A 164,960-nucleotide genomic window follows, 5' to 3' on the forward strand; every position below is an offset into this window, starting at 1 on the left:
GCAAGCGTGTCGCCTTTCGCCTTGTCGTTGTCGGTGACGACCAGGATGCGCGTGCCCATTTCCGGGACGTCGGCGGCCATGAAGCCGTGGATGACCGAGACCGAGAGCACGCCGTCCTTGCCGTGCAGCGCCTTGATCTTGTCGACGAAGGAGCGCATCGGCTCGCGGCTGGTCGGCAGCACCTGGATCATGCGGCAGTCGAAGGTCGAGATCACCGGCTTGATGTCACCGCGCGCCGCCGCGAGGCCGAGCTCGACGACATGCTCGCCGCGCTCGTAGAAATCGGTGTGCGGGAATTCGAGGAAATAGGCCATGACATTGCAGGCCGCCACGCGCTTCGGCGTCAGATGGCTGTGCGGGTCGAACTCCGAAGCGATCACGACTTTCGGGCCGACGATGGCGCGCACGCGCTCCAGCAGGTCGCCTTCGCAATCGTCATAACCTTGCGCGACCATGGCACCATGCAGGCCGAGGATCACGGCATCGACCGGCAGCGCGGCCTTGAGCTGGCCAAGGATCTCGTCGCGTAGCGCCTCATAGGTCTGCCGCTGCACCAGGCCACCGGGTTCGGCCCAGGTGGCGGTGCCCTCGATGACCGTCAGCCCTTCCCTGGCCGCGCGCTTGCGCAGCGCGACGATGGGCGAGGAGCAGAGCGTCGGCGTTTCAGGATGCTTGCCCGGGCCGGCATAGAAAGCCATCTCGAAGGAGGCCCGATCGGTCGGGATCGGCGAGAAGGTGTTGGTTTCCGTCGCCAGCGAGGCGGTGAAGATGCGCATGAACTTTTCCTAGGCGGAGCTATTTGACGGCCCCGAGCGCCAAGCCCCGGACGAGATAACGCTGCAGCCAGATGAAGAGGATCGCCACCGGCAGCGTCGCCAGCAGCGTGGCCGCCATGACATGGTGCCATTCGATCGTATAGCGGCCGGCGACGAGGGAAAAAACCTGGATCGGCAGCGTATAGCTTTCCTGGCTGCGCAGCATGGTGAGCGCCACGACGAACTCGTTCCAGGCGTTGATGAAGGTGAAGATCGCCGTCACGGCGATCGCCGGCAGGCAGAGCGGCAGGAACACTTTGCGCAGCGTCAACCAGCGGCCAGCGCCTTCCATCCAGGCGGCTTCCTCGAGGTCGCGCGGGATGGTGTCGAAATAGCTCTGCAGCATCCAGACCGTGAAGGCGACGTTGAAGGCCATGTAGATGAAGCCGAGCGCCGTCGTCGACTCGACCAGCCCCCAGGCGGCCATCAGCCTGAACAGGCCGAGCACCAGCACGATCGGCGAGATCATCTGGGAGATCAGCAGGAACTGGCGGAAGGCGCCATAGCCGGCAAAGCGGAAGCGCGACATCGCATAGGCCGCCGGCACCGAAATCAGGATCGCACCGACCGTTGCCAGCGCCGAAACATAGAGCGAGTTGACGAGCGCCTGGCCGAAGCCGGTCGCGACCCACATGTCGGAAAAATTCGACCAGTGGAATTCGCTCGGCCACCAGGTCGGCGTCAGCACCTCGGTGCGCGGCTTGACGGCGGTGAGAAACATCACCGCGAAGGGGAAGATCGTGACGACGATCAATGGGGCCAGCAGCATCCAGGCGATGACGGTGCGTTTGAGTTTCGGGGTCATACGCGCTGCTCCCGCATGGCGAGGCGCACATAGATCATGGTGAAAAGGAGCAGGATCGCGAACATCACCAGCGACACGGCGGAAGCCTCGCCCAGTTTGCCGATGCGGAAGGCGAGCTTGTAGAGATGCGTGACCAGGATATCGGTCGAGTTCGCCGGCCCGCCCTGCGTCATCACCCAGATGATCGGGAAGGAATTGAAGACGTAGATGGTGTTGAGCACGATCGCGATGTTGATGAACGGCTTCAGCAACGGAAAGGTGATTTCGCGAAACTGCTGGAAATGCGTGGCTCCCTCGAGGGCTGCCGCCTCATAGAGATCGTCCGGGATCGACGACAGTCCGCCGAGGAAGATCGTGGTGGTGAACGGCACCGTCACCAATATGCCGATCAGCACCTGCATGGGGAAAGCCGTCTCGGCGCTCGCCAGCCACTGGATGTTCTGGCCGATCAGCCCAAGCTTCATCAGCGCCGAGTTCAGCATGCCGCTTTCGCCGCTGAGCGCCCAGCGCCAGACCACCGCGGTCATGGTCAGCGACACTGCCCAGGGCAGCATGATGATGACGCGGGCGAGGCCGCGGCCGTAAAAATCCATGTTGAGGATCATCGCCACCGGGATCGACAGCAGCAGCGCGCCGCCGACCACCAGTAAGGTCCAGAGCCCGGTGCGCCAGAGCGCGGCGACAAAATCGGGGTCGGCGAACAACTCGGTGAAATTGGCGAGGCCGCTGAACTCGCGCAACTGGCCGAAGCGGTTGACGTCATGCGTCGCGATCTGGATCAGGTCCCAGACCGGCCAGAAGATGACGATCGCCGCCAGGAACAGGCTGGGCAAGGTTAGGAGATAGGGCAGGATCCGGCTTTGCATCGGCCTATGGAGTCACGCTGGAACTTGGCTGGTGCCGGCTTCGCGGCCGAAGATGGGTGTGGCGCGCCCCGCGGGGGTAGGGCGCGCCACGGGGCGCAGGGAGAGACGCCCTATTTCTTCAGCACACCATTGGCCTTGGCCGCCGCATCCTTCAGACCGGCCTCTGGATCGCCGCCGAGATAGATCTTCTGCATGGCGTCGGAGGTGATCTGAGCAATCTCTTCCCAGCCTGGGATGACCGGCGCGAAGCGGGCGTCGGGCAACAGCGCGGTGAAGGCGGCGAGGTCGGCGTTGTTGACGTAATAGTCCATCTTCGCTTCTTCCTTGTTCACCGGCAGGAAGCCTTCGCCTTGCGTGAACTTGGCGCGCTGCTCCTTGGTGAACAGGAAGTCGAGAAGCTTCCAGGCCTCATCCTTGTTCTTGGAATTCTTGAACATGATGATGGAATCGGTGACACCATAGGTGCCGCGCGCGCCGGTCGGGCCGGCGGGAATGGCGGCCACGCCATATTTCAGGCTCGGTGCTTCTTCCTTGATCTGGTTGGACAGGAAGGGCGCGGTGATCATCATACCGACCTTGCCCTGCTTGAACAGGTTCTGCACGTCCTCGCGGTTGTTGGAGGTGACGCCCGGCTCGGTCAGGCCCTCGTCGATCATCGACTTATAGAGCTTGGCGGCTTCGAGCGCGCCGGGCGTGCCCAAGCCGGAGGTACCGTCCTTGTTGAGGATCTCGGTGCCCTGCGACCACATCGCATAATAGTAATAGACGTCGGTCTCGATCTCCTTGCCCTGCAGGCCGAAGCCGAAAGCGCCTTGAGCCTTGATCTTGCGGGCGTCTTCCTGCAGCTCGGTCCAGGTTGCCGGCGGCTTGGCGATGCCGGCCTTCTCGAACAATTCCTTGTTGTAGTACATGGCGCGCGCTGAAGCCGCGATCGGCAGGCCGTAAGTGTGGCCGTCCATGATCGAGGGCGACAGGAAGGTGTCGATGAAGCGGTCCTTGAACTCGGGCTTGATGTAGCTGTCGAGCGGCTCGGCGACACCCTGCTGCACGAAATCGATCAGCCAGCGGGTGCCGATGATCGACAGGTCCGCATTGGTGCCGGCGGTGATGTCGGTGGTGAGTTTCTGCAGCAGCACATCCCACGGCACCACCTCATATTTGATGGTGATGCCGGGATTGGCCGCCTCGAATTCCTTCTTGACCGCTTCGAAATAGGGGCCGGTCTTGGCGCTGTACTCGGCGACGGTGACGCGCACCTCGCCGGCATCGGCGGGCGCTGCCAGCGCCAGCATGCTCATCCCGGCCAACAGGCCGACAGTCCATTTCGCAAGGCTCATCTGATCTCTCCCATTGATGCGCATTCGCGCCTGGCCCTTCAGGGCACAGGTTTTATGTTACTTTCCTACATTATCGCTGGTTTTCGCCAATGCAAGCGGTTTATCGTGTTGCTTAATTACATTTTGTTGGGTAGCGTTCTGTCGCAGTCTGGCGTGGCGGAGGAACGCGTATCGTGGTGTCGAAGGCCGATTTCGAGGGCAAGACAATTGTCGTCACCGGCGCCGGCGGCGGCCTTGGCTCGGCGATCGTACAGCTCATGGCCGAGCGCGGCGCGCGCATCGTCGGCTGCGATCAATCGGCGGAGGCCTTGGCCAGCCCGCATATCGCCTCGCGTCACGTCTTCAACCTGCTCGACCGGGCCTCGATCGAAGCTGCGATCGCCGCGCTGCTCGACAGAGACGGCGTTCCCGACATCCTGATCAACAATGCCGGCTGGACGCGCGCCGAGACGCTGAAGGCGCTGACGGCGGACAAAATAGAGCAGGAGCTCGATCTCAACCTGACTGGCGTGATGACTTTCGCCGATCCGCTGATTAAGGCAATGGCCGCGCGCGGTTCGGGCAGCGTCGTCTTCATTTCTTCGGTCAATGCTATCGCGCATTTCGGCAATCCGGCCTATGCCGCGGCCAAGGCCGGCATCAACGCCTATGCTAAGTCGATCGCCGTCGAGCTTGGCCGCAGCGGGCTGCGCGCCAATGTCGTCTGCCCGGGCTCGATCCGCACCGCCGCCTGGGACCATCGCCTGACGAAGGATCCGGAAATCCTCGGCCGGCTGCAGCGGCTCTATCCGCTTGGCCGCATCGTCAATGCGTCGGAAGTGGCCGAAGCCGTGGCTTTCCTTGCCTCGGAGCGGGCTTCCGGCATAACAGGTGCCGTGGTGCCGGTGGATGCGGGACTGACAGCCGGCTACCTGCCCTTCATCGACGATATTCTGGGAGCGTGACATGACCGGCGTCCAGTTCCGCAACCTGTCGAAATCCTTCGGCCAGCACAAAATCCTCGAGGACATCAACCTGGATATCCGGACCGGCGAGTTCGTCGTGCTGGTCGGCCCGTCCGGCTGCGGCAAGTCCACGCTGCTGCGCATGCTGGCCGGGCTGGAGACGATCACCTCCGGCGATCTCGTCATCGGCGGCACCCGCGCCAACGAGCTGCCACCGCAGAAGCGCAACATCGCCATGGTGTTCCAGTCCTACGCGCTGTTCCCGCATCTGAAGGCTGCCGAAAATATCGGCTTCGGTCCGAAGATCCGCGGCGAGACGCGCGCCGCGATCGACGACAAGGTGAAGAAGGCGTCCGGCGTGCTGAACCTCTTCTCCTATCTCGACCGCTACCCACGGCAATTGTCCGGCGGCCAGCGTCAGCGCGTCGCCATGGGCCGCGCCATCGTGCGCGAGCCTTCGGTGTTCCTCTTCGACGAGCCGCTCTCCAACCTCGATGCGCAACTGCGCGTGCAGATGCGGACCGAGATCAAGGCGCTGCACCAGCGGCTGAAGTCGACCATCGTCTATGTCACCCACGATCAGATCGAGGCCATGACCATGGCCGACCGCATCGTGGTGATGGATCGCGGCCGCATCCAGCAGGTCGGGCAGCCGCTGGAGCTTTACGACAAGCCGGCCAACAAATTCGTCGCCGGCTTCATCGGCTCGCCGTCGATGAGCTTTGTCTCGGGCGCGCTGAAGACGGCCGGAGCCGAGTCCTGGTTCGAGACCAGCAGCGGCGGCCGGCTGGCGCTTGCCGGCAAGGCAGGATCGGGAGGTGACACGGTCGAGGCCGGCATCCGGCCGGAGCATTTCGTCGTCGGGGCGGCGGACGATGCTATCGCGATCAAGGTCGATGTCGTCGAGCCGACCGGCTCGGAAACCCATGTCTATGGTTCGGTCGGCGGCGACACGGTGCGCGCGGTGTTCCGCGATCGGCTGCAGGTGAAGCCGGGCGACCGACTGCCGGTGAGCGTCGATCCGCGCAACATCCACCTGTTCGACAAGGCGACGGGCCTGCCCCTGTGAAAACGCCGGCCGACATCATCACCCGCCTGCAACTGATGTCGCAGGACGGCACCAAGTCGGATCGCCGGCTGGCCGGGCTGGTGCTGTCCGATCTCGACTTCGCCTCCAAGGCGGCGATCTCGGAAATTGCCGCGCGCGTCGGCGTCAGCGAGCCGACCGTCACCCGCTTCTGCCGCAATCTCGGCTGCGAGGGTCTGCGCGATTTCAAATTCTACCTCGCCCAGGCGATCGCCATCGGCGGCCAGTATCTGTCGCCGGAACCGCTCAGCCGCGACGCGCGCGAGCAGCGCATCGCCTCGGCCATCACCGAGGCCGCGATCGCCGCCATCCAGCGCGCCAGCGAAAACCTCGACATGACGACGCTGATGGATGTCGCGGCCCGCATCGCAAGGTCAGGCAACATATTGTGCATCGGCTCCGGCGGCATTTCCTCGATGATGGCGACCGAGATGCAGAACCGGCTGTTCAGGCTCGGCCTCTCGGCGCTCGCCCAGATCGACGGCCAGCTGCAGCGCATGTATGCCGCGGTCGCGACGCCGGAGACGACGCTGGTCGCGTTCTCGGTGTCGGGCTATGCGCGCTCGGTGATCGAGGCGGTCGAGGTTGCGCAGCAATATGGCGCCGCCACCGTCGCCATCACCGCGCCGGACTCGGCTTTGGCCAAGGTCGCCGACACGGTCATCCTTTTGCAGCCCGTCGAGGACGGCAACATCTACAAGCCGACTTCGTCGCGTTACGCGCTTCTGGCCATCGTCGACATGATCGCCACCACGGTGGCCGAATCGCGCGGGCCGAAGGTCCTGGAGAATTTGCGCCGCATCAAGCAGAGCGTGAACACGCTGAAGGTGGACGACCCACGGCTGCCGCTGGGGGATTGAGCGATTGCAGCGGCTTGCGCCGTCGAAGCTGGCGTTCTTTCGCGCCCCCTACGCGATGTACATCTTCTGTGACTGGCATGACTGATCGGCCGGAGGCTTGATTGCCGCGTGGTTCCCCCAATCCGTCGCTGCTTCGCAGCGCCACCTTTCCCCCCTCCGGAGGGAAAGGAAGGGAGCCTTGCTGGATCAGCGTTGACGGCAAAAAAGCTTGGCGCCTTTCCTCTACCCCGTCGATCGGGGGAGAGGTGGCTCGGCGAAGCCGAGACGGAGTGGGGGTCGACCCAGCGCTACATAAGACAATGCATGCGCCAGGCTGCCATGCACGCTATCGCCCAAGACCAGTTGCTCGGAAATGTGGTGCATGCCGTAGCCTCAGCCTGGCAGGACAGAGGGGGGCGCTGTCCCGCCAGCATTTCAAATTTGGGGTTGCCCAAAAGCCTCGACGCTCTTCGCCAGCGCTGCTCCATCCCCCACCACCCGCAGCGTCTTCAACCGGGACGTTCCGCCGGCAACCACCGAAACGGCCGACGCAGAAACACCCAGTGCTTTGGCCAGCATCCGTTCCAGCGCCGTGTTGGCGGCGCCGTTCTCCGGCACGGCGCGGACCCGCGCCTTGAGATGACTGCGACCGTCCGCTGACGTTACGACACCGTCGATCCGGTCAAGCGCCGCTTTTGGCGTCAGCCGCACGAACAGGTCGATGCCGTCGTGGCGCAAGCGGAAGAGGCTCATGCATATCGGCGCAAGTTTAGTTGAAAAGGGACCTGACGGTCGAGTTGAGGAAGCTTTCTAGGAAAAAAACGATCACCAGCACAACGAGTGGCGATATGTCGATGCCGCCGAGATTGGGCATGAAGCGACGGATCGGCCGGAAAGCTGGCTCGGTCAACTGGTAGAGCATATTGCCGACACTGCTAACAAACTGGTTGCGCGAGTTGACGACGTTGAAGGCATATAGCCAGGAAAATATCGCGGCAGCGATAACGATCCAGCCGTAAATGCTTAGCGCGTAGATAAGAGTGTCGATAACCGCGTTCATTCGAGGCTCCGTTGATTGCGCGACATGTAGCCATTGCGTGCCGAACCGGCAAGGCCCGCCGGGCACGGCGGATCGAAGCGTTTCGCCTTGACATCAAACCGCCGCGACCGATACAAGCCGATCCGCTGGAACGGGGCTGTAGCTCAGCTGGGAGAGCGCATCGTTCGCAATGATGAGGTCAGGGGTTCGATCCCCCTCAGCTCCACCAGCGGAATCCAGACAACGAAATGGTCGGCAGAAGTAGCTTAGCTATAGCTTGCTACCATCCTTCGCCGCCCATTTGTGCAGCGTGTCCCCGTCGGGGCCTCGGTTGATTGACACTTCGTCCTAAAGCCAAGACATTCAAGTCAAGTGGCGCAGGGGGGCGGATCACGTGTTCAAGGCATCGGTGGCTATTGTCGCTGTCGTCTTCTATCCGATGACGGCAATGGCTGAGAAATGGAACAACGATCCTTTCATTGTCGCAGCCATGGCAGCCGGTGCAAACAAGGTCTGCGATTTCGAGGCCACAGGCGGCGCTCGTCTGACAAAGCGTGCGAAGGCACTTATCGCCAAATCGCGAAAGAGCGATCCGACCCGGTGGAAGTACGAGTTTGAGAAATGGATGCCGGATAAGTCTGAGTGCGGTGACCTGATGCGCGACATGGAGATCACGCATATCTACGCTCCGTTCTACCTGCTTGAAGTCGTTCCCGACCATCCCTGAGGCTAGCCGCCTCCCCCTCAGCATTTTGTGATTGCCGGATTTCGGGCCACGCGCCTGGAACCAATGACGGGTCGAGACTGTTCAGCTAAGCTTTGATACGACGCTGACATGCCCGGCCGGTTGGGCAAGCGGCGATCCTTGAGGAGTTCCCATCATGCAGATTTTGTCCAGATTCCGTTCCGTCGCGGTTGCCGCAATCGCGGCCGCCGGCGTGAGCTTTGCCAGCGCCGCGCATGCCGACAGCGGCACGATCCGTTTTTCCGTCTACAAGGCGGCCTTTTTTATCGGCGGCTCCGGCGGCGAAGGTACGCTGAGCTTCCATGGCAAACGCTATCCGATCTCGGTCGGCGGCGTCTCGGGCGGCCTCGCCTTCGGCGCCTCCAAGACCTATTTCCAGGGCACGGTGCGCCACATTCGCCGTGCCAGCGACGTGACGGGTGTCTATGGCGCGGCCGGCGGCGGCGGCGCGCTCGGCAAGGGCGCGCAGGTGATCGTCATGACCAATGACAAGGGCGCCCAACTCGAGCTCACCGGCAGGCAGGTCGGCCTGCAGGTCAACGCCGATCTCAGCGGCATCAGCATCGCGCTGAAGCGGTAGGGGCCGCACGCCCGGTCTTCTTGGATGGCCGGCGAAGGCGCTGCATGGGCGCCGAATGCCGGCCATTGGAGACCGAGAGGCGCGCAAGCAGGCCATTTGGCAGGCGAAGCGCGGCTCCGGGCCTCAGGCGATCTCAATCGTCCCAATCATCCCAATTGTCTTCGTCCCGCGGCGGGTAGTTTGGAACGACCCGGATAATCGGCCGCGGACGCTGATAGCGCCAGTAATATTCGTCCGGCGGCTGCGGCTCATAGCTGCGGTAGGCAGGCTGGTAGTAATGCTTCCGCTTCCAGTGCTTGTGCTTCTTGTGCGGCCGCACGCAGTAGCCGTCGTCGGTCAAATAGGCGCATGTGACACGCGCCTCCTGCACCAGGCTATTTCTGGCCGGCACGCCAACCATCGGCGCCGCCTCGACCGCCGGCATCACCGCCAGCATGGTCCCGGCAAGGGCAAGAACAGATATTTTCATCGGGCCTCTCCAACTCTCCAGAATAAGGCCGGAAGAACGTCCTGATTGGGGGCGATTTGCGGCAGCCGAGATCACTTTGATTTTCGGCCGCACATATGAGCGTTAGATCATGTATTGGGCCGGCGTCAGGCTGGAGGTCACGAGAGCGACCGCTGTCTTTCATACCATCCCGCGAGTGGCATGCGTTGGAGACTGGCCGAAATGTCCATCGCGATCATCATTCTAGGGCGGAGCAGGAGCGAAGCTCCGTCGCGAAGACCCTAGAATCCATACCGTTACCTTCGCCAAGCAGTGCAACGGAACAGAATTCTGCACCGTGGCGGCGCTTCCAAGTCACGGCATGGATTCTATGGTCTGCGCCGCGTCGCTTCGCTCCTTGCTCCGCCATAGAATGACGAGGTTGGGACGGCTTCACCAATCCCACGCGGTTGCGCTGATTTCACGGAAATAAATGGAAATGTTGCGCCGATACAAACGGCAACCTTGCAAAATCCCTGTGTCGGGGAACTAATTCGCCAGCTGATCGAGAAGCGTGTCTATTTCCCCTTTCTTCGGGGCTTCTGGCGAAGCAGGAGCGGCTTGCTGGTCGACGGGGGCGGGTTCCGCCGCCGGCGCTGCGGCCTCGGCTTCGGTCTCGCCACCCTGGTTCGAGCTTGGCGGCGGCGCCGCGTTTTCCGCATTGCCGTTGTCTGGCGCCACGGCTGCTTCCGGGGCGGCGGGCGGCGCTTTGGGCCGGGGCGCGGCGTTGCGCAGAATGTTGCCGATCAGATCCGCCGCTCCCTTGCCGTCGCCATTCGCGCCTGTCTGGCCCGGGATCAGCTTGTCGAGTTTCAGTTTTCCGGTCGGCAGCCCAAGGCGGCTCAACATATCCAGCGCGCCCTGCGGGTCTTTGGCCAACGCGCTCAGGTCCGGATAGGCACGGGGCGCGGACAGCGGACCCTGGACAACGATCGGCACTCCGATGCCCTTCACGGCGACGTCGCCTCCCTGCCCGTCGAGCGAAGCGACGACGCGCGGGTTGAGATGCATGTCGAGCGTCTGGTCGGCAAGGTCGACCTTGCCCGAGCCGTCCATCCGCAACAGCGGTCCCAACAGGCTGATGTCCGTCGTCTGCGCGACGCCGTTCTCGACCGCGAAAGAGGCGCCGAGTTCTGTGAAATTCGTCTTCTTGGCCTGATCCTGCTTGAAGCCGCCGGCGAGCAGTCCGACCAGGTTGTTGTAGACCTCGGCCATGTCGATGCCGCGGAAGGCGCCGTCGCTGAATTTGGTCGCCGCCTTGCCGGTAAGGGAACGGGCAAGCGATTTCGTGGTCTTTCCCGAGCCTGAAACCGCGACCGTCGCCTCGAGCGTTCCTTCGATGCGGTCAAAATCCGCCGCATCGTGAAGCAAGGGAGCCGCGGCCGCGCCGGCGATTGCGGTGTTGAGGTCCAGGGAAGCGGCATCGCCGGAGCCGTCGGCGGTCATTTCCGTGGCAATCGTGCCGCCGTAGAAGGGGCTTTGCGGCACATTCAGGTGAGCCTTGCCGTCGGCCACCGTCAGGACGGTCGCGACCGGCCCCGCGAAAACCTTGCCATAGCCGAGCTTGTCCGCGGCGACCTCGATCCTGGCATCGATTCCCCTGAGGAAGGAAAGATCGACCGGAGCGTCGGCTGCCCCGCCCGGTTTCTGCTTGCCGCCGGCCGCGGCTCCGCCGCCGGCAAGCGCCGCAAAATCGAGTTTCGCGAAATTGAGCGACGTCCGGATGGTAAGAGGCTGCCCCAGTTTCACCGAGCCCTGCCCTGACGCCTTGACGCCGTTCAATGTGGCGGTGGCCTTCTGGAAGGAGAACTGCTTCGGGCCGGCATCGACATCGCCTTTGAAGGCAAAGTCCTGCAGGCCGCGGGAAGCGCCTTGTCCCAGCCATTGCATCAGCTTGTCGAGCGAGGGCGATGTGGCCGAGACCTGGCCCTTGAACGTGCCGCCGCCCCCGGCAACGCCGCTTATGCTGCCTTCGAGGTATTTGGAGGAAACCGAAAGGCTGATCGGCCCGGAAGCGTCGGCAACAGAGGCGTGGCCAAGAAAGGATGCGGGCGCGATCTGGGATTTGAACGCGACGGCCTGTCCCCGCCAGGCGAGCTTGCCCGTCAAATCGACCGGTTTGCCGATGTCGCGAACCTTCGCGTCGAGATTGAGCCCGGTGATGTCGTTGGCCGTTCGATCCTGGCCGTTGGCAAGCGCCGCGAGCGGAAGCTTGCCCTCGCGAATCCCGACCGTTCCCTGCAGGTTGAGGCTGCCGCGGATGCGTTCCGCGGTGAGGCCGCGAAACGCGAACCCCATATCGGCCGTGAGCTTGCCCGACAACGGCACTGATTGTCCGGCCAGCTTCGCCAATGAGCCGATGTCCAGCCCCGAACTCGCAATATTGCCCCGTATGGTCGGCGGTGTTTCACCGACATTCGTCGAAGCATTCGCGGTGAGGCTTCCCGCGTCGAGGCCGAAATGCTCCAGCTTTGTCTCGAGATGCCCGTCGCTCAGCGTTACGGCGAGCTGAACGTCGGAAGCCCGTATCTTGCCGCCGATCAATTCATCGACTGTCACGCTGATGTCGGCGTCGAAAGCGGCCAGCATGGCAAGGCCGGGCTCTCCGGAACCGGCCGGAGATTTGCCGGCGCCGGAATCGCCCTGTCCAAGATCGCTCAACGCGTCGATGTCGATGCGCTTGGCCGAAAGGTCGGCGAAGAAGTGTTGCCGCGCGCCAGGCTGAAACAGCGCGTCCATCCGGAAGCTCTGGTCGCCGATATCGAACTTTCCGCCCTTGATCTGATAACTGCCATTGCCGTTGAGCTGGATCTCGCCGCTCGCATGGAGGGAAGAGAATTTGGCAACAGGCGCCGGATCGAGCCGCGCCTCGATGGCGAGCTGGGCCGGGAGCTGCCGCAGGATCGGCCGCAGCGCCGAAAGGCTCCCGCTCATTTCAATGCGGCGGCCGTTGCTGGTGCCGGCCAATGAGAACGAGGCCTCGCGGTCGAGGTCCGGGACCCTGAGATCGGCGTCGATTGCCGTCACCGTGGCGGACTTGCCGGTCGAAGTGTCCGAGGTAAGGGTACCGTTCGTGATGGTCAGCTGGTTGATCGCCAGCCGCTCGAGCGTATCGACGATCGTCGCGAACGGATCGGACGGATCGGCTTGAACATCCTGCGGTGCCGGAGCCGACTCGGCGTTCGCCGAAGCCTTGAGCGCGATTGTCGGCTCCGTCAGCGCGACGGACTGTATCTCGAGCTTTTTCGACCAGAGCGACGACAGCGTTATCGACGTCGAGAACCGCGGAGCGGATATCGCGATGTCGCCTGTGCCGGTCGAGAGCGAGATATCGTCCGCGACCACCGCCAGCCTGGGCAGCAGCGACAGCCTGACTGGTCCGTCGAGCCGAATGGTCATTCCGGTTGCGGATGACAATTGCCGGCTCAATTCGGCGCGAACCCAGTCGGTCGAAACAAGCGCGGGCAAAAGCAAGAGCAGCCCGACGACAAGAACGACAGTTACGGTGAGTGAAGCGACGATTTTTCTCACATCGACCCGCCAGCATGATCGGAAGAATCAGTATCGTTGAGCATACATGCTTCCGGCGCCCGACTGAATCCTGCGTTCCACCGGCTTCGTGTCGGACGAATTTCCCACTGCTCCACCGGTTCGCTGACGCTTCGCTGCAAGCCCTCGCGGCCAGGCCGTTTCCAAGCGCACGTGTTTGGAAACGATCAGCCGTCCTCCGAGCCATTCCCATGAAACAGACCAGGGGCACTGTCCGGCGCCCGCCGCCGACATATCAGCCAATCCAATGGAGGACGTGCCAATGTCAGTGCTCGGGATCCTGCTTCATTTCAGCCGCGCGGTTATCCAGGCCCACAACAATGCCAAGGTGAGAAACCTGATGGATGGGCCGCACACGCGGACCGAAGCCGGCAAGGAAAGGCGTGCGACGGACGAAGATATCTCCGGCCAGCCGCGCGACAGACGATCGAAGTAACGGCCGGCGCTTCATTGCCGGGCAAGGTCTTCGAAGCTCAGATCGAACCGCATCAGATATTTGCGCAGCCGGTCGGCGTCGTTGCCGCTGGTCTTTTTCAGACGCGAGACGGCGAAGAGCTTTCGGCCGGCGGCGCTGAGCGAGCTGCTGTCGCGGCAGGCCTCGACCACCGTGGCAAGCTGTGCGCGGTCGAACGGATCGATCTGTGCAAGGCGATCGGATCCCAGCACGTCGCGCAGCAGTGCGTCCGGGTCGTTGTCGCCGCTGCCGCCGTCGCGCCAGAGCTGGCCAAGCCGCCCGATCTCGTCGCGCACGGCTTCCTCGTTGATGCGGCCGAGCGGGGCAAGCGTAGCCATGCGCGTCACGGAGGCGGAAAGGTCGCGAAAGTTTGCCCGCCACTGCGCCTCCGGCGCGACGGCGAATTTGAGGTAGAGCTCGCGCGCCTCCTTGTTGAAGGTGTCGTTCTGGCCCTCGCGCTCGCCGAACCGGCGCAGCTCGAATTCGAGGTTGGGCTCGATATCCTCCTTGCGGTCGCGCAATGCCGGCAGCTGGGACGTCCAGAGATTGAGCCGCGCGAACAGGTCCTCGCGGAATTTTCCCGCCTTCACGTCGATCGAAAGATCGCGATTGGTGCCGGCAAGCAGCTGGAAATCCGAGGTCACGTCCTGATCGGCGCCGACCGGCAGGAAGCGCTTTTCCTCGATGGCCCTTAGGCACATGGCCTGTTCGTCAGGGCCGAGCTCGCCGATCTCGTCGAGGAAGAGCACGCCCTTGTTGGCCGACTTCATCAGCCCGGCGCGCTCGTTCTGCGCGCCGGTGAAAGCGCCCTTGACGTGGCCGAACAGCGTCGACATTGCCTGGTCGCCGCGCAGCGTCGCGCAATTGACCTCGATGAAGCCACCGGACACCTGGCGCTGCGCCTTCTTCAGTTCATAGATGCGTCGGGCCAGTTGCGACTTGCCGGCGCCGGTCGGGCCGGTCAGCAGCACCGGCGCGCGCGAGCGGATCGCCACCTTCTCGATCTGGTCGATCATCCGGTTGAAGGCCGGGTTGCGGGTGGCGATGCCGGATTTCAGGAACGACGTGGCCTCGTCGCGCTCGGCGGCGAAGCGGGTGGCGATCGCGTCATAGCGCGACAGGTCGAGATCGATGATCGAATGGCTGCCCGACACTTCGTCGCGCCCGTCCTTGCGCGGCGAAAGCTGCAGCAGCCGCGCCGGGATGAAACGCGCCTCGGTGAGCAGGAACCAGCAGATCTGCGCGACATGCGTGCCGGTGGTGATGTTGACCAGATAGTCTTCCTTCTCGGGGTCGAAGGCATAGGCGCGGGCGAAGTCGCGCAGGCCGGTATAGACCTCGGAAAAGTCCCAGGGATCCTTCATCGGTATCACATGCCGCCTCACCTCCGTCGCGGGCGAGACCTCTTCGATGTCGGCAATGACCTGCCTCGCCAGCCGCTCCGAATTGTCGCCGTGGATCAGCTCCAGCCGGTCGATGAACAGACCCGGCTGCTGGCAGAGCGCGACGGTCGGCCGCCATCTTTTCCAGCGGTCCTCGCGCCCGCTGGCGTCGAGCGTTGTGCCCAGTATCCCGATCGCTACGCGTCGTCTCATTCTTATCTCACCGTATAAAGAGCGATATAACTGTATCATGTATTTGGGAGATCGAAAATAGTCGTCGCGACGGGCGCTTGAGTTTGCGAATTTTTTATCTGTTTAAAAACAATCGCTTATTGGAGGCAATCGATGCCTGCGGCGCCAGCTCGGCGAAACTGGCACGCGGCTTGTAATGATCCTGGCGTTGACAAGAAGGATCACGACAATGGCAAACAAATCCGTGTTTGCGACGATTGCAGGAAAGCTGCTCCCGCCGGCTGACGCCAGGAACCATGAGGGCGCCCAGGCTTACCGCCTGTCGCCCGAGCAGGCCCTGGCTCAGCTGGCGGCGACGGGAACGTTCAACGCCACCTTCTACGCCGAGCCGCGCGAGCAGCTCGACGAGGTGCTGAAGCTTGCCTGGCAGGTCGAGCCGGCCTTTCTGGCCAAGACCGCGGTCCATGCTTTCGAGCAGGGCTACATGAAGGACATGCCGGCGCTTTTGCTGGCCGCGCTGTCCCTGATGCAAGGTGACGGGTTCAACCGCGCCTTCGCCCGGATCGTGCGCAACGGCAAGATGCTGCGCAACTTCGTGCAGGTGATGCGCTCCGGCGCCACCGGGCGCAAGTCGCTGGGCTCGCGGCCGAAGCGTCTCGTCCAGGCGTGGCTCGAGCATGCGTCGGACTTCGAGATCATGCGCGCCGCGGTCGGCAACGACCCGTCGCTGGCCGATGTCGTGAAGATGGTTCATCCGAAGCCGGCTTCGGCCTCGCGTGAAGCGCTCTACGGTTACCTCATCGGCAAGCCGCATGATGTCGCCGCGCTGCCGGACGTGGTGAAGGCTTTCGAGGCCTTCAAGCGCGATCCGTCGCTGCCGGTGCCGGAAGTGCCGTTCCAGATGCTGACCTCGATGCCGCTGTCGCGCGAGCATTGGGTGCAGATCGCGGAGACGGCCGGCTGGCAGATGCTGCGGCAGAACCTCAGCAGCTTCGCGCGCAACGGCGTGTTCGAGGTGGAGGGTTTTGCCGAGAAGCTGGCGGCGCGCCTCAGCGATCCGGATGAGGTCCGGCGCGCCAGGGTGTTCCCGTACCAGCTGATGGTGGCCTTCACCATGGCTGAGGCCGGGGTGCCCGGCGTGGTCAAGGATGCGCTGCAGGACGCGATGGAAGTCGCGCTCGGCAACGTGCCGCAGGTCGAAGGCAATGTGGTCGTCTGCCCGGACGTTTCGGGTTCGATGGCCTCGCCGGCGACCGGCTACCGCAAGGGCGCGACGTCGGCCGTGCGCTGCATCGACGTGGCCGCCCTGGTGGCCGCCGCGCTGCTGCGCCGCAACCCGACGGCGAGGGTGTTGCCGTTCGAGAACGATGTGGTGGATATCCACCTCAACGCTCGCGACACGGTGATGACCAACGCGGCGAAGCTCGCGGCCATCGGCGGCGGCGGAACCAACTGCTCGGCGCCGCTGGCGCGGCTGGTGCGTGAGAAGGCGAAGGTCGACCTGGTGGTGTTCGTTTCGGACAACCAGTCCTGGGTGGATGCGACGCAGCACGCGCATCAGGGCACGGCGACGATGCAGGAATGGCAGAAGCTGAAGGTGCATAACCCGAAGGCCAAGCTGGTCTGCATCGACATCCAGCCCTACGCCACGACGCAGGCGAAAGGCTGCGCCGACATCCTGAATGTCGGCGGCTTCTCCGACCGGGTCTTCGACGTGGTCGGCACGATGCTCGCCTCCGGCAGCGACCCGGACCATTGGGTGCGCACGATCGAGGCGGTGGAGCTCTGAGATCTGGTCCCGGCGGCGCGTCCGCCGGGACCGACAGAACAGAATTCAGGGCATGACGAATGCCGATGGAACTACAGGCTGTTACCCTCCGTGTCGCGGGTTCGAATCCCGTCGGGTCCGCCATTATGGACCCGTAGCTCAGTGGATAGAGCAGGACCCTGCCGCAAGGCAGGGAGATGTTTCATCACCCTTGTCGTCATGCCCGACGACTTTTGCGGCCGCAGCCGCTGGCAAACAAGGAGAACAGAAATCGAAGGCGTGACGAATGCCTGTGGAACTACATCCTAACTTTCAGGTCGCGGGTTCGATTCCCGCCGGAGCTGCCCATAGGTTCCGTAGTTCAGTTGGTAGAACGGAAAGACAGTTTCACGACAGACTTGTCGTCACGACCTATAAGATTGCCGCGGCGAATGCCGGATAGAACTACAGCTTCAAAGAATGGGATGCTCCGTGAGGTTCGACTCCTCACCTTGGCGGCGCTCTCTGGCACGAGCGGGACTCCCGGTGTTTCATCATCCCTTGTCGCCGTGGCACGACGAACCAAAGCATGATCCCAAAAAGTGGAATCCGGTTTTTGGAAAAGATCATGCTCAAGAGAATGGCGAATGCAGGCAGGACTACAGGTAGCGCGCCCGTCGAAAGACGGGAGGTCGGGTGTTCAAATCACCCCCTCGCTCCAGGAGCGGGGTGGCGCAGTCAAGCGTCGTCTTGCCGATCCTTGTCGCCAGCCGAAAGAACAGGGCGAATGCCTGCGGGAATACATCTGGTAACCAGGTGGTTCAAATCCACCCATCGGTCCCAGGATCGATCGGTTTCTCGCATCCACTTGTCGCCCGCCCATGGAATGCAGTTGAGACTTGAATGACGAATGGCGAATGCAGGCAGGACTACCGGGTAGAGCACCCGTGACGGATGTTGCGGGAGGTCGGGTGTTCGATTCATCCCTTCCATCTTTGCGATGGAAAGTAGCTCAGTAAATTGTCTTGCCGCCCCTTGTCGCCAGACCGCGACATAATCAGTTGAAAGTGAAAGACATGACCGAGATCGTAAGCGGACAGGATTTGATCGACGCTGGAATGCAGCAGGGCAAGTGGTTTGCCCGCGCGCTCGTGGCGGCCAACGACATTTTGGAGAAGGGCGGGTCACATGCGGATGCGATCGAGGCCGCGCGGGCCTTCGCGCCGCCGCCGGCGATGCCGCTCCACGCGGGCGGCGCGCTGCCGCTGCATCTCAACATCCTGGCCGAAAACCAGCATGAGGCCGCCAATGTCGAGGCGGTTACGAAGAGCATGACCGAACTGATGCGGACGCCCGTCGTCCGAGCCGGCGCCATCATGCCCGATGCCTGCCCGGCGGGGTCGCCCGGCACCATTCCGGTCGGCGGCGTGGCCGTGTCCGAGGGCATCCATCCCGGCATGCATTCGGCCGACATCTGCTGCTCGATGGCGATCTCGGTGTTTCCCGGCGTGGCGCCTGCCGCGCTGCTCGACGCCGTGCACGCCGTGACCCATTTCGGGCCTGGCGGACGCCAGCGCGGCCAGCAGTTCCGGCCCGCGGACGCGCTTTTCCAGCGCTTCGAGGCGAACGCCTTGCTGCGCGACCTGAAGAGCGCGTCGATCGAGCATTTCGGCACGCAGGGCGACGGCAACCATTTCGCCTATGTCGGCACGTTGAAGTCGAGCGGCGAGACCGCGCTGGTCACGCATCACGGCTCGCGTTCGCCGGGCGCCCGGCTCTACGCCAAGGGGATGAGGATCGCCGAGGGGTTCCGCAAAACCCTGTCGCCGCAGACCTTGCCGCAGAACGCCTGGATCCCGGCCGACACGCGGGAAGGCGATGAGTATTGGGAGGCCCTGCAGGTGATCCGCGAATGGACCAAGGGTAACCATATGCTCATCCACGATCTGGCGGCCGAAAAGCTGTCGGCGAAGGTCTCGGACCGGTTCTGGAACGAGCACAACTTCGTCTTCCGCCGCTCGGACGGGCTGTTCTATCACGGCAAGGGCGCCACGCCGGCCTTCGACGACTGGGCCGACGACGCGACCGATCTGACGCTGATCCCGCTCAACATGGCGGAGCCGGTGCTGATCGTGCGCGGCAAGAATGCCGAAAACGGCCTCGGCTTCTCGCCGCACGGCGCCGGGCGCAATTTCTCGCGCACCCAGCACCGGCGCATGCAGGCCGGGCGCGGCGATGCCGAGATCTTCGCCGAGGAGACCCGCGGTATCGACGCCCGGTTCTTCAGTGGGGTGACCGACATTTCGGAGCTGCCGAGCGCCTATAAGAACGCGGCTTCGATGCGCCGCCAGATCGAGCATTTCGGCCTGGCCGAAATCGTCGACGAGGTGCTGCCTTACGGCTGCATCATGGCCGGCGACTGGGAAGCCAACGCGCCGTGGCGCAAGAAGAAGGAGCGGCGCGAGGCCGAGGCGCGCCAGCAATAGTCGCCATCAGCAAGGGCGCGGGCAGAGATGTCCGCGCCCAAACTTTGTTCAAGTCACCCGAAGATAGCTCGTCATGCCGGTCTTCTGGTGCTCGATGATATGGCAGTGCAGCAGCCAGTCGCCGGGATTGTCGGCGACGAAGCCGAGCTGCACCTTTTCGTCGGGCTGGATGAGATAGGTGTCGGAGACGAGCGGCTGGACGGCCCGCGTCGAAGACGACAGCACCTTGAAGCTCATGCCGTGCAGGTGGATCGGGTGCGTGTGCGGGGTCAGGTTTTCCATGTCGATGATGTAGCTCTGGCCGAGCTTCAACTCCGCCAGCGGCGCGGTCGGGTCCGGCGTGTCGCCTGGCCACGGCACCTTGTTGATCGCCCAGAAACTGTAGCCGAGCGAGCCGCAAATGCCGTCGCCCGGTACGTTTTCGGCGGTGGCGCTCAGCGCCAGCGGAATGCGCTTGGCGGCGACGACGTCCACCTCAGCAACCGGGTTGGCGTCGAGCGGACCGAGATCGCGAAGATCGCGCTTGAGCGATTTGCCGACCGAACGCAGCGTCGCCAGGATTTTCGGCTTGGTGCCGCGCACGTCGCGCAGGCTGACGGCCGCGCCCTCCTCGTCCGGCATGCGGATGGCAAGCTCGAGCCGCTGTCCAGGCCCGAGCTGCAGGGCATCCGGCACAAAGCGTTGCGGCACCGGATTGCCGTCGAGCGCGATGACGGTCGCTTCGGCGCCGTCGACGCGGAAGGCGTAGACGCGGGTGACGTCGGTGATGGCGGCGCGGAACCGCACCAGCCCGCCGGTAGGCGCGTCGAATTGCGGCTGGCTCTGCCAATTGGCGGTGCGCACCGTGCCGAAGGTGCCGGCTTTGGCCGCGTCGCGCGGCCGAAACGGCTCGATGAACTGGCCGTCGTCGCCGAGCCGCCAGTCGCGCAGGTTGACGACCATCTCGGCATCGAAGACCGGATCCTTCGGGTTCTCGACCACGATAACGCCGGTCAGCCCGTGGCCCATCTGGACCAGCGTGTTGCAATGCGGGTGGTACCAGAAGGTGCCGGCATCGGGCGGCGTGAAGGCATAGTCGAAATGGTCGCCCTGATAGACATAGGGCTGCACCAGGAACGGCACGCCGTCCATCTTGTTGGGAACGCGGATGCCATGCCAGTGGATGGTCGTCGGATCGTCGATGCCGTTGATCAACCGCGCCGCAAACGGCTCACCCTTCCGCATCCTGACGACCGGCGGCATGCCGGCTTGGCTGTAGGTCAGGACATTCTTCGTCGGCGCGCCGTCCATCAGCCGCGCCTCGATGCTGGTGGTTTTCAGGATCAGCGGCTGGGGCGAGGTTGCGGCGAAGCCTTTCAATCTGCCGATGGCTGCGGCGCCGGTTCCGGAGAGCCCGGCGACGGCGGCGGTTTTGAGGAGAGCGCGGCGAGTCAGCATCGTCATCTTGATTTCGGCGGGCAGGATGCCGCGGCATAGTTGAACAGTTCAGGCGCGTACCACCATCCGCCGCGCCGGCCTAGTCCCGCAAGCTGAACACGAAGGGCGCGGTGCGCGTGACACGCGCGCCGAGTTCCGCCGGCGGTGCCGGCACCGAGGCGCCCTGCAAGGCGGCGAGGGCCGCGCGGTCGAGATCGCCGTCGCCCGAGGATCGCGCCAGCCGGGCCGAGACAACCCTGCCTGACGTATCGACCGTAAAGGTGACGTTCGGCGTGCCCTCGGCCCGCCTGGAGCGCGCTGCGCTGGGATAGCGCGTATGCCGCCTGATCCACGCCGCCAGGCTGGAATTCCAGCGTGACGGGCTGAGGCTCGAACGCGACGCCGCATTCGAGGGTTGCGGCGCCGCCGCCTTGGCGGCTGCCTTGGCGTCGATGCTGGCGGTGGTCGTCGTCTTGGGCGGCGGTGCCTTTTCCTTCCTCGGCCGCTTTTCGACGAGTTTCTTCTCGGTCTTCCTTTTGGCTTCGACCGGCTTTTGCGCCTTCACTTCCAATTCCACAGGTTTCGGCTTGGGCAGCGGAATGACGACGTCGGGCGCGATCGCCTCGACAGGGTCCGGCACGACCTCCTCCAGCGGCGGCTGATCGCTCAGCGCCGCCATCGTCTGGCCGGCCGGTTCGGCCTCTTCCGCCTTGTCGGTGTCGGTCGGTTGTTCGGTAACCGGCTCCGTCTGCTCGACCACCGGCTCCGGCGGCGGGTCGGCCACCGGTTTCACCTCGGTCGGCTTTTCCGCCTCCTCGGCCGCATCGGGCAGCTCCGGGGTCACCGTATCCAACATGGCCGTCTCTTCCGGCACGGCAGGCGCGATCGGCAGCGGCGCCATCTCGACCGCCAGCGCCGGCGGTGGGCCGCCGTCCGGTATCTCGGCGAAGCTGAGGTTTTGCACAGCGTATGCGACCGCCACATGCCCGGCGAAAATGATCGCGGCCGCACTCGTCCACAGGCCGGCTTCACGCACGCCGAAGCGCGGCTGGGGCTTTCCCGGCACGGCGGTGGCCGTCATTGGCCCTTGCTCCCGGCCGTCGCCGGAGCAACGCCCGCGCTTGCGGCCGGAGCACCGCCGGCCGGCACGGCAACCGCGCCACCTGTCGTCTCCAGCCCAACCAGCGCGACCTTGAGATAGCCGGCGGCGCGCAGCAGGTTCATCACCTCCATCAGATCGCCGTAGCCCACGGTCTTGTCGGCGCGCAGGAAGATGCGGGTCTGCCTGTCGCCCATGGTGCGGCTGTCGAGCACGCCGGCGAAGGCCGGACGCGGCACGCTGTCATTGCCGATCGCCAGCGTGAGATCGCTTTTCAGCGTGAGGAAGAGCGGCGTCTCGGGGCGCGGCGCCGGCGTCGCCGTCGAACCCGGCAGGTCGACATTGACGTCGACGGTGGCAAGCGGGGCCGCGACCATGAAGATGATCAACAGCACCAGGATGACGTCGATGAATGGCGTGACGTTGATGTCGTGGCTTTCCTCGAGATCGTCGCCGGAGGTCTCGCGAATCCGCGCCGCCATCGTCGCTACTCCGCCGCCATCGCCGCTGCCGGCGGCACCGTGCGGAAATCGAGGTCGCGGCTGACCAGGCGTTCGACGCCGGCGGAAGCATCGGCGAGGATCTGTTTATAGCCGGCTATCGAGCGCGCGAAGACGTTGTAGATGACGACAGCCGGGATGGCCGCAACCAGGCCCATCGCGGTGGCGAGCAGCGCCTCGGCGATGCCTGGTGCCACGACCGCCAGATTGGTGGTCTGCGCCTGCGAGATGCCGATAAAGGCGTTCATGATGCCCCAGACGGTGCCGAACAGGCCGACGAAAGGCGCCGTCGAGCCGATGGTGGCGAGCAGGCCGGTGCCGCGCGACATGCGCCGGGACGCCGCCGCCTCGATGCGCGACAGCCTGGAGGCGACGCGCTCCTTCAGGCCGTCGCCCAAGGCATGGTCGAGCGCGCCGGCCGAAAGCGCGCGTTCTTCCTCGGCTGCGCGGACAAGTTGCGCGCCCGGACCGCCGCTGTGGCCAAGCTCGCGGCCGGCCTGCGTCAGCGTCGCGGCGTTGCCGATCGCATCGGCGGCGCGCCGGGCCCTGAGCTTGCCGCCCAAGACCTCAAGCGACTTGGCGAGCCAGATCGTCCAGGTAACGAGAGAAGCGAAGGCAAGCCCCACCATCACCGCCTTCACGACAATGTCGGCATTCATGAACATGCCCCAGGGCGACAGGTCATGCGGCAGCGTCAGCGAGATGGACGGCTCTTCGCCGACGGTGCCGTTCGAAGCCGGCTGCGCGGGCGCTTGTGTTGCTGGTGTTATCGGAGCTTGTACGGAAGTCGCTGCCGGTTGCTGAGTGGCCGGTTGTTCCTGCGCTGCGGCAATGCCGGCCGAAAGAATGAGGGATGCGGCCAGTGCCGCGAAAAGACCGTTCCGGGACAAGGCTCGCCCTCGCTTCATCATTGCACGTAACCGATCGGCTGGCCGCTGACGGGATGCTTGAGCACGCCCATCTCGACGCCGAAAATCTCCTTGAGCACGCCGCCCCGCATGATCTCGTCCGGCGTGCCGCGTCTGAGCAGCCGGCCGCCCTTGAGCGCGATCAGCTCGTCGCAATAGCGCGCCGCCATGTTGGGATCGTGCAGCACCACGACGACGCATAGGTCGCGCTTGCGGCTGAGTTCCTTGACGAGGCCGAGAACCTCGACCTGATGGGCGATGTCGAGCGCCGAGATCGGCTCGTCGAGCAGCATGACGCCGGCATTCTGCGCCACCAGCATGGCGAGCCATGCCCGCTGCCGCTCGCCGCCGGAGAGCTCGTCGACCAGGCGGTCGGCGAATGCGCTCATGTCGGTCAGCGCCAGCGCTTCCTCGACATGGCTTCTGTCCTGCGCCCCGAAACGGCCGAGCGCGCCATGCCAGGGATAACGCCCCAGCGCCGCGAGTTCGCGCACGGTCAGGCCGGTCGCCGCGGGCGTGGTCTGCGGCAGATAGGCCAGCGCCCGCGCCAACTCGCGCGCGCCCCAGCCGGCCAGCGGCCGTTCGGCGAAGCGGATGGCGCCCGAGCTTGCCGGCTGCTGGCGGGCAAGCAGCTTGACCAGCGTCGACTTGCCAGAGCCGTTATGGCCGATAAGCCCGTAGACGCGCGAACGCCGCAGCTCGAGCGAGACCGGCCCGAGCAGCGTGCGCTCGCCGATGGCGAAGCGCACGGCGTCGACATGAAAGGCTGTTCCAGCTCCGGCCAACATCCGCCTCCAATGCGGCGGCCGCCAGCTGCCGGGCGGCCGATGCCGGTTGACTATGAAACATGACATTGCGAGTCAACTATAAAGCTGACTACGTTGATCAACAATTTGCACGGCGCATGGCCACGCGGTGAGGTCTGGACGGCAAGCAGGTTGCTGGGCACGATGCGCTCAGCAACCAAGACAGGCTGGCCAATGATCAAGGCGACACCCTTCGACTTCCCCTATGACGGCAGGCTGGTGCCGCAGCATACGGCGCTGCTTGTCATCGACCTGCAGGACGATTTCCTGTCGCCGACAGGCTACTTCGCCAGGAAAGGCTATGATCCGTCGCCGCTGCGAGCCATCCTGCCGGCGGTCAACCGGCTGATCGAGGCCGCTCGCGCCGCCGGCCTGACCATCGTCCACACCAGGCAAGGCTACCGCGCCGACATGGCCGACATGACGCCCTATGAGAGATGGCGGCGCAAGCGGGCCGGGATCGACGGCACCGATGTGCTGCTGCGCTCCGGCCCGGGCTTCCAGATCGTGTCCGATATCGAGGTCGAACCGCAAGACATCGTCATCGACAAGACCTGCAACGGCGCCTTCACCTATACCGATCTGGAGCTGGTGCTGCGTGCACGAGGCATCACGCATCTGATGTTCAGCGGATGCACGACGGATGTCTGCGTGCACACCACGCTGCGCGAGGCCTGCGACCGCAATTTTCAGTGCCTGACGATCGCGGACGCCTGCGCCAGCGGCGACCGATATGCCCACGAAGCGGCCCTGCATATGGTGACGGTCGAGGACGGCGTTTTCGGCGCGCTGGCGGATTCGGCCGCCGTTATCGCCGGCCTGTCGCGGCTTGCGAACGCCGGCTGAAGATTTTTGTCACGCCACCGTTCCGTTTCCGGTTCTGCCTTCGTCTTGAAGGGCGTAACCAACCACGGAGCCGAGCCATGTCGACCACAGTGACCTTGATCAATGTCTTCACCGCCAAGCCTGGCAAGCAGCAGGAACTGGCCAATACCCTCGCCGAGGGCACGCGGAATTTCTTCAGCAAGCAGCCTGGCTCGCTGGCGTCATCCGTGGTCGTCGGCGGCGACGGCAGCAAGGTCGCCAATATTTCGCAATGGCGCTCGGCCGACGACATCGCGGCCTTCCGCAGCGATCCGCGCTTCGGCGAGTACATGAAGAGCATCGTGGAGCTCGCCGCCGGCGACAGCATGATGGGCCACACCACCTATTCCCACACGGGCGGCGTAGAAAACTAGGAGCTTACGTGACCGGTTCGCGGGATCAGTCCGTTGCGGTGATCGAAACCAGGCTTCGCGCCTTCGAGCGCGACGCCGCTTTGCTGAGAGCCAAGCTGCACCGCTACGCGTCGCGCATGGTCGGATCGGTCATCGATGGCGAAGACATCGTCCAGGAGGCTTTGGCCAAAGGCTTTGTGGCGATCAGGAATGGCGACATGCCCGACAAGACCGAATCCTGGCTGTTTCGCATCACGCATAACGCGGCGCTCGATTTCCTGCGCAGCCAAGCCCGTGCGCGCGGGCGCGAAAGCGAGATCGAGCTCGACACGATCGCCGACGAGAATTCGGCGCTGGATGCGCGCATTGCCGCCGAGGCGAGTCTCGCGGAACTGATGCAGCTGCCGCCGGCGCAACGATGCGCGGTCGTGCTGAAGGACGTGCTCGGACACAGCCTGGAGGAGATCGGCGAAATCCTCGAAACTTCCGACACAGCGATCAAGGGCGCGCTGCAGCGGGGCCGCGAGGGCCTGCGCAAGCTTGCGGCCGCGCCGCGCACGACGTCGCCTCGCCCGACGCTCAACCGCGAGGAAATGCGGCGCCTGGGCGACTATGTGGCCGCCTTCAACGCCAGGGACTTCGATGTCTTGCGCGGGCTTCTGGCCGAGGACGTCAAGCTCGAGCTGGTCAATCGCCTGCGCGCCGACGGCAAGGAATATGTCGGCAATTATTTTGGCCGCTATGCCGACGAAACGCATTGGCATTTCACGACGGGCCTCGTCGAAGGCCGGCCCGCCATCCTGGTCACCAGTCCGGACCGCCCGGACGGGCCGCCGCGCTACTTCATCCTCATCCACTGGGAGAACGGCCGGATCGCCGGCATCCGCGACTTCCTGTTCGCGGATTATGTGATGGACGGCCTGAACTACTCCGACGCGAGGTGACTCTAGCGATAGAGCATGATGTCGCCCGAAAACCGTTTCACACTTTTCGGCATCATGCTCTAGCCCGCGCGGTGCTCCGCAAAGGGGGCCGCGGCGAACGCACCGGGCTGCGGGATCTCCGGCTCGCGCCGCGCCAGCGAATTGGCGACCAGCGTGATCGTCTCGCGCCCGATGCGGGCGATCTCGCCCGGACGGTCGATGCCGCTGATCATGAACTCCTCGATGCCGAGCGCGGCATAGGGCAAGAGCGCCAGAGCAAGCCGCGCCGGCGGCCCGGCGATCTCGACCGCCCGGTGATCCGGGGTGCCGCTCCAGCCGTCCGCATGGATGCGGACCGGAAGCGCGAAGCGCAGCTTGCCGGCGCGGCCGTGCTCGGCGGCGGCACCGCGCGCGCGTTCGATCAACTGCCGCACCTCGTCGGGTGAGCCGGCGGCAAGCTCGAAGATATCGGCATGCTTGCCGGCGACTTTCAGCGCCGTGCCGGACTGGCCGCCGAGGCGGATGACAAGGTCGGCGCCATGCGGCCCCTTGCGCGGCACGAAGCCGCCCCGGACGCTGTAGAAGGCGCCTTCATGGTCGAAGGGCCTGTCGTTCGACCACAACCGCTTCAGCAGCACCAGATATTCGTCGATGCGCTGCCAGACTACGCTGTGGCCGATCGGCCGCGCCTCGGCATCGCTGTCTTCCAGCGGCTCGCTCAGCATGCGCAGCGACAGACGGCCGCCACCCCGGCGATCGAGCGCCGCGAGCTGCCTTGCCGCCACCGTCGGCTCGATCACGCCGGCCCAATGCGTCAGCACGATTTGGAGCGAGCCGGTGCGGTCGAGCGTCTGGGCGGCGATGTCCATGTTGGTGAGCAGGCCGGCCGCATCGTCGATCACCAGCTTGCGGAAGCCGGCATCCTCGATCAGCGACAATTTGGTCGCCGTCTCGGCGAAATCGTAGAAGAAGCTGCCATTGGCAGCCTTACCGGGAACATGCGTGAACTCGATCGGCATTGCCATCTCCTCCATCACGTTGGCTTGCCCCGCTCCAAAGCCTTCGAACCAAATCCGAGACGCAGGCGCACGACGGCACCCTGGCGCCTGGCCAGTTTTCAACTCCGACTACTCGACTCAGATTGTTTGACGGCGGGTCTCGGCCCGCCTTGAAATCAGGGGATCAGCCCCAGCACCACCGCGCCGGTGAATACGAACGCGAGCGCGAAGACGAGATAGGCGAAGGTGCCGCCATAGGCGGGCCTCCAGCTCTGGTCGGCGGTCAGCCTCTGTCCCTTGCGGGCGGTCTGGGCGTTCTGGATATAGGACATATCGGCCTCCGTCTCGGCCATTAATCTATAAAGTTAGTAGACTTTGTCGATTGCTATTTTTCGAGGATTTTTGGGAAAACGTTCTCGGGATAGGGCGCGAACTGGGTAATTATTGCTCCCTCGAGAAAGAATATCCGGGTGGCAACCGATGCGAGCAGGCCCGGCAAATGCCTGGAACCATAGACTTTTCAGCGGCGGACGGCCTCGTTCAAGCGCTTGGCTATTCCCCGCCCGACGCGATAGCATCGAAAAACACCTCACGGGATCCAGGGAGACGAAAATGGGTGGAAGACTGGCGGGCAAGGTCGCCATCATCTCGGGCGGCGCAACAGGCATGGGCGGGGCGGCTTCCGAGCTGTTCGCCGCCGAAGGCGCAAAAGTTGCGATCATCGACCGCAATGGCGAGGCCGCCGGCAAGACGGCCGCGGCGATCAGGGCGCGGGGCCATGTCGCGGAGCATTTCGTCGCCGACGTTTCGGACGAGCCGCAGGTCGAAGCGGCGGTGAAGGCGGCCGCCGAAAAGCTCGGACCGGTCACCGTGCTGTTCAACCATGCCGGCACGATCGTCATCAAACCGTTTCTGGAAACGAGCCTGCAGGAATGGGACTGGCTGCATGCCGTCAATGTCCGCTCGATGTTTTTGATGACGCGCGCGGTGCTGCCCGGCATGATCGCCGCCGGCGGCGGCTCGATCGTCTGCACCTCGTCGATCTCGGCGGTGGCGGCGACGCCGAACGAAGTGCTCTACGATACCACCAAGGGCGCCTGCCACATGTTCGCGCGCGCCATCGCGGTCGAATTCCGCGACCGCAACATCCGCTGCAACGCCGTCTGCCCCGGCTTCATCCGCACGCCGCACGGCCTGCGCGAGGTGGCCGATCTCGGCAAGCTTGGCGTCGATGTCTCGGATGCGGCACTCGCCGCGCAGCAGGGCCGCATCGGCGAGCCGGAGGAAGTTGCGAAGGCGGCACTGTTCCTGGCCAGCGACGAATCGAGCTTCGTCAACGGCGCGCATCTGTTCGTGGATAATGCTTTCACGGCGATCTGAGTTCTTTTCCTCGCCCCACGAAAGTGGGGAGAGGTGGCTCGGCGAAGCCGAGACGGAGAGGGGAAGGCTCGGCTTTCGCGAAGGTTCAGCGAAACTCGCCACCGTTGCAGGCCCCCTCTCCGGCCGCCTCGCGGCCACCTCTCCCCCGCCGTTGGCGGGGGCGAGGAACTCTGGACTACCGCTCTTCCCTCCGGAACGGCTTCAGCAGCGCCGAAGGCGCCACCGCGTTGCGCGACATGAAGGCCATTGCGACGATGGTGAAGATGAAGGGCAGCATCAGGAACGCTTCGTAGGGAATGTGGCCGAGGCCGCTGGCCTGCATGCGCAATTGCAGCGCATCGACGAAGGCGAAGAGCAGAGCTGCCCCGGCCGAGCGCCATGGATCCCAGCGGCCGAACACGACCAGCGCGATCGCCACCCAGCCGCGGCCCGAGACCACGCCGAAGGTGAAGGCGTTGAACTGCGCCATGGTGAGGAAGGCGCCGGCGAGCCCCATCAGCGCGCCGCCGAGGATGACCGCCTGGAAGCGCGTGGCCATCACGCTGACGCCGGCCGAGTCCGCCGCGCGCGGGTTCTCGCCGACCATGCGCACCGACAGCCCCCATGGCGTTCGGTAGAGCACGAAGGCGGCGAGCGGGACGGCGACGATGGCGAGATAGACCAGTGTGAACTGGTTGAACACGGCCGGGCCGAACACCGGTATGTCCGACAGCAGCGGGATCGGCACGGGCTTGAAACCGTCGATGCTGGGCGGCACCGATTGCTGGCCGAAGATCAGCCGGTAGAGGAAATAGGCAAGGCCGGATGAGAATAAGGTCACGCCGATGCCGCAGACATGCTGGCTGAGGCCCAGCGCCACCGTGAACAACGCATGCAGCGCGCCCATCAGCGCGCCGACGAGCATGGCCACCAGCACGCCCAGCCACAGGCTGCCGCTGAGACTCGCGGCGGTGAAGCCCGCCATGGCGCAGAGCAGCATGATGCCTTCGATGCCGAGATTGAGGACGCCGGCGCGCTCGGAAAACATTTCGCCGAGCGTGGCGAAGGCCAGCGGCGTGGCGATGCGGATGATGGCGGCGAGGAAGCCGACCTGGAAAATCTGCTCGAACACCGCGCTCATGTTTGCGCTCCCACGCGGCGGATGCGGTAGGCGGTGAAGAGCAGCGCCACCAGCATGGCAAGCAGCGCGGTTCCCTGGATGACGTCGCTCAAGAAGGCCGGCACGCCGGTCGCCCGCGACATCGCCTCGGCGCCGGTCATGACCGCGGCCAGGAAGATCGCCGCCGGCACCACGCCGAGCGGATTGAGCCTCGCCAGCATGGCAACGACAATGCCGGAATAGCCATAGCCCGGCGAGATGTCGCTCATCACCTGGAAGTGCACGCCGCCGACCTCGCCGACGCCAGCGAGCCCGGCCAGGGCGCCGGAGAGCAACGCGGTGGAGGTGAGCACACGCTGCACATTGATGCCGCCATAGCGCGCGGCTTCCGGATTCTCGCCGGTGACACGGATGCGGAAGCCGAGCGTGGTGCGCGCGATCAGGAACCAGACCAAGGGTGCCGCGATCAGCGCCACGACGACGCCGAGATGGAGGCGGGTGCCTTCGATCAGCACCGGGAAATTGGCCGAATCCTCGATCGGCGGCGAGATCGGATAGCCGCTGAACGTATCCTTCCACGGCCCTTCGATCAGCGCCATCAGCGCGTAATAGATGACCGAGTTGAGGAGCAGCGAGCTCACCACGTCGTCGACCTTGAATTTGATGCGCAATGTCGCGGGCACCAGCGCGACCACGGCGCCAGCGGCTGCGCCTGCAATCGCCATCAACAGCATGGCGAGGGTGCCTGGCATCGGAATGGCGCCGACGAAGCAGCTTGCCACCGCGCCGGCCAACAGCTGGCCCTCGGCGCCGATGTTCCAGAATTTGGCGCGGAAGGCGATCGCCACGGCAAGGCCAGTGAAGATCATCGGCGCCGCGCGCACCAGCGTCTCGGTGATGGCGTAGCTGTCGCCGAGCGAGGCCGACAGCATCACGCCATAGGCGTCGACGACGCCGGCGCCGGCGATCGCGATCAGCCCGCTGCACAGGATGAGCGTCGCGGCGATGGCGATGAGCGGCAGGGCGAGATTGAACCAGGCCGGGGTCGACGCGCGGGCTTCGAGGCGAAACATCAGGCGTGGCCCTCCGCGCCGGTCATCATCAGGCCGAGTCTTGCGACGGTAGCCTCCGCGCCCGAAAGCGTGCCGGCGAGGCGGCCTTCATACATCACCGCGATACGGTCCGAGAGCATCAGCAATTCCTCGAGGTCCTCGCCGATGACGATGATGCCGCAACCCCTGGCGCGCATCGCCAGGAATTTTTCGTGGATGAAGCGGGCCGCACCAATGTCGAGCCCACGCGTCGGCTGCGAGACGATCAGCACTTTCGGATCGAAAGCGAGCTCACGCGCCAGAAGCGCCTTCTGCAGATTGCCGCCGGACAGCGCGCCGGCGCGCACCATCGGCCCGGGGCAGCGTATGTCATAGGCCTTGATCTGCGCCTCGGCGAAGGCGCGGATCGCCGCGGGATTGAGCAGGCCCTTGCGGCTGAAGGCCTCGGTGCCGATGCGCGGCAGCACCATGGAATCGGCCAAAGGCAGGTTGGTGACCAGGCCGGTCGTCATCCGGTCCTCCGGAATGCGGCCGAGGCCAAGCGCCTGCAGCTCGCGTGGCGAGAATTGCGCGACCGTTTTGCCGGCTATCGTCATGGCGCCGGTCTTGGGCGGCAGCATGCCGGAGATGACGTCGGCCAGCGCCCGCTGGCCGTTGCCGGAAACGCCGGCAATGCCGAGGATTTCGCCCGCGCGGACGAACAGCGAGACGTCGCGCAACGGCGTGCCGGCGTGGCCGGCGGTGGAAATGCCGTCGAGCGTCAGCACCGAAGCGCCGGGCGTCGAAGCCTCCTTGACCGGCGGCACGATTTCGTGGCCGCACATCAGTTCCGCCATTGCGGCCGATGTCGTGTTGGCTGGGTCGTCCACGCGGCCCGCGACCTTGCCATGGCGCAGCACGACGCAGCGATGGGTGAGCGCCCGGACCTCGTTGAGTTTGTGCGAAATGAAGATGATGCCAAGCCCTTGGGCAGCCATCGAGCGCAAAGCGGCGAACAGGCCGTCGACCTCGCTCGGCGCCAGCACCGCGGTCGGCTCGTCGAGGATCAAGAGCCTGGCGCCGCGAAACAGCGCCTTGATGATTTCCAGCCGCTGCTGCTCGCCGACGGACAGCGCCGAGACCGGCAGGTTCGGATCGAGGCTCAAACCGTACTGGCGGCCGATCTCCTTGAGCCGCGAAAGCCCGCCGGCGCGGTCGATGCGGCCGGATTTGCCGGGAATGCCGATCAGAAGGTTTTCCAGCACCGTCAGGCGCGGCGCCAGGTGAAAATGCTGGTGCACCATGCCGATGCCGGCGGCCAGAGCGTCGGCCGAGTTATGGATGGCGACAGGCTTGCCCTCGACCAGGATATCGCCGGCATCTGGCGCATAGGCGCCGAACAGCACGTTCATCAGCGTCGTCTTGCCGGCGCCATTCTCGCCCAAAAGGCCGAGAATCTCGCCGGGCGCGACGCTGAGATCGACAGCCTCGTTCGCCTTGACCGCGCCGAAGCTCTTGGTGATGCCGCGCATTTCGATGAGTGGGGCGGACAAGGGGGCTCCTGACTTACGATCCGGCATACCGCGGAGGGCAGCGCGAGGCCCCCTCTCTGGCCTGCCGGCCATCTCCCCCCAAGGGGGGGAGATCAGATGTCACGCGGGCCTTCGCCAACTTTCGACGTTGAAAAGATCAAGCGCCGTCGACGGAACTGCCAATCTCCCCCCTTGAGGGGGAGATGTCCGGCAGGACAGAGAGGGGGGCCTCGCGCCGACCCCTCAAAAAAACTTCAATCCGAAACCGGCGTGTTCTCGTCGACGTCGACGCGGAAATTGCCTTCGAGGATCTCGGCCTTCTTCTTCTCGACCAGGTCCTTCACCTCCGCCGGCAGCGTCTTGTCGAACTTGTGGTAGGGCGCGAGATACGAACCGCCCTTGGCCATGCGCGAGAAGTCGCCATAGTCCTGCGCGGTGAAGACGCCGGCCTTGACCAGTTTGATCGCCTGCTCGACCGTCGGATACATGTCCCACACCGGGCCGGTGATGACCGTATCCGGGCCGAGGCTCGACTGGTCGGACATGTTGGAGATGGCAAGGATCTTCTTCTCCACCGCCGCCTCGATGACGCCGAAGCGCTCGGCATAGATGACGTCGACACCGGCATCGATCTGCGCCACCGCCGCTTCCTTGGCCTTGGGCGGATCGAAGAAGGAGCCGATGAAGGCGACCTTCTTCTTGATGTTCGGATTGACCTCCTTGGCGCCGGCGAAGAAGGCGTTGACCAGCCGGTTCACTTCCGGAATGCCCATCGCCGCGACAGCACCGACCGTGCCCGACTTCGACATCTTTCCCGCGATCATGCCGGACAGATAGGCGGGTTCATGGATCCAGTTGTCGAAGACGCCGAAATTGGGTTCGGCCGGGCCGGCGCCGGAGCCGAACAGCCAGGCGGTCTTCGGGAATTGCTTGGCGGTCTTTCGCGATTCGCGCTCGGCGGCGAAGGCGTCGCCCAGCACCAGCTGGTAGCCGCCCTGCGCATATTCGCGCATCACGCGGCTGAAGTCGGCGGTCTGCACCTTCTCCGACCATTTGTATTCGATGCCCAGTTCCTTCTCGGCCTTCTGCAGGGCGACGTGGATCTGGTTGTCCCACGGCTCCTCGATCGGCGTGGCGAAGATCGCCGCCACCTTCAGCTTCTTGTCCTTGGCGAAGGCCGCGCCGGGCAACACGGTGGCCGCGAGGCCGAGCGCGCCGAGTTCCAGCACGTTGCGCCGCGACAGGCCGGCGCGTTGCATTTTGCTACGTTCGTTTTCCATTGAAGTTCCCCTCTGATTGACAGCCGTGTCGAGCCGGCCGTTCAAAAAATGTCAGACGAGGGACTATGGAACGGCGCCCGAGTTTTGTCCACATGGTCAAATTTGGTGGCGATGCTTGCGGTGTGGACAGGGGAGATGTCGGCGCGGGACAGCGCCGCCTCGGTCCTGCCGGCCACCTCCCCACGAGGGGGGATTAGCCAATCACACCAGCCCGCGCTTCACCATCATCGCGTCCGGCGACGGCATCTTGCCGCGGAACGCCGTATAGAGCTCTTCCGGATCCTTCGACCCGCCCGCGGCGTAGATGTTCTTGCGCAGCCGCTCGGCCAGTTCCGGATTGAAGGCATCGCCCGTTTCCTCGAAAGCCGAGAAGGCGTCGGCGTCGAGTACTTCCGACCACATGTAGGAATAGTAGCCAGCTGAATAACCGTCGCCGGCAAAGACATGGCCGAAATGCGGGGTGCGGTGGCGCATCGCGATCGTGTCCGGCATATGCAGCTTTTCCAGTGTTTCGGCCTCATACCGAAGCGGCTCGGCCGGCGCATCCGCCTTTGCATGGTACGCCATGTCGATCAGCGCCGAGGCGGTGAACTCGACGGTGGCGAAGCCGGCGCCGAAGGTGCGGGCGGCGAGCATCTTGTCGAGCAGCGCCTTCGGCATCGGCTTGCCGGTCTTCACATGCAGCGCGTGCTTTTCCAGCACCGCCGGAACCGTCAGCCAATGCTCGTAGAGCTGCGAGGGCAGTTCGACGAAATCGCGGCTGACAGAGGTGCCCGAAACCGAAGGCCAGGTGACGTCGGTCAGCATGCCGTGCAGCGCGTGACCGAATTCGTGGAACAAGGTCTTGGCCTCGTCGACCGACAGAAGCGCCGCCTCGCCGGCCGGCGGCTTGGCAAAATTCATGATGTTGTAGATCATCGGCTTGGCACCGTCGCCAAGCTTGTAGCCGGACCGCAGCGCACTCATCCAGGCGCCGGAGCGTTTTGATGGCCGCGCGAAATAGTCGGCCAGGAACAGGCCGCGCTCGCTGCCGTCCGGATTCTTGACCACGAAGACGCGCGCGTCCGGATGCCAGGCGGCGATGCCCTTCCTCTCCTCGAAGGTGATGCCGAACAAGCGCGTCGCCACATCGAAGCAAGCCTCGATGACGCGTTCGAGCTGCAAATATGGCTTCAGTTCCGCCTCGTCGAAGGCGAATTTCTCGGCGCGCAGCTTCTCCTGGTAGAAGCGCCAGTCCCAGGCGGCGAATTTCTCATTGCTGCCGGCCTCCGCGGCCAGCCGCTCCAGCTCCTTCTGGTCGGCGGCGGCTTTCTCCAATGCCTTTTCCCAGACCGGATCGAGCAGCTCATGCACCGCCTTCGGCGTCTTCGCCATCGTGTCGTCGAGCTTCAGCGCCGCGAAGGAGCCGTAGCCGAGCAGCTTTGCTTTCTCGGCGCGCAGCTTCAGCATGTCACGCACCACGCCGGTATTGTCGGTGGCCCCGCCATTCTGGCCGCGCATGATGAAAGCGCGGAAAGCGGTCTCGCGCAGGTCGCGCCGCTCCGAAAACGTCGAGAACGGCTCGTAGATCGAACGCGACAGCGTCACCGCATAGCGGCCCTTCTGGCCGCGCATCTCGGCCGCTTCCGCCATGGCGCTCTTCAGGAAATCCGGCAGGCCGGCAAGGTCGGCCTCGTCGAGGAACAGTGCCCAGTCACGCTCGTCGGCGAGCACGTTCTGGCCGAAATTGGTGCCGAGCGAGGAGAGTTCCTCGTTGATCGCGGCAAGCCGCTTCTTGCCGTCGGCATCGAGCTTGGCGCCTGACCTGACAAAACCCTTCCAGGTCTTTTCCAGGACGCGCAGCGTCTCGGCATCGAGCTTCAGGCTGTCGCGCCGCTGGTAAAGATCGTCGATGCGGGCAAACAGCTTCTCATTCATCGAGATCGCCGAGAAATGCCGCGACATCTTTGGCGAAACCTCGCGCTCCATCGCCTGGATCGTGTCGTTGGTGTGAGCGCCGGCCCGGCACCAGAAGATCGACGAGACATGGTCGAGCGCATCGCCGGCAAGCTCGAGCGCGGCAAGCGTGTTGTGAACCGTCGGCGCCTCGCTGTTGCCGGCGATCGCATCGATCTCGGCCTGGTGCGCCGCAAGCGCTGCGTCGAAGACCGGCCCGAAATCATTGTCGCCGATGCGCGAGAAATCCGGCAGGCCGAGCGGCCCTTGCCAGACGGTCAGCGGATGGGCGGCGAGGTCGGCGGTTTTTGACATGGGCAAATCCGATTGGGAGTTTCGACAGGCGGCGGGCAGTCCCGGATGTAGGGCGATGCCGTGCATCGCGCAACTCCGGGCTTCGCCTCAGTAGCCGCTGCAATCCTGCGCGACCGCCTTCTGGGTGCTGGCGGTGATGCGGCCGCCGGCGACGGTGAAGGTCTCGCGCATCAGCGTGTCGTTGTTGGGGAAATCGTAGCAGGCGAGCACCGTGGTCTCGCCCTTCTCGCTCTTTTCGATGCGATGGCGGATCGCCGCGCCCGCAACCGCGCCCTGCCACTCGTCGATCGAGGCGATGAAATCCTCCTTGGACTGAACGACGCCGATATCGTCGAGCTTCATGCGCACGTCGTCGGAAAGCAGGTCGGACAGTTCGGTGCGGTCGGCCACCAGCAGCGCCGAAAACCAGCGCTCGATGACGGCGCCGTCATCGGCGCCGGCGCGGACGATCGAGGTCACCAGCAGCGCCGCCGCGAGAAAGACCCTCCACCAGCTCCGCTGCATCATCCCTCCGCTACAGCTCAGGCCGCTCGAAATCGCCGGTTTCCTTGTTCATCACCCAAAGCTCGCCGGTCGAAATGTCGAACCAGGCGCCGTGCAGCGAGAGCCTGCCCTTGCCTTCGAGGATCGAGACGCAAGGGAAAGTCCTCAGATTGGCGATCGAATAGCGGATCGAGATGCGCTCCAGCGCGGTCTGGCGCTCCGTGGCCGTCATCATAGTGCTTGCCGCCACGGTCTCGGCGGCCGGCGCGATCAGGCTCATCCATTTGCCGATGAAGTCGCCGGGCGACAATGGCGCAGCATTGGTGTCGAGCGCGGCGCGAATGCCGCCGCAGCGGCCGTGGCCCATCACCACGATGTTTTTCACCTTCAGGCTCTGCACGGCGAATTCGAGCGCCGCCGAGGTCGAGTGGAATTCGCCGTCCGGCTCATAGGGCGGCACCAGATTGCCGACATTGCGCAGCACGAAGAGCTCGCCCGGTCCGGCATCGAAGATCGCCTCCGGCGCGGAACGCGAATCGCAGCAGGCGACGATCATCGTTTCCGGCGCTTGGCCCTCTCGCGCCAACGACCGGTAGCGGCCGCTTTCGGCAAGATAGCGGCCATTCATGAAGTTGCGATAGCCGGCGAGGAGGTGTTCGGGGAGGTGAGGCATGGGCGGCGTCTTGACCCTTTCCGGGTTGGAGGCAGCTGTGCAATTCAATCTGGAAAGCCCTCTAACGGCAAAATCCGGTCGCGGGCAATGCCGAATTGCGGATGGCTTCGTCGCATTCGCGATGCGAGAGGCATGATCCGGTCACGCCCAGATGGCGACTGGGATGCCGAAACGGTCGGTCAATGGCGGGTCGGGCGAAGGCCGTGCATCGCAGCTGGCAATGCGTCCGGCAATCAGCATCATCGCCGCGGCGTCGAGAAAATCGTCGCTCGCCGCGCCTCGTGGCGGTACCTGGTCAAGGAAAGTCCGCTCGTAGCCATGCCGGCAAAGCAGCGCCTTGCGCTCGTCCATGCCGGCCGGATTGACCGCGCCTTTGATCTTCTTCGGCAGCGCCATCGCCTTGCCGCCGTTCAAGCGACAGAACGCCACTTCCGGATGGGATTCGAAGACACGGCCGCGCAGGTCGGGCCGAGCGATCAGCAGGGCGTCGATTTCCCGGATCTTCGAAAAAATCCCGAAGGCCTGGATGGAAACACCGCGTGGCGGGTCGGACGTGGTCATCGCCACTTCGCTGGCGCGCCGGTGCGCCGCGTACCACGCCTCGATCGTGGTGAAGTCGCTGGTGTCGGCGTAGAGCGCGGCGCGCGAGGGGATGGCGAAGACGCTCGATTGCCGCGCCCCGAGCAAAGGCCGCACCAGCGCTTCCGGTCCGCGTCCGCCCTTGCTGGAAAAATCCGGCAGGCCGATCGGCATGTCGACGGCAATGGTGGCCTCAGGCAAGGCGTCGAGGAGCGCCTGGAAGCTCGGAAAGACTGAGACTGAAGGCATGGCGCCAGCCTCGCGATGGACGGCGATCCAGCCGGCCTTGCAGCCGTCGACGCCGGCCAGCGCGCGGCCGGTCGCTTTCACGCCCGCTTGTCCCGCCCGGGGTGCAAAAGATGACGCAGCTGCACCATGGCCATCGGATGCGACAGGCTCTGCGCGTCGGTTTCGAGCTGCAGCTCGTCGCCGCCGCGCTTCGCGGTGCGGGCAAGGATTTCATAGACGGCCGCCGTGGTCGATTGCAGCGCCTTGACCGGCGGCTGGCCGGAAAGCACGCGCGCCAGATAGACGGCGGCCGTCAGGTCGCCCAGCCCGTTCGGCGGCTTCTCGATCACGCGGTGCTCGGCGAGCAGCGCCTGGCTGCCGTCGAGCAAGAAATTGCCGGTGCCGCCCGTCATCATCGCCGGCGCCGAAGTCACCAGCATGGTGGACGGGCCGGCGTGAAGGGCCGCCGCCGTCACCGCCTTGATGTCCGGCAGCGGCGCGCCCGCCATCCATTCCAGCTCATAGCGATTCGGCGTCGCGATATCCGCGATCGGCATCAGTTTGTCGCGCATCGCGGCGGCCGTCGGCTCCGGCACATAAAGCCCGCCGGAATCGCCCATCACCGGGTCGCAGACGTAAAGCGCGTTCGGCGTCTTTTCCTTGACGGCCGCAACCAGCGAGGCGACGGCTTCCGCCTGGCCCGCCTCGCCGAGATAGCCCGAAAGCACGGCCCGAACCTCGCCCAGCCAGGGCGCGCGTTCGAGATCGGCCATCAGCGCCTTGAACTGATCGAGCGGCGGCACGATGCGCGTGGCGCGGCTGTGGCCAGGATGCCAAGGCAGGATGACGGTGGGCACCGCCCAGACCGGGAAGCCCAGCGTCTCCAGCGCGAAGACGGCGGCGCGGTTGCCGACCGAGCCGCGAGCGACATGGCTGGAGATGACGATGACCGCGCGCGGCGCGTCGGTTTTTTCTGCATTCATGGAATCTGAATCCTAGCCGCCACGCGTTGCGGCATACACCAACCAGGCCAGCAGCCCAATGGCGATGATGAAGCCAAGCGTTCGGCCAATGCGGGTTCCCCAATATTCGATCGGATCGGCACGGTCGGCATCGGCGGCGGTCACGCGGTCGCGCGCTTCCTTCGCCGCGCGGACAATGAACGATGCGTCGCCTGGGGACGTCTCCTGTTGCACGCGTTCGAGGATGCGGCGCGATTCGGCCTCGTCGTCCCGGCGCTCAGCCATGGCAATTGCCCTTTCCTGTCCGCAGCTTAGAGCAATTCCAGGAAAAGTGCGAAGCGGTTTTCCGACCGGAATTGCGTCGACAAAAAAAGATGAAATCCTGTTCGCGCAGGTATTCACAGTGGCTCGCGCCCGAGCTGGAATCGGCGTCATGAGCCGGACATTTTCTTACGCGTGGATTGTGGTAATGCTTCGCATGCAACTTCTGTCGAGGGACCAATCATGATTACCGAGCGCCTCTCACGATCCACCCCCTTCCGCGCCCTGCCCGCCTTCCTGATGATGGCTTTCGTGCTGCCGCTGCTTGCCGGCTGCGGCTACAACACCATTCCGACGGCGGAGGAGAATGCCAAGGCGGCCTGGAGTGAGGTGCTCAACCAGTATCAGCGCCGTTCCGACCTGATCCCGAACCTGGTCGAGACGGTGAAGGGCTATGCCTCGCATGAAAAGGACACGCTCGACGCGGTCGTCCAGGCGCGCGCCAAGGCAACGCAGATCACGGTGACGCCCGAGACGCTGAAGGATCCCGATGCGCTGAAGAAGTTCCAGGACGCCCAGGCCGGGCTGACCAGCGCGCTGTCGCGGTTGATCGCGGTGTCGGAAGCCTATCCCGACCTCAAGGCCAACCAGAACTTCCTGGCGCTGCAGGCGCAGCTCGAAGGCACCGAGAACCGCATCGCCGTCGCGCGCCGCGACTACATCCAGGCGGTCAGGGACTACAATCTGACGCTGAAGACCTTCCCGTCCGTGATCTGGGCGACCTTGTGGTTCCGCGGCAATGAGCCGTTCGCGAACTTCACCGTCGACGAGGACAAGATGCAGGTGCCGAAGGTCGATTTCGGCACGAGCACCAAGCAGGGCGGTTGAGCGCTTAGACTGAACTTAATCGAGCTTGCAGGCCTTGAGTTCCTTCACACCCCCCTCTGTCCTGCCGGACATCTCCCCCGCAAGGGGGGAGATCAGCCGTCATCCGCGATTTCGCCAATTTTCGGCGTTTGAAAGAGATGTCCGGCAACGAAGCTGCCAATCTCCCCCCTTGCGGGGGAGATGTCCGGCAGGACAGAGGGGGGTGCCTCGCGCCTACCTCGCCTTTCTTGGCCTTCTTGCCGCCCTCCTCCTCCCCCTCGCCGCCCTCGCCGCCGACCTCCCTGCGCTCACCGGCCGCGTCGTCGACAATGCCGGCATCATCGATGCCGGCACACGCGCGGCGCTGACGCAGAAGCTCGCCGATTTCGAGCAGAAAGGCTCCGACCAGATCGTCGTCGCCACCATTCCCAGCCTCGGCGGCGAGGAGATCGAACCTTACGCCAACCGGCTGTTCCGCTTCTGGAAGCTCGGCCAGGCCAAGGAAAACAACGGCGTGCTGCTTTTGGTCGCGCCCAACGACCGCAAGATGCGCATCGAGGTCGGCTATGGGCTGGAAGGCACGCTGACCGACCTGCACACCAAGCTGATCATCGAGAACGACATGGTGCCGGCCTTCCGCGCCGGCGATTTTTCCGGCGGCATCACCAAGGCCGTCGACGACATGATCATGGTGCTGGAGGGCAATCCGGAAGAGCTGGAGGCGCGCGGCAAGCGCAACGAACAGGCGCCATTCAACTCCGATGATCTGTTCTTCGCCATCTTCATCACCATCTGGGCGCTGATCTTCTTCGGCGGCATCGCAATGACGGTGCTGCCGCCGATCTTCGGCCAGAAGATCGGACCCGGCCGTTACCGCTGGCTCGGCATGACCTTCGATCAGAACCGGCGCTCTTCCTCGGGTGGCTGGTCGTCGGGCGGCGGTGGGTGGTCCTCCGGAGGCGGCGGTGGCGGGTTTTCCGGCGGCGGCGGTTCGTCGGGCGGCGGCGGCTCCTCGGGAAGCTGGTGAGAAAAATGGCAACGCGACCGATCAGCACCGAGGATCATGATCGCATCGCCGAGGCGATCCGCACCGCCGAATTGAAGACCGATGGCGAGATCTACTGCGTCGTCGCCCATGCCAGCGAAGGCTACTTCTTTCCGGCCGCCTTCACGGCGACGATCGGCCTGTTCATCGCCAGCCTCGCCGTCGCCTACGGGCTTGAGGGCTTGTGGCTTACCATCCGACTCCCGCATTTCGTGCTGGCGCAGTTGCTGGCACTGGCCTCGGTGTTCGCCCTGCTCTGGTTCCTGCCCGCCTTGCGCATTCATTTCGTGCCGCGAAGGTTGCGCTATAAGGCCGCTCACGCCAATGCGATGAAGCAGTTCCTGGCGCGCAACGTCCATCGCACGAGCGCACGGACCGGCGTGCTCGTCTTCGTCTCCATCGCCGAGCGCTATGCCGAGGTCGTCGCCGACTCCGGCATCAACGCCAAGGTCGACCAGCATGTCTGGGACGGCGTGGTGCGCGAGCTGACGAAACATGCCGGCGACGACCGGCTGGCCCACGGCTTCGTCAAGGCCGTCGAATCGGTAGGCGCGGTGCTCGCCGAGCATTTCCCGGTCACGGAAGGCGACACCAACGAGCTCGACGACCACCTCGTCGAAATCTGAAACCTTCTCTCCTGCTCACGACTTTTTTCGCCTGTGCGAAATCGCCAGCCTGGCATGCCGGACTCTTTGCAATCGGGCAATGCGGGTCTATGGTTAACCAATCATGAACACGCTGACCATCGACATCCGGAAGGCAGAGCCTCGCGACGCGAGCGCCATCGCCGAGGTGCACCAGCAGGCCTGGCGCGGCGCCTATTCGGGCATCATTCCGCACCGCACGCTGACCTCGATGATCAACCGTCGCGGCGTCGACTGGTGGGCCAACGCGATTCGCAAGGCGGCAACCGTGCTGGTGGTCGAGATCGGCGGAACGGTCGCCGGCTATGCTACGATCGGCAAGAACCGTGCCCGCGAGCTCCGGCAGCAGGGCGAGATCTACGAGCTTTACCTCCGCCCGGAATATCAGGGCATCGGGCTCGGCAGCCGCCTGTTCAAGGCGGCGAAGGCGCGGCTCGCCGACCACGGCCTGCGGGGCCTGGTGGTATGGGCGCTGGAAGACAACCACAACGCCCTGGCCTTCTATGCCGGCAATGGCGGCCGCGATATCGCCGAAGGCGTCGAAGTGTTCGAGCAGAAGGCGCTGAAGAAGGTGGCTTTCGTCTGGAATGACTGAAGCAATTCCAGGAAAAGTGTGAGCGGTTTTCCGCCCGGAATTGCGTGAAACAAAGAGATAGAGCAGTTCGCCGTTTCCATGAAACGGTGAACTGCTCTGGCGCCGCATAGGTTACAGGCGATCACAAACTGTGTGCGGTTCCATTAGCGTCCCGCACTATTCGACGCATTGCACCATGACGCGTCCCCCGCTATCGGTCTTTTCAATCGAGAGAGGGATTTAGCCATGCGTATCGAAGCCGTGCCAATCGGGAAGAACCCGCCTGACGACATCAACGTCATCATCGAGGTGCCGATCGGCGGCGAGCCGATCAAGTACGAGATGGACAAGGAGGCCGGCACTTTGTTCGTCGACCGCTTCCTGCACACCTCCATGCGCTATCCCGGCAATTACGGCTTCGTGCCGCACACGCTGTCGGGCGACGGCGACCCGATCGACGTTCTGGTCTGCAACACGCGCGCGCTGGTGCCGGGCTGCGTCATCAATGTGCGGCCGATCGGCGTGCTGATCATGGAAGACAATGCCGGCCAGGACGAGAAGGTGATCGCGGTTCCCTCGCCGAAGCTGACGCTGCGCTACGAGAACGTCACCGAATACACCCACCTGCCGGAGATCACCCGCCAGCAGGTGCAGCACTTCTTCGAGCACTACAAGGATCTCGAGCCCGGCAAATGGGTCAAGATCGAGGGCTGGCATGATTCCAAATATGCCAAGAAGATGATCGTCGACGCGATCGCGCGGGCAAAGGCGGCCAAGGCCTAAATTAACGCACCGCCTTCTCGCCGCCGGCCGCGGTGATCACCCCGACGATGATCAGCCCGGTCAGCACCAGCCGCACGCCGGCGCTGACGCCGAAGGTGTTGAGCATGGTGAGCAAAAGCACCAGGAACAGTCCGGCGCCCCAGACGCCGGGCACGTTGGCCTTGCCGCCGGCGACCGAGGTGCCGCCGATGACCACGACCGCGATCGAGGCGAGCAGATATTCGTTGCCGATATCGACATTGGCGCCGCGGAAATAGCCGGCCAGCAGCGCCCCGTCGATGCCGCCCAGCGCGCCGCACAGCGTGTAGGTGAGGAAACGGATGCGGCCGACATGGACGCCGGCCAGCCAGGCGGCGCGGATGTTCTGACCGATCGCCAGCACCGAGCGGCCATAGATCATCCGCTGCAGCGCCAGCGCCGCGCCGACGGTGAAGACCACCGTCAGCATCGCCAGCACCGGGATGCCCAGAACCTGCCAGTTGGTGAAGTCGGCGAAGCCCGGCGGCGGCTTGATCTGCAGGCCGCGGCCATAGCTGATGTCGACCGACTGGATGATGAAGCTCGCCGACAGCGTCGCGATGATCGGCGGGATGCGCAGCGCCCAGATCAGCAGATAGTTGATCGCGCCGATCGCCGCCCCGCAGGCGAGTGCCGCCAACAGACCGACGACGATCATCGAATCGCTGCCGCCCATCACCTTCATGGCGACAGCGCTCGCCAGCCCGATATTGGCCGGCAGCGACAAATCGACATTGCCGGGCCCGAGCGTGATGACGAACATCTGGCCGACGCCGACGATGACGGTGAAGACGGCCAGCGACAGCGCAGCGGTCACCATGCCGCCGGCGCCGTAGCCGCCGGTGAAGGCAATTGTCGCCAGCCAGACGACGAGCGCGCCGACGAAGGACCAGATCCAGGGCTTTTCAAGCAGCGTGCGTACCGAGGTCATCGCTTACCGCTCCCTGCGGCTGATCAGCACGCGCGCCGCCAGCACGATGATCAGGATCGCGCCATTGGCGGCCACCTGCCAGTCGGGCGGGATGTGCATGAAAGTGAGCAGCGGTGACGCCGCGAGCGCCAGCGTCAATGCGCCGAGCACCGCGCCGATCGGCGACACGCGGCCGCCGACGAACTCGCCGCCGCCGAGGATGACGCCGGCGATCGATAAGAGCGTGTAGCCGTTGCCGATATTGGCGTCGGCCGAGGTGGTGATGCCGATCAGCGCCATGCCGGAGAGCACGCCGAACAGGCCGGTCAGCGCAAAGAGCACGATCTTGGTCCTGAGCAGCGACCAGCCGGCGCGCCTGAGCGCCGCCGCGTTGCCGCCGGAACCGCGCAGGATCACGCCATAGGAGGTCCGCATCAGGCCGAAATGCACGATCGCCGCGATGATGAGCGCGGCAAGGATCGGGAACGGAATGTAAGGCGGCTTGAAGGACATGATCGACAGCAGCCAGTCCGGCGCCTTGCCGCCGGGCTTGGGCAGGACCAGGATGGCAAGCCCCTGCCATACGAAGCTCATGCCGAGCGTCACCACGATCGACGGCAGGTTGCGCAGATGGATCAGCGCGCCGAGCAATGCGTAGACACCAATCGAGCCAAGCAGCACCAGAACGCCGATGAGCGGCGCGTCCCTCAGCCATGTCGCGGTGACGCAGCCGACGAAGCCGACGAACGTGCCGATCGACAGATCGAGCTCGTTGCCGGCGATCACGAACATCTGCGCGATCGTCGCCAGCGCGATCGGGATCGCCAGGTTCAGCATCAGGTTGAAGCCGAAATAGCTGATGGCGCGCGGGTTGAGCCAGGCAATCGCAATCAGCACCAGCGCCAGCGACAAAGCCGGTAAAAGGCCGCGCAGCAAACGAGCTCTGGCCGCGCCACCGCGTGGCGAGGATCGTGGGGTTGTACCGGGAGCGATCGCCGTCATGTCAGGCCGCATCGCCGAACGAGGACTGGATGATCTTTTCCTCCGTCAGCTCGTCGCGCTTGAGATTGGCGACGATGCGGCCGTTCTTGAAGACATAGACATGGTCGCAATTGTCGAGCTCTTCGGTTTCGGTGGTGTACCAGAGGAAGGTGCGGCCCTTGGCGGCTTCTTCGCGCACGAGGTCGTAGACTTCCAGCTTGGTGCCGATGTCGACGCCGCGCATCGGGTCGTCCATCAGCACGATCCCGGCGTCCGAGCCGAGCGCGCGGGCAAACAGCGCCTTCTGCTGGTTGCCGCCCGACAGCGAGAAGATGTTGTTGTTCATGTCCGGCGTGCGGATGCCGATCTTCTGCTTCCAGAGTTCGGCCAGCTCCGCTTCGCGCTGCGGCGAGATCAGCAGCCCGTTGCGCAGCCGGGCCAGCGAGCGGATGCCGATATTCTGCGCTATCGACCATTGCGCGAAAATACCGTCGGACTGACGGTCGCCGGCGACCAGCGCCACGGGCGCGGTGACCTCGATGCCGGCCTTGGCACGGGCGGCCGCCGAAAAGATCGCCAGCAGCAGATCCGTCTGGCCATGGCCGGCAAGTCCGGCGAGGCCGATGATCTCGCCCGCGCGGGCAACGAGCTCAGTGCCGTCCTGCTGCCTGGCCGGGCGTGCCCGCACCTTCAGCGCGCCGGGCTCGATCTTGCGGGCCTCGGCGGCGGCCTTGTGATGCCCTTCGGCGCCGCCCATGGCGGCGACCAGCCTGTCGCGGTCGAAGGCGCTTGCGGCATCGGCCGCGACCACCTTGCCGTCGCGCATCACCACGATGCGGTCGGCATTCTGCAGCACTTCGCCCAGAACATGCGAGATCAGGATGCAGCTGCCGCCCGCGGCTACGAAGCGGCGGACGAATGAAAGCAGCTGCCCCGCGGTATGCGCGTCGAGCGACGACGTCGGCTCGTCGAGGATGACCAGATGCAATGGCTCGCTGGTCAGCGTAAAGGCGCGCGCCACTTCGACCATCTGCCGTCTTCCGATCGACAGGTCGCCGGCAACATCGTCCGCCGAAATGCCGTGATCCGGAAAGATCTCGTCGAGCTTGGCGCGGATGAGATCGGCGGCCTTGCGCCGCCAGCCGAAGCCCTTGAGTGCGGGATGGTTGATGCGCGTGTTCTCGGCAATGCTGAGATTGGGGCAGAGCGACAATTCCTGGAACACGCAGCGTATGCCGAGCTCCAGCGCGCGCGCCACGGAATAGCTGACCTCCGCATTGCCGCGCACCGCGATCTGTCCGCCATCCGGCCGCAGCGTGCCGGCCACCATATGCATGAGCGTCGACTTGCCGGCGCCATTATGCCCGACCAGTCCGACGCATTCGCCGGCGCCGACATGGAAGTCGACGCCGTTAAGCGCCCGAACGGCGCCGAAATGCTTTTCGGCGCCGTCCAGCCTGACGATATCTGCAATAGCCTGGAGCATCCTCAACTTTTATCCGGTTGGCGATGCGGCTGGCAAATTTTGCGCCGCTATTGCTTGATGTTGGCCTTGATCGCCGCGATGGCGTCTTCCTGCGTGTATTCGTGGGTGGCGACGCCGCCTTCCTTGATCTTCGGCAGCGCGGCCTCGAAATCATCCTGGGTGAAGGCAAGATACGGCACCAGCAGGTCGTGCGGGATGTCCTTGCGGCCGTCGAGCACCTGCTGCGCCACCCAGAAGGCCAGCGTCGACACACCGGGCGCGATCGAGGCCGACCACGTCTTGTAACCGTCCTTCTCCTTCTGCTCCTTCCACCACTTCAACTCGTCCTGGCGGTTGCCCATGATGATGGTCGGGCGCGGCTTGCCGGCGGCGGCGAAGGCCTGGGCGGCGCCATAACCGTCACCGCCCTGGTCGACGATGCCGACGACATCCGGCAGCGACGGCAGGATGGTCGCCACCGCCTTCTGCGCCGTCGTCTGGTCCCAGTCGCCGGTCACCGAGCCGACGATCTTGAACTCGGGATGCGCGGCGACACCTTCGAGGATGCCCGCATGGATGGCATCGTCGATCGAGGTGCCGGCAAGGCCGCGGATTTCCAGTAGATTGCCGCCCTTGGGCTGGAACTTCGCCATCTGCTCGACTTCCTGCTTGCCCATGTCCTTGAAGTCGACGACGACGCGGTAGGCGCAGGGCTCGGTGACGGTACCGTCGAAGGAGACGACGGTGATGCCGGCATCGCAAGCCTGCTTGATGGCGCCGTTCAGCGCATCGGGCGAGGCGGCGTTGATGACGATGGCGTCATAGCCCTGCAGGATCAGGTTCTGCACCTGGGCGGCCTGGGTCGGCACTTCCTTGTCTGCGGTGGTGAAAACGTCGGCCGCGCCGACCACCTTGTCGTCGACCGCCTTCTTGGTGACGATGCCGTAGCTGTCGAGCATCGCCTGGCGCCAGGAATTGCCGGCATAATTGTTGGAAAAGGCGATCTTCTTGCCGCTGGTGTCGGCAAGCGCGGTGCCCGAGGCGAGCATGGCTGCAAAGGCGCTCAAGACCAGTAGTTTCTTCATGTCATATCCTCCCAGATGTGTTGACTGCTGCACTTCCGTCGGCCCGGCGGGCCGGCTTCACTTCCATCCGATCTGAGCGTGAACGATCCCGCTCAAAACAGCCTCAATCCCGGCACCCGTACCCTCAGCCGGTAGAGCGAGGTCGAGGCGGCGACGTAGAGGCTTCTGAGATCATCGTCGCCGAAGGTGAAATTGGCACAATCTTCCGGCGTCGCGATGACGCCGAGCAGGTCGCCCGAGGCATCGAACACATGGATGCCGCCTGGCCCGGTGCAATAGAGGTTTCCCCGGCTGTCGATCTTCATGCCGTCGGGCGCCCCAGGCCCGTCGCCTTCCGTCACCGCCCACACAGCGCCGCCATTGAGGTCGCCGTTCGCTTCGACGCCGAACACCCTGATATGGCCGCGCGCGGTGTCGTTGACGAAAAGCCTCGATTCATCGAGCGAGAAGCAGAGCCCATTGGGCTGCACGAAATCGTCAGCAAGCAGCGTCAGCCGCGTGCCGTCGATCCGGTAGACGCCCTGGAATGCCAGCTCCTGCGGCCTCGGCACGCCGTAGTACTCCATCCGACCGTAAGTCGGATCGGTGAAATAGACCGAGCCTCCGGTGGCGACGACGATGTCGTTCGGACTGTTGAGCTGCTTGTCCCGGTAGTGGGTGGCCAGAACCGTCGTCGTGCCGTTCGGCTCGGCGCGCGTGACACGGCTGGTCGCGTGCTCGCAGGTCACCAGCCGCCCCTGCCGGTCGAGCGTGTTGCCGTTGGCCATCTGGCTGGGATTGCGAAACAGCTCGATCTCGCCCGAAGCGCCGCGCCGATACATGCGGCCTTGCGGAATGTCGGAAAAGATCAGCCATTTCTCGTAAGGATGCCACACCGGTCCCTCGATGAAGCCGTAGCCGGTGGCGAGCCGTTCCATCGCCGCACTGCCGACAACGTCGTCAAAGCCGGAATGGCGGGCGCGCGCCTGGATCGACATCACAGGCGCTTCGGTTCTCGCGTCGGCTCACCGCCGACGAACCAGTCGCTGCCCGGCACATCCTCGATCACGACCCAGATCTTGTCCATGGGCAGTTCGGCGACCTCGCTGATCGCCTCGGTGACGCGGCGCGAAATCTCGTTCTTGCGCTTTTGCGTATGGCCCTCGAGTATCCTTATGCTGACGAACGGCATGGCGCTTCCCCGGTATTCTTGTTCTTGTCGGACAAAAGCGTATTCAGGATGCGGGCCGGGCGATACGGGTCTAAGCGCAGCACCGACTGTGCTTTTGCACAGTCGCGGCAATTGTCTCCCGCGCCGAGCTAGAGCAATTCCAGGAAAAGTGTGAGCGGTTTTCCGTCCGGAATTGCGTAAAAACAAGGAGATAGGGCGTTTCGCCGGTTCCGTGAAACGGTGAAACGCACTAGTCGTGCGGCGGCGCCTGCGCCAGCCACGCATCGAGCTGTTCCTGCTCGCGGCGCAGGGCGTCGATGTTGATCAGTCCGCGCGCCATGGCGAGATAGATGGCGCGGGTGCGCGAATTGAAGATCGACGCTTCGCCAGCGCCCTCTTCCGGCGGCACGATGCCCAGTTTGTCGTAGACATGTTTGATGCGGCTCTGCGCGCCACGGATCGACAGGCCGCGTCGGGCCGCGATCGCCCGGTCGGTCAGGCCGAGCGCGATATCGATCAGGCTTTCATACTCGCCGTCGGTGATGCCCTCGAACCGGTCCTGGACGCGGTGCTGGATGCCGCGGATCTCGCGGTCGATGATGCAGTGCCCTTCGCGAAAGACGCCGCGCAGCGCCGAGCGCATGCCTTCCTCGGTCGCCGACTTCAGCACATAGCCGTAGACCGATCCCGGCGGCACGATGCGCGCCACGCCTCGCACGTAGGCCTCGTCGGCGAAGTTCGACCAGAACAGGATATGCGTGCCGGCGCGGCGGCTCCAGATGGCGCGCGCCACCTCGATGCCCGTGGCCTTAGGCAGTTGCAGGTCGAGCACGACATGCGGCGGCTCGTGCGCGGCGGCGAGGTTGATGGCGTCCTCGCCGTCGCCGGCTTCGAGCACCTCGACATCGCCGGGCCACAATTGCTCCACCGTGCGCCGCGCGAAGCTGCGGTGCAGGCCGTCATTCTCGGCGATCATCACCAGCATCACATCGCCTCCGCCGCCATCCGTTCAGCCGCCACCGCCTCACCCTTCGGCGCCTCACGGTCGATCTCGATCACGACGCGGGTGCCGCCCTTGCGGCTGGCCGGCTCGAAGCGCAGCCGCGCTCCGACCAGGGCCGCCCGCGTGTGCATGTGGCCGATGCCGCCCTGACCGCCGGGATCGATCACGCCGCAGCCATGCCCATCATCGGTCACGCTCACGCTGAACGCGCTTGCGGTCGACGACAGCTGGACATCGATACGGCTCGGCCCCGCATGGCGCACGGCGTTGTTGATCGCTTCCTGCACGATCCGGTAGAGCGCCGTGCGCAGCGTTTCCGGCATGTTATCGGCGCCGCCGTCGCTGGTGTCGGCGATGCGCACCGCGATCGGCGGCTTGGCCCTGGCGACGCTGCGGTTGAGATGCGCCTCGACGGCGTCACGCAGGCCGAAAAGCTCGAGCACGCTCGGCCGCATGTCGTCGACGATATGGCGCAGCTCCGCCAGGCAGCCCGCGACCTCCTGCTCGAGATCGGCAAGCTGCGCCGCCCGCGCCATACCCCGGCTACGGAACGCAGAAACCTGGCGCGCGATGCGGGCGAGATCGCCAAGCGTCTGGTCGTGCAGATCCATGGCCATGCGCCGGCGCTCGCGCTCCATGCCCTCGGTCAGTTGCGAGGCCCCGACCCTCAGCAATTCGGCGCGGTTGCGTGCTTCGCTCTCGGCGAGCATGGCGCGGCGCGCCTCCTCGGTCTGGATCAGCGCGAAAATATAGGGCGCGATGAGATCGGCGCATTGCTGGGCGACCTCAACGTCTTCCTGTGTATAGCAGCCGGCCTCGTGCCGGCTGATGTTGAGCGCGCCTATGACGCTGCCGCGCGCCCTGAGCGGCACGATGATGCGGCTGCGCAGCTTGGCGACGAAGATCGGCTCGTCGAAGGCGCCCTCGAAGTGGAAGCGATCGTCGACCAGCGCATTGTCGGTCAAAAGATAGGGAGTCTGGCCCCACAGCACGCGCCGGATCGGGCTGCCCTCCACCGGATGTTGCGCGAGATCGCTCCAGCTGGTGTGGAAGCCGGCTTCATAGCAGGCATGCATGCGCCCATCGAACGACAGCACCGCAAGATCGATATGGTCGTGGGGGATGAGCGTGCCGATCTCGATCGCGGTCGCGCGGAACGCCGAGCCCGGATCGATATGGCCAGCCAGCGCCCGCGAGATCGCCAGCAGCCGGTCGATCAGCTGGGGAGATACCTCCGACATTTCTCCTCCCTTGCCGCGCAGACGAAATTGCAAGGACTGCCGCCCGCTTTCGCGGCGCGTGGCATCTTCCCGGATTTCCTCGCAGCCCTCCCTGCCGGCGAAATAGTGGACGCTTGCCGGCGCGGCTGTCAACGACAGCACCTTGGACGACGATCAACTTGCGGTGCGACGATTGAAAAGCCTGCGGCTCCTGGTTTAGGGATGGCCGAGGAGATCGCATTGCATGGCAGTGACGCCGAGTGTTGCAAAGGGCGCGCCCGGGATTCCCGCGCGCTGGACGTCAAGCGCCAAGAGCGGCGTCGGCACCGCGCTTTCGGCAAAAAGCCGGCTCTGGTTCACCGTCAGCCACGGCATTTTGAACGAGCTCTATTATCCGCGCCTCGACAGCGCCTGCACGCGCGACCTGGGGCTGATCGTCACCGGCCCCGGCAACTATTTTTCCGAGGAGAAGCGCGATGCGGCCCACACCGTCGAGCAATTCGAGGACGGGGTACCCGGCTACAGGCTGACCAACACAGCGTCCGACGGCGCTTACCGGATTGAAAAGCGCATCGTTACGGATCCGAAACGCCCTGTCCTGCTGCAGGAAACCAGTTTCACCGCGCTCAAGGGAGCGGCCACCGATTACCGTGTCTACGCGCTGCTCGCGCCGCATCTCGTCAATGCCGGCATGGGCAACACCGCCTGGGTTGGCGAGCACAAGGGGCAGCGCATGCTCTTCGCCAGCGGACGCGGCGTCTCGCTGGCGCTCGCCTCCTCTTTGCCCTGGGGCGACTGTTCGGCCGGCTATGTCGGCTTTTCCGATGGCTGGCAGCAACTGCACGACAACGGCGCGCTCGACCCTTCCTGCCAGGCAGCCGAAAACGGCAACGTCGCGCTGGCCGGCGAGATCGGCTTTTCGGTCGGCAAGACCACCGCCCTGCTGGCGCTCGGCTTCGGCGCTTCGCCGGAGGAAGCCGCCGACCTTGCCCTCGCCAGCCTGAAACAGGGTTTCGAGCCGGCCGCGCAAACCTATGTCGAAAACTGGCGGAAATTCCAGGCGGGGCTCGAAAAACTCGATCGCCGCGCCGCCTCCGGGCTGAACACCTACCGCGTCAGCAGCGTGGTGCTGGCGACGCATCTGTCGATCGCCAGGCCCGGTGCCGCGGTCGCCAGCCTGTCGATCCCCTGGGGCTTCAACAAGGGCGACGACGATCTCGGCGGCTATCATCTCGTCTGGCCGCGTGACCTGGTGGAGACGGCGGGCGGTTTCCTGGCCGCCGGCGACGCCAGGCAGGCGCTGCAGATCCTCACCTATCTGCGCTCGATCCAGCAACCCGACGGCCACTGGCCGCAAAATGTCTGGTCCGACGGCACCGCCTATTGGCCGGGCATCCAGATGGACGAATGCGCCTTTCCGCTGCTGCTTGCCGATTCCTTGCGCCGCGCCGGCCATCTGCCGAAGTCCAAGCTTGTCGACTTCCTGGCCATGATCGAGAGCGCGGCCTCCTATATCGTGCGCAACGGCCCGGTTACCGGCGAGGATCGCTGGGAGGAGGACGCCGGCTACAGCCCGTTCACGCTGGCCGTGGAAATAGCGGCATTGCTTGCCGCCGCCGACATGCTCGATGTTTTGGGAAAAAATGAGCCGGCAAACTATTTGCGCGAGACCGCCGACTGCTGGAACGACCAGATCGAGCGCTGGACTTATGTGACGGGTACCGAGCTTTGCGCGAGCGAAGCCATCGCTGGCTATTATGTCCGCATCGCGCCGCCCGACGATGCGGGAGTTGCCTCGCCCAAGGACGGCTTCGTGCCGATCAAGAACCGGCCGCCGGCCGACACCGACAGGCCGGCCGAGGCGATCATCAGCCCTGACGCGCTGGCGCTGGTCCGTTTCGGCCTGAGAGCCGCGGACGATCCGCGCGTCGTCGACACCGTCAAGGCCATCGACGCGCTGTTGCGCTGCGACCTGCCGCAAGGGCCGCTCTGGTACCGCTACAGCGGCGACGGCTATGGCGAGCACGAGGACGGCGCGCCTTTCGACGGCACCGGCCAAGGCCGGCCGTGGCCGCTGCTTGCCGGCGAGCGCGCCCATTACGAGCTGGCCGCCGGCCGAAAGGACAAGGCGGCGCAACTGCTGGAAACCTTGGAGCGTTCGGCCGGCGTCGGCGGCCTGCTGCCGGAACAGGTCTGGGATCGCCCCGACATTCCGGACCGCGAATTGCGTCTGGGGGCGCCTTCCGGCAGCGCCATGCCGTTGGTCTGGGCGCATGCCGAACACATCAAGCTGCTGCGCTCGCTGCGCGACGGCGCTGTCTTCGACATGCCACCGCAAGGCGTCGAGCGCTACATCAAGGGCAAGACCGTTGCGCCGTTCAGGACGTGGCGATTCAACGACAAGATCCGCTCCATCTCCGCCGGCAAGGCGCTGCGCGTCGAACTGTCGGCGCCCGGCGTCGTTCATTGGAGCAGCGACAAATGGCTGACCGTGCATGACGACCACACCGCCGAGAACGCTTTCGGCGTGCATCTGGTCGATTTGCCGGTGTCCGGCCTGAAGCCTGGAACGACGATCGTCTTCACTTTTTTCTGGCCCGGAGCGATGCGTTGGGAGAATGTCGACTTCAGCGTCGGCATCGACGCGTCATGATCGTGAAACACGGCCGATAGATTTCTTCTTCCTCAAGCAATCGGGATGAAACCATGCAGATCGGAATGATGGGATTGGGCAGGATGGGCGCCAACATGGTGCGGCGCCTGATGCGCGACGGCCATGAATGCGTCGTCTACGACATCAATTCGGCGAGCGTCGCCGGCATGGTCAAGGACGGCGCCGTCGGCGCCGCCTCGCTGGAGGAATTCGTCGGCAAGCTCGCCAAGCCGCGCTGCGCCTGGCTGATGCTGCCGGCGGCGATCACCGGCAAGATCGTCGACCAGGTCGCGGCATTGATGGAGCCGGGCGACATCATCATCGACGGCGGCAATTCCTATTATCACGACGCCGTCGACCAGGCGGCCAAGCTGGCGGTGAAAGGCATCAACTTCGTTGATGTCGGCACCAGCGGCGGCGTCTGGGGCCTGGAGCGCGGCTACTGCCTGATGATCGGCGGCCCCGACGAGGCGGTTAAGCATCTGGATTCGGTCTTCGCCACCCTGGCGCCGGGCGCCGATGCCGGCGCCAATCCGTCGAAGGACGACGGAACCGCGGCATTCGGCTATCTGCATTGCGGCCCGAGCGGCGCGGGGCACTTCGTCAAGATGGTGCACAACGGCATCGAATATGGCGTCATGGCCGCCTATGCCGAGGGCATGAACATCCTGAAGTCGGCCAATGCCGGCAAAAGGCAGCGCACCGCCGATGCCGAAACCAGCCCGCTCGAAAGCCCGAAATACTACCAGTTCGACGTCGATCTGCCCGCGGTCGCCGAGGTCTGGCGGCATGGCAGCGTCATCGGCTCCTGGCTGCTCGATCTCACCGCCGGCGCGCTGAAGAGCGATCCGGCGCTCGCCCAGTTCGGCGGCCGCGTCTCCGATTCCGGCGAAGGCCGCTGGACGCTGAAGGCCGCGATCGACACCGGCGTTCCGGCGCCGGTGCTGTCTTCGGCGCTGTTCGACCGCTTCTCCTCGCAGGGCGAATCGCAATTCGCCGACAAGCTTCTGTCCGCCATGCGCTATGCCTTCGGCGGCCATCTCGAAAAGAAGCCCGGCGCGTGAGGGGAGACAAGGCATGAGCCAGGAGAGATCCGACACGCTGGTGCTTTTCGGAGCGACCGGCGACCTAGCGCATAAGAAGATTTTCCCGGCGCTCTATCAGATGGTCGCCAAGGGGACGCTGACCGAGCCGGTGATCGGCGTCGCCTTCGACCCCTGGGAGCTCCCCAAGCTGGTGGACCGCGCCCGCGACGGCATCGTCACCGCGCTGGGTTCCGTCGACGACAAGGCCTTTTCCAAGCTCGCCTCGCTGCTGCGCTATGTCAGCGGCGACTACAGGGATAGTGCGACCTTCGAGAAGCTGAAGACGGCGCTGGGTTCGGCGCAACGGCCGCTGCACTATATGGCCGTCCCCCCGACCATGTTCGAGACCGTCGTGCAAGGGTTGGAGCAGTCCGGTACCGCGCGCGGCGCGCGGCTGATGGTGGAAAAGCCTTTCGGCCACGACCTGCAGTCGGCGCGCTGGCTGAACCGAGTGCTGCATCTGGTGTTCAACGAACAGTCGATATTCCGCATCGACCACTATCTCGGCAAGGAAGCGATCCAGAACCTGCTCTATTTCCGCTTCGCCAATTCCTTCCTCGAGCCGATCTGGAACCGCAACTTCGTCGAGAGCGTGCAGATCACCATGGCCGAGGATTTCGGCGTCGAGGGCCGCGGCAAATTCTATGACGATGTCGGCTGCATCCGCGACGTGATCGAGAACCACCTGCTTAACATCCTTCTGCTGTTGGCCATGGAGCCGCCGGTCGGCCGCTCAGCCGACGACCTGATCGACGAGAAGGTGCAGGTGCTGCGCGCCATCCGCACGCTGACCAGGGACGATGTCGTGCGCGGCCAGTTCGACGGCTATCTCGCCGAACCGGGGGTGCGGCCGAACTCGCCGGTCGAAACCTTCGCCGCGGTGCGCTTCTTCGTCGATACCTGGCGCTGGCGGGATGTGCCTTTCTTCATCCGCGCCGGCAAGAACATGCCGGTGCACGCCACCGAGGTGATCGTACGGCTGAAGCGGCCGCCGCTCGACGTCTTCGATCCGATCAAGCCAAGCGACGCCAATTATGTGCGCTTCCGCATCGACCCGCAGGTGGCGATCTCGATCGGCGCGCAGCGCAAGATCGCCGGCGACGACATGCTCGGCGAGCAGGTGGAACTGACCGCGCTGGACGACACCAAGGGCGACATGCCGCCCTACGAACGGCTGATCGGCGACGCCATGAACGGCAACGGCCAGCTGTTCACGCGCCAGGACGCCGCCGAGCTTGCCTGGCGCATCGTCGGGCCGGTACTCGGCGACACCACGGCGCCGGCAACCTATGCGCCCAAGACCTGGGGACCGGCCGATGCCATGAACGGCTTCGGCCCGCCCGACGGCTGGATCAATCCGATGAAGTAATTTTCGGGGGGAGGACGAAATGGCGAAGGCAGCAAAGAAAGCCGAGGCGAGCGGCGATCCGATCGTGCTCACCATCGATGTCGGCGGCTCGCATGTGAAGATCCTGACCAGCGCCGGCGGCGAGATGCGCCGCGTCGCGTCCGGCCCGAGCCTGACGCCCGACCAGGTCGTCGCTTCGGTCAAGAAGCTGGCCGAGGGCCTGGATTACGACGTCATCTCGATGGGCTATCCCGGCCCGGTGCGCGACAACAAGCCTTCGCTCGATCCCTTCAATCTCGGCAAGGGCTGGAACGGCTATGATTTCACCGCCGCCTTTGGCAAGCCGGTAAAGCTGGTCAACGACGCGCTGATGCAGGCGATCGGCAGCTATGACGGCGGCCGCATGCTGTTCCTCGGTCTCGGCACGGGGCTGGGCGCCGCCATGATCATCAAGAATGTCGGCCAGCCCATGGAACTTGCCCACCTGCCTTACAAAAAAGGCGCGAGCTTCGAGGATTATGTCGGCGAGCGCGGCCTGGAAAAGCGCGGCAAGAGGAAGTGGCGCAAATACGTTTTCGACGTCGTCGACAGGCTTCGTGCCGCGTTGCAGCCGGACTACATCGTGATCGGCGGCGGCAATGTCGACAAGCTCGATGAATTGCCTGAAAAATCCCGGCGCGGCGACAACACTCGCGCCTTCGAGGGTGGTTTTCGTCTATGGCGCGACAAGGCGCTGATCGTCTGATATTGTTACATTTCAGTATTATTGTTCAAAATAGCGTGTAACTGCGCAACAGATCATTGCGCCGCGCAGATTTGCCGACTAGGAATTCGCCGGCCTGCGGCACCAAGCACCTTTTCGGATACGCAAAATAACGTCCGCAGCGCTTTGACATTACAGATCGCGAAAAGCGAATCGCTTTCGCGGCATTGCGGCACAAAATGGAGGAACTACGTGGACGAGGACACCAGTAAGGAAGTCGACCTGCTCGAGCTTACCGCGCACATCGTATCGGCCTATGTCGCGAAGAACCGCCTGCCCGCTTCGGGCCTGGGCGAGTTGATCGCCAGCGTCGCCTCGTCGATCGGCGGTATCAGCCAGCCGGCGGAACCAGCGGCGCCGCCGCCGGTCCCGGCCGTCAATCCCAAGCGTTCCGTGACGCCGGACTACATCATCTGCCTCGAGGACGGGAAGAAGTTCAAATCGCTGAAGCGCCATATCGGCGTGCATTTCGGCCTGACGCCGGAGGCTTACCGGACCAAATGGGGCTTGCCCGCCGACTATCCGATGGTTGCTCCCAATTATGCTGCCTCGCGCTCGCAGCTGGCCAAATCGATCGGCCTTGGCCGCAAGGCGGAGCCGGAACCGGTGAAGCCCGCCAAGGGCAGGAAGGCCAAGGCGACCGCCTGAAATAGCGCGCCTGCACCAATGGTTTAAGGAAGCCTGCCGAGGAATCGACCTTGGCAGGCTTCGTGCTTTTATGGCTTGGATACCACCGCCAGAGCAATTCCAGGAAAAGTGTATAGCGGTTTTCCGTCCGGAATTGCGTAAAAACAAAGAGATGGAGCGTCTCACCGTTTCGCGGAAACGGTGAGACGCTCCATTGGGGGGACAGGCCATGAACTACGCCAGGATGCTGATCGAGAAGGAAGCGCCGGAGGAATACGGCTACGACCGCATCCGCTACAACCTCTCCGAAAGCTCCATCGCCGACCAGAAGCTCTCCGACATCGGTCTGACGCTGCCCGATCTGACGCTGTTCTATGGCGAGCATCGCGGCGACAAGCAATTGCGCGCGCTGATCGCCGGGCAGGACAAGGGCATTTCTCCCGACGACGTTCTGGTGACCGCGGGCGCGGCCGGCGCGCTGTTCATCATCGCCACCTCGCTGCTGTCGGCCAGCGACCATCTCGTGGTCGTGCGGCCGAACTACGCCACCAACATCGAGACGCCGAAGGCGATCGGCTGCGCCGTCTCCTACATCGATCTCGATTTCGACCAGGGCTTTGCCGTCGACATCGATCGCCTCACGGCGGAGTTGCGGCCGAACACGAAACTGATCAGCGTCACCTGCCCGCACAACCCGACCGGCACGATGATGACTCGCGCCGAACTCGACACGCTGGTCGCGCTTGCCGAAAGCCGCAACTGTCGCCTGCTGGTCGACGAGACCTATCGCGACCTCTCCTTTGGCGAGCGCTTGCCCACAGCGGCCTCGCTCAGTCCCAGCGCCATCAGCGTCTGCTCGCTGTCCAAGGCCTTCGGTATTCCGGGCATCCGCATCGGCTGGCTGATAACCCGGGATCCGCAGCTGCAGGAAACCTTCCTCGCCGCCAAGGAGCAGATCGGCATTTGCGGCAGCGTCATCGACGAGGCGATCGCCCGCACGGTGCTCGAACGCCGCGACCCGTTCCTGGCGACGCTGCTGCCGGACATGGCCAGGCGCCGCGACATCGTCCAGGCCTGGATCGACGGCGAGCCGCTGGTCGACTGGGTGCGGCCGCAGGGTGGCGTCGTCGGCTTCCCACGCCTTAACGTCGATGCCGGCTTCGACCTCGATCGCTTCTACACAAGGCTGCTGGAGCAGCACGGCACCTATGTCGGTCCCGGCCACTGGTTCGAGATGCCGAAGCGCTTTTTCCGCCTCGGTTTCGGCTGGCCGACGGAAGCGGAATTGCGCGGTGGGCTGGCCGCCGTCTCGGCCGCGTTGAGGGGCTGAGCCGCCATCCGAGAGAAAATTTCGATTTTCTTTGATCCAGCGCGGATTTTTGCGCGCATGGCAAAACGAACTGGGCTAAAGGGTTGCGGCCGGACCAGCGCCCACCGTGGAAGTGCCCCGCCGGCAGTCGTCACAACGGGGCCCTCGAACCATGACAGCCGAAGCAACTTCACCTGAACAGCGATACGCCGCTTTCCGGCACCGCCCCTTCCTCAGCTACTGGACGGCGCGCTTCCTCACCACCTTCGCCACCATGATCGTGTCGGTCGCCGTCGGCTGGCAGGTCTATGACCTGACACGCGATCCGTTCGATCTCGGCATCGTCGGCATTGTCCAGTTCCTGCCTTCGCTCCTCCTTGTGCTGGTCACCGGCGTCGTCGCCGACCGCTTCGGCCGCCGGCTGATCATGACCTTGTCGACGGTGATCGAGGCCGCCTGCGCGCTGGTTCTCCTCATTTTGACCTTGCGCGGCCTGACCAGCCCGTTGCCGATCTTCGCCGTGCTGGTCATGTTCGGCATTGCGCGCGCCTTCTACGGGCCGGCTTCCTCCTCGCTGTTCGCCAATCTGGTGCCGCAGGAGGATTTTGCCAACGCCATTGCCTGGAATTCGTCGGCCTGGCAGACGGCGACGATCGTCGGCCCGGTCGCCGGCGGCCTGCTCTATGGCGTGTCGGCCGAAGTGGCCTATGCCACCGCCGCCGTGCTGATGCTTGCCGCCGCCGTGCTCATTTTCACCATTCCGAAGCCGGCGCAGCAGACGGCCACCGACAAGCCGACGATGCAGACGCTGTTTGCCGGCTTCGGCTATATCTGGGGCGAGAAGATCGTGCTCGGCGCGATCTCGCTCGACCTGTTCGCCGTGCTTCTGTCCGGCGCCTCGGCGCTGCTGCCGGTCTATGCGCGCGACATCCTCGAGCTTGGCCCCTGGGGACTCGGCCTGCTGCGCTCGGCGCCTGGCATCGGCGCCATCTGCGTCGCCGTCTGGCTCGCCGGCCACCCGATCCGCGACCATGCCGGCAAGGTCATGCTGGGCTTCGTCGCGCTGTTCGGCGCCTTCACCGTGCTGTTCGGCGTCTCGACCATCACCTGGCTGTCGATCGCAGCACTCGCCTTGCTCGGCGCCACCGACATGTTCAGCGTCTATATCCGCGAGACGCTGATCCAGCTTTGGACGCCCGACGAGGTGCGCGGCCGCGTCAACGCCGTCAACCAGGTCTTCGTCGGCGCCTCGAACGAAGTCGGCGAATTCCGCGCCGGCACCATGGCGGCGCTGATCGGCACGGTCCCCGCCGTGGTGATCGGCGGCATCGGCGCCATCGCCGTCGCGGGATTATGGGCCTGGCTGTTCCCCGCGTTGCGGCAGGTACGGCATCTCAACAGCCGGAATTGATTGAGTCTTTATCCAAGCCGCCGGACCCGACACTCGGGCCGGGCAGCTTGCGCCGACATCCGCAATTGCCTTCATCGGTTGACCGATCGCCGCACGCGCCAAAGCTTCGCCCCTGGGCAACGTGAATGGCTTCACGGTTCGAGCGCTCCCGTTTGTTACTATTCGCCAGCCGAGCGACGAGGCAACGGGGGCAAGCCCATGTTTCATTCCAGGCACCTGTTCTGGTCAGATCAGCTCTTGGCCAGATTGACTGTCCTGCTTGTCACCCTGATTGCCTGGCCGATCAGCGGCGCCAAGGCGCAGGAAGTGGAGACGGTTCGAGTCGCAACTTTCAATGCCTATCTGCTTTCGCCGATCTTCAAATGCGCCAATCCGAACTTCGCCGACTGCCTCGTGCAGATTCAGGGCCAGACCGAAAAACAGGCCGAGCATCTGGCCAACACTATCCTCAAGGACACTGACCGCTTCGATATAATCGCCATCAACGAGGCATGGGATGAGGACGCCAAGCAGATCCTCATCGACAAGCTCAAGCCCGTCTATCCGAATTATGTCGGCAAAATCGACGCTGCGCTGCTGAAGGTTCGACCGCAGGCTATCGCCGACGCCATCACCAGTCTCGATCCTGCGGCTGCCGTGGCTATCTATGGCGAGCCGGTCGAGAAGATCGACGGCGAGGATAGCGGCCTGATGTTGTTTGCCAAGAAGGACTTCAAGTTCCTGCCGCTGCCCGACGACAGCTTCAAATGGGGCAAGAACGACGGCGAGACGCTGGACGCAGTCACTGACGAGGTCGGCTTCACCCTCTACGACCATTGCGGCGGTGTCGACTGCCTGTCGGGCAAGGGCGCGGCGATCGTGCGGCTGCTGCATTTGCCTTCACAAAGCAACTACACGGTCGTTTTCACCCACTTGCAGGCCGACTATTTCGACAAGAGTCCGCCCGAGCTGCACGCCGACGCGCGCGATGCGCAGTTCGACCAGATCGAGAAGCTGATCGAGACAACGCTGTCGCCGCTGACGCCGGCGCAGCGCAAGCGCGAGCGCGTCCTGGTGATGGGCGATATGAACGTGCCGCTGTTCCACCCGCCGACGGGCGAATGGGCGCGCCGCTTCGCCACCCCCGGCAAGTATTGGACGTCCCAGCACTACGACAGCTGGGCGGCGACCAACCGCGCCGATCCCGGCATTTCCAACTATGTCGACGGCGAGCGCTACGATTACATCCTTGCCGCGCCGAAGCCTTATCTGAGCGGCGGCATCGAAGGACCGATCTGCGTTCAGCACGTGACCATCCCGGTCGATTTTGTCGACCTCGAAAGTGACCACAATCTGCTGACCGCCGACCTCAACCTCGGCAACAATTTTTGCAGCCCGTCCATCGCCTATCCGGTCAATCTGACGGCGAAGAAGGGCCCGGACGGCAAACCGCAGGCCGAAGAGCTGATCGACTTCAGGAACGGCCAGGACGTCACGCAGATCCGCTATCCGGGGTCCATGCAATGGTTCCATGTCGTGCGCCAGGACGCCGGCAGCTATTCGATCGGACCCGACAGTCCGGACGTCAACATCGACATCTTTCAGCCGTCCAACATGACGACGCCGATCTCCAGCTACTATGGCGACACAAGGACCGTGCATGACGGCGAACACATTTTCACCGTCCACACTTATGCGCTGCCGAAGGAGTTCTTTATCCGCGTCACCGGCAAGGACCGCAAGTGGCAGGGCAACTATGCGCTTCTGGTTCGCCGCCACACTTGTGCGACGAAGGAAGAGGCCTGCCCGCTGCAGCCAGGCGAGCCGCCGCAGTTTGCCGCGTTCACCGAAGCCGGCAGCCTGCTTGGCAGCCAGAATGAGGCATGGTTCCGTTTCGACGTGGTCGGGCAGGCCGACAGCGGCGCCGACCAGACCGTCACGCTGACGGCAGATGGTCTGCCCGATCCTGCGAGCTACAAGGCGACGCTGGAGGAGTTCGACAACCCCCACGGCAGCGAGCCGCCGATTGCGGTCTCCGGCACCAGCCGCATCATCAGCGGCGCCATGGGCGACCGCACACGTGGCTATCTCGTCATCCATCAGGCGGCGGCCGGAAGCCAGCCCGTGCGGGTGAGCGCCTCCATGCAGACCACGGTGCGAAATCTGGAGCTTAAGGCACTGATCTGCGAGGATGAAACCAATCCTGAATTCGGCTCCGACGACATCTTCACCCAGCTGTCGCTTGACAGCCGCACCATCCGCTTCCCAGCCTCGGGCGAGGTCGAATTCGACTGCGATGACTCCGCCGATCAGAAGGACTGGGCGACGAAGTTTGGCAGCTCTGAGCTCACATTCGTCGATCATGCCGGACTGAAGGTCTTTGAGCAGGACGACACCAGCCCGGACGATCCCAGCCACGTCGGAGAGTTTCCGGACCTGCCGCCCGGTGCAAGCTCGATCGACGGCGTGCGCGACCCCCTGATCTGGAATTTCGAGGGCGGCCGCTACCGGCTCAATTACGAGCTGAGGATGAGAAAGAACGAACCAGTGGCCGCAGCGCCGTGACCCATCCTTGCCTCGGTTCCACTACTCCGAAAAGCTCACGCTGACGCCGCGCTGCCGAAAATAGGCCTGCATCAACTTGCGGCCGGCGCGGTTGTTCTGCACCAGCTTGGCCGGATCGAACACCGCCTGTTTCTTCCCCTCGCGTGCCAGCGCCGCCTTGAGTGCCGCGATATGCGCATCGAGGTCGGCATTGTCGGCTCGGAGTGAGGCATAGATATTTTCGGTCGCCTCGGCCAGGGTCAGTTCGCTCACAGTGTCGTCCTTTTGATTGATCGGGCGGCGCCTTAGCACAGATTCGCCGCTCGTCGATACCGGAGAGATTGTCAGTGCAAGGGCTCGCTGGTTGGTGCCATGCTGGGCGGCGATCGGTGGCATCCTCCCTGGCGCAACGCCAGGTCCGGCATCCGGACGGCCGCAACCTGATCGAGCCGGCCACCAGATCGACATTTGGCGCTGTCGGCATTCGACGGCAACGAACGACATGGGCCGTGAGCGGACTGGCTATAGAGGCTCTTCCAAAAAGGAGACGCCTTTTTTGCTAATCCGGGAGCCGTACTTCGCATTGTCGCATAAGCCAGGGATCACCATGGGCCATGAGCTTTCCCTGATCGACAAGGGCCACGATACGGGTCAGCAGCATCAGGTCGCCGACCTGGATATACGGCTCCATATTGTGTCCCATGGTCTCCGCGATGACCCGTGCAACCTTGCGCCAATCCTTGCTGGCCCGCTCGAGAAGGAGCTCATCGAAGACATCGACAGGCGCCGAGACGAGCCCGGAATCGGCGACGATGCGGAACGGTGCGTTTTCGGATTTCAAACTCAGCCAGCGTCGCGCGGCCACCTCTCGTTCCTGGCTCGTCATCGCGCGTTCCGTGCCGAACAACAAGGCGAGCTCCGTTTCGCTCATGAGCGAGACGGCCTGTACGGGGGTCGACAGTCGCGGCTTGCCGTCGGGCCGCGTCAACGGCATTTGCAACCCGGTGACGTCGATGATGTCGTAGGGGCGGTCGCCGAGGCGATCCACCAAGGCCAGGAAGAAAGCATGCTCCCGGGCACTATGGCGTCCGACCCAGACGACGAGGCGGTCCGAGGTCGACATGATTTGCTTCCAGAAACCGTCGAAATCGACGTCATACTCGTCGTACATCGACGCCCACCAGCGCGCTCGTGCCGAGGACTCCTGGGAATCGATTGGGCCGCAGCTGAGATCGTCCCGAAAACTGATAACATCGTCGGTACGCCCGCTCGAGCGGATCGCCCGGCGAAGCGAACCACCCGCCGAACTGCCGGGCGCGATGTGCAGTATGCCGCTGCGCCACCTCTGCGTTCCGTCGGCGTTCAGATCCCTTTTGAAATAGTCGGTGCGGGAAAGGGTGACATGGACGACCAACCGTCCATCCGACAGCAGCAGCCGGTATGTGGAAGTTTGGCCGGACGACCATTGGGCGGCGAAGCGGACTTCTTCATTCCCGTAGGTCAAGCCTTGGATCTCGGCTAGTTCACCACTGGAACCATCGATGGCGCACACGACGAGGTGATCATCGACAATCTTGATCTCGATCGTCGTGGTCGTGTGCCGGTCGTTCCCGGCAATCCAGCGACCAGCAAAATCCTCCATCGGCACGACCTTGACCCTCGCTATTGCTCATACACAGATTAGCTCAGCCGTCTCGCCGATGCACTTGGCGTGTCCGTTGTCGATCGAGCGACGCAACGCGTGCAATGACCGGAATGCAGGAGCAGAGCGGTCGTTAACGCATTGCCATGCATTAGTTGTCTTCGGGTCAAAGCCGGCCGTTGATGGTCAGAGGCCTTCGCCCTACCCCACCGCCGGCCTGCCAAAAATCATCGCCAAAAACTCGGCCAGCCAGCGCTTGAGGTGCATGTCCCAGATCAGCCTGCCGCCGAGATGGTCGCGGCCGGGCTGGGCGCCGGGGAGCTCGAAGCGATGCGCGCCGCGTACCACCCAGCGCTGCATCATCGCGCGGGTCAGCTCGCCATGGAACTGGATGCCCCAGGCATTGTCGCCATAACGGAACGCCTGGTTGGGGTAGGTTTCCGCGGTCGCCAGCAGCGTCGCTTCCTTCGGCAGAGAAAAGCCCTCGCGGTGGAACTGGTAGACCATCTCCGGCCAGTGCAGCAGCTTCTTGCCGGCGTCGGTCGCCTTCAGCGGGTACCAGCCGATCTCGACCAGGCCTTCACCATGGCCCTCGACCTTGCCGCCGAGATGGTTGGCAAGCATCTGCGCGCCGAGGCAGATGCCAAGGAAGGGGCGGTTTTCCTTCAGCGGGATTTCCAGCCAGTCGGTCTCGCGGCGGACGAATTCGTCCGAATCATTGGCGCTCATCGGCCCGCCGAACACCACCGCGCCCGCATGATCGTCCAGCGTGCAGGGCAGCGCATCGCCAAGCGGCGGCCGGCGGATATCGAGATCGAAGCCTTCTTCCAGCAGCATATGGCCGACGCGGCCGGGGCTCGAAGTCTCCTGATGCAGCACGATCAGGATTTTGGGTCTCGGCCTCGGTCTGGGTGGCATGGAAGGCGATGGGTCCCGTTATTCGTCGCTCGAATTGCCCCGCGCGCCGGGCGCCTCTGCCGCCGCCTTGCGGCGCGCCTCGATGCGGTCATGACGCTCGACGCCGATCAGTTCGGCGACCCGCCAGACCGTGTTGTCCTCTAGCTCGTGCAGCTCGCCGTCGGCATAGACGATTTCCCACATCAGGCCGATGAAGGCCTTGCGCGCCTCGGCGTCGAGGTCGCGCTTCAAGACGCTGGTGAAGGCGTAGAGGTCGATCGCCTCATTGTCGGCGCGCTCGCCGGCCGCGGCCAGCGCATCGAGCTCCTCGCCGCTCACCGAATAGGTCTCGGCCAGGATCTGCTTGAACCGCTCCCATTCGACGTCCTGCCGCACCCCGTCGGCGTTCATCACATGGTAGAGCAGCGCGGAGGCCGCGACGCGCGGATCGTCAGCGCTCGGCCTGGTCTCGCCGGCAGCCGGCAGATCCCTCAGGAAGGACAATACGCGTTCGAACATCGATATCTTTTCCCTGCCCGCCAAAACCCTGCCTCAGAACAAACGAAACCGGCGCGGCGTTTTTTCCGCAGCCTCTTCCGGCGCGACGCCCGGATCGTCCGGGAGATGCGGCAACTCCGTACCCCGCGCGATGGTTTCCGCCTCACCAACGGTTTCGGCCACCGCTCTATCCTTCTCGCCACCATTAGGCTTCTCGACCGGCGCATCGGCAACGATGTCGATCGCCTTTTCAGCTGCTGCGGCCGGCGGCGCAGCAGTGATCGCCGGCACCGCGACATCGGCGTCGCTTTCGATCAGATGGCCAAGCCGTTCCATCGGCGCGCGCCAGGTGAAGGCATCGAGCTTGCCGGTGACCGGCGACACCGGCGCCCAGCGCTCGGAGATGACGCCGTCCGCCACCCAGGCCGGATCGCGCGGCGCGCGCACCGCCTTGGCCAGCAATTGCCGCACCTTGCCCTGGTCGCCGGTGTCGGCTTCCTCGATATCGGCGAGCAGCAGGTAGGCGCCCTCGCGGCGATCCATGCGGATCGCGGACTCTGCCTCGCGCCGGGCGGTGGCGAAATCCTGCGCGTCGAGCGCTGCACGCGCCACGGCCATCGCCGACTCGGCGTGGTTCTTCTTCAGTTCCTGCAGCTTCTTCGCCCGGTTGAGGCGGTCGAGCACCGCGTCGCCCGGCCTGGCATGCGTGTAGAGCACGGCAATGTCGGGGTGCGGCTCGGCCTTCCACGCGGCCTCCAGGATCTTGGAACCCTTGCGCACGTCGCTTTGCCGGATAACCAGATCGGCGGCGATGACCGCCGCCGGCGCAAAATCGGGCGCGAGCTTGTTGGCTTCCAGCGCGGCGGTGCGGGCCGCGTTCGGGTCGCTGTCGACCAGCGCCTGCGCCTTGGCCGTCAGCAGCACAGCGCGGCGGCGGTTGGCCGCATCGCGCTCGATCTGCCGGGTCGATTTCTGCGCCTCGACCAGCTTCAGCGCGCCGTCCCAGTCGCCGCGCTCGGTCAGCTCCTCGAGCGTCGATTCCGCTGCCCAGGCGAGCTGCGGCGCCACCGCTGCGGCGCGGCCGGCATAATGGCGCGCAGCGTTGCGGTCGCCGAGCCGCTCGGCCTCCAGATAGAGGCCGCGCAGGCCGAGCAGCCGCATCTCGGGGTCGTCGAGCATGCGCTCGAACTTCTCGCGCGCGCCCTCATGGTCGCCTTCGAGCAGCGAGGCCTGCGCGTCGAGCAGGTTGATCAGCGGCTCCTGGTCGGAGCTGATCAGCTTGGCCGCTTCCTTGGTTTTCTTACGCGCCAGCGCGCCATCGCCAGCGCCGGCCGCGATCATGCCCGTCGACAGCGCCTGGTAGCCGCGATCGCGGCGGCGCACCCTGAAATAGCGCGAGATCGTGTAGGGGCTGTTCCATAGTGACTTGATCAGCCACCAGACGATCATCACCGCGGCGACCACGGCGACGATCGCCACCGCCGCCACCATCAGCGTGACCTGATACTGGTAGCCGTTGAAGGTGACGAGCATCTCGCCCGGACGGTCGGCCAGCCAGGCAAAGCCGAGTCCCAGCGCGAAGACGACGGCGAGGAAGGCGAGGAGGCGGATCATCTTTTCGTCCTCACGCCTTCGTCGCGCCGGCGATCAGCGCTTCGAGCTGCTTTTCGACCTCCAGCCGTGCCTTCAGTTTGCCGGCAAAATCGGCGCCGGCCGCCTTCGAGGCGTCGGGCAGCGTGTCATATTCGCCGAGCGCCTTGGCGTAGTCGCCCTGGTTGACCGCCACTTCGATACGCGCAATGGTTTCGGGCGCCCCTTTGCCTTCGACGGCGCCGACCGGCCGCACCTTGACCAGCGATTCCGCGCTCGACACCAAGCTCTGGAAGAAACCGGCATTCTGGTCGACCGGCGTCGCCGCCTCGACCATGGCACTGGCGGCGGCGTCGACCTCCGAAGCAATCGTGGCGCGGGTCGGCACGCCCTTCTCGGCATAGGACCGCAGCGCCGCGAGCTCGGGCGCATCCGGCGCGATGGCGGCGAAGGTGTCGAGCTCGGTCGCGAACGGCGCGCCGCGATCGAGCGCGGACTTCAGCGCTGCAGCCGCAATCGCCAGCGCGATCTTGGGCTGCGAAGCCTGCGCCTCGACCTTGCCGGAGAGTTGCGACACGGATTGCTCAAGTGCTGCAACCCGGCCGTCTTCGGCCTTGGCCGCGTCGCCGGTCGACTTCACCTGAGCGTCGAGCCCGGCGATCTTCTCGTTGAGCGGCCCGAGATCGACGGGCGCCGCGCTGCCATTCTTCTGCAGATCGGCGATCGTCGTCTCGATCTGGCCGACCTTGTCGGTCAGCGCCTTGAGCGCGCTGCCGTCGCCGCTCTGTCCGGCTGAGGATTTCAGCGCCGCGACATCGGTCTTGACCTGTTCGATTGCCGAAGACAGACCATCGACCTTGGCTGAGGCGCCGGTGCCGCCACTTTCCTTCAGCGCCGCGATCTCGCTCTTCAGCGAAGCGATCTCGCCATTCACTCCGTCGAGCGATCCGCCATTCGATCCCGGCGCGCCAATCAGCCCGACCGCTTGCAGCAGGCCGGCGCCGGCAAGCGCGATCACGCCGCCGATGACGCCGGCGGCAATGGCGTTGACGCCGGTTTTGCGCGATGGCTGCGGCGCGCGATCCTCGTCCCGTGTCTCGCTGGGCTTCGCTGTCGAGGCGCCGGCGCTGGCCGCGGATGCGTCCTCGAAATTGTACTCGAAGCCCTTGGGCTCACTCTTTGGCGCATCGGAGGCGCCGGGATACGGCGCTTCCGGCTCGGCCTTGCCGGCCTCGGGCTTGTCGGCCGCTGCCTGCGCGGCGTCGCTGTGCTCCCACGGCTCGATATCGGCCTGCTCGGCATGGATCGGCTCTTCCGGAGCCTCCGGCTGCGAAGCGGCGGCCGCCTCGTCCGCCTTCGCCTCGTCGGTCTGCGCGGCCTCGGCCTTGGCGGCATCCTCGTCGGTGATTCGCGAGACGGCGCCGGGCTCGAGTTCGATCGTCACCGGCTCGCGCCGGGTCTTCGAATGTCGCATCTTCGGCGTCTTGACCATGCTTGGGCTCCGCGAACTGGCTTGGGGATGGTTCAAAGGGTCTCGAGCGTCAGGATGCTCTAGCACATCACCAAGCGGTGAAAAGGGGCGGTGTGATGACGCGGCCTAGCGCGGTTGCGACAAAAGCTCGATAAGCGCGTCTTCTTCAGGCTGGGATGCAATGCTGATCCTTTGACCGGCAATCCCACCCAGCGGTCCGGCGACACGCGCAGAGAGCGTCAAAAATTCCGTTTTTTCAAAAAGCTGCCGCAAGGCAGGCCGCGCAATTAGCTTGATCAGCGCCGCGCTGGCCTTGCCTGAGTAAAGCAGCGCGGCCTCGACCGGCTGGCCCGACAGACGGGCCAGCACATCGGCATCGCCATAGTCGATGCCGGTTGTGTCGTAAGTTTCGATCGGCTGGACATGCACGCCAGCCGCCGACAGCCGCTCCTCGAACGCCTGGAAGCGGACGCGGCCGCACAGATAGACGATTGTCTTGCCGGCAAGGCCGCCGACGATGGCGTCGGCCAGCGCCTCGGCATCGCCCGGACCTTCCGTGACGGCGAGCAATCCCGCCGCGCGGCAGGCTTCCGCCGTCCGTTTGCCAACCGCGTGGCATGGCAGGCCCGCGAGCGCCGCAACCAGCGCCTTGGGCGCATGACGCACCGCATTGGCGCTGGTAACAGTGACCGCGACGGTATCGGCACCGATGGTCGCCTCGACCGGCAAGGCGCGCGTTTCCGTCAGCGGAAGCAGGATCGGCTGAAATCCGCCGGCTTCGAGGCGTCGTGCCGTGCGCGACGCGCCAGGCTCCGGCCTCGTCACCAGGACGCGGACCATGTCAGGCCCAGCCGTCGAAGAATTTTGCGCCGGCCCGGGCACGCACCGTCCGCGCGGCGTCGATGCCGATTTCCGCCGCGTCCGCGGCCTCGCCGTCCAGCCGCACCTCATGCGATTCCGTGCCGTCGGGCGAAATGATCAGCCCGGCAAAGGAGAGTTTCTCGCCCGCCACCGTCGCATGGCCGGCGATCGGCGTGCGGCACGAGCCGTCGAGCGCGGCGAGGAAAGCGCGCTCGCAGGCCAAGGCCTGGCCGGTCGGCACGTGATGGATCGCCGCCAGCATGTTTTCGACGGCGCGGTCTCCGATGCGCGTCTCGATGCCGATCGCCCCTTGCCCCGGCGCCGGCGGGAAATCCTCCAGCGGCATCAGGTCGGTGACGACATGTTCGAGGCCTAGCCGTTTCAGCCCGGCATAAGCGAGGATGGTGCCTTCGGCGACGCCCTCGTCCAGCTTGCGCAGCCTGGTCTGCACATTGCCGCGAAAGATCACCACGTCGAGGTCCGGCCGCATCCGGCGGATCAGCGCCTGACGACGCAGCGACGACGATCCGACAGTGGCGCCATGCGGCAGGTCGGCGATCCGTTTCGCTGTCTTGCCGATGAAAGCGTCGCGCGCATCCTCGCGCGGCAGGAAGGTGCAAAGCTCCAGCCCGTCGGGCAGCACCGTCGGCATGTCCTTCGACGAATGCACCGCGATGTCGATGCGGCCATCGAGCAGCGCCTCCTCGATTTCCTTGGTGAACAGGCCCTTGCCGCCGGCCTCCGACAGCGGCCGGTCCTGGATGCGGTCGCCGCTGGTCGAGATCGGCATCACTTCGAATGCCTGCTCGGGCAGGCCATGCGCTTGCATCAGCCGCGCCCGCGTCTCATGCGCCTGAGCCAGGGCCAGCGGGCTTCCGCGTGTTCCGATTTTCAAAGTTTGCATGGCGCGCGGTCCGTGATAACCCCCGAGGCAGCTTGAGGTCTGCCGGGCCTTTTCCTAATTGGGAATGGCCGGTGACACAATCTTTGAGGCCAGCGACCAATTGATCCGCGTTCTGGGCATTGAGACGAGCTGCGACGAGACGGCGGCCAGCGTCGTGGCGCTGGAGGGCGGAGCCGCGCCCGAAATCCTGTCCAACGTGGTGCTGAGCCAGATCGAGGAGCACGCGGCCTTCGGCGGCGTCGTGCCCGAGATTGCCGCGCGTGCCCATGTCGAGGCGCTGGACGGCATCGTCGAGGCGGCACTTGCCGACTCGTCCGTATCGCTGGATGAGGTCGACGCGATCGCCGCGACGGCCGGCCCCGGCCTGGTCGGCGGCCTGATCGTCGGCCTGATGACGGCCAAGGCGATCGCCGCCGCCGCCAACAAGCCGTTGATCGCCATCAACCATCTCGAAGGCCACGCGCTGACGGCGCGGCTGACCGACGGTCTCGATTTCCCCTATCTGCTGCTGCTCGTCTCCGGCGGCCACACCCAGATCGTCGCGGTGCGCGGCGTCGGCGATTACCAGCGCTGGGCGACCACCATCGACGACGCGCTCGGCGAAGCCTTCGACAAAACGGCCAAGATGCTCGGCCTGCCCTATCCCGGCGGCCCGAATGTCGAGAAGGCGGCGGCCAATGGCGATGCCAGCCGCTTTGCCTTCCCGCGCCCGATGAAGGGCTCGGCGCAGCCGGACTTTTCCTTCTCCGGCCTGAAGACGGCGGTGCGCCAGGCGGCAACCGCGATTGCGCCGCTGAGCGACAAGGATGTCGCCGACATCTGCGCCTCCTTCCAGGCGGCGGTGGCCGACGCGCTGGGCGACCGCGTGGCGCGCGCGCTTGCCCGCTTCCGCCAGGAATTCCCCGATCAGGCAAGGCCGGCGCTGGTCGTTGCCGGCGGCGTTGCCGCCAACCGCACGATCAAGGCGACGCTTGAAGCGCTTTGTTCGCAAGCCGGCTTCGCCTTCGTCGCGCCGCCGCAAAAGCTCTGCACCGACAACGCCGCGATGATCGCCTGGGCCGGCATCGAGCGGCTGCGCGCCGGCATCGCCGACGAAAACACCGCCGACTTCGTGCCGCGTTCACGCTGGCCGCTCGACAGTGTCTCGACACCCTTGGTTGGCTCCGGCCGGCGCGGTGCCAAGGCATGAGCGCGAAGGCAACGAGCGACACGAAATCGGGAAGCGGCTGGCGCGTTGCGGTGCTCGGCGGCGGCGCCTGGGGCACGGCCCTGGCGCTCGCCATGCTGCGCGCTGGTCATGATGTCCGGCTTTATGCCCGCGACGCCGAAACCGTCGCTGCCGTCGCCCGCGGCGAGAACCCGCGCTACCTGCCCGGCATCAGCATCGCGCCCGGCATCGCGGCCACCAGCGATATGGCTGCGGCGCTCGCCGGCGCCGATTGCGTGCTGGCAGTGACGCCGGCGCAGTCGCTGCGCGCGGTCCTGGCCGCTGCGCGCAACCATGTGCCTCGGGGAGCGCCGCTGGTGCTCTGCGCCAAGGGCATCGAGCGCGACACCGGCGCGCTGCTCTCGGCGATCGTCGCGGAGACCTTGCCCAACAATCCCGTGGCCGCATTGTCCGGTCCGAGCTTCGCCAGCGATGTCGCGCGCGGCCTGCCGACGGCGGTTGTCGTGGCCGCGAGCGACGGTGAACTGGCGGCCGAGCTTGCCGCCCGCTTCTCGGCCGAAAACCTGCGCTGCTATTCCAGCGACGACCTGATCGGCGTCGAGATCGGCGGCGCGCTGAAGAACGTCTTTGCCATCGCCGCCGGCGCGGTCACCGGCGCCGGGCTCGGGGCCAGCGCCCAGGCCGCCATGGTGACGCGCGGCTTCGTCGAATTGCGCCGCATCGGCGCCGCCTTCGGCGCGAAACCGGAGACTCTGATGGGGCTTTCCGGCCTCGGCGACCTGTTGCTGACCTGTTCCTCGGCGCAGTCGCGCAATTTCGCCTACGGCCTGGCGCTCGGCCAGGGCAAGCCGCTTGCCGGCCTGCCGCTCGCCGAAGGCGTGGCGACGGCGGGCATTGCCGCGCGCATCGCCGCCGAGCGCGGCATCGAGGCGCCGATCATTTCCGCCGTCGCCGCCATCCTCGACGGCAAGGTAACCATCGGCCAGGCGGTGACCGCGCTGATGACGCGGCCGCTCAAAACCGAAACCGACATCTGAACCATCGGAGTTTGAAAGATGCTGTTTGCGTTGATTTGCAAGGACAAGCCCGGCAGCCTGCAGGTTCGCCTCGACACGCGGCCCACGCATGTCGCCTTCCTGGAAGGCCTGAACGCCGAAGGCAAGCTCGCCTTCGCCGGCCCGTTTCTCAATGCCGAGGGCAAGCCGGACGGCAGCCTCGTCGTGGTCGAGGCGCCGGACCTGGCAACCGCGCAGGCGCTGTCGGCAGCCGACCCCTACGCCAAGGCTGGCCTGTTCGAGAGCGTCGAAATCCGCCAGTGGAACTGGACCTTCAACAAGCCGGCGGCTAGTTAATTCGCAGTAGAAGCGCCTGACGCAATTCCAGGAAAAGTGTCGCACGGTTTTCCGTCCGGAATTGCGTCAAACAAAAGATTGAGGACCAAAAGATGAACTACTGGCTGTTCAAGTCCGAACCCTCGGTCTTTTCCTTCGAGGCGCTGAAGGCCAAGGGCAAGGCCGGCACGCAGTGGGACGGCGTGCGCAACTACGCCGCCCGCAACAACATGAAGGCCATGCAGATCGGCGATCTCGGCTTCTTCTACCATTCCAACCAGGGGCTCGACATCGTCGGCATCGCCGAGGTCTGCGCGCTGGCGCACCCCGACAGCACGACCGACGATCCGCGCTGGGAATGCGTCGACATCCGCGCCTTCAAGGACGTGCCGAAGCCGGTGACGCTGGAACAGGTCAAAGCCAATCCCAAGCTCGCCGAGATGGCGCTGGTCCGGCTCGGCCGGCTTTCCGTGCAGCCGGTGACGCCGGCCGAATGGAAAGAGGTCTGCCGCATGGCCGAGCTTAACCCGGCGCCGTGACGAAGCTTTCGCCGAAGAGCGCCAAGAAATTCGTCCTCGACAACACGGCGCTGATGGCGCCGCCGCACGTGCCGGAAGTGCTTTTGCACCTCGCCGACGAGGCGCATGACCTTTGGCTGCGCACCGAGGAGGAGCTGGCCGAGATCGGCCTGCCGCCGCCCTTCTGGGCCTTTGCCTGGGCCGGCGGCCAGGGCCTCGCCCGCTATGTGCTCGACCATCCAACAATAGTGCGCGGCAGGCGCGTGCTCGACTTCGCCACCGGCTCGGGCCTCGTCGCGATCGCGGCGATCAAGGCAGGCGCCGCGGAAGTCATCGCCGCCGACATCGACCCGTTTTGCGAGACGGCCATCGCGCTCAACCTCGAAGCCAACGCCGTCGAGGCGCAATTCCTCGGCGTGGATTGCGTCGACTCGGACGATGGCTGGGACGTCGTGCTTGCCGGCGATGTCTTCTACGACAAGGCCTTCGCCGACAGGCTGCTGCCCTGGTTCGCGGGGTTGCGGGCGCGCGGCACCGACATCCTCGTCGGCGATCCCGGTCGCGCCTATCTGCCGAAGACCGGGCTGCAATCGCTCGCTGTCTATGAGGTACCGGTGACGCGGGTGCTGGAAGATGCCGAGGTCAAGCGCACGACCATCTGGCGCCTTGCTTGACGCGACGGGCGAACAAGCGTTCCATCGCATTTCGATTTGGAGGGGAAAGCATGGATTTTTCGGTCGTGAACTGGCTGGCGGTGATCGTCGCCGCCGTCGTCGCATGGTTGTTCGGCGCCGTCTGGTACATGGGCTTGAGCAAGCCCTGGTTGAACGCGGCCAGGCTCGACCCGGCGACCATGAAGCGCTCGGCCCTTCCGTTCATCGTCAGCTTCATCGCCGAGCTCATCATGGCGCTTGTCCTGACGCTGGTGGTGGGGGCAATCACCGGCGGCGAGCCGAACCCGGTCGCGGGCTTGCTGTTCGGCTTCGTGCTCTGGCTCGGCTTCATCGCCACCACGCTGACCGCCAACCAGCGTTATCAAGGCTTCGGCTGGGCCCTGACGCTGATCGATGCCGGCCACTGGCTGGGCGTGATGCTGATCATCGGCGCCATCATCGGCTGGTTCGGCGCGCCGGCAGCTCCAGCCGGCTAACCCGCCATCATGTAGGGGTCTTGGCCGCCTCCTCGGTGAGCCATTCGCGGAAGGCGATGACCCGTGCGTCGTCCTTCGCGGCCTCTGGATAGACCAGGAAATAGGCGAATTCCGGCGCGACCTTGATGCCGAGCTCGAAGGGCCGCACCAGGCGCCCTTGCGAAAGATCGTTGGCGACCATGGCGAAGTCGGCGAGCGCCACCGCATTGCCGTCGAGCGCCGCCTGGGTGGCGTCGGTCGAGGAGCCGAAGACCAGCGTGCGGCTGTCGTCGAAATCGTCGACGCCTGCAGCGTGCATCCACATGCTCCAGTTCGGCCAGGTCACGCCCTGGCGCGACCAGTCGATGTGCGCAAGCGTGTGGTTGAAAAGGTCGCGCGGCTCCTTCAGCGGCGGACCTGACGCCAGCAGCGCCGGGCTGCACACCGGGATGATGATGTTCTCGAACAGCCGGTGCGCGATGATCCCCGGATATTTGCCGGTGCCGAAGCGGATGCCGATATCGACATCGTCGCGCTCGAAATCCCGGACATCGTAGGTGATGTCGAAGCGCAGCTCGATGCCGGGCTTCCGCTGGCGGAAGTCGTCGACGCGCCGCATCAGCCACTTTGTCGCGAACTGCGCGTCGAGCGTCACCTTCAGCAAGGATGTGCCCCGCGTCATCTTGCGGGCGCGGCTGACGGCGCGGTTGAGCAGGTCGAGCGCATCGATCGACGCGTCGTGCAGCACGCTGCCCGCTTCGGTCAGCCGGATGGTGCGGCTGGTGCGCGTGAACAGCACCAGGTCGAGCTGATCCTCGATTTCCTTGATCTGGTGGCTGACCGCCGCCGGCGTCAGGCCGAGCTCGTCGGCGGCGCGGGTGAAGTTGAGATGACGGGCGGCCGCCTCGAAAGTCCGCAGCGCTCGCGTCCCGGGCAGCAGCCTAGACATACGATCTCCAAATAAAACTTGATGATCAGAAAAGAACTACTCGTTTCTCGTTTGTTTTTCAATCCGGCATGATGGCTTCATCGAAACACCATCAAACCGGATTTGATATCCGGAGAAACACGGATAGAGTCATGTCTGAGATCGCCCTGAAGTCCCACGCCACCCTAGGATCCCGCTCCGCCATCACGCTTTGGCTACGTTCGGCAGCGGACTGGCTGCGCCAGGCCCGGGTCGCAGCCCGGCTTTCCCAGGAGTCGGTCGAAGACCTCTCCGACAGCCAGTTGCGCGACATCGGCGCCGAACGCCGGGACATCTCGAAGGCAATGGACAGGGAGCTCGGCCGCATCGGCTTGCTGGACGCCGGCTGGCAGCGTCCGCGTCGATCCCATCGCTGATGCGGCTTTGGCGCCGCGGGTCAATTGACTCAAGGAGAATTCGCATGCGTGGCCACTGCTTGTGCGGCGCCGTAGCTTTTGAAGTCGATGGTCCGGTACAGGCCTGCGTGGTCTGTCATTGTGAAAGTTGCCGGCGGCAATGTTCTGCGCCGATGACCGCCTACATTGGCGTCTTGGACGGCCAATGGCGGTGGCTCGGCAAGCCGCCGAAGGTTTTCAATTCTTCTCCCGGCGTGGAAAGAACATTTTGCGATCATTGCGGCACGCCGCTGTCCTTCCGCTCGAAGAAGATGTCCGACGTCATGCATTTCTTTGCCGCGGCAATGGAGGAGCCGGAAAAATTTGCGCCCACGCTGCATGTCGCCTTTGAAGAGAAGCTCCCCTGGCTGAAACTCGCCGACGGCCTGCCGACACGTTTTGGGCCTGACTATACGAAAGGCTAAAGCATGTCTCCCTAAAGTGGGAACCGGTTTCGGGGATAAAGACATGCGCAAAATCAAAGACCTAAAGCGCATGGACCGAATCTGAAAGATCGCGACGCGTTTTGGGGTCAGGCCATGCCGCAGTCGCGAAGTGGCCAAACCCGGCGGCTTCCGAGACCGCCATTTGCAGACCGGCCTCACCCTACCGAACCACCTTCACCACCGTTCTGTCCGACAGCATTGGAAGCAGCCTTGCCATGGTGCGCGCCGTCACCGCCACGCAGCCTTGGGTCGGCGTAAAGCCCGGCCGCGCCAGGTGGAAGAAGATCGCGCTGCCGCGTCCGCGCAAGCGCGGCGCGATGTTCCAGTCGAGCACCAGGCAGACATCGTAGAGCCGGTCGTCGCGCTTCATCCGCTCATGGCTCGCGCCATAGGGGATCTTCACCGGGCGATTGTAATTGCGGTCGTCCGGCACCTCGCACCAGCCGAGATCGGGACCGATCGGTGCCATCGGCAGCCTTGTCCTGCGCCCGCCCGCGAAATGATCGTTGCGGAAATAGCCCGACAGGATGCGCATCGACGCCAGCGGCGTCGCGCCATCCCCTTCATGCTTGTTGGCGGAGATGCCGCTGCGCCCCAGGGCGCAGGGAAACACCGTTTTGCCGGCTTGCAGGAACCCCTGCGCGGGGTTGCCTGGGCGTGCGCGCACGACCAAAACACGCAAGCCTTTCGGCAAAAATGCGCCCGCCTCATTGCGCGCGCGTTTTTTCTTGTATGATTGTCTCACGGAACAAATCACTGTGATCGGCTGTTGCGCCGGTGAGCTTCCGCATAAATGGGGGGAGGTCAACTGAATATTCTTTTTAAAACAACGGATTGATATCCCATGACATCACGCACCATTCTGATCGTTGATGATGACGACGACCTGCGGGCCACTTTGGTCGAGCAACTGGCGCTTTACGAGGAATTCGACGTCCAGCAGGAAGCCTCCGCCGCAAAAGGCGTTGCCGCGGCGCGGGGCGGCGTCGTCGACCTGCTCATCATGGATGTCGGCCTGCCCGACATGGACGGCCGCGAGGCGGTGAAGATCCTGCGCAAGGGCGGCTACAAGGCGCCGATCATCATGCTTACTGGGCACGACACCGATTCCGACACGATTCTCGGTCTCGAGGCCGGCGCGAACGATTATGTGACCAAGCCCTTCCGCTTCGCCGTGCTTTTGGCGCGCATCCGCGCCCAGCTTCGCCAGCACGAGCAGAGCGAGGACGCGACCTTCTCGGTCGGTCCCTATACGTTCAAGCCCAGCCAGAAGCTCTTGATCGATCCGCGCGGCGCCAAGGTGCGGCTGACCGAGAAGGAGGCCTCGATCATCAAGTATCTCTACCGCGCCGACCAGAAAGTGGTGACGCGCGATGTGCTTTTGGAAGAGGTATGGGGCTACAATTCCGGCGTCACCACGCACACGCTGGAGACCCATGTCTACCGGTTGCGCCAGAAGATCGAGCGCGATCCTTCCAATGCTGAAATTCTTGTGACAGAAAGCGGCGGCTACAAGCTGGTTCCTTAAACATTTCATGATCTAGAGCAATTCCAGGAAAAGTGTGAGGCGGTTTTCCGTCCGGAATTGCTTCAAAGGAATAGAGCGGTCGGGGCGGGACCGCTTCGGGTACGATCCTGGTGCTGGAGGGTGACGGATCGGCTCGATGGATGCCTCGCACGGGGTGCAGGCTAGAAGTGTTGGAGCGCTTTTGCGCGTTCTTTGAGGACGCGCCGCTCCAAAGGAGGGACTGGACTGACCGCTCGGGGACACAGCTAGGATGGCGTTGGATGACGACATCCACATTCTGTCCAGCGTGAAGCTTTTCCAGGGCTTCACGCAGGAACAGCTGCGTCTGCTCGCCTTCGGCGCGGAAAACACCTTCCTGCAGGCAGACCGCAAGCTCTATCTCGAGGATGACGACGCCGACTCCGCTTATATCGTGGTCAAAGGCCGCATCGCGCTCTATCGCGAGCAGGGCGGCGAGCGCATCCCGATCGGCATGGCCGGCCCCGGCGCGATGCTGAGTGAGCTGGCGCTGATCGCCGACACGCGGCGGTTGACCAGCGCTTCCGCGGCGATCGATTCGGAAGTGATCCGGCTGAGCCGCAAGATGTTTCGCCGCATCCTCGAGGAATACCCCGATCTGGCGGTGCAGCTGCACGAACGCATCCTGGAAGAATTCCAGCAGATGATCGCCCGCATCGAGGCGTTAGGGCCGCGGTTTACGGGCTAATCCAAATCAAACTTCGCGATAACCGGCACATGGTCGGACGGCTTCTCCCAGCCGCGCGCCGCCTGCAGGATTTCATATCCCTGGAAGCTCGGCACCAGATTGGCGGACGACCAGACATGGTCGAGCCGCCGCCCCCGGTTGGAAGCTTCCCAGTCCTTCGCCCGATAGCTCCACCAGGTGTAGAGCTTCTGCTCGGCCGGTACGTTGAGCCGCATCAGGTCGACCCAGCCGCCGGCCTCGCGCATCGCCTCGAAATTTGTCGTCTCGACCGGCGTGTGACTGACGACGTTGAGCAATTGCTTGTGCGACCAGACGTCGTGCTCCTGCGGCGCGATGTTCAGGTCGCCGACCAGGATCGACGCCGATAGCTCGTCACCGCTGGCCGGCACGCCGTTCATCTCCTGGACGAAATCGAGCTTGTGCCTGAATTTGCGGTTGATCTCCGGATCCGGCTCGTCGCCGCCGGCCGGCACGTAGAAATTATGCACCAGCATCGATTTGTCGCCGGCCTGGACCCTGACCGACAGGTGCCGGCTGTCGTCGATCTCGCAGAACCGCCGCTTCTCGACCAGCTCGATCGGCCGCCGGGCGACTGTGGCGACGCCATGATAGCCCTTCTGGCCGTGGAACAGGATGTGCTCGTAGCCGGCCTTGCTGAAGGCTTTTTCCGGGAAGAGCTCGTCGGGAACCTTCGTCTCCTGCAGGCACAGCACGTCGGGCGCGTATTCTTTCAGCAGCCGCTCGACGATCGGCATGCGCAGGCGCACGGAATTGATGTTCCAGGTAGCGATGGTGAAGGGCATTCAAGCAAGGTCCGGCAAGAGATCGCCGATCTAGTGCCAGCCGCGCGGCGGAAAGACAAGCCGACGGCGGAGGTCAGCGCCGCCCCTCATTGCCCTGCCGGGCATTTCTCCCCGTAAACGGGGAGAAAGAAGCGGTTGCGACGCCCGGCGATCAGCGAAAGCGGTGACGCCAAGCCCCTTCTCCCCGTTCACGGGGAGAAGATGGCGGCAGCCAGATGAGGGGCAGCGCCAGCGTAACGAGATAAAGCTCCGACAGCGGCGAAAGCCTACCGGGTTTTTGTATTCAGCTCTCGGTTCGCCGTATAATCGATGGCAAACGTATCGGGCGGGAAGCTGACGCCTTCCTTGGTGTTGAAGATCATCACCGTCGTGTCTTTCCCCTGGGCGTCCGTGATCGTCCACTGGCGCAGATCATAGGTTTTCGGGTCGAACATCATGGTGATCATCGCATTGCCGAAGACCGACTTGTCGGAAAGCTTGATGGTGGTGAGGTCGTCTTCTTCCTTGACGTCCTTGACGCGCCCGCCGGAGAGGTCGATGCGGTCGTCGAGCAGCAGTTTCAACGGCGTCTTCGACAGCGGGTAAAGGTCGGAGGTGTTGAGCTTCTTGTTGAGGATCACCACCGACTTGCCGTCGGAGATGACGCGGAAGTTCGACGATCCGTCATAGTTGAAGCGGATCTTGCCGGGGCGTTCGAGGAAGAACTTGCCGCCGGTCTGCTCGCCCTTCGGGCCGAACTGCACGAATTCGCCGCTCATCGACTTCACCGAGGAGAAGTGGTCGGCGATCTTCTGCGCCGCCGGCGGCACGGCCGCCTGCGCGGCGGCCACGAGCTGGTATCCTGGCACGAGGTTGAGAGCGGCAGCTCCGCCAAGCATCAAGCCGAGGCCGAGGAGCTGGCGGCGGGTGAGGGCGAATTCGGTCGGGGTTTTCATGCCGGTCACATCCTGTGATTCTTGTCGTGGCAGTATCTGGGCTCCCACTAGGGCCTAAGTTTGGCGGGTGCGCGACAGCTTCGCACAAACGCGCCAGACGATTTCCGGTTGCCTGCTGACCCTGCGTCTAGCCGGGTCAGGGTTTGTCGAGATTCAGGTCAGGCCGAGTCGAAAATGGTGGTTTCCGAGAACCGGAGCGGAGCGTACTTTTCGTACGTGAGCACCGGAAGCGCAGGAAACCGCCATTTGCAGGCCGGCCTCACCTGAATATCGACAAACTCTAAAACTTGTCCTCTTCGGTTGGCACCAAGATCTCGCGTTTGCCGGCATGGTTGGCCGGGCCGACAATGCCTTCCTTCTCCATCTTCTCGATGATCGAGGCGGCGCGGTTGTAGCCGATGCCGAGCCGGCGCTGGATGTAGCTGGTCGAGGCCTTGCCGTCCCGCAGCACCACTGCCACAGCCTGGTCGTAGGGATCGTCGGAATCCTCGAAATTGCCGCCGCCACCGCCGCCGGAACCGCCCTTCGCCGACGGACCGTCCTCGTCCTCTTCCTCGTCATCCTCGGTGATGGCGTCGAGATATTCCGGCACGCCCTGCAGCTTGAGGTGCCCGACGACCTTCTCGACCTCGTCGTCGGAGACGAACGGCCCGTGCACGCGCTGGATGCGGCCGCCACCCGCCATGTAGAGCATGTCGCCCATGCCGAGCAGCTGCTCGGCGCCCTGCTCGCCAAGGATGGTGCGGCTGTCGATCTTGGACGTCACCTGGAAGGAGATGCGGGTGGGGAAATTGGCCTTGATGGTACCGGTGATGACGTCGACCGACGGACGCTGCGTCGCCATGATGACATGGATGCCGGCCGCGCGCGCCATCTGCGCCAGGCGCTGCACCGCGCCTTCGATATCCTTGCCGGCCACCATCATCAGGTCGGCCATCTCGTCGATGATGACGACGATGTAGGGCATCGGCTCGAGATCGAGGTCCTCGGTCTCGTAAATCGCCTCGCCGGTCTGGCGGTCGAAGCCGGTCTGCACGGTGCGCGAGATTTTTTCGCCCTTTTTCTCCGCTTGCTGAACGCGTGCGTTGAAACCGTCGATGTTGCGCACGCCGACCTTGGACATCTTGCGGTAGCGGTCCTCCATCTCACGCACGGTCCATTTCAGCGCCACCACCGCCTTCTTCGGATCGGTGACGACCGGCGTCAAGAGATGCGGGATGCCATCATAGACCGACAGTTCGAGCATCTTCGGGTCGATCATGATCAGCCGGCATTCCTGCGGCGTCAGCCGGTAGAGCAGCGACAGGATCATTGTGTTGATGGCGACCGACTTGCCCGAGCCGGTGGTGCCGGCGACGAGCACGTGCGGCATCTTGGCGATGTCGACGATGACGGCTTCGCCGTTGATGCTTTTGCCAAGGGCGAGCGCCAGCTTCATCTTGGTCGTCTCGAAGTCGCGGCTGGCCATGATCTCGCGCAGATAGACCGTCTCGCGCTTGGCATTCGGCAATTCGATGCCAATGGCGTTGCGGCCGGGCACGACGGCGACGCGGCAGGCGATCGCGCTCATCGAGCGGGCGATGTCGTCGGAAAGGCCGATGACGCGCGAGGACTTGATGCCGGGCGCCGGCTCCAGCTCGTAGAGGGTGACGACCGGACCTGGGCGGACATGGATGATCTCGCCCTTGACGCCGAAATCCTCCAACACGCCTTCGAGCAGGCGCGCATTCTGCTCCAGCGCGTCCTTCGAAAGGCTTGCATCCTTGGCGATGTTCTTCGGCTCGGAGAGGAAATGCAGCGACGGCATCTCGAACGTGTCCGACCCGATCAGCGACGTCTGCGCCTCGCGCTGAACACGTGATCCGGGCACGGGACGCGCCGCCGGCGCGGCGACGCGGGTCGCGGCGTCCGAGCGGAAATTCTGCACCTTGGCGCCTGCGCCGCGCCGCTGGACAGGCGCTTCGTCGTCGAAGTCGTCGAGATCGACGTCTTCGTCCTCTTCGTCATAGATGTCCTCATCGACCGGATCGACCGAGGCGCTGCGGTCGTTGACCATGGCGGCGAAGAATTCCGGCTCGACGCGGGCGCGGCCGCCCGGGCTCATGCGGGACTCGGCGAACTCGGCCGATTCGACCCGCTCGGCGGCGCGCCGCCAGGCGCTGGCCTTCGGCTCCATCGGCGGCTCGAACTCGTCGCGCTCCCGCCTGCGGCGCGCGGCGCGGCGATGCAGGAAGGCGCGGAACGACAGCCACCAATGGGTGACGGCGCCGAGCGCCAGTATTCCCTCGTCGCCCTCGTCCTCATCCTCGTCGAACAGCATCTCGTCCTGCTCGCGCGGATCGGGCTGGGCGGCGCGCTCCATCACGGCAAAGCCGTTCTTGCGGGCAATCAGCGCCGAGCCATAGGCGAAAAGCCACAAGGCCGGAGCGGCAAGGATGAGCGCGATGATGCTGGCAAAGAGGCCCTTCGGATAGCCGCCGACGGCGATGCCGGGGATCTTCAGCACCATGTCGCCGAAGACGCCGCCGAGGCCGGTGGGCAGCGGCCAGGTGTTGGGCGGCGTCACGCAGCCGGCGATGGCCGCGGCAAGAAGCGCGAAGCCGAACCAGGCGAAGCCGCGCTTCGGCAGTTTGTCGACGCCGCGCGCCGAAAACAGAAGGAAGCCCCAGATCACCGCCGGCACCAGGCCGGCGACGGCCGCGAGGCCGAAGAACTGCATGGCGAGATCGGAGAACACCGCGCCCGCGTAGCCCATGGCATTGGTGACGACGTTGCTGGTGGCGTGCGAGAAGCTCGGATCGGCGACGTTCCAGGTGGCCAGCGCCGCGATGCCGAAGGCGGTGAACAGGAACAGGCCGGCCCCGACCAGCCGCCCGACCTGGCGCCGCGCGAATGCCTGGATGCCGTGCCCCGTATCGGTCAGCGCGAGCGGTGCTGAAGCGCCTGAACGCATGCCTCTTCCCCGTAATCGTTGCCTGGCCGGGCGCGTGGCGCACCTCGGCAGATTCGAACGCCAGACTATCGGGGGGAAGGTTAAGGCCGCATTAACCATGGCCTTTTACCGGTACGAAGGTGGCAGGCTTTGCAACCTGCCACCCCCTTCATGAATGACAAAACGGTCAGGCCCGTGCAGACCCGACCTTCGGCACATCACTTGCTGGCGCCGCCATACGCCTTCAGGTTGGCGCAGAATTCGGCGTGAGGCTTGCTCATCGCCGCGTCCTGGCATTCCTTCATCATCATGTCCTGCTTGTCCTTCGGCGTCGCCGCCCAGGCCGCCTTGAAGTCGGCTTCCGGCTTCATGGTCTTCATGCTGGAATCGGTGAAGAACGGGGCCATGTTGTCCGGCTCATCGAGAGCACCGGCAAGTGCAACGCCGCTGATCATCGAAAGAGCCATTGCTCCCAGGAAGATGTTCTTGATGTTCATCAGGTGGTTCCTTCCCTTTTTTGTTTAACGATCGCCAGAACGGCGGCCGCAATCCCAGTACGGATCTGGAAAGCCCGATGTTTCTTCCTGCCGGCGCATCACGCGAACGTGATAATGTCGAAAAACGATTCTCCGCCCGGCGCACCAGTACGAACGATTTTCCAAAAAAAGGAGGCCCGGATTGCTCCGGGCCTCAAGGCGTGAGCCCCTTGCGGAAGCGTCACGACGGGATCTTGGGAGGAATTCCGGGCCGGCGGGAGGAGGATCCGCCGGCCCTCGGGCAATTCCAGGAAAATGTGAAACGGGTTTCCCGTCCGGAATTGCCCCAAGCAAGTAGCGGAGCGGCTCTGCGTTTCCGTGAAACGATGAACCGCTCCGGCAAAGCCGGCCTTACGGCACCACTTCGCCGTGCTGGGTGACGTCGAGACCTTCCACTTCTTCCTGGGTCGACGGACGCAGGCCGACGAGCGCCTTGACGATGTAGAGGATCACGAAAGTGGCGACCGCGGTCCACAGGATGGTGAAGGCGATGCCGTAAAGCTGCTTGCCGACCGAAGCGTCCTTGCCGAGCGCGTTGATCGCCGGATCGGCGAGCGCGCCGGTGAGCAGGGCGCCGACGATACCGCCGATACCATGCACGCCGAAGGCATCGAGCGAGTCGTCATAGCCGAGCGCATGCTTGAGCTTGACCGCCGACAGGTAGCAGATGACGCCGGCGAGAATGCCGACGATGAAGGCGCCGGTCGGGTTGACGAAGCCGGAAGCCGGCGTCACCGCGACGAGGCCGGCGACGGCGCCCGAGATGATGCCGAGCACCGAGGGCTTCTTGGCGACGATCCATTCGGCGAACATCCAGGCCAGCGCCGCGGCGGCGGTGGCGACCTGCGTGTTCATCATCGCGGCGCCGGCGAGGCCGTCGGCCGCCAGTTCCGAACCGGCGTTGAAACCGAACCAGCCGACCCACAGCAGCGAGGCGCCGATCACCGAATAGACGAGATTATGCGGCGCCATGTTGGTGGTGCCGTAGCCCTCGCGCTTGCCCAGCACCAATGCGCAGACCAGGCCCGCGACACCGGCGTTGATATGGACGACCGTGCCGCCGGCGAAGTCGAGAACGCCGGCCGTGCCGAGGAAGCCGCCGCCCCACACCCAATGCGCGATCGGCGCGTAGACGAAGACCAGCCACAGGCCCATGAAGAGCAGCAACGCCGAGAATTTCATGCGCTCGGCGAAGGCGCCGGCAATCAGCGCCGGCGTGATGATGGCAAAGGTCATCTGGAACATCGAGAAGACGAACTCGGGAATGTTCGAGACTCCCGGCAGCCAAAGCGTCGAAACCGTGATGCCGTGGTGGAAGAAGCGCGAGAAGCCGCCGATATAGTTGTTCAGGCTGGAGGAGTCGTTGGTGGTGAAGGCGAGCGAATAGCCGAACATGAACCACAGCACCGTCACCAGGCAGGTGATGGCGAAGCTCTGCATGATGGTGGCCAGCACGTTCTTCTTGCGCACCATGCCGCCATAGAACAGCGCCAGGCCGGGAATGGTCATCATCAGCACCAGCGCCGTCGAGGTCAGCATCCAGGCGGTGTTGCCGGTGTCGAGGACCGGGGTCGGCGCGGGCGCCGGAGCGGTGGTCGTGGCGGCCGGCGCGGCTGTCTGCGCGAAGGCTGCGACCGAGCTCAAGGCTGTGAACGCGAACGCCGCGAGGGCGGCAGCGCGTCCCGTCGTCTTCGAGGTGGAAGGAATATTCATTGAACTCTCCGTTGGAATAGCTGGTCGCCGCTCAGAGCGCGTCGGTGTCTGTTTCGCCGGTGCGGATGCGCACTGCCTGGTCGATGCCGAAGACGAAGATCTTGCCGTCGCCGATCTGGCCGGTCTTGGCGGCCGCGGTGATGGCTTCGACGGCCTTGTCGACCATGTCGGCGCCGACCGCGACCTCGATCTTGATCTTGGGCAGGAAGCTGACCGCGTATTCCGCGCCGCGATAGATTTCCGTGTGTCCCTTCTGACGCCCGTAGCCTTTCACTTCGGTGACGGTCAGGCCCTGGATGCCGACGGCGGTGAGCGCTTCGCGCACCTCGTCGAGCTTGAACGGCTTGATGATTGCCATCACGATTTTCATAAGGTTTCACCCTTTGCTGTTGCGGTCCCCCGCGATTGCACGACTTCGCCGATCCCGTGGGGAGCCGGAGAGTGCACAACAGGATTCAAGCTCCGTGCCAATTGCCGAAACGGGCGTTAACCTGTTGTAAACAAAGGGAGCGAGTGCCCTGTGCCCAATTTTGCGGCGCAGGAACGCGAAGGCGAATGATTAAAAAGTAGGCAGAATTTGAGAAATGCCTGTTTAGCAGGCTAAACGCGAAACCGGCTCAGCGTTTCAGCCGGATCAGGCCTTCCTGGGCGACCGAGGCGATCAGCGTTCCGTCGCGAGCGAACAGCGAACCGCGCGTGAAGCCGCGCGAACCTTGCGTCGACGGGCTGTCCTGATTGTAGAGGATCCAGTCGTCCAGCGAATGACTGCGGTGGAACCACATGGCGTGGTCGAGGCTGGCGGCCTGGATGTCGCGGTCGAAGATGGCGCGGCCATGCGCGAAGGTCGAGGTGTCGAGCAGCGTCATGTCCGAAAGATAGGCAAGCACCGCCGCCTGGATGGCGCGGTTTTCCGGCACCGGGCCGGTGGTGCGGATCCAGATGTTCTGCTCAGGCTCCAGTTTCTCGCGGCTGGTGTAATGCTTCAGCATCACCGGCTTCATCTCGATCGGCCGGTCGCGCTCCCAGTAGCGCTTGATGCCTTCCGGCACCGCCTCGCCGAATTTTCTCAACAGCTCGCGCTGGGAGAGCAACGTGTCGGGCGCCGGCACGTCGCGCGGCATCGGCAGCTGATGCTCCAGCCCGACCTCGTCCTGCTGGAACGACGCTTCCAGCGAAAAGATCGCCTGGCCATGCTGGATCGCCACGACGCGGCGCGTGGTGAAGGAGCCGCCGTCGCGGATGCGGTCGACCTCGTAGACGATCGGCAGCTTGGTGTCGCCCGGCCGCATGAAATAGCCGTGCAGCGAATGCACGTGACGTTCCGGCTCGACGGTGCGCTGCGCGGCGACCAGCGCCTGCGCGATGGTCTGGCCGCCGAAGACGCGCTGCCAGTCGACCTTGGGGCTGCGACCACGATACAGATTGTGTTCGAGCTGCTCGAGGTCGAGAATGTCGAGAAGCTCGTCCATGGCCGCCGTCATGTTTGAAATCCTTCAAAGATGTGCCATGGCCGGTTTCGGACAGGACGTGCGGGCAGTCAAGGCCGCAAACGGCAGCCGGCCGAAGCCGCGAAAGGAAGATGCCATGGTCGACCGCAAGCCGGATGGAGCTGGGGCGAACGGAAACCGCGAGGCACCGCTGGACGTGCTCATCGCCGGCGCCGGCTATGTCGGGCTCACCGCCGCCGTGTCGTTGAAGCAGGCGCGCCCTAGCCTCGCCATCGCCATCGTCGATTCCGCCCCCGCCGGCGTCTGGCAGCGCGACGGCCGCGCCTCGGCCGTCGCAGCGGCCGCCAGCCGCATGTTGGAACAGCTCGGCGTCTGGGAAGAGATCGCGCCGGAGGCACAGGCGATCACCGAAATGATCATCACCGACTCGCGCGCCGCCGACCCGGTCCGCCCGGTATTTTTGACCTTCGACGGCGAGGTGGCGCCGGGCGAACCCTTCGCCCATATGGTCGCCAACCGCGACTTGAACGGCGCGCTGCGCCGGCGCGCCGAAAAACTCGGCATCGATATCATCGAAGGCATGGCGGTCAGCGCCTTCGACACCAATGGCGCCGGCATCACCGTGCACCTGGCCGATGGCGCGGCGCTGAAGGCGCGGCTGCTGGTCGCCGCTGACGGCGTCAATTCGAAGCTGCGCGACATGGCCGGCATCAAGACGGTGAAATGGGAATACGGCCAGTCCGGCATCGTCTGCACGGTGGCGCATGAGCGCCCGCACAACGGCCGCGCCGAGGAGCATTTCCTGCCCGCCGGTCCGTTCGCCACACTGCCGCTGAAGCCGGACAAGGATGGCACCAACCGCTCGTCGATCGTCTGGGTGGAACGCACCGAAGATGCCAAGGCGCTGGTCGAGGGCGACGAGTTCGTCTTCGAGCATGATCTGGAGCAGCGCTTCGGTCTCAAGCTCGGCGAGATCCGGGTCGCCGACAAGCCCCGCGCCTGGCCGCTCGGCCTGACGCTGGCGCGGGCCTTCGTCGCGCCGCGCATCGCGCTCGCCGGCGACGCCGCGCACGGCATCCACCCGATCGCCGGCCAGGGCCTCAATCTCGGCTTCAAGGATGTGGCAGCGCTGGCGGAAGTCGTGGTCGAGGCCGACCGGCTCGGCCAGGACATCGGCGCCCTCGACGTGCTCGAGCGCTACCAGCAATGGCGCCGCTTCGACACGCTGCAGATGGGCGTCACCACCGACGTGCTCAACCGGCTGTTCTCCAACGACATCGGCCCGCTGCGCGCCGCGCGCGACCTCGGCCTCGGGCTTGTCGAGCGCATGCCGAAGCTGAAGGAATTCTTCATTCGCCAGGCTTCGGGCCTGTCCGGCGACACGCCGAGGCTGCTCAAGGGCGAGGCGATCTGAACTATATTGCAGTGACGCCGAAGCCTAAACGACGTCGTCATCCACGGGCGGAGCGACGCGAAGCGGAGCGCAGACCCGAGGATCCATTCCGTGACCTTGACCGAAGAGTGCAGCCGAACAGAATTCCGCACGCAGCAACGCGTTGAGGTAACGGCATGGATTCTATGGTCTGCGCCGCGTCGCTTCGCTCCTTGCTCCGCCATAGAATGACGAAGCGACAGGCGTTCCAGCCAATCGCCGAGGCAGGCGATCCGACCGCCGCCGCGACGCCGAAAATTCAGGTCAGGCCGAGCCGAAAATGGCGGATTCCGAGAACCGGAGCGGAGCGTACTTCTCGTACGTGAGCACCGGAAGCGCAGGAAGCCGGCATTTACAGGCCGGCCTCACCTGAATTCTAGTTGACCTCGAAACCCAGCTTCTGCCTTAACCTCAACATCCGCTGATCAGCGATCTTGAGGCTCTGCTCGCCGCCCTGCGCGACGCGGTTCAGCATCTTGAGCAGGTCGTCGCGCTCATGCGGATCGAGGCGCTCGAGCAGGAAGGGCGCCAGCTTGTCGATGACGATCGTCGTGTCGTCGACCTGCGCCGCCGCCCATTTGGCGTAGACGACGGCCTCGTCGGTCTTCTTCGGACTTTCGGCGATCTGCGCGATCACCTCGCGCAGCACCGCCTCGCGCTTCGGCAGCACCGGTCCTTGCTCGGCGACGATCGCGGTGATCAGCGTCGCGGCCGCCACCACCGGATCGTCGATCGCCGTCAGCGGCGACAGCGCCGCCTGCTTGCGCAGTTTCTTGCGCCGCATATTGCCTTGCACGCGGCCGACGACGTCGGCCACCTCGCGCGCGGCGTCGCTCATATATTTCAGCCGGTACCACCAGATGGCGGCCGCTCCAAGCAGGCCAAGTATCGCAATAAGAATAGGCATGCCGAATTTCCCCGAAATCGCGGTGACGATAAGAGAAGCGCGGCATTGCTTCAACACGCAACGGTTGCGACCGGTGAAGAAAGGCTGAACATCGCGCCACAACCGCGATAAGGCGGCATCATGAACCCGGTATGTCGTAGATCGCCCGGACCTCGACCGTGCCGAGCTCGGCCAGAGGAATGCCTTCCGCGATCTTCAGCGCCTCGGCAAGGTCCGCCGCCTCGACCATGACGAAGCCGAGCAACTGCTCCTTGGTCTCCGCGAACGGCCCGTCGGTCACCAGCGCCTTGCCCTTGCGCCGCCTCAGCGATTTCGATGTCTTCACCGGCTGCAGCGCCTGCGCGATGATCAGCTTGCCCTGCCGGTCGAGCTCCCTGTCATAGGCGAGCGAGTCGGCATCGAGCTTGGCCCCTCGTTCCGGCGTCAGCGCGAAGAGGTCCTTTTCCTCGCCATAGACCAGCAGGACATATTTCATTTCAGGCTCCCTTCCGTTGATGATTTATAGGCGGCGAAGGCGGCGGTGTCAGTTTTGCTTGCCGTCGCCGCGTGATCGAGCAGGCATGCCGCGATGCCGATGATGGCGATGGCCGCCGCCAGCCGGCCGAAGCCCGGTACCGGCGGATCCAGCCAGAATTCTTCCGGTCGCCGGGCCTTTCGTCCGGGCGTACCCCAGATCGCAAGAAACAGATTGTCCATCTTCAAATCTCCATCGGTCATGAGTGGCCGCCCGCAGGACGGTCGGGCCGATGGGAAGTCGACATTTTTGCGCGGACATTTTTTTCGAGAAACTTCGTGTCCCGCCAAACATAATCATATCAAGCCATGGATGGTCTTCCTCCGCGCCCGCGCTATAGTTTGCGGGAACGTCGGCGCCCGCCGGCGCAACCCCGACAGACCAGGAGGACTCCATGGACCGCACCGCAAACGCCGTCTGGAAAGGCAATCTGACGGAAGGCAAGGGCACGCTCGACACGCAGAGCGGCGCGCTGAAGGCCGCACCCTATTCGTTCAAGGCGCGCTTCCAGGACGAGAGCGGCAAGTCCGGCACCAATCCGGAAGAGCTGATCGCCGCCGCACATGCCGGCTGCTACGCCATGCAGCTGTCGCATTTCCTGGCCGAGAACGGCACGCCGGCCGCCGAGCTCGACGCCAAGGCGGTGGTGACGCTGGTGCCCGGCACCGGCATCACCGGCAGCGCCATCACTCTGGTCGGCAAGGTGCCGGGCATCGACGCCGCGAAGTTCAAGGAACTGGCCGAGAAGGCCAAGGCGGAATGCCCGGTGTCGAAGGCGCTAGGAGCGATCAAGGTGTCGTTGGACGCGAAGCTGGGGTGACTGGTTTGGGAGGGCCGCGATCCTTCGCCCCCCTCTCTGCCCTGCCGGGCATCTCCCCCTCAAGGGGGGAGATTGGCAGTTCCCGCGCCTCGCTCATCCGGCAACGTTGGAAATTGGCGAAAGCCGGCGTGACATCTGATCTCCCCCCTTGAGGGGGAGATGTCCGGCAGGACAGAGAGGGGGGCCTCGCGCCAACCTTTCCAGCGAGCTATAAACCCAGCGCCTCGACTCTCGCCCGCAAAGCCGCGAGCTCTTCCTCCAACGCCTTGACGCGCGCTTCGAGATCAGCATCCGCAGCAGTCGCCGTTGGCTGCCAGGGCGCCGCCACCGCCGCCGCTTCCACCGGGCCACTCAGCAAATGCACATAGCGCTCCTCGCGCTGCCCGGGCGCGCGTTCGAGCAGCTGGATCAGCGGCGGCCGGCGGCCGATCATCAGGTCGAGATTGTCGCGCAGCTCCTCGATCGAGGCAAAGCGCGCCATACGTTCAGAGCGGGCAAGCAATTCATGCGCCGTCTGCGCGCCGCGCAGGAGCAAAAGCCCGATCACCGCGATCTGCGGCGTGGTCAGCGAAAAGCGCTGCGCCATCAGATGCTCGTAGCGCTCGACGCGCGAGGCGAAGGCCTGGCGCACCAGCCCCTTCTGCTCGAGCGAGCTCAGCGCCCGCCTGATCTCGGTCAGCTCCAACGCCATCACCGGCTCGCGCGCCGTCTTCTGGTTGGCCGCCTGGTGCGCGCCGTTGAGCGTCAGCGGATAGACGTCCGGCGTCAGCTCCTTCTTCTCGATCAGGGAGCCCAGCACGCGCGCCTCGACGGCGGAGAGGATGGGGAGATCTTCGCTCATTGAGTTGCCTATCCTTTTGAGGCTGGAGGGACAGCACCCCCCTCTGTCCTGCCGGACATCTCCCCCGCAAGGGGGGAGATCAGCAGTTGCAGCGCCGCTCGCCCATTGTTGCAACGCTGGAGATTAGCGAAAGCCGAAATGACAGCCAATCTCCCCCCTTGCGGGCGAGATGTCCGGCAGGACAGAGGGGGGTGTGAAGGAACGCTGCGTTGGCCGTGAGCGAGTCCACCAACGCTAAACCCTTCTCTCCACCATCATCTTCTTGATCTCGGCGATCGCCTTGGCGGGGTTCAAGCCCTTGGGGCAGGTCTGCGCGCAGTTCATGATGGTGTGGCAGCGATAGAGCCGGAACGGATCTTCCAGATTGTCGAGCCGCTCGCCCGTCGCCTCGTCACGGCTGTCGATCAGCCAGCGATAGGCCTGCAGGAGCACCGCCGGACCGAGATAGCGGTCGCCGTTCCACCAGTAACTCGGGCACGACGTCGAGCAGCAGGCGCACAGGATGCATTCGTACAGCCCGTCGAGCTTCTCGCGGTCCTCGTGGCTCTGCAGCCATTCCTTCGCCGGCGTTGGCGAGACCGTCTGCAGCCAGGGCTGGATCGAAGCGTGCTGGGCATAGAAATTGGTGAGGTCCGGCACCAGGTCCTTGATCACCTCCATGTGCGGCAGTGGATAGACCTTCACCGCGCCTGAAATGTCGTCGGCGCCCTTGGTGCAGGCCAGCGTGTTCGAGCCGTCGATATTCATGGCGCAGGAGCCGCAAATGCCTTCGCGGCAGGAGCGGCGCAGCGTCAGCGTCGGGTCGATCTTGTTCTTGATCCACAACAGCGCGTCGAGAACCATCGGACCGCAATCGTCCATGTCGACGAAATAGGTGTCCATGCGCGGGTTTTCGTCATCGTCCGGCGACCAGCGGTAGATGCGGTATTCCCTGAGGTTCGTCGCGCCTTCCGGCTTCGGCCAGGTCTTGCCCTGCTGGACCTTGGAATTTTTGGGAAGCGTGAGTTCGACCATTACCTGCGGTCCTTTCGGATGACGAGCTTCAGCCCGGACCAGATTTCGTTGACGGCGGCGACCTTGACGTCGACGAGGTCGCGCCTCAGCGCCTCCGACCGGATGACGTCCTCGGTGACGTCGGTCGGCACCTTCGAGGCCTTCTTCGGCCACGAGACCCAGACCATGCCGTCGCGCTTGATCGCCGCCTCTATGCCGGCCAAGCCGTCCTCGATCTCGGCGCGCTGCCGCGTGAAAGCGTGCACGGCATCGTATTTCCGGCTGCCCGAGATCGCCGACCATTCCGCGAGCCGGTCGACGCCGGCAAAGGAAACGGCTTCCGTAAGAGCGTCGAGCTCCGGCGGCAGCGCAATGAAGGCGGCAACCATGCCATCCTTCAGGCCGAGCTTGGCCGGAAGGGGCGTGCCGGAATATCCCGTTGCCGCCTGCGCCATGGTCAATACACCCTGGCCTTCGGCGCGATCTTGGCCAGGCTGATGCCGCCGTCCTTCTCCGCCAGCAGCGGCTCGGTATGCACCGGCCGGTAGGTCAGCGTCACCTTGCCGTCTTCGCTCAGATGGGCCAGCGTATGCTTGCGCCAGTTGGCGTCGTCGCGCTTGTCGAAATCCTCACGCGCATGCGCGCCGCGGCTCTCCTTGCGCGCTTCGGCGCCGTGGACCGTGGTGATGGCGTTGGCCATCAGGTTTTCCAGCTCCAGCGTCTCGACGAGGTCGGAATTCCAGATCATCGAGCGGTCGGTGACCTTGATGTCCTTGAGCTCGCCCCAGAGTTCCGAAATGCGCTTGCAGCCGTTCTCGAGCGATTCCTGCGTGCGGAACACAGCGGCGTCTTCTTGCATGGCGCGCTGCATCTTCTCCCTCAGCACCGCCGTCGGCGTCGAGCCGTTGGCGTTGCGCAGCCTGTCGAAGCGCTCCATGATCTTTTCGACCGAGGCTTCGTTGGGCGACGGGATCGCCGACTTGCGGTCGATCACCTGGCCGGCGCGGATAGCCGCGGCGCGGCCGAACACGACGAGGTCGATCAGCGAGTTGGAGCCAAGCCGGTTGGCGCCATGCACCGAGGCGCAGCCGGCCTCGCCGACCGCCATCAGGCCGGGCGACACGCGGTCGGGGCTGTCGGCCGTCGGGTTGAGCGCCTCGCCCCAGTAATTGGTCGGCACGCCGCCCATGTTGTAGTGCACCGTCGGCAGCACCGGGATCGGCTCCTTGGTGAGGTCGACGCCGGCGAAGATCTTGGCCGATTCCGAGATGCCCGGAAGCCGCTCATGCAGCACGGCCGGATCGAGATGGTCGAGATGCAGGAAGATGTGGTCCTTCTTCTTGCCGACGCCGCGGCCCTCGCGGATCTCCAGCGTCATGCAGCGCGAGACGACGTCGCGCGAGGCAAGGTCCTTGGCCGACGGCGCGTAGCGCTCCATGAAGCGCTCGCCCTCGGAATTGACCAGATAGCCGCCCTCGCCGCGCGCGCCTTCGGTGATCAGGCAGCCGGCGCCATAGATGCCGGTCGGGTGGAACTGAACGAACTCCATGTCCTGCAGCGGCAGCCCGGCTCTGGCCGCCATGCCGCCACCGTCGCCGGTGCAGGTATGCGCCGAGGTGGCGGAGAAATAGGCGCGGCCGTAGCCGCCGGTCGCCAGCACCACCATCTTGGCCGAGAAGCGGTGGATGGTGCCGTCGTCGAGGTTCCAGGCCACGACTCCGGTGCAGGTGCCGTCCGGCTCCATGATCAGGTCGAGCGCGAAATACTCGATGAAGAACTGTGCGTTGTTCTTCAGCGACTGGCCATAGAGCGTGTGCAGGATGGCATGGCCGGTGCGGTCGGCGGCCGCGCAGGTGCGCTGCACGGGCGGGCCGTCGCCGTAATTCATCATGTGGCCGCCGAACGGCCGCTGGTAGATCTTGCCTTCCTCGGTGCGCGAGAACGGCACGCCATAGTGCTCGAGCTCGTAGACCGCGGCCGGCGCCTCGCGCACCATATATTCCATGGCGTCGACGTCGCCCAGCCAGTCCGAGCCCTTGACGGTGTCGTACATATGCCACTGCCAGGAATCCGGGCCCATGTTGGAGAGCGAGGCGGCGATGCCGCCCTGCGCGGCAACGGTGTGCGAGCGGGTCGGGAACACTTTGGTGATGCAGGCGGTGCGCAGGCCCTGCTCGGCCATGCCGAGCGTGGCGCGCAAGCCGGCGCCGCCGGCGCCGACGATCACGACATCGAATTTGTGGTCGACAAAATTATAGGCGGAAGCCGTGTTTGCGTTGGCCAAGACGTCAGCCTCCGAATGCCAGTTTGAGCAGGGCAAACAGCGATGCGACGCCGACTGCCACGCAGAAGAAGGTGTTGAGGGCGATCACCGCGAGCTTCAGGCCTTCGCCATGCACATAGTCCTCGATGATGACCTGCATGCCGAGCCGCATGTGGTAGAGGCCCGATATCAGCACCAGCGCCAGCATCAGCGCCACGAAGGGATTGGCGAGCGCCGCCCGCACGTCCGTGTAGCCGTGACCGTTGATCGCGATCAAGAAGCCGACGAAGAACAGAAGCAATGGGATGTTGGCGATCGCCGTCAGCCGCTGGCGCCAGAAATGCAGCGTGCCTTCGCGCGCCGAGCCCAGGCCGCGCACCTTGCCGAGCGGCGTGCGCATATCGTTGTTGGAGCCGCTCATACCAGGCCTCCGCGCGCCATGTATCCGGCGATCCAGATCAAAAGGGTGAGCACGACCGAACCCACGAGGGTCGCCCAGGCGATCTTCGAGGCGGTGTGCTTTTCCAGCCCGGCGCCGGTGTCCCAGATGAGGTGGCGCAACCCGCCCAGCATGTGGTGCATCAGCGCCCAGGTGTAACCGAACAGGACCAGCCGGCCGAGCCAGGAACCGAAGGCCCAGTTGACCCAGTCGAAGGTGGCCTGCGTGCTCGAAGCGGCGATCAGCCACGCCGCCACCAGCAGCGTGCCGAAGTAAAGCGCGCCACCGGTGATGCGATGGATGATCGACATCGTCATGGTGATCGGCGGCCGGTAGATCGTCAGATGCGGCGACAGCGGCCGTTCACGTCTGGCTGCTGCGCGGGTGGCTGGTGATTTGCTCATGGCTGCCCCAGTTCGGCGTCCTGGATGCCGCTACCGAAGAGCAGCGTTTGCCGCCTTCATATATGGCCCCGGACAGCCGGTTTCTAATGCCCTTTTTGCACCGCGTCAAAGCCGGAAAATCGTTTTGGAAAAGTCATTTAGTCTGACAAATTGGCGCTCGCGCGCTTCAATCGATTAGCGGCTGTCTTGAAGCCGGCGTAGCGTTTCGCTGCAGTCAATAAGCAGCACTACCTTCGACAAGTCTGCGGCGTGGATCCTCGCTTCATCACCAGCGCCTCGCGCCCGTCGATCACGATTGCGTCATGCGTCACCGCTTCCTGGTAGCGGCTGCTCTGATTGGCGGGCGAGGCCGCGAATTCCTCGGTCGTGCCGTCCGGCCGCACCACGCGCAGCGCCCTGCCCAGGTTCTGGATGGTGATCATGCCGCCATTGCCGCATCTGTAGGTGGCCGTGCCGATACCGGATCGCGGCGCGGTGAGGTCGGTGACGATCTTGGTTGGCGGCGCGGCGGGCGGCGCCACGGTTTTGGCTGCCGCAGGGACTGGGGCCGCCGGCGGCGCTGCAAGCATCGGCGCCGCCGCCGGTGCGGCGGATTGCTGGACCGGAGTGGGGGTGACCACCGGCGCCGCGGCACTGGCAGCCTTCGGCGCGTTGTCCTGCGGCACGCAGGCAGCGGCCGCGAGAAGCAGCGGGATGGTGATCGACAACCGAACCGTTTGGCCAAAGCGCATAAGCTGCCCCTTTCGTGCGCGGCACGCTAGACATGCCGCGCAGCAAGATCAAGTTCACCCGGAGTGAGCCGGCTCCGTGCCTGCCCCTGCGGCGGACAAGAACCCGTCCCTCGAAAATTAACCATGTTCCTTAAGAACCGGCGCCAAAAGCCTCCTGCCTCTTAACAAAGGTTAAGAAACAGTTAATTTTCTGATTCGAACTGGATTTCCAGGCGCGACCGCGCGCCGATCAAGGGAGAGCGACATGCGTTCGAACTCAGGGCGGGCAAGCGTTGCCGCAGCGGCGCTGGCGGGACTGGCGATGGCAATCGCCGCGCCGGCCGAAGCGGGGCTGCGCCATCACGACCGCGTCTATGCCGATTCCTTCGGCAATCTCGTCATCGACAGCGCCGCCGGCTACAAGCGCATCATCGTCGGCGAAGGCAAGCTTGCGAAGCAGCTTTCCGAATACACCAGCGCCGGCCAGCCGGCCGTGGTCTATGACAATGCCGACGAGCCGGGCTCGCCCGGCTGCTACCAGCCGCCGGTGCTGGTCAAGGGCCGTTCCTATATGTACGGGCTTTCCGACGGCGAGATGCCCAATCTCAGCCCTTGCCGTTGAACACCGTCGGCGTCTGGCGCCGCCGCAGCGCGCCTGACACGCGCACGCAGTCGCGGCCGGCATTCTTGGCTTCGTAGAGCGCGGCGTCGGCGCGCCGCAACAGATCGGCAAACCCCTCGTCGGTGGCCAATTCCGCCACGCCGAAGCTCGCGCTGCAGCGGTGGTCGGCCGGCAGGCCTTCGATCGGCAGGGCGCCGAAGGCGTTGCGCGCGCCCTCGGCGAACAGCCGCGCCGCCGCGAGATTGGTGCCTGGCAGGATGATGGCGAACTCCTCGCCGCCGATGCGGCCGGCGACATGATGTTCGGCGGCCGCCTCGCGCAGGAAGCCGGCGAAGGTCTCGATCACGCGGTCGCCGGAGGCATGGCCGTAGCTGTCGTTGATGCGCTTGAAGTAATCGAGATCGGCGATGACCAGCGCCACCGGCACCCCGCGCCGAACGGCGTCCCGCATGGCAAGGTCCGCGTGACGCTCGAAGCCGCCGCGGTTGAACAGCCGCGACAAGGCGTCGGTTTCCGATTTCGAGGTCGCCTCGTTGAGCACGTCGCGCACCAGCACGGCCAAGGCTAGCAGTGCCAGCGCCATGCCGAACACGGTACCGAGCGACTGCGACACCAGCGCGTAGCTGGTCTGGACATAGGCCTGCGGATTGGCGCCCCAGCCGCCCAGCGCACCCGCGATGAGCGGCTTGGAGGCGAACTGCACCGCACTGGCGCCGAGCACCAGCGCGAGCAGATGATCGAGCCGCGCAAGCCTTTGCCGGGAAGAGAGCACGACGCCGAGCGCGGCGAACTGCATGATGGCGTAAGGCAATTGGTAGGCCATCATGCGCGTCAGCGAATGGCGCGGCAGGTCCTGCACCAGATAGACCGCCACCGAGGCAACGACCAGGAAGCACAGCATCGGCACCCAGGGCGGCCGCACGCCGTATTTATGGGCGAGCCCGCCATTGAAGGCGATGGTTGCGCCGAGGAACACGGCAAAGGCGGCGACGACCGGCAGCCTTGCATCCGCGAAGGCCGGGATGCTGAACTCGATGGCGAAATAGGCCATGCCGAGCAGGTAGCTGAAGGCAAGCCAGCGCGCCGAAACCCGCCCGGTGTCGTAGACGGCGATCGCCATGAACGCCGCCGCCAGGAGGCCTGCGACGGACAGGTTGATCATCAGGATGAAGTCGGCGCTGCCCATATCTTCCTTCGTCGGACGTTGCGGACAGAAAAGCATCGACGGGCGAAAATCGCGTTAACGCCGGCTATATTGGGGAGCCGCAGGCCTTTGCGATTTGGACATAAGTCCCGTCCTGTCGTCAGAGCATTTGGAACGCCGCTTAGAGGTCAATGGCAATCGCCTGGTTCCACGATTGGCCGAGCCATCCCTCCGATCGTCATCCACGGGCGAAGCAAGGAGCGAAGCGACGCGCGCAGACCCGAGGATCCATTCCGTTATTTTTGAGAGCCGCTCACGGTGCAGAATTCTGCCCCGCTGCATTCTTCAGCGAAGGTCACGGAATGGATCCTCGGGTCTGCGCTCCGCTTCGCGTCGCTCCGCCCGTGGATGACGAAGGCGCGGGAGTCCACTTGTATCACTCGACGGCGAGCGGCACGGCGACAAACGTCGTTTCGGGTCTCTCATAGGAAAGCCGCACGCTGTCGCGGCCGTTCTGCTTGGCCTTGTAGAGCGCCTCGTCGGCGCGCCGCATCAACGGCATCAGCCCTTCCTTGCCGGTGCGCGCGGCGACGCCGAAGCTTGCGGTGACCCTGGTGCCGGGCGGCAGGCCGTCGACCGTGCCGGCAGAATAGAAGGCGCGGATCGCTTCGGCAAAGAGCCTGGCGGCCGCAAGGTCGCTGAGCGGCAGAAGCACGGCGAACTCTTCGCCGCCGATGCGGCCGGCGGCTCCGCGCGCGCCGGTGGCGGAACGCAGCTTGGCGGCGAAGTCGGCGATCACCCGGTCGCCGGCCTCATGCCCGTGCCGGTCGTTCAGCGCCTTGAAATGATCGAGGTCCGCCAGCACCAGGGCGACCGGAAAGCCGGCCTTGCCGCACTGGTCGAGCAGTTGGGTCGCCCGGTCCTCGAAGCCGCGGCGGTTGAGGATGCCCGAGAGCGGATCGGTGTGGGTCTCCGCCTTCAGCGCCCGCATCACATCGAGCGCCGCCGCGGTGAACAGGCAAAGCGCAATCAGCAGCGACAAAAGCGCGTGCGAAAGCAGCGCCGTCGTCCAGTAGGACGAGCCATAGAAGCCGTCATAGCTGGGGAACGGGCCGTGCGCGATGACGACGATCAGCGTGCGGACGACGAAGTTCAGCCCCGACAGCAGCGACAGCACGAACAGGATCTTTTCGGTCGGGCCGTTGTTGCGCACCGTTCTCAGTTCCGCGGCGACCAGCAGGCTGAGCGCGCCGAAGCCGAAATTCATGACCAGCACGCGCCAGGTGAGGTCCGGCTGGACGAACATGAACCAGCAGAAGGCGGCGAGCCCGCCACCGGTCACTACGCCGATGCCGACATAGGGCACGCGCCGCCCGTAGCGCGCGACGATCGCGCTGGAAAGGCAGCAGGCCGCGATCGTGAAGCAGATGTTGGAAACGAGCTTGGTCAGCGCAAGGCCGATCGGCAGCGTGAAATATTGCAGCAGGAAGCCCGGCGCCGACAGGCAATAGCTGGCGGCGAGCGCGGCCAGATACGGACGATGGCGCTGATAGGACCACAGCACGAGGAACGCAGCGCCAAGCGCCAGCGCTATCGTCGGATTGAGCAGCGCTATGAGCAGACCAGTGTCCAAAGGACTGCGACTTTCCCCAACTTACCCAACGGGAGATACTAGGACTTAAGCCCAAACAAGCGGTTAAGCCCCAGGCCAAATACGTCGCGAAACCATGGGGAACCGGCCCTGCCGGAGCGGCGTTGTCCGGCCAGACTGGAGACGCCAGCCAGGAGACAATTGCGATGGCCGGCACGATCACCTTGACCGATCACGATGAAATCCGTTCCTGGGCGGCGGCGCGGGCCGGCTTTCCGGCCATAGTCGATGTATCGCCCGAACCTGGCACGCAGGCCATGCTGCGCCTGGTCTTCGACCAGCAGGCCTATGAGGACGAGGACCGACCGGAACGCCCGCCCAATGCCGGCGGCTACGAGCTGGTCGAGTGGGACGAATGGTTCAAGATCTTCGACGACAGCCAGCTGGCGTTGGTCGTTGCCGCCGACGAACCCGGCCGGCGCGAGGAATTCCACGAGATCGTTCGCAGGTAGGATCGTTGAAGGCAAAAGGCCCGGACGATGCGTCCGGGCCTTCGGCGTTTGAAGCTGGCGATTATTTCCAGTCGCGGATGTCGACGAAGTGGCCGGCGATCGCCGCCGCCGCCGCCATGGCCGGCGACACCAGATGGGTGCGGCCCTTGAAGCCTTGCCGGCCCTCGAAATTGCGGTTCGAGGTCGAGGCGCAGCGCTCATGCGGCTTCAGCCGGTCGTCATTCATGGCCAGGCACATCGAGCAGCCCGGTTCGCGCCAGTCGAACCCGGCGGCGAGGAAGATCTTGTCCAGGCCTTCGGCCTCGGCCTGTTCCTTCACCAGGCCGGAGCCCGGCACGATCATGGCGTTGACGCGCGGATTGACCTTCTTGCCCTCGACAACCTTGGCGGCGGCGCGCAGGTCCTCGATGCGACCATTGGTGCAGGAGCCGATGAACACGCGGTCGAGCTCGATATCGGTGATCTTGGTTCCCGGCGTCAGCCCCATATAGTCGAGCGCGCGGATCTTCGACGAGCGCTTGTTCTCGTCAGTGATCTCTTCCGGATTGGGCACGATGCCCTGCACCGAGACGACGTCCTCGGGCGAGGAGCCCCAGGAGACGATCGGCGGCAGTTTCTGGGCGTCGAGCACGACGACTTTGTCGAAATGCGCGCCTTCGTCCGAACTGAGCGTCTTCCAATAGGCCATCGCTGCGTCCCAGGCCGCGCCCTTGGGCGCGCGCGGCTTGTCCTTGACATAAGCGAAGGTCGTCTCGTCCGGCGCGATGAGGCCGGCGCGAGCACCGCCCTCGATCGACATGTTGCAGATCGTCATGCGGCCTTCCATCGACAGCGAGCGGATCGCTTCGCCGGCATATTCGATGACATAGCCGGTGCCGCCGGCGGTGCCGATCTCGCCGATGATGGCCAGGATGATGTCCTTGGCGGTCACGCCTTCCGGCAACTGGCCGTCGACGCGCACCAGCATGTTCTTGGCCTTGCGCTGGATCAGCGTCTGCGTGGCGAGCACATGCTCGACCTCCGACGTGCCGATACCGTGCGCCAAGGCGCCGAAGGCGCCATGCGTGGAGGTGTGGCTGTCGCCGCACACAATGGTCATGCCGGGCAGCGTGAAACCCTGCTCCGGCCCGATGATGTGGACGATGCCCTGGCGGATATCGTTCTCGGAATAATATTCGATGCCGAAATCCTTGGCGTTCTTGGCCAGCGCCTCGACCTGGATGCGGCTTTCCTCGTTCTTGATGCCGAACTTGCGCTCTGGCGAAGTCGAGACGTTGTGGTCGACCACGGCCAGCGTCTTTTCCGGATGGCGAACTTTCCTGCCGCTCATGCGCAGGCCTTCGAAGGCCTGCGGGCTGGTGACCTCGTGCACGAGGTGGCGGTCGATATAGAGCAGGCAGGTGCCGTCGTCCTGGCGATCGACCGTATGGTCGTCGAAGATCTTGTCGTAGAGGGTGCGCGGTGCGCTCATGTGCGTAAATCCGTCGATATGAGAATGGGAAAAGCACGCCGGCAATCCGGCGCGACGACTGCGATCGGTCGGCTCAGCTAAGTCGGCTGGTCAGCGCGCCGCAAACGCGCGCGGAGAAACGCGACGGCAGGCGCTTTCTGTCCTGCAGCACGAAACCCTTGTAGGCCGGATCGCTGAAAAGCTTTTCCATGGCGGGGTAGATAGCAATGTTTTGGCTTTTCGGCAATTAGCGGCGGGGACCTGGTTTCCTCGCCCCACGAAGTGGGGAGAGGTGGCCCGGCGAAGCCGGGACGGAGAGGGGGCTGCGCAGTGCTCGGATGTATCCGGGCCCGATGCTGCTCCCGAGCTTCAACCCTCAAACGGCTTTGACATCGCGGAGGGCGCCCCCCGCTCCGTCCCGGCTTCGCCGGGCCACCTCTCCCCCGCCTAAAGCGGGGGCGAGGAACTGGCGCTCAAACCACCTCGAACACAAACGTCTTCACCAGCGCTTCCGGATCGCCGATGGCGTAGCAGCGGAACCATGGGCTCTGTTCGACGAGCCGCCATTTCCCTGCGCGCTCCAATTCGTCGAACACCGCCTGGAAACCGCCGCTTTCGAAAACCTTGTCGCGCACGGTGAAGATGGCGTGGCCGCCGCTCTTCGTAATGCGCACCAATTCATGCAGGCCGGCCGCCGGCGCATGGCCGATGGTGAAGACGCCGGTCGAGAAGAAAGCGCGGAAATGCCGGTCGGGCCAGGGCAGCGGGCCGCCGAGCATTGCTTTCTTCAATTCGTTGTAAGCCGGCTTGTTATCGGCTTGGCGGCTGCCGGCGAGCTTCAGCATGTCGTCGGAAAGGTCGAGCCCGGCGATGTCGGCATAGCCAAGCGCCTTGAGCGACGGCCCCGATAGCCCCGTGCCGCAGCCGGCATCGAGCAGCGGGCCTTCGCCCGCCGGTACGTGCCGCGCCACCCAGGCGGTGATCAGGAACGGCAACAGATAGCCGAGCGAGGCGGTTTCGCCGTCATAGGTCGCTGCCCAGTCGGCATAGGCCTTGGCCAGGCCTTCCGGCGTATCGGCCGTATAGACGGAATCCAGCGCCGCATTGGCCTTGTCGAAATTCATGGGCGTCTCCTCCGCCGTTTGCATGTCGGCCAAGGTAGAGCAATTCCAGGAAAAGTGGGAACCGGTTAGGTTCGGCGCCTTCGCCGGAGCCTTCCGTCCGGAATTGCGTCAAAACAAAGAGATGCCAGCCGGCTATTCCTGATGCTGCCGTCGCAGCCGCTGCTCCAGCGCCCTGAGCGCCAGCGACAGGCCGACGGTGAGGATCAGGTAGATATAGGCGACGATCGAATAGGTCTCGAAGAAGCGAAACGAGCCGGCGGCATAGACCTTGCCGATCTGGGTGATGTCGGCGACGCCGAGCACCGAGACCAGGGAGGAATCCTTGACCATGGCGACGAAATCGTTGCCGAGCGGCGGCAGGATGGTGCGGATCGCCTGCGGGAACACAATCAGCCGGAAACGCTGCACGCGGCTCAGCCCGAGCGCCTTGGCGGCCTCGATCTGGCCTTTCTCGACCGACTGGATGCCGGCGCGGAACACTTCCGAGATGAACGCCGAATAGCCGATGGTCAGCGCCATGATGGCGCGCCACAAAAGCGAGACGTCGCGCACCAGCAGTTCGCCAATCAGGCCGGCGCTTTGCAACGGCGCGGTCAGCGCGTTCCAGGCGGCGACGACGGCCGGCGCGCCGGCAAAGGCGATCCAGAACAACAGAACCAGGATCGGCACGCCGCGGATGATCTCGACATAGAAGCGAGCGATCTGGCGCAGCCACTGCGATCCCGACAGCGCCATCAGCGCGATGCCGAGCCCGAGCGCGGAGGCGAGCGCAAAGGCGACCGCGGTGACGAAAATGGTGATGCCGATGCCCTTGGCGACGGTGGCGAAGACCTGCGCGTAGAGATCGCTGGAGGCGATGGCGAGCGCCGCGGCGAGCGCAAGGACGAGCGCGGCTGCCAGCCACCAGGGGAATTCGGATTTGGCGGAGGACGCGGGCGATGCCATTAGGCGATGCCGGTGGAGCGGACGTCCCGAGAGGATAGCGCCAAGGCCCCCCTCTCTGGCCTGCCGGCCATCTCCCCCTCAAGGGGGGAGATTAGCAGTTTGAGCTGCTCCGCGCATTCTGCGACGTTGATAGTTGGCGAAAGCCGGCGCGACATCCGATCTCCCTCCTTGAGGGGGAGATGCCCGGCAGGGCAGAGAGGGGGGTGAAGGAATGAGGCCTTTGCGGATTTCGGCCCGCCACTGTCGCGCATCATTGGCAGCAAAAGCGCCTACTGCCCCATCTTGTAATCAAGGAACCACTTCTTGTTGAGCTTGTCGAACGTGCCGTCCGCCTTCAGCGAGGCGATCGCGGCGTTGACCGGCTTCACCAGGTCCGAGCCCTTCGGGAAGATGAAGCCGAAATCCTCGGTGCCGAGTGGGCCGCCGATCAGCTTCAGCTTGCCTTCGGAGGCATCGACATAGCCCTTGCCGGCGGTGCCGTCGGTGAGCACCACGTCGACGTCACCCGTTTTCAGCGCCTGCACGGTCGCGCCGAACGTCTCGAACAGTTTGATGCGCGGGTTCTGCTCGTTGCCGTCGAGCACGCTGTAGACGGCGGTGTAGAAGGGCGTGGTGCCGGGCTGGGCGCCGATCAGCCCATCCTTGAAGGCGCCAAAACTCTTGGCGTCGGTGAAGCGGCTTTCGTCGCCGCGCACCAGCATGAACTGCTCCGAGCGCATGTAGGGATCGGAGAAGTCGACCTTCTCCTTGCGGTCGTCCTTGATGGTGATGCCGGTCATGCCGATGTTGTACTGGTTGTCGGAAACCGCCTGGATCATCGCGTCCCAGGACGTATTCTGGTACTCGACCTTGAAGTTCAGCCGCTTGGCGATCTCGTCCATCGCGTCATATTCCCAGCCGATCTGCTTGCCGGTCTTCTTGTCGATGAACTGCAGCGGCGGGTAGGCGTTTTCCGTCACCACCACGACTTTCTTGCCGGCGAGGTCGGGCAAATTGTCGGCGAGCGCGGCGACTGGCGCGAGAAGGCAGGCCACCATGGCGGCCAGCAGCAATTTCGACTTGGTCATGACAAATCTCCGAAGGTGCGACCGCGCTGCAATTTCGCGGCCTAAGAAAATCCGGCGCCGACTTTAGCCTGCCGCAAGCGCCTTGCAAGCCGGTCTGCTGCGACGTTGCGCGCTATACGCAAATCCAATGCTCTTCGGGGATCGTTTCGAGGATGGCCGTTGCCGGATCAATCCTGATCGGCGGTGGCCTCGCGCAACCCGGCGACCAGCCGTGTCAGCGTGCCGTGCAGGGCTTTCAGCTCGGCCCGCTCCAGCGGCATGCTGCAACTCAGTCCTTCCTGCACGTCCTTCATCTTCGCCCGCAGCGCCTCGCCCTTGGCGGTCGGTTCGACCAGAACCCGGCGCTCGTCGGCGGCGTCGCGCCGGCGCGTCACCAAGCCACCCGCTTCCATGCGCTTGATCAACGGCGTCAGCGTCGCCGAATCGAGGCCAAGTGCCGCGCCGAGCTCGCCGACCGTGCTCGGCGAATGCTGCCACAGCGCCAGCATTGCAAGGTATTGCGGGTAGGTGAGGCCGAGCGGGTCGAGCAGCGGCCGGTAGAGCTTCGTCATCAGCCCGCTGGCCGAATAGAGCGCGAAGCAGAGCTGCTGGTCGAGGCGTGGCACGGCGATCGCCCCGGCGTCTTGCGCCGGGGCTTGCTTGGCCATGGTTTCGGTTGTCGTCGTCATGCTGCCTTTGCCGGAAGCGCCGTGGTGGACAGCGCCACATCGATATTGCCCCGGATGGCGTTGGAATACGGGCAGATCTTGTGCGCTTCCGATACAAGCGCCTCTGCGCTCGCCTGATCAAGTCCCTTGATCTCGGCCGCCAGCGCGACGCCGAGGCGGAAGCCGCCCTGGTCGTTCGGGTGGAGGCTCACCGTGGAGCTGACCGAAGCGTCCTCAAGCGGCAGCTTCTGTTGGCGCGCAACGAAGCGCACGGCGCTCTCGAAGCAGGCCGCGTAGCCGACCGCGAAGAGTTGCTCTGGATTGGTGGCGCCGCCCTTGCCGCCGAGTTCCTTCGGCATCGCCAGATCGACCTTGAGCAGGCCGTCGCTGGTCTCGCCATGGCCGTTGCGGCCGCCGGTGACATGAGCCTGGGTGCTGTAAAGTGCCGACATCTTTATCTCCATTTTATTTGTACACGATCATTTAGTGTACAAGATAAATGAATGTCAACGACGGCGGCGTGGTTTTCCCTATGGCGAGCGATCACAACCCGGTGAAAATGAAAAAGGCGGCCGAAGCCGCCTTTCCAGAACCTATTTCGCCAAAAGCCTTATTCAGCCGAAGCAGCCTCGGCGGCGGCCTTCTTCTCGGCGGCTTCCTTGGCGGCCGTCTCGGCGGCCAGCGCCTGGGCGGCGGCGACCTTCTCGGCCTCGATGCGGGCGCGCTCGGCTGCCAAGGCATCACGCTCTTCGTCGTTCAGCTTGCGGGCGCGGACGCCGGTGTTTTCCGAAATGCGGGCCGACTTGCCGCGACGGTCGCGCAGGTAATAGAGCTTGGCGCGGCGCACCTTGCCGCGGCGCACGATCTCGACGCCTTCGACCATCGGCGAGTAGACCGGGAAAACGCGCTCGACGCCTTCGCCGTAGGAAATCTTGCGTACGGTGAAATTCTCCTGGAAGCCGGAGCCGGAGCGGGCGATGACGACGCCCTCATAGGCCTGGACGCGGGTGCGGGTGCCTTCGGTGACGCGCACCTGGACGCGCACGGTGTCGCCCGGCTGGAATTCGGGCAGCTTGCGCTTGGCTTCGATCTTGGCGGCCTGCTCGGCCTCGAGTTGACGGATGAGATCCATCTCAAAAATCCACTTCTTGTTCTTCCGACAGTCAGAGCGTCCTACGCTCGCCTTGCAGTTCCTATGACCGCTCGGCTATGCCCTTCGGGCAGGGACGACTACACCGCACTTGTTGACGGGTCCAGAAGATCGTTCTTCCGGTTCGGGCGGGCACATACAGCCATTTTGCCGCTTTGTCACGCCCAAATGCATGTCGCACGGAAGTGTGCGCGGTTCTGGAGCGACGACAGGCATCAAAACGGGACTTTGCGGCACATTTTTTGCGGCTGATGGCCCCATGACATTGCCGCCGTGCCGGGTTGCGCGCGCCCCGCAAGCTTTCTAAGCGGGGGAAATGAGTTTTTTCGATGCCGCCTTGCTCTTTCTCGCGGGTTTTGTCTCCGGCGCGGTCAATGCCGTCGCCGGCGGCGGCACCTTCGTCACCTTCGGCGCCATGACGCTGGTCGGCGTGCCGCCGATCGTCGCCAACGCCACCTCCTCGGTGACGCAGTTTCCCGGCTATATCACCTCGACGCTCGCCTATCTCGACGACATAAGGCATTTCTGGCGCCAGGCGCTGCTGCTTTGCGTGATCTCGGCCTTCGGCGCGCTGGCCGGCTCGCTCATCCTGCTTGCGCTCTCCAACCCGTCCTTCCGCGCGCTGGTGCCCTGGCTGCTGATCGCCGCGACCGCGCTGTTCGCCGCCGGGCCATGGCTGAAGCCGACGGCCGGACCTGAACACCAGGCCTCGGTCGGCTCGCTCGCCGGATCGCTCGCCCAGTTCGCGACCTCCGTTTATGGCGGCTTTTTCGGCGCCGGCATGGGCGTGATGATGCTCGCCACTCTCGGCCTGACGCAGGCCGGCGACTACCACAAGCTCAATGCGCTGAAGAATATGCTGGCCGTGGTCATCGCGGCCATCGCCATCCTGGTCTTCGTCACCGGCGGGGTCGTCGCCTGGCCGCAGGCGATCGTCATGATCCCGGGCGGCGCGCTCGGCGGCTATGCCGGCGTCTGGATCGCCAAGCGCGTGCCGCAGGGCGTGGTGCGCGGCTTCGTCGTCGCCGTCGGCCTGTTCCTGGCGTTTTACTATTTTACCAAGGGCTGAGAACTACGATCCCGAACCGCGGGACCGCGTAAGCGAAAAATGGGTACCGGTTTTCGGCGCAAGCCTTGGAGATCGGCTGAAACGCCCATCGCGATCGTCATCCATGGGCGGAGCAAGGAGCGAAGCGACGCGCGCAGACCCGAGGATCCATTCCGTGACGTCGAAGCGCTGCTCACGATGCAGAATTCTGCTCCGCTGCGTTCCACGGCTCAGGTCACGGAATGGATCCCAGGGTCTCCGCGACGCCGCTTCGCGGCTGCTCCGCCCGGGGATGACGAAGTTGGGAGGCTTCAGCCAATCTCCAGTGTTTGTGCTGACGCTACAGAAATGGTTCGCCGGTTCCGTGAAACGGTGAACCGCTTTAGCGGGGCGGATCGTTCGCCAGCAGGTCCGGCCGCCGTTCCCTTGTCAGCTTCTCCGCCTCGGCGCGCCGCCATGCGGCAATCTTCTTGTGGTTGCCGGAGATCAGCACGTCCGGGATTTGCCGGCCCTCGAATTCCTGCGGCCGCGTATAGTGCGGATGCTCGAGCAGGCCGTTCTCGAAACTCTCTTCGTCGCCCGAGACCGCATTGCCCATGACGCCGGGCAAGAGCCGCACCACGGCGTCGAGCAGCACCAGCGCGGCCGGCTCGCCGCCGGACAGGATGAAATCGCCGACCGAGACTTCCTCCAGCCCGCGCGCCTCGATCAGCCGCTGGTCGACGCCTTCGAAGCGGCCGCACAGGATCACCGCGCCCGGGCCGTCGGCCAGTTCACGCACACGCGCCTGGGTCAACGGCTTGCCGCGTGGGCTCATCAGCAGGCGCGGGCGCGGATCGCCCGGCGGCGAGGCGTGGTCGATCGCCTTGGCCAGCACATCGGCGCGCATCACCATGCCGGCGCCGCCGCCGGCCGGCGTGTCGTCGACGGTGCGGTGCTTGTCGGTGGCGAAATCGCGGATCTGGATCGCTTCCAGCGACCATGTCCCGGCCTCCAGCGCGCGACCGGCCAGCGACAGGCCGAGCGCGCCCGGGAACATCTCCGGATAGAGCGTCAGCACCGAGGCGGCAAAGCTCAACGGTTGCCCCCGGCATCCTTCGGTCCGCGCGGCCTGCCTTTCGGGTCGAAGCCGGAACGGCCAGGCGCCGCGCCGTCTTCCTCATCCTCGACCAGGCCGGCCGCGGGCGGGTTGATCTCGACAAAACCGTCGGCGATCGAGACGTGCGGCACCGCGGCCTGGGTGAACGGGATCAGCACACCCTTGCGGCCGGCAAGCGTGACGTCGAGGATGTCGCCGCCACCGAAATTATGCACGGCCACGACCTTGCCTATGACGCCGGTATCGTCCCTGACGTCGAGGCCGATGAGATCGGCGTGATAGAACTCGTCCTCCTCGCCATCGTCCGGTAGCACCGAGCGGTCGACGAAAAGCTCGGTGCCGGCCAAAGCCTCGGCGGCATTGCGGTCACCGACGCCCTTGAAGCGAACGACGACAACGGTGCCCGCCGGCCTGATATCGTTGATCTGGAAGGCGCGCCCGTCCTTGGCATAAAGCGGGCCGTAATCGGCCAGCGCCAGCGGATCGCCGGTGAAGGTTTTCACCCTGAGTTCGCCCTTGATGCCGTGGGCGGCACCGATGACGGCCATCTGTACGGGGTTTTCGGGCTTCGACATGGCGGCGCTTCCTTTGCCCTGCTCTATCCCCCTCAATCTGTCATTTCAATGACCGCCTCTTCACCGCTTCCTAACCCGCATGCCGGAAACTGCCGCCATGCAGGAATTCCTCATCCCGGCAAAACCCGACCTTCAGATTGCGCGCGAGACCTGGCTGAAGACGCTGGCGCATGAACGCCGGCTGTCGCCGGAGACCGTCGAGGCCTATGAGCGCGATACTCGCCAGTTCCTGCATTTTTTGACCGACCATCTTGGCGGCGCGCCGGGCATTTCGGATATCGCCGACCTGCGCCCGGCCGATTTGCGCGGCTTCCTCGCCGCGCGGCGCAACGCCGGCGCCGGTGCCCGCACGCTGGGGCGCGGCCTTGCCGGCATCCGCTCGCTGCTGCGCTTTCTTGAAAAACGCGGGCTGGTCAACGCGGCGGGTGCGGCGGCCCTGCGCGCGCCGCGACAACCGAAATCGCTGCCCAAGCCCCTGACGGCAAGCGACGCCAGGCAGGTGGTGGCGGTGGAGGGGCAACTGGCGGAAGAACCCTGGATCGCCGCCCGCAACGCCGCGGTGCTGACGCTGCTCTACGGTTCCGGCCTGCGCATCTCAGAGGCGCTTGGCCTGGCCGGAGCCGACCTTGCTTCAGCAGACGACACCGTGCTGCGCGTTACCGGCAAGGGCGGCAAGACACGGCTGGTGCCGGTGCTGCCGGTGGCCCGCAACGCGGTCGCCGAATACCGCCGTCTCTGCCCTTTCCACATCGACCCCAAGTGCCTTTTGTTCCGCGGCGCCCGTGGCGGACCGCTCAACCCGGCCATCATCCAGCGCGAGATGGCGAAGCTGCGCTCGGCGCTCAACCTGCCGGACACGGCGACGCCGCACGCCTTGCGGCATTCCTTCGCCACGCACCTGCTCGGCCGTGGCGGCGACTTGCGCACCATCCAGGAACTGCTCGGCCACGCCAGCCTGTCGACCACCCAGATCTATACCGGCGTCGACACCGCAAGGCTGCTCGACATCTACGAGAAGGCGCATCCCCGCGCCTGAGTCCCTGACTTCGTCATACTAGGGCGAAGCAGGAGCGAAGCTCCGTCGCGGAGACCCTAGTATCCATGCCGTGACCTCGGCGCCCCGCAACGGTGCAGAATTCTGGATCGCCGCATTCCACGACTCAGGCAACGGAATGGATCCTCGGGTCTGCGCGCGTCGCTTCGCTCCTTGCTCCGCCCGTGGATGACGACGCGATGGGTGTTTCAGCCAATCGTCAAGGTTTTCGATCCGACAACCCGAGCGAACGTCAAAGCTTACCGGACCGGAAACAATTTCATTCTCTCGATTAACCGTTTTGCCGCTTTTCAGCGCTAAGACGCTTCTCATGAAACGCGTCATCGCCATCGCCGACCGCGCGGCCCTTGTCTCGTTGAAGCTGCTGGCAGCGCTCAACCTGCTGTTTTTCCTGTCTTTCCTCGTCGTTCTGCTGCTCGCCGGCCGGGCGCATGCCGAAGTGCCCAATTGCGCCGGCACCGATCTTTTGACCGCGCTCGAAAAGAGCGATCCCGCCGCCTTCAAGAAGGTCGGGACCGAAGCGGCGGCCGTTCCCAACGGCAAGGGCCTGTTGTGGAAGCTGGAGAAGCCGGGCGAGAAGCCGTCCTACCTGTTCGGCACCATGCACATGACCGACACGCGCGTCACCACGCTGCCGGCCGCCGCCCAAAAAGCCTATGACGGCGCCGGCACCATCATCATCGAGACCACCGATGCGATGGACAAGGCCAAGATGATGGCGGCGATGGCCAGCGAGCCCGCCCTGATGATGTTCACCGACAACACCACGCTCTCGTCGCTGCTGTCGCCCGACGATGCGGCGGCGCTGAACAAGGGGCTCGACGCCCGCGGCATTCCACCGGCGACGGTCGCCAAGATGAAGCCGTGGATCCTGTCGGCGATGATGGCGCTGCCGGCCTGCGAGGTGGCGCGCCAGGCCGCCGGCGAGCCCGTGCTGGACGTCAAGCTCGCTTCGGACGCCAAGGTTTTGGGCAAGGACGTCGAAGGGCTCGAAACCGCTGTCGATCAGCTGCGCGCCATGGCCTCGCTGCCGCTCGAATTCCACATGAAGAGCCTTGTCGAGACGATGAAGCTCGGTGACAAGGTGAATGACGTCAACGAGACCATGATCGTGCTCTACCAGCACGGCGATACCGGGATGTTCTGGCCGCTGCTTCGGGCCGTGATGCCCGGTTCCGCGAACGACCCGGCCGGCGACGCTGCCTTCGAGCAGACCATGATCACCGCGCGCAACAAGGTGATGGCGGCGCATGCCGGTCCGATTTTGGCCAAGGGCAACGTCTTCATGGCGGTTGGCGCCATGCATCTGCCCGGTCCGGAAGGACTGGTCGAGGATTTTCGCAAGGCAGGGTATACTGTTACCGTCGTCAACTGAGTCGCCTGGCGATTGGCGGGCCCGAAAACGCCGGTTTTTCAGCGCTTTCGGTCCGTCCGTGTGAAACCCATTGCGGGATCCGCGCGTTGATGGCTGTTATTTTGATGCTTTCATCCAAGGAGGACACGTTTCATGGCGAACCCTAACGACCCCTTCACCCCTTCGAGCACGCCTCCCACGTCGGGTGGCGGCGGTAGCGGGTGGCTGATCGCCCTAGTTGTCATTATCCTGGCCATTGTTGCGTATTATGTCTTTGGCAGAAGCGGCGGCGAGCATGCCCCGGCCCCGGCTGAGCCGCCGGCCGCCAGCACGCCGGCTCCGGCTCCTGCAACGCCGGCTCCCGCGCCGGCACCAGCACCAGCACCAGCACCAGCGCCCGCTCCAGCGCCAGCGCCAGCCCCGGCTCCCGCACCCGCGCCGGCCCCTGCGCCCGCTCCGGCTCCTGCACCGGCACCTGCGCCCGCCCAGTAATCGGGCTACAGCTTGACGACGAACGGCCCGCCGAAAGGCGGGCCGTTTTTGTTTGGGGTAACCGCGCCTTCGTCATCCTCGGGCTTGACCCGAGGATCCATGCCGTGACCTCCGTCACAAACGCGACGGTGCAGAATCCTGTAATCGTTGCAACGCCTTAGCGTCACGGAATGGATCCTAGGGTCTGCGCGCGTCGCTTCGCTCCTTGCTCCGTCCTAGGATGACGAACTCGCGAGCGTTCGGCGCCAATCGCGATCAAATATGGATGGGCTTGAAGAATGTCGCCAGCGCCGCTTCCTTCACCGCTTCCGACATCGTCGGGTGCGCGTGGCAGGTGCGGGCGAGGTCTTCCGAGGAGCCGCCGAATTCCATCAGCACCGCCGCCTCATGGATCATCTCGCCGGCGCCGAAGCCGACGATATGGACGCCGAGCACGCGGTCGCTGGTCTTGTCGGCCAGGATCTTCACGAAACCGTCGGTATGCAGCATGGCGCGCGCGCGGCCGTTGGCGCTGAACGGAAACTTGCCGACCTTGTAGTCGATGCCGGCCTTTTTCAGCTCCTCTTCGGTCTTGCCGACCGAGGCGATTTCCGGGCTGGTGTAGACGACGCTCGGGATGACGTCATAGTTCACATGACCGGCCTGGCCGGCGATCGTCTCGGCCACGGCCACGCCCTCGTCCTCGGCCTTGTGCGCCAGCATCGGCCCGGCAATGACGTCGCCGATGGCATAAATACCCGGAACGTTGGTCCGCAGATGCCCGTCGGTCTTGACCCGGCCGCGCTCGTCCATCTCGACGCCGGCTTCCTTCAGTCCCAGGCTATCAGCGTATGGGCGGCGGCCGGTGGAGACCAACACCACATCGGCCTCGATGGTTTCGGCGGCGCCGCCCTTGACCGGCTCGAAGGTGACCGTCGCACCCTTCTTGGCCTTGGCGACGCCGGTAACCTTGGCGCCGAGCTTGAACTCGAAGCCCTGCTTGGACAACAGCCGCTGGAATTGCTTCGAGACCTCGCCATCCATGCCGCCTAGGATGTTGTCGAGGAACTCGACGACAGTGACCTTGGCACCGAGCCTGGCCCAGACCGAACCGAGTTCCAGTCCGATGACGCCGCCGCCGACCACCACGAGATTGGCGGGCACCTTGGCCAGCGACAGCGCGCCGGTGGAGGACACGATCACCTTCTCGTCGAAATCGACCTTGACGCCCGGGATGCCGGCAACATCCGAGCCGGTGGCGATGACGATGTTCTTGGCCTCGATCTCCTCGACCTTGCCGTCCTCGCCGGTCACCGAAACCTTGCCGGCGCCGACCACCTTGCCGGTGCCGCGGAAGCTGTCGATCTTGTTCTTCTTGAACAGGAAGGCGACGCCGTTGACGTTTGACGCCACCGTCGTGTCCTTGTGCGCCATCATCTTTTTCAGATTGAGCTTTGGCGCCGGGATCTCGACGCCCAGCGTATCGAAGGCATGTCCGGCCTCTGCGAACATCTCGGAAGCGTAGAGCAGCGCCTTCGACGGGATGCAGCCGATGTTGAGGCAGGTGCCGCCGAAGGTGGCGTTCTTCTCGACCACCGCCGTCTTCAGGCCGAGCTGCGCCGCCTTGATGGCACAGACATAGCCGCCCGGTCCCGATCCGATGATTACGACGTCATAAGCCATGATGGTGTCCTTCTGGTCTGGCCTTCAACGGCCGCCGCTCACATTGAGGATCGCGCCCGTTATATAGGAGGCCGCGTCCGACAGAAGATAGAGAACCGCGCTGGCGACTTCATCCGCCGTGCCCGCGCGTTTCATCGGCAGCAGATCCTGCAGCCGCGCCACCCGGTCCGGCTGGCCGCCCGAAGCGTGGATTTCGGTCTCGGTGATGCCGGGGCTGACCGCGTTGACGCGGATACCTTCCAGCGCGACTTCACGCGCAAGCCCGACGGTCAGCGTGTCGATCGCGCCCTTGGAGGCGGCGTAGTCGACATATTCGCCAGGCGAGCCGAGCCTGGCGGCAGCGGACGAGATGTTGACGATGGCGCCGCCCTTGCCGCCATGCCGCGTCGACATGCGCTTCACCGCTTCGCGTGCGCACAGGAACGAGCCGACGACGTTGATGCGCATCATGCGCTCGACCCGCTCCGTGCTCATCTCGTCGACGCGCGCCTTGAGGTCGACGATGCCCGCATTGTTGACGAAGGCATCGAGCCGGTCGAAGGCCCGGTCCACCGCCTCGAACATCGCGAGGACATCGGCTTCGCTGCCGACATCGCCCTTGACCGCGAAGGCATCGCCGCCGGCGGCCTTGAGCTCGCCGACCAGCGCATCGGCCGCCGCCTGGTTGGAAACGTAATTGACCGCTACGCGGTAGCCGGCCTCACTCGCCTGGCGGCAGATGGCGGCGCCGATGCCGCGGCTGCCGCCGGTGACCAGCAGCGTCTTCTTGTCCGCGCTCATTCCTGGCAGCCTTTCAGCACGAAGATGTCCCATGGCACTTTCGAAAAGCCGGCGGGACCATAGGCGGCCGACATTTCGAGCGACGGCCCGAGATCGGGCAAGATCAGGCTTTTCGGCGCGTCGGCGCCTTCGGCCGGCAACAGCCCGACGCCGCCCTTGTCATCGGCGCTGTAGATGACGCCTTCCCAGACCGTGCAGGCGGCGAGCTCGTCGCCGGTGACGTCGCCGGTCGGGCATTTGTACATCAGCGAGCCATGCGGCCGCGCGGCCGAGCCCTCGGTCCACATGCCGATACCCTCGAGCACGACATTGTTGTCGAGGATCATGCGGAAGGCATTGGTGATCGTCGCCGACGTGCCGGCCGGCGTGAAGTCGATCTCGGCGCCGCTTTTTGCCTCGCCATAGACGGCAAGCTGGATCGGGCAGGCGGCGTGGGCGCCGGACGTCGCGACTGTAAGCGCCAGCGACCCGGCCATAAATCCGATCAAGGGCGAGGAGGCATTCGTCATCATTTGGCCGGGTCGCTCTCGCGGCCGTCGGCGTTTTCGAGCACGCCGAAATCGGTCATCAGCACCACCGGCTCGCCCGCCGCGTCCAGCCCCCAGAAGGACGGGTAGAAGCCATCGCCCCAGCCGCTCCAGAACATCGCGATGTTGACCGGATTGCCGGCGTCCGGATGGTGCATGACGAACCGGTCCTGGTTGGGCGCGAACTCGGCTGCCAGCACGTCGTCATAATAATTCTGATCCGGTTTGAGCTTGTTCTGCGCCGCCGTCATCAAGGCCATCGCCGCCTTGTCCATGAACGAACCTAGGCCGGCATCGACGGGATAGCCGAAGATTTCGTCGCCGTTCAGCGTCGAAACATCCTGCCCGGGCAGGAGGGCGAGTTCCCAGCGCACCGGCACGCCGGAACGGAAGCGCAGGAATGCCGCCGCGACGCGGCCCTGCGCCTCGAACAGCGTGACCGGGTAGCGCCCGGGCTTCACCCTGCGGGCCAGCGCCGGCCAGTCGTCATCCGTGATCAGCGGATCGCAGGCGAGGATCTCGCCGGTCGGCAATTCGAGCTCGCCGATCCGTGTGACGGTGATCTTGCGTTCCGCCAACTGCAGGTCGGAGAGCGCGAAGATGCCGAAATTGCTGCTCGCCGTCGCCGGGTCCCAGTCGGCGGCGATGGCCAGCGACGGGACGGCGGCTGCCGAGATGCCAAGCGGGACGATGCCGCGTCGGAAAACCCGCATAGAGCTCCGCGCCATCCGGCCGAGCTTGAAGCCGATCCCGTCCAGCCAGCCGCTCACGGCGCGCTCGGCCCGATCACAGATCGAGCACCAGCCGCTCGGGATCCTCCAGGCTTTCCTTGACGCGCACCAGGAAGGTCACCGCTTCCTTGCCATCGACGATGCGGTGGTCGTAGGAGAGCGCCAGATACATCATCGGACGGATGACGATCTGGCCGCCGACCACCACCGGCCGGTCCTGGATCTTGTGCATGCCGAGGATGCCCGACTGCGGCGCATTGAGGATCGGCGTCGACATCAGCGAGCCATAGACGCCGCCATTGGAGATGGTGAAGGTGCCGCCTTGCATATCCGCCACCGACAGCTTGCCATCGCGCGCGGCGAGGCCCAACCGGCCGATCTCCTTCTCGATCTCGGCGATGGACATCTGGTCGGCATCGCGCACAACCGGCACCACCAGGCCCTTGTCGGTGCCGACGGCGACGCCGACATGGGCAAAGTTCTTGTAGATGATGTCGGTGCCGTCGATCTCGGCATTGACGGCCGGGATCTCCTTCAGCGCATGCGTCACCGCCTTGGTGAAGAAGCCCATGAAGCCGAGCTTCACGCCATGCTTCTTCTCGAACACGTCCTTGTATTTGGACCTGAGCGCCATCACCGCGCTCATATCCACCTCGTTGAAGGTGGTGAGCATGGCGGCGGTCGACTGCGCTTCCTTCAAGCGGCGCGCGATGGTCTGGCGCAGCTTGGTCATGCGCACGCGCTCCTCGCGCGGCGCGTCCTCGGCCGTCGACGGCGCGCGGGCGACGACTGGCGCCGGGGCCGCCTTCGGCGTCTCTGCAGGTTGCGAGGGCGCACCCTTGGCGATGGCGTCGAGCACGTCGCCCTTCAGCACCTGCCCGCGCTTGCCTGAGCCGGACAACTGGTCGACCGAGAGATTGTGCTCCGCGATAAGCTTGGCTGCAGCCGGCGCCGGCGGCATGGCGCGCGGCTCGATCTGGCCGCCGTCGCCGGCGACCTTGGCGGTCTCGGCAGTGGCCTGCTTGACCGTCGACGCCGCATCCGGGCTGGAGGCCTGCGCCACCGCCTGCGGCTTGGTCGCCGGGGCGGCGCCGCCGGCCGAAATCGAGCCGAGCAGCGCGCCGACATTGACCGTCTCGCCTTCCTTGACGGTGATCTCGGAAAGCGTGCCTGCGCCCGCGGCCGGCACTTCCACCGTCACCTTGTCGGTTTCGAGCTCGACCAGCGGCTCGTCGGCGGCGATCGCGTCGCCGACCTTCTTGAACCACTTGCCGACGGTCGCCTCGGTGACGGATTCGCCGAGGGTGGGGACGCGGATTTCGGTAGCCATTGTGCCTGTCCGTTGTCTTCTTGAGGTCTGTTTCGTCAGGTCTGCTTATTATTCGCCGAGAGCATCGTCGAGCAACGCGGCGAGCTGGCTGAGATGCTTCGACATCAGCCCGGTCGCCGGCGAGGCCGAGGCCGGCCGTCCCGTGTAGCGCACCCGCTGATGCTTGGCGTCGATATGCGCCAGCACCCATTCGAGATACGGGTCGATGAACGACCAGGCGCCCATGTTCTTGGGCTCCTCCTGGCACCACACCATCTCGGCATTGCGGAAGCGTGACAATTCGGTGATCAGCGCCTTGGCCGGGAACGGATAGAGCTGTTCGACGCGCAACAGATAGATGTCGTTGCTGCCCCGCTTCTCTCGCTCCTCGTAGAGGTCGTAATAGACCTTGCCCGAGCACAGCACGACGCGGCGGATCTTGGAATCCTTGACCAGCTTGATCGGCTGGTCAGCCAACAGCTGCGCATCGTCCCACAGCAGCCGGTGGAACGAGCTTTCGCCGGACATTTCCGGCAGCGTCGACACCGCCCGCTTGTGGCGCAGCAGCGACTTCGGCGTCATCAGGATCAGCGGCTTGCGGAAGTCGCGCTTCAGCTGCCGCCGCAGGATGTGGAAATAGTTAGCCGGCGTCGTAACGTTGGCGACCTGCATATTGTCTTCGGCGCAAAGCTGCAGGAATCGCTCCAGCCGCGCCGACGAATGCTCGGGACCCTGGCCCTCATAGCCATGCGGCAAGAGACAGACGAGGCCAGACATGCGCAGCCACTTGCGCTCGCCCGACGAGATGAACTGGTCGAACACCACCTGGGCGCCGTTGGCGAAGTCGCCGAACTGCGCTTCCCAGAGCGTCAGCGCCTTGGGCTCGGCAAGGCTGTAGCCATATTCGAAGCCCAGCACCGCCTCTTCAGAGAGCATGGAGTTGATGACTTCGTAACCGGCCTGCGCCGCCGAGAGGTTGTTGAGCGGGATGTAGCGGGTCTCGTCGCGCTGGTCATAAAGCACCGAGTGGCGCTGCGAGAAGGTGCCGCGCTCCGAATCCTGGCCGGAAAGCCGGATCGGATTGCCGTCGAGCAGGATGGCGCCGAAGGCCAGCGCCTCAGCCGTCGACCAGTCGATGCCTTCGCCGGACTCGATCGCCTGGCGGCGGTTTTCGAGAAAGCGCAGGATCGTCTTGTGCGCCTCGAAATCCTTCGGCACTTCGGTCAGCTTCTTGCCGATCTCCTTCAGCGTGCGCACCGGCACGGCGGTCTTGCCGCGCCGCTGTTCGTCCTGGTTGTCGGCGGTGCGCAGGCCCGACCATGCGCCATCCAGCCAGTCGGCCTTGTTCGGCTTGTAGCTCTGACCGACTTCCCATTCGGCTTCCAGATGCGCGCGCCAGTCGGCCCGCATCTTGTCGACCTCGGCCTGGGTGATATGCCCTTCGGCGATCAGCCGGTCGGCATAGACCTGCACCACCGTCTTATGGGTGCGGATATTGCGGTACATGATCGGCTGGGTGAAGGCCGGCTCGTCGCCCTCATTGTGGCCGAAGCGGCGGTAGCAGAACATGTCCACCACCACCGGCTTGTGGAACTTCATGCGGAACTCGGTCGCGACCTTGGCCGCATGCACCACCGCCTCCGGATCGTCGCCGTTGACGTGGAAGATCGGCGCCTCGATCATCTTGGCCACATCCGACGGATAGGGCGAAGAGCGCGAGAAGCGCGGATTGGTGGTGAAGCCGATCTGGTTGTTGATGATGACGTGCAGCGTGCCGGCGACGCGGTGGCCGCGCAGGCCCGACAGGCCGAGGATCTCGGCGATCACGCCCTGGCCGGCGAAGGCGGCGTCGCCATGCAGCAAGAGCGGCATCACCTTGGCGCGTTCCGACAGCGGCACGACCTCGCCGCGCTCGCGGCCGGCGAACTGGTCCTGCTTGGCGCGCGCCTTGCCCATCACCACCGGGTCGACGATTTCCAGATGCGAGGGGTTGGCGGTCAGCGACAGGTGCACCTTGTTGCCGTCGAACTCGCGGTCGGACGAGGCGCCGAGATGGTACTTCACGTCGCCTGAGCCCTCGACCTCGTCGGGCGCCGCGGAGCCGCCCTTGAATTCATGGAAGATGGCGCGATGCGGCTTCGCCATCACCTGCGAGAGCACGTTGAGACGGCCGCGATGCGCCATGCCGAGCACGATTTCCTTGAGACCGAGCTGGCCGCCGCGCTTGACGATCTGCTCCAGCGCCGGGATCAGCGATTCACCGCCGTCGAGGCCGAAGCGCTTGGTGCCCTTGTACTTGACGTCGATATACTGCTCAAAACCCTCGGCCTCGACCAGCTTCGACAGGATCGCCTTCTTGCCGGTGGCGGTGAAGGTGATCTCCTTGTCGGCGCCTTCGATGCGCGCCTGGATCCACGCCTTCTCTTCCGGGTCGGAGATGTGCATGAACTCGACGCCGAGCGTCGAGCAATAGGTGCGCGTCAGGATGTCGAGCATCTGCCGGATGGTGCCGAATTCGAGACCCAGCACATTGTCGAGGAAGATCGGCCGGTCATAGTCGGCAGCGGTGAAGCCGTAATTTTCCGGCGACAGCTCGTTGTAATCCTCGAGCGGCTTGGCGATGCCGAGCGGATCGAGATTGGCATGCAGGTGGCCGCGCATGCGGTAGGCGCGGATCATCATGATGGCGCGCACGGAATCGCGCGTCGCCTGGTGCACGTCTGCGTCGGAAAGCGCGGCGCCGTTGACGACCGCCTTCTCCTTGACCTTCTTTTCGACGTGCTTCTCGATCAGGCCCCAATTGCCGTCGAGCGCCGAGACCAGCTCGCCATTGGCGGAGAGCGGCCAGGAGGGCTTCGCCCAGGAGGCGCCCTTGGCGTTCTTGCGTACGTCGCCGGCGTCGTCCTTCAGCGCCGCGAAGAAGTCCTGCCACTCCGGATTGACGGACTCTGGATCATCCTCATAGGCCGCGTAGAGCGCGTCGATATAGTCGGCATTGCCGCCATAGAGGAATGAGGTGAGCGAGAATTGGTCGTTGGCCTGATCTTGTCTTGCCATTTTCGTCTGCGGAGCCTGGCTCCGTCTCCTTTCGAGGGGAATAGTGAGTAGTCAGTAGTGAGTAGAACGATGAAAATTCCCGCTCAGCTGCTACTCGCCCGTTCTTCCCTTTTTCACTACTGACTACTGCCTACTCACTACTGCCTTAACCCTTGATCGCCTCGACCAGCGTCGTGCCCAGCCGCGCCGGCGACGGCGAAACCTTGATGCCGGCCGATTCCATCGCCGCGATCTTGTCTTCCGCGCCGCCCTTGCCGCCCGAGATCACCGCGCCCGCATGACCCATGGTGCGGCCGGCCGGCGCCGTGCGCCCGGCGATGAAGCCCGCCATCGGTTTCTTGCGGCCGCGCTTGGCTTCGTCCTTGAGGAACTGCGCGGCGTCTTCCTCGGCCGAGCCGCCGATCTCGCCGATCATGATGATCGACTTGGTCTCGTCGTCGGCGAGGAACATCTCCAGCACATCGATGAACTCGGTGCCCTTGACCGGGTCGCCGCCGATGCCCACCGCCGTGGTCTGGCCGAGGCCGACATTGGTGGTCTGGAAGACTGCCTCATAGGTAAGCGTTCCCGAGCGGGAAACAACGCCCACCGAGCCCTTGCGGAAGATGTTGCCGGGCATGATGCCGATCTTGCATTCGTCGGGCGTCAGCACGCCCGGGCAGTTCGGGCCGATCAGCCGCGAGGTCGAACGGTCGAGCCGCGCCTTGACCTTGACCATGTCCATCACCGGGATGCCTTCGGTGATGCAGACGATCAGCGGGATCTCGGCCTCGATCGCCTCGATGATGGCTTCGCCGGCGCCCGCCGGCGGCACATAGATCACGGAAGCGTTGGCGCCGGTCCGGGCCTTGCCTTCGGCCACCGTGGCGAAGATCGGCAGGCTCTCGCCCTTCGAACCGGTCCAGGTCTCGCCACCCTTCTTCGGATGGATGCCGCCCACCATCTTGGTGCCGTGATAGGCCAGCGCCTGCTCGGTGTGGAACGTGCCGGTCTTGCCGGTCAGACCCTGCACCAGCACCTTGGTATTCTTGTCGATGAGAATGGACATCGCGGCCCTTTTCTAAAATCCGTTGATCGTGGAAGGCGAGACGCGCCGGTAGAGGCCGCTCACCATGTCTTGCCAGGCATCGCTGCCGGTCGGCTTGAACTGAAGTTTCATGCGGTAGGCGTCAGTGCCACCAAAACCATACGTCACGCGGGCGGCGCCGCGCGGCGACGACCGTTCGAGCGTGAGTTCGCTGCCGTTCCAGAGGCCGGTGGCGGGTGCCGGCGGCACAAAGCCCATCGAGTCGAACTGATGCATGGTGACGAGGCTGTTCTGCTGGTCGAAGCCGAACACATTATGCGCGCCGAACGAGATCGTGCCGTCGCGGCGCTGGCGATAGCGCTGTACCACGAACAGGCCGCCGAACTGCGCCTCGGCCACCACTTCCGCGGTCGCCGTGCCGGCATCGGTCCATTGCGTGGCAGCGACGTCTTCCTCGCCCCGCCACGCGCCGACCAGCGCCTGCAGGCGCTGGTGACCGTCCGAGAGGGAAGAGAAGGCGTTCATGGCTCAGAGCCGCTTCAGATCGGTGACGGTGAGATCGCTCCGGGCATTGCCGGTGTTCAAGGTCGTCGCCGGCTCGAACATCAGCACCACAGGCTCGGCGGTCAGCGAGCGTGGCCGGTGCTCGACGCCGCGCGGCACGACGATGAAATCGCCCTCGCCGAGCTCGACCGGCCCGTCGCGGAAATCGATGGCGATCCTGCCGCGCAGCACGAGGAAAGCCTCGTCCTCATTGTCATGCGCGTGCCAGTCGAAGGCTTCGCCGAACTTGGCGACCTTGGCCTGGCTGTCATTGACGTCGCCAGCGATATGCGGATCGAAGACCTTGGCGATCTTCGCGTCCGCCGCCTCGACCAGGTTTATCTTGCGCGGAGGCATCCGCTCAGCCCTTCACCGCCTTGACGATCTTCTTGGCCGCGTCATCAAGATCGTCGGCCGAGACGACATTCAAGCCGCTGTCGTTGATGATCTTCTTGCCGAGCTCGGCATTGGTGCCTTCCAGCCGCACCACCAGCGGCACCTTCAGCCCGACTTCCTTGACCGCGGCGATCACGCCCTCGGCGATGACGTCGCACTTCATGATGCCGCCGAAGATGTTGATTAGGATGCCTTCGACCGCCGGATCCTTGGTGATGATCTTGAACGCCGCCGTGACCTTTTCCTTGGAGGCGCCGCCGCCGACGTCGAGGAAGTTGGCCGGCTCGGCGCCGTAGAGCTTGATGATGTCCATCGTCGCCATGGCGAGGCCGGCGCCGTTGACCATGCAGCCGATATTGCCGTCGAGCGCGACATAGGCGAGGTCGTATTTCGACGCCTCGATCTCCTTCTCATCCTCTTCGGTGGTGTCGCGCAGTTCCATCACGTCCGGGTGGCGGAACAATGCGTTGTTGTCGAACGACACTTTTGCGTCGAGCACGCGCAGATGGCCGTCCTTCATGACGATCAGCGGATTGACCTCGAGCAGGCTCATATCCTTCTCGACGAAGGCCTTGTAGAGGATCGGAAACAGCGTGCCGCCGTCCTTGGCCGCATCGCCGTCGAGCTTCAGCGCAGTGTTGAGCTTCTTGACGTCGTCGGTCGTTACGCCCTTTTCCGGGTCGATGGCGACGGTGACGATCTTTTCCGGCGTGTCATGCGCGACCGTCTCGATGTCCATGCCGCCCTCGGTCGAGACGACGAAGGCGATGCGACCAACGGAGCGGTCGACCAGGATCGACAGATAGAGCTCGCGCTCGATGTCGGCGCCGTCCTCGATATAGAGGCGGTTGACCTGCTTGCCGGCCGGACCGGTCTGCTTGGTAACCAGCGTGTGGCCGAGCATCTCGTTGGTGTTGGCGACCACTTCGGCCGCCGACTTCGCCAGCCGCACGCCGCCCTTGGCGTCGGGGCCGAGCTCCTTGAACTTGCCCTTGCCGCGGCCGCCGGCATGGATCTGGCTCTTCACGACATAGAGCGGGCCGGGTAGCGCCTTTGCGGCCGCTTCCGCCTCGCTTGCCTCGAACACCGGAACGCCGCTCGCCACCGGCGCGCCGAACGTCTTCAGCAGCGCCTTGGCCTGATACTCATGAATGTTCATGCGCTTGGTCTCCGCGATTACTTGCCGGCGAGATTATTTGCCAGCCAGATGTGGGGCGATCTTGGTGCAGGCCTCGGTCAGGCCCTGAACCGCCGCCACCGAGGAATCGAACATCTTCTGCTCGGCCTTGGAGAGGTCGATCTCGATGACGCGCTCGACACCGCCGGCGCCGATCACCACCGGCACGCCGACATAGGTGCCCTTGACGCCATACTGGCCCGAGAGGTGCGCGGCGCAGGGCAGCACGCGCTTCTTGTCCTTGAGGTAGGCTTCGGCCATCGAGATGGCCGAAGCAGCCGGCGCGTAGTAGGCGGAGCCGGTCTTCAACAGGCCGACGATCTCGGCGCCGCCGTCGCGGGTGCGCTGCACGATCTGGTCGAGCTTCTCCTTCGAGGTCCAGCCCATCTTGACGAGGTCGGGCAACGGAATGCCCGCCACGGTCGAGTAGCGGATCATCGGCACCATGCTATCGCCGTGGCCGCCGAGCACAAAGGCAGTGACGTCCTCGACCGAGACCTTGAATTCTTCGGCCAGAAAGTAGCGGAAACGCGACGAGTCCAGCACGCCGGCCATGCCGACGACATGGCTGGTCGGCAGGCCGGAGAATTTCTGCAGTGCCCAGACCATCGCGTCGAGCGGGTTGGTGATGCAGATGACGAAGGCTTTCGGCGCGTATTTCTTGAGGCCGGCGCCGACCTGCTCCATGACCTTGAGGTTGATGCCGAGAAGATCGTCGCGGCTCATGCCTGGCTTGCGCGGCACGCCGGCGGTGACGATGCAGACATCCGCGCCCTCGATGCCGGCATAGTCGTTGACGCCGGTGAGGCGCGAGTCGAAGCCGTCGACCGGCGACGATTGCGCGATGTCGAGGCCCTTACCCTGCGGAATGCCCTCGGCGATATCGAACAGCACCACGTCGCCGAGATCCTTGAGGCCGATCATATGGGCGAGCGTGCCGCCGATCATGCCCGAGCCAATGAGCGCTATCTTGTTGCGTGCCATGTGAGGATGTTTTCCCTTGTCTATGACGAGACCGTGACGTGGCCGGAGAGGCCGAAAGGATGCGCGAGACCGCGAGAATTAGCCGCACCGAATAACTCCGGCTGAAGCAAAATTCAAACGATTATTTTGGACCTAGTGTTTTCAATCGGTTAGATGCTTCGGGAATTACGTAAACGTCAAAGTTTGTGAGCCGACTGAGGAGAATTTACACAATGAACGTCGAAATCCGAAGGCTTCATCCCGGCGATGACGCCCTTGTGATGCGTGTGGCCGACGAGGTGTTCGACGCGCCGGTGCGACCGCATCGGCTCGCCGCCTATCTGGCCTCGCCGGGCCATTTCATGATCGTGGCGATAATTGACGAAATCGTGGACGGCCAATGCGCTGCCGTCATCCACCGCCACCCGGACAAGGTGAGCGAGCTTTACATCGACGAAGTCGGCGTGGCGCCGCCTTTCCAGCGGCAAGGCATCGCCAGCAAGATGCTCGACGCCATGTTCGAGATCGGCCGGAAGCATGGCTGCGAGGAAGCCTGGGTCGGCACCGAGCCGGATAACGAGCCGGCGCGGGCGCTTTATGAAACGAGGCGGGAGCCGCATGGGAAGGCGGAGGATTTTGTGATGTATGTGTATCGGCTTCGAGATTAGCCGAAACGCCACCTTCGTCTCTAGGGCCGTCCATACATGACGAAGGCCAAGACAGCTTTAGGCCCTTCTAGCCCTGCGCCTGCCTCGCCTCAGCAGCCGGCATCGCCTCGTCGCGCCGTTCCGCCCAATCCTCCAGCCAGTCGCGGCTTTGCATCTCGACCAGGCGCGAGGCGGTGCGCTCGAATTCGAACACTTCGTTGCCGCGCTTGGCGGTGTAGAGCCCTTCTGGCAGCGCCGCGGCGCTCATCACCAGCCGCATGCGGTGGTCGTAGAGCGTGTCGATCAAAAGGATGAAGCGCTTGGCCTCGTTGCGCTTGCCTTCGCCGAGCACCGGCACATGGTCGATGAACACGGTCGAGAAGCGGGCGGCGAGCGCCAGATAGTCGCGCGCCCCGAGTGGCTTTTCGCAAAGGTCGGCAAAGGAAAAGCGTGCCGCGTCGCCGGCGGCGCGCGGCACGACGAGATGGCGGCCTTTGAGCGTCAGCGTGACCTCGCCGGCCGGCTGGCCATGCGTCATCACCTCCCAGGCGTCGTCCAGCGCGCGATCGGCCGCCGCGTCATCCGGCGTGACATAGACCGGCTGCCGGTTGAGCTTTTCCTGCCGATAGTCCTTCTCGGCCTCCAGCGTCATCACATGCGCGTTGCGTTCGAGCAGCGAAATGAACGGCAGGAAGAGCTGGCGATTCAGTCCGTCGCGATAGAGATTTTCCGGCGCCACGTTGGAGGTGGCGACCAGCACCACGCCGCTGGCGAACAGCGCCGAGAACAGCCGCGACAGGATCATCGCGTCTGCGATGTCGGTGACGGAGAATTCGTCGAAGCACAGCACCCAGGCTTCGTCGGCCAGCGCACGGGCCACCGGCTGGATCGGATCGTCTTCCTTGACCGTGCCTTCCTTGCGCGCCTGCCGGTGCTTCTGGATGCGGTCCTGCACATCGGCCATGAAGTCGTTGAAATGCACGCGGCGTTTGCGCCGGACCGGCAACAGCTCGAAGAACATGTCCATCAGCATGGTCTTGCCGCGACCGACGCCGCCATGGATGTAGAGGCCTTTGACCGGCTCGCGCGGCTGCCGCCTGGCCGCGAACAGCCAGCCCAGCGCGCTCGATTTCTGCGCCAGCCTTTTGGCTGAGATCTCGTCGATCAACCGGTCGAGCGCGGCGACGATGTGCTCCTGCGCTGGGTCGCGCTCGACCGCGCCGCTTTCAACCAGATGGTCGTAGCGCTGCCTGACGGTCGCATGGGTCTGGAGGCCGTCACGCAGATGCATGGTTCACGTCGTCAGTATTGAGCACAAGGAGGGGTACCAGGGTGAGCAGAGATTCAGATCAGGCCGGCGTCACCCTGAATATCAGCATACCCTTACCTTGTAAGCGAGATCGGCTGCCCGCTGGAAGTCTGGCCGTCGAACTTTTCGCCGCCCGAGGAATAGAGCCTGGCCAGCGTGCCGCCGTTTTCGTCGTAAAGCGTCAGCTGCTTACCGGCGACGTTCCACGACTTGATGCCGTCGATCGGGGCCGGGCAGTGCAACGGCCCGGCGCGGTAGCCGGCGCCGAACTTGGTCTGCGGCGTCGCCACTTTGCAGCTCTGACCGGAGACGTTGACGTTCCACACGCCGGCGACGCTGGCCGCGGTGAGGTCGGTGGCGCCGGCGGGCGCCGTGCCGTCCGGCGGCAGCGAGGCGACCTGGGTGTTCTTCGGGGCGGTCGGGAATTGCGACGAATCGGCGGTGCCGGGCGCCGCCGGCGGCGGCAGCTGGTTCTGCGTCACCGTGCCGGCAGGCGCCGGCGTCAGCGGCGCCGGCTGCTGGTCGTCCATCGACGAAAAGCGCGAGGTTGAGCAGCCGCTCGCAACCAGCGCGGCCAGCGATACGGCCACAAGGCCACTCTTTGAAAAGAGGCTGGGCCTCGAAAAGGGGCGGGTCATCGAAAAATTCATCCAAACCTCCGTCGGATCTGGCCGGGGGGAGCCCATCCGCGTAATCTCCACTCCACCAAGATGGCGAAGGTGGCAGAATTTCAACCTGATATGGTTAAAATAGGGTTTTCGGCGTTGCTGTTGCAAATTTATCGCAGCCCGGGACCGGCGCCGGAGAGTCGTCGGCGGCAACCGTTTAAGCTGCTGAAATATCGATACTAAATTCGGGCGCTCGGCACGAACACATAGCCGTCCGGGCCGACGATGTAGCATTCGCGCAAGCCATGCGGCTTGTCGATCGAGCCGGCCAACACGATGTGGCCGAGCGCTGCCGCCTTTTTCTCGAGCGCATCCGGATCGGCGCCGTAGAGGCGAAGTTCGATGCCGGCCCCGCGTGTTTCGGTGCCCGCGGTGACCCCGGTCATCGGGTTGTCGAGATAGGAATGGTCGGCGTGCAGCATGAAAATCGAGCCTAGCAGTTCGATCGCCGCGAAATCCTCATCGGCATAGATGATGCGGGCGCCAAGCACGTCGCGGCAGAAGACTTCCATCGCCGCCATGTTGGTGACCAGAAGATTGACGCCGACCCCAAGCGGCAGCGAGCGGCCGAAATCCTCGGCCTTCATCCACGGTGTCCTGGTCCGCTTCATCGCCATGGTGCAATGCCCCCCTCCCGCAATTCTAAATGAAGCGGGCTTCGCCCATTGGCATTCGCCAGCAAAATGCTTGCGCCAGACAGACGCGTCCTTATCTCAGGAAGGACCGAGCCGGCGGGAGAATGAATGGCCGCGAGCACAAGAACCGCCAACCGCTATTATAGTGGCCCGCTGAGCGATCATTTCGACGGCAGCTTGTTCTTCAATCCCGGCGGCAGGCCGCCCGGGCGCTTTGCCGATCTCCTCAAATGGCAATTTGGCGGCGGGCGGGCGAAATGGCCGGCCGCCTTTCCAAGCCCCTATCCGGCAGCGAAGCCGGATGATCGGATGGACGGCGGCGCACTCAAGCTGACCATGGTCGGCCATGCCTCGCTGCTCATCCAGACCGCCGGACTGAACATCCTGACCGATCCGGTCTGGTCCGAGCGTGCCTCGCCTTTCGCCTTCGCCGGCCCGAAAAGGGTCAATGCACCGGGGATTGCCTTCGCCGATCTGCCGCCGATCGATCTCGTGCTGGTCAGCCACAATCACTACGACCATCTCGACCTCGCCACGCTGAGGAGGCTGAAGGAGAGCCACGACCCGCGTGTGATCACGCCGCTCGGCAACGACGCCATCATCGGCCGCGCCGTGCCCGGCTTGCGGCTCGGCGTGCATGATTGGGGCGACAGGGTCGATTTCGACGCGGCCGCCATCCATGTCGAGCCGGTGCATCACTGGTCCGCGCGCGGCGGACGCGACCGCCGCATGGCGCTGTGGGCGGGCTTTGTCATCGAGACGGCCGCCGGCAACATCTATTTTGCCGGCGACACCGGCTTCCATGACGGCATCAACTATCGGCTGATGGGAGAAAAGCATGGCGGCTTTCGCCTCGCCATCCTGCCGATCGGCGCCTATGAGCCGCGCTGGTTCATGGCGCCGCAGCACCAGAACCCTGAGGAAGCCGTGCGGGGCATGAAGCTCTGCAACGCCGCCTTCGCCGCCGGTTGCCACTGGGGCACCTTCCACCTCACCGATGAGCCGATCGAGGAGCCGCCGCAGAAACTTGCCGAGGCATTGGCGGCCGAAGACCTGCCCCCGGAGCGTTTTCGCGCCATGCGGCCCGGAGAGACATGGGACGTGCCAGCCATCTGACAAAGGAACCCGAGCCGACGAAACGCGTTGGTTCCGCAACGCAATTTCGCTCGGAGTTTCCCATGATCAAGTGGATCATCATCCTTTTGATTGTCGCCGCCGCCGCGAGCCTGCTCGGCATGCCGGCATTGGCCGGAGCCGCCGCCACGGGCGCGCGTGTCCTGATCGGCATCGTGCTGATCGTCTTCCTGCTGATCGTGCTTGGGGTCTTCGCCGTTACATAAGACGCGGCCGGACTGGTAATTCCGGGCCGTTTCCGCCATATAGCGGCCAAATGGAACTGGAATGACCGGTTAGATGGCAGGCACCGCCCCCTTCGCCAAGATGAACGGCATCGGCAACGAGATCATCGTCGCCGATATGCGTGGCCGTGCCGACAAGGTGACGGCGGAAGCGGCGATCGCGCTCAACGGCGACGTGGCGACCAAGTTCGACCAGATCATGGCGATCCATGACGCGCGGACGCCCGGCACCGCCTATTACATCGACATCCTGAATTCCGACGGATCCGGCGCGCAGGCCTGCGGCAACGGCACGCGCTGCGTCGTGCAGGCCCTGGCCGCCGAGACCGGCCAGAAGAGCTTCATCTTCGAGACCCGCGCCGGCATCCTCAATGCCGTGGAACACGCCGATGGCACGATCTCGGTCGACATGGGCATCCCCCACTTCGGCTGGCAGGACATCCCGCTGGCGGAAGAGTTCCGCGATACGCGCATGATCGAACTGCAGATCGGTCCGATCGATGCGCCGGTGCTACATTCGCCCTCGGCCGTGTCGATGGGCAATCCGCATGCCATCTTCTGGATCGATAACGACGTCTGGTCCTACGAGCTCGACCGCTTCGGCCCGCTGCTCGAAAACCATCCGATCTTCCCCGAGCGCGCCAACATCACGCTGGCGCAGGTGACGTCACCCGAAACGATGATCATCCGCACATGGGAGCGCGGCGCCGGCCTCACCAAGGCCTGCGGCTCGGCGGCCTGCGCCGCCGTGGTGGCTGCCGCCCGCACCAGGCGTACCGGCCGCAGCGTTTCGCTGATGACACCGGGCGGCGGCGAGCTGCATGTGGAATGGCGCGACGACGACCACGTCATCCTGACGGGCGCGGCCGAATGGGAATTTTCCGGCAGCTTCGACCCCTCGACCGGCGCCTGGGCCCGCGACACCGAAAGCGCCGCCTGATGTCCGCCCTTAAAAAAGGCGTGCCCAAAGGTATCGACGTCGTCACCTTCGGTTGCCGCCTCAACACCTATGAATCGGAAGTGATGCGCCGCGAGGCCGAGAGCGCCGGGCTGGGCGCGCTCGCGGGCGGCGCCGTCATCTTCAACACCTGCGCCGTCACCGCCGAGGCGGTGCGCCAGGCCAAGCAGGCGATCCGCAAGGCTCGCCGCGAAAACCCCGAGGCGCGCATCATCGTCACCGGCTGCGCCGCCCAGACCGAGCCGCAGAACTTCGCCGCCATGGACGAGGTCGATCTCGTGCTCGGCAACGAAGAAAAGCTCAAGGCGAACTCCTACCGGGCGCTGCCCGATTTCGGCGTCAACGACACCGAGAAGGCGCGCGTCAACGACATCTTCTCGGTGCGCGAGACGGCAGGCCACATGGTCGACGCCATCGAAGGCCGGGCGCGCGCCTTCGTGCAAGTGCAAAATGGCTGCGACCACCGCTGCACCTTCTGCATCATCCCTTACGGACGCGGCAATTCGCGTTCGGTGCCGATGGGCGCCGTGGTCGAGCAGGTGAAGCGCCTTGCCGGCAACGGCTATGCCGAGATCGTGCTGACCGGCGTCGACATGACCAGCTTCGGTGCCGACCTGCCGGGCAGCCCGAAGCTCGGCAGACTGGTGAAGACGATCCTGCGCCAGGTGCCGGACGTGAAGCGGCTCCGGCTGTCCTCGATCGATTCCATCGAGGCCGATGACGACCTGCTCGATGCCATCGCCACCGAACCAAGGCTGATGCCGCATCTGCATCTGTCGCTGCAATCGGGCGACGACATGATCCTGAAGCGCATGAAGCGCCGCCATCTGCGCGACCAGTCGATCCGCTTCTGCGAGGACGTGCGCAAGCTGCGCCCCGGCATCGTCTTCGGCGCCGACATCATCGCCGGCTTCCCGACCGAGACCGAGGCGATGTTCGAGAATTCGGAGAAAATCGTCGAGGAATGCGGCCTGACGCATCTCCACGTCTTCCCGTTCAGCCCACGCGAAGGCACGCCTGCGGCTCGCATGCCGCAGGTTCGCCGCGAGGTGGTGAAGCAGCGCGCCGCGAGACTGCGCGCCGCCGGCGAGGCCGCCTATCGCCGTCACCTCACCTCGCTCCCCGGCACGCGGCAGTCGATCCTGGTCGAGCGCGACGGGCTCGGCCGCACCGAAGGTTTTACGCTGGCCGCGATCGACACGGGCGCCCCCGGGGAGATCGTCGACGCCATGATCACCGGCCATGACGGCGCCCGACTGATTGCGGCGCCGCTTGCCGCGCAAGCCGCCTGAGAAACTGCGAGACGCATGGCTGGTTTTTTCAAGAAGATATTTTCGTTCGGCAAGAAAGAGGTCGTCGAAGAGCGCGTCGACGAGACGGCTCCGCTGCCGCCGATCAAAAGGGATCAGCTGGACGCGCTGAAGCCGGAGGCCGAGCCGGCTGCGCCGGAGGTCTTGGCGCGCGAGGAAGCACAGCCGGCGGCGGAGGTCGCGCCGGCGAGCGAACCCGCTGTTGAGCTTGCCCCCGCTCCGCTGCCGGAAGAGCCGCAGCCCGAGCCCGCTCCGACCGTTCCGCCGACGCCGGAACCGACAATTCCCGCCGAACCGGAACCGCTGCCGCAGCCCGAGCCGGAAGAAGAGCCGCAACCGGCGCCTGAGAAGCCCGAGCCGCCAGCCCCCGAGGAAGTGCCGCCGGCGCAACCCGAGCCGGCACAGCAGCCCGAACCTGCTCCACAGGAAGTGCCCGCACCTGCGCCGGCTCAGCCGGACATCGAGCCTTCGCGTCCCGAGCCGCGGCCCGAGCCCGCGCCTGTCGAAGTGCCGACGCCGCCGAGCGAGGTTCCCGCCGAGACGCCGGCGCCGATCGAGGTGCCGCCAGCGGAGGCTCCTTCCGTCGAGCCAACCGCAGAGGCCGGCGCTGCCCCTCATCCGCCTGCCGGCACCTTCTCCCCGTATAGGGACGGGGAGAAGAATGAAGCTCCAACGCCCGCGCCCGTACCTCCGCCGCAGCCTGCCCCCGCCGTCGGCAAAGTCACCGTCGCCAAGAAAGTCGAGCAGAAGGCCGAGCCGGTAAAAGCGCCGGAGCCAGTAGTTCGCCGCTCCTGGTTCCAGCGCATGCGCGAAGGGCTCGCCCGCTCCTCGCGCGAGCTGACCGGCAACATTGCCGGCGTCTTCACCAAGCGCAAGCTGGACGACGACACGCTGCAGGATCTGGAGGACGTGCTGATCCGCGCCGATCTCGGTGTGGAGACGGCGCTGCGCGTCACCGATTCACTCGCCTCCAGCCGTTATGGTCGTGACATTTCCGACGCGGAAGTCCGCGCCGTGATGGCCGCGGAGGTGGAGAAGGTGCTGACCCCGGTGGCAAAACCGCTGGAACTCGACCTCAGCCACAAGCCGCATGTCATCCTGGTGGTCGGCGTCAACGGCACCGGCAAGACCACCACGATCGGCAAATTGGCGGCAAAACTCACCGATGGCGGCCTGAAAGTGATGCTGGCCGCCGGCGACACGTTCCGCGCCGCCGCGATCGAGCAGCTGAAGATCTGGGGCGAGCGCACGAAATCGCCTGTCGTCGCCACCAAGCTCGGCGCCGACGCCGCCGGCCTCGCTTACGACGCCTTCGAAAAGGCGAAGGAGGCCGGCTCCGACGTTTTGATCATCGACACGGCCGGCCGGCTGCAGAACAAGACCGAGCTGATGGCGGAGCTGGAAAAGATCGTGCGCGTGCTGGGCAAGCTCGATCCCGAAGCGCCGCATACGGTGCTGCAGACGGTCGACGCCACCACCGGCCAGAATGCGCTGAACCAGGTCGAGATCTTCCGCAATGTCGCCGGCGTCAACGGCCTGGTGATGACCAAGCTGGACGGCACGGCGCGTGGCGGTATTCTGGTGGCGATCGCCGCCAAGCACCGGCTGCCGGTCTATTTCATCGGCGTCGGCGAGCAGGTCGACGACCTCGAACCGTTTTCCGCCAGCGAATTCGCGAGGGCGATCGCCGGCGTGGCTTGAATGAAGCGCGATCTCTTGAAATGGCCTGCTTTTCGGCCAGATCATGCGCAAGAAGGGTTTTTATGAACATCATCGAACGCGACCCGTCCGATCCACGCCGCAAGCCGGTCAATCCCGGCTTGAAGTTCCTGCTCGAGCTGGGTCCGGGCCTGGTGTTCTTCTTCACCACGATCCGCGGCGAGTGGCTGGCCGAGAAATTCCCGGTGCTCAGCCATCTCGGCGAGCCGATCCTGATCGCCACCGCCTTCTTCATGGTCGCGACCGCGCTGTCGCTCAGCGCCTCCTGGCTGCTGACCCGTAGCCTGCCGCTGATGCCGCTGGTGTCGGCGATCGTCGTCTTCGTCTTCGGCGCGCTCGCTCTCTACCTGCAAGATAAGACCTTCGCCTTCATGAAGCCGACGATCATCAATTCGCTGTTCGGCGTCACGCTGCTCGGCGGGCTTTTGTTCGGCCGGTCGCTGCTCGGCTACGTCTTCGATTCCGCCTTCCAGCTCGACGCCGAAGGCTGGCGCAAGCTGACCTTCCGCTGGGGGCTGTTCTTCCTGTTCCTGGCCGTGCTCAACGAGGTGGTGTGGCGCAACTTCTCGGAAGCGACCTGGCTATATTTCAAGGTCTGGGGCACGATCCCGATCACCTTGCTGTTCACCTTCAGCCAGATGCCGCTGATCATGCGCCACTCGCTCGAGGAAAAACCCAAGGAAGAGAAGGCCGGCAACTAAGGGCAAGTCAGGGGGACGGCATGGAATTCCTCACCACGCATGACGAGTTGAGGACGATCTACAAGACGCCCCGGCCGACCGACGGCTCGATCCGCAAGGAGCTGAAAAGCCTCGACGGCCATTGCCGCTCCTTTATCGGCAAGAGCCCCTTCGTGCTGATCGGCTCTTCCGACGGCGCCGGCAATGCCGACGTCACGCCGAAGGGCGACAAGCCAGGCTTCACCGCCATCCTCGACAACTCCACCATCGCCATCCCCGACCGCCCCGGCAACAACCGTCTCGACACGCTGGAAAACATCATCCGCAACCCGTCGGTCGGGCTGCTCTTCCTCATTCCCGGCATGAACGAGACGCTGCGCGTCAACGGCGATGCCCGCATCACCGTCGACCCCGCCTTGCGCGAACGCCTGGCCGTCGACGGCAAGGAACCGCAGAGCGTCATCGTGGTGACGGTCAAGGCCGCCTACATGCACTGCGCCAAGGCCTTCATGCGCTCTGATCTCTGGAAGCCGGAGACCTGGTACGACCGCGCGACGCTGCCGACGCTCGGCCAGATCATCCGCGACCAGCTGGCGCTGGCCGAAAGCGCCGGCGAGATCGACCGCGAGATCGACGACGATTATCGCCAGACCATGTGGTAGGCTTGGCGGACGACTCACTCTTTCGTCCGGCTCTCTCCCCTGATCGAGATCATCGCCATATCGGGCAGCCTGCGCGCCACCTCGACCAACTCGGCCCTGGTTGCGGCGCTTGCAGCCAACGCGCCTCCGGCCTGTCGCATCGAGGTTTTTGACGGCCTCGGCCGCTTGCCGATCTTCAACCCCGACGACGAGGGCGAGCGCACGCCGCCCGAAGTGGCGCGCCTGATCGAGGCCGTCACCCGCGCGGACGGCGTCATCGTCTCCTGTCCGGAATATGCGCATGGCGTGCCCGGCGGCCTGAAGAACGCGCTGGACTGGCTGGTGTCGCGCGACGCCGCCGTCGGCAAGCCGGCAATGCTCGTCCACGCCTCGCCGCGCTCGCTCTATGCGCGCGCGGCGCTGGCGGAGGTGATGCGGACCATGTCGTTCGCGCTGTATGAGGAGACGCTGGAGATCGCGCTGCTGGGCAAGAAGCCGGCGGAGGTGGAGACGATCCTAGCGGAGGATGCGAACCGGCGGGCGATGCGCGGAGCGATCGAGGCTTTTGCCGGGTTTATTCGGGTGCGGTGAGCGGTCTTCCCTTCTCCCCTTGTGGGAGAAGGTGGATCGGCGCGCAGCGCCGAGACGGATGAGGGGTGTTCCAGCGGAGTGAGACGTTGGCGACCTCGTCGCTGGACAAACGGCGTCGCCAAGCTGGAGCACCCCTCATCCGACCTCGCTTCGCGAGGCCACCTTCTGCCACAAGGGGAGAAGGAAGAAGCTACCCCTTCCGCAGCGTCTCGACATCGGTCTTGCCGACATACCAGTCGCGGGCGTTGACCTCCTCGAACACCACCCAGACGTCGTCATTGCCGAGCCCGGTGGCGTCCATGATGGCCGAGGTCACCTTCCTGGCGATGTCAGCCTTCTTGCCGGCCGGATCGGCGGCGATCACTTCCTTGACGATGCGGATGTTGACGAATGGCATGATGTCCTCCCCTTGGATTCTGCCTGCGCCGCCGGGAGACTGTTTCGAAATTCGCTCCGGCGAGTCATATGGTGGTGGTTTCGAGAACCGGAGCGGAGCGGACATTTGGTCCGTGAACACCGGAAGCGCAGAAAACGCCAGCAGATGGCCGTCGGAGTAGAATTTCCAAACAGTCTCACCTCAATATGTCTTGGCCCCATTCACCATCAGCCGGACCATATAGAGCGAGGTGGTGCCGGCGATGTAGAGGCAGTTCAGCTTGTTGCCGCCGAAGACGCAGTTGGCGGTCACCTCCGGCACCTTGACCTTGCCGATCAGCGTGCCGTCCGGATCGTAGCAATGGATGCCGTCGGCGGCACTGGTCCAGATACGCCCGTCGGAATCGAGCCGGAACCCATCGAACAGGCCGGCGGTGCAGTCGGCGAACACCTTGCCGCCGGAAACCTTCTTGCCGTGCTTGCCGATGGTGAAGACCCGCATATGCGCCGGGTTCTTCTCGCCATGCGTGCGGCCGGTATCGACGACATAGAGCAGGCTTTCGTCCAGCGAGAAGGCAAGCCCGTTCGGCCGCACCATGTCGGTGATGACGGCCTCGATGTCGCCGGTGTCCGGATCGACGCGATAGACGTTGCAGTTGCCGATCTCGCTCTCGGCCTTGTCGCCCTCATAATCGGAGTCGATGCCGTAGGTCGGATCGGTGAACCAGATCGAGCCGTCAGAGCGCACCACCACGTCGTTGGGCGAATTCAGCCGCTTGCCCTTCCATTTGTCGGCGATGGTGGTGACCGAGCCGTCATGCTCGGTGCGGCTGACGCGGCGGCCGGAATGCTCGCAGGTCACCAGCCGGCCCTGCCGGTCGACGGTGTTGCCGTTGGAATTGCCGGAGGGCTGGCGGAACACGCTGACGCTGCCGTCGGTCTCGTCATAGCGCAGCATGCGGTTGTTGGGGATGTCGGACCAGACGACATAGCGGCCGGCGGCGAACCAGGCCGGGCCTTCCGCCCAGCGGCAGCCGGTGAACAGCTTTTCCACCTGCGCATTGCCGTTGAACAGGCGCGCGAAGCGCGGATCGAGAACTTCGTAATAGTCTGCGGCGGCCATGCATTTCCTCCCGGCATCAGGTGACGGGCGGATCAAGCCAGCCCGCAACCGATCTGGCAAGACGGCAAGCCGGTAATTTGTATGACAAAACCGGTGAGAAATACGTGAAGTCCGCCCTATGCCGACGCCATACGAGACGCATGGATCGGTTAGGCTTGGGTTAACCGGCTATGCGCTGGCTGCAATGGTGCATTGCAACATCTTTCTTTTGCAACGCACCATTCCTATGTCATGCTCACAAACGTCAGGGAGGAACAACCGGCCGCACCAGTGCGGCATGAAAGGAACCCTGTCATGTTCGACACTCTTGTCTCCCGCGCCCGCGCCAGCATGGCCAAGCGCCGCCACTACAACCGCCTCGTCGCCGAAATCGAGAACCTGTCCAGCCGCGATCTCGCCGATCTGCGCGCCGACCGTTCCGAGATGCTGTACCAGATCCACAAGCAGATCTACGGCTGAGCTTCGACGCTTCGCATGAGGGGCGCCATGTCAACCCGGCGCCGCCAGCGCCTTTTCAACCTGCGGCAACAATAAATACCTTGCCGATTCCGGCGTCAGCGGCCCCACATGCTTGTAGGCGATCTTGCCGTCCTTGCCGATGACGAAGGTCTCCGGCACGCCATAGACGCCCCAGTCGATTGCTGCGCGCCCGGCCGGGTCGACGCCGATGGCCTGATAGGGATTGCCAAGATCGCCCAGGAAGCGGCGGGCGTTTTCCGGCTGGTCCTTGTAGTTCAGCGCCGCGAGCGTGAAGCGCTTGTCCTGCGACAGTCCAAGCAGCACCGGATGCTCTTCGCGGCACGGCGCGCACCAGGACGCGAACACATTGACCAGCGTCACCTTGCCGGCGAAGGACTTCGAATCCAATCCTGGCAGGTTCGTTCCTTCGAGCGGCGGCAGGCTGGTCTGCGGCGCCGGCAAGCCGATCAGCGCCGAGGGAATTTCCGAGACGTCGCGGCCCGACAGAAGCTGCGACAGGAACAGCCCCGCCAGCCCCAGGAACACCAAGAGCGGCAAAAGCACGAACAGGCGGCGGCGCGGCGCCGGCGCTTCGGTTTCGTTGCTCACGGTTTTGCCGCCCCGGATTTGTCGGAACGCCGACGCACACCGGCCGCTTCCAGCGCCGCAAGCTCGCGCTTGCGCGCCCGCTGATCGAGCAGGATCCAGCCGATCAGCCCGGCGAGCCCGATCGCCGTGATGGCATAGGCGGCGGTGACGAACAGGGCGTGCGCGCTCATTTCTCGATCCAAAACTTGTGACGGTCGTTCATAGCGACGCCGATCGCCGGCCGCAATGAACGCCGTCTGCGGCGGATTTGCGGTCACAACGAGCCTGACTGCAGGATGCCTGTTATGCCGATGATGCGCATCCATCGGCACGTCAGCGACAGCCGGACCGCTCCCTCGCAGGTAAGCAGTATCTTGCCGTCCTCGTCCCACATCCTGATCGCACTCGAGCCGTGACTACGGAATTTGCGAAGGCTGATCGTCTCGACCGCCATGTACTCCAGGGTAAAGGACACTGCGTTGAACTCGCGCCATTTGGCGGGAGGGCGATAAGGGAGCACTGTCGAGATAAACGACAGACGCATGCAGGGCCCGTTGCGGTTCATATCGGCCGACGTGACCTCGACGGACGACAGATCGGGGTAGTTGCCGTAGATATTTTGCAGAAAGATCGGGTTCTCGATCCGCAGCGGCCACATCAGTCCGTCCCATGGCGTAGCGCCAGCGCCGCAGCCAGCGGCCCGATCACGGCAAGAAATAGTGTCAGCGCGGCAAGAATGAGGAAGGGCTGCAGGAACGGCGCCGGATCGGCGACGGCGCCGTAGCTGGCCGAAACGCCGAAGATCAGCACCGGAATGGTGAGCGGCAGCACCAGCACCGAGATCAGCAGTCCGCCGCGCGGCAGCGCCACCGCGACAGCCGCGCCGGCGGCGCCGATGAAGGTGATGGCCGGCGTGCCGACGAGAAGCGTCAGCGCCGTGGCGCCGATGCCGAGCGGTTCCATGTTCATGAACAGGCCAAGCAGGGGCGCGGCGACCACCAGCGGCAGCACGCTGCCCGTCCAATGCGCCAGGCATTTCGTCAGCACCGTCAGCGCCAGCATGTGGCGGTCGCTGTTGAGCACCAGAAGATCGAGCGAGCCGTCCTCGCGGTCGGCCTGGAAGAGGCGATCGAGTCCGAGCAGGCAGGCAAGCAGCGCCGCGATCCACAGGATCGCCGGCCCGATGCGGGCGAGCAGATTGAGGTCGGGGCCGACGCCGAAAGGAATGGTGACGATGACGGCGAGGAAGAAGATGACGCCGATCAAGGCGCCGCCGCCGGCGCGGATGGAGAGGCGGATATCACGCAGGAAGAGGGCTAGCATGATTTGAGATGCCTGCGCCCAGGCCCCCCTCTCTGGCCTGCCGGCCATCTCCCCCTCAAGGGGGGAGATTGGATGTCACCCCGGCCTTCGCCAATCTCCAACGCGGCAATGCTAGCGGGGCGCCTGAACTGCCGATCTCCCCCCTTGAGGGGGAGATGCCCGGCAGGGCAGAGAGGGGGGTGCCAGAGCGCCAACCTCAACCGACTTCCCCCATTATAAGCGCCTTCGCCCCCTCAAGCCCCAGCGGTAGATGCGTGGCCGCCACCAAAATCCCCCCATCCCGCAAATGCTCCCGCATCAACCCCGCGAACCGTTCCTCCGAAGCCTTATCCAGCCCCGCCGTCGGCTCATCCAGCAGCCAGATCGGCCGCCGGCTGACCAGAAGCTTGGCGATCGACGCTCGTCGCCTCTGCCCGGTCGACAGATAGCCGAACGGCAAATGTCCGAGCCCGCCGAGCGCCACCGTCTCCAGCGCCTCTTCGACACTCAACCCCGGCTCGCCCTGAAAAGCGCGCCAGAAGCCGAGATTCTCCTCGACGCTGAGCGCCGTCTTCATCGCGTTGAGATGGCCGAGATAATGCGCGGCCGAGGCGACAGTCGGGAAAGCCTCGCCGCCGCCTTCGACACTTACCTTGCCCCCGGCGGCCGGCAGCAGCCCGGCGACAACCCTCAGCAGGGTCGATTTGCCGGCGCCGTTCGGCCCGGTGACGATGAGCGCCTCGCCCTTTTCGAGGACGAATCCGATGCCGGAGAAGACCGTCTCGCCGCCGCGCTCGCCGCCCAGATTTTCGGCGATCAGCCGCATCCTTGCCCGTCCCGAAAGCACCGTTTCGCGGCCACCGCCGCATCGCACAAATTTGCCTTTCGACTGTCTAGAACTATTCCAGGAAATTCTCTATATGCGGTTCATCCGTGCCAGCGGTCGGCGCGGGAACAGGATTAGCGCCGAACCAGCGCACGCGCCGCCTTGAACGGCTCGGGTTGCTTGGGAGCGGACAGCGGAAATGGCCGTACCCGCACCTTTGCGCGTGATTGCATGCCATCGGCGTCCGTTCCCTTTCAGGCTGAACAGACAAGGACGGATCGCACGTGTCAAAATCCCTCGACAGTTTCAAATGCCGCCGCACCCTGACCGCGGGTGGCGCTGACTATGTCTATTTCGACCTCACCGAGGCCGAGAAGAACGGCCTGACCGGCATCGCCCGGCTGCCCTATTCGATGAAGGTGCTGCTGGAGAACCTGCTGCGCAACGAAGACGGCCGCTCGGTCACCAAGGAGAGCATCCAGGCGGTCGCCGCCTGGCTGACCGACAAGGGCACCGCCGGCGTCGAGATCGCCTATCGCCCGGCCCGCGTGCTGATGCAGGATTTCACCGGCGTTCCGGCCGTGGTCGATCTGGCGGCCATGCGCGACGGCATCAAGGCGCTCGGCGGCGATCCGGAAAAGATCAATCCGCTGGTGCCGGTCGACCTCGTCATCGACCACTCCGTCATCGTCGACGAGTTCGGCACGCCGATGGCCTTCGCCCGCAACGTCGAGCTCGAATATGAGCGCAATGAGGAGCGCTACAAGTTCCTGAAATGGGGCCAGCAGGCGTTCCGCAATTTCCGCGTCGTGCCGCCCGGCACCGGCATCTGCCACCAGGTCAACCTCGAATATCTGGGACAGGTGGTATGGACCAACAGTGAAGACGGCGAAACCACCGCCTATCCCGACACCTGCGTCGGCACCGATTCGCACACCACCATGATCAACGGCCTCGGCGTGCTCGGCTGGGGCGTCGGCGGCATCGAGGCCGAGGCGGCAATGCTCGGCCAGCCGGTCTCCATGCTTTTGCCCGAAGTCATTGGCTTCCGCCTCACCGGCAAGCTCAAGGAAGGCGTCACCGCCACCGACCTCGTCCTCACCGTCACCCAGATGCTGCGCAAGAAGGGCGTCGTCGGCAAGTTCGTCGAGTTCTTCGGCCCGGGCCTTTCCAACATGACGCTGGCCGACCGTGCCACCATCGGCAACATGGCGCCGGAATATGGCGCCACCTGCGGCTTCTTCCCGGTCGACTCGGAGACCATCCGCTATCTCACCATGTCCGGCCGCGAGGAAAGCCGCATCGCGCTTGTCGAGGCCTACTCCAAGGCGCAAGGCATGTGGCGTGACGCCGGCTCGGCCGATCCGGTCTTCACCGACCTGCTCGAGCTCGACCTCGGCGACGTCGTGCCGTCGATGGCCGGTCCGAAGCGTCCCGAGGGCCGCGTCGCGCTGGAAGGCATACCGGCCGGCTTCGCCAAGGCGATGGAGACCGAATACAAGAAGGCCGCCGAGATCTCCAAGCGCTACGCGGTCGAAGGCGCCGGCCACGATCTCGGCCATGGCGACGTCGTCATCGCCGCCATCACGTCGTGCACCAACACCTCGAACCCGAGCGTGCTGATCGGCGCCGGGCTGCTCGCTCGCAACGCCAACCGTGTCGGCCTGAAGCAGAAGCCGTGGGTGAAGACCTCGCTCGCCCCCGGCAGTCAGGTGGTCGCGGAGTATCTCGAAAAATCGGGGCTGCAGAAGGAGCTCGACCAGATCGGCTTCAACCTGGTCGGCTTCGGCTGCACCACCTGCATCGGCAATTCCGGCCCGCTGCCGGCGCCGATCTCGAAAACCATCAACGACAAAGGTTTGATTGCTGCCGCGGTCTTGTCCGGCAACCGCAACTTCGAAGGCCGCGTCTCTCCGGACGTGCAGGCCAACTACCTCGCCTCGCCGCCGCTGGTGGTGGCGCATGCGCTGGCCGGCACGGTGACCAAGGACCTCACCACCGAGCCGCTCGGCGAAGGCAGCGACGGCAAGCCGGTCTATCTCAAGGACATCTGGCCGAGCTCGGCAGAGATCCAGGAGTTCATCGAGAAGAACGTCACGCGCGAGCTGTTCGCGCGCAAATATGCCGACGTCTTCAAGGGCGATGCCTACTGGCAGAAGGTCAAGGCGCCGGAAGGCCAGACCTATGCCTGGGACGACCACTCGACCTATGTGCAGAACCCGCCCTATTTCGCCGGCATGGGCCGCGCCTTCGGCAAGGTCGGCGACATCAAGGGCGCGCGCGTGCTTGGTCTCTTCGGCGACAAGATCACCACCGACCACATCTCGCCGGCGGGTTCGATCAAGGCCGCCTCGCCGGCCGGCAAGTATCTGACCGAGCATGGTGTCGGCGTCGCCGACTTCAACCAGTACGGCACGCGGCGCGGCAACCACGAGGTGATGATGCGCGGCACCTTCGCCAACATCCGCATCCGCAACCACATGCTGGGCGAGAACGGCCGCGAGGGCGGCTACACGATCCACTATCCCTCGAAGGAGGAGATGTCGATCTACGACGCCGCCATGGAATACAAGCGCGAGGGCGTGCCGCTGGTGATCTTCGCCGGCGTCGAATACGGCAACGGCTCGTCGCGCGACTGGGCGGCCAAGGGCACCAACCTGCTTGGCGTTCGCGCCGTCATCGCCCAGTCCTTCGAGCGCATCCACCGCTCGAACCTGGTCGGCATGGGCGTCATCCCCTTCGTCTTCGAGGACGGCACCTCATGGGCCTCGCTCAACCTGAAGGGCGACGAAACGGTCGAGATCGACGGCCTGGACGCGATCAAGCCGCGCCAGAAGATGGTCGCCAAGGTCACCTATGGCGACGGCACGGTGAAGAACGTGCCGATCATCTGCCGCATCGATACACTGGATGAGCTCGACTACTTCAAGAACGGCGGCATTCTGCAGTACGTGCTGCGCGACTTGGCCGCTTAGCAGCGGCCAGGGAGTAGGGGAGTAAGGGAATAGGGCAGTAGGGATAAAGTTGCTGCTCGATCCTCTTCCCTACTCCCCTACTGCCTTACTCCCCTACTCCCTTTGCTTTCCCAAACCTCGCCACCGCCGCCAGCAGCACGGCGAGCATCAGCGCGTTGAAGACGTGCCAGAGGAAATGCGTGCCGAGCGGGAAGCTGGCGCAGACCAGGGGATCGACCATGCGGCAGATGGCCGAGACGACGAAGATCGCCGATCCGGTCAGATTGTACCAGCCGGCCCTGTTGCCGGTGGCTGCGATCCATACCCCGAAGAAGGCAAGCGCAAGGAAAGGCGGGAGATAGCTCGTGGTGCCGTTCGACGCCTGGCGCAGCCAGTCCGGCACCGCATAGGTGATCAGCCCCGAGACCGCATAGAAGGCGACGAAAACGAGGATCGCCTTGCCCCATGACATGCCGAGGAAACGGCGCAGGTTGAACAGCGTGTAGGCCAGCGTGAAGCCGGCGATCGGCAGGATGTCGGCCCAGATCGTGCCTTTGCTGGCGAAGATGTGGAACACGGTCGAGCCGATGCCGATCGCCACCACCCACCAGGCCAGCACTTCGGCGAAGGTACCGGTCTTATGGCGCCGCACCTGCCAGACGCCCCATAGTCCCGCGGCAATGAAAGCCAGGTTGGTCAAAGCATTAGCCGGCTCTGCCCAAAGTCCTGGACCGGTGCGTTCGCAATAGAGATCGACCGGGGTCAGGAGAGTCTGCCACATGGTTAGGATGCTGCTCCCGAATCGAACCAGGCCGTGAAATGCAACGGCCTCTCCTATTGCGGCCTTACCTGAGGTTGCAACGGCAAAATTTCACCGCAACGTGACTTCCCGTTGACTGGCGCTTCTGCCACATATTTTAGCAATCAGAACAAGGCCGGCGTCACCGGTGGGAATTGGAAAAGTCATGGCACTTCGAGGACGATTGCGGCTTGCGGCAGTAGCGCTGGCCCTCACGGCGTTGGGCGGCGTGGCCCTCGCAGCCGAGCCGGAGAAGGCCTCGACGGGCAAGCCGCAGGCTGACGAGAAGCCTTTGGGCGTGGTCGAGTTGTTCACCAGCCAGGGCTGCAGCTCCTGTCCGCCGGCCGACGAATTCTTCGCCGAGCTCGCCGGCAAAGGGGACGTCATCGCGCTCGCCTACCACGTCAATTACTGGGACTATCTCGGCTGGCAGGACACGCTGAGCACCAAGGAAAACACCGAGCGTCAGTATGACTATATGCGCGCCTTCGGCAGCCGCTCGGTCTACACGCCGCAAGCCGTCATCAATGGCCGCAGCCACGTCAACGGCGCCAGCCGCAAGGAAGTCGACGGCGCGCTGGCCCGCATGGACAGGACCGGCGAGGGCATGCGCGTCGGCATCAAGGTGAGCCGCACCAGCGACCGCGTCATGATCGACGCCGGCGACGCCGGTAACGGCCCGAGCGATGCCCATGTGGTGATCGTCTATTTCGATCCGCCGCAGATGGTGCAGATCGGCCAGGGCGAAAACAGCGGCCGCAGCCTGACCTACTGGAACGCCGTCTCCGACATCCAGACCGCCGGCATGTGGCACGGCAAGGCTCAGCGTTACGAATTGCCGATGACCGAGATCGCCAAGAAGGGCGGCTGCGCGGTGCTGCTGCAATCGGTCGGCAAGGACGGCATGCCCGGGCCGATCCTCGGCGCCGCATTTATTCGCAAGCCGGATCGGCTTTAGCGGGGCACCCTTTTCCCTTCTCCCCTTGTGGGAGAAGGTGGCCGAGCGAAGCTCGGTCGGATGAGGGGTGTTGGAAGGAATGAGGCAGCGGCAAATTCGAGCTTGCGGCCAAGCTGGAACACCCCTCATCCGTCTCGGCGCTGCGCGCCGATCCACCTTCTCCCACAGGGGGAGAAGGGGCGCTGCGCCAGCCCAATAAAAAACCGGCGTCAGCTTGCTTCTGACGCCGGTCATTCAGGTTTTGGGATCGTCGCACCTGATTTTTCCAAGGAAAAACCGAGGTTGGTTCGATCCGACGCTGACCCGTGGGCGGGGGGCTTGGGGTTTACGAGCCGGTGCCGGACCGAACCGTCTCAGGCAACGCCGGTAAACTCGTCGGACATTGGGGCATGAGCGCGGATTATTTGTGGCGAGATTGTGGCGGAGCATCACCAATTCCAACATGTGTTTCGCAAACGTGACTGGACGTTTGGGAAACCGCGCGACCCTGCGCGTGCTTAGCCGGCCCTTGCAATTCCCTCACGAAAGCGCGAACCTTGGCCGGCGCATGATTCAATCGAAGGATCGAGGCATGACCGATCACAGCAGCGGGATGGAGGATGGGGAAGCATCCGGAATATTGATCCCGTTGCACGAGGCGCGCAACGCACGCCTCGACCAGCCGGTGCGATTCGACCGGCGCGAGCTCGACCAGATCCTGAGGCTTTACGGACGCATGGTGGCGGCCAATGAGTGGCGCGACTATGCCATCGATCATCTCACTGATCGCGCTGTCTTTTCCGTCTTTCGCCGGGCCAGCGAAGTGCCGCTGTTCCAGATCGTCAAGGACCCCAGGCTGGCGCGCCGCCAAGGCGCTTTCGCCGTCATCGCCGCCGGCGGCCGCATTCTGAAGCGCGGCCAGGAACTCGGCCGCGTGCTTGGCGTGTTCGATGCCAAGCTGAGGGTGGTCGAAGCGTGAAGAGGAACTGGAGAATTGAGGAACTGAAGAATTGAGGAAAAGAGGCGTAAGCGCCTGAAATGATCTTTCTTTTCCTCAGTTCTTCAATTCCTCTTTCCCGCCCGGAACCTCCGCTCCGGCAGCGAATCAGGATCGGGCGGCAGTTCCGCGCCGCCATTCAGCGACAGCTGCATGAACACCGTGTCCAGCCAGCGCCCGTGCTTGTAGCCCGACCCTTCCAGGCGTCCGGAATGACGGAAGCCGAGCTTCTCGTGCAGCCGCACCGACGCGCTGTCGGCATGGCCGTCGCCGATCACCGCGATGATCTGGCGGAAGCCGGCGGCACGCGCCGTCTCGATCAAAGCCCGCATCAGCAGTGAGCCCACGCCCTGCCCCTTGGCCTCGGGCGCGACATAGACCGAATCCTCGATGACGAATCGGTAGGCGGGGCGCGGCCGGAACGGTCCGGCATAGGCGTAACCCAGCACAACGCCATTCTTCTCCGCCGCCAGATAGGGAAAGCCGCCCGCCGTTAAGCTGTCGAATCGATTGCCCATTTCAGCGCGGCTGGGCGGTTCCAGCTCATAACTCGCCGTGCCGTGCGCGACCGCGTCGGCATAGATTTCCGTGATTCGGTCGAGGTCGGCGGCAGTCGCGGCTCTGATCGCAATATTGCTCATAATTTGTGCAGTTCGTTTTACTGCCCCAATGAGAGCAAAGGCGTGCGTAAAAGGAAAGGGCGGCCGTTGGGCCGCCCTTTCGCAAATCTATGGTCCAGTGAGACCGGGGAACCGTCTTTAGCGGCGGTCGCCCATGAACTGCAGCAGGAACATGAACAGATTGATGAAGTCGAGATAGAGCCGCAGCGCGCCCATGATCGCCTTGCGGCCGGCGACGTCGGCGACGTCACCCTCGAAATACATCTCCTTGATCTTCTGCGTGTCGTAGGCGGTAAGGCCGGCGAAGACCAGCACGCCGATCGCCGAGATGGCGAAGGCGAGCGCCGACGACTGCAGGAAGATGTTGATCAGCATAGCGATCAGCAGGCCGATCACGCCCATGATCAGGAACGAGCCGAACGCCGACAGGTCGCGCCTGGTCGTGTAGCCGTAGAGCGACAGACCGCCGAAGGCCGCGGCCGTGGCGAAGAAGGTCTGGGTGATGCTGGTGCCGGTGTAGACGAGGAAGATCGTCGACAGCGACAGGCCGACAAGGCCGGCATAGACCCAGAACGTGGTCTGCGCCGCCCCCACGCTCATCGACTGGATGCGGAACGACAGGAACATCACGGCGGCGAGCGGAGCCAGGATGACGACCCAGCGGAACGCGCTTGCATAGATGAGCTGGCCGAAGGCGGTCAGCTGGCCGTCGCCCGTGATGGCGAGTTGGAACGCGCCCCAAGCGGCAAGGCCGGTGATGAGCAGGCCAAGCCCCATGAGGTTGTAGACTTTGATCATATAGGCGCGCAGGCCCTGATCGATATCGACGCGCGCGCCGGAGGCGGCGCCCGTCTGGTAGTTGCGAATGGGATCAGCCATTGGAAATCCTCTGTTGCTTCTGCCCCGTCCGGTGACAGGTCCGCCCGGGGTCTTCCGTCGGACCAGGCGCCGCTGGCGGGACTCCAGCATGCCTGCCGCGAAATATGATGGTTCTTGACGTCAAGAACAAGACGGTAACGGGCCGTAACCCTTCGTGAGAGGGCAAAAGGCCGGTTTTCAGGCCCTTCCGCCCGGCATTCTTACAAAGATTTAACCGGGCGGCGACTTGGAGACGCGCCGGTCAGAGATTTCGCAGCACCGGCGCCGCCTTGTGGCCGAGCACCCGCCAGGTGCCGGCAAGGCCGATGCCGACCGTCACCGTCAGCGAAACCAGGATCGTTATAACCGCGACTTCCGGCATGAAATGCGAGGGCAGCGTCATGATATGCGCGACCACGAACCAGGCGGCGATGCCGCCGGCGGCAAGCGCAAACAGCGCGGTCGCGAGGCCGATCAGCACATATTCCAACGAGAAGGCGGCAATCAACGTCCTCCGCGTCGCGCCGAGCGTCTTCAGCACCACCGCGTCGTGGATGCGCGCCTGGTTGCCGGCGGCAAGCGCCCCGGAAAGCACGAGCACAGATGCGATCAATGCCACGCCGGCAGCGGCGCGGATCGCCGTGCCCAGTTGCGCGACCAGCCGGTTGACGATGTCGAGCGCGTCCTTGACGCGCACCGTCGTCACCGCCGGGAACGCGCGAGTGACGGCGTTGAGCAGCCTTGCATCGTCGGCCGCAGTGGCTTGTTTGTCGGTCAGCGTTGCCAGCCAGCCATGCGGCGCCCCGGCAAAGGCGTTGGGCGAGAACACCATGACGAAATTGATGCCCATCGTCTCCCATTGCACCTGGCGGAAACTGGCGATCTTTGCCGTGACATTGCGTCCCAGCACATTGACGGTCACGCTGTCGCCGAGCTTCAGCCCGATCGCCTTGCCTTCCTCGGCCGAGAACGACACCAGCGGCTCGCCGGAATAATCTTGCGGCCACCACGTGCCTTCCGTCAGCGTCGCGTTCTCGGGTTGCTTGGCGTCATAGGTCAGGCCGCGATCGCCGCGCAGCACCCAGGCGCCGTCGGCAGGGATCTTCACCTTGTCGACGTCGACGCCGTTGAGCGCCATGATGCGGCCGCGCAGCATCGGCACCTTGACCAGCGTTCCGCGAGGCGCCTCTTTGCCGACGAGGCTGGCGAAAGCATCGACGTCGCCGCTCTGGATGTCGACGAAGAAGAAGTTCGGCGCCCGCTCCGGCAGGCTGCCGGAAATCTGCCGCCTGAGATTGCCGTCGATCAGCGCCAGCGTCACCAGCAGCGTCAGACCGAGCCCGAGCGACAGCACCACCGACGGCGTCAGCGCGCCGGGCCGATGGATGTTGCCGAGCGCGAGCCGCATCGGGACCGAGCGCACGCGCGGGCTTTTCCTGGCGATCCATTGCACCAGCACCGCCACCAGCCGCAGCACCAGGAAGGCAAAGACGGTGGCGCCGACGAAGATCGAGGCGATGCGGTAGTCGTTGGCCGAAAGGATCGCCAGCGCCGCCAGCGCGATCACGATCGCCAGCGCCGCACCGGCATAGGGCAGGCGCGGCAGGCCGCGGCTCTCGAACCCCATTTCGCGAAACAGCGCCGTTGCCGGCACGTCGCGGGCGCGGCCGAGCGGCAAGAGCGCGAAGGCCAGCGTCACCAGCAGGCCAAACAGCGCCGCCATGGCGAGCGCCCCTGGATAAAAGCCGCCTTGCGCCGGCACCGGAATGACCGATTGCAAAAGCGCGCTCGCCACGAACGGCATCGCGGCGCCGAGGATGATCCCAAGCACGATGCCGAGGCCAGCGATCAACAGGATCTGCACCAGATAGACGGTGAAGACGAAGCGGCCCGAAGCGCCGAGGCTCTTGAAAGTGGCGATGACGCCGCGCTTGCCGTCGAGATAGGCGCGCACGGCATTCGCCACGCCGACGCCGCCGACCACCAGCGCCGTCAGCCCGACCAGGGTCAGGAACTGCGAAAAACGCTCGATATTGGCCGAGAGCGCGGGGGCGGCATTGCTGCGCGTGCGGATCGACCAGCCGGCCTGCGGAAAATCCTTCGCGGCTTGAGCCTGGATGTCCTTGATCCGCGCCTCGGACGAGCCGTCGGGCAGCCTCACCTTATAGGCGTTCTCGACCAGGCTGCCGGGCTGCACCAGGCCGGATGCGGCAAGCCCCTGGCTGGAAATCATCAGCCTTGGCGCGAAGCCGAAACCGTCGGACACCGCATCGGGCTCGCTGACCAGCCTGGCGCGCAGCTCGAAAATGGCGCTGCCGAGCTTGAGCCTGTCGCCGATATGCAGATTGAGCCGCTCGAACAGCAGATCGGGCGCGGCGGCGCCGAAGATGCCGGACCTTTCGCCGAACAATTGCTCCTTCGGCAGCGCCGGATCGGTTTCCAGCGCGCCAAAGAGCGGATAGGCGTCGTCGACGGCCTTGGCTTCGACCAGCGCCTGATCGGAGCCGTCCTCCAGCCGCGCCATGGAGCGCATGCCGGACGTCTGTGAAACGGCGCCCAGACTCCTGATGAAGCCGAGCTCGGCGTCCGAGGCGCTGCGCTGGTTGATCTGGAAGCGCAGGTCGCCGCCAAGCAGCGTTTGGCCCTGATCGGCGACGCCGGCGCTGATCGCCTGCGCCACCGAATTGACGCCGCCGATCGCAGCGACGCCGAGCGCGATGCAGGCCAGGAAGATCATGAAGCCGGACAGGCCGCCGCGCATCTCGCGCAGCGAGAAGCGGATGGCGAGCTTCAACGTCCGCATCAGGCCGGCACCTTCACCGGCCTGGGCGTGTCCTCGATGCGCCCCGAGCGCATCGACACCTGGCGGGCGCAGCGCGCGGCAAGTGCTGGATCATGCGTCACCAGCACCAGCGTCATGCCGCGCTCCGCCGCCTTGGCGAACAGCAGATCGGCGATCTGCTTTCCCGTCGCCTGGTCGAGATTGCCGGTCGGCTCGTCGGCGATGAGGATGCGCGGCGACGGCGCCAGCGCCCGGGCGATCGCCACACGCTGCTGCTCGCCGCCGGAAAGCTCGCCCGGATAGTGCGTCACACGGTCGCTCAGGCCGACCGCCGCAAGTTCGCGCGCGGCGACGCCGAACGGATCGGCATGGCCGGCCAGCTCGAGCGGCACCGCGACGTTTTCGAGCGCCGTCATGTTGGGGATGAGGTGGAAGGACTGGAAGACGATGCCAATGTTTCGCCCCCGAAACGAAGCAATCCGATCCTCGCTTTTGCCGTTGAGCAGCTCGCCGGCGATCCGAACCGTGCCCGAATCGACCCTTTCCAGACCGGCCAAAACCATGAGCAGCGTGGACTTGCCGGAGCCCGACGGGCCGACAATGCCGGTGGCTTCGCCGGCCGCCACGTCGAGGCTCACGCCCTTCAGCACTTGGACGGAAGACGCGCCCTCGCCGAGCGTCAGCGATACGTCCCTCAGCACGATGACGGCTTCTGTCACAATAAAAGCGCCCTATATGTGGAAAAAGGAGACTGCCCGTGTCTCCTCGTTCGGATTGTTTCGGTCATATGGGGCTCGCCGCATGGCATTCAAACACCGTTTTGCCGCAGCCCCCGTTGTTTTCGCAGCCCTCATCTTCTTCTTCGCCCTTTGCGGCGCCATTTCGCCGGCGCGCGCCGCCACCTTCACCATCGTCGGCTTCGGCGACAGCCTGATGGCGGGCTACAGCCTCGGACCGGGCCAGGGTTTCACCGACCGGCTGCAGGCGGCCCTGAAGGCGAAGGGCCTCGACGTCACCGTCGCCAATGCCGGCGTGTCGGGCGACACCTCGAGCGGCGGGCTGGCGCGGCTCGACTGGTCGGTGCCGGATGGCACGAGGCTGGTGATCCTTGAGCTCGGCGCCAACGACATGCTGCGCGGCGTTTCGCCCGATATCCCCGAGAAGAACCTCGACGCCATGCTGGAAAAGCTGAAGCAGCGTAAGATTCCGGTGCTTCTGGCCGGCATGCGCGCGGCACCCAATCTCGGCGCCGATTACCAGAAGACTTTCGACGCCATCTATCCGCGGCTCGCCGAAAAATACGGCGTTCCGCTCTATCCATTCTTCCTCGACGGTGTCGCCGGCCATCCGGATCTGCAGCTGGAGGACGGCCTGCATCCCAATCCCCGGGGGGTCGACGTCATGGTCGAGCGCATCCTGCCGATCGTCCAGAAGGCGATCGCCGACAATGGAGGCGCGTCGTGAGTCCGGAATGCCACGCTTTCCGCTGGGGAAACATTGTGGACAACAAACCGCTTGCCCCGCGCTGATATCGATGATTCGCTAGGGCTGAGAGTATCGATTCGAGGACAGGAGGCTTCACATGCCACGTCTTTTCACCGCCCTCGAAATTCCGCGTGATGCCGCTCTCTCGCTGTCCCTGCTCCGGGGCGGGCTGCCCGGAGCGCGCTGGATCGATGTCGAAAACTACCATCTGACGCTGCGTTTCATCGGCGATGTCGAGGGCCATGTCGCCGACGAGATCGCCAACGCCCTCGACAGGGTTCACCGCCCCTCTTTCCAGATGACGCTCTCCGGCGTCGGCGCCTTTGGCGGCAAGAAGCCGCATGCGGTATGGGCCGGCGTATCGGCCTCGCCCGATCTGACGGCGCTGCAAGGCGAGATCGACCGCATCTGCCAGCGGCTAGGCCTGCCGGCCGATCCGCGCAAGTTCTCGCCGCATGTGACGCTTGCCCGCCTGCGCAACGGGAGCCCGCTCGACGTCGCGCAATATCTGTCGGCGCGCGGCAATTTTTCCGCGCTGCCCTTCCGCGTCGGCCGCTTCGTGCTGATGTCGTCGCGCGATTCGGTCGGCGGCGGCCCCTATATCGTCGAGGAAGCCTGGCCGCTGGTCGGCGAAACGCTCGCCTCGAGCCGCTTCGCCAGCGCCTCCGACGCCTCGCGGATCATGCGGTAGACCGACGCGAACTCTTCCGGTCCGTCATAATAGGGGTCCGGCACGTCTCGTCCGCTTCCGGTCGCAAATTCCAGATAGAGATGGATGCGATCGCGCGCCGCTTGCGGAGCCAATGCCTTGAGGTCACGCACATTCGACCGGTCCATGCCGAGGATCAGGTCGAAGCGTGAAAAATCCTCCGGCGCTATTCTGCGCGCCCTTTGCCCTGATATGTCGATGCCGTGGCGACCGGCAACCGCGACCGAGCGCGGATCGGGAGCGGAGCCTACCTCCCAGCCGCCGGTCGCGGCCGAATCGAGCACGATCTCCCGGCCCTGCGTGCGCCCGGCCCAGACGGCGCGAAACACGCCCTCGGCCAGCGGCGACCGGCAGATGTTGCCGAGGCAGACGAACAGAATGGAATTTATGGGCTTAATGCTCATTCGATATGCGCCGTTTGTGCATTTGGAACCCCAAAACCGCAAAGCACCTTTGGGCGACTTGCATTAGGGTGAGGGTCAAATTCGAGATAGCATGGGAAATCATCATGACGAGAGAAAAACTCAGCAAGGACGCCATCGGCACGGCTTTGGCCGAACTTGAAGGCTGGTCGCTGGCGGCCGACGGCGCCTCCATCAAGCGCAGCTTCGTCTTCAAGAATTTCTCCGAGGCCTTCGCCTTCATGACTCGCGTGGCTATGGCCGCCGAAAAGATGGATCATCACCCCGACTGGTCGAATGTCTACAAGACCGTCGACGTCACGCTGAACACGCACGATGCCGGCGGCGTGACGGCGCTGGATATCGAGCTCGCCAAGCGGATGAACCACTATTTCGGCTGAAGGCGGAAGAGACTCGCTTTTTAAGGGCGGTAGTTTGACTTCGTCATTCCAGGGCGGAGCAAGGAGCGAAGCGACGCGCGCAGACCCTGGAATCCATTCCGTGACCTATGAGCGTCGGGGCGGTGCAAGCTTGGCGAACGTTCGCGATTGGCCGAGGCTTGCGAACTTCGTCATCCACGGGCGGAGCGACGCGAAGCGGAGCACAGACCCGAGGATCCATTCCGTGACCGTGGTCGAGGAATGCAGCGGAGCAGAATTCTGCACCGTGGCGACACGTTTAAGTTACGGAATGGATCCTCGGGTCTGCGCGCGTCGCTTCGCTCCTTGCTCCGCCCGTGGATGACGATCGGAGGGAGGCCTCGGCCAATCGCCAGGCGACGGCGATCGCCATGGCGCTTCTTGTGGACCAGCGCTGCCGAGTTCGATTTTCGGGCCGGCGCACCCCAACACTCTTGCAGCAGCCCCCTGCTTTCACCACATTTTGTCGCGGCGGACCGGCGCATCGATGCGCCGGTCGCCAAGGAGCGATTGATGGCGCAACAACCCGGTTTCGATTTCTTCGGCTTCGGCGACAAGCTCGCCGGCGAGGGTGAGGTTCGCGAGAAATTCTGGCGCACCGCCAAGAAGGCGGCGCGGCAGATCCCGTTCATGGACGAAGTGGTCGCCGCCTATTACTGCGCCATGGATAAGGACACGCCGCTGCGCGCCAAGGCCACCCTGCTCGGCGCTTTGGGCTATTTCGTCCTGCCGTTCGATTTCATTCCCGATTTCGTCGTCGGCCTCGGCTACACCGACGACCTTGCGGTGCTGACCGCGGCCATCGCCGCCGTCAGCGCCCATATCACGCCTGCCCACAGGCAGGCCGCCAAGGATGCGCTGGCCGACGGGAACTGACCGCGGCTCCGCTTCACGCCGGGAATCAGCGCGTGCGAAAAGACAAACTCTTGCCGTTTTCGTGGCCTCCAACTCCGCGCCGGGACGTCGCGCCAGCCGCTTTCAACGGTGGCGGCGTGAATGGTGGCGGTTTCCTGGGGTGAGTTCCTTTTCTTCGAGGACAATTCACCGTTTGGTAACCCTGATTAAATCAAAATGAAGCGACGGCAGGACGCCAGGCGGCCCGCCCCCGCACCATTTGGAATACGGGAAGAACGATGCGCGGATTGATTGCTACAGTTTCCAGCCTGGTCCTGGTGGCCGCCTTTGCCGCGCCGGCGCTGGCGCAGCAGGCGACCAAGATCGGCCAGCACAATGCCTGGGGCACCTACAGCTATCAGTCGGCGGGCGGCAAGGTCTGCTACGTGCTGACCGTGCCCACCGACAAGCAGCCTAAGACGCTCGACCATGGCGACATGTTCTTCTTCGTCAGCCAGCGGCCTGGGCAGCAGGTCTCCTACGAGCCGCAGTTCATCGCCGGCTATAACTTTCAGGAAGGCTCGAAGGCCACCGTCACCATCGACAAGAAGTCGTTCTCGATGTTCACCCGCGGTAAGTCCGCCTGGGTCGAGAACGCCGCCGAAGAGCCCGTGCTGATCGCCGCCATGAAGACCGGCACCGACATGAAGGTGCAGGCGAAGTCGGGCCGCGGCAACCCGACCTCCTACGTCTTCTCGCTGAAGGGCATCTCGGCCGCGCTGTCCTCGATCGCCAAGTGCAAATAGGCAGGAACGGCATTCGAACCTGACGCGAGGCCGGGCATCCAGTCCCGGCCTTTTGTTTGGAAGGGCGCTCAGCCCTGTACGGGAATCTCCGCCCTGCGCCGCCGGATCGCATCGGCCACGAAGACGCGCGACAGCGCGTGGTAGAGCGGTTCGTTGGAGATGAGCCTCGCCGTGCCGTAGCCCAGCATCGCCGCGCACATCAGCGCGATCACATTGTCGTGGTTGCCGGTCATTTCGAGGATGATGACGAAGGCCGTCATCGGCGCCTGCACGACGCCGGCGAAATAGCCGGCCATGCCGAGCAGCGCCGCCGTGCCTGTGGCCGCGCCGAAAACCAGGCCGAGCGTGCTGCCCAGCCCCGCGCCCACCGCCAGCGACGGCGCGAAGAGGCCGCCCGGAATGCCCGACACCATCGACAAGAGGCCCGCGGCGAATTTCTCGACGAAGAAGAAGGCCGGCAGCGGCGTGCCTTCGATCGCGCCGCGCGCCTGCGCGTAACCAGTGCCGAATGTCAGACCGCCGGAAGCGATGCCGATCGCGGCCACGGCCAGCCCGCAGACGCCTGCCACGAGCAGCGTGCGCGGCAGCGGCTGAAGCACGTGCCAGCGCCGGATACGCCGCATGACTTTCAGCGCCAGCAGCGAAAACAGCGCACCGACACCGCCGCCGATGATGCCGCAGGCGAGCACCAGCGGCCAGTCGCTGGCAAACGCCACCGTATCCCTGGCGACGCCGAAATAGGTGTAGTTGCCGACGAGCCCCAGCGAGGCGAGGCCGGCCAGGATCACCGCCGTCAGCACCAGCCCATTGGTGCGCGCCTCATAGGCGCGGCCCATTTCCTCGATGGCGAAGACGATGCCGGCGAGCGGCGTGTTGAAGGCGGCGGCGATGCCGGCGGCGGACCCGGCCAGGATCAGGCCGCGGGCCTGCGCCATGCCGCCCCAGCGCGCCGCCTGCAGCATCACCGAAGCGCCGACCTGCACCGTCGGACCTTCGCGGCCGATCGAGGCGCCGCAGGCGAGGCCTACGACGGTGAGCGCGATCTTGCCCACCACCAGCCTGAGCGACAGGATATGGCTACGATCGTCCTCGTCGCGCAGGTGCCGCGCCGCGATCGCCTGCGGAATGCCGCTGCCTTGCGATCCCGGGAAGAAGGCATGCGCCAGCCAGGCGCAGAGCATGAAGCCGAGCGGCGTCACGACCAGAGGCAGAAGGGAGCGCCAGCCGCCATCATTGCCGGTCATGACATGGAACAGAACCTGCGCGCGGTCGGCGAGCAGGGCAAACAGCACGCTGATCAGGCCGATCGAAATGGCGCCGGCCCAGAAGACCAGGCGCGGCTGCCAGACGCGCCGCGATATCCACATCGCCTGCGAGCGCCGCAGCATACGATATCTTCGGGAAATGCCGGCCATGTCCGCCTCGTGATGGTTGACCGGCCGTAGCACACTCGCCGGACCGATCAACCCGTGAGGGTAGACGCGATGCTATGCCAATCGGTCAAGGAACTGTGATGAAGGATCACGGCTCGAAAGATGGCCGGATGGCGGATAGCCCGCCGGCATGCCGGCCGGCGGGAAGGTCGGCATGCGGGATCGGCGAGTTCACATCGCCATTTTCTCACATTCGGCCTGGGCCTTCTTGGTCGACGTGTCGATCATATAGGCCTTCCCCTTGGCGTCGGTGATCATCATCATGCAGTGCTTGATCGGCTTGGCCATTTTCATCATGTCGGCGCTCATCTTGGCGTCCGGCATCATGGTGCCCATGTGGCCGTCCGGCATGATCGCCGTCACCTGGCCACCCTTCATCATGGTCATGGCGCCCATCGTGTCTTCGGCCAAGGCCTGCGAAGCCGAAAGACCTGCGAGGCCGGCGATGAGAACGAGCTTGATCGAATGCATCCGGAAAACTCCCATTGTTGAGGGGCATGGTCGCCCCTTTCTGGTTCGCGGATGCGCTTCGATTGGTTACGCCAACACGAATATGTGATCGGTTTCAGCCGACGATGCCGGTAGCCGGTCGCATTCCACCCCGACACGGGCGGGTCAAGATTTGTTGACCTCTGTGCCAGTCGAAATCGCTACCGCTTGGCATCGGTCGGGACCTAAAGCAGTCCGGTGCGGTGGGGGCTCGGGCCGGCTGGGCCGCACAATGTCATCGCCGGCTTGATTGCGGATGGCTCGCGCCACCGCCTCCTGCGTGACGGAACTGGCGGACCATTGGAACAGCATCTTTTTGCGACCGAGCGCGACCCGCGGCTCAAGCTGATCATCCCGTCGATCGTCGCCATCGCCTTCCTGATGGAGCAGCTCGATTCCACCATCCTCACCACCGCGATCCCCGCGATCGCGCAAAGCCTCGACACCACGCCGGTCCGCCTCAATTTGGCGATCACCACCTACATCCTGACTTTGGCCGTGTTCATTCCGGTGAGCGGCTGGTTCGCCGACCGGTTCGGCGCCCGCAAAATCTTCGCGCTGGCGCTCTTCACCTTCACCCTCGGCTCGGTCCTGTGCGGCGTGGCGGACAGCGTCGGCATGCTTCTGGCCATGCGCGCGCTGCAGGGGCTGGGCGGAGCCATGATGACACCGGTCGGGCGGCTGATCCTGCTGCGCTCCTTTCCGCGCAGCGGCCTGATCACCGCGATGACCTACATGACCCTGCCGGCGATCGTCGGGCCTGTCATCGGCCCGCTGCTCGGCGGCCTCTTGACCACCTACGCCTCCTGGCGCTGGATCTTCTACGCCAACGTGCCGTTCGGCCTGATCGGCATTGTCGCCGCCTTGCGCTTCGTCGACGATTTCCAGGACGACGACGCGCAGCCTTTCGACTTCGCCGGCTTCCTGATGGTGGGCGCCGGCGCGGCACTCCTGCAATTCGGCCTGGAGAATATCGGCCGTCCGGTCATTTCATCGCTGGCGACCGTGCTGGTGCTGGCCGCGTCGGTCCTGCTGCTCCTCGCCTTCGGCCGTTATGCGCGCCGCGTCGCCGCTCCCGCGGTGGATCTGACGCTGTTCCGCTTCCGCTCCTTCTGGGTCGGCACGCTGGCCGGCGGTCTCTGCCGCATCGGCCTCAACGGCGCGCCCTTCCTTTTGCCGCTGATGCTGCAGGTCGGCTTCGGCATGAGCCCGGTCACCTCGGGATCGCTGACCTTTGTCGGCAGCTTCGGCGCCTTGCTGATGCGGCCGCTGCTGTCGTTTTTCTTGCGGCGCTTCGGCTTCAAGGCCGTGCTGACCGGCAGCGCCGTGGTCGGCTCTTTTGCGGTGGCGGGCTTTGCCCTGCTCAACGCCGACACCCCGCATTGGGCGATCGGCCTTTACGTGTTTTGCTTCGGCATCGTCCGTTCGGCGCAGTTCATGTCCTCCAACACGTTGTCCTATGCCGACCTGCCGGCGGAGAAGCTCAGCCGCGCCACCAGCCTCGGCGGCGTCCTGCAGCAGCTCAGCGTCTCGCTCGGCGTCTCGATCGCCGCCATGGTGCTCGGCCTCGTCTCCGGTGAGGTGCATGCGCCGACGGCGGACCAGTTCCACTGGGCGTTCCTGCTGACGGCGGTGATCCCGCTGCTTCCCATTCCGGGTTTCTTCTTCCTGCACGCCGCGGACGGCGCTCAGGTCAGCGGCCATCGCCGAAAGGATTAGCCGGCAAACAAAAAACTCAACGCGCAGTCAACGTGCCGTCGCCATAGATCATGCGGCCGGCGCGGAACGTCGCCCGCACGCGCACCACCGGCTGGCGGTCGGCGACGACGAGATCGGCCAGAAGTCCAGGCTCGATGGCGCCGCGGTCGGCAAGTCCGAGCGCCTTGGCCGGATTGGCGCTTGTCAGCGCGGCCGCCGCCGCCAGACCGCCCCCGCCCAGCTCGGCCAGGCCGAGCAGCGCCGGCAGGATCGAGGCGGGATGATAATCGCTGGCCAGCATGTCGAGCAGCCCGGCCTCATAGGCCTGGCGTGCCGAAAGATTGCCGGAATAGGACTGGCCGCGCAGCGCGTTGGGGGCGCCCATGGCCGTGTACATGCCGAGACGGCGGGCTTCCTGGGCCGCTTCGAGCGTCACCGGAAATTCGCTGAGCACGGTTCCCAGGCCATGCACGAATTCCACCTTTTCCAGGGTGTCGTCGTCGTGCGACGCCAGCACGATGTTGCGGGCGCGGGCAAAGGCCGACAGGCTCTGCAGCGTGCCGAGCACGCCACCGTGGCCATTCCGGTCGGCCATGCGCTTGCCGACGATCTCGGAGACATCGGCAATCGACATGCCGCGATCCTTGGCCAGCCTGGCAATATAGAGCTCGACATCGCGGTACTGCCCCTGTCCCGGCGTATGGTCCATCAGCGAGACCAGATGCAGCTTGCCGGCCTCCATCAGCCGTTCCAGCACACTGACCGCCTCGGTGAAGGTCACCTCGAAGCGGGCGTGGATGCGATGATCGACCAGAAGCTCATCCTTCAGGCCGGCAATGGTCTCGATGATCGCCGACGTGTGTTCTTCCGAGCGCAGCAAAGCGGCGGTGGCGCTGGTGCCGATGAAGGACAGCGCCGCATAGGCGGTGGTCACGCCGCACGAGGCCAGCCGCTTGTCGAGCTCGGCGATGCCGATCTGCATCGGCACATGCATGCCGCTGCGCGGCTCCACCTCCCGCTCCACCATGTCGCCATGCATGTCGATGAACCCCGGCACAAGCAGGCGGCCGCCGCCCAGGATATCGGCATTCGCGACGGGCTCATCACTGACTTCCGCGATCCGCCCGTCCTCGATCCGGATCGCGCCGGACGGGATGACGCGGTCGCGCAGCACGATTTCGAACTCACTCAGCCACATGGCGATGTCTCTTCGGCGGATGGAATTGTTTCAAGGATTATCGTCAGGCGGACCGATCAGCGCGGCGCGGGCGCCATTTAGCGCGTGCAATTCTCGGCCGGCAACACGACCAGCTTATGAATGTGCTGGCACAGCCTCGAACGCCAGGAAGTGATCTCCGGCGAAAGCATGACTCCGGCGCCAAGCTGTGCTATGCGCCGCGCTTTCCTGTTCGGCCGATGCTGAAATCGGCCGCAAATCGCTTATATTGGCGCCACCATGACCGTTTCGCTTGATCTTACCGCTGAAGGCGCCCGTGACGCTTTGCGCCGCGCAGCGCAAACCGAGAAGCCGTCGCTGATCGGCCTGACCCGCGCCGAGCTCGGCGAAGCCCTCATCAGTGCCGGCATCGTGCCGGAGCGCCAGGCGAAAATGCGCGCCCAGCAGCTCTGGCACTGGATGTATGTGCGCGGCGTTTCCGACTTCGCGCATATGTTCAACATCTCCAAGGACCTGCGCGCCGAGCTCGGCAAGCATTTCAGCGTCGCGCGGCCGGAAATCGTCGAGGAGCAGATTTCTGCCGACGGCACGCGCAAATGGCTGTTCCGCTTTCCGCCGCGCGGCGCCGGCCGTCCGGTCGAGATCGAGACCGTCTATATCCCCGAGGAAGGTCGCGGCACGCTCTGCATCTCCTCGCAGGTCGGTTGCACGCTGACCTGCTCCTTCTGCCACACCGGCACGCAGAAGCTGGTGCGCAATTTGACCACGGAAGAAATCCTGGCGCAGCTGCTCACCGCGCGCGACCGCCTCGGCGACTTCCCCGACCGCGACACACCGGACGGCGCCATCGTGCCGGCCGAAGGCCGCAAGGTGTCCAACATCGTCATGATGGGCATGGGCGAGCCGCTCTACAATTTCGAGGCGGTGAAGAAGGCGCTGCTGATCGCGTCGGACGGCGACGGCCTGTCGCTGTCGAAGCGTCGCATCACGCTGTCGACCTCCGGCGTCGTGCCTGAGATCGCCCGCACCGGCGAGGAGATCGGCGTCATGCTGGCGATCTCGCTGCACGCCACCAATGACGACCTGCGCGACCTTCTGGTGCCGATCAACAAGAAGTTCCCGCTGAAGGAGCTGATCGCCGCCTGCAAGGCCTATCCGGGCCTGTCCAACGCCAAGCGCATTACCTTCGAATATGTGATGCTGAAGGACGTCAACGATTCGCTCGAGGACGCCAAGGCACTGGTCAAGCTGCTCAAGGGCATTCCGGCCAAGATCAACCTGATCCCCTTCAACCCCTGGCCCGGCACCAACTACCAGTGCTCGGACTGGGAGACGATCGAGAAGTTTGCCGACTATATAAACAATGCCGGCTACGCCTCGCCGATCCGCACGCCGCGCGGCCGCGATATCCTCGCCGCCTGCGGCCAGTTGAAGTCGGAATCCGAGCGCATGCGCAAGGTCGACCGCCTGGCGCTGGAAGCCATGATGATCGCGGGGCACGGCGAGGCGTGAGGCGCATCATCCGGTTGGCGTCAATCACACTTTGCTACGTTTCAGCCGCCTTCACCACATGCCTGATTACATTGATGCTTAGTGGACTGATATGGCGCCACGGCACCGTATTGTCCTACAGCCTGGACGACCTAGGCCTGCTGCTGATTGGGACTGCGATCGCAGGAATCTATGGCGCTCCGTTCGCAATCCCGTTGATCGTTGCCGCTCGATTTGTAGAAAGAAGACGCTGGACTACGTTCGCCTTGGCGGGAGCAATTGTCGGTGCATTCATGAAAATGTACCCGATGGCGCAGCGGCCACCAGACTATCGTGTACTGATGATCTTGATTGTTGCCGGAGGCGTCGGAGGTGCGGCCTATTGCTTTGCAGAGGGCCGACTCCTCAAAGAGCGCAGACAATCCACATGAGGCGCCTCATCGCATACCTCTTCCGCTTCGCCGTCATCCTGCTCGGCTATGTCGTCGCCTCGCTGGCGGCAAGCGCCTTCCTCAACATCCTTTACCTGGCGCATCTCGGCTACACGCCGGCCGATCCGGAACCGACGGCGACCGCCTCGCTCTATTTCTCGGTGCCCATCCTGGCGCTGTTCGTCGCCTATTTCGCCTTTATACCGGCGGCCGTGGTCATTTTGATCGCCGAGGTGCTCGGCCGCCGCGACTGGCTGTTCTATGCGCTCGGCGGCGCCGTCATCGCGCTTGCCTTCCTCGGGTTCGTCCACCGCGTCGCCGATCCCAATTTCGATATCACCGGGGCCAACGGCAGATTGGCCGTGATCGGCGCAGGCATGGTCGGCGGCATCTTCTATTGGCTCTCCGCCGGCCGCTGGGCCGGAAGCTGGCGCCGCGAGGCGTTGCTCGATCCTGAATCTTGAGCGCGATGCCGAAAAGTTGCGAATTTCTCGGCAGCGGATCATGCCAAAACCCTGCCACCTGAACAGGCTGTCCGAATCGGCTTCGGCCCGCCGCGCTTGGAGCAATTCCAGGAAAAGTGTGGGCGGTTTTCCGTCCGGAATTGCGTAAAGACAAAGAGATAGAGCCGTACAGACAGGAGCAGGGCCGTGGCGGAAGGCGAAATGAATGGCGGCTCGGCCGCGGCCGCCGTGGCGGCGCGGCTTGATCAACCCGCCGAGCACATTCCTTCCGGTCTCGGTACCGGCTTGCTGTTCATCCTCTCCATCGCCTGCGGCGCAAGCGTCGCCACCATTTACTTCCCCCAGGCCATAACGCTGCTCATCGCATCGGACCTGCGCGTTCCCGCCGAAACGGCGGCGCTGGTGGTCACGACCGCCCAGCTCGGTTATGCGTTGGGTCTGCTGTTGCTGGTGCCGTTGGGAGACCGGCTGCCGCATCGTCCGCTTGTCGCAACCTTGCTGACCCTTACCGCCGCCGCCCTGCTGGTCGCCAGCCAGGCGCCGACGCTGCCGGTGCTGGCGGTCGCAAGCATGGTGACGGGCTTCACCACCGTGGTGCCGCAGATCCTGCTGCCGATGGCGGCAGGGCTGGCGCCGCCGGAGCGGCGCGGCGCGGTTACCGGCACGCTGCTCAGCGGGCTGCTGGCCGGCATTCTCTTGGCCCGCACCTTCGGCGGCTTCCTCGGCGAGCATCTCGGCTGGCGCGGACCCTATTTCGTCGCCGCGGCGGCGCTGTTCGTGTTCGCCATTCTGCTCGGCCTGGTGCTGCCGAAGACGGCGCCGACATCCTCGCAGCGTTATCCTTCGCTGGTCGCGGCAGCCTTCATCCTCTTTCGCGGTGAGCCGGAGCTGCGTCGCTCCTGCCTCTACCAGGCGCTGATGTTCGGCGGCTTCACCGCCGCCTGGACAAGCCTCGCCTTGCTGCTCGGCGGGCCGCCATACCATCTCGGCGGGCAGGCGGTCGGGCTGATTGCCCTGGTCGGCGCCGCCAGCGTGCTCTGCACGCCGATCGCCGGCCGGCTGATCGACCGCAGGGGGCCCGATTTCGTCAGCCCGCTCGCCTTTGTCACCGGCATCGTGGCGGCGATCGTACTGCTTGGCGGCGCGCTTGGCGGAATAACAGGCCTGCTGGCGCTCACGGCGGGTATGCTGCTTCTCGATATCGCCGTGCAAAGCGGTCAAACCGCCAACCAGGCGCGTGTCTTTGCGATCCGGCCCGATGCCCGCAGCAGGCTCAACACAGCCTATATGACCTCAGTTTTCCTTGGCGGCAGCGCCGGCTCGTGGATCGGCGTGAAAATCTACGGCCATTGGGGATGGCCGGGCGTCTGCGCGCTCATTGCCGTCGCGGCGTCGATCGCCTTGGCAAGGCATGCGGTAAAGCTGTTTCGCTGATACCTGCCGCAGACCACGATCGATGCTACCTCGCCTGCGTCGTGATGATCTTGAGCGCGAAGGCCGAGAACACGCCACCGAAAAGATAATCGGCCACGCGCGTGAAGCGCGGGCTGGCCTTCATCGCCGCCGAGAACTTCTCCGCCGCCAGCACCATCGGCACCGTCACCGGGGTCGAAAGCGCGACGAACATCACGCCGAGGAAGAACAGCTTTCCGGACGCGTTGGGATCATGCGCGGAGACGAATTGCGGCAGGAAGGTCATGAAGAACAGGATGATCTTCGGGTTGAGCAGGTTGATGCCGAGCCCTGCCGCCCAGCTGCGGAACAGCGAGACCTGCGGTCCCGTGCTCTTCTGCGGCGAGAAGGCCGAACCCTTCGTCACCGCCTGAAAAGCCAGGAACACCAGATAGCCGGCGCCAAAAATCTTCAAGGCGAAGAAGGCCATCGGCGAGGCGATGATCAGCGCCGAGATGCCGACCACCACCAGCGTGGTGTGGATCAGCGTGCCGGTGAGCGCGCCGGCCAGGGAAGCGAAGCCGCTGGCGCGACCCTGGCTCAGCGTGCGCGACACGAACAGCGTCATGTCCGGTCCCGGCGTGATCGCCAGGATCACGGTGGCAATGGCGAACTGGATCAGCGTGGCTGTATCGGGAACAAAGGACATGGGGCGCGCGCCTCGGGATGGGTCGTGCAGCCAATAACGCGGCGCCTTTTGCTCCGCCAGCATCTGACTAGGCAAACATCTGGCCCAGCCCGCGCCATAACCCCTGCGCCCCTTCGTCTCTTGCGCCGCCCGGAACGGCCGTGATACCTCGCCCGCGAAACTTTTCCCGCGGAACCGCTAAAATGTCCAAGATCAAGAACGTCAAGAAAGTCGTGCTCGCCTATTCCGGCGGCCTCGACACCTCCATCATCCTGAAATGGCTGCAGACCGAGCTCGGCGCCGAAGTCGTCACCTTCACCGCCGATCTCGGCCAGGGCGGCGAGCTGGAGCCGGCGCGCAAGAAGGCCGAGATGATGGGCATCAAGGACATCCGCATCGTCGATGTGCGCGAAGAATTCGTCGCCGACTTCGTCTTCCCGATGTTCCGCGCCAACACCGTCTATGAAGGCACCTACCTGCTCGGCACCTCGATCGCCCGGCCGCTGATCTCCAAGCACCTCGTCGAGATCGCCAGGGAGACCGGCGCCGACGCGATTGCCCACGGCGCCACCGGCAAGGGCAACGACCAGGTCCGCTTCGAGCTGTCGGCCTATGCACTCAACCCGGACATCAAGGTCATCGCGCCGTGGCGCGACTGGTCGTTCAAGTCGCGCACCGATCTGATCAACTTCGCCGAGCAGCACCAGATCCCGGTGGCGAAGGACAAGCGCGGCGAAGCGCCCTTCTCGGTCGACGCCAACCTCCTGCACTCCTCTTCCGAGGGCAAGGTGCTGGAGGATCCGTGGAGCGAGCCGCCGGAATTCGTGCACCAGCGCACCGTCTCGCCGATGGATGCGCCGGACGTGGTCACCGAGATCGAGATCGAGTTCCTCAAGGGCGATCCGATCGCGCTCAACGGCAAGAAGCTGTCGCCGGCCACCATGCTGGCCGCGCTCAACGATCTCGGCCGCGACAACGGCATCGGCCGCCTCGACCTGGTCGAGAACCGCTTCGTCGGCATGAAGTCGCGCGGCGTCTACGAGACGCCCGGCGGCGCCATCCTGATCGCCGCCCACCGCGCCATCGAATCGATCACCCTCGACCGCGGTGCTGCCCACCTCAAGGACGAGTTCATGCCGCGTTATGCCGAGCTGATCTACAACGGCTTCTGGTTCTCGCCCGAGCGCGTCATGCTGCAGGCGATGATCGACAAGAGCCAGGAAGACGTCGAAGGCACGGTGCGGCTGAAGCTCTACAAGGGCAATGTCATCGTCACCGGCCGCAAGTCGAAGAAGACGCTCTATTCCGATGCTTTGGTCACCTTCGAGGACGATCGTGGCGCCTACGACCAGAAGGACGCCGAAGGCTTTATCCGCCTCAATGGGTTGAGGCTCAGGACCCTGGCGGCAAGGAACCGCCGTTGAAGCTGCTGATCTCCCCCCTTGCGGGGGAGATGGCCGGCAGGCCAGAGGGGGGTGTGAAGGATCGCCGGCCGTTCAAAACTCTACGCCCGAGCGCCGCAGGATGATTTGTTGCGATTTGTTGGACAGGCTGGAGGGACAGCACCCCCCTCTGTCCTGCCGGACATCTCCCCCGCAAGGGCAGGGCTATCGCATATGGGTCAGGGCCTGGATTAGGTAGTCGTCGTTCCATGCGCATTTCTTGATGCGGTGGCTG

Annotated in this window: 169 protein-coding genes and 1 tRNA gene (1 of these 170 running past the window's edge); 67 read left to right on the top strand and 103 right to left on the bottom strand. The window is 64.7% G+C overall.

Annotated features, from left to right (window positions below):
* The 4 genes from KVT37_RS14650 to KVT37_RS14665 form a co-directional block, all read right to left on the bottom strand.
* A protein-coding gene (locus KVT37_RS14650; protein WP_217574098.1) for a M81 family metallopeptidase crosses the window boundary here: on the bottom strand, window positions 1-776 show its 5' portion. Its footprint begins 769 nt before the window's first position; only the first 776 of its 1,545 coding nucleotides appear in the window; it begins with the start codon at window positions 774-776; the stop codon falls past the left edge of the window.
* Window positions 777-795: 19 nt separating this feature from the next.
* Complete coding sequence (locus KVT37_RS14655) at window positions 796-1,620, bottom strand: carbohydrate ABC transporter permease (RefSeq protein WP_217574100.1); 825 nt, start codon at window positions 1,618-1,620, stop codon at window positions 796-798.
* Complete coding sequence (locus KVT37_RS14660) at window positions 1,617-2,486, bottom strand: carbohydrate ABC transporter permease (protein ID WP_217574102.1); 870 nt, start codon at window positions 2,484-2,486, stop codon at window positions 1,617-1,619. The genes KVT37_RS14655 and KVT37_RS14660 overlap by 4 nt, the downstream gene beginning before the upstream one ends.
* Window positions 2,487-2,596: 110 nt before the next feature.
* Window positions 2,597-3,823 (bottom strand): sugar ABC transporter substrate-binding protein, encoded by a 1,227-nt coding sequence (locus KVT37_RS14665; protein ID WP_217574104.1) that lies wholly within the window; start codon window positions 3,821-3,823, stop codon window positions 2,597-2,599.
* A 173-nt stretch (window positions 3,824-3,996) separates the two neighbouring features.
* Between KVT37_RS14665 and KVT37_RS14670 the strand changes: the two genes are divergently transcribed.
* From KVT37_RS14670 to KVT37_RS14680, 3 genes are read left to right on the top strand one after another with little or no spacing between them, the layout of a single operon-like run.
* Complete coding sequence (locus KVT37_RS14670; RefSeq protein ID WP_217574106.1) at window positions 3,997-4,767, top strand: SDR family NAD(P)-dependent oxidoreductase; 771 nt, start codon at window positions 3,997-3,999, stop codon at window positions 4,765-4,767.
* Between the two features lies 1 nt (window position 4,768).
* Window positions 4,769-5,836 (top strand): ABC transporter ATP-binding protein, encoded by a 1,068-nt coding sequence (locus tag KVT37_RS14675; RefSeq protein WP_217574108.1) that lies wholly within the window; start codon window positions 4,769-4,771, stop codon window positions 5,834-5,836.
* The gene (locus tag KVT37_RS14680) at window positions 5,833-6,714 is read left to right on the top strand and encodes a MurR/RpiR family transcriptional regulator (RefSeq protein WP_217574110.1); all 882 of its coding nucleotides are present in this window, start codon (window positions 5,833-5,835) and stop codon (window positions 6,712-6,714) included. The genes KVT37_RS14675 and KVT37_RS14680 overlap by 4 nt, the downstream gene beginning before the upstream one ends.
* Window positions 6,715-7,128: 414 nt before the next feature.
* Here the strand turns inward: KVT37_RS14680 and KVT37_RS14685 are convergent, their stop codons facing one another.
* Both KVT37_RS14685 and KVT37_RS14690 read right to left on the bottom strand, forming a co-directional pair.
* Window positions 7,129-7,446: a DUF167 family protein gene (locus tag KVT37_RS14685; RefSeq protein WP_217574112.1), complete on the bottom strand. Its 318-nt coding sequence runs from the start codon at window positions 7,444-7,446 to the stop codon at window positions 7,129-7,131.
* A gap of 16 nt (window positions 7,447-7,462) precedes the next feature.
* Window positions 7,463-7,753, bottom strand: coding sequence for a YggT family protein (locus KVT37_RS14690; protein WP_217574114.1), 291 nt, complete (start codon window positions 7,751-7,753; stop codon window positions 7,463-7,465).
* A 132-nt stretch (window positions 7,754-7,885) separates the two neighbouring features.
* Here KVT37_RS14690 and KVT37_RS14695 point away from each other — a divergent pair.
* From KVT37_RS14695 to KVT37_RS14705, 3 genes are all read left to right on the top strand, one after another.
* A tRNA-Ala gene (locus tag KVT37_RS14695) sits at window positions 7,886-7,961 on the top strand.
* 165 nt (window positions 7,962-8,126) lie between these two features.
* Entirely contained in the window at window positions 8,127-8,459 is a 333-nt protein-coding gene (locus KVT37_RS14700) for a hypothetical protein (protein WP_217574116.1), read from the top strand.
* A gap of 154 nt (window positions 8,460-8,613) precedes the next feature.
* Window positions 8,614-9,057, top strand: a complete 444-nt coding sequence (locus KVT37_RS14705; protein ID WP_217574118.1) for a hypothetical protein — start codon at window positions 8,614-8,616, stop codon at window positions 9,055-9,057.
* Between the two features lie 133 nt (window positions 9,058-9,190).
* Here the strand turns inward: KVT37_RS14705 and KVT37_RS14710 are convergent, their stop codons facing one another.
* Both KVT37_RS14710 and KVT37_RS14715 read right to left on the bottom strand, forming a co-directional pair.
* Window positions 9,191-9,526 carry a hypothetical protein gene (locus tag KVT37_RS14710; RefSeq protein ID WP_217574120.1) on the bottom strand — a complete coding sequence of 112 codons (336 nt, stop codon included), beginning with the start codon at window positions 9,524-9,526 and terminating at the stop codon, window positions 9,191-9,193.
* 507 nt (window positions 9,527-10,033) lie between these two features.
* A complete protein-coding gene (locus KVT37_RS14715) occupies window positions 10,034-13,075 on the bottom strand; it encodes an AsmA family protein (protein WP_217574122.1) in 3,042 nt (1,013 codons plus the stop codon).
* Between the two features lie 175 nt (window positions 13,076-13,250).
* Here KVT37_RS14715 and KVT37_RS14720 point away from each other — a divergent pair, with 175 nt between their 5' ends.
* A complete protein-coding gene (locus tag KVT37_RS14720; protein WP_217574124.1) occupies window positions 13,251-13,529 on the top strand; it encodes a hypothetical protein in 279 nt (92 codons plus the stop codon).
* Between the two features lie 11 nt (window positions 13,530-13,540).
* On the opposite strand, the gene rtcR is transcribed toward KVT37_RS14720, so the two are convergent.
* Complete coding sequence (gene rtcR / locus KVT37_RS14725) at window positions 13,541-15,142, bottom strand: RNA repair transcriptional activator RtcR (RefSeq protein ID WP_217574126.1); 1,602 nt, start codon at window positions 15,140-15,142, stop codon at window positions 13,541-13,543.
* 208 nt (window positions 15,143-15,350) lie between these two features.
* Here rtcR and KVT37_RS14730 point away from each other — a divergent pair, with 208 nt between their 5' ends.
* Both KVT37_RS14730 and KVT37_RS14735 read left to right on the top strand, forming a co-directional pair.
* A complete protein-coding gene (locus tag KVT37_RS14730; RefSeq protein ID WP_217574128.1) occupies window positions 15,351-16,910 on the top strand; it encodes a TROVE domain-containing protein in 1,560 nt (519 codons plus the stop codon).
* Window positions 16,911-17,944: 1,034 nt separating this feature from the next.
* Window positions 17,945-19,354 carry an RtcB family protein gene (locus tag KVT37_RS14735; RefSeq protein WP_217574130.1) on the top strand — a complete coding sequence of 470 codons (1,410 nt, stop codon included), beginning with the start codon at window positions 17,945-17,947 and terminating at the stop codon, window positions 19,352-19,354.
* 48 nt (window positions 19,355-19,402) lie between these two features.
* On the opposite strand, the gene KVT37_RS14740 is transcribed toward KVT37_RS14735, so the two are convergent.
* From KVT37_RS14740 to KVT37_RS14760, 5 genes are all read right to left on the bottom strand, one after another.
* Entirely contained in the window at window positions 19,403-20,797 is a 1,395-nt protein-coding gene (locus tag KVT37_RS14740; RefSeq protein ID WP_217574132.1) for a multicopper oxidase family protein, read from the bottom strand.
* Window positions 20,798-20,870: 73 nt separating this feature from the next.
* A complete protein-coding gene (locus KVT37_RS14745; RefSeq protein WP_217574133.1) occupies window positions 20,871-21,851 on the bottom strand; it encodes a TonB family protein in 981 nt (326 codons plus the stop codon).
* On the bottom strand, window positions 21,848-22,351 hold the full coding sequence (gene exbD / locus KVT37_RS14750) for a TonB system transport protein ExbD (protein ID WP_217574135.1): 504 nt from the start codon (window positions 22,349-22,351) through the stop codon (window positions 21,848-21,850). The genes KVT37_RS14745 and exbD overlap by 4 nt, the downstream gene beginning before the upstream one ends.
* A gap of 5 nt (window positions 22,352-22,356) precedes the next feature.
* Window positions 22,357-23,259: a tonB-system energizer ExbB gene (gene exbB / locus KVT37_RS14755; RefSeq protein WP_254634027.1), complete on the bottom strand. Its 903-nt coding sequence runs from the start codon at window positions 23,257-23,259 to the stop codon at window positions 22,357-22,359.
* A gap of 17 nt (window positions 23,260-23,276) precedes the next feature.
* Entirely contained in the window at window positions 23,277-24,065 is a 789-nt protein-coding gene (locus tag KVT37_RS14760) for an ATP-binding cassette domain-containing protein (RefSeq protein WP_217574137.1), read from the bottom strand.
* A 192-nt stretch (window positions 24,066-24,257) separates the two neighbouring features.
* On the opposite strand from KVT37_RS14760, the gene KVT37_RS14765 reads away from it, so the two are divergent.
* From KVT37_RS14765 to KVT37_RS14770, 3 genes are all read left to right on the top strand, one after another.
* On the top strand, window positions 24,258-24,929 hold the full coding sequence (locus tag KVT37_RS14765; protein WP_217574139.1) for a cysteine hydrolase family protein: 672 nt from the start codon (window positions 24,258-24,260) through the stop codon (window positions 24,927-24,929).
* A 77-nt stretch (window positions 24,930-25,006) separates the two neighbouring features.
* A complete protein-coding gene (locus KVT37_RS33465; protein WP_254634028.1) occupies window positions 25,007-25,321 on the top strand; it encodes a putative quinol monooxygenase in 315 nt (104 codons plus the stop codon).
* Window positions 25,322-25,329: 8 nt separating this feature from the next.
* Window positions 25,330-26,244 carry a sigma-70 family RNA polymerase sigma factor gene (locus KVT37_RS14770; RefSeq protein WP_308642627.1) on the top strand — a complete coding sequence of 305 codons (915 nt, stop codon included), beginning with the start codon at window positions 25,330-25,332 and terminating at the stop codon, window positions 26,242-26,244.
* A 59-nt stretch (window positions 26,245-26,303) separates the two neighbouring features.
* Here the strand turns inward: KVT37_RS14770 and KVT37_RS14775 are convergent, their stop codons facing one another.
* Complete coding sequence (locus tag KVT37_RS14775) at window positions 26,304-27,242, bottom strand: LLM class flavin-dependent oxidoreductase (protein ID WP_217574143.1); 939 nt, start codon at window positions 27,240-27,242, stop codon at window positions 26,304-26,306.
* 155 nt (window positions 27,243-27,397) lie between these two features.
* Complete coding sequence (locus KVT37_RS14780) at window positions 27,398-27,553, bottom strand: hypothetical protein (RefSeq protein ID WP_095816548.1); 156 nt, start codon at window positions 27,551-27,553, stop codon at window positions 27,398-27,400.
* A gap of 280 nt (window positions 27,554-27,833) precedes the next feature.
* Here KVT37_RS14780 and KVT37_RS14785 point away from each other — a divergent pair, with 280 nt between their 5' ends.
* Complete coding sequence (locus KVT37_RS14785) at window positions 27,834-28,601, top strand: SDR family NAD(P)-dependent oxidoreductase (protein ID WP_217574145.1); 768 nt, start codon at window positions 27,834-27,836, stop codon at window positions 28,599-28,601.
* 175 nt (window positions 28,602-28,776) lie between these two features.
* On the opposite strand, the gene KVT37_RS14790 is transcribed toward KVT37_RS14785, so the two are convergent.
* The 10 genes from KVT37_RS14790 to KVT37_RS14835 all read right to left on the bottom strand — a co-directional run bounded on the left by KVT37_RS14790 (window position 28,777) and on the right by KVT37_RS14835 (window position 39,003).
* On the bottom strand, window positions 28,777-29,721 hold the full coding sequence (locus tag KVT37_RS14790) for an ABC transporter permease (RefSeq protein WP_217574147.1): 945 nt from the start codon (window positions 29,719-29,721) through the stop codon (window positions 28,777-28,779).
* Window positions 29,718-30,773 carry an ABC transporter permease gene (locus KVT37_RS14795; protein WP_217574149.1) on the bottom strand — a complete coding sequence of 352 codons (1,056 nt, stop codon included), beginning with the start codon at window positions 30,771-30,773 and terminating at the stop codon, window positions 29,718-29,720. Before KVT37_RS14795 ends, KVT37_RS14790 begins: the two co-directional genes overlap by 4 nt.
* Window positions 30,773-32,284, bottom strand: a complete 1,512-nt coding sequence (locus tag KVT37_RS14800; protein WP_217574151.1) for an ABC transporter ATP-binding protein — start codon at window positions 32,282-32,284, stop codon at window positions 30,773-30,775. The genes KVT37_RS14795 and KVT37_RS14800 overlap by 1 nt, the downstream gene beginning before the upstream one ends.
* 233 nt (window positions 32,285-32,517) lie before the next feature.
* A complete protein-coding gene (locus tag KVT37_RS14805) occupies window positions 32,518-33,543 on the bottom strand; it encodes a BMP family protein (RefSeq protein WP_217574153.1) in 1,026 nt (341 codons plus the stop codon).
* 201 nt (window positions 33,544-33,744) lie between these two features.
* Complete coding sequence (locus KVT37_RS14810; RefSeq protein ID WP_217574155.1) at window positions 33,745-35,793, bottom strand: M3 family metallopeptidase; 2,049 nt, start codon at window positions 35,791-35,793, stop codon at window positions 33,745-33,747.
* Between the two features lie 87 nt (window positions 35,794-35,880).
* Complete coding sequence (locus KVT37_RS14815) at window positions 35,881-36,300, bottom strand: nuclear transport factor 2 family protein (RefSeq protein WP_217574157.1); 420 nt, start codon at window positions 36,298-36,300, stop codon at window positions 35,881-35,883.
* Window positions 36,301-36,307: 7 nt separating this feature from the next.
* Complete coding sequence (locus tag KVT37_RS14820; protein ID WP_217574159.1) at window positions 36,308-36,949, bottom strand: carbonic anhydrase; 642 nt, start codon at window positions 36,947-36,949, stop codon at window positions 36,308-36,310.
* A gap of 141 nt (window positions 36,950-37,090) precedes the next feature.
* Window positions 37,091-37,858 (bottom strand): DUF429 domain-containing protein, encoded by a 768-nt coding sequence (locus KVT37_RS14825; RefSeq protein WP_217574161.1) that lies wholly within the window; start codon window positions 37,856-37,858, stop codon window positions 37,091-37,093.
* On the bottom strand, window positions 37,855-38,739 hold the full coding sequence (gene pdxY / locus KVT37_RS14830; protein ID WP_217574163.1) for a pyridoxal kinase PdxY: 885 nt from the start codon (window positions 38,737-38,739) through the stop codon (window positions 37,855-37,857). Before pdxY ends, KVT37_RS14825 begins: the two co-directional genes overlap by 4 nt.
* A 12-nt stretch (window positions 38,740-38,751) precedes the next feature.
* The gene (locus tag KVT37_RS14835) at window positions 38,752-39,003 is read right to left on the bottom strand and encodes a hypothetical protein (protein WP_217574165.1); all 252 of its coding nucleotides are present in this window, start codon (window positions 39,001-39,003) and stop codon (window positions 38,752-38,754) included.
* 219 nt (window positions 39,004-39,222) lie between these two features.
* On the opposite strand from KVT37_RS14835, the gene KVT37_RS14840 reads away from it, so the two are divergent.
* From KVT37_RS14840 to ppa, 5 genes are all read left to right on the top strand, one after another.
* A complete protein-coding gene (locus KVT37_RS14840; protein ID WP_217574167.1) occupies window positions 39,223-39,867 on the top strand; it encodes a LemA family protein in 645 nt (214 codons plus the stop codon).
* Window positions 39,868-40,069: 202 nt separating this feature from the next.
* The gene (locus KVT37_RS14845; RefSeq protein WP_217574169.1) at window positions 40,070-40,873 is read left to right on the top strand and encodes a YgcG family protein; all 804 of its coding nucleotides are present in this window, start codon (window positions 40,070-40,072) and stop codon (window positions 40,871-40,873) included.
* Between the two features lie 5 nt (window positions 40,874-40,878).
* Window positions 40,879-41,517 (top strand): TPM domain-containing protein, encoded by a 639-nt coding sequence (locus tag KVT37_RS14850; protein ID WP_217574171.1) that lies wholly within the window; start codon window positions 40,879-40,881, stop codon window positions 41,515-41,517.
* Window positions 41,518-41,620: 103 nt separating this feature from the next.
* Entirely contained in the window at window positions 41,621-42,130 is a 510-nt protein-coding gene (locus KVT37_RS14855) for a GNAT family N-acetyltransferase (protein ID WP_112101828.1), read from the top strand.
* Window positions 42,131-42,355: 225 nt separating this feature from the next.
* Complete coding sequence (ppa, locus tag KVT37_RS14860) at window positions 42,356-42,892, top strand: inorganic diphosphatase (protein ID WP_127876499.1); 537 nt, start codon at window positions 42,356-42,358, stop codon at window positions 42,890-42,892.
* A 1-nt stretch (window position 42,893) separates the two neighbouring features.
* On the opposite strand, the gene KVT37_RS14865 is transcribed toward ppa, so the two are convergent.
* The 8 genes from KVT37_RS14865 to KVT37_RS14900 form a co-directional block, all read right to left on the bottom strand.
* Entirely contained in the window at window positions 42,894-43,841 is a 948-nt protein-coding gene (locus KVT37_RS14865) for an ABC transporter permease (RefSeq protein ID WP_217574173.1), read from the bottom strand.
* 3 nt (window positions 43,842-43,844) lie between these two features.
* On the bottom strand, window positions 43,845-44,822 hold the full coding sequence (locus KVT37_RS14870; protein WP_217574174.1) for an ABC transporter permease: 978 nt from the start codon (window positions 44,820-44,822) through the stop codon (window positions 43,845-43,847).
* Between the two features lies 1 nt (window position 44,823).
* Window positions 44,824-46,287, bottom strand: coding sequence for a sugar ABC transporter ATP-binding protein (locus KVT37_RS14875; protein WP_217574176.1), 1,464 nt, complete (start codon window positions 46,285-46,287; stop codon window positions 44,824-44,826).
* Between the two features lie 47 nt (window positions 46,288-46,334).
* On the bottom strand, window positions 46,335-47,351 hold the full coding sequence (locus tag KVT37_RS14880; RefSeq protein ID WP_217574178.1) for an ABC transporter substrate-binding protein: 1,017 nt from the start codon (window positions 47,349-47,351) through the stop codon (window positions 46,335-46,337).
* Window positions 47,352-47,443: 92 nt separating this feature from the next.
* Entirely contained in the window at window positions 47,444-48,328 is an 885-nt protein-coding gene (locus KVT37_RS14885) for an SMP-30/gluconolactonase/LRE family protein (protein WP_217574181.1), read from the bottom strand.
* Complete coding sequence (locus KVT37_RS14890) at window positions 48,328-48,522, bottom strand: 4-oxalocrotonate tautomerase family protein (protein ID WP_217574183.1); 195 nt, start codon at window positions 48,520-48,522, stop codon at window positions 48,328-48,330. Before KVT37_RS14890 ends, KVT37_RS14885 begins: the two co-directional genes overlap by 1 nt.
* Window positions 48,523-48,751: 229 nt before the next feature.
* Window positions 48,752-49,486 (bottom strand): response regulator transcription factor, encoded by a 735-nt coding sequence (locus KVT37_RS14895; RefSeq protein WP_217574184.1) that lies wholly within the window; start codon window positions 49,484-49,486, stop codon window positions 48,752-48,754.
* Entirely contained in the window at window positions 49,486-50,745 is a 1,260-nt protein-coding gene (locus tag KVT37_RS14900; protein WP_217574186.1) for an ATP-binding protein, read from the bottom strand. Before KVT37_RS14900 ends, KVT37_RS14895 begins: the two co-directional genes overlap by 1 nt.
* 223 nt (window positions 50,746-50,968) lie before the next feature.
* On the opposite strand from KVT37_RS14900, the gene KVT37_RS14905 reads away from it, so the two are divergent.
* The 8 genes from KVT37_RS14905 to KVT37_RS14940 all read left to right on the top strand — a co-directional run bounded on the left by KVT37_RS14905 (window position 50,969) and on the right by KVT37_RS14940 (window position 62,464).
* Window positions 50,969-53,377: a glucan 1,4-alpha-glucosidase gene (locus tag KVT37_RS14905; protein WP_217574188.1), complete on the top strand. Its 2,409-nt coding sequence runs from the start codon at window positions 50,969-50,971 to the stop codon at window positions 53,375-53,377.
* Between the two features lie 53 nt (window positions 53,378-53,430).
* Complete coding sequence (gene gnd / locus KVT37_RS14910) at window positions 53,431-54,441, top strand: phosphogluconate dehydrogenase (NAD(+)-dependent, decarboxylating) (protein ID WP_217574190.1); 1,011 nt, start codon at window positions 53,431-53,433, stop codon at window positions 54,439-54,441.
* 13 nt (window positions 54,442-54,454) lie between these two features.
* Window positions 54,455-55,831, top strand: a complete 1,377-nt coding sequence (zwf, locus tag KVT37_RS14915; protein ID WP_217574192.1) for a glucose-6-phosphate dehydrogenase — start codon at window positions 54,455-54,457, stop codon at window positions 55,829-55,831.
* Window positions 55,832-55,850: 19 nt separating this feature from the next.
* Window positions 55,851-56,555, top strand: coding sequence for an ROK family protein (locus KVT37_RS14920; RefSeq protein ID WP_217574201.1), 705 nt, complete (start codon window positions 55,851-55,853; stop codon window positions 56,553-56,555).
* Window positions 56,556-56,765: 210 nt separating this feature from the next.
* Entirely contained in the window at window positions 56,766-57,221 is a 456-nt protein-coding gene (locus tag KVT37_RS14925) for a MucR family transcriptional regulator (protein ID WP_217574212.1), read from the top strand.
* 208 nt (window positions 57,222-57,429) lie between these two features.
* Window positions 57,430-58,530 (top strand): aminotransferase class I/II-fold pyridoxal phosphate-dependent enzyme, encoded by a 1,101-nt coding sequence (locus KVT37_RS14930; protein ID WP_217574221.1) that lies wholly within the window; start codon window positions 57,430-57,432, stop codon window positions 58,528-58,530.
* A 151-nt stretch (window positions 58,531-58,681) separates the two neighbouring features.
* Window positions 58,682-59,920, top strand: a complete 1,239-nt coding sequence (locus KVT37_RS14935) for an MFS transporter (RefSeq protein ID WP_217574223.1) — start codon at window positions 58,682-58,684, stop codon at window positions 59,918-59,920.
* Between the two features lie 198 nt (window positions 59,921-60,118).
* A complete protein-coding gene (locus KVT37_RS14940) occupies window positions 60,119-62,464 on the top strand; it encodes an endonuclease/exonuclease/phosphatase family protein (RefSeq protein WP_217574225.1) in 2,346 nt (781 codons plus the stop codon).
* A gap of 21 nt (window positions 62,465-62,485) precedes the next feature.
* On the opposite strand, the gene KVT37_RS14945 is transcribed toward KVT37_RS14940, so the two are convergent.
* From KVT37_RS14945 to hemC, 8 genes are all read right to left on the bottom strand, one after another.
* On the bottom strand, window positions 62,486-62,716 hold the full coding sequence (locus KVT37_RS14945) for a hypothetical protein (RefSeq protein ID WP_217574228.1): 231 nt from the start codon (window positions 62,714-62,716) through the stop codon (window positions 62,486-62,488).
* A gap of 286 nt (window positions 62,717-63,002) precedes the next feature.
* The gene (locus tag KVT37_RS14950; protein WP_254634044.1) at window positions 63,003-64,085 is read right to left on the bottom strand and encodes a DUF1835 domain-containing protein; all 1,083 of its coding nucleotides are present in this window, start codon (window positions 64,083-64,085) and stop codon (window positions 63,003-63,005) included.
* A gap of 201 nt (window positions 64,086-64,286) precedes the next feature.
* Window positions 64,287-65,003: a glutamine amidotransferase gene (locus KVT37_RS14955; protein ID WP_217574232.1), complete on the bottom strand. Its 717-nt coding sequence runs from the start codon at window positions 65,001-65,003 to the stop codon at window positions 64,287-64,289.
* 18 nt (window positions 65,004-65,021) lie between these two features.
* Window positions 65,022-65,501: a TerB family tellurite resistance protein gene (locus tag KVT37_RS14960; protein ID WP_217574235.1), complete on the bottom strand. Its 480-nt coding sequence runs from the start codon at window positions 65,499-65,501 to the stop codon at window positions 65,022-65,024.
* A 33-nt stretch (window positions 65,502-65,534) separates the two neighbouring features.
* Window positions 65,535-67,094 (bottom strand): heme biosynthesis protein HemY, encoded by a 1,560-nt coding sequence (locus KVT37_RS14965; protein WP_217574237.1) that lies wholly within the window; start codon window positions 67,092-67,094, stop codon window positions 65,535-65,537.
* A 10-nt stretch (window positions 67,095-67,104) separates the two neighbouring features.
* Window positions 67,105-68,562: a COG4223 family protein gene (locus tag KVT37_RS14970; RefSeq protein ID WP_217574239.1), complete on the bottom strand. Its 1,458-nt coding sequence runs from the start codon at window positions 68,560-68,562 to the stop codon at window positions 67,105-67,107.
* Between the two features lie 105 nt (window positions 68,563-68,667).
* Window positions 68,668-69,381: a uroporphyrinogen-III synthase gene (locus KVT37_RS14975; protein WP_217574241.1), complete on the bottom strand. Its 714-nt coding sequence runs from the start codon at window positions 69,379-69,381 to the stop codon at window positions 68,668-68,670.
* Between the two features lies 1 nt (window position 69,382).
* Window positions 69,383-70,306 (bottom strand): hydroxymethylbilane synthase, encoded by a 924-nt coding sequence (hemC, locus tag KVT37_RS14980; protein ID WP_217574243.1) that lies wholly within the window; start codon window positions 70,304-70,306, stop codon window positions 69,383-69,385.
* 103 nt (window positions 70,307-70,409) lie between these two features.
* Here hemC and tsaD point away from each other — a divergent pair, with 103 nt between their 5' ends.
* From tsaD to KVT37_RS15010, 6 genes are all read left to right on the top strand, one after another.
* Window positions 70,410-71,495 carry a tRNA (adenosine(37)-N6)-threonylcarbamoyltransferase complex transferase subunit TsaD gene (tsaD, locus tag KVT37_RS14985; RefSeq protein ID WP_217574466.1) on the top strand — a complete coding sequence of 362 codons (1,086 nt, stop codon included), beginning with the start codon at window positions 70,410-70,412 and terminating at the stop codon, window positions 71,493-71,495.
* Window positions 71,492-72,511 carry an NAD(P)H-dependent glycerol-3-phosphate dehydrogenase gene (locus tag KVT37_RS14990; RefSeq protein WP_217574245.1) on the top strand — a complete coding sequence of 340 codons (1,020 nt, stop codon included), beginning with the start codon at window positions 71,492-71,494 and terminating at the stop codon, window positions 72,509-72,511. Before tsaD ends, KVT37_RS14990 begins: the two co-directional genes overlap by 4 nt.
* Window positions 72,512-72,529: 18 nt before the next feature.
* Entirely contained in the window at window positions 72,530-72,826 is a 297-nt protein-coding gene (locus tag KVT37_RS14995; protein WP_217574247.1) for a YciI-like protein, read from the top strand.
* Between the two features lie 92 nt (window positions 72,827-72,918).
* Window positions 72,919-73,344 carry an EVE domain-containing protein gene (locus tag KVT37_RS15000; protein ID WP_217574249.1) on the top strand — a complete coding sequence of 142 codons (426 nt, stop codon included), beginning with the start codon at window positions 72,919-72,921 and terminating at the stop codon, window positions 73,342-73,344.
* Window positions 73,341-73,997 carry a methyltransferase gene (locus tag KVT37_RS15005; RefSeq protein WP_217574251.1) on the top strand — a complete coding sequence of 219 codons (657 nt, stop codon included), beginning with the start codon at window positions 73,341-73,343 and terminating at the stop codon, window positions 73,995-73,997. Before KVT37_RS15000 ends, KVT37_RS15005 begins: the two co-directional genes overlap by 4 nt.
* Window positions 73,998-74,047: 50 nt before the next feature.
* Window positions 74,048-74,473 carry a DUF1761 domain-containing protein gene (locus tag KVT37_RS15010; protein WP_217574253.1) on the top strand — a complete coding sequence of 142 codons (426 nt, stop codon included), beginning with the start codon at window positions 74,048-74,050 and terminating at the stop codon, window positions 74,471-74,473.
* Between the two features lie 7 nt (window positions 74,474-74,480).
* On the opposite strand, the gene gcvA is transcribed toward KVT37_RS15010, so the two are convergent.
* Entirely contained in the window at window positions 74,481-75,401 is a 921-nt protein-coding gene (gene gcvA, locus KVT37_RS15015) for a transcriptional regulator GcvA (RefSeq protein WP_217574255.1), read from the bottom strand.
* Between the two features lie 131 nt (window positions 75,402-75,532).
* Here gcvA and KVT37_RS15020 point away from each other — a divergent pair, with 131 nt between their 5' ends.
* Together KVT37_RS15020 and KVT37_RS15025 are read left to right on the top strand one after the other, a co-directional pair.
* Complete coding sequence (locus tag KVT37_RS15020) at window positions 75,533-75,796, top strand: hypothetical protein (protein ID WP_217574257.1); 264 nt, start codon at window positions 75,533-75,535, stop codon at window positions 75,794-75,796.
* A gap of 44 nt (window positions 75,797-75,840) precedes the next feature.
* Window positions 75,841-76,239, top strand: coding sequence for a GFA family protein (locus KVT37_RS15025; RefSeq protein ID WP_217574259.1), 399 nt, complete (start codon window positions 75,841-75,843; stop codon window positions 76,237-76,239).
* A gap of 181 nt (window positions 76,240-76,420) precedes the next feature.
* Here KVT37_RS15025 and KVT37_RS15030 read toward each other — a convergent pair whose 3' ends face one another.
* Window positions 76,421-76,927 (bottom strand): L,D-transpeptidase, encoded by a 507-nt coding sequence (locus tag KVT37_RS15030; RefSeq protein ID WP_308642628.1) that lies wholly within the window; start codon window positions 76,925-76,927, stop codon window positions 76,421-76,423.
* Between the two features lie 177 nt (window positions 76,928-77,104).
* Between KVT37_RS15030 and KVT37_RS15035 the strand changes: the two genes are divergently transcribed.
* The gene (locus KVT37_RS15035) at window positions 77,105-77,788 is read left to right on the top strand and encodes a response regulator transcription factor (RefSeq protein ID WP_217574263.1); all 684 of its coding nucleotides are present in this window, start codon (window positions 77,105-77,107) and stop codon (window positions 77,786-77,788) included.
* 250 nt (window positions 77,789-78,038) lie between these two features.
* Window positions 78,039-78,494, top strand: a complete 456-nt coding sequence (locus KVT37_RS15040) for a cyclic nucleotide-binding domain-containing protein (protein ID WP_217574265.1) — start codon at window positions 78,039-78,041, stop codon at window positions 78,492-78,494.
* Here the strand turns inward: KVT37_RS15040 and xth are convergent.
* The 7 genes from xth to tesB all read right to left on the bottom strand — a co-directional run bounded on the left by xth (window position 78,491) and on the right by tesB (window position 86,894).
* Entirely contained in the window at window positions 78,491-79,297 is an 807-nt protein-coding gene (gene xth, locus KVT37_RS15045) for an exodeoxyribonuclease III (RefSeq protein ID WP_217574267.1), read from the bottom strand. The genes KVT37_RS15040 and xth overlap by 4 nt on opposite strands.
* 266 nt (window positions 79,298-79,563) lie before the next feature.
* On the bottom strand, window positions 79,564-80,232 hold the full coding sequence (locus tag KVT37_RS15050; protein ID WP_217574276.1) for an outer-membrane lipoprotein carrier protein LolA: 669 nt from the start codon (window positions 80,230-80,232) through the stop codon (window positions 79,564-79,566).
* Window positions 80,233-80,512: 280 nt separating this feature from the next.
* Window positions 80,513-83,185, bottom strand: coding sequence for a DNA translocase FtsK (locus tag KVT37_RS15055; protein WP_217574278.1), 2,673 nt, complete (start codon window positions 83,183-83,185; stop codon window positions 80,513-80,515).
* Window positions 83,186-83,382: 197 nt separating this feature from the next.
* Window positions 83,383-83,661 carry a hypothetical protein gene (locus KVT37_RS15060; RefSeq protein WP_217574280.1) on the bottom strand — a complete coding sequence of 93 codons (279 nt, stop codon included), beginning with the start codon at window positions 83,659-83,661 and terminating at the stop codon, window positions 83,383-83,385.
* Between the two features lie 390 nt (window positions 83,662-84,051).
* Window positions 84,052-85,239, bottom strand: a complete 1,188-nt coding sequence (locus KVT37_RS15065; RefSeq protein ID WP_217574468.1) for an ammonium transporter — start codon at window positions 85,237-85,239, stop codon at window positions 84,052-84,054.
* A 205-nt stretch (window positions 85,240-85,444) separates the two neighbouring features.
* Complete coding sequence (locus KVT37_RS15070; protein WP_006327120.1) at window positions 85,445-85,783, bottom strand: P-II family nitrogen regulator; 339 nt, start codon at window positions 85,781-85,783, stop codon at window positions 85,445-85,447.
* A gap of 247 nt (window positions 85,784-86,030) precedes the next feature.
* Entirely contained in the window at window positions 86,031-86,894 is an 864-nt protein-coding gene (gene tesB / locus KVT37_RS15075; protein ID WP_217574282.1) for an acyl-CoA thioesterase II, read from the bottom strand.
* Between the two features lie 103 nt (window positions 86,895-86,997).
* Here tesB and KVT37_RS15080 point away from each other — a divergent pair, with 103 nt between their 5' ends.
* Window positions 86,998-88,275 (top strand): ubiquinone biosynthesis hydroxylase, encoded by a 1,278-nt coding sequence (locus KVT37_RS15080; RefSeq protein WP_217574470.1) that lies wholly within the window; start codon window positions 86,998-87,000, stop codon window positions 88,273-88,275.
* Between the two features lie 394 nt (window positions 88,276-88,669).
* Here KVT37_RS15080 and KVT37_RS15085 read toward each other — a convergent pair whose 3' ends face one another.
* From KVT37_RS15085 to KVT37_RS15095, 3 genes are all read right to left on the bottom strand, one after another.
* Window positions 88,670-89,200: a hypothetical protein gene (locus KVT37_RS15085; RefSeq protein ID WP_217574284.1), complete on the bottom strand. Its 531-nt coding sequence runs from the start codon at window positions 89,198-89,200 to the stop codon at window positions 88,670-88,672.
* A 118-nt stretch (window positions 89,201-89,318) separates the two neighbouring features.
* Window positions 89,319-89,675, bottom strand: a complete 357-nt coding sequence (locus KVT37_RS15090; protein WP_217574286.1) for a YciI family protein — start codon at window positions 89,673-89,675, stop codon at window positions 89,319-89,321.
* Complete coding sequence (locus tag KVT37_RS15095; RefSeq protein ID WP_217574288.1) at window positions 89,672-89,896, bottom strand: hypothetical protein; 225 nt, start codon at window positions 89,894-89,896, stop codon at window positions 89,672-89,674. Before KVT37_RS15095 ends, KVT37_RS15090 begins: the two co-directional genes overlap by 4 nt.
* Before the next feature lie 212 nt (window positions 89,897-90,108).
* On the opposite strand from KVT37_RS15095, the gene KVT37_RS15100 reads away from it, so the two are divergent.
* Window positions 90,109-90,534, top strand: a complete 426-nt coding sequence (locus tag KVT37_RS15100) for an OsmC family protein (protein WP_217574290.1) — start codon at window positions 90,109-90,111, stop codon at window positions 90,532-90,534.
* Window positions 90,535-90,742: 208 nt separating this feature from the next.
* Here the strand turns inward: KVT37_RS15100 and KVT37_RS15105 are convergent, their stop codons facing one another.
* The 7 genes from KVT37_RS15105 to KVT37_RS15135 all read right to left on the bottom strand — a co-directional run bounded on the left by KVT37_RS15105 (window position 90,743) and on the right by KVT37_RS15135 (window position 96,205).
* Window positions 90,743-91,375 carry a YceH family protein gene (locus KVT37_RS15105; protein ID WP_217574292.1) on the bottom strand — a complete coding sequence of 211 codons (633 nt, stop codon included), beginning with the start codon at window positions 91,373-91,375 and terminating at the stop codon, window positions 90,743-90,745.
* Window positions 91,376-91,609: 234 nt separating this feature from the next.
* Window positions 91,610-92,389, bottom strand: a complete 780-nt coding sequence (locus KVT37_RS15110; protein WP_217574294.1) for a succinate dehydrogenase iron-sulfur subunit — start codon at window positions 92,387-92,389, stop codon at window positions 91,610-91,612.
* Entirely contained in the window at window positions 92,389-92,823 is a 435-nt protein-coding gene (locus KVT37_RS15115) for a DUF3052 family protein (RefSeq protein ID WP_217574296.1), read from the bottom strand. The genes KVT37_RS15110 and KVT37_RS15115 overlap by 1 nt, the downstream gene beginning before the upstream one ends.
* Window positions 92,824-92,825: 2 nt before the next feature.
* Window positions 92,826-94,652, bottom strand: coding sequence for a succinate dehydrogenase flavoprotein subunit (sdhA, locus tag KVT37_RS15120; RefSeq protein WP_217574298.1), 1,827 nt, complete (start codon window positions 94,650-94,652; stop codon window positions 92,826-92,828).
* A 4-nt stretch (window positions 94,653-94,656) separates the two neighbouring features.
* The gene (gene sdhD / locus KVT37_RS15125) at window positions 94,657-95,052 is read right to left on the bottom strand and encodes a succinate dehydrogenase, hydrophobic membrane anchor protein (RefSeq protein WP_217574300.1); all 396 of its coding nucleotides are present in this window, start codon (window positions 95,050-95,052) and stop codon (window positions 94,657-94,659) included.
* Window positions 95,049-95,474: a succinate dehydrogenase, cytochrome b556 subunit gene (gene sdhC / locus KVT37_RS15130; RefSeq protein ID WP_217574302.1), complete on the bottom strand. Its 426-nt coding sequence runs from the start codon at window positions 95,472-95,474 to the stop codon at window positions 95,049-95,051. Before sdhC ends, sdhD begins: the two co-directional genes overlap by 4 nt.
* A 227-nt stretch (window positions 95,475-95,701) precedes the next feature.
* Window positions 95,702-96,205, bottom strand: a complete 504-nt coding sequence (locus KVT37_RS15135) for a hypothetical protein (protein WP_217574304.1) — start codon at window positions 96,203-96,205, stop codon at window positions 95,702-95,704.
* A 244-nt stretch (window positions 96,206-96,449) separates the two neighbouring features.
* Between KVT37_RS15135 and KVT37_RS15140 the strand changes: the two genes are divergently transcribed.
* Window positions 96,450-96,806 (top strand): hypothetical protein, encoded by a 357-nt coding sequence (locus KVT37_RS15140; RefSeq protein ID WP_217574306.1) that lies wholly within the window; start codon window positions 96,450-96,452, stop codon window positions 96,804-96,806.
* On the opposite strand, the gene KVT37_RS15145 is transcribed toward KVT37_RS15140, so the two are convergent.
* On the bottom strand, window positions 96,790-97,992 hold the full coding sequence (locus KVT37_RS15145) for a diguanylate cyclase (protein ID WP_217574308.1): 1,203 nt from the start codon (window positions 97,990-97,992) through the stop codon (window positions 96,790-96,792). The genes KVT37_RS15140 and KVT37_RS15145 overlap by 17 nt on opposite strands.
* 394 nt (window positions 97,993-98,386) lie before the next feature.
* The gene (locus KVT37_RS15150) at window positions 98,387-99,583 is read right to left on the bottom strand and encodes a diguanylate cyclase (protein ID WP_217574310.1); all 1,197 of its coding nucleotides are present in this window, start codon (window positions 99,581-99,583) and stop codon (window positions 98,387-98,389) included.
* Between the two features lie 164 nt (window positions 99,584-99,747).
* Here KVT37_RS15150 and KVT37_RS15155 point away from each other — a divergent pair, with 164 nt between their 5' ends.
* Window positions 99,748-100,053: a hypothetical protein gene (locus KVT37_RS15155; RefSeq protein ID WP_217574312.1), complete on the top strand. Its 306-nt coding sequence runs from the start codon at window positions 99,748-99,750 to the stop codon at window positions 100,051-100,053.
* 61 nt (window positions 100,054-100,114) lie between these two features.
* Here the strand turns inward: KVT37_RS15155 and leuC are convergent, their stop codons facing one another.
* The 7 genes from leuC to rplS form a co-directional block, all read right to left on the bottom strand.
* Window positions 100,115-101,524, bottom strand: a complete 1,410-nt coding sequence (gene leuC / locus KVT37_RS15160; RefSeq protein WP_217574314.1) for a 3-isopropylmalate dehydratase large subunit — start codon at window positions 101,522-101,524, stop codon at window positions 100,115-100,117.
* A 452-nt stretch (window positions 101,525-101,976) separates the two neighbouring features.
* A complete protein-coding gene (locus tag KVT37_RS15165) occupies window positions 101,977-102,627 on the bottom strand; it encodes a class I SAM-dependent methyltransferase (RefSeq protein ID WP_217574316.1) in 651 nt (216 codons plus the stop codon).
* 132 nt (window positions 102,628-102,759) lie between these two features.
* Window positions 102,760-103,572 (bottom strand): amino acid ABC transporter permease, encoded by an 813-nt coding sequence (locus KVT37_RS15170; protein ID WP_217574318.1) that lies wholly within the window; start codon window positions 103,570-103,572, stop codon window positions 102,760-102,762.
* A 269-nt stretch (window positions 103,573-103,841) separates the two neighbouring features.
* Window positions 103,842-104,639, bottom strand: coding sequence for a transporter substrate-binding domain-containing protein (locus KVT37_RS15175; protein ID WP_217574320.1), 798 nt, complete (start codon window positions 104,637-104,639; stop codon window positions 103,842-103,844).
* A gap of 167 nt (window positions 104,640-104,806) precedes the next feature.
* Entirely contained in the window at window positions 104,807-105,307 is a 501-nt protein-coding gene (locus KVT37_RS15180; protein ID WP_217574322.1) for a MarR family winged helix-turn-helix transcriptional regulator, read from the bottom strand.
* A complete protein-coding gene (locus KVT37_RS15185; protein WP_306796933.1) occupies window positions 105,304-105,738 on the bottom strand; it encodes an organic hydroperoxide resistance protein in 435 nt (144 codons plus the stop codon). Before KVT37_RS15185 ends, KVT37_RS15180 begins: the two co-directional genes overlap by 4 nt.
* Before the next feature lie 158 nt (window positions 105,739-105,896).
* Window positions 105,897-106,418 (bottom strand): 50S ribosomal protein L19, encoded by a 522-nt coding sequence (gene rplS, locus KVT37_RS15190; protein ID WP_217574326.1) that lies wholly within the window; start codon window positions 106,416-106,418, stop codon window positions 105,897-105,899.
* A 334-nt stretch (window positions 106,419-106,752) separates the two neighbouring features.
* Between rplS and KVT37_RS15195 the strand changes: the two genes are divergently transcribed.
* A complete protein-coding gene (locus KVT37_RS15195; RefSeq protein WP_217574328.1) occupies window positions 106,753-107,505 on the top strand; it encodes a sulfite exporter TauE/SafE family protein in 753 nt (250 codons plus the stop codon).
* 361 nt (window positions 107,506-107,866) lie between these two features.
* On the opposite strand, the gene trmD is transcribed toward KVT37_RS15195, so the two are convergent.
* Both trmD and rimM read right to left on the bottom strand, forming a co-directional pair.
* Window positions 107,867-108,562 carry a tRNA (guanosine(37)-N1)-methyltransferase TrmD gene (gene trmD / locus KVT37_RS15200; RefSeq protein WP_217574330.1) on the bottom strand — a complete coding sequence of 232 codons (696 nt, stop codon included), beginning with the start codon at window positions 108,560-108,562 and terminating at the stop codon, window positions 107,867-107,869.
* On the bottom strand, window positions 108,559-109,158 hold the full coding sequence (rimM, locus tag KVT37_RS15205) for a ribosome maturation factor RimM (protein ID WP_217574333.1): 600 nt from the start codon (window positions 109,156-109,158) through the stop codon (window positions 108,559-108,561). The genes trmD and rimM overlap by 4 nt, the downstream gene beginning before the upstream one ends.
* A gap of 97 nt (window positions 109,159-109,255) precedes the next feature.
* Between rimM and KVT37_RS15210 the strand changes: the two genes are divergently transcribed.
* Together KVT37_RS15210 and KVT37_RS15215 are read left to right on the top strand one after the other, a co-directional pair.
* A complete protein-coding gene (locus tag KVT37_RS15210) occupies window positions 109,256-110,194 on the top strand; it encodes a tyrosine recombinase XerC (protein ID WP_217574335.1) in 939 nt (312 codons plus the stop codon).
* 328 nt (window positions 110,195-110,522) lie between these two features.
* Window positions 110,523-111,587, top strand: coding sequence for a TraB/GumN family protein (locus tag KVT37_RS15215; protein WP_217574337.1), 1,065 nt, complete (start codon window positions 110,523-110,525; stop codon window positions 111,585-111,587).
* 726 nt (window positions 111,588-112,313) lie between these two features.
* Here KVT37_RS15215 and lpdA read toward each other — a convergent pair.
* The 11 genes from lpdA to mdh all read right to left on the bottom strand — a co-directional run bounded on the left by lpdA (window position 112,314) and on the right by mdh (window position 124,251).
* Window positions 112,314-113,720 (bottom strand): dihydrolipoyl dehydrogenase, encoded by a 1,407-nt coding sequence (gene lpdA, locus KVT37_RS15220; RefSeq protein ID WP_217574339.1) that lies wholly within the window; start codon window positions 113,718-113,720, stop codon window positions 112,314-112,316.
* Between the two features lie 24 nt (window positions 113,721-113,744).
* The gene (locus KVT37_RS15225; protein WP_217574341.1) at window positions 113,745-114,500 is read right to left on the bottom strand and encodes an SDR family oxidoreductase; all 756 of its coding nucleotides are present in this window, start codon (window positions 114,498-114,500) and stop codon (window positions 113,745-113,747) included.
* Window positions 114,497-114,976, bottom strand: a complete 480-nt coding sequence (locus KVT37_RS15230) for a hypothetical protein (RefSeq protein WP_254634032.1) — start codon at window positions 114,974-114,976, stop codon at window positions 114,497-114,499. The genes KVT37_RS15225 and KVT37_RS15230 overlap by 4 nt, the downstream gene beginning before the upstream one ends.
* Before the next feature lie 32 nt (window positions 114,977-115,008).
* Window positions 115,009-115,740 (bottom strand): DUF4241 domain-containing protein, encoded by a 732-nt coding sequence (locus tag KVT37_RS15235; protein ID WP_217574474.1) that lies wholly within the window; start codon window positions 115,738-115,740, stop codon window positions 115,009-115,011.
* 73 nt (window positions 115,741-115,813) lie between these two features.
* On the bottom strand, window positions 115,814-117,088 hold the full coding sequence (gene odhB, locus KVT37_RS15240; protein WP_217574343.1) for a 2-oxoglutarate dehydrogenase complex dihydrolipoyllysine-residue succinyltransferase: 1,275 nt from the start codon (window positions 117,086-117,088) through the stop codon (window positions 115,814-115,816).
* Between the two features lie 48 nt (window positions 117,089-117,136).
* A complete protein-coding gene (locus KVT37_RS15245; protein ID WP_217574345.1) occupies window positions 117,137-120,124 on the bottom strand; it encodes a 2-oxoglutarate dehydrogenase E1 component in 2,988 nt (995 codons plus the stop codon).
* Between the two features lie 145 nt (window positions 120,125-120,269).
* The gene (sucD, locus tag KVT37_RS15250; protein WP_140684341.1) at window positions 120,270-121,172 is read right to left on the bottom strand and encodes a succinate--CoA ligase subunit alpha; all 903 of its coding nucleotides are present in this window, start codon (window positions 121,170-121,172) and stop codon (window positions 120,270-120,272) included.
* 12 nt (window positions 121,173-121,184) lie between these two features.
* Window positions 121,185-121,676 (bottom strand): DUF1579 family protein, encoded by a 492-nt coding sequence (locus KVT37_RS15255; protein ID WP_217574347.1) that lies wholly within the window; start codon window positions 121,674-121,676, stop codon window positions 121,185-121,187.
* Between the two features lie 3 nt (window positions 121,677-121,679).
* Window positions 121,680-122,051, bottom strand: coding sequence for a cupin domain-containing protein (locus KVT37_RS15260; RefSeq protein ID WP_217574349.1), 372 nt, complete (start codon window positions 122,049-122,051; stop codon window positions 121,680-121,682).
* 4 nt (window positions 122,052-122,055) lie between these two features.
* Window positions 122,056-123,249, bottom strand: a complete 1,194-nt coding sequence (sucC, locus tag KVT37_RS15265) for an ADP-forming succinate--CoA ligase subunit beta (protein ID WP_217574351.1) — start codon at window positions 123,247-123,249, stop codon at window positions 122,056-122,058.
* A gap of 33 nt (window positions 123,250-123,282) precedes the next feature.
* Window positions 123,283-124,251, bottom strand: a complete 969-nt coding sequence (gene mdh / locus KVT37_RS15270; protein WP_112100953.1) for a malate dehydrogenase — start codon at window positions 124,249-124,251, stop codon at window positions 123,283-123,285.
* Between the two features lie 212 nt (window positions 124,252-124,463).
* On the opposite strand from mdh, the gene KVT37_RS15275 reads away from it, so the two are divergent.
* On the top strand, window positions 124,464-124,898 hold the full coding sequence (locus KVT37_RS15275) for a GNAT family N-acetyltransferase (RefSeq protein WP_217574353.1): 435 nt from the start codon (window positions 124,464-124,466) through the stop codon (window positions 124,896-124,898).
* 67 nt (window positions 124,899-124,965) lie between these two features.
* Here KVT37_RS15275 and zapE read toward each other — a convergent pair whose 3' ends face one another.
* From zapE to KVT37_RS15290, 3 genes are all read right to left on the bottom strand, one after another.
* A complete protein-coding gene (gene zapE, locus KVT37_RS15280; protein WP_217574355.1) occupies window positions 124,966-126,168 on the bottom strand; it encodes a cell division protein ZapE in 1,203 nt (400 codons plus the stop codon).
* A gap of 92 nt (window positions 126,169-126,260) precedes the next feature.
* Window positions 126,261-126,824, bottom strand: coding sequence for a protease inhibitor Inh/omp19 family protein (locus KVT37_RS15285; RefSeq protein WP_217574477.1), 564 nt, complete (start codon window positions 126,822-126,824; stop codon window positions 126,261-126,263).
* Window positions 126,825-127,033: 209 nt separating this feature from the next.
* Window positions 127,034-127,471 carry a VOC family protein gene (locus tag KVT37_RS15290; RefSeq protein ID WP_217574364.1) on the bottom strand — a complete coding sequence of 146 codons (438 nt, stop codon included), beginning with the start codon at window positions 127,469-127,471 and terminating at the stop codon, window positions 127,034-127,036.
* A 126-nt stretch (window positions 127,472-127,597) separates the two neighbouring features.
* On the opposite strand from KVT37_RS15290, the gene KVT37_RS15295 reads away from it, so the two are divergent.
* The 8 genes from KVT37_RS15295 to KVT37_RS15330 all read left to right on the top strand — a co-directional run bounded on the left by KVT37_RS15295 (window position 127,598) and on the right by KVT37_RS15330 (window position 134,746).
* Window positions 127,598-128,605, top strand: a complete 1,008-nt coding sequence (locus KVT37_RS15295; protein ID WP_217574366.1) for an MBL fold metallo-hydrolase — start codon at window positions 127,598-127,600, stop codon at window positions 128,603-128,605.
* A 62-nt stretch (window positions 128,606-128,667) separates the two neighbouring features.
* Window positions 128,668-128,829 carry a DUF1328 family protein gene (locus KVT37_RS15300; RefSeq protein ID WP_112100958.1) on the top strand — a complete coding sequence of 54 codons (162 nt, stop codon included), beginning with the start codon at window positions 128,668-128,670 and terminating at the stop codon, window positions 128,827-128,829.
* A gap of 73 nt (window positions 128,830-128,902) precedes the next feature.
* Entirely contained in the window at window positions 128,903-129,787 is an 885-nt protein-coding gene (dapF, locus tag KVT37_RS15305; protein WP_217574376.1) for a diaminopimelate epimerase, read from the top strand.
* A complete protein-coding gene (gene mtaB, locus KVT37_RS15310; protein WP_217574385.1) occupies window positions 129,787-131,097 on the top strand; it encodes a tRNA (N(6)-L-threonylcarbamoyladenosine(37)-C(2))-methylthiotransferase MtaB in 1,311 nt (436 codons plus the stop codon). Before dapF ends, mtaB begins: the two co-directional genes overlap by 1 nt.
* A 15-nt stretch (window positions 131,098-131,112) precedes the next feature.
* Entirely contained in the window at window positions 131,113-132,816 is a 1,704-nt protein-coding gene (gene ftsY, locus KVT37_RS15315; protein ID WP_217574387.1) for a signal recognition particle-docking protein FtsY, read from the top strand.
* 62 nt (window positions 132,817-132,878) lie between these two features.
* Window positions 132,879-133,535, top strand: coding sequence for a septation protein A (locus tag KVT37_RS15320; RefSeq protein ID WP_112100962.1), 657 nt, complete (start codon window positions 132,879-132,881; stop codon window positions 133,533-133,535).
* A 20-nt stretch (window positions 133,536-133,555) separates the two neighbouring features.
* Window positions 133,556-134,176 (top strand): pyridoxamine 5'-phosphate oxidase family protein, encoded by a 621-nt coding sequence (locus KVT37_RS15325; RefSeq protein WP_217574390.1) that lies wholly within the window; start codon window positions 133,556-133,558, stop codon window positions 134,174-134,176.
* A gap of 96 nt (window positions 134,177-134,272) precedes the next feature.
* Entirely contained in the window at window positions 134,273-134,746 is a 474-nt protein-coding gene (locus KVT37_RS15330) for an NADPH-dependent FMN reductase (protein WP_254634046.1), read from the top strand.
* Between the two features lie 190 nt (window positions 134,747-134,936).
* On the opposite strand, the gene KVT37_RS15335 is transcribed toward KVT37_RS15330, so the two are convergent.
* Complete coding sequence (locus tag KVT37_RS15335; protein WP_217574393.1) at window positions 134,937-135,143, bottom strand: 4-oxalocrotonate tautomerase family protein; 207 nt, start codon at window positions 135,141-135,143, stop codon at window positions 134,937-134,939.
* A 180-nt stretch (window positions 135,144-135,323) separates the two neighbouring features.
* Window positions 135,324-136,244: an SMP-30/gluconolactonase/LRE family protein gene (locus tag KVT37_RS15340; RefSeq protein ID WP_217574395.1), complete on the bottom strand. Its 921-nt coding sequence runs from the start codon at window positions 136,242-136,244 to the stop codon at window positions 135,324-135,326.
* 294 nt (window positions 136,245-136,538) lie between these two features.
* On the opposite strand from KVT37_RS15340, the gene KVT37_RS15345 reads away from it, so the two are divergent.
* Window positions 136,539-136,703, top strand: coding sequence for a hypothetical protein (locus tag KVT37_RS15345; RefSeq protein WP_254634033.1), 165 nt, complete (start codon window positions 136,539-136,541; stop codon window positions 136,701-136,703).
* 30 nt (window positions 136,704-136,733) lie between these two features.
* Here KVT37_RS15345 and KVT37_RS15350 read toward each other — a convergent pair whose 3' ends face one another.
* The 5 genes from KVT37_RS15350 to ccmA all read right to left on the bottom strand — a co-directional run bounded on the left by KVT37_RS15350 (window position 136,734) and on the right by ccmA (window position 139,419).
* On the bottom strand, window positions 136,734-137,312 hold the full coding sequence (locus KVT37_RS15350; RefSeq protein ID WP_217574399.1) for a DsbE family thiol:disulfide interchange protein: 579 nt from the start codon (window positions 137,310-137,312) through the stop codon (window positions 136,734-136,736).
* Window positions 137,309-137,482: a heme exporter protein CcmD gene (ccmD, locus tag KVT37_RS15355; RefSeq protein ID WP_217574401.1), complete on the bottom strand. Its 174-nt coding sequence runs from the start codon at window positions 137,480-137,482 to the stop codon at window positions 137,309-137,311. Before ccmD ends, KVT37_RS15350 begins: the two co-directional genes overlap by 4 nt.
* Window positions 137,483-137,565: 83 nt before the next feature.
* Window positions 137,566-137,949 carry an Imm50 family immunity protein gene (locus KVT37_RS15360; protein WP_217574403.1) on the bottom strand — a complete coding sequence of 128 codons (384 nt, stop codon included), beginning with the start codon at window positions 137,947-137,949 and terminating at the stop codon, window positions 137,566-137,568.
* Entirely contained in the window at window positions 137,949-138,614 is a 666-nt protein-coding gene (gene ccmB, locus KVT37_RS15365; protein WP_217574405.1) for a heme exporter protein CcmB, read from the bottom strand. The genes KVT37_RS15360 and ccmB overlap by 1 nt, the downstream gene beginning before the upstream one ends.
* 196 nt (window positions 138,615-138,810) lie before the next feature.
* Complete coding sequence (gene ccmA / locus KVT37_RS15370) at window positions 138,811-139,419, bottom strand: heme ABC exporter ATP-binding protein CcmA (RefSeq protein WP_217574407.1); 609 nt, start codon at window positions 139,417-139,419, stop codon at window positions 138,811-138,813.
* Window positions 139,420-139,703: 284 nt separating this feature from the next.
* Between ccmA and acnA the strand changes: the two genes are divergently transcribed.
* The gene (gene acnA / locus KVT37_RS15375) at window positions 139,704-142,394 is read left to right on the top strand and encodes an aconitate hydratase AcnA (RefSeq protein ID WP_217574409.1); all 2,691 of its coding nucleotides are present in this window, start codon (window positions 139,704-139,706) and stop codon (window positions 142,392-142,394) included.
* 85 nt (window positions 142,395-142,479) lie between these two features.
* On the opposite strand, the gene KVT37_RS15380 is transcribed toward acnA, so the two are convergent.
* On the bottom strand, window positions 142,480-143,154 hold the full coding sequence (locus tag KVT37_RS15380) for a ceramidase domain-containing protein (protein ID WP_217574411.1): 675 nt from the start codon (window positions 143,152-143,154) through the stop codon (window positions 142,480-142,482).
* A 184-nt stretch (window positions 143,155-143,338) separates the two neighbouring features.
* Here KVT37_RS15380 and KVT37_RS15385 point away from each other — a divergent pair, with 184 nt between their 5' ends.
* Together KVT37_RS15385 and KVT37_RS15390 are read left to right on the top strand one after the other, a co-directional pair.
* Complete coding sequence (locus tag KVT37_RS15385) at window positions 143,339-144,130, top strand: thioredoxin family protein (protein WP_217574413.1); 792 nt, start codon at window positions 143,339-143,341, stop codon at window positions 144,128-144,130.
* 571 nt (window positions 144,131-144,701) lie between these two features.
* Complete coding sequence (locus KVT37_RS15390) at window positions 144,702-145,088, top strand: DUF2794 domain-containing protein (RefSeq protein ID WP_217574415.1); 387 nt, start codon at window positions 144,702-144,704, stop codon at window positions 145,086-145,088.
* 83 nt (window positions 145,089-145,171) lie between these two features.
* Here KVT37_RS15390 and KVT37_RS15395 read toward each other — a convergent pair whose 3' ends face one another.
* The 4 genes from KVT37_RS15395 to KVT37_RS15410 all read right to left on the bottom strand — a co-directional run bounded on the left by KVT37_RS15395 (window position 145,172) and on the right by KVT37_RS15410 (window position 150,085).
* Window positions 145,172-145,747: a GNAT family N-acetyltransferase gene (locus KVT37_RS15395; protein ID WP_217574417.1), complete on the bottom strand. Its 576-nt coding sequence runs from the start codon at window positions 145,745-145,747 to the stop codon at window positions 145,172-145,174.
* Window positions 145,748-145,864: 117 nt separating this feature from the next.
* Window positions 145,865-146,605 carry a Bax inhibitor-1/YccA family protein gene (locus KVT37_RS15400; RefSeq protein WP_217574419.1) on the bottom strand — a complete coding sequence of 247 codons (741 nt, stop codon included), beginning with the start codon at window positions 146,603-146,605 and terminating at the stop codon, window positions 145,865-145,867.
* Window positions 146,606-146,846: 241 nt separating this feature from the next.
* Entirely contained in the window at window positions 146,847-149,387 is a 2,541-nt protein-coding gene (locus tag KVT37_RS15405; protein ID WP_217574421.1) for an ABC transporter permease, read from the bottom strand.
* On the bottom strand, window positions 149,387-150,085 hold the full coding sequence (locus KVT37_RS15410; RefSeq protein WP_217574423.1) for an ABC transporter ATP-binding protein: 699 nt from the start codon (window positions 150,083-150,085) through the stop codon (window positions 149,387-149,389). Before KVT37_RS15410 ends, KVT37_RS15405 begins: the two co-directional genes overlap by 1 nt.
* 82 nt (window positions 150,086-150,167) lie before the next feature.
* Here KVT37_RS15410 and KVT37_RS15415 point away from each other — a divergent pair, with 82 nt between their 5' ends.
* Window positions 150,168-150,830, top strand: a complete 663-nt coding sequence (locus KVT37_RS15415; RefSeq protein WP_217574425.1) for an arylesterase — start codon at window positions 150,168-150,170, stop codon at window positions 150,828-150,830.
* Between the two features lie 118 nt (window positions 150,831-150,948).
* The gene (thpR, locus tag KVT37_RS15420) at window positions 150,949-151,542 is read left to right on the top strand and encodes an RNA 2',3'-cyclic phosphodiesterase (RefSeq protein ID WP_217574427.1); all 594 of its coding nucleotides are present in this window, start codon (window positions 150,949-150,951) and stop codon (window positions 151,540-151,542) included.
* On the opposite strand, the gene KVT37_RS15425 is transcribed toward thpR, so the two are convergent.
* The gene (locus KVT37_RS15425) at window positions 151,449-151,964 is read right to left on the bottom strand and encodes a low molecular weight protein-tyrosine-phosphatase (protein ID WP_217574429.1); all 516 of its coding nucleotides are present in this window, start codon (window positions 151,962-151,964) and stop codon (window positions 151,449-151,451) included. The two genes, thpR and KVT37_RS15425, sit on opposite strands and share 94 nt — an antisense overlap.
* Before the next feature lie 104 nt (window positions 151,965-152,068).
* Between KVT37_RS15425 and KVT37_RS15430 the strand changes: the two genes are divergently transcribed.
* From KVT37_RS15430 to KVT37_RS15440, 3 genes are all read left to right on the top strand, one after another.
* The gene (locus KVT37_RS15430; protein ID WP_217574431.1) at window positions 152,069-152,362 is read left to right on the top strand and encodes a 4a-hydroxytetrahydrobiopterin dehydratase; all 294 of its coding nucleotides are present in this window, start codon (window positions 152,069-152,071) and stop codon (window positions 152,360-152,362) included.
* 531 nt (window positions 152,363-152,893) lie between these two features.
* Window positions 152,894-153,256 carry a YkvA family protein gene (locus tag KVT37_RS15435; RefSeq protein ID WP_217574433.1) on the top strand — a complete coding sequence of 121 codons (363 nt, stop codon included), beginning with the start codon at window positions 152,894-152,896 and terminating at the stop codon, window positions 153,254-153,256.
* Window positions 153,257-153,513: 257 nt separating this feature from the next.
* On the top strand, window positions 153,514-154,020 hold the full coding sequence (locus tag KVT37_RS15440; RefSeq protein ID WP_112100983.1) for an invasion associated locus B family protein: 507 nt from the start codon (window positions 153,514-153,516) through the stop codon (window positions 154,018-154,020).
* A gap of 68 nt (window positions 154,021-154,088) precedes the next feature.
* Here KVT37_RS15440 and KVT37_RS15445 read toward each other — a convergent pair whose 3' ends face one another.
* Together KVT37_RS15445 and KVT37_RS15450 are read right to left on the bottom strand one after the other, a co-directional pair.
* The gene (locus KVT37_RS15445) at window positions 154,089-155,435 is read right to left on the bottom strand and encodes a chloride channel protein (RefSeq protein WP_217574435.1); all 1,347 of its coding nucleotides are present in this window, start codon (window positions 155,433-155,435) and stop codon (window positions 154,089-154,091) included.
* Between the two features lie 189 nt (window positions 155,436-155,624).
* Window positions 155,625-155,924 carry a hypothetical protein gene (locus KVT37_RS15450; RefSeq protein WP_217574437.1) on the bottom strand — a complete coding sequence of 100 codons (300 nt, stop codon included), beginning with the start codon at window positions 155,922-155,924 and terminating at the stop codon, window positions 155,625-155,627.
* A gap of 318 nt (window positions 155,925-156,242) precedes the next feature.
* Between KVT37_RS15450 and KVT37_RS15455 the strand changes: the two genes are divergently transcribed.
* Window positions 156,243-157,661, top strand: coding sequence for a DHA2 family efflux MFS transporter permease subunit (locus tag KVT37_RS15455; RefSeq protein WP_217574439.1), 1,419 nt, complete (start codon window positions 156,243-156,245; stop codon window positions 157,659-157,661).
* A 16-nt stretch (window positions 157,662-157,677) separates the two neighbouring features.
* Here the strand turns inward: KVT37_RS15455 and KVT37_RS15460 are convergent, their stop codons facing one another.
* Window positions 157,678-158,838, bottom strand: coding sequence for an alpha-D-ribose 1-methylphosphonate 5-triphosphate diphosphatase (locus KVT37_RS15460; protein ID WP_217574441.1), 1,161 nt, complete (start codon window positions 158,836-158,838; stop codon window positions 157,678-157,680).
* A gap of 258 nt (window positions 158,839-159,096) precedes the next feature.
* Here KVT37_RS15460 and rlmN point away from each other — a divergent pair, with 258 nt between their 5' ends.
* From rlmN to KVT37_RS15480, 4 genes are all read left to right on the top strand, one after another.
* The gene (gene rlmN / locus KVT37_RS15465; RefSeq protein WP_217574443.1) at window positions 159,097-160,329 is read left to right on the top strand and encodes a 23S rRNA (adenine(2503)-C(2))-methyltransferase RlmN; all 1,233 of its coding nucleotides are present in this window, start codon (window positions 159,097-159,099) and stop codon (window positions 160,327-160,329) included.
* Window positions 160,326-160,739, top strand: coding sequence for a hypothetical protein (locus KVT37_RS15470; RefSeq protein ID WP_217574445.1), 414 nt, complete (start codon window positions 160,326-160,328; stop codon window positions 160,737-160,739). Before rlmN ends, KVT37_RS15470 begins: the two co-directional genes overlap by 4 nt.
* Window positions 160,736-161,203: a hypothetical protein gene (locus tag KVT37_RS15475; protein WP_217574448.1), complete on the top strand. Its 468-nt coding sequence runs from the start codon at window positions 160,736-160,738 to the stop codon at window positions 161,201-161,203. The genes KVT37_RS15470 and KVT37_RS15475 overlap by 4 nt, the downstream gene beginning before the upstream one ends.
* 186 nt (window positions 161,204-161,389) lie before the next feature.
* Entirely contained in the window at window positions 161,390-162,637 is a 1,248-nt protein-coding gene (locus KVT37_RS15480; protein WP_217574450.1) for an MFS transporter, read from the top strand.
* A 25-nt stretch (window positions 162,638-162,662) separates the two neighbouring features.
* Here KVT37_RS15480 and KVT37_RS15485 read toward each other — a convergent pair whose 3' ends face one another.
* Window positions 162,663-163,304 (bottom strand): LysE family translocator, encoded by a 642-nt coding sequence (locus tag KVT37_RS15485; protein WP_217574452.1) that lies wholly within the window; start codon window positions 163,302-163,304, stop codon window positions 162,663-162,665.
* A 182-nt stretch (window positions 163,305-163,486) separates the two neighbouring features.
* Here KVT37_RS15485 and KVT37_RS15490 point away from each other — a divergent pair, with 182 nt between their 5' ends.
* On the top strand, window positions 163,487-164,707 hold the full coding sequence (locus KVT37_RS15490; RefSeq protein WP_217574454.1) for an argininosuccinate synthase: 1,221 nt from the start codon (window positions 163,487-163,489) through the stop codon (window positions 164,705-164,707).
* The last annotated feature ends 253 nt before the right edge of the window (window positions 164,708-164,960 follow it).

The sequence above is a fragment of the Mesorhizobium sp. GbtcB19 genome, from assembly GCF_019091085.1.
Taxonomy (GTDB): domain Bacteria; phylum Pseudomonadota; class Alphaproteobacteria; order Rhizobiales; family Rhizobiaceae; genus Mesorhizobium.

Bases quoted from the DNA above. Each gene is read 5' to 3' on its own strand.
- KVT37_RS14655 (WP_217574100.1), bottom strand. From the start codon at position 1,620: ATGACCCCGAAACTCAAACGCACCGTCATCGCCTGGATGCTGCTGGCC.
- KVT37_RS14660 (WP_217574102.1), bottom strand. From the start codon at position 2,486: ATGCAAAGCCGGATCCTGCCCTATCTCCTAACCTTGCCCAGCCTGTTC.
- KVT37_RS14665 (WP_217574104.1), bottom strand. From the start codon at position 3,823: ATGAGCCTTGCGAAATGGACTGTCGGCCTGTTGGCCGGGATGAGCATG.
- KVT37_RS14675 (WP_217574108.1), top strand. From the start codon at position 4,769: ATGACCGGCGTCCAGTTCCGCAACCTGTCGAAATCCTTCGGCCAGCAC.
- KVT37_RS14685 (WP_217574112.1), bottom strand. From the start codon at position 7,446: ATGAGCCTCTTCCGCTTGCGCCACGACGGCATCGACCTGTTCGTGCGG.
- KVT37_RS14690 (WP_217574114.1), bottom strand. From the start codon at position 7,753: ATGAACGCGGTTATCGACACTCTTATCTACGCGCTAAGCATTTACGGC.
- KVT37_RS14705 (WP_217574118.1), top strand. From the start codon at position 8,614: ATGCAGATTTTGTCCAGATTCCGTTCCGTCGCGGTTGCCGCAATCGCG.
- KVT37_RS14710 (WP_217574120.1), bottom strand. From the start codon at position 9,526: ATGAAAATATCTGTTCTTGCCCTTGCCGGGACCATGCTGGCGGTGATG.
- rtcR (WP_217574126.1), bottom strand. From the start codon at position 15,142: ATGAGACGACGCGTAGCGATCGGGATACTGGGCACAACGCTCGACGCC.
- KVT37_RS14730 (WP_217574128.1), top strand. From the start codon at position 15,351: ATGGCAAACAAATCCGTGTTTGCGACGATTGCAGGAAAGCTGCTCCCG.
- KVT37_RS14735 (WP_217574130.1), top strand. From the start codon at position 17,945: ATGACCGAGATCGTAAGCGGACAGGATTTGATCGACGCTGGAATGCAG.
- KVT37_RS14740 (WP_217574132.1), bottom strand. From the start codon at position 20,797: ATGACGATGCTGACTCGCCGCGCTCTCCTCAAAACCGCCGCCGTCGCC.
- KVT37_RS14745 (WP_217574133.1), bottom strand. From the start codon at position 21,851: ATGACGGCCACCGCCGTGCCGGGAAAGCCCCAGCCGCGCTTCGGCGTG.
- exbD (WP_217574135.1), bottom strand. From the start codon at position 22,351: ATGGCGGCGCGGATTCGCGAGACCTCCGGCGACGATCTCGAGGAAAGC.
- KVT37_RS14760 (WP_217574137.1), bottom strand. From the start codon at position 24,065: ATGTTGGCCGGAGCTGGAACAGCCTTTCATGTCGACGCCGTGCGCTTC.
- KVT37_RS14765 (WP_217574139.1), top strand. From the start codon at position 24,258: ATGATCAAGGCGACACCCTTCGACTTCCCCTATGACGGCAGGCTGGTG.
- KVT37_RS33465 (WP_254634028.1), top strand. From the start codon at position 25,007: ATGTCGACCACAGTGACCTTGATCAATGTCTTCACCGCCAAGCCTGGC.
- KVT37_RS14775 (WP_217574143.1), bottom strand. From the start codon at position 27,242: ATGCCGATCGAGTTCACGCATGTTCCCGGTAAGGCTGCCAATGGCAGC.
- KVT37_RS14780 (WP_095816548.1), bottom strand. From the start codon at position 27,553: ATGTCCTATATCCAGAACGCCCAGACCGCCCGCAAGGGACAGAGGCTG.
- KVT37_RS14785 (WP_217574145.1), top strand. From the start codon at position 27,834: ATGGGTGGAAGACTGGCGGGCAAGGTCGCCATCATCTCGGGCGGCGCA.
- KVT37_RS14790 (WP_217574147.1), bottom strand. From the start codon at position 29,721: ATGAGCGCGGTGTTCGAGCAGATTTTCCAGGTCGGCTTCCTCGCCGCC.
- KVT37_RS14795 (WP_217574149.1), bottom strand. From the start codon at position 30,773: ATGTTTCGCCTCGAAGCCCGCGCGTCGACCCCGGCCTGGTTCAATCTC.
- KVT37_RS14805 (WP_217574153.1), bottom strand. From the start codon at position 33,543: ATGGAAAACGAACGTAGCAAAATGCAACGCGCCGGCCTGTCGCGGCGC.
- KVT37_RS14810 (WP_217574155.1), bottom strand. From the start codon at position 35,793: ATGTCAAAAACCGCCGACCTCGCCGCCCATCCGCTGACCGTCTGGCAA.
- KVT37_RS14815 (WP_217574157.1), bottom strand. From the start codon at position 36,300: ATGATGCAGCGGAGCTGGTGGAGGGTCTTTCTCGCGGCGGCGCTGCTG.
- KVT37_RS14820 (WP_217574159.1), bottom strand. From the start codon at position 36,949: ATGCCTCACCTCCCCGAACACCTCCTCGCCGGCTATCGCAACTTCATG.
- pdxY (WP_217574163.1), bottom strand. From the start codon at position 38,739: ATGAATGCAGAAAAAACCGACGCGCCGCGCGCGGTCATCGTCATCTCC.
- KVT37_RS14835 (WP_217574165.1), bottom strand. From the start codon at position 39,003: ATGGCTGAGCGCCGGGACGACGAGGCCGAATCGCGCCGCATCCTCGAA.
- KVT37_RS14840 (WP_217574167.1), top strand. From the start codon at position 39,223: ATGATTACCGAGCGCCTCTCACGATCCACCCCCTTCCGCGCCCTGCCC.
- KVT37_RS14850 (WP_217574171.1), top strand. From the start codon at position 40,879: ATGGCAACGCGACCGATCAGCACCGAGGATCATGATCGCATCGCCGAG.
- KVT37_RS14855 (WP_112101828.1), top strand. From the start codon at position 41,621: ATGAACACGCTGACCATCGACATCCGGAAGGCAGAGCCTCGCGACGCG.
- ppa (WP_127876499.1), top strand. From the start codon at position 42,356: ATGCGTATCGAAGCCGTGCCAATCGGGAAGAACCCGCCTGACGACATC.
- KVT37_RS14865 (WP_217574173.1), bottom strand. From the start codon at position 43,841: ATGACCTCGGTACGCACGCTGCTTGAAAAGCCCTGGATCTGGTCCTTC.
- KVT37_RS14870 (WP_217574174.1), bottom strand. From the start codon at position 44,822: ATGACGGCGATCGCTCCCGGTACAACCCCACGATCCTCGCCACGCGGT.
- KVT37_RS14875 (WP_217574176.1), bottom strand. From the start codon at position 46,287: ATGCTCCAGGCTATTGCAGATATCGTCAGGCTGGACGGCGCCGAAAAG.
- KVT37_RS14880 (WP_217574178.1), bottom strand. From the start codon at position 47,351: ATGAAGAAACTACTGGTCTTGAGCGCCTTTGCAGCCATGCTCGCCTCG.
- KVT37_RS14885 (WP_217574181.1), bottom strand. From the start codon at position 48,328: ATGTCGATCCAGGCGCGCGCCCGCCATTCCGGCTTTGACGACGTTGTC.
- KVT37_RS14890 (WP_217574183.1), bottom strand. From the start codon at position 48,522: ATGCCGTTCGTCAGCATAAGGATACTCGAGGGCCATACGCAAAAGCGC.
- KVT37_RS14895 (WP_217574184.1), bottom strand. From the start codon at position 49,486: ATGCTGGTGATGATCGCCGAGAATGACGGCCTGCACCGCAGCTTCGCG.
- KVT37_RS14900 (WP_217574186.1), bottom strand. From the start codon at position 50,745: ATGTCGGAGGTATCTCCCCAGCTGATCGACCGGCTGCTGGCGATCTCG.
- KVT37_RS14905 (WP_217574188.1), top strand. From the start codon at position 50,969: ATGGCAGTGACGCCGAGTGTTGCAAAGGGCGCGCCCGGGATTCCCGCG.
- gnd (WP_217574190.1), top strand. From the start codon at position 53,431: ATGCAGATCGGAATGATGGGATTGGGCAGGATGGGCGCCAACATGGTG.
- zwf (WP_217574192.1), top strand. From the start codon at position 54,455: ATGAGCCAGGAGAGATCCGACACGCTGGTGCTTTTCGGAGCGACCGGC.
- KVT37_RS14920 (WP_217574201.1), top strand. From the start codon at position 55,851: ATGGCGAAGGCAGCAAAGAAAGCCGAGGCGAGCGGCGATCCGATCGTG.
- KVT37_RS14930 (WP_217574221.1), top strand. From the start codon at position 57,430: ATGAACTACGCCAGGATGCTGATCGAGAAGGAAGCGCCGGAGGAATAC.
- KVT37_RS14935 (WP_217574223.1), top strand. From the start codon at position 58,682: ATGACAGCCGAAGCAACTTCACCTGAACAGCGATACGCCGCTTTCCGG.
- KVT37_RS14940 (WP_217574225.1), top strand. From the start codon at position 60,119: ATGTTTCATTCCAGGCACCTGTTCTGGTCAGATCAGCTCTTGGCCAGA.
- KVT37_RS14950 (WP_254634044.1), bottom strand. From the start codon at position 64,085: ATGGAGGATTTTGCTGGTCGCTGGATTGCCGGGAACGACCGGCACACG.
- KVT37_RS14955 (WP_217574232.1), bottom strand. From the start codon at position 65,003: ATGCCACCCAGACCGAGGCCGAGACCCAAAATCCTGATCGTGCTGCAT.
- KVT37_RS14960 (WP_217574235.1), bottom strand. From the start codon at position 65,501: ATGTTCGAACGCGTATTGTCCTTCCTGAGGGATCTGCCGGCTGCCGGC.
- KVT37_RS14965 (WP_217574237.1), bottom strand. From the start codon at position 67,094: ATGATCCGCCTCCTCGCCTTCCTCGCCGTCGTCTTCGCGCTGGGACTC.
- KVT37_RS14970 (WP_217574239.1), bottom strand. From the start codon at position 68,562: ATGGTCAAGACGCCGAAGATGCGACATTCGAAGACCCGGCGCGAGCCG.
- KVT37_RS14975 (WP_217574241.1), bottom strand. From the start codon at position 69,381: ATGGTCCGCGTCCTGGTGACGAGGCCGGAGCCTGGCGCGTCGCGCACG.
- hemC (WP_217574243.1), bottom strand. From the start codon at position 70,306: ATGCAAACTTTGAAAATCGGAACACGCGGAAGCCCGCTGGCCCTGGCT.
- KVT37_RS14990 (WP_217574245.1), top strand. From the start codon at position 71,492: ATGAGCGCGAAGGCAACGAGCGACACGAAATCGGGAAGCGGCTGGCGC.
- KVT37_RS14995 (WP_217574247.1), top strand. From the start codon at position 72,530: ATGCTGTTTGCGTTGATTTGCAAGGACAAGCCCGGCAGCCTGCAGGTT.
- KVT37_RS15000 (WP_217574249.1), top strand. From the start codon at position 72,919: ATGAACTACTGGCTGTTCAAGTCCGAACCCTCGGTCTTTTCCTTCGAG.
- KVT37_RS15010 (WP_217574253.1), top strand. From the start codon at position 74,048: ATGGATTTTTCGGTCGTGAACTGGCTGGCGGTGATCGTCGCCGCCGTC.
- gcvA (WP_217574255.1), bottom strand. From the start codon at position 75,401: ATGTCTAGGCTGCTGCCCGGGACGCGAGCGCTGCGGACTTTCGAGGCG.
- KVT37_RS15020 (WP_217574257.1), top strand. From the start codon at position 75,533: ATGTCTGAGATCGCCCTGAAGTCCCACGCCACCCTAGGATCCCGCTCC.
- KVT37_RS15025 (WP_217574259.1), top strand. From the start codon at position 75,841: ATGCGTGGCCACTGCTTGTGCGGCGCCGTAGCTTTTGAAGTCGATGGT.
- KVT37_RS15035 (WP_217574263.1), top strand. From the start codon at position 77,105: ATGACATCACGCACCATTCTGATCGTTGATGATGACGACGACCTGCGG.
- KVT37_RS15040 (WP_217574265.1), top strand. From the start codon at position 78,039: ATGGCGTTGGATGACGACATCCACATTCTGTCCAGCGTGAAGCTTTTC.
- xth (WP_217574267.1), bottom strand. From the start codon at position 79,297: ATGCCCTTCACCATCGCTACCTGGAACATCAATTCCGTGCGCCTGCGC.
- KVT37_RS15050 (WP_217574276.1), bottom strand. From the start codon at position 80,232: ATGAAAACCCCGACCGAATTCGCCCTCACCCGCCGCCAGCTCCTCGGC.
- KVT37_RS15055 (WP_217574278.1), bottom strand. From the start codon at position 83,185: ATGCGTTCAGGCGCTTCAGCACCGCTCGCGCTGACCGATACGGGGCAC.
- KVT37_RS15060 (WP_217574280.1), bottom strand. From the start codon at position 83,661: ATGAACATCAAGAACATCTTCCTGGGAGCAATGGCTCTTTCGATGATC.
- KVT37_RS15065 (WP_217574468.1), bottom strand. From the start codon at position 85,239: ATGCTGACCTCGACGGCGCTGGTGCTGATGATGACCATTCCCGGCCTG.
- KVT37_RS15070 (WP_006327120.1), bottom strand. From the start codon at position 85,783: ATGAAAATCGTGATGGCAATCATCAAGCCGTTCAAGCTCGACGAGGTG.
- tesB (WP_217574282.1), bottom strand. From the start codon at position 86,894: ATGACGGCGGCCATGGACGAGCTTCTCGACATTCTCGACCTCGAGCAG.
- KVT37_RS15080 (WP_217574470.1), top strand. From the start codon at position 86,998: ATGGTCGACCGCAAGCCGGATGGAGCTGGGGCGAACGGAAACCGCGAG.
- KVT37_RS15085 (WP_217574284.1), bottom strand. From the start codon at position 89,200: ATGCCTATTCTTATTGCGATACTTGGCCTGCTTGGAGCGGCCGCCATC.
- KVT37_RS15090 (WP_217574286.1), bottom strand. From the start codon at position 89,675: ATGAAATATGTCCTGCTGGTCTATGGCGAGGAAAAGGACCTCTTCGCG.
- KVT37_RS15095 (WP_217574288.1), bottom strand. From the start codon at position 89,896: ATGGACAATCTGTTTCTTGCGATCTGGGGTACGCCCGGACGAAAGGCC.
- KVT37_RS15100 (WP_217574290.1), top strand. From the start codon at position 90,109: ATGGACCGCACCGCAAACGCCGTCTGGAAAGGCAATCTGACGGAAGGC.
- KVT37_RS15105 (WP_217574292.1), bottom strand. From the start codon at position 91,375: ATGAGCGAAGATCTCCCCATCCTCTCCGCCGTCGAGGCGCGCGTGCTG.
- KVT37_RS15110 (WP_217574294.1), bottom strand. From the start codon at position 92,389: ATGGTCGAACTCACGCTTCCCAAAAATTCCAAGGTCCAGCAGGGCAAG.
- KVT37_RS15115 (WP_217574296.1), bottom strand. From the start codon at position 92,823: ATGGCGCAGGCGGCAACGGGATATTCCGGCACGCCCCTTCCGGCCAAG.
- sdhD (WP_217574300.1), bottom strand. From the start codon at position 95,052: ATGAGCGGCTCCAACAACGATATGCGCACGCCGCTCGGCAAGGTGCGC.
- sdhC (WP_217574302.1), bottom strand. From the start codon at position 95,474: ATGAGCAAATCACCAGCCACCCGCGCAGCAGCCAGACGTGAACGGCCG.
- KVT37_RS15135 (WP_217574304.1), bottom strand. From the start codon at position 96,205: ATGCGCTTTGGCCAAACGGTTCGGTTGTCGATCACCATCCCGCTGCTT.
- KVT37_RS15140 (WP_217574306.1), top strand. From the start codon at position 96,450: ATGCGTTCGAACTCAGGGCGGGCAAGCGTTGCCGCAGCGGCGCTGGCG.
- KVT37_RS15145 (WP_217574308.1), bottom strand. From the start codon at position 97,992: ATGGGCAGCGCCGACTTCATCCTGATGATCAACCTGTCCGTCGCAGGC.
- KVT37_RS15155 (WP_217574312.1), top strand. From the start codon at position 99,748: ATGGCCGGCACGATCACCTTGACCGATCACGATGAAATCCGTTCCTGG.
- leuC (WP_217574314.1), bottom strand. From the start codon at position 101,524: ATGAGCGCACCGCGCACCCTCTACGACAAGATCTTCGACGACCATACG.
- KVT37_RS15165 (WP_217574316.1), bottom strand. From the start codon at position 102,627: ATGAATTTCGACAAGGCCAATGCGGCGCTGGATTCCGTCTATACGGCC.
- KVT37_RS15170 (WP_217574318.1), bottom strand. From the start codon at position 103,572: ATGGCATCGCCCGCGTCCTCCGCCAAATCCGAATTCCCCTGGTGGCTG.
- KVT37_RS15175 (WP_217574320.1), bottom strand. From the start codon at position 104,639: ATGACCAAGTCGAAATTGCTGCTGGCCGCCATGGTGGCCTGCCTTCTC.
- KVT37_RS15180 (WP_217574322.1), bottom strand. From the start codon at position 105,307: ATGACGACGACAACCGAAACCATGGCCAAGCAAGCCCCGGCGCAAGAC.
- KVT37_RS15185 (WP_306796933.1), bottom strand. From the start codon at position 105,738: ATGTCGGCACTTTACAGCACCCAGGCTCATGTCACCGGCGGCCGCAAC.
- rplS (WP_217574326.1), bottom strand. From the start codon at position 106,418: ATGGATCTCATCCGTCAACTCGAGGCCGAGCAGGCCGCCAAGATCGAA.
- KVT37_RS15195 (WP_217574328.1), top strand. From the start codon at position 106,753: ATGAGTTTTTTCGATGCCGCCTTGCTCTTTCTCGCGGGTTTTGTCTCC.
- rimM (WP_217574333.1), bottom strand. From the start codon at position 109,158: ATGTCGAAGCCCGAAAACCCCGTACAGATGGCCGTCATCGGTGCCGCC.
- KVT37_RS15210 (WP_217574335.1), top strand. From the start codon at position 109,256: ATGCAGGAATTCCTCATCCCGGCAAAACCCGACCTTCAGATTGCGCGC.
- KVT37_RS15215 (WP_217574337.1), top strand. From the start codon at position 110,523: ATGAAACGCGTCATCGCCATCGCCGACCGCGCGGCCCTTGTCTCGTTG.
- lpdA (WP_217574339.1), bottom strand. From the start codon at position 113,720: ATGGCTTATGACGTCGTAATCATCGGATCGGGACCGGGCGGCTATGTC.
- KVT37_RS15225 (WP_217574341.1), bottom strand. From the start codon at position 114,500: ATGAGCGCGGACAAGAAGACGCTGCTGGTCACCGGCGGCAGCCGCGGC.
- KVT37_RS15230 (WP_254634032.1), bottom strand. From the start codon at position 114,976: ATGGCCGGGTCGCTGGCGCTTACAGTCGCGACGTCCGGCGCCCACGCC.
- KVT37_RS15235 (WP_217574474.1), bottom strand. From the start codon at position 115,740: ATGCGGGTTTTCCGACGCGGCATCGTCCCGCTTGGCATCTCGGCAGCC.
- odhB (WP_217574343.1), bottom strand. From the start codon at position 117,088: ATGGCTACCGAAATCCGCGTCCCCACCCTCGGCGAATCCGTCACCGAG.
- KVT37_RS15245 (WP_217574345.1), bottom strand. From the start codon at position 120,124: ATGGCAAGACAAGATCAGGCCAACGACCAATTCTCGCTCACCTCATTC.
- sucD (WP_140684341.1), bottom strand. From the start codon at position 121,172: ATGTCCATTCTCATCGACAAGAATACCAAGGTGCTGGTGCAGGGTCTG.
- KVT37_RS15255 (WP_217574347.1), bottom strand. From the start codon at position 121,676: ATGAACGCCTTCTCTTCCCTCTCGGACGGTCACCAGCGCCTGCAGGCG.
- KVT37_RS15260 (WP_217574349.1), bottom strand. From the start codon at position 122,051: ATGCCTCCGCGCAAGATAAACCTGGTCGAGGCGGCGGACGCGAAGATC.
- sucC (WP_217574351.1), bottom strand. From the start codon at position 123,249: ATGAACATTCATGAGTATCAGGCCAAGGCGCTGCTGAAGACGTTCGGC.
- mdh (WP_112100953.1), bottom strand. From the start codon at position 124,251: ATGGCACGCAACAAGATAGCGCTCATTGGCTCGGGCATGATCGGCGGC.
- KVT37_RS15275 (WP_217574353.1), top strand. From the start codon at position 124,464: ATGAACGTCGAAATCCGAAGGCTTCATCCCGGCGATGACGCCCTTGTG.
- zapE (WP_217574355.1), bottom strand. From the start codon at position 126,168: ATGCATCTGCGTGACGGCCTCCAGACCCATGCGACCGTCAGGCAGCGC.
- KVT37_RS15285 (WP_217574477.1), bottom strand. From the start codon at position 126,824: ATGACCCGCCCCTTTTCGAGGCCCAGCCTCTTTTCAAAGAGTGGCCTT.
- KVT37_RS15290 (WP_217574364.1), bottom strand. From the start codon at position 127,471: ATGGCGATGAAGCGGACCAGGACACCGTGGATGAAGGCCGAGGATTTC.
- KVT37_RS15295 (WP_217574366.1), top strand. From the start codon at position 127,598: ATGGCCGCGAGCACAAGAACCGCCAACCGCTATTATAGTGGCCCGCTG.
- KVT37_RS15300 (WP_112100958.1), top strand. From the start codon at position 128,668: ATGATCAAGTGGATCATCATCCTTTTGATTGTCGCCGCCGCCGCGAGC.
- dapF (WP_217574376.1), top strand. From the start codon at position 128,903: ATGGCAGGCACCGCCCCCTTCGCCAAGATGAACGGCATCGGCAACGAG.
- mtaB (WP_217574385.1), top strand. From the start codon at position 129,787: ATGTCCGCCCTTAAAAAAGGCGTGCCCAAAGGTATCGACGTCGTCACC.
- ftsY (WP_217574387.1), top strand. From the start codon at position 131,113: ATGGCTGGTTTTTTCAAGAAGATATTTTCGTTCGGCAAGAAAGAGGTC.
- KVT37_RS15320 (WP_112100962.1), top strand. From the start codon at position 132,879: ATGAACATCATCGAACGCGACCCGTCCGATCCACGCCGCAAGCCGGTC.
- KVT37_RS15325 (WP_217574390.1), top strand. From the start codon at position 133,556: ATGGAATTCCTCACCACGCATGACGAGTTGAGGACGATCTACAAGACG.
- KVT37_RS15335 (WP_217574393.1), bottom strand. From the start codon at position 135,143: ATGCCATTCGTCAACATCCGCATCGTCAAGGAAGTGATCGCCGCCGAT.
- KVT37_RS15340 (WP_217574395.1), bottom strand. From the start codon at position 136,244: ATGGCCGCCGCAGACTATTACGAAGTTCTCGATCCGCGCTTCGCGCGC.
- KVT37_RS15345 (WP_254634033.1), top strand. From the start codon at position 136,539: ATGTTCGACACTCTTGTCTCCCGCGCCCGCGCCAGCATGGCCAAGCGC.
- ccmD (WP_217574401.1), bottom strand. From the start codon at position 137,482: ATGAGCGCGCACGCCCTGTTCGTCACCGCCGCCTATGCCATCACGGCG.
- KVT37_RS15360 (WP_217574403.1), bottom strand. From the start codon at position 137,949: ATGTGGCCGCTGCGGATCGAGAACCCGATCTTTCTGCAAAATATCTAC.
- ccmB (WP_217574405.1), bottom strand. From the start codon at position 138,614: ATGCTAGCCCTCTTCCTGCGTGATATCCGCCTCTCCATCCGCGCCGGC.
- ccmA (WP_217574407.1), bottom strand. From the start codon at position 139,419: ATGCGGCTGATCGCCGAAAATCTGGGCGGCGAGCGCGGCGGCGAGACG.
- KVT37_RS15380 (WP_217574411.1), bottom strand. From the start codon at position 143,154: ATGTGGCAGACTCTCCTGACCCCGGTCGATCTCTATTGCGAACGCACC.
- KVT37_RS15385 (WP_217574413.1), top strand. From the start codon at position 143,339: ATGGCACTTCGAGGACGATTGCGGCTTGCGGCAGTAGCGCTGGCCCTC.
- KVT37_RS15390 (WP_217574415.1), top strand. From the start codon at position 144,702: ATGACCGATCACAGCAGCGGGATGGAGGATGGGGAAGCATCCGGAATA.
- KVT37_RS15395 (WP_217574417.1), bottom strand. From the start codon at position 145,747: ATGAGCAATATTGCGATCAGAGCCGCGACTGCCGCCGACCTCGACCGA.
- KVT37_RS15400 (WP_217574419.1), bottom strand. From the start codon at position 146,605: ATGGCTGATCCCATTCGCAACTACCAGACGGGCGCCGCCTCCGGCGCG.
- KVT37_RS15405 (WP_217574421.1), bottom strand. From the start codon at position 149,387: ATGCGGACGTTGAAGCTCGCCATCCGCTTCTCGCTGCGCGAGATGCGC.
- KVT37_RS15415 (WP_217574425.1), top strand. From the start codon at position 150,168: ATGGCATTCAAACACCGTTTTGCCGCAGCCCCCGTTGTTTTCGCAGCC.
- thpR (WP_217574427.1), top strand. From the start codon at position 150,949: ATGCCACGTCTTTTCACCGCCCTCGAAATTCCGCGTGATGCCGCTCTC.
- KVT37_RS15425 (WP_217574429.1), bottom strand. From the start codon at position 151,964: ATGAGCATTAAGCCCATAAATTCCATTCTGTTCGTCTGCCTCGGCAAC.
- KVT37_RS15430 (WP_217574431.1), top strand. From the start codon at position 152,069: ATGACGAGAGAAAAACTCAGCAAGGACGCCATCGGCACGGCTTTGGCC.
- KVT37_RS15435 (WP_217574433.1), top strand. From the start codon at position 152,894: ATGGCGCAACAACCCGGTTTCGATTTCTTCGGCTTCGGCGACAAGCTC.
- KVT37_RS15440 (WP_112100983.1), top strand. From the start codon at position 153,514: ATGCGCGGATTGATTGCTACAGTTTCCAGCCTGGTCCTGGTGGCCGCC.
- KVT37_RS15445 (WP_217574435.1), bottom strand. From the start codon at position 155,435: ATGGCCGGCATTTCCCGAAGATATCGTATGCTGCGGCGCTCGCAGGCG.
- KVT37_RS15450 (WP_217574437.1), bottom strand. From the start codon at position 155,924: ATGCATTCGATCAAGCTCGTTCTCATCGCCGGCCTCGCAGGTCTTTCG.
- KVT37_RS15460 (WP_217574441.1), bottom strand. From the start codon at position 158,838: ATGTGGCTGAGTGAGTTCGAAATCGTGCTGCGCGACCGCGTCATCCCG.
- rlmN (WP_217574443.1), top strand. From the start codon at position 159,097: ATGACCGTTTCGCTTGATCTTACCGCTGAAGGCGCCCGTGACGCTTTG.
- KVT37_RS15475 (WP_217574448.1), top strand. From the start codon at position 160,736: ATGAGGCGCCTCATCGCATACCTCTTCCGCTTCGCCGTCATCCTGCTC.
- KVT37_RS15485 (WP_217574452.1), bottom strand. From the start codon at position 163,304: ATGTCCTTTGTTCCCGATACAGCCACGCTGATCCAGTTCGCCATTGCC.
- KVT37_RS15490 (WP_217574454.1), top strand. From the start codon at position 163,487: ATGTCCAAGATCAAGAACGTCAAGAAAGTCGTGCTCGCCTATTCCGGC.